Source organism: Runella sp. SP2 (assembly GCF_003711225.1).
In the GTDB taxonomy this organism is placed as follows: Bacteria; Bacteroidota; Bacteroidia; order Cytophagales; family Spirosomataceae; genus Runella.
Genome location: NZ_CP031030.1, coordinates 1,898,953 through 2,129,638 on the forward strand (window position 1 = coordinate 1,898,953; position 230,686 = coordinate 2,129,638).

At 43.3% G+C, this 230,686-nt stretch carries 176 protein-coding genes and 2 riboswitches (2 of these 178 running past the window's edge); of the genes, 83 read left to right on the forward strand and 93 right to left on the reverse strand.

The window, feature by feature from the left end:
• Window positions 1-1,041 carry the 3' portion of a family 16 glycoside hydrolase gene (locus DTQ70_RS08045; protein ID WP_122930334.1) on the forward strand. The gene continues 390 nt to the left of window position 1, outside the view, so only the last 1,041 of its 1,431 coding nucleotides appear in the window; its start codon lies off the left edge, out of view; it ends in the stop codon at window positions 1,039-1,041.
• Window positions 1,042-1,158: 117 nt separating this feature from the next.
• On the opposite strand, the gene DTQ70_RS08050 is transcribed toward DTQ70_RS08045, so the two are convergent.
• The 14 genes from DTQ70_RS08050 to DTQ70_RS08110 form a co-directional block, all read right to left on the reverse strand.
• A complete protein-coding gene (locus DTQ70_RS08050; RefSeq protein WP_122930335.1) occupies window positions 1,159-1,902 on the reverse strand; it encodes a hypothetical protein in 744 nt (247 codons plus the stop codon).
• A gap of 1 nt (window position 1,903) precedes the next feature.
• On the reverse strand, window positions 1,904-2,791 hold the full coding sequence (locus DTQ70_RS08055) for a TraB/GumN family protein (RefSeq protein ID WP_122930336.1): 888 nt from the start codon (window positions 2,789-2,791) through the stop codon (window positions 1,904-1,906).
• A 183-nt stretch (window positions 2,792-2,974) separates the two neighbouring features.
• Window positions 2,975-5,419: an outer membrane beta-barrel family protein gene (locus DTQ70_RS08060; RefSeq protein WP_122930337.1), complete on the reverse strand. Its 2,445-nt coding sequence runs from the start codon at window positions 5,417-5,419 to the stop codon at window positions 2,975-2,977.
• A 292-nt stretch (window positions 5,420-5,711) separates the two neighbouring features.
• Complete coding sequence (locus DTQ70_RS08065) at window positions 5,712-6,617, reverse strand: NAD(P)/FAD-dependent oxidoreductase (protein WP_122930338.1); 906 nt, start codon at window positions 6,615-6,617, stop codon at window positions 5,712-5,714.
• A 10-nt stretch (window positions 6,618-6,627) separates the two neighbouring features.
• Complete coding sequence (locus DTQ70_RS08070) at window positions 6,628-7,827, reverse strand: hypothetical protein (RefSeq protein ID WP_122930339.1); 1,200 nt, start codon at window positions 7,825-7,827, stop codon at window positions 6,628-6,630.
• 75 nt (window positions 7,828-7,902) lie between these two features.
• Complete coding sequence (locus DTQ70_RS08075; protein ID WP_122930340.1) at window positions 7,903-10,038, reverse strand: transcriptional regulator; 2,136 nt, start codon at window positions 10,036-10,038, stop codon at window positions 7,903-7,905.
• Window positions 10,039-10,210: 172 nt separating this feature from the next.
• Window positions 10,211-11,443, reverse strand: coding sequence for a PepSY domain-containing protein (locus DTQ70_RS08080; protein WP_122930341.1), 1,233 nt, complete (start codon window positions 11,441-11,443; stop codon window positions 10,211-10,213).
• Between the two features lie 66 nt (window positions 11,444-11,509).
• The gene (locus DTQ70_RS08085) at window positions 11,510-13,906 is read right to left on the reverse strand and encodes a TonB-dependent receptor domain-containing protein (protein WP_122930342.1); all 2,397 of its coding nucleotides are present in this window, start codon (window positions 13,904-13,906) and stop codon (window positions 11,510-11,512) included.
• 181 nt (window positions 13,907-14,087) lie between these two features.
• Complete coding sequence (locus DTQ70_RS08090; protein ID WP_122934311.1) at window positions 14,088-15,185, reverse strand: DUF5074 domain-containing protein; 1,098 nt, start codon at window positions 15,183-15,185, stop codon at window positions 14,088-14,090.
• A gap of 4 nt (window positions 15,186-15,189) precedes the next feature.
• The gene (locus tag DTQ70_RS08095; protein ID WP_122930343.1) at window positions 15,190-17,136 is read right to left on the reverse strand and encodes a TonB-dependent siderophore receptor; all 1,947 of its coding nucleotides are present in this window, start codon (window positions 17,134-17,136) and stop codon (window positions 15,190-15,192) included.
• A gap of 58 nt (window positions 17,137-17,194) precedes the next feature.
• Window positions 17,195-17,399: riboswitch (cobalamin riboswitch) on the reverse strand.
• Between the two features lie 37 nt (window positions 17,400-17,436).
• Window positions 17,437-17,658: a hypothetical protein gene (locus tag DTQ70_RS30630; protein ID WP_164489922.1), complete on the reverse strand. Its 222-nt coding sequence runs from the start codon at window positions 17,656-17,658 to the stop codon at window positions 17,437-17,439.
• Window positions 17,659-17,665: 7 nt separating this feature from the next.
• The gene (locus DTQ70_RS08100) at window positions 17,666-18,001 is read right to left on the reverse strand and encodes a hypothetical protein (protein ID WP_122930344.1); all 336 of its coding nucleotides are present in this window, start codon (window positions 17,999-18,001) and stop codon (window positions 17,666-17,668) included.
• A gap of 68 nt (window positions 18,002-18,069) precedes the next feature.
• Entirely contained in the window at window positions 18,070-18,408 is a 339-nt protein-coding gene (locus DTQ70_RS08105) for a DUF6686 family protein (protein WP_122930345.1), read from the reverse strand.
• A 191-nt stretch (window positions 18,409-18,599) separates the two neighbouring features.
• Entirely contained in the window at window positions 18,600-19,757 is a 1,158-nt protein-coding gene (locus DTQ70_RS08110; protein WP_122930346.1) for a PepSY domain-containing protein, read from the reverse strand.
• Window positions 19,758-19,800: 43 nt separating this feature from the next.
• On the opposite strand from DTQ70_RS08110, the gene DTQ70_RS08115 reads away from it, so the two are divergent.
• A complete protein-coding gene (locus tag DTQ70_RS08115) occupies window positions 19,801-20,034 on the forward strand; it encodes a hypothetical protein (protein ID WP_122930347.1) in 234 nt (77 codons plus the stop codon).
• Between the two features lie 204 nt (window positions 20,035-20,238).
• Here the strand turns inward: DTQ70_RS08115 and DTQ70_RS08120 are convergent, their stop codons facing one another.
• From DTQ70_RS08120 to truA, 8 genes are all read right to left on the reverse strand, one after another.
• The gene (locus tag DTQ70_RS08120) at window positions 20,239-22,605 is read right to left on the reverse strand and encodes a TonB-dependent receptor (RefSeq protein WP_122930348.1); all 2,367 of its coding nucleotides are present in this window, start codon (window positions 22,603-22,605) and stop codon (window positions 20,239-20,241) included.
• Window positions 22,606-22,794: 189 nt separating this feature from the next.
• Window positions 22,795-24,171, reverse strand: a complete 1,377-nt coding sequence (locus tag DTQ70_RS08125; RefSeq protein ID WP_122930349.1) for an HmuY family protein — start codon at window positions 24,169-24,171, stop codon at window positions 22,795-22,797.
• A 136-nt stretch (window positions 24,172-24,307) separates the two neighbouring features.
• A complete protein-coding gene (locus DTQ70_RS08130) occupies window positions 24,308-26,575 on the reverse strand; it encodes a TonB-dependent receptor (protein WP_122934312.1) in 2,268 nt (755 codons plus the stop codon).
• Between the two features lie 8 nt (window positions 26,576-26,583).
• On the reverse strand, window positions 26,584-27,153 hold the full coding sequence (locus DTQ70_RS08135; protein ID WP_122930350.1) for a PepSY-associated TM helix domain-containing protein: 570 nt from the start codon (window positions 27,151-27,153) through the stop codon (window positions 26,584-26,586).
• Window positions 27,154-27,159: 6 nt separating this feature from the next.
• On the reverse strand, window positions 27,160-28,098 hold the full coding sequence (locus DTQ70_RS08140) for a sirohydrochlorin chelatase (RefSeq protein WP_122930351.1): 939 nt from the start codon (window positions 28,096-28,098) through the stop codon (window positions 27,160-27,162).
• 43 nt (window positions 28,099-28,141) lie between these two features.
• A complete protein-coding gene (locus DTQ70_RS08145; protein WP_122934313.1) occupies window positions 28,142-28,624 on the reverse strand; it encodes a Fur family transcriptional regulator in 483 nt (160 codons plus the stop codon).
• 146 nt (window positions 28,625-28,770) lie between these two features.
• Window positions 28,771-29,367 (reverse strand): NTP transferase domain-containing protein, encoded by a 597-nt coding sequence (locus tag DTQ70_RS08150; RefSeq protein ID WP_122930352.1) that lies wholly within the window; start codon window positions 29,365-29,367, stop codon window positions 28,771-28,773.
• A gap of 12 nt (window positions 29,368-29,379) precedes the next feature.
• A complete protein-coding gene (gene truA / locus DTQ70_RS08155) occupies window positions 29,380-30,129 on the reverse strand; it encodes a tRNA pseudouridine(38-40) synthase TruA (protein WP_122930353.1) in 750 nt (249 codons plus the stop codon).
• A 151-nt stretch (window positions 30,130-30,280) separates the two neighbouring features.
• Here truA and DTQ70_RS08160 point away from each other — a divergent pair, with 151 nt between their 5' ends.
• From DTQ70_RS08160 to DTQ70_RS08235, 15 genes are all read left to right on the forward strand, one after another.
• A complete protein-coding gene (locus DTQ70_RS08160; RefSeq protein ID WP_122930354.1) occupies window positions 30,281-32,578 on the forward strand; it encodes a peptidylprolyl isomerase in 2,298 nt (765 codons plus the stop codon).
• Between the two features lie 19 nt (window positions 32,579-32,597).
• Window positions 32,598-33,965, forward strand: coding sequence for a peptidylprolyl isomerase (locus DTQ70_RS08165; protein ID WP_122930355.1), 1,368 nt, complete (start codon window positions 32,598-32,600; stop codon window positions 33,963-33,965).
• Window positions 33,966-34,011: 46 nt separating this feature from the next.
• A complete protein-coding gene (locus tag DTQ70_RS08170; RefSeq protein ID WP_122930356.1) occupies window positions 34,012-34,974 on the forward strand; it encodes a MoxR family ATPase in 963 nt (320 codons plus the stop codon).
• Between the two features lie 195 nt (window positions 34,975-35,169).
• The gene (locus DTQ70_RS08175) at window positions 35,170-37,440 is read left to right on the forward strand and encodes an NADP-dependent malic enzyme (RefSeq protein WP_122930357.1); all 2,271 of its coding nucleotides are present in this window, start codon (window positions 35,170-35,172) and stop codon (window positions 37,438-37,440) included.
• 164 nt (window positions 37,441-37,604) lie between these two features.
• Window positions 37,605-38,303, forward strand: coding sequence for a hemerythrin domain-containing protein (locus DTQ70_RS08180; RefSeq protein ID WP_122930358.1), 699 nt, complete (start codon window positions 37,605-37,607; stop codon window positions 38,301-38,303).
• A 78-nt stretch (window positions 38,304-38,381) separates the two neighbouring features.
• Window positions 38,382-39,395: a polymorphic toxin-type HINT domain-containing protein gene (locus tag DTQ70_RS08185; protein WP_122930359.1), complete on the forward strand. Its 1,014-nt coding sequence runs from the start codon at window positions 38,382-38,384 to the stop codon at window positions 39,393-39,395.
• A gap of 19 nt (window positions 39,396-39,414) precedes the next feature.
• On the forward strand, window positions 39,415-39,903 hold the full coding sequence (locus tag DTQ70_RS08190; RefSeq protein WP_122930360.1) for a hypothetical protein: 489 nt from the start codon (window positions 39,415-39,417) through the stop codon (window positions 39,901-39,903).
• 32 nt (window positions 39,904-39,935) lie between these two features.
• Window positions 39,936-40,499 (forward strand): hypothetical protein, encoded by a 564-nt coding sequence (locus DTQ70_RS08195; RefSeq protein ID WP_122930361.1) that lies wholly within the window; start codon window positions 39,936-39,938, stop codon window positions 40,497-40,499.
• A gap of 24 nt (window positions 40,500-40,523) precedes the next feature.
• Complete coding sequence (locus DTQ70_RS08200) at window positions 40,524-41,006, forward strand: hypothetical protein (RefSeq protein ID WP_122930362.1); 483 nt, start codon at window positions 40,524-40,526, stop codon at window positions 41,004-41,006.
• 356 nt (window positions 41,007-41,362) lie between these two features.
• On the forward strand, window positions 41,363-42,718 hold the full coding sequence (locus DTQ70_RS08210; RefSeq protein WP_122930364.1) for a hypothetical protein: 1,356 nt from the start codon (window positions 41,363-41,365) through the stop codon (window positions 42,716-42,718).
• 2 nt (window positions 42,719-42,720) lie between these two features.
• Window positions 42,721-43,416 (forward strand): hypothetical protein, encoded by a 696-nt coding sequence (locus DTQ70_RS08215; protein ID WP_122930365.1) that lies wholly within the window; start codon window positions 42,721-42,723, stop codon window positions 43,414-43,416.
• Window positions 43,417-43,743: 327 nt separating this feature from the next.
• Window positions 43,744-44,661 carry a hypothetical protein gene (locus tag DTQ70_RS30975; protein ID WP_206019653.1) on the forward strand — a complete coding sequence of 306 codons (918 nt, stop codon included), beginning with the start codon at window positions 43,744-43,746 and terminating at the stop codon, window positions 44,659-44,661.
• 2 nt (window positions 44,662-44,663) lie between these two features.
• Window positions 44,664-45,344: a hypothetical protein gene (locus DTQ70_RS08225; RefSeq protein WP_122930366.1), complete on the forward strand. Its 681-nt coding sequence runs from the start codon at window positions 44,664-44,666 to the stop codon at window positions 45,342-45,344.
• Window positions 45,345-45,434: 90 nt separating this feature from the next.
• Window positions 45,435-45,614 (forward strand): hypothetical protein, encoded by a 180-nt coding sequence (locus DTQ70_RS08230; protein ID WP_122930367.1) that lies wholly within the window; start codon window positions 45,435-45,437, stop codon window positions 45,612-45,614.
• 11 nt (window positions 45,615-45,625) lie between these two features.
• On the forward strand, window positions 45,626-46,345 hold the full coding sequence (locus tag DTQ70_RS08235; RefSeq protein ID WP_122930368.1) for a hypothetical protein: 720 nt from the start codon (window positions 45,626-45,628) through the stop codon (window positions 46,343-46,345).
• 265 nt (window positions 46,346-46,610) lie between these two features.
• Here the strand turns inward: DTQ70_RS08235 and DTQ70_RS08240 are convergent, their stop codons facing one another.
• Together DTQ70_RS08240 and metE are read right to left on the reverse strand one after the other, a co-directional pair.
• Entirely contained in the window at window positions 46,611-47,186 is a 576-nt protein-coding gene (locus tag DTQ70_RS08240) for a PAS domain-containing protein (protein WP_122930369.1), read from the reverse strand.
• Entirely contained in the window at window positions 47,183-49,492 is a 2,310-nt protein-coding gene (gene metE, locus DTQ70_RS08245; protein ID WP_122930370.1) for a 5-methyltetrahydropteroyltriglutamate--homocysteine S-methyltransferase, read from the reverse strand. Before metE ends, DTQ70_RS08240 begins: the two co-directional genes overlap by 4 nt.
• A 94-nt stretch (window positions 49,493-49,586) precedes the next feature.
• Window positions 49,587-49,728: riboswitch (cobalamin riboswitch) on the reverse strand.
• A 273-nt stretch (window positions 49,729-50,001) separates the two neighbouring features.
• Here metE and DTQ70_RS08250 point away from each other — a divergent pair.
• Entirely contained in the window at window positions 50,002-51,084 is a 1,083-nt protein-coding gene (locus tag DTQ70_RS08250) for a Gfo/Idh/MocA family protein (protein WP_122930371.1), read from the forward strand.
• Window positions 51,085-51,270: 186 nt separating this feature from the next.
• Here the strand turns inward: DTQ70_RS08250 and DTQ70_RS08255 are convergent, their stop codons facing one another.
• A complete protein-coding gene (locus tag DTQ70_RS08255; protein ID WP_122930372.1) occupies window positions 51,271-54,183 on the reverse strand; it encodes a PVC-type heme-binding CxxCH protein in 2,913 nt (970 codons plus the stop codon).
• A gap of 752 nt (window positions 54,184-54,935) precedes the next feature.
• Between DTQ70_RS08255 and DTQ70_RS08270 the strand changes: the two genes are divergently transcribed.
• The 4 genes from DTQ70_RS08270 to DTQ70_RS08285 all read left to right on the forward strand — a co-directional run bounded on the left by DTQ70_RS08270 (window position 54,936) and on the right by DTQ70_RS08285 (window position 59,550).
• Window positions 54,936-55,436: a peptide deformylase gene (locus tag DTQ70_RS08270; protein WP_122930375.1), complete on the forward strand. Its 501-nt coding sequence runs from the start codon at window positions 54,936-54,938 to the stop codon at window positions 55,434-55,436.
• A gap of 97 nt (window positions 55,437-55,533) precedes the next feature.
• Window positions 55,534-55,797 carry an MbcA/ParS/Xre antitoxin family protein gene (locus DTQ70_RS08275; RefSeq protein ID WP_164489923.1) on the forward strand — a complete coding sequence of 88 codons (264 nt, stop codon included), beginning with the start codon at window positions 55,534-55,536 and terminating at the stop codon, window positions 55,795-55,797.
• Between the two features lie 54 nt (window positions 55,798-55,851).
• Window positions 55,852-57,063, forward strand: coding sequence for a M20/M25/M40 family metallo-hydrolase (locus tag DTQ70_RS08280; protein WP_122930377.1), 1,212 nt, complete (start codon window positions 55,852-55,854; stop codon window positions 57,061-57,063).
• A 156-nt stretch (window positions 57,064-57,219) separates the two neighbouring features.
• Window positions 57,220-59,550 carry an RND family transporter gene (locus tag DTQ70_RS08285; RefSeq protein WP_122930378.1) on the forward strand — a complete coding sequence of 777 codons (2,331 nt, stop codon included), beginning with the start codon at window positions 57,220-57,222 and terminating at the stop codon, window positions 59,548-59,550.
• A 46-nt stretch (window positions 59,551-59,596) separates the two neighbouring features.
• Here DTQ70_RS08285 and DTQ70_RS08290 read toward each other — a convergent pair whose 3' ends face one another.
• Window positions 59,597-60,955: a M24 family metallopeptidase gene (locus DTQ70_RS08290; protein WP_122930379.1), complete on the reverse strand. Its 1,359-nt coding sequence runs from the start codon at window positions 60,953-60,955 to the stop codon at window positions 59,597-59,599.
• A gap of 111 nt (window positions 60,956-61,066) precedes the next feature.
• Between DTQ70_RS08290 and DTQ70_RS08295 the strand changes: the two genes are divergently transcribed.
• Complete coding sequence (locus tag DTQ70_RS08295) at window positions 61,067-61,621, forward strand: GNAT family N-acetyltransferase (RefSeq protein ID WP_122930380.1); 555 nt, start codon at window positions 61,067-61,069, stop codon at window positions 61,619-61,621.
• On the opposite strand, the gene DTQ70_RS08300 is transcribed toward DTQ70_RS08295, so the two are convergent.
• Window positions 61,618-62,535 (reverse strand): sugar phosphate isomerase/epimerase, encoded by a 918-nt coding sequence (locus DTQ70_RS08300; protein ID WP_122930381.1) that lies wholly within the window; start codon window positions 62,533-62,535, stop codon window positions 61,618-61,620. The two genes, DTQ70_RS08295 and DTQ70_RS08300, sit on opposite strands and share 4 nt — an antisense overlap.
• Before the next feature lie 192 nt (window positions 62,536-62,727).
• Here DTQ70_RS08300 and DTQ70_RS08305 point away from each other — a divergent pair, with 192 nt between their 5' ends.
• Together DTQ70_RS08305 and DTQ70_RS08310 are read left to right on the forward strand one after the other, a co-directional pair.
• Window positions 62,728-65,556 (forward strand): TonB-dependent receptor, encoded by a 2,829-nt coding sequence (locus tag DTQ70_RS08305; RefSeq protein ID WP_122930382.1) that lies wholly within the window; start codon window positions 62,728-62,730, stop codon window positions 65,554-65,556.
• A gap of 85 nt (window positions 65,557-65,641) precedes the next feature.
• Window positions 65,642-66,538: an SDR family oxidoreductase gene (locus DTQ70_RS08310; RefSeq protein WP_122930383.1), complete on the forward strand. Its 897-nt coding sequence runs from the start codon at window positions 65,642-65,644 to the stop codon at window positions 66,536-66,538.
• Window positions 66,539-66,789: 251 nt separating this feature from the next.
• Here the strand turns inward: DTQ70_RS08310 and DTQ70_RS08315 are convergent, their stop codons facing one another.
• The 5 genes from DTQ70_RS08315 to DTQ70_RS08335 all read right to left on the reverse strand — a co-directional run bounded on the left by DTQ70_RS08315 (window position 66,790) and on the right by DTQ70_RS08335 (window position 73,365).
• Window positions 66,790-68,241 carry an MBOAT family protein gene (locus DTQ70_RS08315; protein WP_122930384.1) on the reverse strand — a complete coding sequence of 484 codons (1,452 nt, stop codon included), beginning with the start codon at window positions 68,239-68,241 and terminating at the stop codon, window positions 66,790-66,792.
• 69 nt (window positions 68,242-68,310) lie between these two features.
• Entirely contained in the window at window positions 68,311-69,288 is a 978-nt protein-coding gene (locus tag DTQ70_RS08320; RefSeq protein ID WP_122930385.1) for a glycosyltransferase family 2 protein, read from the reverse strand.
• Window positions 69,285-70,928, reverse strand: a complete 1,644-nt coding sequence (locus DTQ70_RS08325; RefSeq protein ID WP_122930386.1) for a hypothetical protein — start codon at window positions 70,926-70,928, stop codon at window positions 69,285-69,287. Before DTQ70_RS08325 ends, DTQ70_RS08320 begins: the two co-directional genes overlap by 4 nt.
• Complete coding sequence (locus DTQ70_RS08330) at window positions 70,928-72,349, reverse strand: DUF6056 family protein (RefSeq protein ID WP_122930387.1); 1,422 nt, start codon at window positions 72,347-72,349, stop codon at window positions 70,928-70,930. The genes DTQ70_RS08325 and DTQ70_RS08330 overlap by 1 nt, the downstream gene beginning before the upstream one ends.
• Window positions 72,350-72,384: 35 nt before the next feature.
• Complete coding sequence (locus DTQ70_RS08335) at window positions 72,385-73,365, reverse strand: glycosyltransferase family 2 protein (protein ID WP_229600094.1); 981 nt, start codon at window positions 73,363-73,365, stop codon at window positions 72,385-72,387.
• A 349-nt stretch (window positions 73,366-73,714) separates the two neighbouring features.
• On the opposite strand from DTQ70_RS08335, the gene DTQ70_RS08340 reads away from it, so the two are divergent.
• A complete protein-coding gene (locus DTQ70_RS08340) occupies window positions 73,715-74,659 on the forward strand; it encodes a 3-oxoacyl-ACP synthase III family protein (RefSeq protein WP_122930388.1) in 945 nt (314 codons plus the stop codon).
• A gap of 94 nt (window positions 74,660-74,753) precedes the next feature.
• Here the strand turns inward: DTQ70_RS08340 and DTQ70_RS08345 are convergent, their stop codons facing one another.
• From DTQ70_RS08345 to DTQ70_RS08365, 7 genes are all read right to left on the reverse strand, one after another.
• The gene (locus DTQ70_RS08345; protein WP_122930389.1) at window positions 74,754-75,617 is read right to left on the reverse strand and encodes a DUF1080 domain-containing protein; all 864 of its coding nucleotides are present in this window, start codon (window positions 75,615-75,617) and stop codon (window positions 74,754-74,756) included.
• A gap of 24 nt (window positions 75,618-75,641) precedes the next feature.
• Window positions 75,642-78,287 (reverse strand): c-type cytochrome, encoded by a 2,646-nt coding sequence (locus DTQ70_RS08350; protein WP_122930390.1) that lies wholly within the window; start codon window positions 78,285-78,287, stop codon window positions 75,642-75,644.
• 64 nt (window positions 78,288-78,351) lie between these two features.
• Window positions 78,352-78,537 (reverse strand): hypothetical protein, encoded by a 186-nt coding sequence (locus DTQ70_RS30635; RefSeq protein WP_164489924.1) that lies wholly within the window; start codon window positions 78,535-78,537, stop codon window positions 78,352-78,354.
• 247 nt (window positions 78,538-78,784) lie between these two features.
• Window positions 78,785-81,622 carry a hypothetical protein gene (locus tag DTQ70_RS08355; RefSeq protein ID WP_122930391.1) on the reverse strand — a complete coding sequence of 946 codons (2,838 nt, stop codon included), beginning with the start codon at window positions 81,620-81,622 and terminating at the stop codon, window positions 78,785-78,787.
• Window positions 81,623-81,935: 313 nt separating this feature from the next.
• Window positions 81,936-82,112 (reverse strand): hypothetical protein, encoded by a 177-nt coding sequence (locus DTQ70_RS30640; RefSeq protein WP_164489925.1) that lies wholly within the window; start codon window positions 82,110-82,112, stop codon window positions 81,936-81,938.
• The gene (locus DTQ70_RS08360) at window positions 82,090-82,995 is read right to left on the reverse strand and encodes an alpha/beta fold hydrolase (RefSeq protein ID WP_122930392.1); all 906 of its coding nucleotides are present in this window, start codon (window positions 82,993-82,995) and stop codon (window positions 82,090-82,092) included. The genes DTQ70_RS30640 and DTQ70_RS08360 overlap by 23 nt, the downstream gene beginning before the upstream one ends.
• Window positions 82,996-83,016: 21 nt before the next feature.
• Window positions 83,017-83,580, reverse strand: a complete 564-nt coding sequence (locus DTQ70_RS08365) for a DinB family protein (protein ID WP_028523170.1) — start codon at window positions 83,578-83,580, stop codon at window positions 83,017-83,019.
• A gap of 164 nt (window positions 83,581-83,744) precedes the next feature.
• Between DTQ70_RS08365 and mltG the strand changes: the two genes are divergently transcribed.
• Both mltG and DTQ70_RS08375 read left to right on the forward strand, forming a co-directional pair.
• A complete protein-coding gene (mltG, locus tag DTQ70_RS08370; protein WP_122930393.1) occupies window positions 83,745-84,788 on the forward strand; it encodes an endolytic transglycosylase MltG in 1,044 nt (347 codons plus the stop codon).
• 9 nt (window positions 84,789-84,797) lie between these two features.
• Window positions 84,798-85,214, forward strand: a complete 417-nt coding sequence (locus DTQ70_RS08375) for a thioesterase family protein (protein WP_122930394.1) — start codon at window positions 84,798-84,800, stop codon at window positions 85,212-85,214.
• Between the two features lie 53 nt (window positions 85,215-85,267).
• Here DTQ70_RS08375 and DTQ70_RS08380 read toward each other — a convergent pair whose 3' ends face one another.
• Window positions 85,268-86,140 carry an aldose 1-epimerase family protein gene (locus tag DTQ70_RS08380; RefSeq protein WP_122930395.1) on the reverse strand — a complete coding sequence of 291 codons (873 nt, stop codon included), beginning with the start codon at window positions 86,138-86,140 and terminating at the stop codon, window positions 85,268-85,270.
• A gap of 204 nt (window positions 86,141-86,344) precedes the next feature.
• On the opposite strand from DTQ70_RS08380, the gene DTQ70_RS08385 reads away from it, so the two are divergent.
• Together DTQ70_RS08385 and DTQ70_RS08390 are read left to right on the forward strand one after the other, a co-directional pair.
• On the forward strand, window positions 86,345-87,739 hold the full coding sequence (locus tag DTQ70_RS08385) for a glycosyltransferase (RefSeq protein ID WP_122930396.1): 1,395 nt from the start codon (window positions 86,345-86,347) through the stop codon (window positions 87,737-87,739).
• A gap of 71 nt (window positions 87,740-87,810) precedes the next feature.
• Window positions 87,811-92,655 (forward strand): T9SS type A sorting domain-containing protein, encoded by a 4,845-nt coding sequence (locus tag DTQ70_RS08390; RefSeq protein WP_164489926.1) that lies wholly within the window; start codon window positions 87,811-87,813, stop codon window positions 92,653-92,655.
• Between the two features lie 88 nt (window positions 92,656-92,743).
• Here the strand turns inward: DTQ70_RS08390 and DTQ70_RS08395 are convergent, their stop codons facing one another.
• The 6 genes from DTQ70_RS08395 to DTQ70_RS08420 all read right to left on the reverse strand — a co-directional run bounded on the left by DTQ70_RS08395 (window position 92,744) and on the right by DTQ70_RS08420 (window position 104,249).
• Window positions 92,744-95,341 carry a penicillin-binding protein 1A gene (locus DTQ70_RS08395; protein WP_122930398.1) on the reverse strand — a complete coding sequence of 866 codons (2,598 nt, stop codon included), beginning with the start codon at window positions 95,339-95,341 and terminating at the stop codon, window positions 92,744-92,746.
• A 79-nt stretch (window positions 95,342-95,420) separates the two neighbouring features.
• Entirely contained in the window at window positions 95,421-96,296 is an 876-nt protein-coding gene (locus tag DTQ70_RS08400; RefSeq protein ID WP_122930399.1) for a transglutaminase family protein, read from the reverse strand.
• A complete protein-coding gene (locus DTQ70_RS08405; protein ID WP_122930400.1) occupies window positions 96,286-98,853 on the reverse strand; it encodes a circularly permuted type 2 ATP-grasp protein in 2,568 nt (855 codons plus the stop codon). Before DTQ70_RS08405 ends, DTQ70_RS08400 begins: the two co-directional genes overlap by 11 nt.
• 29 nt (window positions 98,854-98,882) lie before the next feature.
• Window positions 98,883-102,284: a DUF2126 domain-containing protein gene (locus DTQ70_RS08410; protein ID WP_122930401.1), complete on the reverse strand. Its 3,402-nt coding sequence runs from the start codon at window positions 102,282-102,284 to the stop codon at window positions 98,883-98,885.
• A 159-nt stretch (window positions 102,285-102,443) separates the two neighbouring features.
• A complete protein-coding gene (locus DTQ70_RS08415; protein WP_122930402.1) occupies window positions 102,444-103,145 on the reverse strand; it encodes a LytTR family DNA-binding domain-containing protein in 702 nt (233 codons plus the stop codon).
• A gap of 75 nt (window positions 103,146-103,220) precedes the next feature.
• A complete protein-coding gene (locus DTQ70_RS08420; RefSeq protein WP_164489927.1) occupies window positions 103,221-104,249 on the reverse strand; it encodes a sensor histidine kinase in 1,029 nt (342 codons plus the stop codon).
• 250 nt (window positions 104,250-104,499) lie between these two features.
• On the opposite strand from DTQ70_RS08420, the gene DTQ70_RS08425 reads away from it, so the two are divergent.
• Both DTQ70_RS08425 and DTQ70_RS08430 read left to right on the forward strand, forming a co-directional pair.
• Window positions 104,500-106,944 carry a TonB-dependent receptor gene (locus tag DTQ70_RS08425; RefSeq protein WP_122930404.1) on the forward strand — a complete coding sequence of 815 codons (2,445 nt, stop codon included), beginning with the start codon at window positions 104,500-104,502 and terminating at the stop codon, window positions 106,942-106,944.
• Between the two features lie 75 nt (window positions 106,945-107,019).
• Window positions 107,020-107,655 (forward strand): response regulator transcription factor, encoded by a 636-nt coding sequence (locus DTQ70_RS08430; protein ID WP_122930405.1) that lies wholly within the window; start codon window positions 107,020-107,022, stop codon window positions 107,653-107,655.
• Here the strand turns inward: DTQ70_RS08430 and DTQ70_RS08435 are convergent.
• On the reverse strand, window positions 107,633-109,318 hold the full coding sequence (locus tag DTQ70_RS08435) for a histidine kinase (protein ID WP_164489928.1): 1,686 nt from the start codon (window positions 109,316-109,318) through the stop codon (window positions 107,633-107,635). The genes DTQ70_RS08430 and DTQ70_RS08435 overlap by 23 nt on opposite strands.
• A 643-nt stretch (window positions 109,319-109,961) precedes the next feature.
• Between DTQ70_RS08435 and DTQ70_RS08440 the strand changes: the two genes are divergently transcribed.
• The 8 genes from DTQ70_RS08440 to DTQ70_RS08475 all read left to right on the forward strand — a co-directional run bounded on the left by DTQ70_RS08440 (window position 109,962) and on the right by DTQ70_RS08475 (window position 119,989).
• Complete coding sequence (locus tag DTQ70_RS08440; protein WP_206019655.1) at window positions 109,962-110,162, forward strand: response regulator transcription factor; 201 nt, start codon at window positions 109,962-109,964, stop codon at window positions 110,160-110,162.
• A 15-nt stretch (window positions 110,163-110,177) separates the two neighbouring features.
• Entirely contained in the window at window positions 110,178-111,608 is a 1,431-nt protein-coding gene (locus DTQ70_RS08445; RefSeq protein ID WP_122930407.1) for a tail fiber domain-containing protein, read from the forward strand.
• Between the two features lie 16 nt (window positions 111,609-111,624).
• Window positions 111,625-112,779 carry a tail fiber domain-containing protein gene (locus DTQ70_RS08450; RefSeq protein ID WP_122930408.1) on the forward strand — a complete coding sequence of 385 codons (1,155 nt, stop codon included), beginning with the start codon at window positions 111,625-111,627 and terminating at the stop codon, window positions 112,777-112,779.
• Between the two features lie 12 nt (window positions 112,780-112,791).
• Window positions 112,792-115,047: a VWD domain-containing protein gene (locus DTQ70_RS08455; RefSeq protein ID WP_122930409.1), complete on the forward strand. Its 2,256-nt coding sequence runs from the start codon at window positions 112,792-112,794 to the stop codon at window positions 115,045-115,047.
• An 85-nt stretch (window positions 115,048-115,132) separates the two neighbouring features.
• Window positions 115,133-115,582: a DUF6252 family protein gene (locus DTQ70_RS08460; protein WP_164489929.1), complete on the forward strand. Its 450-nt coding sequence runs from the start codon at window positions 115,133-115,135 to the stop codon at window positions 115,580-115,582.
• A 12-nt stretch (window positions 115,583-115,594) separates the two neighbouring features.
• A complete protein-coding gene (locus DTQ70_RS08465) occupies window positions 115,595-116,986 on the forward strand; it encodes an alpha/beta fold hydrolase (protein WP_122930411.1) in 1,392 nt (463 codons plus the stop codon).
• Between the two features lie 146 nt (window positions 116,987-117,132).
• Complete coding sequence (locus DTQ70_RS08470) at window positions 117,133-118,410, forward strand: nucleoside hydrolase-like domain-containing protein (RefSeq protein ID WP_122930412.1); 1,278 nt, start codon at window positions 117,133-117,135, stop codon at window positions 118,408-118,410.
• Window positions 118,411-118,477: 67 nt separating this feature from the next.
• Entirely contained in the window at window positions 118,478-119,989 is a 1,512-nt protein-coding gene (locus tag DTQ70_RS08475) for a DUF1593 domain-containing protein (RefSeq protein WP_122930413.1), read from the forward strand.
• Window positions 119,990-120,048: 59 nt separating this feature from the next.
• Here DTQ70_RS08475 and fahA read toward each other — a convergent pair whose 3' ends face one another.
• Window positions 120,049-121,245: a fumarylacetoacetase gene (gene fahA / locus DTQ70_RS08480; protein WP_122930414.1), complete on the reverse strand. Its 1,197-nt coding sequence runs from the start codon at window positions 121,243-121,245 to the stop codon at window positions 120,049-120,051.
• 259 nt (window positions 121,246-121,504) lie between these two features.
• On the opposite strand from fahA, the gene DTQ70_RS08485 reads away from it, so the two are divergent.
• Entirely contained in the window at window positions 121,505-121,927 is a 423-nt protein-coding gene (locus DTQ70_RS08485) for a GxxExxY protein (RefSeq protein ID WP_122930415.1), read from the forward strand.
• A gap of 99 nt (window positions 121,928-122,026) precedes the next feature.
• Here DTQ70_RS08485 and DTQ70_RS08490 read toward each other — a convergent pair whose 3' ends face one another.
• The 3 genes from DTQ70_RS08490 to DTQ70_RS08500 all read right to left on the reverse strand — a co-directional run bounded on the left by DTQ70_RS08490 (window position 122,027) and on the right by DTQ70_RS08500 (window position 125,306).
• Entirely contained in the window at window positions 122,027-123,184 is a 1,158-nt protein-coding gene (locus DTQ70_RS08490; RefSeq protein ID WP_122930416.1) for a homogentisate 1,2-dioxygenase, read from the reverse strand.
• Window position 123,185: 1 nt separating this feature from the next.
• The gene (locus DTQ70_RS08495) at window positions 123,186-123,626 is read right to left on the reverse strand and encodes a MarR family winged helix-turn-helix transcriptional regulator (protein ID WP_122930417.1); all 441 of its coding nucleotides are present in this window, start codon (window positions 123,624-123,626) and stop codon (window positions 123,186-123,188) included.
• A 93-nt stretch (window positions 123,627-123,719) separates the two neighbouring features.
• Entirely contained in the window at window positions 123,720-125,306 is a 1,587-nt protein-coding gene (locus tag DTQ70_RS08500; RefSeq protein ID WP_122930418.1) for a hypothetical protein, read from the reverse strand.
• A gap of 49 nt (window positions 125,307-125,355) precedes the next feature.
• Here DTQ70_RS08500 and DTQ70_RS08505 point away from each other — a divergent pair, with 49 nt between their 5' ends.
• Together DTQ70_RS08505 and DTQ70_RS08510 are read left to right on the forward strand one after the other, a co-directional pair.
• Window positions 125,356-125,595 carry a hypothetical protein gene (locus DTQ70_RS08505; RefSeq protein WP_164489930.1) on the forward strand — a complete coding sequence of 80 codons (240 nt, stop codon included), beginning with the start codon at window positions 125,356-125,358 and terminating at the stop codon, window positions 125,593-125,595.
• Window positions 125,592-126,014 carry an HNH endonuclease gene (locus DTQ70_RS08510; RefSeq protein WP_122930420.1) on the forward strand — a complete coding sequence of 141 codons (423 nt, stop codon included), beginning with the start codon at window positions 125,592-125,594 and terminating at the stop codon, window positions 126,012-126,014. The genes DTQ70_RS08505 and DTQ70_RS08510 overlap by 4 nt, the downstream gene beginning before the upstream one ends.
• Window positions 126,015-126,018: 4 nt before the next feature.
• Here DTQ70_RS08510 and DTQ70_RS08515 read toward each other — a convergent pair whose 3' ends face one another.
• The 9 genes from DTQ70_RS08515 to DTQ70_RS08555 all read right to left on the reverse strand — a co-directional run bounded on the left by DTQ70_RS08515 (window position 126,019) and on the right by DTQ70_RS08555 (window position 141,348).
• Window positions 126,019-128,406, reverse strand: a complete 2,388-nt coding sequence (locus DTQ70_RS08515; protein ID WP_122930421.1) for a heparinase II/III family protein — start codon at window positions 128,404-128,406, stop codon at window positions 126,019-126,021.
• Window positions 128,407-128,463: 57 nt separating this feature from the next.
• Complete coding sequence (locus DTQ70_RS08520) at window positions 128,464-129,342, reverse strand: ROK family protein (protein ID WP_122930422.1); 879 nt, start codon at window positions 129,340-129,342, stop codon at window positions 128,464-128,466.
• Window positions 129,343-129,426: 84 nt separating this feature from the next.
• Complete coding sequence (locus DTQ70_RS08525) at window positions 129,427-131,346, reverse strand: glycoside hydrolase family 97 protein (protein WP_122930423.1); 1,920 nt, start codon at window positions 131,344-131,346, stop codon at window positions 129,427-129,429.
• 36 nt (window positions 131,347-131,382) lie between these two features.
• Window positions 131,383-132,417, reverse strand: a complete 1,035-nt coding sequence (locus tag DTQ70_RS08530) for a LacI family DNA-binding transcriptional regulator (RefSeq protein WP_122930424.1) — start codon at window positions 132,415-132,417, stop codon at window positions 131,383-131,385.
• A 206-nt stretch (window positions 132,418-132,623) separates the two neighbouring features.
• Window positions 132,624-133,802 carry a glycoside hydrolase family 88 protein gene (locus DTQ70_RS08535; protein ID WP_122930425.1) on the reverse strand — a complete coding sequence of 393 codons (1,179 nt, stop codon included), beginning with the start codon at window positions 133,800-133,802 and terminating at the stop codon, window positions 132,624-132,626.
• Window positions 133,803-133,884: 82 nt separating this feature from the next.
• Window positions 133,885-135,615 (reverse strand): RagB/SusD family nutrient uptake outer membrane protein, encoded by a 1,731-nt coding sequence (locus tag DTQ70_RS08540; RefSeq protein WP_122930426.1) that lies wholly within the window; start codon window positions 135,613-135,615, stop codon window positions 133,885-133,887.
• A gap of 31 nt (window positions 135,616-135,646) precedes the next feature.
• Entirely contained in the window at window positions 135,647-139,183 is a 3,537-nt protein-coding gene (locus tag DTQ70_RS08545) for a TonB-dependent receptor (RefSeq protein ID WP_206019658.1), read from the reverse strand.
• A gap of 252 nt (window positions 139,184-139,435) precedes the next feature.
• Window positions 139,436-140,542, reverse strand: a complete 1,107-nt coding sequence (locus DTQ70_RS08550; RefSeq protein WP_122930428.1) for a FecR family protein — start codon at window positions 140,540-140,542, stop codon at window positions 139,436-139,438.
• A 197-nt stretch (window positions 140,543-140,739) separates the two neighbouring features.
• Window positions 140,740-141,348, reverse strand: coding sequence for an RNA polymerase sigma factor (locus DTQ70_RS08555; protein WP_122930429.1), 609 nt, complete (start codon window positions 141,346-141,348; stop codon window positions 140,740-140,742).
• A gap of 151 nt (window positions 141,349-141,499) precedes the next feature.
• On the opposite strand from DTQ70_RS08555, the gene DTQ70_RS08560 reads away from it, so the two are divergent.
• The 5 genes from DTQ70_RS08560 (at window position 141,500) to DTQ70_RS08580 (ending at window position 147,859) form a co-directional block, all read left to right on the forward strand.
• Window positions 141,500-142,234: a hypothetical protein gene (locus DTQ70_RS08560; protein WP_122930430.1), complete on the forward strand. Its 735-nt coding sequence runs from the start codon at window positions 141,500-141,502 to the stop codon at window positions 142,232-142,234.
• A 66-nt stretch (window positions 142,235-142,300) separates the two neighbouring features.
• Complete coding sequence (locus DTQ70_RS08565; RefSeq protein WP_122930431.1) at window positions 142,301-142,807, forward strand: DUF2911 domain-containing protein; 507 nt, start codon at window positions 142,301-142,303, stop codon at window positions 142,805-142,807.
• Window positions 142,808-142,902: 95 nt separating this feature from the next.
• Complete coding sequence (locus DTQ70_RS08570; protein WP_164489931.1) at window positions 142,903-143,859, forward strand: alpha/beta hydrolase; 957 nt, start codon at window positions 142,903-142,905, stop codon at window positions 143,857-143,859.
• Window positions 143,860-144,788: 929 nt separating this feature from the next.
• Window positions 144,789-145,724: a sugar phosphate isomerase/epimerase gene (locus DTQ70_RS08575; protein ID WP_122930433.1), complete on the forward strand. Its 936-nt coding sequence runs from the start codon at window positions 144,789-144,791 to the stop codon at window positions 145,722-145,724.
• 77 nt (window positions 145,725-145,801) lie between these two features.
• Window positions 145,802-147,859, forward strand: a complete 2,058-nt coding sequence (locus DTQ70_RS08580; RefSeq protein WP_122930434.1) for a BatA domain-containing protein — start codon at window positions 145,802-145,804, stop codon at window positions 147,857-147,859.
• Window positions 147,860-148,355: 496 nt separating this feature from the next.
• On the opposite strand, the gene purL is transcribed toward DTQ70_RS08580, so the two are convergent.
• Window positions 148,356-150,605, reverse strand: coding sequence for a phosphoribosylformylglycinamidine synthase subunit PurL (purL, locus tag DTQ70_RS08590; protein ID WP_122930436.1), 2,250 nt, complete (start codon window positions 150,603-150,605; stop codon window positions 148,356-148,358).
• 522 nt (window positions 150,606-151,127) lie between these two features.
• Between purL and gltB the strand changes: the two genes are divergently transcribed.
• Both gltB and DTQ70_RS08600 read left to right on the forward strand, forming a co-directional pair.
• Window positions 151,128-155,705 (forward strand): glutamate synthase large subunit, encoded by a 4,578-nt coding sequence (gene gltB / locus DTQ70_RS08595; RefSeq protein WP_122930437.1) that lies wholly within the window; start codon window positions 151,128-151,130, stop codon window positions 155,703-155,705.
• 139 nt (window positions 155,706-155,844) lie between these two features.
• Window positions 155,845-157,380, forward strand: coding sequence for a glutamate synthase subunit beta (locus DTQ70_RS08600; protein ID WP_122930438.1), 1,536 nt, complete (start codon window positions 155,845-155,847; stop codon window positions 157,378-157,380).
• Window positions 157,381-157,560: 180 nt separating this feature from the next.
• Here DTQ70_RS08600 and DTQ70_RS08605 read toward each other — a convergent pair whose 3' ends face one another.
• From DTQ70_RS08605 to DTQ70_RS08615, 3 genes are read right to left on the reverse strand one after another with little or no spacing between them, the layout of a single operon-like run.
• The gene (locus DTQ70_RS08605) at window positions 157,561-158,343 is read right to left on the reverse strand and encodes a DUF4397 domain-containing protein (RefSeq protein ID WP_122930439.1); all 783 of its coding nucleotides are present in this window, start codon (window positions 158,341-158,343) and stop codon (window positions 157,561-157,563) included.
• 43 nt (window positions 158,344-158,386) lie between these two features.
• A complete protein-coding gene (locus tag DTQ70_RS08610; protein WP_122930440.1) occupies window positions 158,387-159,943 on the reverse strand; it encodes a SusD/RagB family nutrient-binding outer membrane lipoprotein in 1,557 nt (518 codons plus the stop codon).
• A gap of 45 nt (window positions 159,944-159,988) precedes the next feature.
• On the reverse strand, window positions 159,989-163,114 hold the full coding sequence (locus DTQ70_RS08615; protein WP_229600095.1) for a SusC/RagA family TonB-linked outer membrane protein: 3,126 nt from the start codon (window positions 163,112-163,114) through the stop codon (window positions 159,989-159,991).
• A 236-nt stretch (window positions 163,115-163,350) separates the two neighbouring features.
• Between DTQ70_RS08615 and aroB the strand changes: the two genes are divergently transcribed.
• Complete coding sequence (gene aroB / locus DTQ70_RS08620) at window positions 163,351-164,379, forward strand: 3-dehydroquinate synthase (RefSeq protein ID WP_122930441.1); 1,029 nt, start codon at window positions 163,351-163,353, stop codon at window positions 164,377-164,379.
• A 101-nt stretch (window positions 164,380-164,480) separates the two neighbouring features.
• Window positions 164,481-165,050: a DUF4136 domain-containing protein gene (locus tag DTQ70_RS08625; protein WP_122930442.1), complete on the forward strand. Its 570-nt coding sequence runs from the start codon at window positions 164,481-164,483 to the stop codon at window positions 165,048-165,050.
• 71 nt (window positions 165,051-165,121) lie between these two features.
• Here DTQ70_RS08625 and DTQ70_RS08630 read toward each other — a convergent pair whose 3' ends face one another.
• The 5 genes from DTQ70_RS08630 to eno form a co-directional block, all read right to left on the reverse strand.
• Entirely contained in the window at window positions 165,122-165,685 is a 564-nt protein-coding gene (locus DTQ70_RS08630) for a hypothetical protein (protein WP_122930443.1), read from the reverse strand.
• Between the two features lie 37 nt (window positions 165,686-165,722).
• Complete coding sequence (gpmI, locus tag DTQ70_RS08635; protein WP_122930444.1) at window positions 165,723-167,258, reverse strand: 2,3-bisphosphoglycerate-independent phosphoglycerate mutase; 1,536 nt, start codon at window positions 167,256-167,258, stop codon at window positions 165,723-165,725.
• Between the two features lie 15 nt (window positions 167,259-167,273).
• Complete coding sequence (locus DTQ70_RS08640; RefSeq protein ID WP_229600096.1) at window positions 167,274-167,768, reverse strand: low molecular weight protein-tyrosine-phosphatase; 495 nt, start codon at window positions 167,766-167,768, stop codon at window positions 167,274-167,276.
• A 74-nt stretch (window positions 167,769-167,842) separates the two neighbouring features.
• Window positions 167,843-168,157: a septum formation initiator family protein gene (locus DTQ70_RS08645; protein WP_122930446.1), complete on the reverse strand. Its 315-nt coding sequence runs from the start codon at window positions 168,155-168,157 to the stop codon at window positions 167,843-167,845.
• Between the two features lie 134 nt (window positions 168,158-168,291).
• On the reverse strand, window positions 168,292-169,569 hold the full coding sequence (eno, locus tag DTQ70_RS08650; protein WP_122930447.1) for a phosphopyruvate hydratase: 1,278 nt from the start codon (window positions 169,567-169,569) through the stop codon (window positions 168,292-168,294).
• A gap of 356 nt (window positions 169,570-169,925) precedes the next feature.
• On the opposite strand from eno, the gene DTQ70_RS08655 reads away from it, so the two are divergent.
• The gene (locus tag DTQ70_RS08655; protein WP_122930448.1) at window positions 169,926-170,606 is read left to right on the forward strand and encodes a hypothetical protein; all 681 of its coding nucleotides are present in this window, start codon (window positions 169,926-169,928) and stop codon (window positions 170,604-170,606) included.
• 16 nt (window positions 170,607-170,622) lie between these two features.
• Here DTQ70_RS08655 and DTQ70_RS08660 read toward each other — a convergent pair whose 3' ends face one another.
• The 6 genes from DTQ70_RS08660 to DTQ70_RS08685 form a co-directional block, all read right to left on the reverse strand.
• Window positions 170,623-171,780: a pyridoxal phosphate-dependent aminotransferase gene (locus DTQ70_RS08660; protein ID WP_122930449.1), complete on the reverse strand. Its 1,158-nt coding sequence runs from the start codon at window positions 171,778-171,780 to the stop codon at window positions 170,623-170,625.
• Between the two features lie 47 nt (window positions 171,781-171,827).
• The gene (locus DTQ70_RS08665; protein ID WP_122930450.1) at window positions 171,828-172,982 is read right to left on the reverse strand and encodes a site-2 protease family protein; all 1,155 of its coding nucleotides are present in this window, start codon (window positions 172,980-172,982) and stop codon (window positions 171,828-171,830) included.
• Window positions 172,983-173,609 carry an HAD family phosphatase gene (locus DTQ70_RS08670; protein ID WP_122930451.1) on the reverse strand — a complete coding sequence of 209 codons (627 nt, stop codon included), beginning with the start codon at window positions 173,607-173,609 and terminating at the stop codon, window positions 172,983-172,985. It lies immediately after the preceding gene.
• Window positions 173,606-174,559, reverse strand: coding sequence for an acetyl-CoA carboxylase carboxyltransferase subunit alpha (locus DTQ70_RS08675; RefSeq protein WP_122930452.1), 954 nt, complete (start codon window positions 174,557-174,559; stop codon window positions 173,606-173,608). The genes DTQ70_RS08670 and DTQ70_RS08675 overlap by 4 nt, the downstream gene beginning before the upstream one ends.
• Window positions 174,560-174,571: 12 nt before the next feature.
• A complete protein-coding gene (locus DTQ70_RS08680; protein WP_122930453.1) occupies window positions 174,572-176,014 on the reverse strand; it encodes an MBL fold metallo-hydrolase RNA specificity domain-containing protein in 1,443 nt (480 codons plus the stop codon).
• A 145-nt stretch (window positions 176,015-176,159) separates the two neighbouring features.
• Window positions 176,160-176,636: an Lrp/AsnC ligand binding domain-containing protein gene (locus DTQ70_RS08685; RefSeq protein ID WP_028522858.1), complete on the reverse strand. Its 477-nt coding sequence runs from the start codon at window positions 176,634-176,636 to the stop codon at window positions 176,160-176,162.
• A gap of 615 nt (window positions 176,637-177,251) precedes the next feature.
• On the opposite strand from DTQ70_RS08685, the gene DTQ70_RS08690 reads away from it, so the two are divergent.
• Complete coding sequence (locus DTQ70_RS08690) at window positions 177,252-178,499, forward strand: DUF819 domain-containing protein (RefSeq protein ID WP_122930454.1); 1,248 nt, start codon at window positions 177,252-177,254, stop codon at window positions 178,497-178,499.
• Window position 178,500: 1 nt separating this feature from the next.
• On the opposite strand, the gene DTQ70_RS08695 is transcribed toward DTQ70_RS08690, so the two are convergent.
• The 3 genes from DTQ70_RS08695 to DTQ70_RS08705 form a co-directional block, all read right to left on the reverse strand.
• Window positions 178,501-180,396, reverse strand: coding sequence for a gliding motility-associated C-terminal domain-containing protein (locus DTQ70_RS08695; protein ID WP_164489932.1), 1,896 nt, complete (start codon window positions 180,394-180,396; stop codon window positions 178,501-178,503).
• A gap of 362 nt (window positions 180,397-180,758) precedes the next feature.
• Window positions 180,759-183,284, reverse strand: coding sequence for a DUF5686 and carboxypeptidase-like regulatory domain-containing protein (locus DTQ70_RS08700; protein WP_229600097.1), 2,526 nt, complete (start codon window positions 183,282-183,284; stop codon window positions 180,759-180,761).
• A 217-nt stretch (window positions 183,285-183,501) separates the two neighbouring features.
• Window positions 183,502-183,939 carry a DUF2452 domain-containing protein gene (locus DTQ70_RS08705; RefSeq protein WP_122930456.1) on the reverse strand — a complete coding sequence of 146 codons (438 nt, stop codon included), beginning with the start codon at window positions 183,937-183,939 and terminating at the stop codon, window positions 183,502-183,504.
• A 333-nt stretch (window positions 183,940-184,272) separates the two neighbouring features.
• Between DTQ70_RS08705 and DTQ70_RS08710 the strand changes: the two genes are divergently transcribed.
• From DTQ70_RS08710 to DTQ70_RS08740, 7 genes are all read left to right on the forward strand, one after another.
• Window positions 184,273-186,501, forward strand: coding sequence for a tetratricopeptide repeat protein (locus DTQ70_RS08710; RefSeq protein WP_164489933.1), 2,229 nt, complete (start codon window positions 184,273-184,275; stop codon window positions 186,499-186,501).
• 81 nt (window positions 186,502-186,582) lie between these two features.
• Window positions 186,583-186,852 (forward strand): 30S ribosomal protein S15, encoded by a 270-nt coding sequence (rpsO, locus tag DTQ70_RS08715; RefSeq protein ID WP_122934319.1) that lies wholly within the window; start codon window positions 186,583-186,585, stop codon window positions 186,850-186,852.
• Window positions 186,853-187,011: 159 nt separating this feature from the next.
• Entirely contained in the window at window positions 187,012-189,234 is a 2,223-nt protein-coding gene (pnp, locus tag DTQ70_RS08720) for a polyribonucleotide nucleotidyltransferase (protein WP_122930458.1), read from the forward strand.
• A gap of 102 nt (window positions 189,235-189,336) precedes the next feature.
• Window positions 189,337-190,200 (forward strand): RNA polymerase sigma factor RpoD/SigA, encoded by an 864-nt coding sequence (locus tag DTQ70_RS08725; RefSeq protein WP_013930257.1) that lies wholly within the window; start codon window positions 189,337-189,339, stop codon window positions 190,198-190,200.
• Between the two features lie 105 nt (window positions 190,201-190,305).
• Window positions 190,306-190,857, forward strand: a complete 552-nt coding sequence (locus DTQ70_RS08730) for an META domain-containing protein (RefSeq protein ID WP_164489934.1) — start codon at window positions 190,306-190,308, stop codon at window positions 190,855-190,857.
• Window positions 190,858-191,013: 156 nt separating this feature from the next.
• Window positions 191,014-192,753, forward strand: a complete 1,740-nt coding sequence (locus tag DTQ70_RS08735; RefSeq protein WP_122930460.1) for a S8/S53 family peptidase — start codon at window positions 191,014-191,016, stop codon at window positions 192,751-192,753.
• An 80-nt stretch (window positions 192,754-192,833) separates the two neighbouring features.
• Window positions 192,834-193,877, forward strand: coding sequence for a glycoside hydrolase family 113 (locus tag DTQ70_RS08740; RefSeq protein WP_122930461.1), 1,044 nt, complete (start codon window positions 192,834-192,836; stop codon window positions 193,875-193,877).
• Window positions 193,878-193,881: 4 nt separating this feature from the next.
• On the opposite strand, the gene DTQ70_RS08745 is transcribed toward DTQ70_RS08740, so the two are convergent.
• Window positions 193,882-194,238 (reverse strand): hypothetical protein, encoded by a 357-nt coding sequence (locus DTQ70_RS08745; protein ID WP_122930462.1) that lies wholly within the window; start codon window positions 194,236-194,238, stop codon window positions 193,882-193,884.
• Between the two features lie 245 nt (window positions 194,239-194,483).
• On the opposite strand from DTQ70_RS08745, the gene DTQ70_RS08750 reads away from it, so the two are divergent.
• Window positions 194,484-194,798, forward strand: coding sequence for a single-stranded DNA-binding protein (locus DTQ70_RS08750; RefSeq protein WP_122930463.1), 315 nt, complete (start codon window positions 194,484-194,486; stop codon window positions 194,796-194,798).
• Between the two features lie 88 nt (window positions 194,799-194,886).
• On the opposite strand, the gene gnd is transcribed toward DTQ70_RS08750, so the two are convergent.
• The 3 genes from gnd to DTQ70_RS08765 all read right to left on the reverse strand — a co-directional run bounded on the left by gnd (window position 194,887) and on the right by DTQ70_RS08765 (window position 200,641).
• Window positions 194,887-195,786 (reverse strand): phosphogluconate dehydrogenase (NAD(+)-dependent, decarboxylating), encoded by a 900-nt coding sequence (gnd, locus tag DTQ70_RS08755; RefSeq protein ID WP_122930464.1) that lies wholly within the window; start codon window positions 195,784-195,786, stop codon window positions 194,887-194,889.
• A gap of 90 nt (window positions 195,787-195,876) precedes the next feature.
• Window positions 195,877-197,415, reverse strand: coding sequence for a SusD/RagB family nutrient-binding outer membrane lipoprotein (locus DTQ70_RS08760; protein WP_122930465.1), 1,539 nt, complete (start codon window positions 197,413-197,415; stop codon window positions 195,877-195,879).
• Between the two features lie 64 nt (window positions 197,416-197,479).
• The gene (locus DTQ70_RS08765; RefSeq protein WP_122930466.1) at window positions 197,480-200,641 is read right to left on the reverse strand and encodes a SusC/RagA family TonB-linked outer membrane protein; all 3,162 of its coding nucleotides are present in this window, start codon (window positions 200,639-200,641) and stop codon (window positions 197,480-197,482) included.
• Between the two features lie 176 nt (window positions 200,642-200,817).
• On the opposite strand from DTQ70_RS08765, the gene DTQ70_RS08770 reads away from it, so the two are divergent.
• The 3 genes from DTQ70_RS08770 to DTQ70_RS08780 all read left to right on the forward strand — a co-directional run bounded on the left by DTQ70_RS08770 (window position 200,818) and on the right by DTQ70_RS08780 (window position 203,873).
• Window positions 200,818-201,699, forward strand: a complete 882-nt coding sequence (locus tag DTQ70_RS08770) for an AraC family transcriptional regulator (RefSeq protein ID WP_122930467.1) — start codon at window positions 200,818-200,820, stop codon at window positions 201,697-201,699.
• 27 nt (window positions 201,700-201,726) lie between these two features.
• Window positions 201,727-203,241, forward strand: coding sequence for a gluconokinase (locus tag DTQ70_RS08775; protein WP_122930468.1), 1,515 nt, complete (start codon window positions 201,727-201,729; stop codon window positions 203,239-203,241).
• 71 nt (window positions 203,242-203,312) lie between these two features.
• Window positions 203,313-203,873: a hypothetical protein gene (locus DTQ70_RS08780; RefSeq protein ID WP_122930469.1), complete on the forward strand. Its 561-nt coding sequence runs from the start codon at window positions 203,313-203,315 to the stop codon at window positions 203,871-203,873.
• Window positions 203,874-203,877: 4 nt separating this feature from the next.
• On the opposite strand, the gene DTQ70_RS08785 is transcribed toward DTQ70_RS08780, so the two are convergent.
• Window positions 203,878-205,014, reverse strand: coding sequence for an ABC transporter substrate-binding protein (locus DTQ70_RS08785; protein WP_229600098.1), 1,137 nt, complete (start codon window positions 205,012-205,014; stop codon window positions 203,878-203,880).
• A gap of 135 nt (window positions 205,015-205,149) precedes the next feature.
• Here DTQ70_RS08785 and DTQ70_RS08790 point away from each other — a divergent pair, with 135 nt between their 5' ends.
• From DTQ70_RS08790 to kdsA, 5 genes are all read left to right on the forward strand, one after another.
• Window positions 205,150-206,388: a pitrilysin family protein gene (locus DTQ70_RS08790; protein ID WP_122930470.1), complete on the forward strand. Its 1,239-nt coding sequence runs from the start codon at window positions 205,150-205,152 to the stop codon at window positions 206,386-206,388.
• A gap of 7 nt (window positions 206,389-206,395) precedes the next feature.
• Window positions 206,396-206,872, forward strand: coding sequence for a 2-C-methyl-D-erythritol 2,4-cyclodiphosphate synthase (gene ispF, locus DTQ70_RS08795; RefSeq protein ID WP_122930471.1), 477 nt, complete (start codon window positions 206,396-206,398; stop codon window positions 206,870-206,872).
• Window positions 206,873-207,113: 241 nt separating this feature from the next.
• On the forward strand, window positions 207,114-208,244 hold the full coding sequence (locus DTQ70_RS08800; protein ID WP_122930472.1) for an amidohydrolase family protein: 1,131 nt from the start codon (window positions 207,114-207,116) through the stop codon (window positions 208,242-208,244).
• A 247-nt stretch (window positions 208,245-208,491) separates the two neighbouring features.
• Window positions 208,492-209,409 (forward strand): MoxR family ATPase, encoded by a 918-nt coding sequence (locus DTQ70_RS08805; protein WP_122930473.1) that lies wholly within the window; start codon window positions 208,492-208,494, stop codon window positions 209,407-209,409.
• A gap of 223 nt (window positions 209,410-209,632) precedes the next feature.
• Entirely contained in the window at window positions 209,633-210,484 is an 852-nt protein-coding gene (gene kdsA / locus DTQ70_RS08810) for a 3-deoxy-8-phosphooctulonate synthase (protein WP_122930474.1), read from the forward strand.
• 67 nt (window positions 210,485-210,551) lie between these two features.
• Here the strand turns inward: kdsA and DTQ70_RS08815 are convergent, their stop codons facing one another.
• Together DTQ70_RS08815 and DTQ70_RS08820 are read right to left on the reverse strand one after the other, a co-directional pair.
• On the reverse strand, window positions 210,552-211,094 hold the full coding sequence (locus tag DTQ70_RS08815; RefSeq protein WP_122930475.1) for a hypothetical protein: 543 nt from the start codon (window positions 211,092-211,094) through the stop codon (window positions 210,552-210,554).
• A 153-nt stretch (window positions 211,095-211,247) separates the two neighbouring features.
• Entirely contained in the window at window positions 211,248-212,150 is a 903-nt protein-coding gene (locus DTQ70_RS08820) for an AraC family transcriptional regulator (RefSeq protein ID WP_122930476.1), read from the reverse strand.
• Window positions 212,151-212,254: 104 nt separating this feature from the next.
• Here DTQ70_RS08820 and DTQ70_RS08825 point away from each other — a divergent pair, with 104 nt between their 5' ends.
• On the forward strand, window positions 212,255-212,611 hold the full coding sequence (locus DTQ70_RS08825) for a DUF983 domain-containing protein (RefSeq protein ID WP_122930477.1): 357 nt from the start codon (window positions 212,255-212,257) through the stop codon (window positions 212,609-212,611).
• 4 nt (window positions 212,612-212,615) lie between these two features.
• Here DTQ70_RS08825 and DTQ70_RS08830 read toward each other — a convergent pair whose 3' ends face one another.
• Entirely contained in the window at window positions 212,616-213,647 is a 1,032-nt protein-coding gene (locus tag DTQ70_RS08830) for an RluA family pseudouridine synthase (protein WP_122930478.1), read from the reverse strand.
• Window positions 213,648-213,730: 83 nt separating this feature from the next.
• On the opposite strand from DTQ70_RS08830, the gene DTQ70_RS08835 reads away from it, so the two are divergent.
• The 9 genes from DTQ70_RS08835 to DTQ70_RS08875 all read left to right on the forward strand — a co-directional run bounded on the left by DTQ70_RS08835 (window position 213,731) and on the right by DTQ70_RS08875 (window position 222,430).
• Window positions 213,731-214,693 (forward strand): hypothetical protein, encoded by a 963-nt coding sequence (locus DTQ70_RS08835; RefSeq protein WP_122930479.1) that lies wholly within the window; start codon window positions 213,731-213,733, stop codon window positions 214,691-214,693.
• A 129-nt stretch (window positions 214,694-214,822) separates the two neighbouring features.
• On the forward strand, window positions 214,823-215,377 hold the full coding sequence (infC, locus tag DTQ70_RS08840) for a translation initiation factor IF-3 (protein WP_051397838.1): 555 nt from the start codon (window positions 214,823-214,825) through the stop codon (window positions 215,375-215,377).
• A 72-nt stretch (window positions 215,378-215,449) separates the two neighbouring features.
• The gene (locus DTQ70_RS08845; protein ID WP_122930480.1) at window positions 215,450-218,005 is read left to right on the forward strand and encodes a serine hydrolase; all 2,556 of its coding nucleotides are present in this window, start codon (window positions 215,450-215,452) and stop codon (window positions 218,003-218,005) included.
• Between the two features lie 563 nt (window positions 218,006-218,568).
• Window positions 218,569-218,970 (forward strand): hypothetical protein, encoded by a 402-nt coding sequence (locus DTQ70_RS08850; protein ID WP_122930481.1) that lies wholly within the window; start codon window positions 218,569-218,571, stop codon window positions 218,968-218,970.
• A 124-nt stretch (window positions 218,971-219,094) separates the two neighbouring features.
• On the forward strand, window positions 219,095-219,724 hold the full coding sequence (locus tag DTQ70_RS08855) for an RHS repeat domain-containing protein (RefSeq protein ID WP_164489935.1): 630 nt from the start codon (window positions 219,095-219,097) through the stop codon (window positions 219,722-219,724).
• Between the two features lie 50 nt (window positions 219,725-219,774).
• Complete coding sequence (locus DTQ70_RS08860) at window positions 219,775-220,230, forward strand: hypothetical protein (protein WP_164489936.1); 456 nt, start codon at window positions 219,775-219,777, stop codon at window positions 220,228-220,230.
• 1 nt (window position 220,231) lies between these two features.
• Window positions 220,232-220,705, forward strand: a complete 474-nt coding sequence (locus DTQ70_RS08865) for a hypothetical protein (RefSeq protein WP_164489937.1) — start codon at window positions 220,232-220,234, stop codon at window positions 220,703-220,705.
• 391 nt (window positions 220,706-221,096) lie between these two features.
• Window positions 221,097-222,011: an RHS repeat-associated core domain-containing protein gene (locus DTQ70_RS08870; protein WP_206019660.1), complete on the forward strand. Its 915-nt coding sequence runs from the start codon at window positions 221,097-221,099 to the stop codon at window positions 222,009-222,011.
• On the forward strand, window positions 222,008-222,430 hold the full coding sequence (locus DTQ70_RS08875; protein WP_122930486.1) for a hypothetical protein: 423 nt from the start codon (window positions 222,008-222,010) through the stop codon (window positions 222,428-222,430). The genes DTQ70_RS08870 and DTQ70_RS08875 overlap by 4 nt, the downstream gene beginning before the upstream one ends.
• Before the next feature lie 643 nt (window positions 222,431-223,073).
• Here the strand turns inward: DTQ70_RS08875 and rpe are convergent.
• The 4 genes from rpe to DTQ70_RS08895 form a co-directional block, all read right to left on the reverse strand.
• Entirely contained in the window at window positions 223,074-223,730 is a 657-nt protein-coding gene (rpe, locus tag DTQ70_RS08880; RefSeq protein WP_122930487.1) for a ribulose-phosphate 3-epimerase, read from the reverse strand.
• A gap of 43 nt (window positions 223,731-223,773) precedes the next feature.
• Window positions 223,774-224,625: a bifunctional transcriptional activator/DNA repair enzyme AdaA gene (locus DTQ70_RS08885; protein WP_122930488.1), complete on the reverse strand. Its 852-nt coding sequence runs from the start codon at window positions 224,623-224,625 to the stop codon at window positions 223,774-223,776.
• A 75-nt stretch (window positions 224,626-224,700) separates the two neighbouring features.
• The gene (locus DTQ70_RS08890; RefSeq protein ID WP_122930489.1) at window positions 224,701-225,090 is read right to left on the reverse strand and encodes a hypothetical protein; all 390 of its coding nucleotides are present in this window, start codon (window positions 225,088-225,090) and stop codon (window positions 224,701-224,703) included.
• Window positions 225,091-225,154: 64 nt separating this feature from the next.
• The gene (locus tag DTQ70_RS08895) at window positions 225,155-225,706 is read right to left on the reverse strand and encodes an NUDIX hydrolase (protein ID WP_122930490.1); all 552 of its coding nucleotides are present in this window, start codon (window positions 225,704-225,706) and stop codon (window positions 225,155-225,157) included.
• A gap of 114 nt (window positions 225,707-225,820) precedes the next feature.
• Between DTQ70_RS08895 and DTQ70_RS08900 the strand changes: the two genes are divergently transcribed.
• Window positions 225,821-226,693: a DUF2911 domain-containing protein gene (locus DTQ70_RS08900; protein ID WP_122930491.1), complete on the forward strand. Its 873-nt coding sequence runs from the start codon at window positions 225,821-225,823 to the stop codon at window positions 226,691-226,693.
• Between the two features lie 152 nt (window positions 226,694-226,845).
• On the opposite strand, the gene DTQ70_RS08905 is transcribed toward DTQ70_RS08900, so the two are convergent.
• The 3 genes from DTQ70_RS08905 to DTQ70_RS08915 all read right to left on the reverse strand — a co-directional run bounded on the left by DTQ70_RS08905 (window position 226,846) and on the right by DTQ70_RS08915 (window position 229,416).
• Window positions 226,846-227,436, reverse strand: coding sequence for a bifunctional nuclease family protein (locus DTQ70_RS08905; RefSeq protein ID WP_122934321.1), 591 nt, complete (start codon window positions 227,434-227,436; stop codon window positions 226,846-226,848).
• A gap of 240 nt (window positions 227,437-227,676) precedes the next feature.
• Window positions 227,677-228,642: an electron transfer flavoprotein subunit alpha/FixB family protein gene (locus DTQ70_RS08910; RefSeq protein ID WP_122930492.1), complete on the reverse strand. Its 966-nt coding sequence runs from the start codon at window positions 228,640-228,642 to the stop codon at window positions 227,677-227,679.
• A 36-nt stretch (window positions 228,643-228,678) separates the two neighbouring features.
• Window positions 228,679-229,416 (reverse strand): electron transfer flavoprotein subunit beta/FixA family protein, encoded by a 738-nt coding sequence (locus tag DTQ70_RS08915; RefSeq protein WP_122930493.1) that lies wholly within the window; start codon window positions 229,414-229,416, stop codon window positions 228,679-228,681.
• Window positions 229,417-229,524: 108 nt separating this feature from the next.
• Between DTQ70_RS08915 and DTQ70_RS08920 the strand changes: the two genes are divergently transcribed.
• On the forward strand, window positions 229,525-229,854 hold the full coding sequence (locus tag DTQ70_RS08920; RefSeq protein WP_122930494.1) for a tetratricopeptide repeat protein: 330 nt from the start codon (window positions 229,525-229,527) through the stop codon (window positions 229,852-229,854).
• 117 nt (window positions 229,855-229,971) lie between these two features.
• A protein-coding gene (miaB, locus tag DTQ70_RS08925) for a tRNA (N6-isopentenyl adenosine(37)-C2)-methylthiotransferase MiaB (RefSeq protein WP_122930495.1) crosses the window boundary here: on the forward strand, window positions 229,972-230,686 show its 5' portion. Its footprint extends 725 nt past the window's final position; the window shows 715 of its 1,440 coding nt (coding positions 1-715); its start codon is at window positions 229,972-229,974; the stop codon falls past the right edge of the window.

A 230,686-nucleotide genomic window follows, 5' to 3' on the forward strand; every position in this document is an offset into this window, starting at 1 on the left:
GATGGGGTCAATATGTGGGATATTTATCCGCAGTACCAAGCCCCTGCCATGGCCAAAACGGGGGAGTGGAATCACATGAAATTAGTCATTTCGGGTAAACAAATGAAGGTCTATGTGAATGATATGGTCAACACGGTATTGGAAGTTCCGAAATTGGAAGGAACAATGGCCGAAGGTAGCATCGCTTTTGAGGGGGAAGGGTACATCACAAATCTCCAAATTAAGCCCAACGAAACCGAAGGACTCGCCAGCTATGAAGGAACCGATATGACCAAACATGACGGGCAGTATCTCCGTAAATGGGCAATTTCGACGCCTGTTTTGTTTCCTAAAGGCAACGAAACGTTTGCCGAAAACTTACCAGATGCGGAAGATTTTTTGGAAAGTATAGACGCTGAAACGGCTGGCTTGCTTAACCTAACCCGACGCTTTGGTGCTACGCCACAGCGGAAACTTGTTTGGCTTAAAACGACAATAACGGCTTCAGAACCTAACTTCACAAATTTGCAGATTGGCTTTAACGACGAAATCTGGGTGTATCTCAACAATGAAATGGTGTTGGTTGACAAAAACCTGTTTCCCCAAGTAGGAATGCGGAAAATCCCAGGTGGCCGACTTGCAATTACCAATACAGTGGCCAAGCTCAATCTTAAAAAAGGCGAAAATGAGCTTCTCATCGCAGTGGCTAACGATTTTTATGGCTGGGGACTCATGGCACGGCTCGAAAATGTAGATAAAGTTGAGCGAATTGACGAGGTGGCCACTATCCTTAATTTAGCGGAAGAAATTAAAAAAACGCCACTTGAACCCTACGTGGGGGTGTACACCCAACCTGGAAGTGATTATAAACTGACATTCGTTCAAAAAGACAAAAAGCTTGTAGCAAAGGTGATTAATTCGGATGTTGAGTTTAAGATGAAATACATTGGAAATCATACTTTTAGTATTCCAAAAGCCTTTGCGACGGTGCAGTTTAAGCCAACTGAAAACAAACTGAGTTTTAAACAGGGCGTGGACGTGAAAGAGTTTGTAAAAGAGTAAAGCCGAAGCCTTTCCAAGTTTCAGGTTCCTGTGAGGATAAACTTGGAAAGGTTGTTTGTGCATTGATAAGCCTTTCCAAGTTTCAGGTTCTTGTGAGGATAAATTTGGAAAGGGGAGTTAGCCAGGAAATGCAAACTCTTGGTCGGCCAAATCAAGGTTGGTTTCTACTTGGGTGACAGAGATAGAAAGGGTGGTTTTACCATTGATTTTTTGAGTAATTTCAAACGGAAAAACCATGTCGTTGACCGTCTGAAATTTACTTAAATACGTGTCCATATATCCGCCTTTGCCTGTTCCTTTTTTTATCGCATTTCGTACTAAAACTGGTAAATAGGTTTTTGTATCGAAAAAGTAAAAGCTCGACAATTCTGCAACCGTCGCGTTGGTCATTGGCGGTGGTTTTTTGAGCAAGCGCACACGGTAACAATCTTTGCCCTCAACCAGCATTTTTCCTTCCAAAGTTACGCTATATCCGCGTTTGGTATAATTTACAAACGGGTCAAGCATTTGAATCTCAGCTTTTAATGCTTCACTTTCCTCGGTCGATAATTTTTCTAATTGTAACGTTTTTGGATTGGTATGCCAGCCTGTTGTTCCATCAAAGCAGTTTTGATAGATACTTTTTTCTTGAAACAAAGCGACTGAGCGTTGTAGATTGGGCGCTTTTTGTTGTTGGATATAGGGAATTTCCATTCCCTGCATTTTTAGAAAACCCGTTGTTCGTAGGGTTTTTAAAGAAAGTAACTTCTCTTTACCCCCAATGGCCTTCAGGTAATTTTCAATCACTTCATCGACGGTTTGGGCGCGAGAAATGATTGAGAACAAAAGGGTTAGCAAGAGAAGAAATGCGTTTTTTTTCATTTTATAAAATTGGTTTTACCGAATATCCTTTCTTTTTAAGTAAACTCAAAACACCTTTTTCGCCACCAAGATGCCCTGCACCTACGGCAAAAAATGATGATTTTGCCTGCATGGCTTTCTCCATAATTGGAATCCAGTTGGCATTCCGATTGGCGAGTAAAATGTCCTCGTACCCGTTGAAATCCCAGTTGCTATCGTCCATCAGCTTGACGAGCGCTTCTAGGTCTTGGGCTTTGTACAAGGCCACCATTTTCTCAAACTCTTTGGAAGACTCTTCTTTTTTACGAACCATGTCCACGAGCAAGGCCGCTTGTTTTTCGTACGGAATTTGGTCAAAAACACCCATTTGAAATTCAACAGTTTCTAAGCCTAACAACTCTTTTTTTGCGTTTGTGGCCATTTGGGTAAACATCAATTCATAGGATTGAGGCTGGCAATCGAGGAAAGTCATGTAAATCATGGACATAACCGTGAAAGGCTTCAGACCGTTGTACATGGCAAGACTCATTTTGAGGCGTTCTTTAAAATAATTGTCCAAAACAGCATAGTCGTCTTCCGACAGATAGTCTTTAAGTTTTTTACCGTTGGTCAGCATAGAGGTTTGCATCATCTTGGTCATTATCGTTGGGTCATCCATGTCCAATTCAAGATAAACTTGCTCGGCACGCCCAAAGACCGATTTGGTTGAGTCGGTCATCAGGTAATCTTTGGGGCAAATCATGTGAATAGTTCCGTAAACATAGGACGGTTTGGCAAGCCCATTTCCTGACACTTCCCAAAGCAACGATTTTTCTTGAGCGAAGGCCGAAACGCTGCTAAGGATAAGTAAAAAGACAAAGAAGCGGTTCAAAATGAGCAGTTTTACTCGGAGAGTAGCGGTTTTTGTCATGGCGTTTTGTTTAATTGAGGTAGGTTTAATTCCAATGATTAACGTAAAAATAGGGCAACAAGGTACTAAAAATCCAAAATAAAAAAAGCCATGCCTTAATCAAAGCATGGCTTTCCGACGTTTTCTTAACCTAAACTAAAATATCGTTGAAAGGGTGGTTTCGTTTCCTGCCCCTTGTTTTTGCTAGTTTTGACCCGAGTTGGCGCGGTTGCGGATGTCGTCGGTACTTGTGCTACGTTGGCGAGCTGCTTTTACGTTTTGATTTCCGAAACGATAGGTAAATGATACCCGTACTTGGCGGCTTTCCCAACGAGAATTTATTTTGAAATTCAAATCTTGGTATTTCACCGTTCCTGCAAAGCGGTTCAAGAAGAAAATATCGTTCACGTTTACGCGCAGAGAGGCTTTGCGGTTCCATAACGACTTGGCAAAACCAGCGCTGATTTGTCCTTGTGCCTTGGCTTGTAAGAGATTATATTGGGTTGGAGAGTTCCAAAAACCACTCAATTCGGCCGTATATCCTTTCGGTAGAGTGAAGTTATTGGTCATAAATACCGTTGCTCCAAATTGTCCCAAGTCGAGGTCGGCTCCGTAGTAGAACGAGCGGTAGCGGTTATAAAACGCGCTAATGTTATTCTGCATCGTCCACCATTTTTTTACCGTCACAGGAATACTAAAGGTCAGGTTATAACTGTCTTGGTGGTCTAAGTTTTCGGTGGTTACGTAGGTCTTGTTTTCTGACGCAATTTGTTTCGGAATTTGGTCAGCAATCACGTCGTTGATGCGACTGTATCCCAAAGAAGTTGAAAATGCGCCTTTGAAAACGTGGGTAATTTGGAACGAATTCGTAAACTGTGGACGCAAATTAGGATTTCCTTCTTGAAACGTATAAGGGTCAAGGAAAAACTGGAACGGGTTCAAATTGCGGTAATTGGGACGGTCGATACGGCGACTGTAAGATACGTTTAGTACGTTGTTGGTATCGAGCGAACGAGAAACAAACACACTTGGGAACAAATTGACGTAGTTACGATCTACGACGTTGTTGAGCGTCACTGAGTTACCTTGCGAATGGGTATGCTCGGCGCGGAAGCCCAATTGCACCTGTGTTTTTTTGTTCAATGACGTGCTATAATTAAGGTAGGCAGCATTGATGTTTTCTTTGTAAATAAACTGGTTAGAGCGAGTTGGGTCAAGCGTCCAAACGTTATCTACTTGGGTTTCAAAGCGCATGTCGTTGTCGGTATTCACAAAGCTACTTTTAGCACCTGTTTCTATTTTACCTTTTTTAAGAGGGTGGATATAGTCAATTTTTGCGCCCGCGATTTGAATGTTGGAAGGCATGATGTTTCTGAATACATCCTTGCTGGTGATTTCATCGCTAGGAGAGAAGTAGGTAGTACGTAAATCATTGCCAGAGTTGCCATTAAAAATCGAGTAATCAGCATCGGCAGTCAGCTCACGTCCTTGTCCTAAATCATGTTTAAGATTGACGTTGGCCGTATAATTATCCAAACGGTTGTGGTTGTAAGTATCGGTTTCAAAACGGCTTGTCAGGGTTTGGTTCTTATCGCGGAAATCCGTTTTTGAAACACCATTCATTTTAAACTGGTTGAGAAAACCAGTGGCTAACACCCCGATGGTCGTTTTTTTAGTGACAAAAAAGTCAACCCCACCCCGAAAACTCACATTTTGCGGATTTCCTACGCGTGGACTGTTTTGGTCCATGTACGTAACTTGGTCTTGAAATGCAATCGTACGGTCGATGTCTTGGGTATTTTGGAAGCGTCCGTGAAAGACACTTACATTTCCAAACGCATTGTATTTGGCATTGCGGTAGTTGAGTCCTAGCGATCCGTTTAGTTTCTCATAACGGCCGTAGCCAGCACCCAAAGTATAGTTTCCGTTCGTTCCAAAATTTTTGTTTTTCTTCAATACAATGTTGATGAGGCCCGTATTTCCAGCGGCATCGTACTTGGCAGGAGGGTTGGAGATAAGTTCAATTTTCTCAACGTTATCACTCGGCATCGACTGCAACATGTTCATCAAATCTTGCATCGAAATTTGTTGCAACTTCCCATCAATCATCACCATCACCCCTTGGCGACCTTTAAACTGGAGGCGGTCGTTTTGACGGTCGATGGTCACACCTGGGGCTTTTTCAAGTACTTCGAGGGCAGTTCCACCCGCCGAACCAATGTTGTTTTCAACGTTGACAACCATGCGATCGACCTGTTGTTCTACAAATGGTTTTTTGGAAACTACCTTCACCTCTTGTAGCGTTTGGGTGTTTTCAGCAACGATTAGTGAGGGGACTTTCAGGCTAAGTTGGCCTTCTTTTAGTTCAAAAGGAGCTGAAAATGATTTTTGAAAACCTACCATGGTGGCCGAAATCAAATACCGACCAAGCGAAATGTTTTCAAATTCGTAAGTGCCAGATTCGCTCGAAATAGCCCCTTTGGCGAGGGTAGAGTCCTTGGCGTTAAGCAACAAAACCGTGGCGAAAGGAAGTGGTTTTGTTGCTGATTCTTTTACATCTCCCGTGATTTTTCCCTTTGAAGGAGACTGTGCAATCACACTGGAACAAAGCAAAACGAATGCTGCGATGAAGCTGCTAAAAGTTTTCATGGCTACTGTTTAAAATGGCTGTTATTAATTACCGCTTCAAAGGTATAGTACTGTGCATTGCAAGCTACCTTTTTTTACATAAGCGGTAGATTTTTTTAGATAAGCGGTTTTGGCTGTAAAAACTGCTTTTTTGCTACAAAAGGCAGCAGTTAGGCAAAATAAATGCTCCTAACTACTGCCTTTTGTGTTACTTATTTCATGGATTGCTTTGCTTTCAACTTGCTGTTATGTCTATAAGATGAAATTGCAGAGAAGAAGGTTGCATCAACCGCAAAAAAAATTGAAAAATTATTTAGAACGACTCCTCAATGAGTTCTCGATTCAAAACCGCCGCTGCCATCGAGCCTTTGGCGACGGCATTGGCCACCGAACGGAAAGGGGAGGTGTTGTCGCCAGCGGCCAGTATGCCAGGCTGACTGGTTTGCTGCATTTCATTGACTTGAATATACCCTTGTGGGGTCAGTTCGCAGCCAAGTTGGGCAGGGAGGTCAGTGTGCTGTTCAAACGAGGGACGATGATAAACGGCCTTTACTGGTAGTTTTTCTTGGTTTTTGAATAAAAGATGCTCAATGTGCCCATCCTGATGCAGAAACTCGTTGATTTCACTTTCAACGACATTAATTCCATTTTTGGCTAATTTCAATCGTTGTTCTTGACTCAAGGTTGACGGGCCGTTTGTACAAAGTGTCAAATCTTTGCTCCAATTAGAAATCATTTTTACGTATTCAAAACCTTCGTCTCCGTTTCCAATGACGGCCGTTAGGGTATTTTTTACCTCAAACCCGTGGCAATAGGGGCAATGAATGACCGAAATACCCCAACAAGATGAAAGTCCTTTGAATGTCTCCAAGTTATCTTTGATGCCCGTGGCAAACAAGAGTTTTTTAGCCCCGTAGCTTTCGCCACTTTGAAGAACTACTTCGAACCCAGCTTCACTTTTATGGGCTTGAACGGCAGTGCCTATTTTCCATTCGATGGTAGAATAGGAAAGTACTTGTTGACGTGCTTTTTCTAAAATACGGAGGGGTGGCTCTCCATCTTGAGTCAGAAAGTTGTGAGAATGAGGTGTTTGGCGATTGCAAGGCAATTGATTATCAATGATAAGTACATTTCGTAGCGCACGCCCAAGGCCCATCGCCGCCGAAAGACCTGCAAAACTACCACCGATGATGATGACGTCGTGTATTTGGGATGACATAGATTTACTTTTAATGTTCTGCGCTTGACTCAATACCAACAATGGCAAGACGATAAGGAGTACCAGAAACCTTTACTTTTTTCGTATTTGAAAAGTTGGCAATTTCAATTTGAATGATTTCGCCAGTTTTAGGTTGGGTTACATAAAGATACTTAGTGGTAGCCTCAATTTGTGGTTTTTGAGTTTCCCCTTTGTCAGTGGCAGAAAGTATCGTCCCACTCTTAATAAGTTGGTTGGTTTTGATGTTGTATAATTGTACTTCTCCCGAGTGGAGAAGTACCACTAAAACGTTACCAGCATAATCTACTTTACACTGCATGATGTCTTTGCTGAGAACAATCGGGGTAATTTTACTATTGGTAACATCAATGACATAAGCACCCATAGCGGCGGTATAACCCACAAATGTATTTCCACCTTCTAAGATTGTTCCAAACCACGCAGTACCGAAGTCGGATGGATGGGGGATTAGTCGCTGCGTGCCTGTTTGGTCAACGACCAAGATACCACTTGCAGAACCGAAAAGTGCGACTTTACCGTCTGACGCATTCCCGTGGATACCCTTTGTTTGTAGGCTTGATGCAAAAATTTGTTTTCCAGTGGCGTCCACAATTTTTACTCTTTCGGGGAGCGTTCCAGCTACGGAGCCATCTTTTTCAGTGATGGCATAAGTGCCATTATCAAATTTGGTCATTGCTCCGTGATGTGCTAAGTTATTGGCATTGATTGCTTTCATTTTAGCACCAGTAGTGTGGAAGTCAGATTCTTGCGCAATATCAAGTGTTCCGTCTCCATCGTTGAAAATAATAACTTCGTTGCCTTTACTTTTAAAGTGAGTAGGTTGTTTACCTTGACCAACCAAGGTTCCCCATTTGGGCGTTCCTTTGACATCAACGTGGTCGCTATGTTGTTCAAAACCAGTGTCAAATACTTGCACGTAATTTTTTTCGCGGTGAACAACTACCCCAAAACGTCCTGAGGCAGTTGTGTATAGTGCGGATTTGGGGTAGAGTGCTTTTTCAAAAGTGACTCCCCCAGTACGAGGGTTGAGATACGAAATATCTGTTGTGGATTCATCACTAACCATGACCCTGATAAATTTGTGCTCAAGATTATCATCGGGGGCTACATCGTTGTGATTGTGGCAGGCGCTAAACGTAGCAGTGATACCTAAAGCTACAAGTGAGGCGTAATAAAGGTGTTTTTTCATTGGATTATTTATATTTGCAACAATGATGCAAATATAAAAGGCTTAGTTTTGTTTTGCAACATTGTTGCAAATATTCTACCAAAATCCATAATACCGTCCCATCCAATACGCAAAAAGAAAATATGAACCACTGTCTTCGGTTTTGCCACCATCGCCCGAATCAAATTCTTTTGGGTTGGTGTTCCAGCGTGAGATACCGCTTTCGGGAGTAGGGATGGGCTTGGTGGATTGAAGACGTCGAAAGCGGCTTATCAACGGGTCTTTGGGAAGGTCCCACCGATGGCTGTTTTCCATTCGCCAATTAATCAAGTCGAGTGGAAACTGCTGGATTTCCTCTAAAGCGATCGCTACATCACAATCTTTGCGAAGCATCACACTTGCCATCACGTTCCAAATAGGCATGTGGTCAGACCTAACGACTTTCCAGCTTCGTTCGAGGCTTTTGAGGTAGAGTTCGCGGTTGGGGTCTGCCTTTGTGTAATTGAGCAAACCATAGTAGGGGAAAAAGTTGAGAATATCGTCAGAATGGCTGGTTTCAAACGGCCCAAAAACCTTGGCTTGAAGTGCATTTTTGGCATACCCGTGTTGATTTACCAAATATTGATAGTGTTTTTCGTACTTTTCATCACCCGTAAAGTGGAAGGCGGTTTTGAGAAAAGACAAAATTTGTAATGAATTGAGCCCCCGTTCGTACATCCAATTGGGTGAATGATTCAACGAATCGGGATGCCAAATCCCCCAACGGGTTGGTTTACCATCGAAGTCAATCAAGTGATAATTGTGGTCAACGATATGGTCAACGGTGCGTTTGATTAGCTGCTTTACCCGCTCTTTTTGCTCATCGTTTGCTACCAAATCATAAAAAATTGGTAAGGCAAAAATATGTCCTGTGATTTCGTCTGAACTGGTGTCGTCCAACCATTGCCACTGTCCGTCGGGCGAAGGGTGCCATAGTTTTGGGTGTGGCGACCGCGACTGCGTGATGGGGTCAGTGGCCAAGGCATACGAACGAGCAGGATAACCCGAAATACCCGAAACCTTTTCGAGTCGTTCTAAGGCTTCAAAGGTGCGAATGGCTCGGTTTTTTGCGGAAGAGTCGCCCGTGGAGGCATAATGGAAACATTCGGCGACCAAATAACAGGCCGTCCACAAGCCGTCGTTGTCTTCGTTGTTGAGGTAACTTGTCGAAATATCCCCCGCCACTTTTAGATGAGAATGGTTGACCAGCCCACGGCGATTATGTCGTAACGCAATTATTTCTTCTATCTTTTTTGCTTTTTCTTCCAAGGTCATCGCTTGTTGCTGAATTTGGGCAATTCCTTGCGGGGTTGCTACCCAAACCGTCAGAGAATCAACGACTAAAATGTCATTCACTTGGTCGTCGGGAAGCCAGCGTTTGCCGTGGTAGTATTGCCAGCGCCTATCTTTTTTAATCACCCCTTTTTGTGTACCCATCCAAAGCCCGTTTGCGAAAGGTGCAAGTACCGTAACAGGTCCATAGGGAAGCCCGTCGGTGGCTCTTAACACCCAATGATTTCCGTCGTTGGCAATACATCCCACCGACCACGGGCTACTATAAACCATGTCTTGCTCGTTGTTGTAATTGGTCAGGGCAAAATACATTTCTTTATTTCCTACGGCCATGAGGCTTTCGTCGAGGTTAAACCATCGCCCATTGGTACGTCGCCATAGTCCACGGTTGGTTGCGACGTAAAGTTGTCCTTTAGCGTCTTTGGCTACGCTATTCACGCGACTTTCTTTGACGTAAAGCGACGGTGACCATTGCCCATTCCAGCCCATTAGGCCGTTGTTGGTACCCACCCAAAGTTGCTTAGGTGTTTCCCAAAAAAGGGTTAGAATGGTATCGCTGGGCGAAAGCGGTGGTTGGGGGATTTGTTTTTCTTTTTTTTCGGAATAAATGCCCCGAGCAGTCGCCATCCATATATTTCCATCGCCATCTAATGAAGCGTTTGTCAATTCAATGGATTGCTTTTGGCCACTCCACTTTCCTGATTTGAACCGAAAAATACCCGTCGAGGTAACGCAGATTCGTTGGTCTTTCGACTGAAAAAGCTTTAGCGTATTTTTCCCAGCTTCAGTAGGAAGCGTAATATCGGTTTTTATGTCTTGGTGGTAGATAGCTGAGGGTTGGGCCGCAACGTAAAAAGCAGGGATAAAAGCGACGAGAAAAGCGATTAGAATAGAGGGCATTGCCTGAGGATTAATGAAGTTAGTAGCTGATTGTTATACGAACCTTGGGGTGGTTTGGGCTACTAAGAATGGACAATAGCGAGGTGTTTTTGATATAAAAAAAGGGACTAGCCGCGTGGCTAATCCCTAACTATAAACCTAATATGGTGCTTCAATCAACTGTTTTCTGAGATTAAGACACAGGTTTCATCGCTGGGCGTCTGATTGGGACGGGCCTGTTAATAGGTAGTTGTTGGGTCATGGCGCGTTTGGCCGATGGCTTAGTTTTATAGGTACGTTGGTACCAAATCAAAAAACCCGTAATTGGTAAACTTGCGGCGAATAAACTGGCAAAAAAGGCGAGTAACTTGCCGATAATTCCAAAATTCTGCCCCGTGTGTAAATCCCGATTGGCGTGTTTGAGTTTGTCGGCGGCTTTATAGTCCGCAAAGAGTTCTTGTTTTAATATCTTTCCTGAGTATTGGTCAAATTCAAAGACATTGCTTTTTTTGTAAATCTCGTATGGATACTTGAGGTTTACTTTCACGGGTTCTTTGGCATTTTTGGCAAAGTTGATGTGCGCTTCGTTCCAGCCAGCGTATCGGGTAGCGACACTAGCAAGGGCATCATCAGGACTGAATTTGATTCCTTGCTGAATGGTAGAGGTCAATTTCTTAGGTTCTTTCATTTTTTGTCCCAATGCCGCATACGTTAGGTTTTGAACGGGCTTGATAGCCCACCAGATTCCTGTCAGCGTGATGAGCATCAGAGGCAATAAGAAATAAAATCCAAGCGTGTTGTGAAGGCTGTAATTAACGATCTGAAACTTGCCTTTTAGTTGGAGATTGAAGGCCATTTTAAGTTGGTTTTTCTTGCGAGGCCACCACAAATACAAGCCCGAAAGCAACATCACCAAAAACACGACTACGTTCGTTTTGATCATCCATTTGCCTGTTTCGCCCAAAAAAAGTGTTTTGTGCATGTCTTCCACGGCGTGCATAAAATCATGCTCTAAATCGTGTTTGCTCAATAACTGACCCGTATAGGGGTTAAAAGCATAGGCTTCTTTTTTAGGCTCTTTTTCGTCTTTAGAGCCTTTTCCCTTTTTTTGTTTTTCGTGTTTTTCATCAATCAACTTGACAATCATCGAACGCGAAGGATCCGAAAATACCCGTACTTGTTCGATTTGTTTTTTGGGAAACTCTTTCGCTACAACTGCCGCAATGCGTTCAAATGCAACCTTCTCTTTATTTTGAGGTTCAACAAATCGCTCGTTTTTTTGGGTAATGCTTCTAATTTCGTCCTCAAAAACAAATAGGCAACCCGTGAGGGAAACAACCAACACGACGATACCACTCACCAAACCACCCCAAAGGTGAATCTGCCCTGTGATTTTTTTGAATTTCGACACTTTTGCTTTTGACATTAGAAGCGTAGTTACGTTTGATTGAACAAAATTAATTAGACTAATTCAAAATTAAAAAGAAGGCTATTAAAAATTGTAAGAAAGATTAACAAACACCTGACGCCCAGCGATAGCCTGAATTTTGTCGCTTATTTGGGCGGCTGTTATTTCTCTGGTTTTTTTGTCGTTGGTATCAAAAATGTCTGAAATTCTAAGGCCAATGGTCATTTTTTTCTTGAGAAAGGTATGGTTCAGACTTGCATCAAAATACTGTATGGTATTTTCTGTTTTGACGCTTGAAATTTTTGGCCCTATGCCATTCCAGGCCATTTGAAAAAACGTATTTTTCCCAATTTCAACGTCACTAATTAACTTGGCGCTCCAGGCAAATTGATCTTTAATGGCGTCGCCTCCGCCAAGGGTTTCGTCGTAAAGCTTACTAGTAAATTTTGAATAGCTCGCATTAATGTTCCAGATGGGAAATGGTCTAATCGCGCCCAGTAATTCAACTCCCTGAATAAAAGCCGAGTTAATATTGACAGGTTGTTCGAGCACTACGCCAGGACTTACGTCGGTCGTAATTTTTTGAATCAAACCTTCAATATTTCTTCTAAAAATATTCACTCCTGCATTCCAATTTTTGGCTGTTTTTAAGTATCCAAGCTCAAAACCCCAGGCTTTTTCGGGTCGCAGGAGTGGATTTCCTGCCTTGATTTTTGCCACGTCACTCGAATCCGCAAACGGACTTAGGTCCTTGAACGCCGCACGTCTGATTTTTCGGTCAATCGTAAATTTAAGAAACTGAGTTTTATCAATATTATATACCAATGATGCACTTGGAAGGGGAATAAAATAATCTCCTTCGGTAACAAATGCTTTGGCTTTAGACTTGTTGTAAAAGGTGGTATATTCTCCTCTTATGCCTAAAATTGCCCGTAATTTACCCTTTGTTAATGTTCCTTGTGCGTAAGCAGCATAGATATTTTCTTGGCTATCGAAGTTGTTGGCAGGGCTTTCGGTGGTGAGGTATGCTGCTTTGGTATAGTCATATTTGTCCACCTTTTGTAAGCTTTCACGATTACGTCCGCTAAATTTTACGCCTGCATTGAGCGCTAAAAGCTCATTTTGTTGCCAAGAAAAGTCACTTTGTAAAAAGTTGTTGCGATCAAAACTGTCCTCAAAAGTATTGGTTTTAGCAGGTTTTGCGTCAGCCGCTGCGCCCGTGGCATTTAGTTTCTGGTCAACCTGATACTTGGGTTTTGGATAAAACCCGTCAACGTGGGTGTAAGAGAAAGTCAATCTTCCTTTTTTTGCAAAAGTTTGAGAAAAATTGAGGCTATATTCATTGAATTTGAAATCTTCAGTTTGGTCTTCTGTACGCAGTGTTCGCGAGGAAAACGTTTTATCAGCCTTTAAAACTTCGGTATCTTGGGTCTTTATTTTTAGTTCACGTTGAAACCCATTGATAAACTCCGCACCAACCTGAGCACCTTTCCAAAGGTCCCACTTTGTCCCCACTTTTAGGTTGTGGCTACGAATATCTCGGTCTTCTTTTGAAAGGACGTTTTGGTAGCCTGAAATAGTATTATTTTTATAAAGTGATATGGCATTGTTTTCGGTAATGGCATGAGTGCCTTGAAGTAGCGTTTGATTTTTGTCAAAAAAACCATAGACTTCCCCCTTTTCAAATTTATGTCCAATCTGGGCAGAAAGCGTATGCCCGCCTTGGCTGTTGAGTCCGCCCATTAAGCGCCCATGTGTGCCAAAACGGGTATTTTTTTTCAAAATGATATTCACAACTCCGTTCATACCGTCGCCGTCGTATTGTGCGCCTGGGTTGGCGATAATTTCGATACGTTCAACAGCTGAAGCGGGAATTTGGGTAAGCAATACTTCCCGATTGTTGCCAGAAATTCCTGCATTTTTGCCATCAATCAAAACCAGCGTATATGATTTTTCTAACCCACGATAGCGAATGTCGCGGGGGACACCTGGAGGGCCACCCATGGCAGTCGAAGGCATCAAGCGAAGCATATCCCCAACTGACGCTCCCTGTGCAACGGGTAAATCGGCGGTGGTATAAACTACTTTTTGGGGTTCAATTTTAGTGACGCCAATTGACGACTTTACAATCACCTCGGCCAAGTTGTTGACCTTTGATTTAATTTCAACCTCGTCCAATTTGATGAATTGATTTTTTTCGGTGATACGAATGCCCGACTTTGTATAATTGTCATACCCAACCGCGCTTACCGATAGCTCGTAGATGCCAGGCGACACATTTGCAATTAAAAACTCCCCATTTTCGCCCGAAAACAAGCCCTTTATTTCTCCATTGGAAGACGTAAGTTTTACTGTTGCAAAAGCAACAGGTTCGTTTTGCGCTTTATTGAATAATTTCCCCGAAATCTTAGCCTCCTGTGCAATCGCAGAAGTACCAAGCAGGCCGACGAATCCAAAAATTGTATAAATCCAAGGCTTCATTATGTAATGCTTATTTAATTAGACTGAGTTTAAATAATGTCTCAAAAGTAGCGTGCGTTGGTTGTAGTTGCAAGATTTATTTAGAATAATTTTAAATAATTCTTGGTGTAAAAAAAGGGAGTACCCGTTCGGATACTCCCTAAAACATCACTGCTAACTGTTAATGGGTGGATATGAATGCTTATTTTTTGAAGAAAAACTTGCTTGGGGCAATTTCGGCCTTTACTGAATCAATGAGTGTCCCGTTCGATTTATAGCGGAAAACGTAACCTGCTTGTTTGTAAGAAGGAACTAAACCAGCGTACAAATCGCCCGTTTGTGGGTCAACGGCCAAGCCACCACTAAATAGGCGGTTGATAAAAGGAGTCTTTGCTTCAATGGCTGTACTTGTCGTGCTGAAACTGTAGGTTTCACCTTTTTGAACGTAGTTATCTGCGGCATCATAAAACGAGAATGTGTAGTAAATCGTCGCTTTGTCGGCACTCAACACAAACGAACTGGGCGACTTTGACGCGTATGAAGCGGTGATTTTGAGTTTGCTTTCTACTGTTTTTGAGCTGCTATTTATCTTTTGCAGCTCACCTCCTGCATATACCCAAAGTTTGCTGCTTGCGTCCACGCCAATGATGTTTGGATTGCGGCCTACCTCAATTGTTTGTTTTACGGCATCCGTTGTGACGTCAATCACAGTTAAGACGGTTTTTCCCGAACCTGTATTTCCGACATATACTTCATTTCCTACCAATGCCAGCGATTCGGCGCCGTTTTGAACGGCGATTTTTTTCACAATCTTGTTCGTTGTCAAATCTAACACCGCGATGTAGCCTGGGTTTTTGTAAAAATTAGAAAAATCGCCCGTTGCATCCCACGCACTGACGTACGCCTTTGTTTCGGAAACCTTGATGACTGAGCGCGGGTTTTCAATTTCGGCAGAAGGAATCGTCGCTACGGTTTTGAAGGTGCGGGCGTTCACGATTTCGATGGCATCTTTGCCCGCCGTCGAGTTATCGACCAAAATAATGCCTTTGTCATTTACTTCGGCGTAACCGCTCAATCCACCAGCGATAGAACGCATGTTTTCTTTTTGGAAAATATCAGTAACTGCGGTTTGGCCCGTGCGTTGGATGAGGCTGAGTGTGCCATTATTGTCCGTGAAATTTCCAGCGTTGACAACAATCACCCCTGTATCGTAGGGTTGTACGGGTTCGGTTTCGTTTTTTTCGCAAGAGGCAAGAAGACTTACTGTAAAGAGTGCAACTAAAATGGAGTTGATTTTCATGAATTTATTTTTTTTGATTGAAAATGAAAATGACATTGAACGATACCGAACGCATTGGCATCGCATTTTTTTTGAGATTGGGGTATAAAGTGTTGGTCAAATTATTCCCTTGCAACTGAAAATGAAGTCGATGTTGCTTGATTTTGTACTGGTAGGTTGCCCACGCGTTCATCAAGTAATAACCAGGAAAAGGCCGCCCCGAGTGGTCAAAGGTGATATAACGTGCTGAGTTATAAAGTTGCTGAACAGTAAACGACCAAGCACCTGAGGTGAGGCCCAACGTGCCGCTGAGACTGTGCCGAGGTACGTAAATCAACTGTTTGCCCAAAATATCTTGGGTATAATGGCCGTAGGCTTTTTGCTGGGAAGAATGCGTCAAGGCGTATTGAAACTGTGCCGTTGCTTCCCAAGCAGCGGTGATAACCCGATGGCTGGTTTCGATTTCAATGCCTTTGGCGAGTACTTGTTGTAAATTTTCGACTTTGTAATTTTTATCAGGATTCCAATACGTCCAGTTGTCAATCAAATTGTGAAACGCATTGACGCTGTATTGCTGGTGAAAGTGTTCGGAAGTGCGCCGTTTCCAAACTGCGCCAATTTCTTTGTTAAATCCAACTTCGGGTTGGAGGGCTGGGTTTCCGAGGTTGACCCAATAACGTTCGTTGAGAGTCGGGACGCGATAGCTGTAGGCAATGTTGGTGGTAAGGTTAAGGCGGTCGGTAGGGGTGCTAAAAACGCGGTAATCAAGGCCAAGCGACGGAGTAAAAGGGGGATTGTATCCACTCACCAGCGCCTGACGAAGGTTGAGTGAACTAGAAAACCGCAAACTGTGCTGGTACCGAAGCAGCATGTAAAAGTCGGCGCGGTTTTCGGTTTTTAGCTCTTTGCCGTATCCATCCACTTGTGCCGCATAGTGGGTAACTTCTGAACCAACTTTGAGGTTTGTTCCTCTTTCACAGCTTTTAATCCACGAAAAATCGTGCTCAACCCTAAATAAATAACGGTCAATGTTGGTATGACTAGGGTTTGTGTTGTCAGCCCTTCCGTAGTCCAACACATCGTTGATATAAGCTGCCCTCAGGAGGGTTTTTCCAACGTTGTACGACAACACATACCGTTGTGCCTTGGTTTGAGTAATCTCTCTCAGAATCAAGCTGTTTGGCTGAATGGTGAGGTTGTTGTCGGTAATCCAAGCATTTAAACTGAACAGATTTCCGTTGGAATGGAGGGCATAAATGTCCTGAACAAACCCTTTTTGTAGCGTTTGCATGGGTTCAACGGGGTACTGAGCTCCTTTTCTATTTTGAATCGGGTCATTGCCAAAATCGTTGCGAATATCTGCTCCGTAAAAAAGTGTTTTGCCCGATAATTTCCAATTTTTAGCTACTGGATAATAAAACCTTAACCCCGCTTGTCCTGCAAAATTTTTGGAGCTTTCGGCGCTTACTCCAGCAATGGCTTGAAGGCCCGTTTGGTTGAACTTGGGAACTGAGCGCAGTAAAATACTGCCACCGACGGCATCGGTACCTACGCAACTTGCCGCCGAACCGTACTGAATCGTCATTTCATCGAAACCGCTCATCGGAAGGGTTGAAAAATCCGACTGGCCCAATGAAGGAAAATTGATATTTACGCCATTCCACAAGACAGCCGTGTGGCTTGAGGAAGTTCCTCTAAATGAGATGGTTGCTAGCTGACCAGCCCCGTAGCTTCTAAAGGCAATGGGCGACTGAAATTGCAAGAAATTGGCGAGGGTTGTAAAGCGATTTTGGGCAAGCTGGGCGGAGTCAATGTCTTTGACTTTTTGCCCAATCATAAATCGCTCGGGTTTAACCGCCGTGACCGTTACTTCACAGAGTGTTTGCTCTTTTTGGGAATAACAGTTGGGACTGAATCCTGCCAAAGCAATACCAAGCACAGAGACGAGTACAGTAGAAGTACGTCTGACCATTTTTTGAAAATAAGTATGAAAAAAAAGCACTCGACTGTTCTCATCCTCCGTAAGAACACAATCAAGGATAATCAATGGCAGGTCTCCTGGCTTGTTTCTTGTTTTCAGACCTTCCCGCCCCAAAAGGGCAGTGGTAAAGCAGAGTGAAAACAAACGAACGAAACTTACAGTTGCGGGGACAGCGTCGGCATTGCACCGACTTCCCTATTAAGCTTGGGTCAAAAAGGGTATTTTTGACTAGCACCATAAACTGGGGGCAAAAGTAGTAAAAAAAAGGGATTACTAAAACCCCTTTTTACATCAGTTATGAAGAAACATCTCGCAAGAGACCCCTTCTTGTTTCAAGGCTTGGATAATTTCATCGGGTTGTAAATCGTCGGTTTTAATAGTAAGAATGTGGTTCTGTTCCACCAAATCGACACTAAAATGACAATACTTTCCCCGAAGGCACTCCAAACCACAGGTCGCTTTCAAGAGCCGAAAGGGACAGTCGATATTGGTGCGGAAGTGCAGTGTTTTCATAGTAGCGTTAGTTGTTGGGAAGTGACGCAATCATTTTTTCCAGTTGGAGTTTGGCACAGGCAAAGTCCAATAATTCACCTAAATAATAGAGGTCATTGAGCGAGACGGTGACGCAGCTATGTTCGCTTAACTGTAGAAAAGGAATGCTACGTAATTTTGGGTCAATGCCCATTGCTAAATGATGGGCATAACAACCGTGAGTATCTTGCACCAGTTTGTAAAATTCGGTGACACTAAGACTGAAGACCAAAATCCCAAATCCAATGGTGATTTGTTTGCAGTGGATACACTGAAGCACGTAGCCCAGTTTATCGTCTAAGTGAAGGGTTTTAAATTCGCACATGTCTGTAAATGAGTTATTTTTAAAAGTTAATTTAGACTAATTATAAATAAACTGATGAAAAAATACCCTTAATTATTGCCTGAATAGGGTGAATTGGCTAATATTTCGTTGGCATCAGACAATAGCAATGCTTCATTTATCATTGCAATAAGTTCTTCAATTTCAGCATCGGTAAAAACCAAATAATAATTGCTCATAGGGGTTTGAACAATGATTTCTTTACCGTGTGAGGTGTAAAATGGTTGGATGCCTATTTTGTCACGCAAGATTTCAGAGAAACAGCGCAACTCTGCTTTAGAAAAAATGAACAAAGAGTTGTTGAAGCTCACGTTGAAACGTTGACAGCAATCGCAAAAACCAACGTAGCCGTTGGGGCGTTCGGAGAGTGTTTGTGTTTGATGATTCATGGTTGTTATATTAGGTCAGACGGTAGTCAGACCGTTTTGAACTAGGTCAGACGTTAGTCAGACCGTGAAAATGGGTCTAACAAAATGGTAATAAATCTTATGTGTGTGTTGTGGTCTGACTATCGTCTGACCACAATTCATGGTTGTTATGGGAGCATGGGCTGGTTGTGAGCAACCAGCCACACGATTGATTAAATAACTTCTACTTTTGCTGATTTTGTAACCGTTCGTTCTTTCTTTTTTCTTCGCCCCCACCAAATCATAAAACCCGTAATTGGCAAACTCGTGGCTACGACAGAAAGTAAAAAAGCCAGTACTTTTCCCGCAAACCCCAAAATGCCTCCCGTATGAATATCGTAGGTCATTCGGATTAATTTATCGGCGACATTGGCGTCTTTTAATCGACCATATACGTGGTCAACTGAGATTTCTTTTAAAGTATATTGGTCAAAATAGCGGTAGTCGATACTCCAAAAAACGCCTTCTTTCTTATTTACATTGGCGCCAATGGCCGATGAATCTGATTCGATGGCGTGTACTTCGAGCGAAACTGCATCGGGGTACTCGGCTTTCATTTTTTCCCAAATCAAATCAGTGACGGGTTTTTTAAAGTTGGTTTGAGTGGGTTTTTGCGAGACTGGTTCGGTAAACAACAAGTTTTTTTCACCTCCCGTGGCATTATAAATGAGATAAGTAAACCATTGGATACCAAAAAATATCCCCGTAACGGCGATAATCAGTAGTAAAAATGAGCTATAAAACCCTAAAATATTGTGCAAATCATAGTTTTTCCGTTTCCATTGCGTCGCTTCTTTCCAGCGAAACCAGAAGCGTTGTTTCGCCGCCGCTTTGTTTTTAGGCCACCAAAGGACGATACCCGTAATGAGCAAAAACACAAAAATAAGGGTAGCGTAAGAAGTAATGGGTTGCCCAATTTCGGGAGGAAGCCACAGGTAATAGTGGCCATCTAATACCCAATGGAAAAAAGTCTCTTCCATGTTTTGGACGTGTAGCACCTCGGCAGTATAAGGGTTGTGATAAACTATGTAATAGTGTTCATTGGGGGCAAAATCAAAAAAAATAGCCTCAACACTGCGCCCTTTTGCGGGGTAATTGATGGCGTGCAAATGGGCTTTGGGTAAGGTTTTACGGGCAACTGCCTCAAAGGCCGAGGGGGGAAGTATGGCTTTGTTTTCCACTTTTGAAAAACGAAAGTCTTGGAGTGCATCCTGAATTTCTTGCTGAAAGGCGTACAGGCAGCCCGTAAGGCTTACCACAAATACAACAAGCCCCGACAATAGCCCGAGCCAGAGGTGAATGAAGCCAATGATTTTTTTGAAGTTTGGCATATCTTTTTGATATATTTGTTTTATCAATAAAATGTTTATAGCAATGGAAGTAATCAGAGAAATAATCATTCCAACGGAAGAAAATCATACAATTGAACTTCCTCGCGCTTTTTACGGTAAGGAAGTTGAAGTGATTTTCAATGTTAGAAATACAGTCAAATCATTGCCTAAAGCAAAAAAAATAGACTTAAAATCTCTTTTTAATCAATTTGGGGAAGGGAAAGATTTTCCAACAACCGATGAAATTCGTAACCGAAGCTGGGCGAAAAAATGGTAATTTTTGATACAAACATTCTTATTGAAATTTATCGTGGAAACGAAAGTATTCGGGATACTATTTACTCACTCAATTTTAGCGAAATATACATCAGCGATATAACAGCGGCTGAGTTGCCTCAACCGCTGTATATTACAAAATTCCTTTATACACACTCAACAAAAAGGATTTTGTGTATATCCCAGATTTGCGACTTATTACAACCTAAAACCTATAATTAATGCTCAAACGTGCATTACGTAATGCTTCCACTTGTGAGTAATAGCTTGAGCTCCAAGGGTAATAGGCCCCGCCCGTAATGAGGTATTTATTGAAAATGTTGTTCACATTCAACGCAATTCCAAATTTGTTTAACTGATAAGAAATTGCACCATCAAAGCGCGTGTAGTTGGGCATTGATGGGTCAACATCGGGGTTGTAAATTCCGTACCAGTTGGTTCTTCCGCTGGTATTCTGAACCCCTAATGAAAGTCCTAATCCTGACGCTTTTCCAGATTGTACGCGGTAGCTCAGCCAAGCGTTGGCGATGTGCTTGTCGGTGCCTGGTACTTGCTTATTGACTTGTTTGTTGTCGGTATCTTTGGTGATTTTGGCGTCGGTAAGGGCATAGTTCATCGTAATGTCCAAGCCCGATACAATTTGTCCGCGAAGATCGAGTTCTATTCCCTGCGTTTGAGTTTGTCCCAACTGAATTGAGAAAAATTGGTGGTTCGGGTCGGCCGTTAGCACGTTATTTTTCGTGATTCGATATACACTCGCTGAGGCATTCCAGCGGCCATCAAGCCATTCTTTTTTGATTCCCACTTCTTTGTTGTTGCCAACGATTGGGTCAAATTTTTTCCCTTCAAACGTACCTCCTGCTTGCGGAATAAACGACTCATCATAGACCGCATACACGCTTGTACTTTTGTTGATAGAATAACTAAGGCCAAAACGCGGCGTAAACTTGCCCGATTTTACCGTGCCCGAGTAAGGGTCAAGGTCGTTGGTGGAGGTATAGCGGCCTGCCAACGTCACGCGAAGTTTGTCGTTGGCCAAACGAATTTCATCTTGAGCGTACAGAGCAGTATAAACATTGTTGTAGTGAACGCCACGCTCACGGATGCTCAGACTACGGTCATAAACGGCGTAATTTTTAGCGGGAATTTGTCCATAAACAGGTTTGTAAACGTTCAAGTCTCCCACAATTCCTCCCTGACTCCAATCGTGGTAAAAATCTTTGTTGCCCATGTCAATTCCTGTCAAAATACGGTGCTTGATTCCTCCCGTTTGTACATCACCGTTGACAAAAAACTGTCCTACTTTGGTTTGCCCCAAAATATCCCAAATGCTTGACGTTCTTTTTAGCGTGTCGCCGCTGAATCCTGATGCCCAGAGGCTTTCGCCCACTTGGTCGTAGTGCAAATACGCTACCTGACCCGTAAATTTCCAGTTGGCATTAATGCTGTGGGAAAGGGTGATAAAAATCGACTGGTCTTTGATGTTAGTCGTTCGCATGTTGGGTTCCAACATCGTAAAATCGTGCGGCAAATCGCTGATACCTTTGGGTGAAAAGGCGTATGCCGAGCCAATCGGTGACATGCCGACACCTTGAAGGGTATATTCGGCCGTGAGGGAGGTGGTAGGGTTGATTTGAAACTTAATGACGGGAGCGATTGACACACGGTTGTTGAACTCGTAATTGCGGTGCGTACCTTTCATTTGACCCATCAAATTGAGACGATAAAGAACCTTGCCATCTTTGCTTAGTTTTCCATCAAAATCCATTGAACTACGGTACGTTCCAAAACTCCCGACGGTCATGGTAGCTTCGGCTTTGGTTATACCCGTGGGCTTTTTGGTAACTACATTGTAAAAACCGCTGGGTTCGCCGCTGGCCAACATAAACCCAGCAGGACCTTTGACAATCTCAATACGCTCTACCATGCTCATGTCTTCGGTTAGCGGCCCCCAAACTTCGGTGACGTTCATTCCGTTTCTGAAAGCGGCAATGCGTGACCCGCGCATCGAAATACGCGCATACGTTTCCCAGTGTTCGGAGCGGGCGGCTCCGCTGACATTACGCGTTACGCCCTCCGACATGTCAAAAATTTGTTGGTCTTTCAACGTTTGCGCCGTTACCACCTGTATATTTTGGGGAAGTTCCAACAAAGGCGTTTTGAGACGCAGTGAAATAGATGGATAATCAGATACGTATTTGCTCGGATTGGCCGTTACCAACACCTCTTGAAGTTGTTGGCTATTGGCGGTGAGTTCCAAGTTTTCTTCCAGTACTTGTCCTGCGGTAAGGGTGATTTTTTTAGACAGGGGAGTTAAACCAACAAAACTTGCTTGCAAGGTGTAATTGCCTGGTTTGATATTGGTCAACTCATACTTACCTTCAGCATCAGCGACAACCCCTTTGTTTGTCCCTTTCAAAATGACGTTTACAAACTCGGCTGCCTTGCCGTCGGTGGTAGTGACGCGGCCTTTGAGGGTGGCGTTTTGTGACCATGCAAAGGTGCTTATCAATAAAAAAACAAGAACTAATCTTGAGGTGAGATGTGAGTTGTGGGGAAGAGAAATTTTCATTTTATGTGGTTATTAATTGAAATTTTTTATAGAAGTCAGACGACAGTCAGACTGGTTAGGTGGAGCGAGAGGGTATCTGGTCTGACTATCGTCTGACCAAGAAATATTTTTCATAGAAGTCAGACGACAGTCAGACTGGTTAGGTGGCGCGAGAAGGTATCGGGTCTGACTATCGTCTGACCCGAACGCTTATTTTTTCTTGACAAGGGCATATTCAAAGACAGGTTTACCACGTTCGCCGCCGTCGCTGGCCAAGCCCATGCTGATGAAGCGTAATTTGTAATAGTTGCCTGCGGGGTCTTTGACGACGTAAAAACGGTCTTTACGAATACCCGCCGTAGTGCCAGGGGCAGTCGAACGCCACTTGCTACCGATGGCGTCGCGGGTTTTGAGAAATGTTAAACCTGTAAGATTACTTTCGCCAAATGCTTCGTAGGTGGTTGCGGAGGTAAGCACTTCAGTAGCTTCGGCACCTGCGGCGTAGTTGAGCGAAATGAAGTCTTGAAACCAATACGGCGTAGCAGGAACAGTTCCTGCGTTGGAGGTACTGTAGCCCCACTGAATGTCCCAACTCGCTTTGCGAGGTTCGGCGCTTACCAATTTGGCCGTTTCGAGCGACAAGAAAGAGAAGTTATAATCGACGTTTTTAGGTACGTCAATTGTCTGAATGGTGGTTTCTCCAATGCGCGCGAACTGTACTTTATAGCCTTCTCCGTTGCGGTTTACTTTTACTTTGTACCACTGATTTTTGGCTTTACTTCCTTCAAAACTAACCAAATACACTTTGTTTTGGGATTCAGTAGCCGATACTTCAGCAAAGGATGTTTTGGTTAAATCACCATCCCAATAGTCACACAAAGCCAACGAACCTTCGGCACCTGGCGCGAAGTTTAAGTCAGGAACAGAGGCGGTGTCAGCTAAGGTGACGGCCGTAATGTCCGTTTTCGCCGTCGCAGCAGCGGATGTTTGATAGCTGTGATTGAGAATAACGCGAAACTGCCCACCTTGATAAAACCCTAAATTCCAACTTTTACGGGCTGAAAGGGTGGTAGCGTTGGCACTGAGGTCGATGTAAACATTGTTTGCGTAATTGGATTCGGCCGTTTTTCCCTCGGCCGTTAGCTGGCTACCCGTGGAGGTAATGGCGGCAAAGCTCAGTTTCAGTTCGGTGTTTAAGCCCATCAAAACGGGTGTTCCTACCGACGTGATTTTGAGCGCTAAGCTTTCGTCACCGTTCAAAAACACATTGGCTTTCTTTTTTACTTTGATTGTAACCCCTGACTGCCCCGCTGGGATGGTTGCCGAAATGACATTATTGCTTGCCGCAGGTTCAGTCGTAAATTCTTTGTCGTACGTCAAAAGTGATGGTGTGAGTTGGACGCTTACAGGAATAGCTACATCGGCAGCGCGGCTAAGTGCAATTTGAATACTTGCTTCGTCTCCTTCGAGTCCTTGGGCGGTGGTGGTAAACGAGGCGAGGTTATCGGGTAATTCTACCTTTTGTTCGCAGGCAGTAAAAGCCCAAATGCTGGTGGTAACGAATAAGGTGCAGAGTATTTTTTTCATTTTGATAAAAGTTGATTTATTGTTTTGGTTGGAGTCAGACGATAGTCAGACTCCAGATTAGTGGACTATTGTGAGAGTGTAATGTAAAGTGGGTCTGACTATCGTCTGACCCGCACTCGTATCGTCAGACCCGAACTCATTTAGACAATTGGGCGGTTAGGCCCACAAAAAAAGACCTACCATACGCCATGGGAACTGCCCCCCCTGAGCTATGTCCTGCGCCTGTATTGGCGGCCGAGTTGGCCAAGCGAGTGACGTTGAAGAGGTTTTTTACCCCTCCCACAAGCGTATAGTTTTTAAAAAAGATTTTGTTTATTGTAACATCGGCCATGTGAAAAGCGGCCGTTTCGGCAAGCTTAGCGATTGTACCATTTTCGGTACTAACTGCCTGATAGGTGGGTAGTTTGCCCGTGAATTTGTAATAAAAACTTAGACTGGTTCCTATTTGGGGAATCGTATAACGGAGGTTGGTATTGACCTCGTTGGACCAAACAAAATCTGGAGACGAAACCGATTCTGAAACGCTGTTGTAACGGCCAATGTGTGAGAAGCCAAGACTACCTTGCAAGTTCTTCCAGAAAAGCGTGTTGTTGAACGTGAACCCTGTCGTTTTGAAGGTATCAATGTTCAGATAAGTCGAGATCGCTGGATTGGTTGGGTCAGTGCCAATCGAAATGAGGTTGTTGAAGTGATTGTAAAAACCACCCAACGTGCTGTTGAGCCGCAAGGCAGGTTTCTCAATCGCTTGGTAAGACAAAAAGGCATTGAAACTATTTGAATCTTCCGCTTTTAAGTTGGTGTTACCTCTAATAGAATGACTTGCGTCAAAAAAAGTAAAGTACAATTCGCGCAGTGCGGGAGAACGAAACCCTCGGGCGTAGGCCAACCGCAAGTCAAGACCATCGGCCAAAATGAACTTGGTATTGATGGACGGAATGACGGGCGGGGCATCGTACACGGAGTTTTTGAGAAACCGAAGTCCTGGACGAACGTTGATTCTTTTGCCAATTTTAAACTCAGACGAAGCAAAATAAGCAAACTCGTTGATGTGTGGCGTGCCCTGAATGCGCTCTCCCGCGCTGGAATTGAGGTTCATTTCAAACCCATGTTGGAGCGAAACGTGGCTCGAAAACCGATGCTGAGCAGTGAGTCGGGCAAAGGTAGTTTTGAACGTTGACTTATCCTGTGACCCATTCAGGTTGAGGGTACGTCGCTCGCGAACAAGGTCATAGTCAGTGGTTTCGGTTTGGCGACTGTAATCCGTAAACGATACAGCAGCGGTAAGACCTGTTTTGTCATTGACTTGATACTCACCTTGCGCCTGATGAAACCAACGGTGAGTGATATAAAACTGGTCAGTGGCCGACAGGTTTTTGGTTTGGGTATTGATGTAAGTATCACCCAGGCTTTTGAGGGTTTCGGACGTACCATTGAAACGATACCAAACGTTTACTTTTTGAGTTCGGTAGGCGATACCCGCCGTTGAAAGGTACTGCTCTTTAGGTAGCCATTCTTTTTTACGGCCTGTGTTGGCTCCTTGCCATCCGCCAAAGAAGTTGCGCGAAAAATTACCAGATACCTGCCAGCCTTTCTTTTGCCAAGCCACGCCCAAAAATTCATTGTGCGTACCCTCACCCGCAAAGGGTTGGTATTCGCGCCCCGTCGTTTCTTCTTGCACACGGGCGGTTAGGGTCAGATTGGCTTTTTCATCTCCTTTTTTGGTGATAATATTGATGACCCCCGCCAGTGCATCTGATCCGTAAGAAACAGACATGGGGCCTTCGACAATCTCAATTCGGTCGATGATGTTGATGTCGATCTGTCCCAAACTCTCGCGGGTAGAACCACGGTCAATCATCGGGACACCGTCCAATAAAATTTTGACATTTTGTCCCGACATTCCCATCAGTTGTACGTCGGTCGTTCCCAATGTCAGGTCGTTAGAAAAACGCATTCCGAGTTCAGTATTCAGCACGCTCTGAATGTTGGTAGCACCACGCAGGCGAATTTGTTCGTTAGAAATAGTACGGATTTGATACACCGAATTGCGTACCGACTGTGGGCCAAATTGCCCCGTCACCACTACAGCATCCAGTTGATTCGCAGAAGGAGTCAGCAAAATTTCTCCTAATGAAATGGAAGCACCTTCCACATTCACTTCTTTTTGAACCGTGGCAAAACCCACAAAGCGAATACTAATCGTATGTTTTCCTTGGGGTAGTGCAAGCTCAAATTGCCCTTTGGCATCCGTCACAATTCCCCAAGAAGAAGAAGGTATGACAACGGTAGCGCCAGCGATAGACCCAGAGGCATCTTTGACCGTACCAAACACTTTTACTTTGGGAGTTTGACAAAATGCTGACACCTTTACCCACCAAAAAAGCCCAACTAATAGGTATTTCATGGAGTTCATCATTTGAATGAAAGTAAAACGACAAAAAGAAGGATAGGCGCAAAACCAGCGGCAATGAGCCATTTCCCACGCCCACCGAGCCCATGTTTACCTTTTAGGATAAAAAGCCCCGTCAACGTTATCAAAATGAGCAAAATGGCAAAGACGTCAGAGGCCCATTTCCAACCGTGGAGGCTATTGCGGTGAATGGCGTTGACTTCATAAAAAAGCGGGCGCTTAGAAATGTGCTCGTACAGTCCTTTTCGAGTTGTGAAATTGAGGTGAAAAGAGGCGTCTTTGTAATAAATTTTGAGCTGGTCTTTGGTGGGAGAGTCCACGTATTTTTGGCGACCTTCTCCCACCATTTCAGCAAACTCAGCAATTTCTTTCTCGCCAATTTTGCCCATCTGGTAGTTGGGAGGAATGACCAACTCACGTTTTGTCAATATAAAATCAGGATTCCAATCATCGACGTGATTCAGCGCAATGCCTGACAAACAATAGACAATAATCAAAGCCGAAAAAAAATAACCTAAATCACGGTGTGTGGCGATGTTGAGCCTCCGAAGTGCCTTTTTTGACCAGTCCATCGTCGCTTAGCTTTTTTTGATTTTACCCACAAACTCGTTGGCGACTGCAATTACCCAATGCTGAATGTCAGGGTCGGGGAGGATGGCATCTGGCTTGTAAGAAACCTTTTTTTCACTGTTAGCCACTTTTTCGATGCCACCTCCGATGATTTTAAGCTGAAAGTCTTCGTCGTGTGCAACCAACACAGGAATGACGACGGCCTTCTCTTTTTTCTTTAAGACTTCATTTACTGCCTTGGTAGTTTCGGCAGGATTGTAGTGGGCAATGTGCCCGCACCAGCCGTGGCTGTGTTCGCTGATGCCAATTTCTTGTTTTACGTGCGTGGCAACTTGGTTAAACAACTCCGTCCATTCTTTGTCGTAGGTTTCGTCGCCGTAGCCAATCAACACAAGTCCTTCGTGGGGAGCGTCCTTTGAAAGCTCTTTTGCCCTGCGCAATACGTTTCTTTTTAATACGTCGGTAAAGTCTAAGTTAGGGGTAATGTGGATGGATGCTTTGGGAACGTAGCGCTCAATCTTCTCCAGTTTCAGGGCTTCCATGGAGGCTTTATCCTCTTTTTGTCCCATGATAGTCGGCAGGTCTTCAAAAGTATGCGGGCTCACAGTTAAGAAAATTGGAACCACGACCACGTCCGTAAAGCCTTCTTTATCAAACTCTTTGAGACGCGTCGCAATCGAAGGTTCTGTATATTCCATGAAGGCCGTTTTAATGCCTTTTACGTCTCCAGATGCCAATACAGAATCAGTTACATTTTTTTCTAAACGCACCAATTCATTGCGCCAAGTCTCCGAACGAGAGCCGTGATTGACCAACAATACCCCAATTTTTTTTTCAGAAGTAGTGGTTTCATTTGATTCTTTGTCGCCGCTGGTTGAACAGGCTTGAAGAAAGAGTACCAGTGCCGCAATGACACCAAATGTCCATGAAAGAGGAAATGATTTCATTTTATATTAATTTAAACTAATTATAAATAATGAAGCAAAAAAATTAATTCACATTCTTGGCAATTCGGTTTTTGCAAAGTTCCTCAGTACAATGGCCGTAAAGTACCAAGGAGTGAGAAGCAATGTCGGTAGAAAACCATTCACTGACGGTTTTTTCGATGGTATGAATCCGTGGGTCGCAAAACTCTTTGACAAAACCACAATCCAAACAAAGAATATGGTCGTGCTGGCCGCTACCGACGGTTCGTTCGTAGTGAGAGGCGGCTTGTCCGCCAAACTGATGTTTTTTAATAAGCCCAGCTTCTACAAATAATTCTAAGGTATTGTAAACCGTCGCCATACTCAGGTGAAAACCCTTTTGAATGAGGGTTTCCCGTAATTCACTGGCATCAAAGTGATGGTGATCGTTTTTTGCATAGATTTCCTCTAAAATGGTGTAACGCTCTTGGGTACGACGATACCCTTTTACTTCTAAAAATTGATTAAGACGGAGCGTAACTGCTTCAATGTGAGGATTCTTGTTCATCTTGTGCAAGGCTTGCTTTGAGCTTACTATGACAGTAATTTTATTTAGAATAATTCTAATTTTTTGCAAACATACATATTTGTTTAGAATAAATCCAAATTAAAATCGAAGAATTGATAACTGATTTTTGTCAGTATGTTTTAAAACTAACGAAGACCATCCAGAAAGGCTTGGTATTCGTCGGGCGTATCAAGGTCGATGCTGCCAGCTTCAAACTGGAGGATATGCGCTTCGTCGAGGTGGTTCATCAGTACAGGCTTGGCACCTTTGTCGCCTTTGAGATTTAAAAGTTCTTCAAAAAGTGTCCGATCAAATAAAGTAGGCACGCCTAGTTGCTCGCCATATTTACAAGCAATGAGCCGTGGTTTTTTGGTGTTATAAATTTCGACCATCCGTTCTAACAACGAAACCGAAAGGTAAGGCTGGTCGCAGACAAGAATGATGACGGCTTCAATTTCTTTGTAAGTCATATAGACGCCCGCAAGCCCCATTTTAACCGACGACGACATGCCTTCGTGCCACATCGGGTTGTCGATGACGGTGAGAGGTAAATCAACAATTTCGGGGGCAATTTGCGGTTTATTGGCACCAATGACCATCACCACGGGGTAGCAGTCGGTAGCGAGGGCGATTTCAGCGGTGCGATGGATTAGGCTCTTGCCCTCAATTTGGAGCAATTGTTTAGGAGAACCCATTCGTTTTGATTCTCCTGCGGCGAGGATAATAATACCTATTTTATTCAAGGGAAGTATAAGTTAGTTCAAAAGTTCGTTCCATTCGTAGCCTACTTCGGTCAGAAAAAGCCCGCAAGCAGGAGCCTGAGCGGCGGCGTTTTTACGGTTCTTGGAAATAATAATTTGCTCAAATTGTTCAATATTCATTCGGCCACGCCCTACTTCAAGGAGTGTTCCTACGATGGCCCGCACCATGCCACGTAAAAAGCGATTGGCTTTGATGTGAAAAGTGATGCCCAAGGCGGTTGGTTCCCAGTAGGCAAAAGCAATCTGGCAAATGAATGTCTTTACGTCGGTGTGAATTTTGCTAAAGCATTCAAAATCTTCGTATTGTAAAAGAAGCTTTGCCGCTTCGTTCATTTTTTGGACATCCAAAATGGGCCGATAAGTATGTGCCAAATCCACCAAAAATGGATTGCGCTGATACACGATTCGGTACTGATAACAACGGTGCGTCGCCGCAAACCTCGAATGAACTTCGTCTTTGACCAAGGTGAGGTTTTTAACCGCAATGGAGTTGGGCAAGATACTGTTGATGCCGTGGATAAGTCGGTCGGGGGCGGGGAGGGGCTCGGCCACGTCAAAGTGGGCAAATTGTTGTTCGGCATGAACGCCCGCATCGGTGCGGCTGCTACCTATAATTTCAAGTGGCTGCCGCAAAATAACCCCAAACGCCCGTTCGAGTTCTTCCTGAATGGTGGGAGCATTGGGTTGCTTTTGCCACCCGTGAAAGTCTGTCCCTCGGTAACTAAGTTCCAAAAAATAACGCATGGCGCAAAGATAAAGCGATTTCGGTTATAGAAAGGAGCTATTGTCAAAACGAATGTTTGTTTAAACTTTCGGAAAGTTGGCGTAACTTTGCAAACTTCACAATAAATGAAGCGTGATTAGTGTTTAATTTAATGAACCAAAAGAAGTTCAAATGAAGTATAGCTATTTCGTCGTCGCTGCGTTGATTCTTAGTATTACAGCCTGTACTACATCGAAACCTACTCCTCCACCGCCAACCCAGTCTGAGCCTACGATTCTGACCATTGGCGGGAAAAAAATCACAACCGATGAGTTTTTTCAGTCATTTACCAAAAACCAGTTTTCGGACGATACCACCAAGCCCACGGGCATTAGCGAATACCTACAACTTTACACAAACCTTAAATTAAAAGTATTGGGTGCTCAAAGCGCAGGGCTTGATACTGCGGCTAGCTTTCGCGAAGAAATGGCGTCTTATCGTCAGCAACTTGCGCAACCGTACTTGATGGATAAAGCGTTGGTGGATAATTTGGTGGCGGAGGCTTACGAACGTATGAAGCAAGAAGTTCGTATCGCGCACATTATGCTCCCTGTTTCACCTGATGCTTTACCTGCGGACACGCTGTCTGTGTTTCGTGCGATAAGTGAACTTCGTGGGCGCATCATTCAGAAAGAAATTGATTTTGAAAGTGCCGCCAAACAATATTCCAAAGATCCCATTTCAAGTCCAAAAGGGGGCGATTTAGAAAGTTATTTTCCCGTTTTTAAAACTATTTACCCTTTTGAAACAGCCGCTTTTACGCTTCCAGTTGGACAAGTGTCAAATCCTGTGCGTTCGCGGGCGGGTTATCACCTGATTAAAGTACTTGAACGCCGTCCTGCGCGTGGAAAAGTACAGGTGGCGCATATTTTGGTGAGCGTTAGTTCGAGCGCAACGGAAGCGGGAAAAGCCGCGGCAAAAGCCAAGGCAGAAAAAGCGGCGGCCTTGCTTCAACAAGAAGCGTGGGAAATTGTGTGTCGTGATTATTCTGATGATGCCACCACCAAAAACGAAGGAGGTGTTCTGCGCGAATTTGGGCCAAGTGAAATGGTGCCTGAGTTTGAGAATATGGCATTTTCTTTGAAAAACGTGGGTGATATTTCGGCGCCGTTTCAATCAAATTACGGTTGGCATATTGTCAAATTACTTTCCAAAAAGCCCATTGAATCATTTGCCGAGGCGGCTCCTCAGATTCGCCAAAAAGTAACTACCGATTCAAGAAGTGAAGTAATCCAACAAGCACTTATCAAAAAGTTAAGAGCTTCTTATAAAATAGTAGAAGCTGAACCAATTCGTGAAGCAGCCCTTGCCAAATTTGATTCTTCAATCTTAAACGGACAGTGGAAGTTTATCGAACCTCTCAGCGCAACGCTTGATAAAAAAGAGCTGTTTCGCATTGATAATGAGTCGTTTTTGGTAAATCAGTTTTTGGAATACGTACGCGATTTTCAGCGACCTGCTGCGCCAAACTCGTCGCCGTTGGTGGTTGGGCAACGTTATTATCGTACGTATTTGGAGAAAAGGCTGATTGAAGTCGAAGAGAAAAATTTGGACAAAAAATACCCTGAATTTAAAGCACTTGTAACGGAAATGAACGATGGTTTGTTGTTTTCTCAAACCATGGAAGCCAACGTTTGGCAGCCGTCATTGTCGGATACCCTCGGACAGCGGAAACTTTGGGAGCAAAACAAACAGAAATACCAGTATCCAGAGCGCGCACTAGCGACCATTTTGGTGTCGGATAGCGACTCGTTACTGAAACGTGCGCAAGAATCGCTCAAGTCTGCGCCTTATCAGCTTCGTCGCAAGGGTACAGACCTCATTTTTGATTCAAAATCGACGATATTGACCGAAAAACACCGCGAAGCGTTGGTGGATGTGGCAATGACATTGATGAACAACGAAAACTATGTGGTAGAGGTATCGTCGTTTGCAGGAGCAGAAGAAGCAGACTCGGTGTCGGCGGCTCGCCTGAAAAATGCCATCAAGGCTTTGTCAGGTGATGGTGTATCGTTGACGCGAATTATTGAAAAAGACAATGGTAAATACAAACCCGTAGCAACCGATACGCGCAACCGCCGAATTAGTTTCCAGTATTTTAGTAGCTCTAAAAAAGACCTCGAAAAAGCGCTGAATGCCCAGAAGACAGGAGTAATTAGCATCACAGATGGTGCTTTTGCGAAAGGAACAAATGCGTACTTAAATGCGGGCCGTTGGGAAGCTGGAATGCAACAAGTAAACGTAAATGGGAAAAAAGTCGTTATTAACATTGAAAAAATTGAACCCGCTCGTATCAAAACTTTTAATGAAGCGCGTGGAGCAGTGATAAATGATTTCCAAAAACAACTCGAAACGAATTGGCTTAATCAATTGCGTCAAAAATTTGGCGTACAAGTAAACGAAGAAGAATTGCGTAAACTGTCAAAATAAGCAGTCCATTTAGTATTATATGAAAAATACCCTCATTCAAAGACTCAGTAGCCTAACCCTTGTATTGGTGTTCGTTAGTTGCCTTTCAGGCTGGTCACAAGGGAAAAGTGTCAGTGTAAATAAAGTGATTGGAAAGGTAGATAACTACTATATCCTTCGCTCTGACCTTGAAAACCTTATTTTACAATACCAACAACAAAACCAACCTGCCCCCAACCAATGCCAAGCGTTGGAAAGTTTGATTATCCGTAAAATGCTCCTTGCCAAAGCTGAAATCGACTCGGTTGAGGTGGAGGATAAACAAATTGATAACCAAATTTCGGCGCGGATGGACTACATGGCCAAACGCTTTGGTTCAGAAAAGAACATTGTGGAAGCGTATGGGAAAAGCATTGAGACGCTAAAAGCAGAACTTCGTAGTGAAATCAAGGAAGAAATGCTTTCCGACAAAATGCAAAGCAAAATTACGGAGGCCATCAAAGTAACACCGAGCGAGGTTCGTAAGTTTTTTAATTCCATTCCAAAAGACAGTTTGCCGTTTATTCCTGCGGAGGTAGAAATTGGACAAATTGTGCGTTTTGCGAAAGTAACTAAAGCGCAGAAAGACGAACTTCGTAACAAGTTGTTGGATTTTAAGCAACGCGTTGAAAAAGGAGAAGATTTTTCTGGCTTGGCGTCGGCGTATTCAGAAGACATTGGTTCGGCACAACAAGGCGGAGATTTGGGATTTGCCAAGCGTGGAATGATGGTGCCAGAGTTTGAAGGTGCAGCGTTGAAGCTAAAGCCTAATGAAATTTCGGAACCGATTGAGTCAGAATTTGGCTTACACTTGATTCAGTTACTTGAAATTCGAGGGGCAGAATACCACGCGCGCCATATTTTGTTGCGTCCTGATTACAACCGCATGGATTTGAGTGATCCACAGCGTGTTTTGGATAGCCTAAACCGAGTGATTAAAACAGACACAACGGTTAAATTTGAAAGATTGGCCAAAGATTGGTCGGAAGATAAAAACACTGCCGACGCGGGAGGGCTCATCAAAGATGCACAATCGGGTGCGTCGCGCTTGCCATTGGATGCTTCGATGGATTATAACTTGTATATGATGTTAGATACCATGAAAGTTGGCACGATAAGTGCGCCATTGAACTACCGTACGGACGATGGTAAAACGGCCATGCGTATCGTCTATTATAAGAGTAAGTCAGAACCGCACACGGCGAGTTTGAAGTTAGACTTTGAAAAAATTAATAACATTGTTTTGGCAAACAAAAAAACAAAGGCTGTGGATGAGTGGTTTAAAAAAGCAGTAGCTGACGTATTTATCAAAGTTGAACCTGAGTACCAAGGATGTCGAATATTCGGCATTTCCCCCGATGACAATTGAAAAAATTAAATCCCCCATCTGTTAACTCATAAACCCTTTAGATGAAATGAAGTTTAGTTCTGACGTTGCAGCTGCCGAAGCTTTGAAAGAATCCTATGAAAAACTCCGCACCGAGATTGGAAAAGTGATTGTAGGTCAAGATGAAACCGTACGTTTACTTTTGACAGCCATTTTTTGTCAAGGACATTGTCTGCTTGTGGGGGTACCAGGGTTAGCAAAAACCCTGTTGATTCAGACAATTTCAAACGCACTTGATTTAAGTTTTAACCGTATTCAGTTTACGCCCGACTTGATGCCTTCGGATATTTTGGGGTCGGAAACTTTAGACAACGAGCGTAATTTTCGTTTTGTGCGCGGTCCAGTGTTTGCCAATATCATTTTGGCCGATGAGATTAACCGTACTCCGCCCAAAACGCAATCGGCGCTTTTGGAAGCAATGCAAGAATATGCCGTGACGGTGTCAGGTCAAAAGCACGCGTTGAGCCGTCCGTTCTTTGTGTTAGCTACGCAAAACCCCATCGAACAAGAAGGAACGTATCCACTTCCTGAAGCTCAATTGGACCGTTTTATGTTTATGGTCACCTTGGATTATCCTTCATTCCAAGAAGAATTAAACATCGTAAAAGCAACCACCGCCGACAGCAAACCAACGGTAAACAAAGTAATCTCAGGGGCTGAAATTGAGGCATTCCAACACTTAGTTCGACGCGTACCTGTGGCAGATAATGTGGTAGAATATGCCGTAAAATTGGTTCATAAAACCCGTCCCAACGGAGAGTTTGCAAGCGCAGATACCAAGAGCTATTTGGAATGGGGTGCGGGCCCGCGTGCGTCGCAAAACCTCATTTTGGCGGCCAAATGTAATGCCCTTATCAATGGCAAGTATTCACCTGACATTGAGGATGTGAAAGCAGTGGCGGCACCTATTTTGCGCCACCGTATCGTGCGTAATTTTAGGGCCGAAGCCGAAGGCATTTCATCTAATGAAATCATCAAACGATTGGTCTAAATTTTGTTAATAAATAGTCGTCATTTTGGCCGTCTATTCCCCATTTAGAGGAGAATAGACGGCTTTCTGTTTGTATGCCTTTCTGCCGTTTAGAAACTTATCGGGTAGGTTTATGACAAAAACTCAATTAATTAGTACGACAAATGATTTTCGTTCGTACCTTGCAACCCCAAAATCAACCTCCAATTAACCGTTATGCCTCCAAAAATTCGCAAAGAGGACGCGCTTTACTACCACTCGAAGGGCCGCCCTGGCAAAATTCAAGTTGTGCCAACCAAAGAGACCAACAACCAACTCGACTTGTCTTTGGCATATTCTCCTGGCGTTGCCGAACCCTGTATGGAGATTCACCGCAATGTCGAGGATGTCTATAAGTACACCGCCAAAGGTAACTTGGTAGCTGTTATTAGTAACGGAACCGCCGTGTTAGGCTTGGGTAATATTGGCCCAGAAGCTGGCAAACCCGTGATGGAAGGGAAGGGCCTTCTGTTTAAAATATATGCCGATATCGACGTGTTTGACATCGAACTTAACACCGAAAACGTGGACGAGTTTGTGCGGACTGTCAAAATTATGGAGCCAACCTTCGGGGGAGTAAACCTTGAAGACATTAAGGCACCAGAGTGTTTTGAGATTGAACGACGCCTCAAAGCCGAACTGAACATTCCTGTCATGCACGACGACCAGCACGGTACGGCCATCATTAGTGCGGCTGCTTTGCTGAATGGCCTTGAAATTGTGGGCAAAAAAGTCGAAGATATTCGCATCGTTGTTTCGGGGGCGGGCGCTTCTGCTAGTTCGTGTACCAAACTGTACATGGCATTGGGCATTCGCCGCGAGAATGTCGATATGTTTGATAGCAAAGGGCATATCAACACCGCCCGTACGGATCTTGATGATCTTAAAAAAGAATTTGCTTCAGAGCGCCGTTTTGCTTCCTTGGCAGAGGCAATGGTAGGAGCCGATTTGTTTTTAGGTTTGTCAAAAGCCAATGTTGTGTCGCAAGACATGGTACGCTCAATGGCCAAAGACCCCATGGTATTTGCGATGGCCAACCCTGATCCTGAAATTCCGTATCCCGACGCGGTAGAAGCCCGCGAGGACGTGATTATGGCTACAGGTCGTTCGGATTATCCCAACCAAGTGAATAACGTACTTGGATTTCCGTACATTTTCCGTGGAGCATTGGACGTGCGTGCCAGTGAAATTAATGAAGAAATGAAATTGGCAGCAGTGCGCGCATTGGCTGAATTGACCAAAAAGCCCGTACCAGATATTGTCAATTTAGCTTATAATACAACCAACTTGACATTTGGGCGGGAGTACATCATTCCCAAACCTGTTGACCCGCGCTTGCTTACCACCGTAGCACCTGCCGTTGCCAAAGCAGCGATGGACAGCGGGGTTGCCAAAAGCCCTATTGCCGATTGGGATGCGTACATTCAGCAGTTGGAAAAGCGCCTAGGCCAAGACAATCAGATTTCAAGAGTGATTATCAGCAAAGCCCGTAAAGCACCAAAACGCGTTGTGTTTGCGGACGCTGAAAATGTGCAAGTACTCAAAGCTGCCCAACAAGTACGCGACGAAGGAATTGCATTCCCTATATTGCTTGGGAAAGAGGAGCGTATTCGCGCTATCATTGAAGCGAATAAACTTGACATGGCCGATGTGCCTGTGATTGACCCATACAGCTCCGAACAAGCGGAAAACATTGATCGCTATGCTGAAGCGTATTTCAAAAAACGCCAACGCAAAGGGGTCAACCTCATTGAAGCGCGGAAAATGATGTACTATCGTAGTTCGTTTGGGGCAATGATGGTGGAAATGGGCGAAGCCGATGCCCTGATTTCTGGTTTGACTCGCAACTATCCTGACACGATTCGCCCTTCGCTCCAAATCATCGGAAAAGAACCTGGCGTGACAAAAGTGGCAGGGATGTACATCCTTCTGACGCGCCGTGGGCCGTTGTTCTTGGCTGATACGACAGTCAACTTTAATCCGACGGTAGATGAGGTAGTCGAAATTACGGAACTTACGGCACGGGCAGTAGAGCGTTTTAATATCAAACCACGCATTGCGTTGCTCACGTATTCTAACTTTGGAAGTGCCAAAGGAGAAGATGCTGAAAAAATGAGCGCAGCCGTGGCAAAACTCCACGCGAAGCATCCAGACATGATTGTGGACGGTGAAATGCAAGCGCACTTACCTTTTGATACGGAACTGTTGCGTACCAACCACCCTTTCTCAAAATTGGTGGACGACGGTGCAAATACCCTTATCTTCCCTAATCTTTCGGCGAGTAACATCGCTTATAACTTGTTGAAAGAAGTAGGAGAGTACGAAGCCATCGGGCCGTTGTTGTTGGGTATGGGCAAGCCAGTGTACGTGTTACAGTTGGGTAGTTCGGTACGTGAAATTGTCAACATGGTGGCCATCGCAGTAGTGGAGGCGCAGATGAAGCAATAAGTTTGTAGGTTTCCTGTGTGAGGTTTCGGGTTTCCTGTTTGGAGTTAAAGTGGCGGCGGTTACTAATAACCGCCGCCAAGGTTTCTCAAAACCTTTTCCTGATTTTTATCATAGTTTGAATACGCAGCGATAGCTAGATTTGGCTTCAACCCAAATGAAATAGTATGGCTGCACTACATGATTTTATTGATACCGACAAAACTTACCAATTGGTCGTTGAAAGGTTCGGTGATTCTTCACTGCAAGACAAAGAGCAGAAAGCAGGAAGCAAAGTAATCGACATGAACCCTGAGCTTATTGAGCTCATTTTAGATTTATACAATAACGAAGAAGACTTCCCTTTTGAAAAAATGCAGAAGTTCTCGATTGGAGAAATTCTTGCCTATTTACAAGCTACTCACCGTTATTATCTTACCAAAAAACTTCCCGAAATTGAGCAGTCGTTAGTCCATATTTTTAGCAAATATGGACAAAGCCATCAGCTATTGGCGAGTTTGGCGTATTTCTTCAATGACTACAAGACCCATTTGATTGAGCATATTCGGATGGAGGAGAAAGAGCTGTTTCCTTATATTCAAAAACTCATTGAGGTTTCAAAACAGCCCGTCGAACTTCGGACTTCAGCCGAAAAAACGAACTTTAGTATCCAACAATTTATTGATTCCCACTCGCCTATCGAAGATGAGTTGCAAGAAGTAAGTCAGTTGATTCGGCGTTATTCGGGCGAAGAATCCGTGCCTTTGCCGTATAAAATTTTCTTGAACCAAGTGGAGCTGTTTGAATTGGAATTACGTAAACACGCCATCATCGAAGACCACGTTTTGGTGCCAATGGCGCTGGAACTGGAGCAGCAATTGAATTGAGCCAACTTTTCGGAATACTTCCTCTTCCTTTTTTTAGTTTTATCTAAATGCAAACGCCAATGGTGTATCATACACTCATTGGCGTTTGACTATGTGGTGGCTCCCTTGACTACTGCTATTGCAAAACACGGGGCGGTATTGGTTCGTAAAGCCTTTGAGGATAAACTCAAAGTACCTAAGCCCGTTTGCGATGTTATTTTTACGGGTAACCTATGTTTTGTAGCAGTCACGCCTATTCGTATGGCCGACGGTAGCTATCGGCCTATTGAGTCAATAAAAGCAGGCGACCTCGTATGGAGTCGTGATGAATTTACGAAGCAGGAAACGGCTCAACATGTTCAGAAGCCTTTTAGCAATACGGCTCATCGTTTGGTGAAAGTAATCGCAGGAATAGATACCATTTTGACGACCCCTGAGCACCCGTTTTATGTGGAGAACAAGGGAATGACTCAAGCGCAATTTCTCCACAAAGGCGATTTGTTTAGTACCGCGTCTCCTACTGAAGCTTCCTTGGCATTATTGCCGCACTTAGCCCGTAGCGGTATAGCGGTAGATAGTATCCATTTGCTCGACAGTACCGTTGCGGTTTATAATTTTGAAGTTTCAAATTTCCATACCTATTTTGTAGGGAGTCAGAGTATTTGGGTTCATAATGCCAATTGTGGGCCGAAGCCGAAACTGCTCCATGAATTTGAAGTGGACTCTTTTACTGATTTACAATTTAATTTAGGGTCGAAATTTGACAATCTAACTCCACATCACATTCCATCAGACAAATTTATGACTATTTTAAAGGGGAAATTTCCGACAGATTTAGCACATTACAGTCATGGCAATGGACTTTGCATTTTTCTTGAAGAAACTCTAAAAACATCAGGAACACGCCATGGTAGAACATACACAAAAGGTCATACAGTGGCTAACGACCCAAAAGGATATTACAAAATGACACCGCTGCAAGCATTAGAATTTGATTTAGAAGATGTAAGACAAATTTTGAAAGATGATAAACTTTATGATGCCTCCGTAGAAGCTCAACTTCAAAAAATCAAATCAATGAATTTAAAATTATATCCCAATATATTCAAATAAACCATTTAACTACAATCTCATGAAAAATTTAGAACAACTTCAAAAACGGCTCTTACAAATTAGATATGTCCGAGATGAAGAACGAGAAGAATACAGATCACTAATGGAAGAAATTTACAATTTAGGAAAAACAGAGGACGTGTTTCGAGTTCTTTGTTCTGGAGTTGTTGATGAAAGTGTAGATGCAAACAATGATGTTATATATGATGCCTGGAGAGAATATATTGAACATTTTTATCCATTATATGAAGAAGAAAAATACATCAATCAATTACTTAATAATGCTAATATTTTTATACCCCACGCAACCATGATTTTTTCTTATTTAATTTTTCGTTTACTAAATGATGAAAATATTCAAAAAAAAATAATGAATGCGCTAGCAAATATTTCATCGGCTAACAATCCTAATTATTTTATCATAAAAGACATTTTTTTAAATAATTTAAAAAGAGACAAGCCGCATCCATTATCTAAAAATATTTTAGATTCTTTTAAAGAAGAGTAACATAACGTTATTATCATGTAGATAGTATCCATTTGCTCGACAGTACCGTTGCAGTTTATAATTTTGAAGTTTCAAATTTCCATACCTATTTTGTAGGGAGTCAGAGTATTTGGGTTTATAATGCCAATTGTGGGGCAACACTCATTAAAAAAACAACAAATGGTGGTTTATTTGATGAACTTGAAATAACTATTTTCAAAACTGCAAGACTTGTAAGTAAAGATTTTATGACAGGGCATCATATACCATCACAAAAGTTCATGACAAGCCTGAAAAATAAGCCAGAATATATGATAGACCCCAATTTTAAAAAAATGGTAGATGATTATGATCCAGATCAGGCATTTGTAATCATGATGGAAGAAACTGTACAAGGACAAAATAAATCTCGGCATGGGAAAACACTTACTTATGGAGGAAATAGTAGAAACCCAGGTTATTTATCCATGTCACCTAAACAAGCCCTAAATTTAGACATTGATAATCTTCGTGATATCTATAGACAGGAAGGTTTATATACAGAAGAAGTAGCGAAGAAAATAGACTTGTTTAAAAGTAAAGTCTTACAACAGTACCCTCATATTTTCAGGTATTAATCAATTTTTTTAAATAATTCCCCAATGAAACTAACTAATTTTACTTCTCTAAAAGAGCAGCTAATAAATTCGAGAAAACTATCAAAAGATAGTGATTTTGAAATTTATGAGGAGATATTCAATTTTGAACTAGACTATAAAACAATAGACCTTGTTGAAGTACTATTTTATGGATTTGATGACCAGAGTGAAGATATTGAAATGCAAAACTCTTTACTTAATTATATAATGAAAATATTCAATAACTATCCAATTGAGGAGCAACTCGAAGTGCTTATAGTAAATAAGAACTCTTTCCTCCCCCATGCTGAAAATTGGTTTTTGTCATTTCTTTGTAGATATATGATAGAAAAAAGTAATTCGCAAAAAATATTAAAAATATTTAAAAAATATTCAGTAACTAATGATACTATATATTTATTGAATAAATTAATAATTTTCACCAACGATTTACCATTTGAGGAAATAAAAAACAATATTAAATTTTTATTAAAAGAAATAAGTTAGGTTAAATATCATATATAATTGTTTTCAAAAAGAAAAATAACTGTATTATGATATTTAAAACAGTTATTATAAAAACCTCCCCCGTTGTGGAAAGAGTTCTTTGGACACTGCGTACTAAAAATAGGTGGCCCGCGGCGGCGTACCGTGTTTGCAACTACCTCGACCAAAGTAAAAGAAGCTATAAAGTAACCGTAATAAAACCCTCGCTCATTGACATTTTGAGAAACACGAAAGTGTGAATCGGTTTAGTGGCTTTGCTTATGTGAGAGGCTACTTCTGTAAAATAGTAGCCTCTCAACAGGCAAAGGCTACGTAAAAGTACTGCTCTTAATCCTTCGCCCAAGTGCATCGAAATCATGACCAAAACCTTTGAAACTTTTGACATGATTCGAGAATTGGTCAACAACAAAACCGTTAGAGACCAAGCATGGGTTCAAATCAAAAAACAGGCAGGAGAATACATTGATGAAACCGTCTGTTTACAGAACTCCTGCCGCTACGAACAGGGCAAAATAGCCTTTGAAGTAGCCAGTATGTTTGTTGGTATTGGGGAGTTGAAGGCAGGACTACAAGCGGCCAAATTCACCAAACTATTAAAGGCCGTTGACAATATCAGTGACCAAATCAAGGTCATTCACCGTGCCATTCACGGCCTTGGAGGCAAGTTTGTAAAAACTACGACAAAAGGAGTAGTGGATGTGGTGATGAAATCGGGGCAAAAAGTTTTCAAGTGTACCAATGGAGTATTAAGTGAAATACGTTGGAAAACAGGCGGTGGCTGGATAGAATCCAAAGTACTCTATGGCGTTGATTATATTAACTCAACTGGCGATAAGGTAAAAAATGGTGTCCTAAAACTTTACAAACGTACCAACTGCCGCCTCTCTGCTGATGCCGCCGATGATGCCTGTGATTGGGCCGTGGAAGGGATAAATGGCAAAGCACGCCTTCTAACCAAATTAGCTAATTTCCCTAACTTGAAAGTTTGGGTCAACTCGTTGGATGAAGCCTTAGATGCCAAATTGTTGGCTAAAATAGAAGATTTAGATAATGACTACTTAGTCAAATTAGAAAGTGATATTGTAAATCCACGATATGGCTCTACTATCAAAGAGTTGGTAGAAGAAAATGCCGATGATTTGACAGAAATCTGGAAACGTCTTAAAGACGATGTTGGCTATTGCTGGGAGATGCGAAATGAAGGCGGTAGCCGCTGGCAAAAATGGGCACAAAGAGCTGCCTTCAAAGATGCAACTCAAAAAGGTAAAGCTTTTGAAAACCTTGTTCTAAATTCTATCAAGGCTCGAAGCGGTGCATGGTACAATAAACTCAAACAAGAAGTGGCTACCTTTGGTGTCAATAATCTGGACGAATACGAATTTTTTGACCAGGTACAGTTTGGATTCCCCCAGCGCAAATTACCCGATGGATCTTTGGTTGATTATTTTATCGCTGACCAAGTTTTTGTTAAATTCAAAACAGTCAATAATGTAAAAACTATTGATGATATGGTAATTCTTGAAACCAAATTATCTAAGTCAACGAGCCTTACACCCAATCAAAGCGTTGCTAAGGGGTTGAATAAATATTCGATACGAGGGTCAAAATTAGGCGTTTCAGGGACGGCAGCTTTTAAAGACGGCACAATCAAATGGATAAAAGCATATGATGCAGGCGTAGGAAACGTAATTACAGACATAACCAAATTTTAGGCATGGAACTTTTAAAAAAGAAATTAGAAGAACAATTTGGACAACAATTTATTGTTGATTTCTCAAAAAAAGGAGTAACACTCATAGCCAAAGATAAAAGCCACGCTTTTTGTATGGGCTTTACTTATTATCTGACTGATTTTAGATTTCGAGAAAAACTCATTGTTCTCAAACGGTTTGAAGAAGTAGAGAAATTATTACAACCTATTCTGAAAAAATATAAGATAGGACAAGGTGATTTTGTATTGGCAGTTTATGACTGTGGTTTTTTTTCAACTATCAAAGAATTAATACCATTCAAAAATATTCCTACTATCAATCACCCCCTTATCAGCGATAGCCAAGACATTAGCTTAGAAGACGAAGTACAAATAGAAAATGCGTTGTTCGAAATCAAAAAAGCCATTGAATATGCTAAGGTACATTTTGTGGATAAATACCAGACAATCAATGATGTCTTTGAAGCTACAAAAAAAATGAATGAGGATCAAATAGCTGATTTTTTCCCTCCACCTGGGTCGCTTAGAAAAATAATGGTTAGCTATTACAGTAATCAAAATTTCCAATTAGATACTGAGATGATGTGCCAAATTCAGATTGATAAGAGCGTTGAAATTGAGTATCCTGATATTTTTAAGAATTATGCAGAAGCAACAGAGGCATTATACGAAAAGTTAAAATCTTTGGGTAAAAGCTAAAATCAGCCCCCGTTGTGCATAGTATTCTCTGAACACTGCGCACTAAAAATAGGTGGCCCGCGGCGGCGTACCGTGTTTGCAACTACCTTGACCAAAGTAAAAGAAGCTATAAAGTAACCGTAATAAAACCCTCGTTCATTGACATTTTGAGAAACACGAAAGTGTGAATCGGTTTAGGGGCTTTGCTTGAGTGAGAGGCTACTCCAGTAAAATAGTAGCCTCTCAACAGGCAAAAGCTACGTAAAAGTACTGCTCCCCGATGTTTCGGCTTATAACCGTGGTGTACTTGCTGCCTTTATTGCTACCATTGTTATTCCATCAAAATGGGTGAAATTATCTACCTTAAAAGGCCAGCAAAAGGTATTTGGCGCCCTAAAGCTTACCATCAAAAACCCAGAGGAAGCCATTGCTCTATTTAAACAAAGCAAATGGAAAGATGGATTAAAAACCCTCTTTGGAAAAGCAGGTTATGTAGCTTCTAAATTTCCAAAAGTAAGTGCTTGGCTGGAAGGTGTAACTAATGCTTCTAAAAAAGCTGAACTACAAAACATTATCCAAACTTGGGACGATGAACTGCTGGGACGTTTGGATAATGATTTAGGTAATGTAAAATACGCTACTTCAATTAAGGATTTGGCTTTTGAAAACCCAAGTGATTTAAAAAATGTTTGGCAAAAACTCAAAGAAGATCCGTATCATTATCGCCAATTATTGGAAGAAGGTTCTCTTACAGACTCACGTTGGCTACGCTGGTCTCAGCGAGAGTTTTTTAAAGAAGTAACTCGGGCAGGCAAAACTTTTGAAGCTCAGGTTTCTGGGATGTTAGCAAATATAGAGCCTCCATTTGGCTCCCTGATAACCAATGGTTTTAGACATTTGAAGCAAATTTACCTCAAATCTGCCAACGGTAAATTTGTCATTGCTGATGATTTATTGGTAAAAAAATTCACAGATGAGTTTGGGGAAGATTATTATCGTGCAGTAATCAATGATTCAAAACTTACTTCTAAATCTCCATGGACAGATAACCAAGCTACTGAATTGATTGATATATTTAAGCGAAAAACACCAACCCCTCCCACTTATATTGAGTTTGAAGTAAGAACAAGTGCCCCCGAGCTCCTAAAACAGGGAGTTCCGCTAGGACTAACAACCGGAACAACAGTACGCATCTACAGATCGGATGTTTATAAAACTATTAGTAATGGTGGCGGCGGATTTGGTCAAACAATAAAAATGTTTTAAAAATGGTAAAAATTGATGAACTAAGGGAATATCTGCTGGAAGACGTAAGGGCAGATGCCGTATCAATTGGATACAAGGTAGAGAATTTTCGACGAGGCTCTCAATTAATTAATCGAAGCTCCAATTTTTGGAGTAGTACCGGGTGGGCCATTCTTGACTATGGGGAAACAAAGATATTTCTTGGTTTTTCTGCTTTGATAGCTTATCCAGAAGTAGAACAAATCGTACACCCTATTTTGAAACGTAATGGTTTAATGGGGGGAGTATTAAAAGAAATGACAAGCACATTTAATCCTGAAAATGCTCCAGAAATTTCGTATAATCTTGAATTTGAACATTTGAACCAGTTACCCAATTTGAACAAGGTCTATAAAGAATTTTTCCTTAATGAATGCTTACCATTCTTTGAGAAGTGGAAGAATTTAAACACACTCAATGAGTTTGTGAATGACATTCCTCAAATGGAAATTTCTGATTACATCCCAAAAGGTATATACAAAAAAGCAGTTATTTGGAAACTTTGTAATAATCCTAGATACGATGAATATATCAGCTGGCTTTATAATGGTTTTGAGAATAGACTTAAAAAAACACCCAATGATGTTGATTATCAAAGATCATTTAATGCCATTAAAGAATTAAAAGAGCTTTTGGATAGAACTCCTACAAAGTATAATTTGTAACCTGTTCCTGTTATATGGAGTGCAATCTCAATACTAAATTGAAAGAAAAGGTTTCTTTTTACCGATGGGCAAGAGTCCACTATCACAACTATGCAAGATGTTAATGCAGCAGGCACTAAAGCACAGTTTAAGTTAGCAGAAAGATTTGATTTTGAAGGGCAACCATATACTAAAGGAGCACCTATTACGCTCAAAGAAATGAGCAGTGTTCATACTAAACTCGAAAACAACTCAATAAAACTTTCAAGAGCCCTTGAAGCAGAAAATTAACAAATCATTCAATGAAAACACTCAAACAAATAGAGTTCGAAGTTGATAAACTTGTGCATAGTTACTTATCGAAACAAGGTTTTATTTTACAAAAACCTTGTATTTATATAAGAACTCAATCATTTGGTTTTGACGAATTAGATTTTTCTTCTTTAATCCAAAATGGGGTAAATACAGTCGGGATTACCTATTTCTGCCTGAGAAGATATGATTTAATTGAACAGATTTTGGATAATACTCAATCTTATATTAAAAGGAGAAATAATCCAACTTTTGCCACACATGGAATGTGTTTTGACAAAAAATATGACAAATACCCTAACGATGCGATTATGCAAGGCGGGTTTGAATTGATACGAGAAGGGTATGAAACAAATGACATTCATACTTTTTTTGAAGATTTCAAATGGCAATATGAAAATTTGTTAGAACCTGTTTTAGAAAAATCAAGAGATGTAAGATGGTTAGACCAAAAAATTAATTTAGAACCATTAAAATTTAAAGATTTTGGAGAGATTATGCTCATTGGAAATAGCATAGAATTTCATAAACTCATCATTGCAAAGTTGGCAGGTAATCCCAATTATGAGCAAATCTATCAACTCATACGCGGCACACTGGTGGAGTGGGCAAACGAAGAAGAAGAAGGAAAACGTATGCTGCACGTTTTTGATAAAGTCTATGAGGATTTAAAAGAGGTCAAGCCTTTGGAGAATCCTATTTTATCGTAAAAAATAAAAAAATAGTTTAATAAAACACACTCAATAATTCTTTTCATTTAACCATCCATTTATGTTCAAAAGTCTTGCTCCCTTTTTTGTTATTGTTGTTTTATTGGTCGGTTGTAAGTCCAAAACCGAGCCGATGGCACCATCAGCGACCCAGGAAATCTATTTTTGGGCAGTCCCGTTTCCAAGTCCACTTGGAAGGTAGTAGGTGGGGATGTTGACGATTCAATGCACTATTTTAATGCGTAAAAACTAACAAAATATCTTATTACTCAACTTCTTTCTCAATCGCCATAAAATGCGTCAAAAGACCGTCAGTGTTATGGATTGGACGAATGGTTACTTGGCACCAATAGGCTTCCCCATTTTTACGGTAGTTGAGAAGTTTGGTCGCTACTTGCTCGACATTTGATAGCTTTTCTCGTATCAAGTTCAGTGATTTTGTACTTGTTTTTTCTCCCTGTAAAAAAGTAGGCCTCAGTCCGATGACCTCGTTTTTGGGGTAATGGGTCATTGTTTCAAATTGCTTACTTACCCATACTATTTCTTGAGATAAATTGGTGATTACTAGGATATAATTATTTCGTAAGAGTTGTTTTGTTTCTAATTCTAAATCCCATTGAAATCTTTCAGAAAGGGTCGAGATGGATTTATAATCTTCACCTACTTCGATTTGCTTTTGTAACAACGGATGGGCAAAATCCCAGCTTAATAGTGGGACAAGTGAGGAAAGTTTGTGAATTGATTTTGAAGGTGGAAAATGAAACATAATTTTTATCTTTTGTTGTACTACCCTACGTTTAGGTAAAATGTTTAAACCTAAACGTAGGTATTTTTGTTTCACACCTCTTCAACAATGGCTTTTCTAACTTGGCCAGCCGCTTGTACCATATTTTTGAGCGCCTTCTCAGTCTCTGGCCAACGGCGCGTTTTTAAACCACAGTCTGGATTGACCCAAAGGTGCTCAGCGGGGAGTACGGCCAATGCTTTTTCTAACAACTGCACCATTTCATCGACGCTGGGCACGCGAGGACTGTGAATGTCATACACGCCTGGGCCAATTTCGTTGGGATAGTTGAAGGTATGAAATGCGTCCAACAACTCCATTTGTGAACGGGAGGTTTCAATTGTAATGACGTCTGCATCCATCTCCGCAATGGATTCTATGATGTCATTAAACTCCGAATAACACATGTGGGTATGGATTTGGGTCTGGTCTGCCACTGCAGAGGACGCCACCCGAAAGGCTTTGACAGAATTGTCAAGATAGGCTTGTCGGTCGCTTTTGCGTAACGGAAGTCCTTCACGCAGCGCTGCTTCGTCGATTTGGATGATTCGGATACCTGCTTTTTCCAAATCCAACACTTCATCACGAATGGCCAAAGCGAGCTGAAACATTGTTTCACTTCGGGCTTGGTCGTCCCGTACAAACGACCATTGCAAAATCGTAATCGGCCCCGTCAACATACCTTTCACTGGTTTTGAGGTTAGCGATTGGGCGTAGGTAGCCCATTGTACGGTCATGGGGTGTGGGCGTTCAATGTCGCCATAGATAATTGGTGGTTTCACACAACGCGAACCGTAGCTTTGCACCCAACCATTCTGCGTAAAAGCATATCCTTTCAGCAGTTCGCCGAAATATTCCACCATGTCGTTACGCTCAAATTCGCCGTGAACCAACACATCCAAACCAATTTCTTCCTGCCATTTTATGGCCTCCTCGGTGTTTTTTTCGATGATTTCCTCGTAGTGTTGGGGGGAAATCTCGCCGCTTTTGTAGCGAGCGCGAAGCTGGCGAATGGCGTCTGTTTGGGGGAATGAACCGATGGTCGTTGTGGGGAAGATGGGCAACTGCAACAACGCTTTTTGAAGATGTTGACGGGTTGAGAACGGACTTTTACGCTGGGTATCGGCCTCGCTGAGCGCATCAACGCGTTGTTTTACGTGCGGTTTGTGAATCAATGACGACGTACGCCGACTTTCGATGTCTGCTTTATTTTGCGCCCATTTTTCATTGTTTCCTTGGGTGGCGATGAGATGTAAGTCGTTGATTTCTTGGAGCTTTTGTTTGGCAAAAGCCATCCATTGCTTTATCTCAGAAGGAAGTCTGGTTTCGTCTTTTTCCAACTCCAAATCGCAGGGCGTATGCAACAAAGAGCAAGAGGGCGCAATCATTACCCTTGCCTCTCCTAACTTATCAATGGCTTTTTGGATGAAAGTGAGAGAACGGGTATAGTCGTTTTTCCAAACGTTACGTCCGTCAACTATACCAAGTGACAACGACATAGGTTCGTGGATGGCTGTTAATAGGTTGTCAAATTGGCTCGGAAAACGTACCAAATCGACGTGTAAAGTACAGACTGGCAGGAGAGAGGCGACCAGTAGGTTATCACGTAAGCCATCAAAGTAAGTAGCCAGCATGATTTTCAGTTGGGGGAAACGGGTACGAATCGTGCCGTAGGCTGTTCGGAGGGCGTCTTTTTCTTTGTAAGTTAAATCAAGTGCAAGGCAGGGTTCATCGAATTGAATCCACACGGCGCCTTGTTGGGTCAGTCGCTCAATGATGTCGTAATAGACTGAAAGTAAGCGAGGTAATAACTCTAATCGGTGAAAATCGGCTTCTTTTTCTTTGCCCAAAAGCAAGTAAGAAACTGGGCCTAAAAGCACGGGTTTCGTCAAAATCCCTGCCGACTTGGCTTCGTCAAACTCATTGAAAACTTTGTCCGAAGAAAGGCTAAACGTCTGATTTTTGGTGAACTCAGGTACTAAGTAATGGTAGTTGGTATCGTACCATTTGGTCATTTCTAGGGCTTTAATGTCAAGTCCATCTTTTTGGTAGCCCCGAGCCATGGCAAAATAGACATCGAGGGAATTGTTTTGAGGATTGGCATTTAAGATTTCTTGGAAGCGAGCAGGAATCGCACCCACGGTTAGGCTGAGGTCGAGCACGTGGTCGTACAAAGAAAAATCGTTGGACGGAATGAGGTCAATGCCTGCTTGTTGTTGCAGCTGCCAGTTGTGAAGGCGGATTTGGCGGCCTGTTTCTAGCAGTTCGGTTTGTGAGATTTTGCCCGCCCAGTAGGCTTCACAGGCTTTTTTTAGCTCGCGGCGACTGCCAATGCGAGGATACCCAAGGTTGTTTTTGAGCATAAGAGTAAAAGGAGTTGAATGAAACAAAAAAGTTGAAAAACTTATTTGCTCTTTCCTTACCCACTGCCTGACGTCGGCTTCGACTCGTGAAAGCCTCCGTCAATTCGTTTTTGGCAAGTGTCTCGACTTATCGTTTTGGGCGATTTACGGTTGCACGTCAGTTCGTGAATTTCACACGATTCCTTTTTAATTCAGCAAAAACAAACTCCGCTGAAACCAAAAACGGCAATTGATTGAAAGAACTTCTGCAAAGGTAAATGGTGGAAAAGTTTATAACACAAAATGTTTGTTTTCGTTTGTAATTTAAGAAATAATTTTACTTTTTAAGGTATTTTAATAGATGTTTTGTTTAATATTATAAGTTTTGATAGATAAAATGTTTTATCATTCTAAGTCTCTGAATTTTCACAAAACAGACATATATGCACAGCCCATTTGGTGCAAATGTTAGTATGTAAGAATGAATAGTGTACTTTTACAGTCAAAACCATTTCCTACAATTATTACCTATGTCAACATCCCCCAAACCAGTGCGCGTCCTTGTCGTTGGATGCGGAAACATGGGCGCTTCTCACGCCACAGCCTATCATAATTTTGAAGGTTTCGAAATTTGTGGTATTGTCTCAACGGGAAAAAGTAAAGAAGTTCTAAACGAAAAATTAGGGGGCGGATATGCTTTGTATTCCGATTATGCCGAAGCCCTCCAAGCAACGCAACCTGATGCCGTTTGTATCTCCACCTACCCCGACACGCACGAAGCGTTTGCGGTTATGGCCTTTGAGCACGGCTGTCACGTATTTATTGAAAAACCAGTGGCTGATACTGTCGAAGGCGCAAAGCGCGTGGTAGAAGCGGCCGTCAAAGCCAATAAAAAATTGGTGGTTGGGTATATTTTGCGCCATCATCCGTCGTGGGAAAAGTTTGTGGAATTGGCGCAAACGCTTGGTAAGCCATTGGTAATGAGGATGAACCTCAACCAGCAAAGCCACGGCTATATGTGGGACGTACACCGCAATTTGATGAAAAGCCTTAGCCCGATTGTGGACTGTGGCGTGCATTACATCGACGTAATGTGTCAAATGACCCGTTCAAAACCAGTGTGGGTGTCGGCCATTGGCGCTCGCTTGACCGAAGATATTCCTGCGGGAAATTACAATTACGGACAACTCCAAATTCGTTTTGAGGATGGCTCAGTGGGTTGGTACGAAGCAGGCTGGGGCCCAATGATGAGCGAAACGGCATTTTTTGTAAAAGACGTAGTAGGCCCTAAAGGCTGCGTGTCGATTGTGGCAAAAGATGCAGGAGGTGCGGGTAAATCGGACAACGTAGATGCCCATACCAAAACTGAATCGTTGCGTTATCACCATGCCGATATTGACGAAAACAACGCATTTACAAAACCTGATGAGTGGATTAACTTGACCGACGAGCCAGACCACCAAGAGCTTTGCAACCGTGAACAAGCCTATTTCTTAAAAGCAATCGTAGAAGACGTTGACTTAACCGACCACATGGCGGACGCCGTAAACAGCCTTCAAATCGCGTTTGCGTGCGACGAATCAGTGCGTACGGGCGAAGTCGTTCGTTTATAATATTATTGCCTACAGTAAAGGGCAGAAGGAACTCATTCGCCCTTTACTGTAGTTTTTATTGCCCCCTTGCCCCTTGCCCCTTGCCCCTTGCCCCTTGCCCCTTGCCCCTTGCCCCTTGCCCCTTGCCCCTTGCCCCTTGCCCCTTGCCCCTTGCCCATTGCCGTGCGACGGTCCGACCCTTGCCCCTTATTTAGGCAACCCCAGCAGATACCCTGCCAAATCCGACAAATCTTTTTCTTTTAGCCCCAATGACGATGGTTCAGGCATCAAACTATTTTTAAGTTGTTGGCGCGAAGCAATTTGTGACGCTTTGATGGCCGAGGTTTTTCCCGCAACATCTCTAAGGAGCACATTAGCTCCGTCGCCTACTACAAAGCCGTAGTAGGTATTTTTGTCTTTGGTTTGAATAATCCACGGTTCGTAGCCAAAGGCCAAACTAGCGCTTGGATTGATGATGGCGTCTAGCAACCCTTCTTTGTCAAATTTTTTCCCAATCAAGGTTAAATCAGGGCCAATCTCTTTCCCATCTTGCTGAAAGCGGTGACACGAGGTGCAGTGCGTTTGAAAAATCTGTTTGCCTTTACCAAGGTCGGCGGGAAAGCTTGCGGCTAAGCTTACCGACAGTCCTTTTCCGCTTGGACGTGGAAAATAATCGCCCGCCATCATCCGAATACTGCGGTCGGGGTTGTTGAAAATGGTTTGAGCAATGAGCGGCCGTAACTCTTTCGGAATTTTGTTTTCACTGGCGGCGGCGAGCAACAATTGTCCCCCAAATACATCCCCCGCAAGCGTTTTGGCCGCTTCTTCGCGTTTGGCGATGGGCGCGTTGGTATCGGTCATGACGTCTTTCCAAGCCAACATCTGTTTTTGAGCGGGACTGAGTTGCGTAGCGGCCGCTTCCTTCCAATCAAGCAACGACTGCCAATCGTTGGTTTTGCGGAAATTGACCCAATAAAACGCCTGTTCAGCCACGTCTTTCAAGGTACTTTTTGTCAAATCAAGCATGGCAATTGCCGCCGATTTGTCTTTGATAAAAGCAATAGCGGTGATGGCTCGTTTGCGCTCTTCGGCAGAGAGATTGGGAGCGGATGCTCGTGTTTTTAAATCAGCCAATGCGGTTTTTGGATGAAGCCGCCAAGCCATCCAGGCCTGTTGGTGCGTCCATTTGGCGGCATTTTGAGGCCATTGAGGGCGGGATTTTTGGAAATAACTCTCTTCTTTTCCGTCCAAAGCAGTTCCTAAGGCTTCTAAATAATAACGGTCTTTTCCATCAAAAGCAGCTTCGAGCGGCGAAATCAGATTTGCCATAGCAGTATAAGGAACATCTCGCAACGAAATGGCAATTTCGCGGTATAGTGGGAGGGAAGCCACTTTGAGCGCCTTTTGGCATAAAGCCACTTGTTGGGCTATTTCTTGGGGCGAACTTGAAGGCGTAATGTCGTGCTTCAACGCCCGAAAAGCGGCAGTTTGCAGCCGAGTGTCAGTACTTTGAAGCAGAAGTTGTTCCACTTCGGTTTTTCCAGCTGCCCCCAATTGGGCCAACAACCACACAGCGCGCGCTTGGACAAATGGATTAGCGTCGGCCAGTAAGGCTTTGACGGCGGGAATTACTGTTTCGCCTTGGGCTTGTAACGCCACAAAACCTAAGTTGCGAACATTAATGGCGGGGTTTTTAAGAGCTTCGATTTGTCCCTTGACCGAGCTGAGGTCGAAGGTAGGCGTACTTAGTTTTTTGCCTTTAGGCGTGATTCGGTAAATCCGTCCGTAGCCTTTTTTATCGTGCATTTGGTGGCCACCTACCACAGGGTCGTACCAATCGGCGACGTAAATAGCGCCGTCTGGGCCCGTGGCGGCATCGCTCGGGCGGAACCATTTCCGTTTGTCTTTGCCTGTTTCGTGCCAAATGTAGTGTTCTTCAACTTTGGAAAAGCTACTGATAAAATCGACCCGTTGAGAAAAGTCAAAACCAGCCCCTTTGGCTTTAGGCCAATACGCCCACACCACATTTCGCCCTGCTTCGCAACTGAGAACAGTGCCACGGTATTTTTCTCCCAGTGCGTCACCTTCGTACACGAGCATACCCGTGGGAGAGCCTGCGCCCGTGTTGTCACCTGCGAGCAAAACGCCTGGGTCTTCTTGGTGCCAGTGGGTAGTAAACATGTCTTGGTTGGGGCGGCGGTCGGCTTGCCAAGTACGCGTTCCGTCGGCACTAAAATAGCCCGCGTTAGAGCCTTCCATCACCCAACTCGTGCGGCAGGTAACCACTTGGTCGTCGTTATCATTTTGCCAATAATCACCGTAGCTGTCGATGGCTATTTCGTAGCTATTCCTAAAATTGTGCGCCATTACTTTGAGACCCGTTCCATCGGCGTTCATCCGCAACGACAGGCCACCCACCCAAATACGCCCATCGTCGCTTTTTTGATTGCCTTGATTTTCTTTGTTGTAAGGCGTTCCTCCCGTGTAAATGCTTCCCGAACGCAGCGTCCAACCACTTTTATCTTTGACATTGTGCGGCCCTGCATTTCCTGTGTTAAAATGCCATCTTCCGTCGGGGCCAGCCGTGAGCGAATGCAGCGAGTGGTCATGGTCGAGGCCGCCAAAACCCGTCAGAAAAATCTCTTTTTTGTCGGGAAGGTCGTCGCCATTTTCGTCGGTATAAATAATGATATTGGGAGCGCAACTTACCACCACTTTGTTGCCAATGACCCCAATGCCCAGTGGTGCTACCAAGTCTTTGTCTTGGACAAACACCTTCGATTTGTCGGCCTTCCCGTCGCCGTCAGTGTCTTCCAAAATCATGACTCGGTCGCCTTCGTTGAAGGTGAGTTTTTGGTCGGGTTTGTTGTTGAAATTGCGGTAGTTGACGGCCTCCGTAATCCAAACTCTCCCTTTTGCGTCAATGTCCATGTTGGTAGGGTTGTAAAACAGGGGAGCTTCCGCCCAAAGCGTGGCTTCAAGGTCGTCGGGAACATAGACACGGTTGGAATCAGCAGCGCCTTCTGCTTGGTATTCGTTTTGGAGGGTGTCCGTTCCTGTGAAAGAAAAAACCGAAACAAAACCCAGTAATAGTATGAGTTTTATTGCTGTATTTTGCATTGCTGGTTGGGGTTTTAGGTGCGAATGAATGCTTGTGAAATAAAGTCTCAAAAAGGTCTAAGATACTTGCTACTTATTATAAAGAGTTTGTGAGTGGCGTCAGATTTGAGAATCTGACGTTGGAGGTTTCTCAAAACCTCGTTTTCAAGGGTTTTGAGAAACCCGAGTTGGTTGGTTTTGAGAAACCAACGGTACATCATGAGTGGCGTCAGATTCTCAAATCTGACGTTAGAGGTTTCTCAAAACCTCGTTTTCAAGGGTTTTGAGAGACCTGAGTCGGTTGGTTTTGAGAAACCAACCGCACATCACGAGAAACCAACGGCACCTCACGAGTGGCGTCAGATTCTCAAATCTGACGTTAGAGGTTTCTCAAAACCTTGTTTGTAAGGGTTTTAAGAAACCCGAGTCGGTTGGTTTTGAGAAACCAACCGCACATCATGAGAAACCAACGGCATCTCACGAGTGGCGTCAGATTTGAGAATCTGACGTTGGAGGTTTCTCAAAACCTCGTTTTCAAGGGTTTTAAGAGACCCGAGTTGGTTGGTTTTGAGAAACCAACCGCACATCACGAGTGGCGTCAGATTCTCAAATCTGACGTTGGAGGTTTCTCAAAACCTCGTTTTCAAGGTTTTTGAGAAACCCGAGTCGGTTGGTTTTGAGAAACCAACGGCACATCACGAGAAACCAACCGCACAAAACCAAACACACATAAAGATTTTGATTTACAACGGTGCTTAGACACGAAGAAAAAGATGAAAACATTAGCCGATTTACTTTTACTGGGCGACCCGCGATTGTACGAGGTATGTGCCCCTGTTTTACCCGAAGAACACGACGAGTTGCTGGGCTGGGTGGCCGACCTCCACAATGTAATGCAAGAAGTACGCACAAAATATGGCTTTGGACGAGCCATTGCCGCACCGCAGTTAGGGATTATGAAACGGTTGATTTACATGAACATCGACCGCCCAGTGGTGTTTATTAATCCAGAACTGGTGAATTTGAGCGATGAAACCTTTGAGCTGTGGGACGACTGCATGAGCTTTCCTAATTTGTTGGTAAAAGTAAAGCGCCATAAGTCGTTGACCATAAAATATTTCGATGAACACTGGCAGCCGCAAGAATGGCCGATGGAAGATGCTTTGTCAGAACTTTTGCAACACGAATTCGACCATCTTGATGGCGTTTTGTGCACGATGAGGGCGATTGATGCACAGTCGTTTCGTTGGAGACCTACGCCACCGAAGCAATAGGCTTTGTAAATTCGTAGGTAAGAACTTATAATTAAAACATTTTTCACAGGGTTGTTATGTAAAATAGTCATTATTTTTACGCCAAATGCCATGTACGATGTTTGAGGTAAATAATTGGGGCCAACTTGAAGTCATTTCTGTGCCAATAGGAAAAGATGTCGAGGAATATTCTCTTCAACTTGCGGTTTTACGTAAATGTGGGGAGGATGTTTTTGGAGAATTGCCGCAGTTTATTGGGTGGATGAATCACCCAAACCATATTTTAAGTGGTAAAAAACCCATAGAATTGCTTGAAACGCCTTATGGTCTTGAGTGGATTCATGGCGAACTAACCCGTATTGCACACGGTATATTGGCCTAGACTAAACTTGTTGAAGATGCAAACTCTAAACTATTCACTCATCACATTTCTCTAATGAAAAAAATACTATTAGTAGCTTGCTTGGCAGCGAGTTCATTGTACGCCCAGAAGTCAGATATTTCTGCCAAAAACGTCCAAAAACACATTTCATACTTAGCATCTGACGAGCTTAAAGGCCGTGGAACGGGAACGAAAGAGGAAAAAATGTCGGCCGATTATATTGCGAAATATTTCAAAGAAATAGGACTTCAACCCAAGGGTACCAATGGCTATGAACAGCCTTTTAAGGCAAACCTTGACACAGTACATGTGTTGGACGCCCGCAACGTAGTTGGTTTTTTGGACAATGGCGCTGACCGTACCATTGTCATCGGAGCGCACTATGACCACCTCGGCGAAGGTTATCAGCGGGGTTCGTTGATTCCTGACAGTAAGGGGAAAATCCACAATGGTGCCGACGACAACGCGTCGGGTGTAGCGGGGGTGCTGGAATTAGCGCGACATTTTGCCAAAAACAAAGTCAAAGAAAAACACAACTTCCTGTTCATTTGCTTTTCGGCGGAGGAACTAGGTTTATTAGGTTCAAAATACTACGCTAACAACCCTACCATCGACCTATCTACGGTCAATTTGATGCTCAATTTTGACATGATTGGTCGTTTTGACGCCAATAAAGCAATTACTGTGGGAGGTTGGGGAACGAGCCCTACTTGGGGACAAGTGATACCACCCGTGTTGGAACGTGATAAAATGGCGTTTAAAATTGACTCCGCAGGCGCTGGTGCTTCCGACCACACGTCGTTTTATGTAAAGAAAATTCCTGTTTTGTTCTTCTTTACTGGAGTTCACGGCGATTACCACAAGCCAAGCGACGACATTGAGTTGATTAACTTTGAAGGCGAAGCTAAAATTCTGAATTCAGTGGTCGGTATTGTAAATGCCGTTGATAAACTTCCTAATCGCCTAGAATACCGCGAAACGGCCATGCCAATGGCCCGCAACATGAGCTTCAAAGTGACGATGGGGCTGTTGCTCGATTATTCGTTTAACGGGCCTGGCATCAAGGTGGACGGGGTTTCTAAAAATCGCCCAGGAGAAGTGGCGGGTATCAAAGGCGGAGATTTGATTTTACGTTTGGATAAATATACCCTTAATACCATTTACGATTATATGGGTGCGTTGGGTAAATTTGAAAAAGGCCAAACCGTAGAAGCAGAAGTGCAGCGAGGGGCTGATAAATTGACGTTGCCCGTTACTTTTAAGTAATAAACGAGCTTGTAAATGCGAAACGCCTCGATGAAAATCGGGGCATTTTTATTTTCTGTTGACCTTGATAATGGACAATAAACTTTACTTTTTTAGGCTGAATCACGGGAAGGCTGAGTATCTTTGCGACTTTCCTAAAACAAAGCACCATTGCGTATGTGGAATAATATTGCTCAAAATATCATCAAATATCGGTTTATTTGGTTGGCCGTCATACTGGTTTCAACGGTCTTTATGGGGTACGAAGGGAGTAAAATTGAGCTTTCGTATAAGTTTGCGCGTATCCTCCCATCTGACGACCCTACCGAAAAAGAATACCAATATTTTCGACAACTTTTTGGGGAAGATGGTGCGATAATGGTCATTGGTTGGCAAGATGAAAACTTGTTTGAAGTCAATAAATTTCGCGATTGGGAGGCGTTGGCCCAAAAAATCAAATCAACAGATGGTATAAAAAATGTGCTTTCGTTGGGGAGTGTTTATAAGGTGGTACGAAACGACAGTGCCAGCCGCTTCGACATTCTTCCCGCCATGAAACAGCTCCCAACAACCCAAGCGGAGGCGGATACTTTGAAGAAGCAAATTCAAAATTTGCCGTTTTATGATGGGTTGGTGTGGAATTCAAAAACGAATTCGACCCTTATCTTAGTAACCTTCAACGAAGCCTCGCTAAACTCAAAGCGCCGATTGTCGATTGTGGAGGATGTTGCTAAGTTCTCAAACGAATTTGCCGTTAAGCACAATACCGAGCTTCATTTTTCGGGTATGCCCTTCATCCGAACAACGATGATGAAGAAGATTTCGAGCGAAATGACGCTGTTTATGATTTTGGCCGTAGTAGTGACTGCCTTTATTTTATGGGTTTTCTTCCGCTCTTTCCGCCTTACCCTTCTTTCCATCGTCGTCGTGCTCATCGGGGTTGTGTTTTCAATTGGTACTTTGCAGCTCTTTGAGTACAAGATTACGGCCCTCACGGGGCTGATTCCGCCGTTGTTAATTGTGATTGGCGTGCCGAACTGTATTTTCTTAATCAATAAATACCAACAAGAACTCAAAACGCACGGCAATAAAGACGAAGCGATTGCCGAAATGGTAAAACAAATCGGGCTGTCGATTTTGCTGGCTAACGTTACCACAGCCATCGGTTTTGGGGTATTTTATTTTACCAATAGTGCCTTGTTGGTAGAGTTTGGGGTGGTTGCAGCTATCTGTGTGATGGTCACGTATGTGCTTTGTTTGGTGTTGTTGCCCATCACGTTACACTATATGGATATTCCAAAAGCACGTCATTTACGTCATTTGGACGGAAAATGGGCGGTAGGAATCCTGACAAAAGTAGATTATTTGGTACACAACAAACGCCGCGCGATTTACCTTGTGATGGTGGCTATGATTTTGGTTTCTGCTTATGGAATGACCAAAATCAAGGCCATTGGGTACGTGGTGGATGATTTGCCCAAAAACGATAAAATCTACGTGGATTTGCGTTTTTTTGAGAAAAACTTCAACGGCGTTCTGCCTTTTGAGGTGATGATTGATACCAAACAACCCAACGGTGTATTTGGAAATCAAGCCCGAACATTGTACAAAATCAAAGCACTTCAAAATGCGCTGGCCGATTATCCTGAGTTTTCAAAACCTGTTTCGGCGGTGGAAGCATCGCGCTTTTTGTACCAAGCGTATCGTGGTGGCGATGCCAAGTATTACGTTCTTCCTGGGGCAATGGAATTGTCGAAATTGTCAGATTTTGTGCAAGGGCAAGGCCAAAATGGAGCAGGCGCGAAGCAGTTGAATACGTTTTTGAACAAAGACCGTAGCATTACGCGGGTGAGTTTCCAAATGGCCGATGTAGGCTCAGAACGCATCAAAGAATTGTTAGCAGAAATTCGTCCGAAAGTTGATTCTATTTTTAGTCCCAAAGACTACAACGTAAGCCTAACGGGACATAGTTTGGTGTTTTTGAAAAGCAACGATTACTTGTTGGGTAATCTATACGAAAGTTTGCTTATTGCGATTGTTCTGATTGCTTTGGTGGGGATGATTCTCTTTCGTTCAGTTCCTATTATTTTGTTGTCAAAACTTCCCTGTTTGATTCCTCTGGCGCTGACGGCGGGTATTATGGGCTTTTTTGATATTTACTTTAAGCCTACCACGATTCTGATTTTTAGCATCACTTTTGGAATTGCCTCCGACGGTACGGTGTATTTTTTGACGCGTTATCGGCAGGAAATTTACAAAAACGGCCATGCGCCAACGGTGGCGATTACCAAAGCGATTTTTGGAACGGGCTTGAGTATGATTTATACGGCGGCCATTTTATTCTGTGGGTTTGCCATTTTTGCCGCGTCAAGTTTTGGCGGTACGGCGGCGATGGGGGTCATGGTTTCTATCACGCTCTTGGTAGCGATGTGTACCAATTTGATTCTATTGCCTGCCTTGTTGCTGTCGATTACCAATCGAATGAAAAAAGGGGAAAAACCTTCATAATTGCCAAAACGCAAAGGGGCTGCCAACAATGGCAGCCCCTTTGATTTTATTTGACGTTGGACACTTTTCGTGGAATGGTAAACATTTCCTTTTGCCGACCGTCCAAATAGCGGAAGCCGTTGGCGTTGTAGTAGCCATCTTCTTCCAACATAATTCGAATCGTTTTCTTCCATTCAGGAATTTCAACGGCCGCATTTAGCTCAATGGAATAGGCGGTATTTTGGAACAATGGATAATCGCCCGTGCCAGGTACTCCCTGTTGCTGATCCCACATCCCAATCGTAGGCCCCGCTGCGTGGCCGTGTACGCCAATCGGGTGAGAATAAATACTTCCCGTAATACCCTCTTTTTTCGCTTGTTCGAGCGATTCCAATAGCATTTTATTTCCCGTAGTGCCTACTTTAAAGCGCTCAGTAAGAATGTCTTGTAGGCGATTCCCTTGCACAAAAGCCTTCTTTAAGTACTCAGGAATATCGGTTTCGCCTGGACGAAGCACATAGGCGTGTTGTTGCTGGTCGGTATTTAGGCGTAAATACGTAATCCCAAAATCGCAGTGTAGCAGGTCGCCTGGCATGATGACTTGCTTGGAGGGGCGCTTTGAAAACGTACGTAAATGGTCAAAGCTTTCGGGGTCAAGGCGTTGAATGTCAACCGTCGGATGAAACCACGTTTCTAGTCCCAAATCCGTCACTTTTTGGCGCATCCACCAAACCACATCGTCGGTGGTGGTGATGCCTGGGTGAATAACTTTTTCCGAAAAAGCTTCTTCAATAATCTGGTGAGAAATACGACAGATAATCGGATAAATGGCCGCTTCTTTTTCGCTACGCGTTTCGAGCCAAGCCACAGCAAGGCGGTCGGCGGAGACAATTTTTGCTTTTTGTTTTTCCGATAAAGCCGTCATAAACTCTTTATGTTCGGTAAAAGTCAGTCCATCAGAATGGCCATAATCTTTGGAGAAATTTAAGGCAATTTTCTTCGGATTGCGGTCGTCAATCACCTTCGACAGAGCCAGCCATTGGTTTGGTTGTACATTGATGTCCCATTCGCCTTTGAGCAAATTTCCGACGTCGTAGCGAGCAATGGCTAATTTTTCGAGGGGTTTGTCACCACCTGCATCGTAAAAAACCATAATCGTACGCCGCCGCGCCGAGAGCCACGTACTGGGTAACATCGTTTTCATGACGGGATCTTCGTTGTACTCGCGCGAGATAATAATCCACATGTCAATTCCCTCTCGCCGCATCAATTGAGGCAATAGGTTGTTGAAGCGGTCTTCTAAAATTTCATCCACAACGCGGGCTCGTTCGCGCTCGGGCAGAATGGGGGTTTGGGAAAAAGATAAAAAAGTAACTAAGCAGAAAGCAATGGACAAAAAATGCCGAAGTAAAGGTCGTTTTAGCATAAGTGTTTAGGTTGGATGAATGTGTTTGTGACAAAGATACGGGGAATGTTTGGGTTGCTGAAAGCCTGTTGTTACTTTTACGGCCATTCTACTTTTTAACCCGTTAGCGACATGTCGGTGATTTTTACTTCTGCCCAAAACGACGAAGATTTGCGTAAAATTTTGGAACTTCAACGCCAGAACTTGTACAAAAATACCCCGTCAGAGTACCAACAAGACCAAGGTTTTACAACGGTCGAACATTCATTTGAGTCCATCAAAAAAATGAACGATGCCTTGCCCCAAATCATCGCCAAAGACGGCGACTTGTTGGTGGGCTATGCCTTGGTGATGCCCCGAACTTTCGGGCAACTCATTCCCGAATTGGTGCCGATGTTCGACATTATTTCGGGCTTGTCGTACGACGGAAAGCCGTTGAGTGAGCAACGTTATTACGTCATGGGGCAAATTTGCGTGGCTCAGTCGCACCGTGGACAAGGGATTTTTGATGGGCTGTATGCCGAACATAAACGCCAATTGTCGGGCGAATTTGACTTGTGCGTTACCGAAATTGCCGTACGAAATACGCGCTCGACGCGGGCGCACGAGCGCGTAGGTTTTCGGACGATACACACCCACGAAGACCACATCGACTTGTGGAACATTGTGGCGTGGGATTGGCGTTAGCCTTTCATGGCTTCGCGCAACATCGCAATGCTCTTGCGTACCCCCGATTCGGCGGGTTCTTTGCCTTCAAACTCAAGGGCCACGTAGCCTTTGTAGTTGGCTTGGCGAAGGATATTAAAAATACGTTTATAGTCTAAGTCGAGCGAGTACCACTCGCCGCCTCCGTAGTAGGTTTTGGCTTGTACAAAATTGGCGACGGGGGCTACTTTCTCTAATTTGGCGTAAGGGTCTTCCAAAAAATTACCCGTGTCCATCAACACCCCCAACCAAGGCGAATCAATCGCTTTCCGAATGCGCAACAATCCCTCTGGCGTAGAGGTAAGTCCCCAGTGATTTTCGAGTGCCAACATCACCCCACATTCGGCGGCTTTGGCGAGGCATTTTTCGATGCTATCAATGCACCATTTGAAGCCGTCGTCTTCGGTATAGCCTGGCAAGATGGGTTCTACGCCCCGCTTGGCCATGAGTTCGTCAAACGATTTGATGGTATTCCAACGCCCCGAATTAAGGCGAATCGACGGAATGCCCATTTTGTAGGCAAGCTCAATGCAGTGCAAGGTATGGTCGATGTTTTTCTGGCGCTCGGCGGCATCGGGCGAAACGAAACTTTGGTGAATCGACAAACAAATCAGGTCCACGCCGTTGACGAAAGCATGGCGTTTGAGTTTTTGGAGGTAGGCGTTATCCTCGCTGTCCATTTGGCGGTGTAAAATATCTACTCCTTCGATTTCGAGGCGAGCGGCTTCGTCAATCACCGTTTCGATGGGTACTTTGGGCGTTTTGAAATGCCAGTAGGAGTAAGAAGCAAGCCCTAGTTTGTAAGGGGCAACAGCCGCAGGGGTAGGCGTAGGCGTGGGGAGCGACAAGGCAGCGCCGCCCAAGGCAGTTTGTTGAAAAAAGTCGCGACGATTCATGAGGGAGAAAAGGGAGATGTAAAGATTTAGGTTACAAGTAAAGACAATATTTCTTAAAGCCCAAAAACCTCAAAATTTTATCGGTAAATAGCCCCCTTGTCGTCGGTGTTCTTGGGCGTTTCATCGCTTTTAACGCTTCTGGGACTAAACTTTCTGTTATTTCAACTATCCAATTGTGAAATAACATACACCATGACAAAAATACGTTACCTATTTGCCCTTCTTTTTCTATGTTCAGCTAGTTTGGCGGTAGCCCAAACGATTGAAGTAAAAGGCCGATTGATTGATGCCAATGACAAATCTGCGCTGATTGGCGCCAATGTACTTTTAATCAATACCGCTGATTCAACCTCACGGTTTGGAGTCGTTGCCGATACGTCTGGGCGGTTCTTATTCAAAAACATTCCCTCGGCGAGCTATCGGCTGGTGGCTTCGTATATTGGTTATATCTCGTACGACCAGCGCGTTAATTTCCGTCGGACTAGTCCCGATTTGGGCGAAATTGCTCTCAAACCTGATGCGCAGTTGTTGAAAGACGTCATTGTAAAAGGGGTAGCGGAGCGCGTTGAGCAAAAGGGCGATACCACCATTTATAATGCCAGTGCTTTTAAGGTCAACAAAGATGCCAATGCCCAAGATTTGTTGGAAAAAATGCCCAACATCACCATTGAAAACGGTCAAGTAAAAGCCCAGGGTGAAAATGTGCAAAGGGTAACCGTGGATGGTCGCGAGTTTTTTGGAGAAGATGCCACGTTGGCCTTAAAAAACCTTCCAGCCGAAGTAATTGATAAAATTCAGGTGTTTGACCGCCTCAGTGATCAAGCTCAGTTTACGGGTTTTGACGATGGCCAAACCTCCAAGACCATCAATATTGTAACACGGTCAGACCGTAATAATGGTCAGTTTGGGAAAGCTTACGCGGGCTATGGTACCGACAACCGCTACATGATAGGCGGAAGTACCAACTATTTTAAGAAGGACACCCGAATTTCGCTCATCGGGATGTCTAATAATATCAACCAACAAAACTTTGGAACCGAAGACTTGCTTGGCGTATTAGGTGGCTCAGGTGGGGGAGGCCAAGGTGGCGCTGGAAACCGTGGTGGTGGCGGCGGAAATCGCGGCGGCGGCGGTGGTGGTGGAAATTTTGGCGGCGGAAATGCGTCTGGTAATTTTTTGGCTGGACAACAAAATGGCATTACAACGACCAACGCAATTGGGTTGAACTACTCTGATAACTGGGGTAAAAAATGGAAAGTAACGGGTAGTTACTTTTTTAATAATGCTAAAAATGCCAATACAACGGATTTGGCACGTACTTTTTTTACAACCCAAGGCGCAGGGCAACTCTACGATGAGAATTATTATTCATCAAATAACAACTTTAACCACCGCGTAAATGCCCGTTTGGAATACACCATCAATAACAAAAACTCCGTCATCATTACACCTAGATTTAGCCTGCAAGACAATACTTCGTTTAGTAGTTTGTTAGGTGCTAACAGTATAAGTGGGAGAGCGTTAAACCAAACACAGACCAATCGCCAAAACCAAAATGACGGAAATAACTGGGGAAATACGATTTTGTGGCGTCACCGTTTTGGGAAAATTGGCCGTACAATTTCAGTAGGATTGACCACTTCGTCGAATGCCCGAGTGGGAGAATCTTCCTTGAAATCAACCAACCAATACTTTGGACGTATGACGGCCGATTCCTTGCAAATTACCGACCAGCAAACCGAAAGTAGAGGAAATGGGTACACGGTTTCAAGTAATATCTCTTTGACTGAAAATGTAGGACGTGGTGGACAACTACAATTGAATTACGTACCTTCTTATACCAAAAATTATTCGGTAAGAAATACCTATAATTACGATCAAGCGACGAGTGAATATAGCCTGCCTGATTTGAGATTGTCCAACGAGTTTGACAATACGTATATGACCAATCGCATTGGTGGAAGTTATCGTATGCGAATTAAGAAAACGATGGTGACGGCCGAACTAAATTACCAAAATGCTCAACTCGTAGGAAAACAAATATATCCTACCGAATTTGAGGTGAATCGTTCGTTCAATAACTTTTTGCCATCGGCGATGTTGATGTACCGAGGAAGCGAAGGGCAAAGCCTACGAATCAATTACCGTACTTCTACCAACGCACCTACTATCAACCAGCTTCAAAATGTGGTGGATAACTCCAATCCATTGTTGCTAAGAACGGGTAATCCTGATTTGAAGCAAGAGTATAATCACAATATGTCGGTTCGGTACGGAATCACAAAGGCTAAAACGGCCCGCAGCTTCTTCATCAATTTTAATGGTTCGTTTACCCAAAACAATATCAGTAACACGACGTTTATTGCCACCAAAGACACGGTAGTAGCAGGTTTTGCCCTTCGTACAGGTTCTCAGTTTACTCAGCCTATTAACGTCAATGGGAACTGGAATGTGCGTTCGTTTATCACGTATGGAATGCCGCTTACTTCGCTAAAAAGTAACTTAAATTTCAACATTGGAACAGGTTATACCCGTACCATAGGTTTGATTAACTTTGTGGAAAATATTGCAAATACCCAATCAATTACGGGAGGACTTGTTTTAAGTAGCAACATTAGCGAACAACTTGACTTTACTTTGTCGGTCAATGGTAACTACAATACCGTAAAAAACTCTCTCCAACCTGCGCTTGATGGGACATTCTATTTCCAAAATAGCAACTTCAAAATTAACTGGGAGACAAAAGGCGGTTTCTTCGTTAATACCAATATCAATAATACGTTTTACACGGGACTTGGACAGGATTTTAACCTTAACTTCACCCTCTGGAATGCGGCTGTAGGATATAAATTCTTGAAGAATCGAGCAGGAGAGTTGAAAATAAGTTCGTTTGACGTACTTCGCCAGAACAATAGTGTAAGCCGTAACATTACTTCCTCCTATATTGAAGATGTTAGGACGCAAGTTTTGCAGCGTTATTACATGATGACATTCACCTACACCTTGAGAAATTTTAGGTAAATCGTCCTTATTTTTTAATCTTATTTTAATGCCAAACCACAAACTTAATGTTTGTGGTTTGGCATGAGGTACTATCTTTGCGCGTATGAAAACAATTCTTGTGACAGGTTCTAACGGTTTGTTGGGACAAAAATTAGTAGAGCTACTTATTCAACAGTCTGATACAAAGGTTATTGCCACGGCGCGTGGTGAAAACCGCCTTCCTTTTAAAGAAGGATATGACTATTTTTCAATGGATATTACCAAACCTGAAGAAGTAACGTCTGTCATCCAAAAAACGATGCCTGATGTAATTGTTCACGGAGCGGCGATGACCAATGTAGATCAGTGTGAATTTGAAAAAGAAACGTGTTGGGCACAAAACGTAAAAGCCGTCGAATACCTAGTTGAAGAGTGTCGTAAGCATAATATATTTCTCTGTCACGTATCGACAGACTTCATTTTTGACGGAGCAGCAGGCCCCTACACCGAAGAAGGAGAAGCCAATCCGTTGAGTTTTTACGGATGGAGCAAATACGCGGCAGAAAAGGTGGTTCAACATTCGGGTATTCGGTGGGCAATAGCTCGGACGGTATTGGTCTATGGCATTGCGTTTGATATGTCTCGTTCTAATATTATTCTTTGGGTAAAAAAATCATTGGAAGAAGGTAAGAACATCAAAGTAGTAACCGACCAGTGGCGTACGCCAACCTTAGCTGAAGACTTGGCGATGGGCTGTTTTTTAATTGCCGATAAAGAAGCCGAAGGTGTATTTAATATTTCAGGGAAGGATTTATTAACTCCTTACGAAATGGCAATAATGACTGCCGATTATTTTGGGTTAGAAAAAGGCTTAATTGCCGAAGCTGATTCTTCTAATTTTACTCAGCCTGCCAAGCGACCAGCGCGTACGGGCTTTGTTTTGGATAAATCAAAAGAAATTTTGGGGTATAATCCACATAGTTTTAAAGAAGGTATTGCAATTTTAGCATCTCAGTTGTAAATTGCCTTCGCTAACGTAGTTTCTTTGTTTCTTGGAGTTTATATATCCAGCCTGTGGGTCTCGGCCCACAGGTTTTTTTGTGCCAACTGTGTCTGAGGTGTGCCTTCGGTTTCTCATAGCCAACTGTGCCTTCGGTTTCTCAAAACCGAAGTTTCGTGTGTCAGGTTTCTCAAAACCTGACTTGCTCCTTACCGTCAGGTTGTGAGCAACCTGACACACGGGATGTGAGCAACCTGACTCACGGTAGTTTCCTAAAACTGAAAATAGATAAACTGATTGGAGTCGAAAACGCCAAAGAAGTAGGTTAAGACGGATACCGTAACAAAGACCGTCCAGAAAACAACGTTTTTGCGGGTCGGAATGTGTAAAACGTAGTGTTCTTTAATGAGCAAAAGAAGAATAAGTCCTACCGAAAACCACATTTCAACATTGTTAAGCGCTGCTTGAAGGGGTTCACGGAAAGAAAGTTGCGTCATTTTCTTTAGAATAATAAAAGAATGGCGAACCTCTTCGCCAACGGTGAGTTTGGGGTTGTCTCCTACGGCAAAAAATACCCACGTCAGCATCACAAGTAAAAAAGTAATAGCGGTTTGGAGGTAAAGGTACCAAGTTGCTTTGGGCAGTGTAATATTCCACCGTTTTAAGTATTTGTCGCGAATAGAAGCGGCAACCAAATAGCTTCCGTGTAATCCTCCCCAAATGATAAAATTCCAACTAGCACCGTGCCAAAGCCCGCTTGCGAGAAAAACGATGAAGCGGTTGAGGTAAGCCCTGCCTTCGCCTACGCGATTTCCGCCGAGTGGTATGTATAAGTAGTCTCGAAACCAAGTCGATAGCGAAATGTGCCAGCGTCCCCAAAATTCAGCAATGGATTTTGAGAAATAAGGAGTGCGGAAGTTTTCCATGAGGTTGAAACCCATGACCTGAGCCGCTCCCAAAGCAATATCTGAATAGCCTGAAAAATCGCAATAAATTCGGAAGGTATAAAAGAAGGTCGCCACCAACAACGTAAGCCCGTTGTGATGCTGTGGGTCTAGGTAAGCTGGGCCAGCCATCAAGGCCAGGCGGTCGGCAATAACGGCCTTTTTGAACAAACCAAAAGCCATTCGCGTCAGGCCTGCTTTGATGTTTTCCCAATCGTACGCATGGTTTTCGTGAAATTGATGCAGCACGTTTTGCGGGCGTTCGATGGGGCCAGCAACCAGTTGCGGATAAAACATCACATACAACGCATAAATCCCAAAATGCCGTTCTGCCTGCTGATTTCCACGATATACCTCAATGGTATAGCTCATGGCCTGAAACGTATGAAACGACAAGCCAATGGGTAGAACGAGGTCGGGGTTTAGGTGTTTTAGGATGGGTAAGCTCCATTCCAAGCCTACTTTCCACGAGACGGCGTTGAAACTTTCGGCAAAAAAATCGAAATACTTAAAAACGGCTAAAATTCCGACGTTTGTAAAAATACTGATGACCAAAAGCCATTTGCGTTTAGTCCCTTCGGCGGATGCAATCCAAATTCCTGCAAAGTAGTCGATAACAATGGTAGCAAACAGAATTAAAATATAAATCGGTTTGAAAACCAAATAAAAATAACAGCTCGCAAGCAGCAACAACAGCCAACGCAGGTTTCCGCGCAGGCTATAATAGGCAAGCGTAACAACAATAAAAAAAAGCAGAAATTGGACCGAATTGAAAAGCATGGCTTGATTAAAACCGAAAATGTTGGGCCGAAATAGTTAAAATACTAAACTGACAAGCGGAGTATGACATTACCTTGTCTCATTAGTTAATTTGTTTTTCGGTTCGTTTAATTTTCCATCAACAATTGTTTCTTTCACAATAAACAACGGGCGACCTTTGGATTGGAAGAAAATACGCAATACGTATTCGCCAATGATTCCCAAAGCCATAAGCTGAACGCCACTGAATAAAATGATGACAAAAAGCAAAGCAGTGAAACCTTCGATGACATCGGCGTAGAAGAGTTTTTTAGCAAGCACAACGATAAAATAGACCAATGCTATACCAATAGAAACACCCCCTGCGCGTGTCATAAACGAAATAGGGAATTCGCTGAAGTTGAAAATACCATTATACGCCAAACGGAAAAGTTGCTTAAAAGTATATTTCGATTCGCCTGCTACCCGTTCGCTTCGCTCGTATTCGTATCCAGTTTGTTTAAAACCAATCCAAGACCGCATTCCGCGTAGGAAACGGCTTTCTTCGGGCATTTGGTTTAACACATCTGCCACGCGCCGACTTATCATGGCAAAATCGCCACTGTCGAGGGGAATATCCACGTACGAGATTGATTTTAGCAACCGATAAAATAGGAAGTAGCCTGTTCGCTTAATGATATTTTCTTTACGCTTGCGACGAACAGCATAGACCACATCGTACCCTTCTTGCATTTTTTGGTAAAAATCGGGTAACAGCTCAGGTGGGTCTTGTAAGTCCCCATCAATAATAAATAGCGCTTCTGTTCCTCGGGCTGCCGCCAAACCCGCCGTAAGGGCAAGCTGGTGTCCGTGGTTTCGAGATAAAAACACACAATGAAAACGACTGTCGGTCAAGGCAACTTGGCGCATTTGAAGAGCCGTATTGTCGCGACTGCCATCATCGACCAACACCACCTCAATCCGAAGCGAGAGGCTGTCCATGAGTTTGGTAAGGCGCTCTACCAAGTGAGGAAATGATTCCGACTCGTTGTAGAGTGGAGCTACGATGGATATTTGGGGTGTATTCATGCCTTTTTTTTCCATTCAATGGGTTGATAGTGAGTTGATTGTGGCTTGTCATCTCTGACAAGTACAAACTGCATTTGGTACGTTCCAGGCTCAACAGCGGCATAAGGAATTAGCAGTGTAGTGCCTGTGGCGTAGCGTTTGAGCCAATTACGGCCTGTATAAAGTGTAGGTTCAAGTTTAAATAAATACTGCCGACGGTTAGATTGCAACGAAACGTACAACGCTCCATTCATTTCGGGAGTAAAAGAGTAGGTTTCTTCCCGAATCAACAAGCCCTCTGCTTGATATTCAAGCTGTGGCTGAATCGGGAAATTGATTGGCTTTTGGAGTGATTGGACGACAGGAATAAGGGTAGTAGGGTAGTGGTATATTTCCCGTTGAACGTTGAATTTCATCAATGAATCAATGTACTGAGCAGCAGGAGTATTAGGCGTGAATCCTAAGCCAAAACCGTTGTGCTCTTGGTTAAATGCCCCAGCTAATAGCGTTTTACGGCGTTCGTTGATGGTGGGCCAATAATGCAACAAACTCAACCCCCAAATGCCAATTCCTACCACTAAAGCCACCTTGAAGTGGGTTTTCTTGGTTTGTTGGCGGTTCAATACAAGATAGAATCCATAAATGACCATCAAAAACAATGCAGGATAGATTTTGTAATTGCTGACAATCATGACAAAATATCCGAATCGAGGCCGCAGAAAAGCAATAATACTGGCATTGGCCAACAAATAGGTACTGACGCCCAACAGAAACAGCAGCGTCTCTTGATGGGCTAAAGTACGTTCTCGGAACAATTTCCACACCTTTACTAAGGCAACTAAGAGTATTGCTATCATGCCCATCCCGCCTATCGTTGGCAAGACAGACCGTTCAATTGTACTGCGGTCGGGGAAGAAATCGAACAAGCCCCCGATAAAAGTAAAAAATCCAAAAAAAGTCTGGTGAGGGTGCTGTAGAAAATAGCCAAAACTTGACTCGTTGTTCAAGGTTTGCATTCCTCTAAAATACAAAAAAACCGCAACTACGCCTGCTACTAACCACGTTAGGAGCAGTTTATAACGGCCTTGAAGAAACAAAATGATTATACCCGCTGGCCACACAAAAATGCCGTTGCTCATGGCAAAATTGGCACAAAACCCCGTTAATACTGCCCATCCAAACTGTTTTTTACTCAAAAGATAACAGGTGAGACTCACAAAGAAAATGACGGGTAAATGTTGGAGCGCCGTGATGGCCCACAGGCTAGTCATGTGGTATTGCAACTGAAACAAAAAGAAAAGAAGCGGAATAAGGTATTCCCACTCAATTTTTTGTTGCCGAAAAACCGCAATAAAAATAGCCAATGTCCCTAGCGTAAAACCAAATCCTAACCAGTGCAGAAAAGTGAAATTGAGTTCACCAAAAAGCCAATAATAAACCAATGCTCCCAGCTTACCAAAGATCATTCGGTGCTCATTGTTTGGCTGAAAAATGAGCTCTAGTTGGGTTGATAGGTCGGTGCTATTTACCCATTTACGCAAAAAGTCAGGAAAGGGGTCGAAGTCGTCGAACCAAGGCACATTGACGGAAAACTGGGCCAGTGTAACCACAAATAAGCCAATGGGTAAGGCCGCAAGAAGACCAAAAAGAACTTTACGCATCAGGGAGTGGCTTTAAGTACAACTGCTTTTTTACCAAAATACCCTCCCATGCACTTGCTCCACCAGTGTTTAGGGTCGGGATTGGCGTCGTCCAAATAAATTGATTGAGGCTTTGATTTTAAGGGAGCAACATAAACAGTATCCCCAGGGGTGCTTTCAATATAAGCGTAGCGGGCTTTTAATTCTTGGTCATAAGCAGCAGCACGTCCTCGTAGCCAGTCGCCATATACCATTCGTAAGTTGCTGCTAAAGAGCGTACTTACTAAAATAAGGAGTGCCAAAACGGCTTTGATAGAAGGCGGTAAATACCAATGTTGCGCGCCTAAAATTTGGTTGTTGTAGAGCCAATACAAGATAACAGAAAGTGTATAAAACCAGCCTAACAAAAAGTAAAAATAAACTGAGTTGATGACGCGAGGGGCAGGTTCAATTCCAATACCGTAGTAAGAAGGAAAAATTTGCACAAACAAAATGCCGAAATAAGTGAGTAAAATAACCCAAATAGGTACCCTGAAGTAAGGAATAGCGGTGGTATATTTGTCAAAAAGGCGAGGTAAAACCGCAATCCAAAGAATGGAAAATACTAAAAGTGGGGTTCTGAAAACCCAATCGATGCTAAGTTGTGCCAATTTTTTGAGTGACTGAATCGTCGAAAGGGTAAAATTTCGCCCTTCAGGGTTACCATTCATGCGGAGGACGTTGCCAGGGGAGGTAAAGAAAATATAGCACGAAAACACAGCGACGATGACCATAAAAAATGCCAAATTATCCCATTTGCGATGAATCACAAGTTGATACCCAAACCAACCTGCTACTAAAAGCACCATAATGGTGAGGTTAGTTTCGCTACAACCAATGACTGCAAATACCAAGAATCCAGCAAAAATGGCAGTGAGTTTTTGGCGCATCCCATTGGGCTGTTGGTACATACGTATCATTACCGTAAGCCAATACAAAGTAAGAATGTTAGGAACGGTATAAGTGACAAAAGCCGCCATCCAGTAAAAAGCCTCAACAATACTCATGATTTTGAGGATAAAGAGCAACATAATACCACCCGTAATGCCTAAAATACCCCAACGATTCCATTTGGCAAACAACTCTTTGCAAAGCGCAAATAAACTACCTGTAAGTCCCAACACAAGCAAAAAAGAAAGTAACTTAAAACCTCCCGCCCATTTGACCACCAACGGATTAGAGTGATTAAGAAGGATACCAAAGTATCTGCCCGTCCAACCTGTGTAATAAAAGTTCATGGCTTCAAAATAACCATACTTAAAGACCGTATCTATATAGCAATAATCATCGACGGGAGAGGGGTGATTATAAATAGACAACGCCAATAAGGGGAGGATTGCCACAGCAAGTAGCCCGACATTGAAGAGGTCTTGAAAAAGAGGTTGTTGTAGTTTTTTTAGCATTGAATGCTGCTGTTTTATGACGATAGCGAACGAATTTAATGAGTAGCGTCAGTTGTTACTTTTTCAATGATGTATCTTGGCCTTCCTTTGACTTCTTCGTAAATCTTTCCGACGTATTCCCCAATCAGCCCAAGGGCAATCATGTTGGCACCACTAAAAAAAGTCATCGGGAGTACAATCGACGTCCAACCTGCTACGGTACTTCCAAAAAGATACGAGACGCCAATATAAACCCCAATGCCCATTGCAATTAGGAAATTGAATACGCCAAAATAGAGCACCAATCGCATTGGAAAAGTGCTGAAAGAGGTGACGCCATTCCAGGCAAAAAGGAGCATTTTTTTGAGCGGGTATTTGGTTTCGCCTGCCTCACGTTCAAAACGTTTATAAAAAACTTTTTCCGAACGGAAACCAATGAGTGGAATAATACCCCTTAAAAATAAATTAACTTCCTTAAAATGGGAAAACTCCTCCAATATACGGCGATCCATAAGGCGGAAATCAGCGTGGTTGAATACCACAGGCACACCCATCCAACGCATGACTTTATAGAACCCTTCGGCGGTGGTACGCTTAAACCACGTATCAGAACTTCTGTCGTCACGCACGCCATAAACCACCATAGCCCCGTCGTGGTGTTGGTCGAGCATCTGACCAATGGCCTCTACATCATCTTGTAAGTCGGCATCGATTGTGACAAAGCAATCGAAATCCTGAATATGGTGCATCAAACCAGCTAATATAGCACTTTGATGGCCAAAATTTCGGGAAAGTTTAATCCCAATGGCGTGAGTGTCTGCCTTACAAATGTCGTCGATAAGTTGCCAAGTACGGTCACGGCTTCCATCGTTGACGTAACAAATTTTACTTTCAGGGGCAATTTTACCTTCTTGAACCAACCGAGTACGGTACTGCTGAAGCGTACGATGTGTTTTAGCAAGAATTTCTTCTTCGTTATAGCAGGGTACTACGAGTAATAATTTGGTTTGAGGCATTTGCGATAAATCAACAGTCATTGGAATTTGGCAAAAATACGGCACTTTCCATAACCGAGCGTCATTTAGGACAGAGATTTTATTTTTCGGGGGAAAAAAAGTTGGTTTTGGGTAGGTTGAATGGCTGGCTATATGAAGACGTTGTCCCCCAGTTTTTCGGAATTATTATGTAGCTATCGAACTTTTCTGTGGTTTTTGGGTTGAATGTATTGGCCTAAGTTTGTTTAAAATAAGTAAGTATTGAATCTCCAAAAGAAAATTGTTAGGATTTATTAACGACTTTCTTGTAAGATTTTAATATTTTGTACCACGTTTTCTACGAAATGTTTAACTTTCGGCCATAAATAGTTAGGTATAAACCAACCCTTGTATGTTTCTTCACCAAGTGGCTCACTACTTGCCAGAACAAGTAGTTGATAACGAACATTTTACTAAACTCAATGGGCTGTCTGATGAGTGGATAGTGCAGCGTACGGGCATTCAGCTCCGACGTAAGGCCGCCTCGGCCGAAAACTCCCACAGCATGGGGGTCGAAGCCGTAAAGTCATTATTGGATAAAATTCAAATTGATATATCAGAAATTGATTTAATCGTAGGTGCTACATATACTGCTTATGATACCATTGTTACACTTGGTCATGCCGTGCAGCATTTTATCGAAGTAGCGGATATTCCTGTAGTGACGATTTCCTCGGCTTGTTCTTCATTATTGAATGCCGTAGAAGTGGTGGAGGGATATTTTGCGATGAATAAAGCGTCAAAAGCGTTGGTGATTACTTCAGAGCATAACACAGGCTACTACAACGAAACCGATACCGTATCAGGGCATTTGTGGGGCGATGGAGCCGCGGCTTTACTCTTTACAAAAGAGCGTGTAAGTGATGGGGATATGGAAATGAGATCTTTGGTGACAGGTGGTGCTGCTACCAGCGGGAAAGCCACCGAAGCCGTGGTATTGCGCCCTAACGAGCGTGGAGTGATTATGCCTTTTGGACGAGATGTGTTTATTAATGCTTGTACCTATATGCCAAAGGCTAGTTTAACGGTACTTGAAAAATGTGGCCTAACGGTGGAAGATGTGTCTTATGTTTTGCCACACCAAGCTAATTTGCGCATTAGTATGAATGTAATGAATACACTTGGCTTGCCCGAAGAAAAACTAATCTCGAATATTCAATACCTCGGAAATACGGGCTGTGCAGGTTGCGCCATTGGTTTGTCTGAACATTGGAGCCGTTTTCAACCAGGAGACCATATTGTTATTACTGTTTTTGGAGGTGGATATTCGTACGGAGCTATGTTGCTTCGGAAATAACCGATACTCTGTGGAGGTTTTCTTACTCGTGCAAAGGGTTTCTCAAAACCCGAGTCTTTGTGGAAGGGGTTGTGAGCAACCCCTTCCACAAAAATTATCTCTTCTTCTTCTTCCCATATTGGCAAGTTGAATTGTCTTCTTTAACGTAGTATGACTTGAAATTGAGGGCTTTAGGGTCCATGCAGCCTTTCAAGTTCAACAATTCAACTTTTCTAAATTCCACAGGGTGACTTTCACTTTGAAGCGAGATAGAGCCGTGGTCGAGGAGTTTTCCATTAACAAACAGATTGGGGTCATGTCCGCTCACGTTGCCGCCTCCCCACTGAGGTTTATTGTATTCCAACACTTTTTCGCCGTTAGCAAAATGCTGAATGAGCGAGTCGCCCAAAACTAACACTTCAGCCAGCACCCATTGGTCTCCGTTGTAGGTTTGCGAGGTAGAATTGATGCAGTGTTGGGTGATTAATTTTCCATCCATCACGACGTTTGTTCCAGGGGTGCACAAGTTGCAGGTAGTTCGTTTTTTGCCGTCACCACCAAGTAATTGAACTTCGATAGACGCAGGAAAATCTTGGTCTTTACCCATTGAAGCGGCCGTTTGGCCGTGTACCATGATGCCGCTGTTACGCCACGCCCAGCCCTCACCTTTGGGAGCTTGCTCGCCCACAAAACGATATTCAACCGCAATGCGGTAGTATGAAAAATCGCCTTTGTAGAAAATATGACCGTATTTGCGTTTAAAATCATCATATTGGTCATAGCGAACGACCATTTTTCCATCCTCTACCCGAAACGTTTGTCCAAAGTTATCATTGAGGTCGTTCCCACGGATTTTAATATCCCAACCGTCAAGGTTTTTACCGTTGAAAAGTTGCTGCCATTCTTGTTTATCCGTCTTTTTTTGTCCAAAAACAGACGTAACACAAAGGCTTAAAAAGACAATTACTGCGTATTTCATAGATAAAGTAGCTGGAAAGCTAGGTTACTTTTGTTGTGATAAAAAGGTTAACAATGAGGCAAATTCCTCGTACGAAAGGGCATTGACCAAGCCCGAAGGCATCATTGAAGTTTCCATTTCTTTGCGACTAACGATGTCAGCGGTTTTAATGGTATAAACTTGTCCTGCAATGTCTCTCAAAACGACGCGAGCCGACGACTCTTCAGTGATAAAACCAGAGTAAACTTTGTTACGTTTAGCTGTGATAGTCACCGATGCAAAACCTTGGGAAATCGAGGCATTTGGCTTTAAGATTGACTCTGCAATTTGTTCACGGTTCATAATCGACCCAATTTGCCCCATAAACGGCCCTTTCATGGGTTCAGTTTTTGACAAGCTGTGGCAAGCGATGCAACCTTGCTGCGTAAATAGTGTTTTACCCAACGCCACATCTCCCTGGATTTTGGCCATGGCAAGCATCACGTCTTCAATCGAAGCTTCACCTATTTGCCCTTTTTTATTACGGATTTTGTCTAAATCAATCTTTACCTCTTCCTTCACCGCGGCTACTTCTTCAACCCCAAACTCTGGTATTTCCATGCGATGACGGCTGTTGAGTTCCACAAAGAAGGGTTTGTCGTTTAGCTTTTTCGATTCTTCCATCAAGAAATCCTTAATGCTCGACGAGGCTTCCCACGTAATACCTTTATAATAAGGGCCGTGCGTGTCGGGGCGGGTGCTCCACCACCACGAACCGTCGTAATCGGCTTCTTTTTTGTACAAACGTGAAAGGGTAACGATGATTTGTTTTTTAAGGGCAGCGTCGTTTGATTTTTGGTAGGCATTGATTAATCCCGAAACTGCTTTGGGGTCGTGCATGTAGCGAAGTGCCCAAAGCGCGAGGGTTGAGTTTTCGGTTCCAATAGCCTTTACACACGCATTGACAGCATTGAGTGCCACCAACGAACGCACCGCCACGTGAGGCAAAATTATCGCTGAATTAGGGGTAGCATGTGGCCCTTCTGTTCCCATTGCTGGTGGAGCAAAACTTGCTGGGACTGGTGTTTTAAGGAGCGATTGGGCTGCTTCCGTTTTTCCAAGACGTCCAAGACCTACGGTTGCTGCTAATCGAACGCGTGGTGAGGCATCGTTAAGTGCTTGAAGGAAAGCTTCACTTGGAACGTTTGAATTGTAAATTTTACGGTCGGCCAAAGCCCGAAGCGCATACTCACGCATGGCTGCATCTGAAATCAATTTGGCTAAATTGTCATTGGCATTCACACCAGCGGCTTGAGCATACGTGTACATGGCAGCAATGCGTACAACCAATGGAAGTTTAGCATTGGTTACCAACGCCCAAACAGGTTTTACAATCTTGTCGGCGGGGCGAGTGAGAAGCTCTTGCTGAGCGGCTAGACGAGCGACCCCACTTCCAGATTTAAGAAGGTCAATTAATTTAGAGTTCGATAACTCTTGCGGGTTTTTGAACGATTTATACGTCCATTGTTTCGGAGTAGCTCTTACGACAAATCCTTTTTTTGGATTTCCTGAATAACCTGCCCCGTCCCAAGCTGAAAGGTAAGCACGACCCGAAGCGTCCACGTCCACGTCGGTGATTTGGGCTAATTTGACAAAACTTTCTTCTTTTTGGGTAAAACTTGGCCCATCGGGTGTCACACGATGAATGTACAATTGGCTGCGACCCCAGTCGGCCATCATTGGTACTTGGTTGTACTGGGCAGGCCAAGTGTCGTCGTCCATAAATAAAGCACCCGTTCCCGAACCACCGCCAACGTCGATGAGTGCAGGGATGATTTCGTCGGTAAAGTGCTTGAACAAAACAGGATAACCATATTCGCCAGACTGGATTTGGTTGCTGAACCGTACGTTCCAGCCGCCGCCATCGTTGGTATTTCCACGGGCAAAAATATTCATGTAAGGGTCAATCGCCACGTCATAAATGTTACGAAGGCCGTGGGTATAAACCTCAATTTCGGTGCCGTCAGGACGAACGCGCACTACGCCACCACCAAGCATGGTCATTTTTTTGCCACTTCGGTCGGTGGCGTTGTGGAAACCAAAATCGCCCACGGCAATGTATATCCATCCATCAATCCCCATCCGAATCCCATTGGTGGCGTGGTCAGTACCGCGACTTTGTAAAAATTTAGGGGAACTAATGTGTTGAATCAACGGACTTGAAGGGCCATCAGCCACGCCATCGTGATTTTTATCTTCAAATACCACCAAGTCCATGCCCGAGGCGATGCCTGTTTCTTTGGAAAAAACGGTATGTAAAACATAAACTTTATCGCCCATCGAAATAATACCACGAGGGTTGTCAACAGTAGCATATACGGTGTGGGAATCTACTTTGCCGTCGTTGTTGGAGTCCACCAATCGAACGATACGACCGTTACCAGGTTTTTTTCCTAATGAACCAATCATGTCCACGCCAACGTAAACTTCGCCCGTAGGTGCTACGGCCAAACAAGCTGGACTAGGAGTGAGGTCGGCGCCTGCAAAGTGACTAATAGCCAGTTCGGCAGGCCAACTGCTGGCATTGGGAAGTGAGTCAGCGGGTGTGACGGTAACGCTTGTTAAACTGTTGGAGTTTTGGTTCCAAAAAGAGGTAAAATTGAAAAGAATAAGTAGAAAGACGGATAACGTCGCGAAGTAAATCTTGGACATTGTGGGTGTAAATTGAGTGGATTGGAAATGGATAAAATACAAAAAGGCGCAATTTACGCCTTTTTTACTTTAACCGTGCGGGTGGATTCTCAAAACCACCCCGTCGTAGAAATATTGCTTGTTGCGTTTGTTTTTTGAGGTTTTGAGAAACCTCAGGCACGGCGGTGTGCGGTGGATTCTCAAAACCACCCGCGTTAGTAAATATTGCTTGTTGCGTTTGTTTTTTGAGGTTTTGAGAAACCTCAGGCACGGCGGTGTGCGGGTGGTTTCTCAAAACCACCCCGTCGTAGAAATATTGCTTGTTGCGTTTGTTTTCTGAGGTTTTGAGAAACCTCAGGCACGGCGGTGTGCGAGTGGTTTCTCAAAACCACCCGCGTTGGTAAATATTGCTTGTTGCGTTTGTTTTTTGAGGTTTTGAGAAACCTCAGGCACGGGATGGTGTGCGGGTGGTTTCTCAAAACCACCCGTATTCTTGCAATGATAAGTGTTCAAACAAATTACAAGCCCGTCGATACGAATATACCAAAATGGAAAGATTGGTTGGGTTTGGTAGGGTCTTTGTCCAACAAAAATGAATTCCGAAGCCCAATGCTGATAGGTAAGATATTCAAAAAAGTATTGTCCAAAATAAGTTCCGCTCCAGCTGAACGGTAGGTCGTTTTGGCTTTTGCTGTAAGTCGTTCGGTGATAGCGTAATCGTAAAAAAGATTGGCCCTTATTCGCTTAAAATATGTAATTCCGAACAAACCTGCATCGGGGTAAAAAAGCGGCAAACCATAATCGACCGTTAGGCTCGTTACTTGGTCGTTGGCAGGGGCGTTGTAGCCGCGTGGATAGACAAATGTATCGGAGAATTGGTAAGAATTACTCAAAAGTTCTTTCTGGAAAGCCCCTTTAGCCTGAATGGCGTGATTTTTACCAATACCAGGGAGATAGACCGTACTAGAAGCAACGGTTTTGGAATTGTCGTCACCGTTTAGGGTAGAAATGCTGGCCAATTGAAGGGCAAAACCAAGCCTCGGCCCAACATTTTGATAGGCCCTACGACGTACTGTACTAAAGGTCAGTCCCACGTTACTGCTCAAAAACGAGTTGTCGGGCTTACTGGCGACGTTATCAATGGTAAAATTGGTCAAATTTCGCTGCGTGATGGTGACATACGGCAACAGCGACGTAGAGAAATTGCCTTTGAGCCAGCGGAGAGGAATGCCTACTTGGGCTGACAGGTCTAATTCATTAAACTGTTGACTGACTACTTGATTGTTTTGTAAAACGGCGGTGCTGCGTTGGCCATACTCCGTCATAAAGGTAAGGTCAGGGTAGAAACGGGCAATTTTTAGCAAGGCATTAAACGAATTACTTCCCGCTTCGTTAAAGTTGGCACTTCCCCCAAAACTTAGTGAAACATCGTTAAGGAAATTGTCGAATTGGACGCTTAAAGACGGATTGCTTGGCGATGGAATAATGTTCCAACTGTGCAATTTTAAGCCTTTGAATAGCCCTCGGTAAGATTTGACGCCGTATTCTTGAGTAGGTAGTTTTTCAAAAATTGAGCCTCCTTCTTCGGGGAAATTAGAGGCTTTAAAAATGGGCAATTCAAAAGGTTCTTTCACCACAAATTCGGCAGGGTTGCTGGCGTCAAGTGATTGTTTTGAAATGACATAACCCATGTTGGTAAACTCTGTAAAATAAAGTGTTTTGCCATCTTTGCTTACTTCTGGCTCAAAAGCAGCTACGGGAACGGAGGTGACTTTTGAGATTTTTTTGCTCCCCGCTAAATCAGTACAATAGATGTTGTCGATGGTCGAAAACGAGGCATTGAAATAGACTTTATCGTTGGAAATTACTGGCGATTCAATCGTATGGTGCGTCCAAGGCGTTAAAAGTGTAATTCCTTTTTCATTGACGTTAATTTTGGCAAGTGCCAATTGACTTTGGTGTTTGGCAATGCTAATCAGGGCGTCACCGTTTTCAGTCCATGCCAGCCGAGAAAAGAAATAATCATCAGGGTTATTGATTGTTTCTAGTAATTTTCCCGAAACTGCATCTAACAAGTGAATTTCATTTTTTAACATAGGTGAGACATACACTGCCGCTATTTTACGGCCATCTGGCGAAGCAACAGGGGAGAAATAGCGGGTTTTGTGGGTAAGTTGTCTTTTTTGTTGAGTCTGTAAATCAAACAGATAGATGTTGGTGAAATCCTGATAGCCGCGACGAGGGTTGCGCGATAATTCAGCCCAGGCGACGATGTTTCCGTTCAGGCTAAAGAAGTCGTCGTTGTTATAGCCGATGGTTGTTAGTACTTTTTCATTGCCGTTTTCGAGCTGGACGAGTTGGTCGGTTTGTTTGTAACTGCTTTTACGCGCAACGAGAATGTCATTTTTCCAAGCCCTTGGATAACGATAATCGGTCACAGTTCGCTTGTTTTTTTGGATGACAGCTTGCGTCGGAATCAGCGTAGTAGCATCGAGGCGTTCTTGCCACGCTTGCTTATTTTCTTTCCAAGCAAGTTTGTACAAATTGGTTGAATTATAGCCCAGGTTCCGCTTGAGCGCTCTCGAAAATGGATACACAATTCCTTTGTAGCGAGCAGCTTCGGCGTGGATTTTGGCCGTAATGTCGTTTCCTTTCAATTGACGAGCTTGGGTAAGCATTAAGTAGCCAAGTCGATAATGGTCTGGCACGAGACTGCGAAAAGAACCATTTCGGTTTTTTTGGTAGGAATAATTTATTCCGACGTTGGCCAATGAACGTTGCTCAAGGGTAAAAAAACTGGTTCTTCCACGCCCGTTTTTACTAAGGGCAGTTTCAGAAATAACGGCATCACCTTCGCTGTACCAATTTGGGATACTCAAGGCGCTCAACAAAGACCAAAGTCCTTGACCTTGAAGAATCGAACCCAGTTTTGTAACACCTCGTCGCGAATTGAGGGTTTGAAGCACGTGGCGGTATTCGTGAACAGACAAAACATCCAGCCAATTTTGGCTTCCCAAAAGAAGATTGGATGCGGGAGGGGTACAAAAAAATTCAGAACGAAACGGGGCAAGGGCTACGTATCCGTTGGGGTTGACGGTTTGGGTTTGCAAGACAATGTTAATGCGTCCTTTTTTGTCGCCGATGGAACGACGATTATTGAGGTCAATAAAATTTACCACGTTGGCTACGCGCTGTGCTTGTGGTTCGATGCCTTTGGGAAAAATAATGTTGGCTGAGGGAGATGAAAGCACTTGCCATTGCTGACCTGTAACATGGCCCCCAAATTGGTCTTGGGCAAAAACATAGCACCCAGAAAGACTGAACAAAAGTGCAGAATAGAATTTTTTACATTTCATAGAGGGAATTGTTGGACAGTAAATATAAATAGGTTGTGAAGTAACTTGACGTACAGGGCACTGGCAGGTCACAACGTAATCTAATAGTATATTATATGAAGGAAAAAAGCTAAGACTATCTCCAAAAACAAGACTAAGGCTGAACGAATCTTGTTTTTAGGATGGAAGTGTGGTGCTTATTTTTGGTATAATTATACCAAAAACAAGTTTAAAAAAAGATGAAATAGAAACAGTCATGTCCAAAAGAGAGAACCAAATGGTTATTTGTTTAACTGTATTGATTACTCAAATTTGGGTTAATCTTCTTCATCCTTTAACTGCCTGTATTGGTATATGTATATAAAATGGCACTTGCGCCAAAGCAAATCACCATTAAGATACGTGGGAAGTTCCATTCTACCAGAAAGCCAGCCAATATGCTGACAAGAGTAGCAAAGCCCATACCAATGGCTGCGATTTTAGACCATCTACGGCGTTTGTCTAATTCCATTTTTTAAGAAGTGAAGAAGTGTTGAAGTAAAAATGGTTGATTTCTCAAGGTTGGATAAATGCCCTGAGTTTTTAACGACAAAGGTAGAAGAATTCGGGATACGCTCGGCCATCACTTTCGCCATCCGATGAAACGTTTCCTCTTCTTTACTTCCTGTCAAAATAAGGGTTTGGGCTTGAATGAGCGGAAGTAATTCTAGGGTATGAGGGGGGCCAAAGTACGGGTTGATACGGGGATTGATGAGGTGGTCACCGTGGTAGTCGGCGGTCATTTCACTCAGTCGAATGACCGCGCGGTCTTCGGCCGCGTACAAACGCGTGAAAGGCGAACGAAGCCAAAACTCTTGCTGCTCGTCGTGCCAACCTTGCTGAGAAATAATGCCAACGGCTTTGTGAAGCGACGCCGATAATTCGGGGGTATATTCCTCAAAACCATCAAGCTCGGTATTAGCAGCAACGATTTTAAGGACACGTTGAGGATAACGAGCCGCAAAATGAAGCGCAATGTTAGCGCCCATTCCTGCCCCAACAAGGTGCGTTTGCGTTATACCCAATGAATCTAGTAATGCCTTGAGGTCGTCGGTGGGGTCGTGGGGGTCGCGTGCGCGGGCTGATTGTCCAAACCCACGCACGTCGTATCGAATAACTCGGTATCGTTTATTTAATTTTGACCATTGGCTATCCCACTGTCGGTTGTCGAGGGCAAATCCATGAATCAAGACTACTGTTTCGCCTTTTCCCGCCGCTTCATAATACAGCCGAGTGTCATTGACTGCCAATTTACCCGAGACAATTTTAGATTGGGCAAGGGCAACTACGCTGCTACATAGCAGCCAACACAGCAAAGCCAACAAAGAATGTCGTGAATGATGGGTTGGATACATAATTGGCTAAGGCATATCGACTTAGTACATGTCATTGAAGTCGGTAATACCACCTGAGCGGTAATAGTCGTCTTCGTCGTTACGGCTTTGTTTGCCCAAGCCTTTGTAAGTAAGTGCTTTTTTGAGAATCGAGATTTGGCCCGCGTGGTACAAATCATGCTGTAAAATTCCGTGAAGCATGGTATAATAATCGTACTCCCGTCCTGGTACGATTTCCTCTAAAAATTCGTCATCTTCCCGCTTTTCAAGCTCCGCAATAAGCTCTTCTTGGCTCAAACTAAGTTCCATTTGGAGTGCTTCCCATTCAAATTCATCAAACATCGGGAACGTCTTCCAGTCGCGTGATTTTGTTACTTCATACTCACCGTCACCTTGTAATCGTTTGATGACAAAGATGCGCCAGGTGGTCATGTGATAAAGAAGTTCGGCGATACAATGGGTATTCGGCATGATTTTTTCGGCAGCCATTTCCCACGATACATCGCTCAATACTTCTACCACCGATGGCCCATGCCATGCCCCTTCACTTTCGTAGATTAGATTAAATTGGTCAATAATGCGTAATAACTCTTCTTTTGCGTCCATTGTGATGTTATAAGACAATCTTTGTTAAACTCCAAAGGTACTCAATTCTTGTTTTGTTCGGTAAACTTGCGACTGTTTTCGTAGAAAAACCAAAGTGAACGTGTACTTTTGCACTGTAGATTCTATTGGCAGCCTCGTTCATTTGTTCAAATTGACTCATTATCATGTCTCGTAATTTTCAAATTGGCTTGTTTGTTACCGTTACGGTAATCATCACATCATTCTCCTTTTATTTTTGGCAATTGGCCAAAACGCCCAACTTTCAACAAGGGAAAGACAAAGACTTTGCCCTGTTGATACCTGCGGGGGCTACCTACGAAACGGTGCTCGATTCGCTCAAAAAAAACGACGTATTAAATGACCAGATGTCGTTTCGTTTTTTGGCTAAATTGCTAGATTTACCCAAAAAAGTAAAACCTGGACGGTATGTTCTAACCCGTAAAATGGGGAACTTAGAAGCCATCCAAAAACTTCGCAATGGCAGTCAAGATGCTGTTCGCTTGACCTTCAATAATATTCGACTTAAGGAGGATTTGGTGAAGCGAATTGGAGCAAAATTTGCGTTTGGCGCAGATACTTTAGGCCGATTGTTGAACGACCCTCAGGTATGCCAAAAGTACGGTTTTGATACCACAAACATCGTAAGCATGTTTTTGCCTAATACGTATGAGATATTTTGGACAACCAAAGTGGATAAGTTTTTGGGACGTATGCACGATGAGTATAACAAGTTTTGGACGCCCGAACGAATAGCTAAGGCCAAGACGTTAGGGTATTCTAAAGCAGAGGTATCGGTAATGGCTTCGATTGTTGACGCTGAAACCAACCGAACCGACGAAATGCCGCGCATTGCGGGTGTGTATCTCAACCGTATCAAACAAAGTATGCCTTTACAGGCTGACCCTACGGTGATTTTTGCGTGGCGTGATTTTAGCATTAAGCGGGTAACGAGTAAATATTCGGCCCTCAATTCTCCCTACAATACGTACCGCGTTTTGGGATTGCCACCAGGACCAATCAACATCCCAAGCACGGACGCCATCAACGCCGTTTTGAACGCCGAACAGCACGATTACTTGTATTTCTGCGTAAAAATCGACCCTGATGGTAAGTTGCTTGGCTACCACGACTTTGCGGTTACGTACGAAGATCACCTCAAAAACGCAAAGATTTACCAAGAAGCGCTTAATAAATTAAACATAAAATAACCGCTGCCCATGTTTGTCTATGAGTACAAAGGCGTCCGTGTTCGCTACGCCGATACCGACCAAATGGGATACGTGTATTACGGCAATTATGGCCGTTTTTATGAAATCGGTCGGGTGGAAGCCTTGCGTAGTTTGGGGATGTCGTACCGCGAGATGGAGGACAGTGGCATAATGATGCCCGTGTATGATAATTATTCGCGTTATCTTCAACCTGCGCGATACGATGACGAACTGAGCATCAAAGTGACGATTCCAGAATTACCAATGGCACGGATTGTCTTTGAGTACGAAATTAGGAACCAAGATGGTACTTTGTTGAATACGGGAAAAACGACACTTTTGTTTTTGAGCCGAACAACCAACCGCCCAACGCGTGCTCCCAAAGAAATGATTGAGCGACTTCAAGGTTTTTACGAACCTAAATAGCATTACAAAAAAGTCAAGCCTCCGAATTGTTTCAACTCGGAGGCTTGACTTTTTTAGTCTTTCTCAGCAATGGAAACCGACCAAGTACGTTCAAAAGTCTGGTTGCCTTCTAGGCAAATTATTCCTTCTTTTTGGGTCAAATCTTGCGTAGAATCAACACTGTCAGCAATTCCGCACCAAGGCTCAATACACACAAAGTCGGCGTCTTTGGCCGCCCAAATGCCCACATAAGGAAAACCACTAAAGCCAAATGTAAGTGAGTTTCTGCCTTTAACTGAGCTTAAAGTAACAGCAGTAGAGTTAAGGTGTTTAAATACCAGTGCATCTTCATAAAAAAGCGACTTGTTCAAAGCCAAGTTATTCGTTGTCGAAACCAACGTAGGCTGAGTTTCAATCAGTCCGTCAGAGGACAAAGGCCAACGCCATAATTCTTCTTCAGTATTAAAATTTAACGTATAGTCATTGTACGTTCTTTCTTTGTCAAAAGGTACATGAAAAGCAGGGTGGCCTCCCACTGAAAACCACAATTGATTTGCGGAAGGGTTATGAACCTGATACGTAACGTTTAATTGATTTTGCACAATTTCGTAGATAAGCCTCAATTCAAATTCAAACGGATAATTGGCCAAAGTGCTTTCATCTTGAGTAAGTAAAAAGGTGGCTTTATTATCAGTTTGCGCTTCGACTAAAAAGATTTTATCCCTAGCAAATCCATGCCTAGGTAGTTGATAGTCAATTTTCTGGTAACGATAGGTATTGCCCTTTAAGCTTCCAACAATGGGGAATAAAACAGGCGAATGTTTGGCCCAAACTGCTTGTGCATTCCAGAGATAGTCCGATTGCGAGGGTACATGAAATAGTTGTTGCAGTTCTGCTCCTTTGGGATGAATCTGAACTTGGAGATGGGTATTTTTAAGTTGTATCATTGCGCAGTTGAAGGTTTGTACAGATAAAATAATGAGGTTGAAAGTGAGCGATTTGTGAATCTGTTTGCAAAAATTGACAATAAGGCATAGAAAATCTGTGTTTGCTAGAAATAAAACTCAAAAAAGTTGGGAGAGAACTGTAAAATACATAATTTCAGACCCTTACTCATACTACAAAAACTCTATTTTAACTCTAGCCGTTTGATGGACTCACGTGCGCGATTTCAGTTGTCGTTACTTGGCGGTAAAACCGCCCTCCTAAAAATAGGCAAAGGAATGCGCATTCTTCTATTGTTGTTGGTAATTGCTGTTATCGTAACGGGTGTATTCTTCTCGCAAACACTGGGATTGTTTTTCTTTGGTTTAGGTTTTCTCAACTACATCTTGCTGTTAAGTTTTAGGGTAAGTAATAACTTTTTTCGTCGAACAAAAAAAAGCATAACAGCTTCGATGTTAGTGGAAGAGTGGCCGAAGTTTTCGATTCTAGTACCCCTAAAAAACGAAGACGAAGTAATACACGCGACGCTTCAAGCCATTGAAAATTTAGATTATCCCAGCGACCAAAAAGAGGTACTGATTGTTGTGGAAGATACTGATGTGGTTACCCAACGTAGCTTAGCTCAAATTGATTTGCCATTTTCATTTCGGGTTATCCACATACCTGAGCTTCCTCCTTTTACCAAAGGGCGGGCATTGTTGTACGCACTTAGCGAGGCTACGGGTACGTATATCACGGTGTATGATGCCGAAAGTAGGCCAGAGCCTAGTCAATTGAAAGTGGCGGCAACTGCTCTTTTACAGGCAAAAAATGAAACATGTTTTCAGTCGAAAATTCGTATTTCAAACGCAGGGACAAACTGGCTCACCCGAAACTTTGCGGGTGAATATTACGAGTGGTACGAGCGGCATTTGAGTGAGTTATCGGCGCAAGGTTTACCCTTTGGACTCGGTGGGAATTCGTTTTTTGTCTCCAAAAAAGTCCTTGAGGAGGCAGGCGCTTGGGATCCTTTCAACGTGACCGAAGATGCCGACCTGAGTGTGCGACTATCAGAGAACGGAGTTAAACTACAAATCCTCGATTCTGTCACGACCGAAACCTGTCCAGATACGCCCAAAGGTTGGATAAACCAGCGTACGCGTTGGAACAAAGGGCTGTTTATTACGCAATTAGTGCATTTGGGGCGAACGTTAATGAGTGATAGTTGGCGGGGAGAGGCATGGATAAGTTTTTGGTTGCCCATGATTTCGGCGGCATTGGTGCCTTTCTTTAATCTATATATTCCCATTTATATGACGTGGGGGAATCTTTCCCTTTGGAATGTCTATATCATGAGTGTGGCGCTTTGGGGATTATTTACGCTCAATCTAGTTTTCACCTGTGCCATAAATTACCTGACCTACCGACGCATGGGCATTGAAGTTTCGCCGCTGCGTATTTTAAAGGATTGGTTTTTGTACTTAATTCTTCATATAGCATCGGGGGTGAAGGCGTATGCTGAGTACTTCATTTCTCCCTTGTACTGGCACAAAACCGAACACCTTGAAGATGACAAACCAAGCCCGATACGCTCGGAAAAAGAAGTCTTCACAACGTATTGAATTTTACTCTATTACCAAATTAATAAATCCCCAAATGTCAAATGTCTATTTCTAAACAACGCCTTCTGTATATGCTTGTCTTGCTCTGTTGGGCAGCTGGTCAAGCGTGGTCTGCTCCCAACAAATCGCGCCGAAAGGTTTCATTAAAGGAACAAAACGGTACCTATACGCTCAAAGGAAACGAAGTCAAAGTTTCTAATAATGAGCCTTGGGCTTTGATTGCTCCCACTGCGGGCGGTACGATTGTACCCGAAACTTTCGGAGTCATTTCGGTCAAAAAAATGACGAATCCACCAGTTTTGGATGTTTATGTGTGGTCAGGTGCTATTAGTACCGATTGGCATACGGCAGGCAACTGGCTGGTGAATAGTGCCGTGGCTACGGGTACACCAAATTTTGGTTTTTTGATAGGTAACCATGTCCAAATTCCAGTCGTTGGAAATGGACGATATCCAGTGGTGACAGCCAACGCGGGCGCACGTTCTCTTACGATTGCCGCGGGCGCGAGTGTCACTGTGGCCAGCGGCGGAAAACTACGGGTTTCAGGGAGTGACGTCGATGGTGTTACCAACGGAGGAACATTTACCAACAATGGCACAACCGAGCTGGATTCTGCTTTTCGTGACGGATTTATTAACCAAGCGGGAGCGTCGTTAGTAAACACTGCTACTTTTTCGGTCGCCAAGGGTACAGGAAGTCGTCTTAAAAATTCGAGTACGATTACTAACTCAGGTACTTTCAATGTCTTTGGAGGGTTGTCGTTGGGCTTCTATAATTATTCGGGGGCTAAGTTGTTGAACACAACCTCAGCGGCCGTTTTTAACGTCGAAAGTGCCAAAAACGGCGGGGTTTCTAATGAAGGAAAAATTGACAATGCAGGTACGTTGATTGTGAAGTCTGGAGATACGGGCCCGCAGTTTATCAATGCCGATTCAGTGATAAATAGGGTAGGGGCAACGTTTGAAGTAAAAGAGCATCAAGATGGGATTTTGCTTGACAATAAAAAATACCTGCTCAATGAAGGCACATTTAGGGTGAAGAGTGGAGGAAATAAGGGAGGGGTTTATAACCGAAATGGTGCGAAATTGCTGAATACGGCTACAGGGAGCTTTTGGATTACTGGTACCACAACAACCAATCTAAGAAATGAGGGAGTCATTGAAAATAACAATTTGTTTGAGACAAGTTATAACGCCGATAGCGCTGTCGTAAACAATGCCACAGGGAGTATCACTAATAATGGAATATGGACAGTGCAGGGGAGTCAATTTGCGATAGTCAACCAAGGAGCTATATCGCTGGGTGGTTCGGCAACCTTTGATATTTCAGCAACTGGTGGCTCGGCCATAAAGAACCTAAACACCTTTATGACCTCCACAGGTTGTACCTTAAAAATTTCATCGGCTTCTTCTTCCATTCTCAATGAACTCAATGCACTTTTTGTAAATAACTGTAGTACCTCGTTTAAATACTTAGGAGGACCGCTTATGCTTAATAAGGGGCGCTTTACTCATTTGAATGGTTCTATTTCAGCGGAAGCGTTTACCTCTTTTATCAAAAACGAGAAGTACATGAGTATCAATGTCCCAGTAACTTTTGGAAGTTTTGGGACTACTGCCAGTGGAGCTTTTGATAATAGCGATACGCTTATCGTGGGTTCAGCTCTTGCTAGGGCATGGTTTAATACCAATTTTTTTATAAAAAATTCGGGTTACATGACGATTGATGGGGCACATAATGTGAACCAAGTAGGAAATGTAATTGAAAATTCTGGTAAGTTAATTTTGCCTAGCACATTCAGCATTAATGCTTTCTTTATTGGGTCACCAATCATTAATTCAGGTACGATTCAGAATGATGCTTCTTTGGTTTTTTCTAATTTTGGTAGCCCATTGCTAAACAATACAGGAACGTTTAATAACAACGGCCGAGTGGAAGGTGGGCGTCATCAAATTGGTATTAACAATAATGGTGGTACTATCGTCAATGCTGGAGTTATAGAAATCGATACTGTGGGATCAAAGGGAATTGATCAATTTGGAACAAACCCAACGTTTACCAACACCGCTACTGGAAAAATTCTCCTTGATATGATAACTACCGATGGGATAGGTATCTCAACTGGAACTTTTACCAATAATGGCGAAATTCTCATTGCCCAAACCGATAGCTTAGCCTTCAATGGGATTAATAACGCGGCTACTTTTATCAACAATAAATTGATTCGGATTGGCAAGGCTGGACAAAAAGGAATTTTAAATACAGGAACGTTTACCAATGCGCCCAATTCGCAAATCTTTATTACGATGGCGCTGAGGGCTGCAAGTAGTACGGCGAAAGGGATTGATAACCAAGGGACGTTTACCAATCAAACCTGTGCGACGATAGAATCAAGACCCGCTATTGTTAATACTTCTGGTACGTTTAACAATGAGGGGGCTATTACCAAACAAGAAGATGGTTTTACGGCGGTGAGTAATATTTCTAATAATACGGGAACAATTACCAACCAAGACTCCGATGCGTTTAATGTCGCGGGTACCAATACAACGTTTGTGTTTGCGATGACGAGTAGCAATGCAGCAATGTGTGTAGGCGAAACCCGTACCCTTACTACTTCAGCAAGTGGTGCAGTAACGTTCTCTGTAACTGGTCCAGCTACTTTATCGGGAAATACATTAACGGTTACTGGAGGGGGAGATATTACGATTACCGCAATCTATGCGCTTAATCCTAGCTGTTCGTTTACAGTTACTCAAACCATTACGGGCAAAGCCTTGCCAAACGCAGGAACGATTTCTCCATTGTCAGTTTGTGCTGGTAATACCATAACGCTTACTTCCAATGGTTTAGGGGGTGGTAGTTGGAGCGGAAATAATAACGCAGTAGCAACCGTTAATCCTACTACGGGTCAACTTACAGGCGTAAGTGCGGGTTTTGTTCAAGTTACTTATTTGGTAAGTAATAACGGTTGTTCAACTTCTACGACAACGACAGTTCAAGTAAAAGCATTGCCTACGCTTACAGTAACAGGAGGGCTGGTACCTAGCAGCCGCTGTCCTGTGTTAGAGCCAGTTTCTATGTATTCAACGGTAAGCTGTGGGACTGATAAAACAGCGATGTGGTACGATGCTCCAACGGGTGGCAGTACAGTGTTGGTGCCAAATCAGACACCTTTGGTGACAAAAGATTACTATGTAGCGTGTAAAGACGTCTTGACGGGTTGTGAAAGTGCTGAACGCGCAAAAATTACTTTTACAGCTTTACCAGTGGGAAGTACACCAACAAACGTTAGCTTAACGGCTGATGGACAAACAGTTCCAGTTGGACAATCGGCTAGTTTTTGTGATTTGGTAGGTGGAGAGATTACGTTTTCTAGCGCTTGTCCAAGTGGCCAACAGCTATTGATTTCGGTCGATGGTGCTGAATATTCGGCAACAATTCCAACCCAAATGGTGGATGGAAACAATCACAATTATCGGGTACGTTGCCAAGCAGGGACAGGTATTGAAGCCTGTCTAGGACCAGAGTCTGGTGCTATGACGCTGAGAATTTACCCAGCCCTCCCAAAGCCAACTGCTACAATTTCACCTTTAAGTATTTGTAGCTCAAGTGCATCTGTGCCGTTTTTATCAAATGCCAGTTGCGGAAATACCGTGACAATTTGGTACAATGCAGCAACGAACCAACCTGTAAACTTACCAAGTCAAACGCCAACAACGACCTCTTCGTACTACGTTAAATGCCAAAGTGCGGGTGGGTGTATGAGTGAAGCCAGTGATGTGGTTACTTTCACTGTTTATCAAGCAGGCGTAGCTCCAGTAGTGTCAGTGATTGGCGATGATAACCTATGTGCTGGCCAAACAGCTCGTTTGACAACCAATTGCCCTGCTGGCTCAACAGTGGTTTGGAATACGAGCGTAAACGGAGCTACACTTGAAGTAAGTTCTGCCACTATCTCAACGGCGTCATACAGCGCCAAATGTGTTTTGACGGGTGGTTGTGAGACACCAATGAGTGCTCCTAAGGTAATCAATTGGAGGGCATTTAGTCTGACTGTCTATAACGTTGGAAGTTCACAATCGGGTGTGAAGTCGGGAGCTGTGGTTACGAAATCGGATTGGAGTGCCAATTTTATCACACCAGATGCTGGACCAAGCCTTGAGAAAAGCACCCAAAACAACCCAACGGTTTACTACGTAGAAAATGTAAACAAAATTGCTCCTCGGTACTGGACGATAGAAGTAGAAACCTGTAATTTAGGCACTGACGGCTCAATAACGTATAATATGTCGGCGGCTCCCGAAACGGGCGTGGTGCGTTCGTACAATACCCACGAAAACAACGCTCCTTATTTTATGTACGCCAACCGTGATGGTTTCCGTGAACTTTACGCACAAAACCACCCTGCTTATGGGTTCTATCTTGACAATGGTAGCGGCGGAAATGTCTATGATGTAGGCTTACCCAAAGGTTCATACAAACTTGGTATTCGCTACTGGGATATGAAAGGATGGGGAAGTATTTACCCTTCTACTCGTCAGGCGCAGGGAAATGTGCTTGCCTATCAGGAATTCTGGTTTAGAATCCAATCAAAAGATGGTATTGGAGTAGGTGCTGCAAGAGAAGCGGCTGAAAGCTTGGCGACAGTAGAACAAAATGAACTCGCCGAAATCGCTCCCAACCCTGTTTCACAGACGCTTTACTTGAAGGTGAAAAATGTGAAAGGTGTTTCGGTGAACTTAGATTTGATGGATATTTCTGGTCGCAAAGTGCTTGGACGCTCGTTTGTCCCTGAATCTAACCAACACCAAGAGGAGTTTGACGTGAGTCAAATGGTCAATGGGATGTATTTCTTACGGATCAATGCTGGCGCTAAGCAAACAACCTTGAAGGTGCTAAAAATGAGTAAGTAATATTGGTCGCTCTGCTATAATAAAACCCCGTTTAACCTTAAAGTTAAACGGGGTTTTTGCATTATTGGATATTATCTGAGGTCGATTATCAACGAGAATTTGTCGTGTCCACGGGCACTTGAGGATCGTGATCACTATCATCAAATGTGGGTAGCATATCCAACGTATCATTCACCACGCTAGTCGAGTCAGCAATGGTTTCAATCGGGGAAGATGGTGCACAATCACGGTAACTTTTCAGGATGGCGATGGTTGGTTTGGGGAATGGTCCACGAACATAGCCAATATTAGGGTCATCATAGACTTTTTCTAAAAACCGTCCCACTAACGGAAGGGCTGTTTTGGCTCCTTCGCCCAGGTTCGTACTGCGGAAGTGGATGCTTCGGTCGTCGCCGCCTACCCATGCGCCTACCACAAGGTCTTTGGTGACACCCATAAACCAGCCATCAGAGTTGTTGGAAGTGGTTCCTGTTTTACCACCGATTTCAAATCCTTTTTTGAATAAACTACCGAAAGTCCACATATTTTGGGAAGTGCCCCCTGGTTCTTCAATACCGCCTTTGAGCATGTGAACCATCAAAAATGCCGATTCTTCGCTGATAACTTGCTTACTTTTCGGGGCAAAACTTGCAATTTCACTGCCATTGGAATCTAAAATACGAGCCACCACGATAGGGTCTGTATGTTTGCCGTGATTAGGAAAAACGCTGTAGGCAGTTACCATGTCGAAAAGTGAAACGTCAAAAGGGCCAAGTCCAATAGAAGCCACGGGCTTTAGTGCGGTGGTTATTCCTAGTTTTTGGGCATATTTAACAACGGCCTGTGCCCCAATTCGATTGGTCAAATGCGCAGTAACGGAGTTAATGGAGCGAGCCAATGCCCTACGAAGCGTCAGTTCTTGGTAAGTAAAACCACCCGTAGAGTTTTTGGGGCGCCAAATGCGGGTCGTGTCTTTACCTTTGACTTTCTCCCGAACTTCAATCTCAAACGGTTCGTCTTTCATTTTATCACAAGGAGAAAGATTAAAGGCCGAGCTGTCGATGGCAGCGCAGTAAACAAACGGTTTGAAAGTTGAACCTGGTTGGCGTTTCCCTTGCTGAACGGCATCGTACTTGAAAAATTTGTAATTTAAACCTCCCACCCAGGCTTTTACTTGACCTGTGTAAGGATCCATGGCCATCATGCCCGCCCGTAAAATGCGTTTGTAGTAATTGAGCGAATCTATCGAGCTCATCACGACCTTTTTATCCCGTCCTGTTTTCCAATCATAAATGGTCATGGTATCTTTTTTATTCATATAATACCAGATGGAATCCTGACGGACGGTCGAGTCTAATTTGGCAAAACGTTTGGAAAGGGCTTTGTAACGATCAGTACGCTTGGCTACATCCGTGAGGAAGTTGGGGATTTCTACCCCTTTTTCGTCGCGCCAAGGATTTTGGTTTAACCAGTGATTTTCAAACGTTTGTTGGAGCATTTTCATCCGTTCAAACGTAGCTTCCACGGCGTATTTCTGCATCCGTGAGTCTATCGTGGTGTAGATTTTAAGGCCATCTTTATAAGGGTCGTAGTCGTTTTCTTCCCCCCATTTTTCCATAAAATCTTCCACACTTCCGTTGAAATACTGATAAATCGCGTATTCGTTATTTTCGTCGTTAAAGCGCTCAGGAGTAAGTTTGAGGTCAATCGGCGATTTAGACAAGGAATCCACCGTGGCCTGTTTTAAGTACCCGTATTTCACCATCTGATTCATCACTGTATTCCGACGAATAAGAGAACGATCATAGTTTTTAACGGGGTTGTAAAGGGTTGTTCCTTTTTGAAGCCCCACCAACACAGCAGCCTCTTGAATAGTCAGGTTGTATGGCCCTTTATCGAAATAAAAACGAGCGGCTGTTTTAATTCCGTAGGTATTGTTTCCGTAGTCAACGGTGTTAAAGTACATCGTCAAAATTTCCTCTTTGGAAAAATTTCGTTCGAGCCGAATGGCCGTCAACCACTCTTTAGTTTTGTACAATACCGTTCTAATCAGAGGAATATTGCCAAGTAACCCCCGTGCTGACTTACGGCGCGTGCGAAAAAGCTTTTTGGCCAACTGTTGGGTAATGGTACTACCGCCTCCGCGTTCTCCGCCTTTTAAAATCCCGACGGCAACCCCAAAAAGTGCGCGGGAGTCAATGCCCGAGTGCTCATAAAAACGAGCATCTTCTGTCGCAATGAGTGCCTTAACAAGGTAAGGGGACAAACTATCGAAATCTACGGGAGTCCGATTTTCGGTATATAATTTCCCGATAAGTTTCCCGTCTGCCGAATAAATCTCCGAAGCCTGCGCTACTTTTGGGTTTTGTAGTTCTTCGACACTCGGCATACTTCCGCAGAGCCATAAGAAGTTTGTTTCTACACAAAAAATGTAAAAAACAAAAGCGCCTAATCCGTAAATAAATGTTTTCCAGGCGGTTACGACGGGTTTGTAGTAGGGTGAATTAACGTCAACGCGTGCGTAGTAGTAATCCCAGAGTCGTTTTGTAAGCTGTTGGTATTGGTTGGTCCATTCGTTGAGACGATCGAGTCCCACGATTTTGGCGAGCAGTTGGTACAGCAAAGCTCCGAGCCATTTTCCGAATTTTCGAAAAGGTGTGGTGATTTTCTGCCAAAGTGCTCCTATTTTCTCCAAAAAATCCTGCATATCTGATATTCTGAATGAGTTTTGGGGTCAAAGATAGGGTTATTGGGATAAATCAAAAAATGATGTTTGACCCAATTATTTATCGACCTTTTGGAATGACATCAACGGCTACGGATAATGTGTGCCGTCCTGAACTAAAAATAATACCTTTGAGGGGAGCAATGTCGCTGTAATCGCGACCATAGGCTGTCACAATGTGGCGTTCTTGCGGAATCATGTCGTTGGTAGGGTCAAATTCGCACCAACCAAAAGGCGGAATATATACCGATACCCAAGCATGGGAAGCATCCGAGCCTTGGAGTTTCTTTTTGCCAGGAGGCGGTAGGGTTTCCAGATAACCGCTTACGTAACGCGCAGGAAAACCCATGCTTCGTAAACTGGCAATGGCCAAATGTGAAAAATCCTGACAAACACCTCGTTTTTCTTTGAGCACCGTTTGCAGGGGCGTTTGAACGGTCGTAAAATTAGAATCAAACTTAAATTCTGTAAAAATGGCGTGACAAAGGTCTTTGACGCAGGTGTAAAGCAGTTTGTTGGGCAAAAAAAAGCGTTGGGCAAAGGCGGTAATTTCGTCGTCCCAAGCAATAAAATAACTAGGAAGTAGGTACTGAAGCAAGTCCACCTTCAAGGCGCGTGTACCCCAAATATGTTCTTTGGCTGCTTGGCAGGTCATTGAAAGGGGCTCGTTGACGGGTTCTTTGGCAAAACTTTCTACATCGCTTTCGGCAACCACAATCAATTCTTTGTGGGCAACGTCAATTGAAAAATAATGGAGCGTATTACCAAAGTAGTCGGTTCGGGTGACTATCTCGGCTGGCGCAGGTGAAATCCGTAACTCAAAGTGGCGACAAATTTGCGCCTCAAGTTGGCGTGGTTGCAGGCATACCAAACTATGATAGGTAGAGACAGACCCAAAATAGTTGTACTTGGTTCGGTGGGTAAGTTTATACCTCATTAGTAGCGTCGTTTACAGATTTTTCTACCAAGACAGACTGAATAAAGGTATGGGTAAAATAGGTGTCGGTGAGACTCACCGTGACTGAGGAGATGAGGTTGGCCACGCGCGACAAAAGCTGGTCAAAATCTTTTCGGAAAGGCTTGTTAGGTGAACCCAAAACAAGCCGAGAAACATCCGCCATTTTCATTTGTGTTGCTGCTTCTAATACAGCTTTCTCCGCTTTGTTTAAACGGATAGTTGGCGAAACTTTGGGTAGTTGGGCCAGACATTTTGCCAACAAATCAAGTTGGTAGGCAATCGAATACGGAATTTTGTCGTCCATCAACACCATATCAAGCATGGTTTCGAGGTTAAAACTACTTTTGTACAGCTGACGGTAATGTACCAATAAGTAATGATTGGTCAATACGGCTTCAATCAGTTCGTTTTCGGTATTAACGTCATTTTTGAAACTAAAACATGAACGTAATACACTTATTTTGGCCAAAAGCCGCTCTACCAACTTGCCTGCTTCAAAGAGGTGGTAGGCATGGTCGCGGGGCATAGATTCAGAGAGGGTTCCGTAAAAGGTAAAAACCCTTCCGTGGAGCTTGTCCAATAAATTTTGGACGGAATTGTGGTTATGAATGTCCAAGCTCTTGGTTTTCTTCAAGCTGTTTTCCAACAGCGTTATGACCCGACGTGTATCATGATTCCAGCGGTCGCTTACGGCCAATGCACTGTTTAAAAACGACTGGACGTTGGAGGCGACTGTCCCCAATTTTTGACTGTTTTTTACCAATTCACCAAGCTCAAGATAGGGGTTATCTCGGATTTGCTCATTTTTTTCGTCCGTAAATCCTGGGTAGGAAAGGGTAAGATGCGTGGTCGATTTGAGCAAGATGTCAATGTATTCCAACTTAAACGACCCGCGAAAGTCCACGTTCTCGTTGATGGCACTGATTACAATCCGAAGAAACTTCGTTAGCGACATGGTTCGCTCGGCATAACGCCCTGCCCAAAATAAATTTTCGGCACTTCGGCTGGGCAAAGTACTGTGTGGCGTAGCCGTATTTTTGACCGTGTTGGTCATTCGACTTGGTGTTTCGGCCACCGTATCCGAAACAATCCACGTATCTTTTGAAATTCCGCCGTATTGATTAGAAATGACGTAGCGGTCTTTTTCGGCCGAACTTCGCGTCAGGCCTCCTTGCAACATGCAATAATCGGAGCCGTTGGATACCATGTAAGCCCGCAAAGAGGCCAAACGGGGTTCTATTTTTCCATTGACCAACGACGGCGTCGTGGACAAGCTTACCTCCTCCTGCGCCACGTATTCGTGGGGCGTTTTAAGGATTTCGAGTCGGAGCTGCGTTAATTCTTCTTTGGACAATGTTTTGCCATAAACCGACCGAAATTTTTGTTTTCGATTGGCTTTTTTGATGATAAGTCGGTGCAAATTGTCCAACACATACCCTAGTTCCTTCTGCTGCCCACACCACCAAGTGGCAATGGAGGGCATGAGAAGGTCTTGTTGTAAGAAAAACTTGGAACAAGACTGCATAAAGGACAACAAAGCGCTGTTTTCAAGCGCACTGACGCCTGGAGGGTTGATAACAGCCACTTTCCCCGAACGAATCGAATGTAGCAAACCTGGCACACCAAGTCGAGAATCTTCGCGGAGTTCGAGGGGGTCAGACCAATCATCATCAACCCGCCGAATGATGACATCCACTTTTTCCAGCCCTTCCAAAGATTTTAACCACACGTAGCCATCCCGCACCACCAAGTCATCACCTTGTGCCAAAGTATAGCCAAGGTAAGAGGCCAAATAGGCATGTTCAAAGTACGTTTCATTGTTTGGCCCAGGGGTAAGATACACCACATTGGGATTCTCTTTGGTGTGAGGAGCGAGGCTGAGAATCGTTTGGTGAATGGTATTAAAAAAAGGAAATAATCGTCCAACGTACATCCCTTCCGTGAGTTCGGGAAGGAGCTTGCTCATAATTCGGCGGTTTTCGAGGGCATAGCCAGCCCCAGAAGGCGCTTGGGTACGGTTGTCAACCAGCCACATACGGCGGTCGGGGCCCCGTGCGAGGTCGGCTGCGTAGAGTAACAGCTGGTTTTCGGAAGGAAGTTTTACGTCAAAACAAGGGCGGAAAAATCCTGTGTTGTCAAAAATAAGCTCGGGCGGAAGAATGCCTTCATGGACAAGGCGTTGCGGGCCATAAATGTCCCGCAGCACCAAGTCCAAGACCTGCGCTCGTTGTTTTAACCCGAGCGTAATTTGTTCCCATTCTTTTTGTTCGATTAAAAAGGGGATGGGGTCTAGTTGCCAAGGGTGATTGAGCCCATCGGCACTTTCATAGACATTGTACGTAACGCCATTTTCTCGTAACCTATTGATTATTTCTTGGTTACGATAGTCGAGTTCTTTTAACCCTATTTTTTCTAAAGATGCAAAAAGTTTGTTCCAATGTGGCTTCACCAGCCCATCGGCCCCAATGACTTCATCATACGTACTTATTTCGCGTCGATACGATTGGAGGAGGCTAGTTTGGGTATCAGTCAGCATCAAATAGGGTATTTAGAAAAACGTTTTTACTAACGCGCCCGCCAAAAACGGCGTAAGTCGAGCGTCGTTGGGTATTCAGGATTGATAAGTTCAATAGGGGTGTCAATTTTGAGGTCTTTTTTGTTTTCGGCCATAAAACGCGAAACCGAACCGCCTTGGTTTGTAATTACTTCGATAGCGTCTTGCTTGGCCGAAGGCGTATGCCCAAAATCCCAGAAACGACTAATTCGCCGCGATTCGGCCTCATAACTATTGACAGGGTAGGTATCGAAGCTGCGGCCGCCCGGGTGAGTGACAAAATACGTACAACCTCCCAGTACGCGGTTATTCCAAGTATCCACAATGTCGAATACCAAGGGGGCATCCACACCAACTGTAGGGTGCAGCGCCGACGGTGGGTTCCAGGCTTTGTAGCGAATCCCCGAGACGTACTCTCCCTTCACGCCTGTGCTGCGCAACGGCACACGGCAGCCATTACAAATCAGGATGTGACGTTCTTCCACAAAACCACTTACTTTGACTTGAAGGCGTTCGAGCGACGAATCGACAAAACGAGCCGTGCCAGCGCTAGAGAGTTCTTCACCCAAGACGTGCCAAGGCTCAATGCCAAGTCGCAAATCGAGCTGAATATTCCCGACAGAAATATTGCCATAATGCGGGAATCGGAACTCAAAGAAGGCATCAAACCACGAAATGTCGAAGTGATAGCCTGTGTCTTTTAAGTCATTGACGACATCCACCATGTCGAGATATGCAAAGTGTGGCAGCAAGAAGCGGTCGTGTAGCTCAGTGCCCCAGCGAATGAGTTTTTTCTTGTAAGGTTGTTTCCAAAATTTGGCAATCAACGCCCGCACCAAGAGGTTTTGCACCAAGTTCATGTGCTTGTGGGGAGGCATATCAAATGCCCTAAATTCGAGAATCCCCAGGCGGCCCGTAGAAGAGTCGGGCGAGTAAAGTTTGTCAATGCAAAATTCGGTACGGTGGGTATTGCCTGTGATGTCCACCAACAGGTTTCTAAATATCCTGTCCACCATCCAAAACGGAACGTCTTTGTTTTCTGGGATTTGGTCGAAAGCAATTTCAACTTCGTACAAACGCTCATCGCGGCCTTCGTCGAAACGTGGTGCTTGGCTAGTAGGGCCAATAAATGGCCCCGCAAACAAATAACTCAACGCGGGGTGATGCTGCCAGTAGGTAAGCAAACTACGCAGCAAATCTGGCCGACGAAGCACGGGGCTATCGGCAGGTTTGGCGCCACCAATGGTCACGTGGTTACCACCGCCCGTGCCTGTATGACGGCCGTCCACCATAAACTTGTCCGTACCAAGGCGTGCTAGAAAAGCTTCTTCGTAGAGGGCTGTTGTGTTGTCAACAAGTTCTTGCCAAGTTTTAGCGGGGTGAATATTCACTTCAATTACCCCAGGGTCAGGCGTAACCATCAATTTTTGGATACGGTAGTCCGAAGGCGGTGTATAGCCTTCAATTCGCACAGGCATTTGTAATTTCTCGGCCGTTACTTCTACCGAAGCAACCAAGTCGAGGTAGTGCTCCAAATAATCTGTTGGGGGTAAAAAAACGTAAATGATTCCATCCCTTTCTTCCACCGACAAGGCAGTGGTGAAAGTATTCAATTCAAAAAGAATGGATTTGTCCTCTTCATCTTCCGATTCGTTTTTGGAAGAGGTAGGTAATTGATAATCAGGCGCAATGGTTCCGTATCTTTTTTCGGCAGCGGCGTGGTGGGTTCCTAGGTCATCCAATTCCTCAAAAGGACTCCGTTCTACGATGGGCTCTTTTTTTTCTTTTGCAACCTTAGGCAAAGATTCTAAAGGCAAACGCAAACCAGCGGGAGAATTTCCAGGGATTAAAAAGACATGCTTCCTTCTAAATTCCCACAAACAGCTCGTCCAAGCGTTGGTTTCATACTGCCATTTGAGGGGTAATACGTAACCAGTAGGGTTGTTTAAGCCTTTTTCAAAAATTTTAGCCATTGTTTGCCGTTGAATCGAATCTTTCAGATTCACCTCAAGTGGGTCAAGATTCACGGGCAGTTTGCCTTCCTCTAACGCCCAATAAATCGGGTCTTCGTAAGTTGGCTTTAGATTTTGAGGATTGATTCCCAGGTATTTTGTTAGCTCTTGGGCAAAAATATGGGCATCTTCAAACGTATAATTTGTTTCATTTTCTTTGGCTACCAGCGCATCATTTTTCCAGATTGGCAACCCGTCGTTCCGCCAGTAAAGTGCATATTGCCAGCGTGGGAACAATTCACCTGGATACCACTTCCCTTGCCCAAAGTGCAACAAACCACCGTGGGCAAAGCGATTTTTTAAGCGCAAGGCCAAGTCGTACGCCAGCTTGCGCTTGAGTGGCCCGTCGGCGGCGGAATTCCATTCGGGCGACTCGTAATCGTCAATCGAAACAAAGGTAGGTTCGCCACCCATTGTGAGCCGTACGTCGCCGTCTTGTAAGTCTTTTTCGACAACATTTCCGACTTGCATAATGGCTTCCCATTGCGACTCGCTGTAGGGTTTAGTGACCCGTGGGTCTTCGTGAATCCGAAACACTTGGTTGTCAAATTCAAACGAAACCTCGCAAACGTCAGTGGCTCCCGTCACTGGAGCGGCGCTTGCAAAATCTGGCGTACAGCAAAGTGGTATGTGCCCTTCACTGGCAAACAGCCCCGAAGTAGGGTCTAGCCCAATCCAGCCTGCCCCAGGAATATAGGCTTCTACCCAAGCGTGCAAATCGGTAAAATCTTTTTCAGGCCCCGAGGGGCCATCTAGTGATTTAACATCAGAAGTCAACTGCACCAAATAGCCAGATACAAACCGCGCTGCAATTCCTAAATGACGAAGTACTTGCACGAACAACCAAGCCGAATCGCGGCATGAGCCGCTACGTTTGGTGAGGGTTTCTTCGCACGTTTGTACGCCAGGCTCCATGCGTACATTGTAAAACAAGTCGCTAAAAATCCGTTGATTGAGGTGTACCAAATAATCAACGGTATTGATATCGGTTGTGATTTTGTTTTTTTCAATCCAATCCATCAACAAAGGCCCTGTTTCGCGCGCTTCTAAGTACGGAATAAGCTCTTTACTAAGCAGCTCATCGTATTTGAACGGGAACTTGGTGGCATACTCTTCCACAAAAAAATCGAATGGGTTGATGACCTGCATTCGGGCAATGACCTCTACTTCGATGCTTAACTCAGTGGTTTTTTCGGGAAAAACAACCCGCGCTTGGTAGTTGCCAAAAGGGTCTTGTTGCCAATTGATAAAGTGGTTTTTTGGCGAAATTTTGAAAGAATACCCTTCGATGGGCGTCCGTGAGTGGGGCGCTGGCCGTAACCGAAATACGTGAGGAGAAAGGCTTACGCTACGGTCGAAGATGTACTTGGTTTTGTGGGAAATAGCAACTTTTATTGACATAGCCAGCAACGAAAAGTTAAGAAGTTAACAGTGGGTTGACAAGAAACCGTCGAAAGACGTTCTATGTAAAAAAAGCAAAAAATGTTGGATAAAATAAGCCCAGACCTGAAAAATTATACTTTTCCTTTGAGGAGTAATAAGCGACTGCAGGCCATTCATTCAAAGTCCGAGACTTTTTAGAAATCCTTCGCGGTAACTACTACCAATGGGCACCTCATGGGACTGGATAAAAACGCGATTTCCCTCGATGTGGGTGATTCTAGCTTTATTAATCAAAAACGAACGATGCACCCGTAAAAAATGCGTTGTCGGAAGTAATTCCTCAAAACTTGAAAAAGTCATACTTGGCAGCAGCGTATGTTGCGTAGTGACAACCTTCGTATAATTTCCCTGCGCTTCTGCAAACAGCAATTCGTCGTGCAGGATTTTGAAAATTTTTCCCTCTGCTTTTAGAAATAAATAATCTTCTTTTTTTTCAACGTTAATGGTTCCCCCATTGGGGGCTAGGGGGCTAAGTACTTTGTCCACTGCCACAATAAAGCGTTCGAGTGAGAAAGGTTTGAGCAAATAATCGCAGGCGGCTAGGTCAAAGGCATCAATCGCGTATTCTTTGTAGGCTGTGGTAAAAATAACCTGTGGTGGATGTTTGAGGGTTTTTAGAAAAGAAATGCCGTTCAAAATGGGCATATTGATGTCCAAAAAAAGAAGGTCAACTTGCTGGGTTTGTAAAATCGTTTTGGCTTCCAGCGCATTGCCCACCGAAGCCACGATGTGAAGCATCGGTAAATGACTGCAATACGCTTTGATGATTTCCCGCGCAATGGGCTCATCGTCAACAATCAAGCAATTGAGTTGGCGCATAATTGAATTAGGAAGTAAGAATTAGGAGGTAAGAAATCGAAAATTACTCATATCTCCTAACTCATCGCTCATCTCTCACTTCATCTTCAGTCGCAACATGATTTGATAAAAACCTTCTGCCTCTTCAATTCTTAACTCATGTTCATTAGGATAAAGCAATTCCAGTCGTTTTCTAATACTTACCAGACCAAATCCGCTGTGTTTGTCAATCATATTTTCGCCTTCTTGTGGCACACCAAATGAATTTTTTACTGAAAACAGAATTGAATCTGCCCAGGTTTTGAGCGTGATTTCTACAAAAATATGTTCGTCGGCGGTGTTTTTGGAGTGTTTAAAGGCATTTTCGATAAATACAATCAGCAACATGGGGGCGATTTTGATGTCGGGCCGAGAAAGTGACTCGAACGCGCTGGTAAGCATTAGCCGTTCGCCAATGCGTATTTTTTCAAAATCTATGTAATTGTTGATGTAGGTCAGTTCGTCCTTCAACGGGACAAATACTTCTTTGGTGTCATAGACCGAATACCGCAGTAAATCAGCCAGTTTTAATAAAAGTGGCGGGATTTTTTCGTGCTGGGTAATCGACAATCCGTACAGATTATTGAGCGTGTTGAACAAAAAATGGGGACTTAGCTGGGACTGTAGCAGCTGCAATTCACTCTTACTGTGGGCGGCCGACGTTTGGGCTTCGCGCAATTGAAATTGAACATTGTGCCTCACTACTTTAATCAAACCTCCCAAAAGCAGAGGGATAAATACGAGGGGAATCCAAAATAAAAATTTGATGAGCCGATTTCCTTGAAAAGGAAGAACAAATACCGCGATAATACACCCAATAATTAACAAAATCATCGCAATAATGTATTCATTATCAATGGTTTTGTTGGGGGAAATCCAGAGTTGAGAAAGATACCTTCCAGCAAATACACCTACTATAAATAAAAACGTAATGGCTGAGGCCGTGGCTTCATCTTCGTGGATTCCTACGTTTCTGACATAGACTTCAATCATCAAAAATAAAGGAACGCTGAACAGAAGCGATAGGTAAATATAGAGCTGTTTCCCGAAAAAAGAAGTTAGCCAGTGACTTTGTGGAGTACTCATGGGCGTACTGTTTACGTGTGTTGATTGAACTGGCAGCAAAGTTGAATAATTGGGGAAATGCAAGACTATTTTCAGGACGAACACTTCCAAAACGCTGACGGAAACCTGTTGGAAGACCACCAACCAGTTCGACATCCAAAATCAGTATTCTGTCAGACTTTTGGCAAGATACGACAGGTTTTTTTTAGCGCGCAAAACTGCCAACGCAAATTTGCTTCGTCAAAATTGACCAACGCTAAAAAACAACGACATGAAATCAGCAGCCATTTTGTTATTGACCTTTTTGTCATCTACACTTTTTGCCCAAACGGCTTCCAGAAACATCAGTGGTAGGGTAAAAGACACCCAAAATGAAACCATTCCTGGAGCTACAGTTAAACTTTTAAAAGCCTCGGATTCGACCATGATTTTGGGAGAAATTACCAATTCAGATGGTAAGTTTCAGTTCAATAAACTACCCAATGGTGCTTACCTATTGGCTATTACAGCCGTGGGGCAAAAGCCTTTTATGAGTACGATATTGACGTTGGATGATAGTCGAACTACCCTAGTATTGCCTATCATCGTGCTTTTACCTGCCAAAAACATTGAATTGAAAGAAGTGGTCGTCAAGGCCAAACGCCCGTTGATTGAACAAGATATTGATAAGACGATTGTCAACGTCGAATCTATGATTAGCAGCGCCACGAGTAACACGTTGGAAGTACTAGAAAAAACACCTGGGGTGACGATAGGAATGAATGGCGAGATTAGTCTCAATGGTAAAAGTGGCATTTTGGTGTTGATTGATGGTCGGGCTACGTACATGTCGGGGCAAGATTTGGCGGCGTACCTGAAATCACTGCCAGGGGGCTTATTGGATAAAATTGAATTGATGGACAATCCGTCATCAAAATACGATGCAGCAGGTAATGCCATCATTAATATTCGCCTGAAAAAGAACCGAGCAGGGGGCTTTATGGGGAACGTTTCAATGGCTTCCAGCCAAGGGGTGTATGGAAGAAATAATGGCTCTATGAACCTAAATTACAACCACAAAAAGCTGAATATATTTACCAACTTGGGCGTCAACCGTGAGAAAAACTACAACTTGGATGTATTTGACCGACGCTTCTACGCGGCGGAGGGGCAACAAGTTTCCAGCGTTGAGTTGCTTAACAATGCGGTTACGATTGCCAAAAGCCTGAATGGGATTTTGGGGTTAGATTATGCTGCAAATTCAAAAAATACGTACGGATTTTTGTTGAACTTAAATGGAGGGAGTCGCAGTTCAGTGACTGATTATCAAAGCAATAACTACAATGCTGCCCGCTTGCTTGATGCCGTAGGGGATGGGGTAACTGGCATTGCCGACAAAAGAAAAAATGTGGGTGGTAATCTTAACTTTCAGCATAAATTCAACTCCAAAGGACGCGAATTGATGGCGGATATAAACTACCTTAATTATCTTTCTAATGGCAATCAGCGTGTTCAGAATTTTAGTTACTGGCCCGAGGGTGCGTTGAACGATAGCGAAGAGTTTCTGTACCTCGTACCCATTAACATCAAAATCTATACCGCAAAAGTGGACTATGTTCATCCCTTGAAGAACAAAGGGAGTTGGGAGGCAGGTCTCAAATCGAGTGTGATTGATAACGACAATCGTTCGGACTATTTTGACGTCATTGGCTTAACCCAACGCATCGACAACACGAAATCGAATCATTTTATGTACCGCGAAAATATCCATGCGGCTTACGTAAATACCCGAAAAGAGTGGAAAAGGGTAGGTGTGCAGCTAGGGCTACGCGGCGAAACGACCCAAGCGTGGGGTAATCAACTGGGTAACGAAGCGGTGAAAGGAAGTACGTTTACCAAAAATTATACAAAGCTGTTTCCTGCGGTTTTTATCAATTATAAATTGGATAGTTTGAACAGAAATTCGTTGAATTTGAGCTTTACGCGTCGGATATATCACCCTGATTACCAGTCGTTTAATCCGTTTTTATTTTTTAGAGACCAATATTCTTATACCGCTGGTAATCCGTTGCTGTTGCCCCAATACCAAAACCGCGTTGAAGTGAAATTTCAACACAAGCATTGGCTACAAATGGGGGTGAGTTACAATCATTTTACCAACATTATTTTTCAAACGACAGAGGCGGTGGACACGATTTTTATTACTCGTCCCAACAACGTTGCGAAGGGTTCTATGCTGTTGCTGAACACTACGGTGTCTGCTTCGCCAGCCAAATGGTGGAATTTGATTTACACGTTGCGATTATCGAAACTGGGCCTCAATGGTATGAGTTATACCGAAAAATTGAATCTAACAGCTTACATCGCGCGGTTTGAGGTTTATAACCAATTTCGATTCGCCAAAGGATGGAGCGCCGACTTGTCAGGATATTATGCAAGTTCAGACCTAAACGGGCAAGCCTATACCGATGGAATGTACCGAGTATGGGTGGCGGCTCAGAAGAAAATTTGGAAAGACAAAGCCAGTATTCGTCTTACAATAGATGATGTATTTCACTCTTGGATACGCCACAATCGCTCGGTAGGAATCAAACAAGCTCAGTTTTTCCAGACCAATGAATCAGATACCCAGCGGATTGGTGTTGCTTTTACGTATCGTTTTGGAAAAGAGACCTTTGCCCGAAAGCGACGACACAACGACAATGCCGCCGACGATGAAAAAGGAAGGGTGCAGTAGCAATATTTGAAGACAGATGGCGGTCATAATCCAGTATTTTTTCTATTTTTGGATACTTATCCTTATTGTACCAAGATGCGAATTTTAATTGTGGACGACCATCTTATTTTTGGACAAAGTTTGGCGGCATTGCTTAGCGAAAGTGAAAATGTGGATGTCGTTGCTACGGTGGGAAGTGGTAGAGCAGCGCTACAAAAGCTTGCCTCCAACGAGGTAGATGTTGTGATTAGCGACTTGCAAATGCCCGAAATTGGGGGCGTAGAACTTGCCTTACAAATTAGAGAACACCATCCTCAGGTGAAAATAATGATTCTCTCAATGATTGACGAGGCGCACTTGATCAGGGAGGCACTTAGAGCTGGGGTACTGGGTTTTGGTTCAAAAACTATTGATAAATGGGAGCTCTCCAAGGCATTAGCGATGATTGAGAAAGGAGAGGTTTACCTTAGCTCTTCCGTGATTCAGGAGTTGAGCCGAACACCCGCCACGCACCATACTGAAGTAATCTCTAATACGTTAGTGCTTTCTGAACGTGAAATCGAAGTTTTGAAACTGGTAGCTCAAGAAATGAATACCAACGAAATTGCGGAAAAGCTTTTTGTGAGTGTCAATACCATTGAAACGCATCGAAAAAACCTACTGAAAAAACTGGGCGTCAAAAATTCAATTGGGCTGATAAAGTTTGCCATCAGGCATGGTTTAGTTGATTAAATTTAAGACTAATGACGGTTCCTTCCCCCTGCTGCGAACGAATCATTAGTTGATTGCCCAATATTCTAGCTCGCTCTTGTAGGTTTTGAAAGCCTACACCTTTTTCGGCGTTGGAGCCAAAGTCGAAGCCTTTGCCATTGTCACTGACCAACAGAAGCGAATGATGGGCCTGTTGGTGAAGTTCAATGAAGGCTTGGGTGGCCTGGGCGTGTTTGAGAATGTTGTTACAAAGTTCGAGAATGATGGCGTAGAGATGTACTTCCGTTTGTGGGTTGAGTCGCTGGGAAAAGCCGCTAATTTCTAATTTGAAATGCGTTTTACTACCCAAGTTTAGCTTACTTACCAGCCGCTCAAGGCTCGGAATAAGCCCGTGTTTTTCGAGTTCTTGCGGAAGTAAATTGTGAGAAAGGGAGCGGACTTGGGCGTTGGCGTCATCAATCATCGAGACGATTTCTCCGTAAATTGCTTTCTCTTGGGGGCGGAGCGAATTGGCATTGAGCGCGTTGGTTGTCATTTTAAGTGCGCCCAGTAGCCCGCCGAGGTTATCGTGCAATTCGGCCGCAACACGTTTGCGTTCGGTAGTTTGGCCACGCAAAAGTGCTTCGGTTATTTCCTGGTTTTTGGTGGCTAATTGCACGTTTTTAAAAGAAAGGAGTCGGTTATACCAAAAAATCCCTCCTAAGAGTAAAACCAAAAGCCCCGTTCCAATCCAAAGGAAGTTTTGCGTGCGCTGTTGGAGCGCTAAACGGTGACTCAGTTCGCTGATTTCGAGTTCTTTTATTTTTCTAACTTGATTGTTTTGTATGCGTTGTGCTTGGGTTTTGAGCGACTGAGTTTCGAGCCTGTTCTTTAGTTCCATTTCAATGGTTTGGGCAGTGAGTGCATCTTGGGTAGCTTGGGCGCGCACCCTGTCGAGTTCCGCTTGCTTTTGCAACGCTACCAACTTCTGGGCTTCAATTTCTTGCGCCTGGCGGCTTCGCAGGGCTAATTGGTCAAGTTCGAATTGGTTTTGGAGGCTAATCGCCTCCGTCAGTTTTCGTCTTGTGAGTAGGCTATCAGTAATTCGATGGAACTCTTTGTAATTCATAAGTGCTTTTTCCCACTCATTTTTAGATTCAAATATTCCATAAAGTGCCTTGTAACCAAGTCTTTGTGTAACAAGTAGCCCGCCTGATGCTATGCTTTTTTGAGCATATTCTTGAGCTAAATCATGATGTTTAAGTAGGTGGTAGATGTTGGCCATCCATGCCCACACGTAACGTTTCTGATTGATATTGTTGATTTTCGTTGCTTCGATTTCTGCTTTAGCATAAAAATTGTTTGCCTTTTCGTACTCTTTTGTGTGATAATATAGCTCCCCCAAATCCGCGTACAAGTAGTAAAAAGATGTGGCACTATTCGTATTTTTAATTTGGTCAACAGCTGCTAACAAATTTTTTTCGCTTTCATCAAAACGTTTTATAATGCGATAAATATTACCAATTTGTTGAAGTACGTTGACATAGTGAAACTGAAATTTTTCTATATTAACTTTTTGATAGTCAGTCATATTTTCTAATTCATGCTTAACGTCCTGTAAGATTGTCAATGCTTTAGGATATTGCTCAAGCTTGATTAAAATTTCCCCCATAATTAGTTTAAATCTCCAAATTTCAATTTTCATGGTTGGGGCTTGGTCAATAAGCCGTAAAGCTTCGTGACAATACTCTAGTGCTTTAAGATAATTAGGAACAGTAATTTGATAATATAAAGCATTGGAGTAAAGCCCCTTTAGTTGGAAACTAGGCTGTTTTATTTGTCGAGCAAGCGTTATTAATTTATCAGTATAAAACAATACACTATCTCTTTTTCCTGATCTGTACCTATACATTGTAGCCAAATAGGACAGAGCTTCAAGTTTTGATATATCGGTTACTGGACTACTTTTTTTTGAAACAGTATTTCTCAAGAACTCTTTACCTATATTTATAAGACTATCTACATAATCGACATTTGACCGTCGGTCGAGGTTAATGTTGGGCAAAGTACTGTTTTGGCCGTTGGCAGCCAGAAAGACAAGCCCTAGCAGTAGGATGAGCATTAAGTACTTCATAGAAGTAATAGCCATGATAAATGTGGTGCCTAAAATACAGAAATACGTAATTCAATACAATTAAGCTGCCTGATAATTAAAGTTTTACGTGAAAATACGTATTTATACCTGCTTCCCAAATCACGGAAAACCGTGAGCAAAAATCACGGTTTTCCGTGAAACCCCTTTCGCCTTCTTATTCTGATTTTTGTGGTGTTTAAAACTCACTATCTCAATGGCGTCGATAACCGTTACTCCCCGTGAGGGAGAAGTTTTAAGACTTATTCAAGACGGACTCTCAACCTCCCAAATTGCGGAACAATTGTCGCTAAGTGTCAATACAATTGAGAGTCACCGCAAAAAATTGTACCGTAAACTGGGCGTAAGCCGAGTTGCAGAAGCGTTAAAAGTGGCTAAAAGTCAGGGAATTATATAACTAAAGTCAAGTTTTATGAAAAAATCATTTTTCCTTTACCCTATTTTCTTCCTCCTCACTGGGCTTGAAGTTGTGGCTCAATCCTCGGTTTTGATTGAGCCTAACGGAGCCAACGGAATCCTGTCAAAAAACAGTTCGGGTCTCACGGCAAGTAGTAATAACACCACGAATCCTCCCGTAGCTCCCGTTTCGGGGCAAGGTACACGTTTGATGTGGATACCGTCGCGGTCGGCTTTCAGGGTGGGAACAGCTGAATCGACTGAGTGGAATGCCTCTGAGATAGGGCTTTTTTCAATGGGTTTGGGTTACGGGACACTGGCTAAAGGTAAATATTCGATGGCCTTAGGTGCTTATTCGGGGGCCGACAAAGACTACGCGGTGGCAATGGGTAATAATGCCTACGCAAATGGTTTTAACTCACTGGCTTTTGGTAGTTCGACTCTTGCTACGGGGCATTATGCCACAGTCATGGGCGTAAGCAGCAGCGCCACTGGGAATACAGCTACAGCGATGGGACGTTTTACCAAGGCTCAGGGTTGGGCTGCTACGGCGTTGGGGGACAGTACGTTAGCCAGTGGGAATTCATCAACTGCAATGGGGTATGGAACTACTGCAAGTGGAGATCGTTCAACTGCCATCGGAGGCTTTAGTGTTGCAAGTGGTTTCAGGTCAGTTGCGGCAGGGGCGTATTCTAATGCAAGTGGTGAAAATGCGCTTGCCGCAGGTTGGCAGGCTGAGGCCAGTGGTTATACTGCTATTTCGTTGGGATATAATACAACCGCTGGTAATAATTATACCGTGGCGATAGGAGCTAGTTCATCTGCTACGGCCGTAAATGCTACTACAATAGGTTTTGGGAATCTTGCCAGCGGCGAAAATTCAACAGCAATGGGCTTCAATGCCTCGACAAGCGGCAGGCTTCGTTCGTTTGCCATCGGGGGGCATTCTTCCAATGCCACTCCCCAAGTCGCCAATACTGCCGACTACCAAATGATGATGGCATTTCACAACTACCGTTTTTGGACTCAAAACGGGGGCAAATACGTGGACTTTGGCCCTAATGGCGAAGTAACGGCCACGGGCGCGTACACCAACATATCTGACCGCCGTCTTAAAAAAGACCCCAAACCTTTGACCAACTCGCTTTCTAAACTGCTCAAAACGAATACATACCATTATTATTGGAAAAGCGACACCACCTCCAAAGATCTACAAACGGGGGTAATTGCCCAAGAAATCCGCGAACTTTTCCCCGAACTCGTCCACGAAGACGACAAGGGCATGCTCTCAGTCAATTACGTAGGTTTAGTGCCGCACCTCATTGAAGCGGTGAAGGAATTGAAAAAGGAGAATGAGGCAATGAAAATGGGAAACACCGAACTAATGGGGAGATTTTCAAAACTTGAAAGACAAATAGAATCCTTGATACACTCGACAACGAAGTAACGAAACACTCGCCAATATGAAGTTCAAACTAATTTTCTGCCTTTGTGTAGTTTCGGTAATTTCTCATGCACAAAGTGGCTTATTATCGCCAAGCGGTATCTCTTTTCCTGCTTTTACAACGAGTAGCCGACCCGCAGCCAATAGTGTAGGCATCGGGACAGTCTTATACAATACGACCGATAATACCCACCAATACAGCAATGGAAGTTCATGGTTGAATTTATCAGGTACAAACACCCTCCCAAGCGGCACAGCCAACCAAACGCTAAGAAACAATGGAAGTGGATGGATAGCCGATGGCTTGATGAAAAATGACGGAACAAAAATCCAAATAGGAAATTCCGTTGATTTTGGCTATGCTCTATTAAATGTTTATGCTAATAATAATGCTCCTGCAATTTTTGCACATTCAACAAATTTAGGAGACGGAGTTTCAGCTAACTCTGATTTTGGGAGAGCAGTTTATGGTGCCACAATTAGTGGTGTTGGTGTTGGGGGCTTTGCATCTGCACCTCAGGGTGTCGGGGTTTTCGGGTCTGCTCCTGATGGTATTGGCGTACAGGGATTTTCTCTCAATTCCTACGGAGGAATATTTGTAGGAAGATTACGGCTTAAAAAAAACAATTTCGGCGATGCTGGAATATTTTTCGATAATAGTTCAGGCAACAATGTCGGATATGTAGGTATGTTTGGCGATAATGAGTTGATGGTGTGGGGCAATGGCGTGGCTATCCAGCGTTGGAATGTAAATAATCTGGCTATTTGCCATGCGACATCTCCCACGATATGCTCTGATATTCGTTTGAAAAAAGATTTTCGCAATCTGTCCAATTCTTTGACTTCTATCAATCAGTTGAAAGGGTATCACTACTACCTCCGAAACGAAAAAAATAAAAACCTTCAAACGGGTTTTATTGCCCAAGAAATCCAAAAAATCTTCCCTGAATTGGTACAAACAGACACCGACGGTTATTTATCGGTTGATTATACGGGCTTGATTCCCCATTTAGTAGAGGCCGTGAAGGAGTTGAAAGCAGAAAATGAAAAGTGGAAAATGATGAACGAAGAATCAAGGGCGAGTAATAATGAATTGAGTGGGCGGTTGGGAAAACTTGAAGAGAGGCTTATCCAAATAGAAGTATTGCTTCAATCAAAAATAGGTGATAAATAATATCCCCGAACTATGAAAAAACTACTCTCATACTTACTTCACTTTTTGATAGTAGCCTGCAATAAGCAGAAAGATGGGGTCAATCCAGATGGTTCAATTGCTTTTAGCCAAATCAAACAACGGGCTTTTCGTAATGCAGAGACATCACTGGGACAATATTTTCGTGACCCAAATATTGATAAAGATGTGTTTGTATTTGGTTTAAAAAACAGTGAGGGCTATCTCAAAACCATTGATTATGTAATGGTAGTGGATAGCAAAACCCAAGATTGGATATTGTACGGACTCAATGATGATTATTTACCTAAATGGATGAGGCTTTCTAAGAATTACACGTTGGTATTTTCAGATTATAACCTTGCCAATAAGACTTTTACCATTACTACTTATCAAACCGATACGCAAACTCAAATAAGCGTACTGAAAAATCAAAAGTTAAGTGATAATGCCCTCAAATGGGCTGAGGCGGCCTGTAGTAATCTCAAACAAGACCTTCGCAATGCACGAGTTGCCAAAGAATGTGATGACACAAAATATGCTGCTGCCGCTGCTGCTTACTTTGCCTTCAATGCCGCAGGTTGTGCTTTGGGAATTGCGGAATTTGGTACTGGTGCAGGAATACCTGCTGCTATTTTGAGTGCTTACAATACTTACCAAAATTGTATGAGTGCCTTGCAGGTATTGGCCAACATTGCTCAATCAAAACCCGCTGTCGAATGCCCGAGTGCGTCTGATTTAGCCAATGGTGGTGCGGGCTGTTTAGAAGGAGAATTGAACGCTTTTGCTGGGCAACCGTACAATTTTATCCAAAGTTGCGCGTCAGGATTTTTGGCCAGTGCAGCTGCCCAAGCCAACTGTGATTGCGACAAGCAACAACCTAAGCCCCCCGCCCGTAGTACAGGCGACCCGCACATTCGCACCTTAGACGAACTTGACTATGATTTTCAAGCACATGGTGAGTTTATCATCCTTAAATCTACCACCAATGACTTAGAGATTCAGGCACGCCAAGAAGATTACAACAACACGGGTATCGCTACGGTCAATACCGCAGTGGCTGTCAAGATGGGTACTGATTTTGTGCAGATAAATGCCAGTCCATCAAGGCTTTATATCAATCGTTCAATTGTCAGTACACCTTTTGCCGAACGTGCTTTGAGCAATGGAACTGTGCTACGTAAATATGGCGAAGCTTATACGCTTTCCAATACACAAGGTGATATAGTGACGATTCGATCGTTAGGCGACTACTACTTACTCGACTACCTCGTAGTACTCTCTGCTACACGTGCAGGAAAAGTTAGTGGCATTTTGGGTAACTTTGATGGCGATCCCGACAATGATTTAGCCCTTAGCGCAGGCACACTTATAGAAGCCGATGTAGCCAACATTCATGGGGCATTTGCCGAAAGTTGGCGTGTCAAAGCAGCACAGTCGCTGTTTGTATATGACACAGGCAAAAATACCGATTCATATACGGATCGCAATTTTCCGAGAGCCAAGCCCAGCATTGATGAATCGCGCTTAGAATGGGCAAGAAATGTCTGCCAACAGGCAGGAGTAAGTGATAAAGACTACCTTCAAGATTGTGTCTTTGATGTGGCCATCACAGGCGACGAGAACCTTGCTGAGTCGTCGCTGTGGATGCAACAAGCCGATGGTATTGCTCCTGCTGTACCATTAGCAAACAACAGCGACTTAAAGTTGTTCCAGAATGTACGCCTTGAAGTTGCTCCTTCCCAAACCAATTTGGAGCAACTAAACCTAATTGATTTTGACGAAGGTAAAGTCTATAAACTGCGAGAAGGAGCTGCCAATGCCACCAAAATAGATGCCATAGCTACTGAGTACTGCTCCCATACATTGGCTACTCCCTTTACATTCAAAACCTGTGGTATCTCTTGTGGGACTAATCCAACTTGGGAAATCATCCAAAAAGATTGGGCGAAGTTTCAAAAAGGGCAGATTGTTTATCTCAAAGCAGAGTACAACGAGGGCCATGACGTACCCATTAGTTTTTGGAATTTTATCAGAACCAAGAAAGACCTTGCCACTCATCTAAAAAAATCATTCAATAGAGAGGAGTCCGCCAGTACTGTAATGGTACGGGAGAGCAATTTGCAGTGTAAACCCACCCTATTACAGAATACGTTTCTGTTCGGTTTCGTTACTGAGCAGGGTAAGAGTGGAGTATTTCGTATCACCAAAAGTGGCCAAGATACCTCAGGTATGCAGTGGTATTTTATTGACATCATCGTAGAAAAATGATAATAAAATAAAAATATTGAAGAACCTTCTTGCCCTGTTATTTATGTATTTATATCAGAAAAACTAACACTTAAAACTTATGAAAATGCTTAGATTATTCAGTTTTATTTTTTTCGTAATGACGAATATAGCCTGTAACGATGAGGAAACACCACAAGGACTCATGAATGGCAGTATCGAATGTGACGTGGATGGACAGCCCTGGAAAGCCACCAACACCGTAACCGCTTTGAAGGATTTTGAGAAACTCACTATCATTGGTAGAGATGGGAAAGAAGGAGGTATTGCATTGTATATCCCTAATTCTGGACTGAAATCTGGTACAACCATTGAGCTTGCTGCTACGGGCAAAGGGATCATTGTTGCAGCCAATAAATTCACTAAAACCGATGGAAAGGAGTTCTATGTAACGGCAGGTACTATTACTATCAACAATGCCACCACCAACAAGGCCGAAGGTACATTTAATTTTCAAGGTGGTGATAATGGGGCTGTTATTAACATTGACAAGGGTAAATTTTCAGTAGATTTCTAAATCTTTACATTTATGAAAAAGATCATTCTCTCTGCTGTTTTTGCTTTTTTTAACACCTTACTGCTCGCCCAAACGCCCCTCTTTATTCCACCGTTGCCCGAAATGAGTTACGCCCAAGTGGTGGATAAGTCGAAGTTCAATGGCGACAGATGGAGTTATATGGCAGCGGGCCAAGATACTAAACCCGCTATCATTTGTCTGCACGGCTACGGCGGTAGCTCCGCAGACTGGCGGTATCAACTCCACGGGCTGTCAGATACTTACCGCGTCATAGCTTGGAACGCTCCGGGCTACATGCTCTCCGATGAGCTTAAAACCGATTATCCCACTTGCAAAGATTACGCCGATGCTTTGGCCGATTTTCTAAACGCCCTCAAATTGGACAAAGTCTATCTCTTAGGCAACTCCTTTGGTAGCCGGGTATCGCAATGTTTTGCTTATCACTACCCCGAGAGGGTTATCAAAATGGCTTTTGCGGGGCCTTCGGCGGGCAAAAAGAACATCAGCTATGAAGAACGAGAACGCTATGTAAATATGCGCTATGACCAAATAAAGGATGGACCTTTTGCTTTTGCCAGCAAGCGAGTAGAGGCATTGTTGGCGCTCAATTCATCGTCCGAACTCATCGAACTCGCTCGAAAAGGCATGAGAGGTGTAAGCCCTCGGATGTTTATGAGAGGCACCAATTTTATGATGGCAGAAGATCACTATCCCGAAAAAATAGCCACCAAGGCTACCATGCCCGTTTTGGTGATGGCTGGTACCGAAGATAGGGTGTCGCCCATCAATCTCAATGCTCAACCCATTGCCAAGACATTTCGGAACGCCCAACTCGAAATCTTGAATGGTATTGGCCACTTGCCGCATTTGGAGGCTTACCAGAAAGTCAATGAGATGGTGCGGGCGTTTTTGGGAGAAGGTTCTATTGCTGATTCGCGTTTAAAACGCGAACCTACTGAGCCTCGTGTTTCAAATGCAAACCAGCAAACAAGTTTAAAGTCATTGAGTAGTTACGAAAATCAAGTGCTACGCCACATCGACAGCCTGATTCAGTACCAAGAACAGCTCATTTTAAAGCAGGATACGACGGCAATGCGTGCATTTTACCCAGACGATATGATCATAACTAACCCTTTTGGGCAGATGATTGGCAAAGAAAAAATGATTGAACGGGTCAAATCGGGTATTATTCAGTACAGCAGGTTTGAAAAAAACATTGAGCATTTTGCCATGGAAGGCGATAAGGTAGCAATTGTTGTAGGAAAAGAGCGGGTGACGCCAACGCCCGACGCCAACCGCGCCGACGCTGGAAAACCGCACGAACGTAGATTTACTGAAGTGTGGGTACTACGAGATGGACGTTGGCAAAGATTGATTCGGCACGCAAGTACTGCTTCACAATAGCTGCTCAACAGGCAGTTGACCACTGCATTGTTTTAATTTTTCTTTTAAAGAAGATTATCGAAAATTTATTTTTATTTTCGATAATCTTCTTTTTTGTATGTATAATTGCGTATTATTTCAAAAAAATACTGTTAAAAGATAATTTGATGCGCATCTTTATACTGCTTTTGTTTCTTTTAGAAACAGGTTTTTGGGGTCTTGTATGGGCACAGCCGAAAGAAAAGCCTCGCATTATTGTTAGCACCGATATTGGTGGAACCGACCCCGACGACAATCAGTCGATGATACACTTGATGATGTATTCTGATTTGTTCCAAATCGAAGGGCTAATTTCATCGCCGTTTGGGAAAGGTAGAAAGAAAGATTTGTTGGATATGATTGACCTGTACGAAAAGGATTTTCCCCAATTGATCGCTCACAATAAAAACTTAGCAACGCCAGACCAACTTCGCAAAGTTTGTAAGCAAGGAACCGTTCCAGAAGCACCTTACAAGGGCTTTTCGAATTCAACTGAAGGGTCGGAATGGATTGTGAAATGTGCAAAAAAGAAAAGCAAACAACCGCTTTGGGTGCTGGTATGGGGTGGTTTAGAAGACCTTGCACAAGCGCTGCACGATGCTCCCGAAATTGAACAGAAAATAAAGGTGTATTGGATTGGAGGTCCTAATAAAAAATGGAGTGTAAATGCGTATTCCTACATCGTACAACACCATCCCAATCTGTGGATGATTGAGGCCAATGCTACTTATCGGGGTTGGTTTATGGAAGATGAAAATGCGCCTAAAAATATGAGTGGAGGTGCTTATTATGAGAACTTTGTGAAAAATCACGGGGCAATGGGGGCTGATTTTGTGAATCATTACAAAGGCCATGTTAAAATGGGGGACACGCCTTCATTGGCCTACTTAATGTTTGGAAACCCACTAAACCCTGAGGGCGAAAGTTGGGGAGGGCAATTTGTTCCCATTCGCCGAAGTTCAAGAGCTATTTTTGAACGAAATACCACCACTGCCGATACCATTCCAGCCTACGGAATAATCGAATGGCGTTTCAAAGGGCCTGTGTTACCTATTTCCAAAGACTCAACTTGTTTTACGTTGGAGGCGCAGAATCAACAATGGCCTGGGTATTATCTAGGAAATGGCGTATATGCAGTACGTTATTCTTCTAAAAAACCTGAAGTTGGAAATTACGTGCTACACAGTGCAATTAAGGAGTTAGACGGGCAAAAGGGAGTGTATGTCAGTACAGTGCCTTGGCCTGGAAAACCCAATAAAAATGATTATCCACTTGGTAAAAATTGGTACAGTGATTTGCCAAACCCTGCTTTGTTTTTGGGAGAACAGCAAGGGGCACGAACCATCTCCAAATACCGTGAAGCGTATCTTTCGGACTGGGCAAAACGCTGGGCGTGGATAAAGTAAGTGGAAAAAATGAGCGAAATAATTCTTTAAGTAAAAGAAAGAAAAAGTAATAAAAACAAAAAAATCGATGAGAAAAAACGTTTTGCTCTTGTGTGCTATTTTTATTTGGGGGGCGAATATCGGTTTTACCCAAAGTCCCAAACCGCGTACCATCGTCACAACCGACGGAGAATTGGATGATGTAGATTCCTTTATACGAATGTTACTTTATTCCAATGAATATAAGGTGGAAGGCTTGATTGTCAGCAGTTCACAATGGCATTATAAAGGCGATGGCAAAGGGACGAAGTTTACGTCCGAAATGGAAATGACCAAAAAGATGTACGGCGAACGTACCGAACTCCGTTGGCCAGGTGAGCAGTGGATTTACGATTTGGTGGACGCCTACGGAAAAGTATATCCGAACCTTATCAAACATTCAAAGGATTTTCCAACGCATAAATATCTTAGAGACAGAATCCGCATCGGAAACATTGATTTTGAAGGAGAAATGGCCAAAGACACGCCTGGTTCTGACTTTATCAAAGCTAAACTATTGGATGATGACATGACACCGCTTTACTTACAAGTATGGGGAGGGACAAATACCATTGCTCGGGCATTGAAAAGCATTGAAGATACCTATAAATCAACGCCTCAATGGGATAAAATTTATAGTAAAGTTTGCCAAAAAGCCATTCTTTACGCGATTCTTGACCAAGATGCTACTTACAAAAAATACATCGAACCCAATTGGAAAGATCTCAAAGTGTATTACAATGCAAGCCAATTTTGGAGTTTTGCCTACTTTTGGAAAAGAGCTGTGCCTGAGCAGCTTCACCCATATTTAGAGGGTAAGTTTATGGGAAATATCATCAATAACCACGGCCCGCTCCTCAAAATGTACTACAGCTACGGCGATGGAAATCCTCCCAAAGGTGAAATTGAAGACATTTACAGCAGTATGGAAAAGGCCAAAAAGAACCAATGGGGGAGTTTTGGGCAATATGACTTTATTTCAGAAGGCGATTCTCCAGCCTTTTTACACTTGATAGACGTGGGTTTGAATAACCTCGAAAACCCACAAGATGGCGGTTGGGGCGGCCGTTTGGTTCAGTCAGAGAAAACACCGAGCCGTTGGGAAGATGGCAAAGCAGCAGCAGATTTTAATCCTTATACCCAAAAAATGGATGATGCTTTTGCCCAAACTCGCTGGATTCCCGCCATTCAAAACGATTTTGCTGCTCGTGCCGATTGGTGTATTAAAGACTTTAAACATGCCAATCATGCTCCAAAGGTAATGGTTAATGGTAATCGGCGGGCGGCGTTCCGCTTATTGGTTATTGGTGGTCAGAAAATTACTTTAAAAGCCAAAACCTCTGACCCTGACGGCAATAAAGTTTCGTTGAAGTTTTGGCAATACAAAGAAGTGGGGACTTGTAAAGAAGAAGCCTCAATTACTCAAAATGGTAATAGTGCTGATATCACAGTTCCAGCATCTGCAAAAAGCGGCGACACCATTCACATCATCGTTGAGGCCGAAGACAATGGCTCGCCAGCATTAACAAGGTATCAGCGAGTGATTTTGAAAGTCAAATAAATGAGTGAAGACCTTCCAAGACTGGGCACCTATTTTCAAAACTTGGAAGGTCTAAAATATTAAACAGCAGGCAACACAGTATTTCTCACCTCTCCAAAATCAACTCGAACCCCTTCTTTTTCGGCATAGCCTCGAATGATGATGGTGTCAAAATCTTCTAAAAAACGTCGTTCTGTACCGTCAGGTAACAGAATCGGTTTTTTGCCTCCCCAGGTTAGTTCTAACAAAGACCCAAAACTGTCGGGTTCTTTTCCTGAAATAGTGCCCGATGCAAGTAAATCTCCGACGTTTAAATTACACCCATTCACGGTATGGTGGGCAATTTGCTGGGCGACTGTCCAGTACAAATGTTTAAAATTAGAATGGCATAGTTTGATTTCAGTGCCCGAAGCCGTTTGCAAAATTACTTCCAACTCTACGTCGAAAAAGTGCCTGTTTTTTTCTTGAAGGTAGGGCAAGACTGGAGGAGTTTGTTCTTCGCTAGCCACTTGGAAAGGAGCTAAAGCTTCAATGGGTACGACCCAAGGCGATACGGATGAAAAGAAGTTTTTGGCCAAAAAAGGCCCAAGGGGTACGTACTCCCATTTTTGAATGTCGCGGGCAGACCAATCATTAAATAGTTGAAAACCAAATATATACTCTTCGGCTTTGTTCACGTCAATGGCCTGTCCAATCGGATTGGTTTTGCCAATGACCGTGGCCATTTCAAGTTCAATGTCGAGGCGTTTGGTGGGTGAGAAAAAAGGAGGCTGACTTTCGTCGGGACAAAGTTGCCCTTTGGGACGATGAAAATTTGTGCCCGACACAAAAATCGAACTGGCACGCCCGTGATAGGCTACTGGAAGATGCTTCCAATTGGGCAATAGTGCTTTGTCGGGGTCGCGAAACATCATCCCAACGTTGGTGGCGTGCTGCTCAGAGGAGTAAAAATCGGTATAATCCCCAATTTTAACGGGTAAATGAAGCAGCACATCAGCCACTTCATGAAAGACGGATGCTGGGAGCTGAGTAGGCTGTTTTAAAAGTTCCTTTAGGTGCGCCCGAACGGCATTGGTTTTCGCTTTACCCAGTGAAATGAAATCATTGAGGTAGTCGTTTGTAAAAACCCTTTTGGGGATTTTAAGGGCATCGAAGTACCCCAAATGGGCTAATTCTGCCAAGTCAACTACTTGATTTTCAATAATAGTTGCTACTTTTTTACGGCGATTTTTAACCGAAAAAATGCCAAAAGGGATGGTATCGAGGGAAAAGTTCATTTTAGGTGTTATTTAAACACATAGATACATAGGATTTACACATAGTTTCACATAGCGTTCACTAATGATTTCTATTGTGAAAACTTCTATGTTTACTATGTGGTAAAAAAAGGTTAAACACATAGATACATAGGATTTACACATAGTTTCACATAGCGTTTTCTATGTGGTAAAAAATGGTTAAACACATAGATACTGACTCTTGTGTATCTAAAAGTAAGAAATTCAGTCTTTATAGAAAGAACAAGTATATAGAGATATGAGTCAAATAATCACAAAAAAGATAATCAATGACCTGACTTACCAAATCATTGGAGCTGCGATTGAAGTTCATAAAGTCCTAGGTCCTGGCCTGTTAGAAAGCAATTACGAAAAGGCATTAATTCATGAGCTTTCACTTCGTGGATTACGCACAAAAAGTCAACAAACGATTCAGGTACCATATAAGGAAATTTTGCTTGATTGTGAACTTCGATACGACATCCTCGTCGAAGACCTGGTGTTAGTGGAAAATAAGGCCGTCTTGGACATGCACCCTATTTTTGAAGCAACCTTATTGACCTATATGAAACACCTGAAAATTCCCAAAGGTATCCTAATCAACTTTCATGTTTTGAACATTTTTAGCAGTGGACAGAAAACGTTTGTGAATGAGTATTTTCGAGAATTACCTGAATTATAGTAAAGGCCATCTAAACACATAGTTACATAGAAATTGCACATAGCGTTCACTAATGATTTCTATTGTGAAAACTTCTATGTTTTCTATGTGGTTAAAAAGTCACTCAATCCAACTTTGATAGTACTTCCCATCATCCAATTTCAACGCCTCTTCCGTAAGCGCAAGGGGACGGAACGTATCAATCATGACTGCTAGTTCTTCCGTAGAAGTTTTGCCAATGCTGCGTTCGTAAGCGCCTGGCGCTGGCCCGTGCGGGATTCCTCCAGGGTGGAGCGTAATGTGTCCTTTTTCAATGTTATTCCGACTCATAAAATCGCCATCAACGTAATACAGCATTTCGTCTGAATCAATATTTGAATGATTGTAAGGAGCAGGAATGGCCTGCGGGTGATAGTCGTACAGACGTGGGCAGAACGAACAAACCACAAATGCCTTTGTCTCAAATGTTTGGTGCACTGGCGGCGGTTGATGAATCCGACCAGTTATAGGTTCAAAATTATGAATCGAAAACCCATAAGGGAAATTATATCCATCCCAACCGACCACGTCAAACGGATGCGTAGGGTAGAGGAGTTCGTACAAAATACCCTGTTTTTTTATTTTTAGGACAAAATCGCCCTTTTCGTCGTGCGTTTCGAGCTCTTGGGGGAGCTTGTAATCCCGCTCACAAAAGGGCGAATGTTCAAGCAATTGACCAAACCAATTTCTATACCTTTTCGGCGTGTAAATGGGGTGAAACGACTCGGCAAACAAAATCCGATTGTCAGTGCCATCGAAGTCAATTTGGTAAATCATGCCTCTCGGAATGACTAAATAGTCGCCATATTCAAATGGAATGTTACCCAGTTGCGTCCGTAAAATCCCCGTCCCTTGGTGAATGAAAAGTAGCTCGTCGGCATCAGCATTTTTGTAAAAATAGGAGCGGAGCGATTGACGCGGTGCCGCTAAGCCAATGTGAACATCAGCATTTGCCAATAACACCTTGCGGCTTTCTAAAAAATCGTCCTCAGCGGGAAGTTGAAACCCTTTCAACAGACGAGGCTTGATACTTTTTGAAATAGCAATTTTGGGATTTACATCGGTTTCGGACAAAACCTCACGAATCATAGTGGGACGATGCACGTGGTACATCAGCGCCGACATCCCATCAAATCCGATGGTGCCAAACAATTGTTCGTAATACAACCCACCGTCGGGCTTACGAAACTGCGTATGCCGTTTGGGTAGAATTTTTCCGAGTTTGTGGTAAATAGGCATGTTATGATGAAGTTGGAATACAGTTCTTAACAATCATTGCCAGCATTTCTTGGGCTGCCGAAACCGACGCTGGCTCAATTCCTTCAAGGGCTTTTTGACGAATTTGGGGTACTAATTCCGTCAATTTTTCGATGGTTTCAAGCCCTTTTTCAGTAATGGTGAGTTGAAACATCCGCCGATTGGTGGGATGAATGTCACGCTCTAAAAAACCATTTTGAACCAATAATTCAATAATCCGAGTCACCGAAGCTTTGTCTTTGAAGACTTTCTCGGCAATGTCATTTTGGGTACAGTCAGGATTTTCGGCGACTGTATTTAAAATCAACCATTGGTCAAGCGTAATGTCAAACCCGTTGATTTTGAACTGGTTTTGAAAAAACTGACGATAGATTTTGACGGTTTTTTCTAAATTGTAGAAAAAGGAGGTCGTTAATTTTTTCATTGATTTTAAATTGTTGTGACAAATATATTTAAAATCAATAGTTGATGTATCAATTATTGGTAAAAATATTTCAAAAACCCTTAAAAACAAGAATTAATGGCGAAGGAGAAAGAAGGACTGTTCAACAGGCTGTGCTGATTTGATTTTGCCAGCAATACCGTATTGCCACGCCACAACAGTAACTTTTACGGGGTATTTTGTCTTGGGAGGTATTTTTGTGAATACCAGTTGATTACCAGATATAAAAGCAGGGCCTTCCTTAACGTAAAAGTCCACGGGCAAATTGGTGGAACTTGTGGCGTGTAGTGGAATGAATTTTGGGGTTTTGGATAGGTTGGGTATAGCTTCAAAATCAATTTGTTGATTAGCTCCCTCGGTATTTTTTATTGGAAATTTGAGTTCAATCTGCTGAATCACCGATTTGAAATGATCGTCACCTTCATTGTGCGCTAAGAGCCAAATCGCGTTGCTTCGTTTAGGGTTCAAAAACCCCATTCGGTAAAAACTTAGCCTAAAAGTTGTATCATTTATTTTCTGGACTGGCCCACAAATACGGTCAATTGTCAACAAAGATGTCGCGTGTTGTGAAGTAGGTTTTATTTTGGAAGTATCTGTAAAAAAAGGTTTTAAGTAAAAGGTGGTGCCATCGTTTGCGGGTTTAAATGTAAGGCTGAATTGCCCATGAGATTTAGACGGTTTTAGGGTGTCGGCGTTTTGGATAAACCCTAAGTATTGATTTTTCTTTCCCCGTGGATGTGCATAATAGGCTTCGGTGGCTCGCGCCATTTCTCCATCAAAACACCACGACGCCACGCTTTTATCGCCACTGAATTGAGAATACGGGGCAGGGGGAGCAGTTGGATGGGAGTTGGGGCGCCAACGGTCGATAAGCCATCCTTGCTGTGGGTCAATGAAACGAAGACCGTTTTTGGAAAGGCGATAGTTGGCCGCTTTTTTGATAAAAAATGCGATATAATTAACCATTCGTTGGTTATAGTCAAAGTGGCCGTGACCTGCGTCTGCAAAAAAGGTAATGGGGGTTTTAGGGTGTTTTTTTACGTAATTAAAACCAGGTTCAATACGGTCTTCCCACCATTCTACTTCGCTCATAATAAACAAACCTGGGACTCCTTCCACCGTCCGATTACCCCAATCAGGATTGGGCTTGCCACTTCCTGTAAGATGGGTGAGGGGAGAATCGCCTTTTATGGATATAATTGCCAAGGTTCGTGCGGAATTCCAAGCCCCGAAATTCCAAGGGAAAGAAGCGTGGGCAGAATGTCCTATCGGCACAACGGGAGCGGTTGCTATCTCCTGATAACCAGACACGTCGGCCAATTGCTTCACCATGTTTTCAAAGCCTTCGCCTGCCCCTCTATTGAAGTCGAAAACCATGTCTAAACCTGGCGTTACCCAAATCGTAGCAAACCCAATTTCGCTCATTGACTGGCGGAATTTAGCGTTTTCTAGGATTCCTTCCTCTGTCATATTGTGCATTCCCCACACTACGCCCTTTACTTTTTTGCAATTTTCAGGAATCCAGAGAAAAGCCGTGGGGTTATCGTTTATCTCAGGATGTTTGTACCCATCCACTTTCACCGACCATTGCCAAACTTGGGCGTAAAGGGTCGTTTTTAAAAAAAGTGTGATAAGATATAGGGAGATGATTCGCAGATACATATTTACTTTAGCAGAGAAATCGGTTATATTTGTTAAAAAAAGCGCTACTATGACGGTTCAAACCCTTTATGATGATGTGGCTAATTTTATTGCCAACATGAATCCTACTAAAATCCTTGAACTAAAAGCACCCCTTGAAGCTCAAGAGCGTGTACAGGCCTTGATTAAAAAGGAAAAAGAGTCAGCATTGACAGCTACAGAAAAAGATGAACTTGACCATTTTCTTGTTTTGGAACGATTGATAAGGCTTGCTAAAGCACACGCACGCCAGCGCTTGAGTGGTGTATGAGCCAGAAAATACCTCGTGCTATCCGAAATAAAATTATTGAACGAGCTGAGCATCGTTGTGAGTACTGCCGTATTCCTGATACGGATTCATATTATGGATTCCAAGTTGACCATATCATCAGCCGTAAACATGGAGGTGAAGATGAACTTGGGAATTTTGCATATGCTTGTCCTGACTGCAATCGTTACAAAGGCTCGGATTTGGGAACATATCTTGGAAAAAATTTTGACTTTGTAAGATTTTTTCACCCTCGAATTGACGATTGGTCTTATCATTTTGAATTACAAACATCGGGATTAATCATTGGCAAAACTGATATTGGCAATGCCACTCTCAAAATTTTTGCTATCAACCACCCAGATAGAATCATAGAACGTAAAGTGCTGTGCCAATTGGGATTAATGGATGTTTTTACTTGAAAATCTACTTTTCCAAACCAATTGTTATCTTTCCGTCTTTCCATGCGGGCGCCCTTTTTTTGTCGTTGACAATCATTGCGCTTGGTTCCTCGGTAGCTCGTAATAAAATACGCATCAACGGTTGGCCATCCACTTCAACTTTCAATTGTTTCTTAGAATAATCAGCATTCATAAACACCTTGGAAAGCGAATGCAAAAAGGTTTTTTCGTCTTTGCGCAAATAACTTCCATTGCTGACAAAAAACGAGGTCAGGTTATCAGGATTTGAGCGGTCGGCTTTTTCGGGGAAAGTCACGGCGGTTAAATAGGCGTCGGTTTCCCAGCCATTGATAATCGCATTGGCGTTGCGGTGCATGAGGCGGCCATCGGCGAGCAAATTGAGATAAACTTCCGTTATCGTTCCGTTTTGGGTAATCCGTACTCCCTGCCAGTTGTCGCCGCTTATTTTTTCGATTACGGGCAAATTGGTACGTCCTACGGCTCCATTAGCGCCCGATGAACCAACAAAAGTTTCAACGGCTTTATTGGTGTTATCTAACAATAGAATAGCGTTCCAAAACTTTGTTTGTCGTGAGTTTTCAGCGGGTGAAATGGCATAGTAAGGGATTTTCGTTTTGACGTCACGGTCTTTGATTCCCCATCGTTCTTCCAACTTCATTTTTTCGGGAAAATCGTGCGGATACCCTAATGGCAATGTTTCAGGATAGAGTGGCCGAAACAGAATAGATGCTTCTCCTTGGCTAATTTCGAGGTCGGGGCCTTTCTTTTTAGCTTCATTTTGGTAGTGTAACAAAAACTCAAACTTGCCCGCTTCGTACGTTTTTACGTCATCTACTACCAAAATCACTTTGTCAAGCCACAAAAAATGACGGTAATTCCGCAAAAAATAGCGGGAAGTCGGCCCTGTTGCATCAGCCATGAGGTATTTGAGTGAGCCACCATTAATCAAATGATGCAGACTACCTGACGTTTTTACGGCATGATATTGGTCTTGTGGGTCTTGTGCTTTGCCATTGAACAACATAACGTTGTGAGCTTCACTCCGTACAAAATATGAACTGTACTCAGGTAAACCGTAGCTGACATCACCGCCGTCGATGAGTAAATACTGGCCGTTGTGGTACAACACAAACGAACCTGCATCGGCGTGCGCATGATTCCAAGTATAACCCGATTTTACCCCCAACATCGTCGCATCTTTCTCCCAAGACGAGCGCAACATTCCCCAGCCCATATCTTTGTAAATAGCCGCCGTGGGAAGAGGGTTAGGAAGTGTCGAGTTTTGAATGCTGAGTGTCGAATTTGTATTCCTTTTTCCTAATTCATCATTCTTAATTCCTAATTCTATTGGATGGTAAAGCAGCCCCAACGGAGTAGCAAGATTCATGTCTTCTCGCCCTTCACTGTTGCCGATTTGTTGTAAATACCAATAATAATGAGGATTCCCCATTCCCAGTGCCAACATCAATTTGGCGGGGCGTTCTCCGTTGGCATGATCGTTTGAGTCGCCAAAATTGAGCGACATCATTCGGTGCTTTGACGTGGGATAAGAAGCATGAATGAACCAATCGACTGTCTTTTTGAGGGTTTCATCATAAGGCATTGATGCCTTTCCAAAAAGGTTAGTCCAGGCCAAGCGAAACGTAAGGTATTCTGAAACCGCAAAGTTGGCATAACTCACACTTTCGTAAAAGCCTCCGTTGGCATCGAAATTGGAGGGTTTATTCTCCAAAACACTTCCCTGAAACGCAAACCATTCTTTGGACGCTCGCATTATTTCCTCAGCCCAGGTTTTGGCTTGGGGCTCTTCGTTCAGTACAGCCATGGAAGCTATCCCTGCTTGAAATACCACCGCCGACCACCAATTGTGCCCCATCGAGTTGAGGGTATGAATGCGACTATCTTCTGATACCCAATCTTTTATGGCAGGTTCAATTCCCAGTTTGATAATTTTATTAGTGATTTCTTTTCGTTCGACAGGAGTGAGGTAATTGTAAATGCCGTCGAAAGCAATAGCGGTTTGAAAACAGCCACGGGCAGTTCCAAGGCCTGAGTTCCACCGTGGAGTGCGGTCGTCCATCCCGTCCCACTGAGGACGATTTACCCAGTCGAGCAACAAAAGTTTGGCTCGTTCGGCGTATTTGGTGTCGCCTGTCATGCAATAAACCAAAGTCAGGTTTTCCAAATTTCCCCCTTTCCCTTCGAGAGACTTGTCGGTGCGTTGCAGCATATTTTGCCAAGCTTTAGCCAATAAAGTATCGGTTTGGAGGCGTTCTTTGGTAATCTTGACGCGCTCAGGGGTATAAAAAAGATAAGGGTGCGCCTTTTTTGATTGGCCAAAAGTTGTAAAACAGAATAAGTTGAAAAGCCAGAAAATGATATGTTTTTTCATGTAAACGGAGTGGTTATTTCTTGATTTTATTGCGGGACATTGCCAGCTTCAAGGAATCTAAAAGTGTTGGAAGTGATTTTTGGGTAAAAGCTCGTTGCTAACAGCCCCCATTAAAGCAGCGTATTCGTTGAGTGCCGACTGACGCAGCGCTACTTGGTTCATTAGGCGCGTCTTGATTGCTGGGAAGAATAACTCAGAGGACTGCGCAATATTTCCCCCAAAAACAACTACGTCGGGTTGATAAAGAGCCACAAATTCTTCCATTATCCTACTCAGATTTTGGGCAAATTCATCAAATGTTTGTCGAGCGGCGGGATTGGTCTCGTAGGTATCCACCAATTCTTTCACGCCTGTAATGGGATGCTTTGTTAGCTGAAAGTAACGTTTTATAAACCAACGAGTTGAGATGTAGTCTTCGGCTACGCCTTCGTGTAGTGGGTGGTTGATACCAAGCGCTAAATCGTAAGCCTTTCCGTTTTCAAATAATGACGTACCTAAGCCCGTCCCGAGGGTGATTCCTAATCCTTTCGCAAAACCTTTCCCCGCGCCAAATACCATTTCGCCTGCTAAAAATGCTTCTGCATCATTACTGAAACAGATTTGAGCAGGCGAAATGGTGAGGCGTGCTGCCAATTCCCGACGAATGTCAAGACCATAGAGGTGGTCGTATTTGTTGACGTTTTTCATCCAACAAATACCGTTTTCGTAGTCAAACGGTCCTGGCATGGCAATCCCAATTTGACATTCCGAAAGGTAGTCGGATTGAATAGTTTGCCGAACTGTCGTTGTCCATGTCGTTAATATTTCGTCAGCGGAAGCATACGAATCAACGGGCATACGTCGTAGTGATGACTCATTGATTGTTCCTGAGACAAGATTAACAACCGCCGCTGTAATGTGCGAACCTCCAATATCTACACCTATGTATATTTTCATAGAATCCAGCCCCCTAACCCCCGATGGGGGAATACTATTTGTTTTAAAGATTGAAATGATGTGCCGTAGGCACTACCCAAACAGTTACAGTTGTCTTAACCAAATCGCCTGACCACCTGAGGCTTTTAGATCCACCTTCAATACACTTTTAGTATCTACTTCCTCTGTTTTAATGCCTACTTTGGTTTTGGTCGGAACGTTGCCATCGTCGGAGTAAATACGAGCTTGGTATTTTTTTCCTTTTGGCAAGAAATCGAATTTTACCTCCAAACTACGGGCGTCATTGTTGGTCATCGTACCAATAAACCAGTCGTTGCCGCTTCGGCGAGCAGTGGTGATGTATTGACCGATTTCGCCCTGAAGTACCCGCGTTTCGTCCCAAGAAGTAGGGATTTGTTTCCAAAATTCTAGCTCAGGTTCGCCTTCATACAAGGCAGGTTTATCGTACCAAAACAAGGTTTGAAGCGGGCTGTAATAAACCGCTGCCATGGCCAACTGATGCGCATGGGTGGTTTTGATTCGTTTGTCAAAGTAGCAAATGGTATAATCGGCTGCTCCACCGATATAGCGCGTAAATGGCAGCGTGACGTTGTGGGTAGCATCGGGCATTTCTTCATTTCCGCGAATGCCTTCGGCCGTCATTAGGTTAGGGAAAGTACGCATCTCACCCGTTGGTCGCCAATCGTCGTGGACATTGACCATGAGTTGATTTTCGGCGCATTTTTTAATCATTTCTTCCACCCATACCGTCCAGCGATGACTCCCGACTTGCACAAATCCATATTTTACCCCTTTGATACCCCATTTATGAAAAAGAGGAAAAATCTCATCCGCCTGTTTGACAAGCGCCTGTTTGTTGACGTACAACCAAACTCCTACACCCCGTTCTTTTCCGTACTGTACCACGGCAGGCATGTCAATGGGAGCCTTTACTTGCGTAGCGTCCGAATCCCAAGTGAGGGCAGGGCCGTACCATTTCCAATCAAACAAAATGTATTGTAAACCACGTTGTTGGGCAAAATCAATGGCGGTTTTAGCACCTTCGGTGGTCAGGGTCATTTCGCGGATGATTTTCCCAGGTTTTACCCATGACCAATCTCCCCAGCCCTTGCTTTTATCGGTAGAAACGGGAGGATTAAGGTTGAGCAAAATATCGTTGTTTTCAATCAATTTTCCTGGCGTTTCGGCAATCATAACTACGCGCCAAGGAGTGCCAAAATAGGTAATAGCATCTACTTTGTCGTCGAGCGAAACCAGTATTGAATTAGGTTTGGAGGGATGGAGTTTAAATTTACCGCGTGAGTAATCGGTCATAGCAGCTTCGGCCAAACAAGCATACAAGCCATTTGGAAGTTTTAGGGTCAAAGGCCGTTCGCAGTCGTCCACCCAGTTTTGAAGCGGAAGTGGGGCATATTTACCCTGTGCCCATTGGGTATAATAGGCTAAACTGCCTTCTGGTAGAGTAAACTCCGTATTTTCAGCAGTAATTTGATAATAACTTCCTTTGGGATTTTCAGGGAAGAAATATCGAATAGCAATGCCTTCATTGTAAGCCCTTACCTGAATTTGCATTTTGTAATCGGCATTACTGGCCTTTTGAAACGATAAGGTCGCCGCCTCAAAATGGTCTTTAACGATAGAACGCTCACCGTAAAGTGGTTTCCAAGTGGTATCTTGTTTGGAGGTTTCTGTTTTGATAAACGTAAGGTCTTCACACCAATACTGGGTTTTGTCCACCTTCAAGGCCATCGCCAATTCAGAAAGGTGGTTGTCGAGCTGGATGTTCAGCGCCGATTCAGAAATAACCGAACGGTTTTTGTACGTCACAGTGTAAAAAATACTTCGCCGTCCGTCACTCGCTTGTTTTTGATATACTTGGCAGCTTAGATTCTTATCGGGCGACTGAATGATGGTGCGGGTGTTTTCTAACACTCCCGTTTGTCCCCACACCAACTGGTTGAGCAGAAAGGTTAAGAAAAGGAGGAGAGTCGATTTTTTAGCCATGTTTTTTAAAGTTTTTGGTTTAACCCTTCCAAGGTTTTAAAACTTGGAAGGAGACTGTTTTTGAGAGGATAATCGTTTGATGAGTGTTGCGGGCAAAACGTGCTTTTGTGGAAGATACCTCTCCGCTCGACGATTCATGTGGTTCAGTAGCGTCAAAATAAGCTGTTGAGCCATTTCATGAACAGGCTGGGCCACGGCCGAAATAGTGGGTTGGTGAATGCGAAACAAATCGTTATCATCAAACACGACAATGCCAAACTCGCTACCGATGTTGATTTTTAAACGACTCAATACTTCAATGCCGCTGATAGCCAAATAATTGGTAGCAAAAAACAACGCATCCAACTGAGGATGTTTTCGTAAAAACTGCTCAATTTCACTGGTAATATCAGTCGTTTTGGCTGTCAGATAATCGAACTTAATCAGGAGGGTATCTTTACGGTGTTCAAAGACAGCGCGTTGATAGCCAAGCAATCGGTCAATCATCTGAGCTTGGGCTGAGTCCAAGGTCACTAAGCCAATATTGAGGTAACCTTGGGCAAAAAGAAAATCAACGGCTTGGTAGGCACTTTCAAAATTATTCATCCCGACGTAGCTAGCTTCTACATCTTTGCACTGGCGGTCAAAAAGAACAACGGGCAAATTGCTTTGCATCAAGTCACGGATGTCGTCTTCAATGCTTTCGGTGGGCGTGATAATGTAGCCGTCAACGTTTCTTTCCCGAAAAGTTGTTATCAACTCTTTGGCTTTTTGGGGGCTATTTTTGGTGCTGCTGTAAATGATTTTATAGCCATTTTCGTAAGCAATATTTTCAATACTCCCCGCAATACTCGAAAAAAAAGTATCGGCAATATCCTCTACCATTAGACCGATGACGTTGGTTTTGCCCGTGCGTAAACTTTTTGCTAAATGATTAGGCTTGAAATTGGTTTTCTCCACAAAGGCCAATACTTTTTGCGTCAACTCCTCGCTGATTCGTTTTTCTTTGGCTTTTCCATTAAGAATGTACGAAACCGTAGCGGTAGAAATTTGCAGTGTTTCGGCTATGGCTTTGATAGAGAGTTTTTTCATTGAAATGATTTAATGTTTATTGGATAGCCGCTACGCGGCATAAAATGAAGAACTCATTAATGCTTCCCGCTACAAATAGGCAGCCACTACGTGGCATTTTTCAAAATGGTTTCTGCCGCGTAGCGGCTACCTATTTGTAGATAGAAATAATTTGCCTGCGCACTTGCCACATCGTGGCTACCCTAATTTGCCTCTTGCAAACTTGCCTATTTGCCCTTTCTCTTTTGCTCCAACTTCATCAATGCTTCCACATAGTAATAATCAGCATAATTGATAGAGGCATCTACCTCAGTGCCATTGGGGTGATGCCCTGTAGAATGTAAGAGAATTGCGCTGTTTTTGTCGCCACTTTGGTAACGTGGACTTGACAATTCAGCTAACATTTCTTTGGCTTTATCGAAATACAGCTTTTTCTTCGCTGGGTCTTTGACAAATTTTGATAAATCAATCAAAGCCGAAGCCGTCACTGCCGCCGCGGAAGCATCACGGGGGGCATTAGGAATTTTAGGGTCATTAAAATCCCAATAAGAAATTAAATCTGCGGGCAAGTTTTTCAAATAAACATCGGTTACTTTCTGCGCAAAGTCCAGAAATTCAGGCTTTTTAGTTTCTTTAAAACACATCGTAAAACCGTAAATTGCCCACGATTGCCCGCGTGCCCACATACTGTTGTCGGCATAGCCTTGGTGGGTGACGGCTTTGGTACGTTTGCCCGTGAGTGTGTCATACACAACTACGTGGTAGGAAGTATAATCAGGACGAAAATGGTTATTCATCGTGGTTTCGGCGTGCTTGACGGCGATGTCGTACAATTTTTTATTTCCCCCGTTTTTGGACGCCCAAAAGAGCAATTCCAAATTAATCATGTTATCAATGATGGTATTGTGCCCACCAAACTTCTTTACTTCACGCGGCCACGATAAAATTGTTCCCACTTTGGGGTTATACAAGGTTGCTAATACATCCGCCGTTTTTAAAATCACTTTTTTGTATTCGGGATTTTTCGTGATTCGGTAGCCATTTCCGAAGCTGCAAAAAATTTGAAAGCCCAAGTCGTGGTCAAAGGCAGGTTCGTCGGAAAGTGGAGTCAGTAATCGTGAGAAACGGTCTGCTTCTATCTTGAGTTTGGGGTCGTGGTTATATTCGTACAAGTACCACAACGTGCCAGGCCAAAAGCCGCTTGTCCAGTCACGAAAATTCACAAATCGCCATTGGGTGGAGCCACGATTGATATTTCGGGGAATATCTTTGGTATTGTCGGGAATGAGTGTGAGTGTTTTTTCGACTTGTTTGGCAGAATAGTCTAAACTTTTGTTGATAAAAGCTTGAGCCCATAGTTTGTTTGACAAAACCGTTATCAACAGGATATTAAGCAGAAATTTCATAGTGTTCGTGTTTGGAAGGTAGTGGCGACAGTCGCCGCCACTACGATTACTCACTTAATTAACCTTGATGAAAAAAAACTAATTACCATCCAGGGTTCTGAACCAGATTGGGGTTCAACTGTATTTGCTGAGAGGGAATAGGAAGTAAATAATGTTTTTCGCTCCATTGGCGATTGCCCTCCAAACGATAATTGCCATTCACTACCTGATTTTTGATGCCATGCCAACGGGTTTCGTAAGCAGTTCCCGTCCACACAATGCCTTCAACGGGCTTGGGCATTTCGACTTCGGCGGTTTTCCAGCGAATCAAATCATCGCGACGGAAACCTTCTAAAAACAACTCCAAAGTACGCTCTCGACGGATTTCGGTACGCATCTCTAATCCATTGGTTTGTACCAAGTTATTGCTCAACTTGGGCATTTTTTTGTTGATACGATTCCGAACCAAATTCAACGATTTGTCCAAGTCTGCGTCGCTAATCGTTCCATTTTTCTCGAAAACCGCCTCGGCGTAGTTCAAAAGTACTTCGGCGTAGCGAATGACGGGATAATCGTAGCCTTCTTCGGCATCTTGCAGACGGCGTTCGGTGGCAAATTTTTGAGGCGCGTAGCCACTTCCACCCGCTGGGTTGTATCTACCGCCCGAACTGGCGATGTCGGCCGCATCGCCTTTCCAGGTAGTTCGTGCACCTGGATTTTCGTTGTTCCAATAATACTTTCCGTCTTGTCCCCACGTATAAATCATGCGATTGTCACGATTTTCGTACTCCGAAAGCGTTGTTTTGTAGCCGTTGAAAAGGGCTGATTTTTCAATCGGTAGGCCGTCTTGACAGAGGTACATGTCCATTAATTTTTTAGCACCCCAATGGATATTTCCCTGCAATTGGTGGGTAATGTTTATCCGAATTTGACGAGAAGCAAAGTCGTAGCGATTCGCTAAAATGTACTCTTTGTTGGCCGATTTTGTAATGTTGGCGGGGTTCGACTGCTGATTTTCCAAGATAAAAAGGTATTTCTGGGAAGAGTCACCCAAAGCGGCTGGGGCAAAAAGTTCATACTGTTTACTGGAAATGACCGCATCGGCGTTTGTGGCTGCTTTGTCCAACAGTGCATTCGCGCGGGCGGCGTTGTTTCTGAATTTTTGCCAAGTGCCCTCGTACAAAGCCACTCGACTCAAAAACGCTTGGGCACTGCCTTTGCTTATCCGTCCTTTGTCGGAAGCAGCAATGGCGCTTTCGAGGGGCAATACCGCAATGGCACTTTCGAGGTCGGCAATAATAAAGTCTATCACTTCGTCGCGGCTGTTGCGGGCTGCTTGCAATTCAGGAGATTCGGTTGAAAGAAGGGTTTTTACGATTGGAACCCCTCCAAATAACTGCAACAAATCGAAGTACAAATAAGCCCTGAAAAACTTAGCCTCGGCTACATATTTCTCAATTTCGGAAGGTGAAGAAAAGCTTTCTGATTTGCTGAGTAAGTAGTTTATAGCCCTAATGCGGGAGTAAGCACCGCTCCAACTGCCGTCGGTATTGGGTACGGTATTGGTGCCATTGCTAAAGGTATTGGCTCCGTCGCGCGTAAAAATAATGTCGCTGCGTCGGTCGGAGTGGGGGTTGTTATCCAAAATGTCCCCGAAGCTGCGTAAATAGGTGTAAAATTCATTGGCTGCCAATTTGAACTGGTCGGCATTTTTCCAATAACTCGCGTCTGAAATCTCGTTCAGCGGCTTCATGTCCACGAGTTTGTTACAGCCAACACTCAGAAACAATGTTCCTGTGAAGGCCAAAATGGTATATATTTTTTGTGCTTTCATTTTATTTGAATGTTTGAAGGGTAATGGAGGCTTAAAACGTCAAATTCAATCCGAGCGTCATGTACCGATAAAAAGGAAAACGCTGGCTAAAAGTGCTGACGTTGTTGTTCTCTGAATCGCCCGAGTTGGAAACCGAGCGCGTTGATTCGGGATCCCATCCGTCACGTATTTTTGACTTTTCCCACAAGTCGCTTCCCGAGAAATAGACCCGAAGCCGTTGGATTTTGGCCTTTTGAGTCAAATTCGTGGGTAAGGTATAGCCTACCACCAAGTTTTTAAGACGGATATAAGCGCCATTTTCGGCAATCCAGTCAGATTGGTAGTAATTGTAGTTATTGATAGTTCCCGTTGTGGAGAGTCGAGGATAGAAAGCTTCGGTGTTGGTGGGAGACCAAGTTTTACCCAAAAATGCTTCGTTTTGGGCTTGGAAAATCACTGCCGCAGGAATCCGCCAGTTGCCATCACGGATGATGGTACGTTTGGCTACTCCCTGAAAAATGGCGTTAAAGTCAAACCCTTTCCATTCCAAACCACCGTTGAAAGAATACACAAAGCGTGGGTCATCGCGTCCAAGTGCTACTGCATCTTCGGGCCAAGTAATTTTGCCGTCGCCGTTTACGTCCTTAAACATATTATCGCCCAGACTCAAGCGTGAGTTGGCTTGGGCAGTTGCTACGCCAGCAGGGATTCCGATGTTGTTGCCCGCAATAAATTTACGGTAGGCTTCCAGTTGCTCATTGGTTTGAATCCGTCCGTCATAAACCAGCCCAAAATAGGTGTTGAGCGGATAACCTTCCACGGCACCGTTGAGGCCACGATTGGTAGAATTAATAATTTTTTGTCCGCCGTAGTTAGTCAATAAGTTGGTATTGTCGGAGATATTTCCTGCGATGTGGTAACTCAATTGCCCGATTTTATCCCGCCAGCCAAGCGAAAACTCCCAACCTTTGGTTTCGAGTTGGCCATTATTCCCATCAGGAGCTGCGGCCCCCAACACGTTGGGATAAGTACGGGCGATGAGCATATTATCATTTTTCTTCTTGAAATATTCAACGGTCCCATACAGGCGATTTTGTAAAAAGGCAAAGTCAAGTCCGATATTCTGGTTGATTATTTCCTCCCAAGTACGGTCGAGGGCAACCAACGTTCCACTTGGCGATACCCTTACTGCTGGACTGGTTCCAAGAATCGGGAAGCCTGCGGCGGTTGCTCCTGTAGAGTAATTGATATTCATGAATTGGATATAGTCGTACAAACCGATTCCATTCTGGTTTCCAACCCGCCCGTATGATGCTCTAAGCTTTAGGTCATTGATGAACGACAATTGTTTCATGAAACTTTCTTCGGTGATGCGCCATCCCAGCGATACGCCCCAGAAGCCTTTCCATCGGTTAGAAGCATCAAATTTTGACGAGCCATCGTAGCGAGCATTGGCTTCGAGCAAATATTTGTCTTTGAAAGAATAATTGAGACGGCTGAAGTACCCACCAATGGCGTAGTGATTTTGGGCTTCGGAGACAGTTTTGGTCGTGGGGTCACCCGTACTCAATGACAACGAGTTAGGAACATCAGGAATCGCATCTAAGGTTTTGGCAATGAATCGGTTGTATTCTTGGCGCTCGTACTGAACTCCCGCCGTTAGTTTAAACTGGTGGATTTCCCGTAAACTTTTGGTGTACTCTGCAAAAGCGTTGGCGCTGTAGAACGCCTCTTGCTTATTGCCCCGCTGATACGAACTTCGGGTTGGTAAATAAGCAATCAAATTAGCGCCTGTATAATCATAAAAAGGAATGTTGTTCTCGAAAGTTCGATAATCGGTGTTCAGCAAATAATACCCCGCCGTTCCGACCAACTTGAGGTTGGGAAGTAGGTTGTAGGTAAGCGATAAGTTGGTATTAACTCGGGTGTTCGTTTCTTTATTGTCGCCACCAAATGCCGCGATTGACACTTGAGAAGCATTGGCAATACCCGAACCCCACACGTAGGCTTGTCCTTTTTGGTTGAAAAACGGAAGCCCTTGCTGAATACCGTTGTTCATAATATCGCCCAAGCGCGTCGGCTGAATAATTTGTTGACGTTCGAGAGAGATATTGGTGGCCAACTTGAGTTTTTCGGAGAAACTATAGTCGTGGGTCAGACGAAGGTTGTAACGTTTGTTGGAATTGTTTCCCCACTGCAACAAGCTACCGTCATTGAGGTAACCAAGTGAAACCCGATACCCTGATTTATCGCTGCGTGAAGAAACGCTCAATTGGTGCTCCTGAGATTGGGCCGATCCCCACAAAACATCTTGCATGGTTTGGTCAAAGAAAGGGAAGTCTTTCACATCCCCAAAAAGACCCGCACCTGGTACACTCAAAGCTTGGTATTCGGCAGGCGTAAGCCATTGTTTTCCTTGGCCAAGGGCTTTTTCCATGACAGTGGTCAAATTGTACCAAATGTCGGTTGGGGCAAATCCATCGTTGCCTCGGGCCTCCCGAATGAGCGGCCACCAATCATTGACGCGAACTAAATTGGGTTGTAATCCTATTTTTTTCTGAGAAAAAGCGGCGCTGTACTCAACGGTTGGTTTGCCATTTTTTGCTCTTTTGGTCGTGATTAGAACCACCCCGCCTGCTGCACGTGAGCCATAAATAGCCGCCGCTGCATCTTTTAGAAATGAAATATTGTCTATGTCATTAGGATTGAGTGAATTAAGGGCGTTGGTGCTTGGTACAGGCACGCCATCAATGATCACCAAAGGCTCACTATTGTTGACAGACGACGCTCCTCGCATCTGGAAATTCCACTGTTCGCGGCCTGGTTGGGCTGAGTTCCGCGTGACTACTACCCCAGGAACCTGGCCTTGCAATGCTTGTAGCGGGTTTGCAACGGGGCCACGGTTTTTAAACACTTGGTCATTGACACTTACTACGGAGCCTGTGAGGGTTTCTTTGCGTTGTTCGCCGTAGCCTACCACCACTACTTCTTGCAAACTTTTGGGGTCGGGTCTGAGCTGAATATTGATAATTTTGCGGTTCCCAAGGGCAAATTCTTGTTTTTCATACCCCAAAAATGAAAATATGAGCACCACTGATTCGTCTGGGACGGACAAAATAAAACGCCCGTTGGGGTCGGTGGTTGTGCCACGGGTGGTGTTTTTTATCGTCACGTTGACCCCAGGCATAGGTTCATTTTTTTCATCTTTTACTGTTCCGCTGATAGAAATATCCACGACTTGGGGCGCCGCAACCGCTGCTTCAGAAGGGGTGATGTGCCGAAGTAAAATTTGTGAACCCTTTACTTCATACGCAATGTCGAGGGGTTTAAATAGCGTTTCAAGCACGTAGGAAAGTGATTGGTTTTGAACGTTTAAGCTGACCTTGCGTTCAGCCCGAATGTGTTGGGGGCTATACACAAACCGTACCGAAGCCACCTTGCCAATCGTACGAATGGCAGATTCAACATTCTGATTTTCAATCGAAACCGATAAACGTCGGTTGAGTAACTCTTGGGCATTGCCATTGGTGGCCAATACCCAAGTACAGGTCCAGACTGACAATAAAAATTGATAGAAGGAAAGACGCATGATTTTTAGGCAAACCGTTAGCGTTTTAGAACCATTTTTCATACATTTGAAACGTTTTCAATGTTAATTTTTGAGACAAAAAGTCCCTTTGTCCGACGTCCTGTCGGAGAGCAGCAAGCCTGAGAAACTTTGCGGGGACTGACCTGAAATCGGGAACGTTGGCGCGTTTCCGATTTCGTTTTTTAAGGGAGTAGTTAGTAGGTTTTTATGTCATGTAAAAAAATTAGGGTTTATTGTCTGGGTTTTGAATCATCAATTTATACTGCACCCTTTGCCTTGAATCACGATTTGAGCGTCCACTACTTGGTACGTTGCCCCAATAGCTTTACAGATTAAATCCAGTTGTTCATAAAAACTTTCTTCGGCAAATTCGGCACTGATTTCACAGGCTTTCAGTATATTTTTGTCAAACACAATTGGGATACTGTATTTTTGGCTAAGTGCGTCTAAGGCTTGTTCGACGGGGGTATTTGAAAACGACAAACCCACCTTGGTCTGTTCTGCAATGGCAAGAACTGGTGTAGGAATGCTGACCAACGTTTTTTCCATGTTTTCTACCTTTCGGTCAAAAACGACTTGTTGGTTTGGGGTTAGAATCGTCCCAGTAAGCTCAGTAGTAGGTGTTTTAATCGCTTCTTCTTTGATCGAATAAACAGCTACTTTTCCCGTTTTTACGATTACTTCTACCTTATCGGCTTTGTCGAAGGCACGAATCAAAAAGCTGGTTCCCAGTACTTTGGTGACCAGTTCGTTGGCATACACCAAAAAGGGCTTTTGTGGATTTTTGGTCACGTTAAAAAAACCTTCTCCGCTCAAATACACCTCACGAACCGTAGAAGTAAAGGTTTTGGGGTAACTTAATCGACTAAGCGGCGAGAGCCGAACTTGGCTGCCGTCGGGAAGAGAAACCAATTTTTCGACCTTATCGTCATTGATTACCTCAACGAGTTGAGTACCCAGTTGACTTTTGCGTACTTCATAAACAACCGTTGAACTGATTTTTGATTGATAAACGGTATAAAATGCACCTAAAACTCCCAACACAACGACCGCAGCAGCGGCTTGTTTCCACCAGCTTATTCGATTAAGCAAAGGTTTAACAAAAACTTCCTCGCGGTTTCGTGCCTCAGAGAGATTAGAAATGGCTTGTTTTAGCTCATTCTCCGAAAGTAACTCGTGTGTTTGGTTCATTTTCAGAATAAACGCGCGGGCTTGGGTAACGCTTTCGTTTTTCGATGGATTTTCCAGTACCCATTTTTCCCAAAAGGAACTATCAGTTGGTAGGTTTTTAAGTACCCACCTCCTAAAAGAATCATCCAGGACAAATTCAGTAACGGTATATTCTTTGTAATCTTTCATAGATTTTATTTTCACATCTGAAGGTGTGTTGTAAGGAAATAGTACTTACCAAAGAAGGAATACCCTTTTTTGGAGAAAAATTTTCGATTTTTTTTGAAAAAAGAATTTAACACGCTATAAACGATTGATTTGTAGTGTGTTAAAGTTTATGTCCTTGAATAATAGGTAAGCCTATCACGAAGATGTAGCTTAAACGTTTAGGCAAGTTTTTTGAAAAGTCGAAGCAAAAAGGGTAAAAATACAACCAGTGCTGGAAGTAAGTTTTTCATTTGGGAAAGCGCACGGTACAAAAAGTTAGCAACGGTTTGTCGCTCTACATCCATGATTTGGGCAATTTCTTCGTTAGAAAGCCCTTCGTAAAATTTCAAAAAAATAACTTCTTGTTGACGTGGAGGCAGTTGTTCAATGGCCCGACGAAGGGCCTGCTCTTGTTCCGATAGCAGTTCAGCGTTAATTAAATCAATTTCAACGTTAGCGTTTTCAACCAAGGTGTCTTCTTCAACACCTTGAGAATTTAGCCAAGGTTTGTCATGTTTGAGCTGACGAATAAAGTTGTTTCTAAGGGCTTTGATGAGATAAATAGTCACGTACGGCGTGTCAACGAGTCGTTCGCGCCGTTCCCAGAGTTCCAAAAACAAATCTTGGATGCAATCCTTAATGTAATCGCGGTCTTTGGTGAACCGAGTACCGTAGTTAAATAACACCCGATAACGTAATTCAACGAGCTGGTCAAAAGCATGTTCATCCCCTGTTTTAAAGCGGCTCCACAATTCGGCTAACAAAGGCTCATCGACGGGTACTGGCATATACAAAAAGGAAGTGGTAGCACAATATTACGAGGTCAGTTGAAATATAGCTAATTCCTTCCATTATTTTCTAGGTAAAAAAATAAAGACATTCTTTGAATGAATTGTGTTATTTTTAGGTTCATTAGCAAACAATTTAGCCATAATAACGATGAAAAAGATATTTATCTGCCTGTTTTTCATTGGGTATTGTTTACACGCTGTAGCCCAAGATAAAAATGCGTATAGCTACTTTCTACCTGAAACCAAAATGACTGATCAAAATGCCCGCATTGAAGTGAACCAAAAAGGGGATACCGTTTTGGTGGCTTTCTATCGAGCTTTAGAGGCAGTTAATAAGACCAATAATACCTTTACAAAAGTGTACAAAGGAACGCCTTTTTTTAAAAACGGGTGGTTCAAGGGGAAAACAATTGAGAAAAATGGGCACGAGGCCGAGTATTTGATGGCTTACAACCAACAAAAAGGCGTGCTTCACGTCATGGCTAATCCACTTTTGGAGGCAGTTACGATGAAGCCAACCGAGTTTGTTCTTCAAAACCACCGTTTTGTACTCCTCAAAAATCAATACTATGAGCCTATTTACGAGGGGAAAACGATGATTTTGAAAGAACACCAATGTTTGCTACATTCCAAAAGTAGTGCCCAAACTACTGGTTACGAAGCATCGGGGAGTGAGAGTGAATATGAGGGAGAATTTATCAAAACGACGAAATATTACTGGTACGAAGATGGTAAACTTTCGGGCATTCCAACTGGTAAACGTTTTTTTAAACTGTTTGGAAATCAGGCAAAAGAAATGGAAATGTTTGCCAAAGAACGCCAACTTACGCCAACGACCGAAAAGGGCATGATTGAAATCGTTAAAAATTTCAACCCACTTTGACAACTTTCTCAAAGGAGTTTCGTTTATTAGTAGTTCAACCTAATCATTTATTCTTACAAACAACACATGAAAAATTTATTTTTAACTCTGTTCTGTACCCTTGTTGCATTCACATTTGCTTACAGCCAAAATCCTCCTGCTAGTCCACGTGTAACTGCCGAAAACGGTAACATTAAAATTTCTTACGGACAACCTTCAAAAAAAGGTCGTGTGATTTTTGGGGCCGAAGGAAGCCAAAGCTTGGAAAAATACGGTAAAGTTTGGCGTACAGGTGCCAACGAAGCAACCGTAATTACGTTCAAGAAAGACGGAAAGCTCGGTGGTAAAGACGTGAAAGCAGGCGATTATGCTTTCTTCACAATTCCTGGTGAGAAAGAATGGGTAATTATTTTGAACAGTGAAGTAAAACAGTGGGGTGCTTACAACTATAAGCAAGACAAAGACGTACTTCGCGTGACTGTACCTGCTACAAGCTCAAAAGAGCCAGTTGAAAAACTTACTATTGAAGTTAAAGACAACGCAATTGTATTAGGATGGGACACCGCAGGTTTCTCGGTTCCAGTGAAATTTTAATAACGCTAATTATACATTTAGAAGCCCAGCCATTTGGTTGGGCTTCTTTTTTTGTAGTATTGCTAGAAATTGAAACTTCCTTAACCTCTCAACCGATGAAACGATTTCTGTATGCCGTACTTTTTTTAGTACTCGTTGTGTGTTTGGCGGGTCTATCTTTGGCCTTCTGGCCCAACAAATGGCGAATTGACAACCAAGGAATTACAACAGAACAAGCCGCAATTTTACGAAAAACCTACGAAGGACCTCACCATTTGATGAAAACCTCGGACGGTGAAACGCTCTTCTTACGGCGCTGGAATCCTGACTCACTTACCCCCGCTAAAAAAGACATTGCGGTGCTCATTTTTCACGGTTTTACGGCTTACAGTGGCCCATACAGCATGGCAGCCATCCCCTTTTCGAAAGGTGGCTACACCACATTTGGGCTGGATTACCGAGGTCATGGACTTTCGGGAGGTAACCGTGGCGATAGCCCCAATAAAGACAGATGGATTGCCGACTTGGCAGAAGCAATCGTTTATCTCAAGAAATTGGGATTCTCAAAAGTCGTAGTGATGGGACATAGCTTAGGGGTGGCTGCAACGATTTGTGCGGCCAATGCCGTCCCCAATGAAGTGGCAGGGTTGGTACTACTTTCGGGTGCATACGAGAGTCGGCCTGGACTTAACAAGCCAATGAACCCGTTTGTAAAAGCCAAAATCATCGCAAGTGCAGTCTTTCGCCCTTCGTTCCAGTCGGTGGAGTATTATCGGGAAGGGATGACTGTTACACCTGATACCTTGTTTACTTTTCATTATACCCCACGATTTGTGACAATGCTGGATGTAAAACAGCTTCGGCTTACGTCCGAATTAAATGTACCTGTTTTGGTAGGAGTAGGGGACAAAGACGAATTATTTGCGATTGATAAAGTCAAAGAGTTTTACAACCTCGTGCCAGGCAACAAGAAGGAGTTTTATGTGATGAAAAATGCCACCCATGCCAAAATCCCCGTTGAAAGTTGGGAGGGAATTGCGAAATGGCTTGACAAAACGTATGTGTTAAAGTAATGAATTTTCCATTTCTTATCCCTAACGCCTATCAAAAAACAAAAGGGGGGCGTGGTGTAGCTCTGAAAAAGTTTCTACAAAATGTAAAGAACCAAATAAGTTAAGGTATTAGCCTTTTAAGGTTCGTAAGTGAGTGCCCAACCTGTATTTTTGCCTTTCAACAAGAATTTTGGAGCTATACAAATAAATTTATCAAATTTGCACTCACAAATAATTGACGTCAACTCAAGTTGAAAAAATATACAGTCTTAGTTTGATAGTTAATAGTTCTAATTTGTGCAATTCATTGTTTACTGAGTTACTTGGGGCATTTGTTTGGGATTTTACTCAGACTTTTAAGATTAGTGATATTTTTTCTTTAACCTCTAAAAACAAAAACATGAAAATGAACAAATTTATTAAGGGAGTTATTGTGGTGGGTGCAGCACTTGGAAAAGGAAGAGCCTCAAAAACGACTACTTAACTTGATAACTGAGACCGATGCCAATGGCAGCCCCTTTTCTTCAATTCCAACCCAATTAAAAGCCAAGAGTTTTCTCATTGGCTTTTTTTATGCCCGTTTAGCCAATAGATGGAATTTAAGTAGTTGCGCATAAATTTTAGTGTATTTGTAGCTTATATCGCTTCGGAGAAGCACAACCTTTGTAGTAGTAGTAAAGAGAGCCATCTATAAAACCCTTTTGCTTCGGAGAAGCATAACTTGATGCTTTGTTATGCTTCTCCGAAGCAAAAACTAAAAAATTACCTGCTGTTACTACAAATGTTGCGCCTCTACTGAGGCTAATTTGAATTACCCTAGAACTTTTGCTTAATTATTTAGAATATGAGTTTTTAGCATTGTTCATTTGCTACTTTCTGAAAAGAAAATGGTCAAGACAACAATAAATTTGGGTCGTTTTTGCCTTTTAAGCAGATAAACCCATGTTTTTATGCAAATTACCCGTCGTCAGACTTTGTCTTTACTCACCGCTACCACAGGAATGAGTATGCTGCCAGAAAATTCGCAAGCCGTTGAGCCTGCCAAATCAGCCTCTTTTGTGCCTTGCCTGAACATGAGCACCATTCGAGGACAAAAATTAGGATACGTCAAAGAACTAGAAACGGCTTCTAAGGCAGGGTTTCGTTCGGTTGAAATTTGGATGGATACCCTCCAAGAATTTATAAAAAACGGGAATAGCCCTGCACAAGCCCGAAAAGTCGCGTCGGATTTAGGCATAAAGCTCGAAAATGCCATTGGTTTTGCGGCTTGGATTGTTGACGACGAAACCGCAAGAGTCAAAGGCGTGGACCAACTCAAACGTGAAATGGAGCTGTTGGCAGAAGTTGGCTGTATGCGCGTAGCAACCCCACCCGTTGGAGCTCAAGCACCGCAAGCCCCTCGTATCGATCTTCAAAAAGCGGCCGAACGCTACCGTACCATTCTTGAAATAAGTGACCAAACCAAAGTAATTCCGCAACTGGAACTGTGGGGCTTTTCCAAAAACCTCAACAAACTCAGTGAAGTGATGTACGTGGCAGTAGAAAGTGGCCATCCGTCGGCGCGGTTGTTGTTGGATGTATATCATTTGTTCAAAGGTGGTTCAAGTTTGGATACCCTCAAGTTGGTAGGGAAACCTGGCGTTGAAATATTCCACATCAATGATTATCCCGCAAATTTCCCGAAAGAAACCATTGTCGATGCCGACCGCGTGTATCCAGGCGATGGGATTGCGCCCATTGGGCAAATTTTAAAGACCATCAAAAACCCAGAGCGACCCATTGTGCTTTCGTTGGAAGTATTTAACAAGACCTATTATGCCCAAAATGCCCTTGAAGTTGCTAAAATGGGCTTGGCAAAAATCAATAAAGTCATCGCGGGGATTTGATTTTCGTACAGAATCTAAACGCTTTGCACGATATTTGCGTTTAGAGTTCTAACGACTACCGATAACACCAAACCTGAATGCAATTTCTTTTTCCGACCTTTTTGTGGAGTTTACTGGCAGTGGGGATTCCAATTGCCATTCACTTGTTCAATTTTCGCCGCACCCGCCGTATTTACTTTTCCAATGTCTCGTTGTTGAAAAACGTCGATATGGAAACAAGTTCGTTTCGACGTTTGAAACAGTACTTGATATTGGCAACCCGGGTACTTGCCATTGCGGCCTTGGCGTTGGCATTTGCTCAGCCCTATCTTCCAAGCGAAAATAAATCTGGAACCAATGCCCAAAGTGTGACGAGTGTTTATTTGGACAATTCGTTCTCGATGCAAAACGAGGATAATAACCAACGTTTTTTTGACATTGCCACAGGAAAGCTCGATCAACTGCTGACGCTTTTTAGAAATGCTACTCGTTTGCAGTTGATTACCAATGACTTTGATGCCCAAGAACAACAACTCACAACGACCGACCGCATCAAAGACCGTTTGACTACTCTCAAGCTTTCGCACACGCCACGGTCGTTGCCAAGTATTTACAAACGTCAGGTGAATTTGATGTCGAGGTACGCGGGGAGTGGAAAAAATCAATTTTTTTGGTTTTCTGACTTTCAAAAAAGTACCGTTGGCGATGTTGCAAGCCTTAAAGTTGACTCAACCAATCGGTTGTTTATTGTGCCTGTGCAAGCCGTTGCGAACCAAAATGTGTATGTCGATTCGGTGTGGTTGAATACGCCTTTTGTGAGGGAGTTTCAGAACAATATTTTGTACGTTCGGGTAAGTAATTCGGGCAATGATGACGTTCAAAACCTGGTTGTCAAATTGTTTTTAGACGATGTTCAAGTTTCGACGGCACCCGTCAACCTTGCTCCAAAAGGCTCGGCAACGGCCTCTTTCAATTTTAATGTACGCGGGAAAGGTTTCAAGCGTGGTCGGATTGTATTTGACGATTTGCCAATTACGTTTGACAACGAATACTTTTTTGTCCTCAACGCTTCGCCCGTCATTCGAGTCTTGCATTTGTACGGACAAGCCAACCCCAACCGTTCGATTGAAAATGTTTTTGCCAACGATAGCCTGTTTGCCACGCGTAGCCTCAACGCCAATAATGCCGACATTGGCTTATTGAAGCAGACCGATTTGGTCGTTTTAGAAAGTGTGGAGAGAGTAGAAGGAGCGATGCGCACCGAATTAGAAAATTTCGTTCGTAAAGGAGGAAGTATTTTGGTTGTTCCTCCATCTAACCCCGATATAGCTTCTTACGGAGGGTTTTTGAGCGCCCTTGGTGTAAATTCATTGAGTGAACGAACGTCCAACGAGCCCATTCCATTGACCAATCCTGAGCGGGAAAGTCCGTTTTTTAGTGATGTTTTTGAGCAATCCATTCGCCAAGAAAACCTTGAATTACCAGTGTCGAAGCCCGTTTGGCAATGGCAGGCGGGTGGAGCCAAGCTGTTGAGTTTGCGGAGTGGAGACGTTTTCTTGAGTCAGTCGGCCGTTCAGCGGGGCAAAGTTTATGTCTTGGCAAATCCGCTTACGGAAGCTTTTGGAAGTTTTGCGCAAAATGCACTTTTTGTGCCCGTGATGTACAAAATCGCCGCACAGAGCGTACGTGAACAGCGTGCTGCGTATTCTTTTGATGAAAACAACATCGCACTGACTGTACCAGATTTGCCACAAAATACGATTTTTAAACTCAAAAAAGGTAAAATAGAGTTGATTCCAGTGCAACGCTTGAATGGAAATCAATTAACCCTCGAATTACCGAAGAGTAACCAATTGACCACCGAACAAGACATGGAGTCGGGTTATTATGAGTTGCAAAAAGATGGACAAACCGTTCAATTGTTGGCCTTGAATCACGACAACCAAGAATCGCAGTTAGATTATTACACTCCTGATGAACTTCGGAAACTATTCGCTAATCAGCCCAACGTACAAGTGTTTGACCACGTGGCGGACGGTGATTTTGTGAAAGAGTTTCAAAAGCAAAACATTGGCGTTAGCCTTTGGAAATACTTCTTGTGGGCGGCGTTGGCGTTTTTGCTTTTAGAAATCTTAGTCATTCGCCTGATAAAATAGTGCGTTTTCGTACCTCTGGTTTTGAGAAACCAGAGGCACACACGGGTGCTGCTTGTTTCTCGAACAGGTGTTGCTGGTTTCTCAAAACCAGCGCAAACGCAGAATGTGCAAAGGTTTCTCAAACAGGTGCTGCTGGTTTCTCAAAACCAGCGTAAACGCAGAATGTGCAAAAGGTTTCTCAAAACCTTGCCTATGAATGAAAAGCTAGTTTTTTTACCCCAATTTGAGGAAAAGTTTTCCCGTTTTGTAAAATATACGTTTGGCTCAAATTTTTGATAACTTGCAACAAACGACTCTAAACTTTATAAACATGAATGACTTAATACGGGGATTATTGGCAGGCTACGGCGCAAAAAAATTAGGAGGAGGCTGTGTAAGCACAGTCGTTATATTTCTAGTCCTTTGGTATGTTTTAGGACAATGTAGCTAAAACGACCAATAAAAAACGCCGTCAATTTTCACTGACGGCGTTTTTTATTGGTGTAAACTGACCAGACTAACTCATGATTTTACCCAATGAGTTGTCGTATAAATCTTTAGCTTCGGCTCCAGAAATAACCGTTTGTTTATCAACAACAAAACCTTCTTTCGTTACTTTACCAAGCAAGGCGTGCGTGATTTTAAGGTCGGCACCAAGCACTTTTTGGAATTCTGCTTGCTTATCAGGGCTTACACTGACCAACACGCGGCTTTGAGCTTCGCCAAACAAGAACGCATCGGCGCGGTAAGGACTTTGAGTTGCAACTTCAAAACCAAATCCGCGTGGCAAGGCAGATTCGGCCAAAGCCACCATCAAACCACCATCCGAAACGTCATGAACTGACTCAACCAATTGCTTAGAAATCAATTGTGCCACTGCTTGTTGCAATTCAAATTCCTCGTCGAGGTCGAACGCGGGAGCAGGAGAGGCTTTTACGCCACGGTATGAGTACAAGTATTCCGACGAAGCGATGTCATTTTTCGGCTGACCTACTAAGAAAATCAAATCACCTTCGTTTTTGAAGTCGAGTGTCATTTGGTTCTCAGGTTTTTCCATCAAACCAATCATGCCAATTGTTGGAGTTGGGAAAACAGGGCCGTCGTCCGATGATTGATTGTAGAAACTCACGTTACCACCCGTCACAGGTGTACTGAATTTGCGGCAAGCTTCACCCATTCCTTTAACGGCATGAACAAATTGCCAATAAACTTCAGGAACGTACGGGTTACCGAAGTTGAGGTTGTTGGTAATCGCCAACGGTTCAGCTCCTGTACAAACGAGGTTACGAGCTGCTTCCGAAACCGCGATTTGTGCACCCACAAACGGGTCAGCATTGACGTAACGAGCGTTACAGTCAACCGTCATGGCGATGCCTTTTTGGTAGTTCGGGCGTTCTACGTCGCGAATACGAACCACTGCCGAGTCCGAAGGACGGTTGGTCGAGCGGTTGGCCGTACCTACCATCGAGTCGTATTGCTCATACACCCACTTCTTAGAAGCGATGTTCGGATGCGACAGAAGGTGACGCGTCACAGCTGCAATTTCAGCTGCTGAATTTACGTCAGCTACCGAGTTAATATCGAATTTTTTAAACTCTTGGAAATAGGCAGGTTCACGGTATTCGCGGTGGTTTTGCGGAGCACCTCCACCCAACACAAGATCGTGAGCAGGTACGTCAGCAATCAATTCGCCGTGTTGGAAGAAATGTAAGCGGCCACCTTCAACCACTTCACCGATTTGGGCGCAGTGCAAATCCCATTTATCAAAAATGCCTTTGATGACATCTTCTTTGCCTTTTTCAACCACCACCAACATACGTTCTTGTGATTCAGAAAGCAAAATTTCCCAACCTTTCATGTTGGCTTGGCGCGTTGGTACTTTATCGAGGTCGATAATCATCCCGTGTTCGCCTTTGGCACTCATTTCAGAGGTAGAGCAGATGATACCCGCAGCTCCCATGTCTTGAATACCCACTACATAACCTGTACGAATAATTTCAAGTGAGGCTTCCAAAAGCAATTTTTCCATGAAAGGGTCGCCTACTTGAACGGCTGGCAATTTCTCGGTTGATTTTTCAGAAATATCTTCCGAAGCAAAACTTGCTCCTCCGATACCGTCTTTGCCCGTGGCCGAACCTACAATAAATACGGGATTACCTACGCCATAGCTAATGGCGCGAGCTACTTCACCCGCTTTTACGATTCCTGCCGAAAACGCATTGACGAGCGGGTTGGTATTATAGCAATCATCAAAGAAAACTTCGCCGCCTACGGTTGGGATACCGAACGCATTACCATAATCGCCGATTCCTTTTACTACCCCTTTTACGAGCCATTTTGTTTTGGCTAATTCGGGGTTTCCGAAGCGGAGAGAGTTTAATTGAGCAATGGGACGCGCGCCCATCGTAAAAATATCGCGGTTGATACCGCCTACACCCGTTGCCGCGCCTTGATAAGGTTCAAGAGCTGAAGGGTGGTTGTGAGATTCAATTTTAAAGCTACACGCAAGGCCGTCGCCAATGTCAACCAGACCAGCGTTTTCTTCGCCAGCCTTGGCAAGCATACGGTCAGAGTCACGGGGGAGGGTTTTAAGCCAAACGATTGAGTTTTTGTACGAGCAGTGCTCCGACCACATCACCGAGAATATGCTCAACTCAGTGAAGTTGGGCGTGCGGCCTAGTATTTGTTTGATTTGTTCAAATTCTTCGGGAAGAATACCTAGTTTTTTGGCGGTTTCGACGGTTGGTAGTTGTTCTACGTGTTCCACGAGCGGAGGAGTTGGGGGATTGGTGATTTGTACTAAAGGTGCAAAGTTAACTTTGACGGCACCTATTTTCTAACATTATTTTATATTTTCTTCCTTGCGTGCCTATTTGAGCGTCTTTTTTCAAGAAATACTCACTTCAATTTGCAAAGAATACTCATGTAAACTGGTCGAAAAAGTCGAAAAACTGGACCTGATTGAAAAAATGTAAAAACAGAATCCCGATTGGCAACTCTAATTAATGAATTGTCAATGAAAATGGTGTTTTTTTGAAAAATATCTTATGAAACTAGATATTATTGCGAAAATATGAAATATTAATCTTTGGTATTATGAAATTGTAAAATTCCAAGATAATTTGATATATTCTCAATATTTTAAAAATACAGGTACAATATTTGGCAAAAAGGTTGTTGTACCAAATAAATTTTTGTGTAACTTGCGTGAGATTAAAGTTCCGTAGAAGTACTTAGGCAACCAAGTGACGAATCGGAAGTCAACCAACCCCCAATATACAACAAAACCATGTTAGAATCTGCCCAACAGGGGTTATATCGCCCCGAGTTTGAACATGACGCATGCGGTATTGGTTTCCGCGCCAATATGAAGGGTCGCAAGTCTCACCAGATGGTCGCTGATGCGATTACAATGCTCGAACGTATGGATCACCGCGGTGCTTGCGGTTGCGATCCTAACACGGGTGACGGTGCTGGAATTCTTATTCAAATCCCTCATGAATTTTTTGTGGAAGAATGTACCAAATTAGCCATTACCCTCCCCGCTGCGGGTGAGTACGGTGTTGGTATGATTTTCTTCCCTAAAGATGAAAAGCTTCGCAGTGAATGCCGCGATATCCTCAACCGAAAAATTAAAAAATTGGGTATGGAATTGCTAGGCTACCGCCGTGTTCCAACACTCAATGATGTTTTGGGAGAAGGCTCCTTGTCGGTAGAACCACAAGTAGAACAACTATTCATCAAACGTCCTGATTCAGTTACAGATGAGTTGGGTTTTGAGCGTAAGTTGTTTGTACTTCGTCAATACGCCACTCGTATAATTAATGATACTGTAGTGGGTGCCAAAGCGCATTTTTATTTCTCGTCGCTTTCGTGCCGTACTATTTCTTATAAAGGTCAGCTGACAACGAGTCAATTGAACTACTATTTTCCTGATTTACACAATGAATCAGTAGTTTCGGCTTTTGCCATTATTCACTCGCGCTTTTCTACCAATACATTCCCTTCTTGGAAACTAGCACAGCCTTTCCGCTATGTGGCTCACAATGGTGAAATTAATACCGTTCGTGGTAACGTCAACTGGATTCGCGCTGGCGAGAAGTCGTTCTGGACAGAGCACTTCACCAAAGAAGAAATGGACATGTTGTTGCCAATCTGTGATTTAACTAACTCGGATACGGCCAACTTGGACAACGCCATCGAACTCCTGTATTTGTCGGGTCGCTCATTGCCACACGTAATGATGATGGTGGTACCCGAAGCTTGGGATGGCAACGAGGCCATGGATCCAGAACGTAAGGCTTTCTACGAATACCACGCGGCTATTCAAGAACCTTGGGATGGGCCTGCTTCTATTTCATTCACGGATGGTAAAATCATCGGTGCTACCCTCGATCGTAACGGTTTGCGTCCTTCGCGTTATTGGGTGTTGGACGACGATACCATTATTATGGCCTCGGAAGCAGGGGTACTCGACATAGACCCTGCGCGCGTAGTGTCCAAAGGTCGCTTGCAGTCGGGTAAAATGTTTGTGGTGGATATGGAACAAGGCCGTATCATCCCCGACGAAGAGCTCAAAGCCGATATTTGTTCACGTCAGCCGTATCAAAAATGGTTGGATGAAAATAAAATCAAAATTTCTGACCTCGAACCTTCACAACGTCCGTTTGCACCGTATGACGATAAACTTCTACTAAAACGTCAAATCGCGTTTGGCTTTACTTCAGAAGACCTACGGATGGTGATTGGGCCGATGGCCGAAACTGGCTATGAGGCGATTGGCTCGATGGGTGTCGATGTGCCACTTGCGGTACTTTCTGACCAAAGCCAACACCTTTCTAATTACTTTAAGCAACTTTTCGCGCAAGTAACCAACCCGCCGATTGACTCTATTCGGGAGCGTTCGATTATGTCTTTGATTTCGTTTGTAGGTTCTACCGAAAACCTATTGACCGAATCGCCGTTACATTGTCGTCAGATTGAGTTGGAACAACCCGTTTTGACCATCGAAGAATTTGATAAACTTCGTTGGGTTGATAAAGACCATTTCCAAGCCAAAACAATCAATACCTATTTCCGTGCCGACCAAGGTGGCAAAGGGCTGGCGCGTGCGTTAGAGCGTATTTGTACCTACGCCGAAGACGCGATTGAAGACGGTTTTGAAATCATTATTTTGTCTGACCGTGCCATTGACTCTGACCACGCACCGATTCCGTCGTTGTTGGCTATGTCCACGGTTCACCATCACTTGATTCGTAAAGGATTGCGTGGTAAAGTTGGTATCCTTGTAGAGGCGGGTGATGTTTTTGAAACACACCATGTGGCAACACTCATTGGTTATGGCGCTGCGGGGGTTTGTCCGTACATGGCATTCCAAACCATCGCTTACATGAACCGCCAAAAGATGATTAATGGAGAGTTTGAAAATGCAAAACTCTACGCTAATTACATCAAGGCAATCGACAAAGAATTGCTCAAAATTTTCTCTAAAATGGGTATCTCTACGCTTCAGTCGTACCAAGGAGCGCAGATTTTTGAGTGTTTGGGTATCAACAAAGACGTGATTGACAAGTATTTCACAGGAACCATCTCGCGTATTGGCGGTATGGGTATCGAAGAAATCGCCCGTGAAGTATTGGTTCGCCATAAAGTAGCCTATCCAGAAACGCCGATGGTAAATCCTCACCTAGAAGTGGGTGGTTTTTACCAGTGGAAACAACGCGGAGAAGCACACATTTTTAACCCGCAAACAATTCACCTTTTGCAACAATCGACCCGCAAAGGTGGAGAAGAAGGGTATCAAATTTTTAAGAAATTCTCGAAACTTATCGATGATCAGACCCAAAAGGCTCTTACGCTTCGCGGTTTGATGCGTTTCAAGAAAGGAAAAGCGATTTCAATCGACGAAGTAGAGCCTGTTGAAAGTATCTTCAAGCGTTTTGCTACAGGTGCGATGTCGTTTGGTTCAATTTCGTGGGAAGCACACACAACGCTTGCCATTGCCATGAACCGAATCGGTGGTAAATCAAACTCAGGTGAAGGAGGCGAAGATGAGATTCGTTATCAACCGCTTCCCAACGGCGACTTTATGTCGTCAGCCATTAAGCAGGTAGCTTCAGGGCGTTTTGGGGTAACAAGCCATTACTTATCAAATGCCCAAGAACTTCAGATTAAGATGGCTCAGGGGGCAAAACCTGGAGAAGGAGGACAGTTGCCAGGCCATAAAGTCGATGATTGGATTGGACGTACGCGTCACTCGACGCCAGGTGTAGGCTTGATTTCGCCGCCACCTCACCACGATATTTACTCAATTGAAGATTTAGCTCAATTGATTTATGACCTTAAAAACGCTAACCGTGCTGCGCGTATCAGCGTGAAATTGGTATCTGAAGCTGGCGTAGGAACGGTTGCCACAGGGGTTGCTAAAGCGCACGCTGACCATATCCTTATTGCGGGTCACGATGGAGGAACGGGGGCCTCTCCGTTGAGTTCCATTCGCCACGCAGGTCTTCCTTGGGAGCTTGGGTTGGCCGAAACGCACCAAACGTTGGTGAAAAATAAACTTCGCGGACGAGTGACTGTGCAGGCCGATGGCCAAATGCGTACAGGTCGTGACTTAGCGATTGCGGCGTTATTGGGTGCCGAAGAATTTGGCGTAGCTACAGCCGCACTGGTTGCTACGGGCTGTATCATGATGCGTAAGTGTCACTTGAATACTTGTCCAGTGGGAGTTGCTACACAACGCAAAGAGTTGCGTGCACTTTTCACAGGAAAACCAGAACACGTCGTGAACATGTTTACGTACATGGCACAGGAGTTGCGCGAAATTATGGCGCAGTTGGGCTTCCGTACCATCAACGAAATGGTTGGACAAGCACAATACCTCGAAATGCGTGATGATATAAAACACTGGAAATACAAAGCATTGAACTTCAACGCGATGTTGTTCAAAGAGCCAGTAAGCCTTGATGTTGCGCAATTTAAACAAGAGGAACAAGACCACGGAATTGCAGAAGTAATTGACTGGCAATTGATGGAAGCCGCCAAACCAGCACTCGAAAAAGGAGAAGAGGTTTACGGAGAATATTCTATCAATAACCTCAATCGCTCGGTAGGAAACATGCTTTCCAACGAAATATCGAAAGTATATGGTGGCGTTGGGTTACCAAACGGAACCATTCACTTTAAATTCAGAGGAACGGCAGGACAAAGCTTCGGTGCCTTTAATACATCTGGCGTACGCCTCGAACTAGAAGGAGATGCCAACGATTATTTCGGAAAAGGACTTTGTGGAGCTGAACTCGTCGTCTATCCAGACCGTGAAGCTTCGTTTGTGCCAGAAGAAAATATCATTATCGGTAACGTAGCCTTTTACGGAGCAACTTCGGGAGAAGCGTATATTCGCGGAACTGCTGGAGAGCGTTTTTGTGTGCGTAACTCTGGCGCAAAAGTAGTCGTAGAAGGAGTAGGAGATCACGGTCTTGAGTACATGACAGGTGGTGTAGCGATTATCCTCGGAGAAGTTGGACGAAACTTCGCAGCGGGTATGTCGGGTGGAGTTGCCTATGTTTGGGATAAAAACGCCGACTTTGCGCCAAAAGTAAATCCTGAAATGGTAAGCGTAGATGCCTTGACCGACGAAGATAAAACGATTGTGAAAGGTTTTGTAGAGAAACATTTCCAATATACCACCAGTAATGTGGCATTTATGATGACCCAAGACTGGGATACGTACTTGAGTCAGTTTGTGAAGGTATTGCCAAACGACTTCAAGAAAGCCTTGGCAAGCCGTGGAATCAGCCTTTCGCAACAGATTGCTGATAAAAACGTCGTCTATCAAGACATCGTTGTTGATGTAGCCCAATAATTAGCCCATCCCTTAATATTCGGCCTTGCAGGCAGGTTTTCCTGCCTGTAGGGTTTTGAAAAACAAAGCAAATAAGCTAAGAAAAGCACATCTGGATTCATTTCTCAATCGCTCATTTAATCTTTTATTCAGTACTAAAATGGGAAAACCCACTGGATTCATTGAATTTGGCCGTGAGTTGCCAAGTAAGCGTAGCGTAGAAGAACGCCGCTTAGATTATAAAGAAATTGAATTGCTAGGGACAACGGATGATGCCAAAAAACAAGCAGCTCGCTGCATGGATTGCGGTATTCCCTTTTGCCATAATGGCTGTCCACTAGGAAATATTATCCCAGAATTTAACGACGCTGTTTACGAAGAAAACTGGGAATATGCTTACCAATTATTGACCAGTACCAACAACTTTCCAGAGTTTACGGGTCGCATTTGCCCTGCCCCCTGCGAAGCTTCATGCGTGTTGGGTATCAACAAACCTCCCGTTGCTATTGAGTACGTGGAGAAATCGATTATCGAAACGGCCTTTGCGAAGGGTTATGTTAAACCACGCATTCCTGCCAAACGCACAGGTAAGAAAGTAGCAGTGATTGGCTCAGGCCCCGCAGGTTTGGCGGCAGCTGCTCAGCTTAACTATGCTGGACACTTGGTGACGCTTTTCGAGCGTGCCGACGAGGTAGGAGGGTTGCTTCGCTATGGTATTCCTGATTTTAAATTGGAAAAAACGGTCGTGGCACGTCGCGCAGCGGTGATGGCCGAAGAAGGAGTTGAGTTCAAGACGGGCGTAAACATTGGTGTGGATATTCAGGCGGAAGAAATTTTGCGTGAGTTCGACGCGGTGGTACTCGCCATTGGTTCAACCGAGCCTCGTGATATTCGTATTCCTGGCTGGGATAAATACATCGGGAAAGGTATTCACCCTGCGATGGAGTTTTTGAGCCAACAAAACAAACGGGTGTCTGACATCGCGCGGGTGGTTGATCACCGTGGGGATAAGTACGTGAATGGCGAAATTTTGGCCACTGACAAACACGTAGTAGTGATTGGTGGTGGCGATACGGGTTCTGACTGCGTTGGAACGTCAAATCGCCACAAAGCGGCGACCATTACGCAAGTGGAAGTAATGCCTGCGCCAAAATACGATGATAAACTTCAACCTTTTTATAAAGTTCGTGACGAAAAAACGCCTTGGCCTCAGTGGCCGTTGACGAAACGGACGTCAACTTCGCATGAAGAAGGTTGTGATCGTTTTTGGGCGATTGCCGTTCAAGAGTTTGTGGGCGATGGCGAAAAATTGACAGGTTTGCGCATTGCGGATATTACGGGTGAGCGCACGTTGGAAGATGGTCGCAAAGCGCCAATTACAGAAAATGAACGCGTAGTAAACTGCGATTTGGCACTTATTGCGGCGGGTTTTGTGCATCCTCAACAGTATTTAATCGAACAATTTGGCATCGAAACAGATATGCGTAAAAACATCAAAGCGGCTGAAAATAGTTATGCTACTTCAGTAGGAAAGGTGTTTGCCGCAGGTGACTGCCGTCGTGGACAATCGTTGGTCGTTTGGGCGATTTCAGAAGGTCGCGAAGCAGCCCGCAAAGTTGATGAGTTCTTGATGGGCGAGTCGATGCTTGAAGCCAAAGAAGTGGGCATGTTCAATCCTGTCTTCTCTCACGCTTAGTTGTGGACTGTTAATTGTTAACAGTTAACAGCTCTGGGCCTCGTGTGCGCAAGCACTTAAAGGCGATAAAAAATAGACTCCTTCTTGTTTCGATGAGGTGTTACCTCAAAGAGCAAGAAGGAGTTTTTTATTGGATACTAACTAAAGTTGTTGAAGTGATATGCGACTTTTGCTGCAAAACTATCGGTTTGTTATTGCCCCTATGGTCAATGCTTGCGTACCAGTACCGCCAACTCTACCCCTTAAAATAATTGTGTAAAAACGCCCTTTGATGGGAGAAAGGGTAAATGTAGCAGGAGCAAGATTGGTGGTGGTCCCATTTAGCCGAACTTGAACGGGCAAGGCTGCACCACCCGTTGCAACGGGCGTGATGGCCACAAAATCGGAAGCTTTTTTGTAACCAACGTTGGTCATGGCAGGTGCGTAAGTGCCATTGTAACCTACGTCGTAGCCCGTCGTTGCATTAACAATCGTATTGACAACCCGTATGTAAGCTTTAGAGGTATCTGCTGGCGTAAGTTTGTCTTCTACCACTAGCGGCTCAAGCGTGGCAGTAGCCGCAGAACCCACCGCAAAAACCGAGTAATATTTGTTGGCTTCTAGCGGAACTGTCCCAGTCAGAAGTGAAACTTGTTGGTTACTTCCACTGGCAGGAACTACTACCTCAACTTTGGCACTGCCCGCATCAATCGTTGCATAGTCAACTGCTGGGTAAATATTCCCATAGGTGATAACGCCTGGTGAGGCAGGGGCGACGGTAAGTACCCCTGAAAACTGACGGTCATTTACCAAAATACTCACACCTGGGCCGTCCGAAACCATGTGGTGGAATTTGACGCGTGCTCCAGCGGCAGGGGTAACAATCGTTAATTGGTCGCTTGATTCACCTATACACGCAAAAAGTCCAGCGGAAAGCGCACCTGCGAGCAAAATGCTTTTTATTATGGATTGAAATTTCTTCATTGTTTGTTTCTTTTGGATTCGTAATTGGTTGAAAAACCTACGATTAAGGTTGCATAAACCAAATTTCTTTGGTGTGATAATCCGCGTTTAATGCGCCTATTTTGTCCAACGCTGCGCGGTTCCAAACGTATTCGGAGTTGAAGCGTGGACGCAAACGATACGCCAATTTACCACCATTATCAGGGAATAAGGTAGAGCCTGTTGGCGGAGCAAATCCCTTGAAAATATCAGGACTATACTTATAACGACGCATATCAACCCAGCTTTCCATGTGGCCATGAACAAACATTGAAATATATTTTTGGGTCATAATGTCACTGAGTGTCAATGCCGCTGACGTTTGGGCAACGGCACTACTTTTGAGGTAAGCCGCCCGTTCGGTTGTAAAATTAGCACGGCCTGCTGCGTCGGTTGATGACATAAGTGAAAACACCCAATCCAAGTGTGCATTGATTCCTTTGTTGTAGGCATCAAAAGCCATGGCTTTGTCGCCTTTGATGAATGCGGCTTCAGCTTTTACAAACTGCATTTCCCAGTAAGTAATAATCGGATGAGCAGTGCCATTATCAAAAATAGATTTTCCTGTGGCAGGCGTAGTAGCCGTAGGCTGTGATTGTCCCCAGAAGTTGGCTACTCGATTGGTGCGTCCTGCTACGTTGTTTGCATCACCAAGCCCTACGTTAACACCTCTAAATACTTTATCATCGCTTGCTGTAAGCATGGCAGCCATACGTGGGTCGATGGCACCAGGGAAAAGTGTACCATTAAATAAGTTAACCAAATAGTTGCTTGGGCGGAAAGCGTTCATATTGTTACGAAGCGGTCCCCAAAAGTTAGCATCGGTTGTGTTAGTTCCTCCGTGTGGGATGTAAAAATTATCCGCATTGCTACTGAATGAGGCATCTACAAACTTAATAACAGCATCAGGATTGTACGTTTTTTTGTTGCTGATGTGGTTGGCATTACGCGCCAAAATCGCATTTACAAACTTAATCCATTTGGTACGGTCTCCTTTGTAAACCAAGTCGCCACGGTTAAGGGAAGCAACAGATACACCACCGTCGGTACGAGAGAGGTCGGCAAGGGCTTCCGTTCCGAGTCGGACTACCTCTTTGTAAACGTCTTCTTGCGAATCGTACTCAAATACGTAACGGTTTGGCTCCCATGCCTGCTTCAAAATCATCTCGCCGTTGGCGTCGGTGGTGCTTTGCCAGCCCCAAGTACGGAGGGCTTTGGCCACACCTACATAGTCCCACTGTTGTTTGGCAGTCGCATCTTCGATGACCAAATCCACATTTTTACCGATTGACCAATAGTGTGAACGCCACATTTCGCCGCCATTATCGCTTCCTGCTACGTAGCCGTGGCGATCCCAGGCATTTCCTGCGGCAGTTGCTAACCAATATTGGCAGTATTGTCCCGTAAAACGACCGTCAAAAGTTTCGGCACGGGCCATTTGACTGAGCATTGGAGGAAGCAATGCAAATCCTTGGGATACTTGGGGGAAACTAGGGTCAAAATTTACGTCTAAGTATTTTTCACAACTTGTTAGTCCCACCCCTAGCAGGGTAACAAGTGATATAAGTTTTATCTTTTTCATTTTATAGTCTGTTTAAAATCTCAATGAACTGTGCGTAAGCAGCTACTAGAAAGAAAAATTCAAACCCGCAGTAATGGTACGTGGTAAGGCCAACGTTCCATAATCAAAACCACGTGCTCCGATACCCAGTGTACCCGCACTTGTTCCGTTTACATCGGGGTCAGCGCCTGTATAATTGGTTAAGAGGAATAGTTCATTTCCAGAAACAAAGACGCTTCCTGAACGGAATATTTTCTGCTTGTCTAAGATAGACTGAGGGAAGCTGTAACGGAGCGTTACGTCGCGCAAACGAATCCAGTTGATGTCTTTTTCAACAAAACTTTCTTCGGTGAATGCCCCATAAAAATCGGAACGGAATTGCGGAGTAACTTGGATGGTATTTGGCGTAGGTGCGTCGCTGTCTTCACGGCCATCGCGTAATACACCTTTGAAAACATAAGGATTATTGCGGTCGAGAACGCGCGTAGAAAGACCATTGCGGAACATGTACATTTCGTTTCCGTTGAAAACGTCACCGCCTTTACGAATGTCTAACAACACCGAAAGTGACCAATTTTTGAAGCGAACTGAATTTTGAAATCCTAACATAAAGTCAGGGTTACGGTCTCCGATGGGCAAGAAAACAGGGTTAGAAATAGGCAGACCTGTGCTTGGGCTGACAAGAATATCCCCGCGTTTGTTGCGCAAGTAGCTGTACCCTGCCAATGCCGTAGTTTTACCCTCACCACGGGTGTTTACGTACGATAAATTAGGGTAGAAAGAGCTTTGGTTGGGCGCCATGGCACTTGCCCGAACGTTTCCGTACAGCCATGTGTCCGAGTTGTAATATTCCGCCACTTCACCAGGAAGGCTCACTACTTCATTCAGAAGACGCGTAAAATTGAGGTTCATGTCCCACTGAACATTCTTTGCTTTGATGGGCGTAATGTTCAATTGAGCTTCAAGTCCGCTGTTACGAATTTCACCACCGTTCAACAAACCAAAAATAAATCCAGTACCGTAGCTCAAACGTTGGGTGGTGATTTGGTCAAAATTGCTTTTGTTGAAGTACGTTACATCCAAACCTACGCGATTTTTGAAGAAACGTAGCTCTACGCCAGTTTCAAAACTCCGACCCCGCTCTGGGCGTAAGTTTTCGTTGCCTCCGTAGAAGTCATACAAAAAGCCACCACCCGTTGTGGTTTGTGGTACGAGGCGAGGACGCGTACGGTAAGGGGTTGCGTCGTTACCAACTTCAGCGTAGGCAAAGCGAACTTTTCCATAGCTCAAAATTTGTTGCTGCTCAAACGAAGGAAGCTCTGTGAAAACAAATCCTAAACTAACCGATGGATAAAAGAAAGAGTTGTTCTGAACAGGCAAGGTCGATGACCAGTCATTACGCCCCGTAACGGTTAAGTACAACATGTCGGCGTAGCTCAGATTTAGCGAGCCCAACACACTCACCAAACGGCGTTGAAGAAGGGTAGCTTTGTTACGTTGGGTGCTATTCAACGTGTTGTTGATACTGTTGAAGTCGGGCAAATAAAGCTGCTCTCCGTAAATAGCCGTTGTTTCGTAGCGGCGGTCATCTACGGTTGTACCCACCATGAGAGATGTTTTTAGCTTGCCAAAATCTTTTTTAGCGGTAGCGCGGAAGTTACCGTTGAGTAATTGACTGTTTTCAGTAGCATTTTCCACAAACCCTTTGGCCGTAATACCTGCGTTGGATTCTGGATGTTGGAAGCGGTTATAACGCGTCGAGAAAACATCAGCCCCTAAAATTCCTGCTAACGTAAGCCAAGGTGTTACGTTATAGTCCAACTGAATGTTCCCAACAGTGCGGTTGATTCGGTTGCTGTTGATGTTCTTATACACGTTGAAGAACGGGTTATCCAAGTCGTTGGCATCTTCGCCGAAAGTACGGAAACGGCGGCCGTCTGCCGTGAGGTATTGTCGCGCATCTAAATAAAACGGGAATGCCAACATCCCAATTAAAAACCCTTGAGCACTACGAAGTGGTTGGAGGTTGTTGGTCCCGATGTAATTGAAGGAGGTGGTTGCCCGCAAATTCTTCGTAATTTGTCCTACTCCAGTCAAACGAATGTTAATCTGGTCCATTTTGTTGGTAGGTACCACTCCTTTGTCCGAAATATATGAAGTTGATAAGCGATAGGTCGCTTTTTCACTTCCACCTTCCACAGTTACGTTGTGCGACTGACGAAGTCCTTGTTGGAAGAAATTACCAACGTTATCAAAGACTTTGCCGCCACCTTCGCCGATTTGTGACACTTCACCCCCAAAATAAGAAAAGTTGTTTGGGTTAAATACGCCGTTGAAACCACGTCCGTAAGTGGTTTGTCCTTCAGGGAAACGATACACATCGCGAACACTCAATGAACCATTGTAGGTGATTTTGCCACGACCTGTGCCGCCTTTTTTGGTCGTGATAACAATCGCACCGTTGGCAGCTTCGATACCGTACAAGGCAGCGGCTTCTGGCCCTTTTAGGATGGTAACTGTCTCAATGTCGTTGGGGTTAATATCCGCTGCACGGTTTTGGTAGTCCATGTCACGGTTGGGGCGGTCAGAAACCAATGCTCCTTGAGCAAAGGTGTTGTTTGAAATAGGCAAACCATCAACCACATAAAGCGGTTGGTTGCTATTTCCGATAGAACCCGCACCGCGCAACTGAATAACGGCCGAGCCACCCGCAGTACCGCTGGTTGGGGTCATTTGAAGACCTGCTACCCGTCCTTGAAGTCCCATCATGAAGTTGTCCCGCTGAGAGTCCAACAAATCTTGCCCTTTTACTTCCTGCACGGCATAACCCAGCGCACGTTTCTCTTGTTTTACCCCAAGGGCAGTTACCACGACTTCATTTAAGATGTTTTCGTCGTTTTCTAGCAAAACATTGATGGTATTGTTACTCCCAACTTTCACTTCTTGGCGAATGTAGCCAATGTAGCTAAAAATGAGTACTGCATTGTTAGGAGCATTTACCTTAAACTCTCCGTTGGCATCCGTGGTTGTACCTTTGGAAGTCCCTTTGACAACGATGCTTACACCTGGAAGCACGCTGTTGTCGGATGAACTGGTGACTTTTCCCTCGATGAGTCGCCCTTGTGCCCATGTCGTAAGACATGTGCCAAAAACAACTAGAAAAGCCATACTTCGATGAAGAAGTTTTTTCATAGTGAATGAATTTGGTTGTTAGAAATGATAAGTTGAGGTGAACTAAATTCGGATTTACTTCAAAAAAAATCAAAAACGTTCGGATTTGCAATGTTTTTCCGAATAAAATTGCATGAGTGTGCGGTTTAGAAGCTTAAATGATGCGGATTTGTGCGGATTTTTGCACGGATGAAAGTAGGGGTGTAAATTCGCGGTAAATGTATATCCTTTTTGGTTCTTAAAATTCCGAACTTACTATGTCTGTAACCATTGCCCCGATTCAGGAGAGCCTCCCTGCGTACCTTTCAGCGCATCAGTACTCCAAAGTTGTCGTTATTGCCGATACAAATACCAAAAAGCACTGCTACGCTAAGGTAAAACCTCATTTGCCCAAACATGAACTGATTGTCGTGCCAGCGGGAGAGCAGCACAAAACCCTGGCAACTTGTGAAAAGATTTGGGGCGAAATGACTAAAGCACAACTCGACCGTCACGCGGTTGTTTTTAACTTGGGTGGAGGAGTGATTGGAGACATGGGCGGGTTTTGTGCCGCTACTTACAAAAGAGGGATTGATTTTGTTCAAATCCCGACGACGCTGCTTTCTCAAGTGGATGCCAGCGTGGGTGGAAAATTAGGAATCGACTTCCAAGGTTTTAAAAACCATTTAGGAGTTTTTACTCAACCAAAAAATGTTTTGATTGACGCATCCTTTTTGTCAACCCTTCCGTATATAGAATTGCGCTCTGGATTTGCCGAAATTGTGAAGCATTGTTTGATTGCGGATGCCGCCAAGTGGGAAGAAATTCGTAAAAAAGACTTTGAAGAACAAAATTGGAACAACCTGATTGCGCATTCGGTTGAAATCAAGAAAAAAGTTGTAGCCACAGATCCAACGGAAAAAGGGCTTCGCAAAATCTTAAATTTTGGACATACCATTGGCCATGCGGTAGAAACCTATTTTTTGAGCAAACCTCCCAAAGAGCGGTTGCTGCATGGGGAAGCAATTGCGGCGGGGATGATTATGGAAACCTATTTGGCTTACCGCAAAAAAATGGTGGATTTGCAAACACTTGAGCAGGTTGAGGAGTTTATATTTTCAGTGTTTGGCAAAGCCGATGTCCAGTTTTCGGATGCGCCAACAGTGATTGCGCTGGCACAGCAAGACAAAAAGAACCGAGGAGGAGAGTTGCGTTTTTCACTGCTAGATGGCATCGGAACGTGTGCGTATGATGTGAAAGTGACACCAGCTGAAATCCAACAAGCTATCGCTTATTACGTAGGTTAATTTGGGTGATAGTAAGTTTTGCAGTAAAAAATTTGCTTTTGTAGAAAATTTCGTATTTTTAATCAAATATTCTCTCAAACACCCCAAACCACGAACTATCTATGAAGCTTGTCAAACTTTTACTGCTTGGATGTGTTGTTGTTATTGTGGCAGCAAGTTGCAACACGAGTCAGAAAATTTTTGTTGAACACGATTACAGTTACGAAACTAATTTCAAAGCCTACAGCACGTACGCTTTCTTGGAATGTGAACGTGATACGGGTAATGTGTGTACAGAAGTCTATAATGCCATCCACCGACAGATGCAAGCGCGTGGATATCGGCTTACTACCAATAAACCTTCTTTGTTGGTCAATTACGGTATTTTCTACGATAATTTGCGCTACCAAGGGTACATGCAGCCCGTGATTAAAAACTGGGTGGATACTGAAGATGATTCGTTTAAATACGAACCCATTCGCTATTCGCTCGACAAAGGTACAATCATTGTATCGCTAATTGATGCAGATACGGATCAGGTTGTTTGGCGTGGATATGCGGCGGGCATTTTTAAGAATCCCAATGCTGCCAATAATTATTATCGAAACGTAGTGCGGACGATTTTTGACCAATATCCGCTGTTTGCATCGGGGTATGACCCACGAGGCGGTGGACAATCCAATGGTCGTTAATTGCTGAGATACACAAAAAAAGGACGTCCAACGACGTCCTTTTTTTGTGCTAAAGCTTTTTCGCAAGCTGACTAATAGATGGTTCCTACAATAGAAAACGATTTTTTATCGGTTAAAGACAGGTGCTGAAAACCAGAAATTTCGTACGTTTTTATTAACCAAACCCCTTCTGGTCGCATTCCACAGGTGAGGCGGAGCTGTTTTTCAGAATCATACAGTTTATTTTCTTCTTTCAACGAAACTTCGATGATGGAAGGCATCTGGGTTTTATCATCGAAGATCACCTTCAAAGACTGAACGGGCTGATTTTCGCCTTTTTTGAGGGAATAAAGGTTGGTTTTGGGCGCTGGTTGCGTGGTTTCGTAGCTAGATTGATATGCCTGTTTGTTAATATCCGCCTGGATAAACAGGTCTAATTCTTTGGCCCAATTAATTTCATTTGTTTGCTTTGATTCGCTTTCACCATCAAGCGACATTTTTTTGTCAACCGTCGGTTTGCGTTTTTCTAATTCACGAAGCTGTGATTCGATGAAGCCTTTTAAATCAAAATACGACTTAACTTGGTTGGTTTCGGTTTGGGGCTGGCAGGCAGCGAGGAAAACGAGCGCGACGAAAATACAAAAAAGTGGTTTCATGGCTCAATAACCCTCACCGCCTGCAAAAAGTTCGGTATTACAACAAGCTTACACCCGTCATTTCGGCTGGTTGAGCAACGCCCAAAAGTGCTAAAATGGTTGGTGCGATGTCAGCTAACTTGCCATCTTTCGGTTGCCCAGTGTATTCGTTGCCTACAAAAATGCAAGGAACAAGGTTGGTACTATGGGCGGTGTTTGGTGTTCCATCGTCGTTTCTCATGTAATCAGAGTTGCCGTGGTCAGCAATAATGATGGAAGTATAACCGTGCGCCAGACCTGCAGTGGCAACGGCTTCGGTGCATTGGTCAACCGTTTCACAGGCTTTGATAACGGCCTCAAAAACACCCGTGTGGCCTACCATGTCAGGGTTGGCAAAGTTGAGACAAATAAAATCAGCAGTTTCTGCTTCGATTTCAGGAAGAATGGCATTACGAATGTCGAAAGCGGCCATTTCTGGTTTCAAGTCGTAGGTTTTTACATCTTTAGGCGAAGGGCATAAAAGTCGTTTTTCGCCTTCAAATGGCACTTCGCGGCCTCCTGAGAAGAAGAAAGTAACGTGCGGGTATTTCTCAGTTTCTGCAATGCGGATTTGGGTTTTACCTGCTCCTTCAAGCACTTCTCCTAGGGTATTTTTAAGGTTGTCTTTGTCATAAATCACTTTCACCCCAACAAACGCATCGTCGTAGTTGGTCATGGTGAGGTAATACAAGTCTAATTTCGTTGTTCCTTGTTCGGGGAAATCTTGTTGGGTAAGCATTTCGGTGATTTCGCGTCCACGGTCGGTGCGGAAATTGAAACACAACACGACGTCGCCCTCGGCAATGGTCGCTACAGGAGCACCTGCTTCGTCCACAACCACGATGGGTTCAATAAACTCGTCGGTTACACCTGCTGCGTAAGAAGCCTCAATTGCGGATACAATTTGACTATCTACAACCGATTGACCCACGCCATTGACCATCACATTATAGGCTTTTGCCACGCGTTCCCAACGTTTGTCGCGGTCCATGGCGTAGAATCGCCCCGTTACACTGGCAATTTTACCCGTTGTGGTTGCCAATGAAGCCTGCAAATCGGTCAAAAATCCTGCGCCGCTTTTAGGGTCACAGTCGCGCCCATCAGTAAAAGCATGAACATATACGTCATTAAGTCCTGCTTCTTGTGCGGCTTTGCAAAGCCCTTTGACGTGGTTGATGTGAGAGTGAACCCCACCATCGGACACCAGACCGATGAAGTGAACTTTCTTTTGATTGTCTTTGGCGTATTCAAAAGCTTCAACGAGTGTTGGTTCTTGGGCGATAGAGCCTGATTCGACCGCTAAGTTGATTTTCACCAGGTCTTGATACACAATACGACCTGCGCCAAGGTTAGTATGACCCACCTCCGAATTTCCCATTTGTCCGTCAGGAAGCCCAACGGCTAATCCGCTTGCTTCGAGTTTGCTGTGAGGGTATTGTTGAAGGATTCGGTCGTAAAAAGGCGTGTTTGCGGCGATGATGGCAGAGCGGTTTTCTTCGCCATTTTTAGCGATACCCCAACCATCCATGATGATAAGAATTACTTTTTGACTCATTGTGGGTTTTATTTTTTATACTAAATTATGTTCCTTTATTAAGTATTCCAAGAAATGTTCACCGCACCGACTTACGATTTGAAAAACATCTTCAAAGGCTGACATGTCATCGTAGTAAGGGTCTGGTACATTGGGAGAATCGGCTTGGTCGTCAAAATCGCGGTAAAGAAGCACGCGCCCTTCTTCGGGATAAAAACCCGTGGAGCGATAGCTTTGGGTTTGGATGTTTTCAAGGTTGGATTCATCCATAGCAACGATGTAGTCAAAGTTGGCAAAATCGTCGCTAGAAAGTTTTCGGGCGTGATGGGTGAGGGTAATGCCATAATCGGCCGCGACGCGGCGAGAGCGACGGTCGGGGGGGGCACCAATATGATAACCATGCGTACCAGCAGAATCGCAAGAAATGCTATCTGATAGCCCTTTTTGAGCAACGAGCTCTCGAAAAGTGCCTTCTGCAAGGGGAGATCGGCAGATATTGCCGAGGCAGACGAAGAGTACTTGAAGTTTCACGAATGTTGAAAATGGGCCAATTTGAAAATGAAAATTAGCACACCTCGTCATTTTCAACTGACCAAATGAACGAATTATTTTTCAAACGGTTCCCCATTTTTATCTACCAACACAAACACCTCCTCACTGTCTTTTTTCATGAAATACTTTTCACGGGCATATTTCTCCAGGAGTTTGTCGGTACCAAGGGTGGATGCTTGTTCTTTTTTGAGCAGCACGATTTGTTCTTCATAGTATTCTTTCTGAGACTTCAATTCTTGAAGTTCCCACCAGTTCCCAATTTGGTCAGGAATACTATTCAGTTCAAAAAACATCAACCAGATAAGCAAACCTAGTGCACTTGCTTTGTAGAAATCTTTGAGAAATCGGAAACGTTGGAGGAACTGCATAAGTGTAGAAGATAAAAAGTGACACCTGTTTGATGCAGAAAGAGAATGTCGAGTGCCGACGGAGTTACCCGTACGATGCAGAATGTCGATTAATTATTTTTATTCGACATTCTGCATTTGACACTCGATACTAATTAGAATTTCTTTCCAGGGAAGTAAGCCGTTTCTCCCAACTCCTCTTCGATACGAAGCAATTGGTTGTATTTAGCCATACGGTCTGAACGAGAAGCTGAACCAGTTTTGATTTGGCCAGTGTTCAATGCCACTGCCAAGTCAGCGATGGTCGAATCTTCAGTTTCACCTGAGCGGTGGCTCATGATGTTTTTATAGCTATTGCGTTTTGCCAAACTAACAGTGTCGATAGTTTCAGTCAATGAACCGATTTGGTTCACCTTAATCAAAACGGCATTACCAACTCCTTGCTCAATACCCATTTCAAGGCGTTTCACGTTGGTTACGAAAAGGTCATCACCCACGAGTTGGCATTTAGAACCAATCGCATCTGTGTGCAATTTCCAACCAGCCCAATCGTCTTCGGCCATCCCGTCTTCGATTGAAATGATAGGGTATTTGTTAACCCATTCTGTCCAGAAATCAGCCATTTGAGCAGAAGTCAACTCTTCTTTGCTTGATTTCTTGAAGACATAGCGTTGTTTTTCTTCGTTCCAAAGCTCAGAAACCGCCGCATCCATGGCGATTGAAATATCTTCACCTGGGCGGTATCCTGCTTTTTCGATAGCTACAAGGATAGTTTCGAGGGCTTCAACGTTTGATTGGATGTTAGGGGCAAAACCACCTTCATCACCTACGTTTGTTGAATATCCTTTTGATTTCAATACCCCTTTCAACGCGTGGAAAACTTCAGTACCCATGCGGAGTGCTTGAGAGAACGAAGTAGCGTTGGTAGGCATTACCATAAACTCTTGGAAATCAATCGCGTTGTCGGCGTGAGCACCACCATTCATGATGTTCATCATTGGCACAGGTAGTGTATTTGCATTTACTCCACCTACGTAACGGAACAATGAAAGACCTGCTTCTTGCGCTGCGGCTTTGGCAATAGCCAAAGAAACGCCCAAAATAGCATTTGCGCCCAACTTGCCTTTGTTGGCAGTGCCGTCGAGCTCAATCATGATTTTGTCAATCAGATTTTGATCATATACAGAAAGTCCCAAAAGTTCAGGATAGATGATTTCGTTTACGTTCTGAACGGCTTTCAATACACCTTTTCCGAGATATACGCTCTTGTCATCATCACGTAGTTCGACTGCTTCGTGAATACCTGTAGAGGCGCCAGATGGCACGGCTGCACGGCCGAGGAAGCCGTTTTCGGTGCGAACATCTACTTCTACTGTTGGATTACCGCGAGAGTCAAGGATTTGACGGGCGTGTACCGATTGGATTGTACTCATCTTTGTTAGGTAGGTTTTGTTAATAATAAAACGTTGCCTGTTAAATAGTTTAGCATACAAAGTAACGCAAAAAAAGCGTGAGGGAAAAAGAATCAGTACTATAAATGAATTTTAAGCGTGATTTTATTGGTGGAAGTAGGTGCTTGACCAATGATTTATGCTGATTTTTGTACTTTGCCAAGAGCTTGTTGTTTTAAGCAAATAATATTTCAAAATAATGAAAAATATGTATTGATTGTATGGTGAAAGTTTATATATTTGGTATAATAGTTGGTTAATGAAATAATTTATTAATAGATTTTAATCAGCTAAGCATTTGATTACACATTCACAACACACACATTATTAGTTAATTCATGAAGAAAATTTTACTAAGCCTTGGCTTGGCATGGGTGGTATTGCTATCTGTGGAAGCCCGACCAAAGGAAAATTGGTCAAAAGGAGAAATCAAGCTCACGACGGGCGAACGAATGAAGGGGGAACTGTTGTATGCTCCCGAAGTTGAGGTCGTATCAATAAAACTTGATGATGGTCGCCACCGCGCCTACGGAAGCCGACAGCTGGAGTCTTTTTCATTTTGGGATAATAAAAAACAGCAGACCCGTCATTTTGTTAAAAGCCATTTGCCGCACAGTGGGCGTGAAGTGCTTTTTGAAAATATAGCAGACGGGGCTTTGAAAATTCAACGTTTCCTCAAGCCTTATTCACGAAAACGGCTTCTTACTTTTACTTCAACTACGATTGATGAAGCTCCTGAAACAGCCCATGAACATGGTCGTTATCAGTATTATGTTCAAGATGGGGAGCAATTGATGACCATAGAGCACTTTTTGCGAAGAAGGTTCTCGACATCAACAAAAAGGTGGCAAAAAGAATTGGAAGAATATCGTTATTATAACAACCTAGATAACGGGATTGCGAGTTGGCTCAAGGTACTTTTATACTATAACGTATTGGAAGCGGATCATAATCCAAAGGAATACGAAGGCAGGCCATCTGTTGGGGCGTCTTTTATTTTGATGGGCAACTTGAATTAGAAGTTGCCCATTTTCTCTAGGCTTTCAGACGCTCAATGGCTTGCCAAATGCGTTCGGCAGGCATACAAAGTGAAACCCGAATGTAGCGTTGGCCTTTAGGACCAAAAATAAACCCAGGGGCGATGAAAATATGTTTTTGGTATAATAAATCGTCCACAAGTTGTTCTGCCGAGGCAACTTCATCAGGGAGTTTTGCCCACAGAAACATCCCTTCTTGGGTCGAATCGAAAGTACAGTTTAGGGTTTTTAAGAAGGTTTTGGCAGCATCTAATCGACTGTGATACACGGCATTTTGGGCGGCGTGCCATTCTTCCGAATTTTGAAGTGCGGCCACGGCGGCTTGTTGAATGCCTAAAAACATGCCAGAATCCACGTTACTTTTTATTGTAAGTACAGCGTCCACGTATTCTTTAGCCCCTGTTAACCAGCCTATTCGCCAGCCCGCCATGTTGTGAGATTTTGACATGGAGTTGAGCTCAATGGCCACCTCTTTTGCTCCTTCAATTGAAAGCAGGCTAATGGGAGGTTTCTGGTTGAGTATCAGGCTGTAAGGATTGTCGTGGCATAATAAAATGCCATGCTCTTTGGCAAAGCGAACGGCATTTTCAAAAAGCTCGCGCGTGGCAGGGGCACCCGTAGGCATGTGTGGATAATTGAGCCACAAAATTTTTGTTTTCGAGCTTACAATGCCTTTCATCGCTTCCCAATCGGGCTGCCATTGGTTATTTTCTTGAAGGGGATATTCAATGACCGTTGCCCCCACCATTTCGCTTACAGCACGATAGGCAGGATAGCCAAGTTCGGGAACAAGCACTTCGTCACCTTCGTCTAAAAAGGTCAAACTGATGTGCGTTATGCCTTCTTTTGAACCAATTAAGGGCAAGATTTCGTGTTCGGGGTCAAGCTGTACGCCATACACACGCTCATACCATTTTGATATACCTTGACGAAGAGCAGGAATGCCTTTATACGATTGATAACCGTGGGTATTGGTAAGTGAAGCCGTATTCTTTAATGCTTCAATGGTTGCTTCTGAGGGAGCTTGGTCAGGATTTCCAATCCCCATATTGATGACATCATGTCCTGCGGCAAGTAGCTTTCGAACCTCGGCGAGCTTCACCGAGAAGTAGTATTCCTGCGCTTGAGTGGCGCGTTTTGCAAGAGAAATAACCATGGATGGGTGCAACGTTGCGTCGAAATATTTCAACAACGTCGTTTATTTTACAATACAACGAAAGGTTTTGGACTAAAACAGAGAACAAAGATAATCAAAGCTAACCAACCTACGACTTTTCTGGAGTTACTTAACGGAGCAATGTCGTCCGTTGAGGGATGATACACGCCTAAAACACGACCAATCAAGAACCCGAACGCTAAAAATCCTGAGTAACCTTCTACGGTTGGAAACAGTAGAGAAAGCCCGAGTTGAATCGTGACCGTTAATAGGGCTAACATCCACTTAGTGAGCGCATTATTTTCGTCGATTCGGCTATAACATAATTGGAGGAAAATAATGTAAATCCCCAGTGAGGCGAGTTGTTCCCAAAATAAATTGGCGTTAGCAATCGCGAATTCATCGGCGCGATACATGCCAAGACCTGCGTAAGTAATAAAGACAAAAAACAAAATGGGAGAAACAACTCGGTAGTTTTTGTTGCCAATAAGCCCGTACAACACATGTCCTCCGTCAAGTTGTCCAATGGGAATAAGGTTGAGCGAAGTGAAAAATAGTGCCAAATAACCCGCCAAAAGCAGCGGATAGTGCATGATTTCTTGGGGTGGAGGAAGGCGAGTTGGATCGGCGACGTAGGTCTTAAAAAAAGTAAAAAGCAGATTATCGCCCAATAAGATATTTCCAGCTTGGTTTTTGGTATAGACCACGCGTGCAAAGCCCATCCCGTATTTTTGGTACTCAGGGTGAATTTTGAAAATATAATCAAGGGTAGGAAGGGTGGCAAAGCCATACCAAAGAACGCCGACGGCAACCACAAACCCCGCAAGTGGCCCTGCTATCCCAATATCAAAGTATTTTTCGCGCGAGCGAATAAATTCTTTGATACGAATAAATGCCCCAAGGGTACCGATGGTTTGTCCAATTCCAAGCCAAAGCGGAATGTAATAGGGGAGGGTCACTTTGACTTTGTGGTATTTGGCCGCAAAATAATGTCCGAACTCGTGAACGGTCAAAATCCCCAAGAAAGGAATCGAAAATCGGAAACCTTGCCAAAAATGTTCCCAGCCTAATGGATTTTCAATCTGGTAAAATGGAAGGTCAAAAGGTCGCCCAAACATCCATTCGGCGCCTGCTAAGGACGTACTTATGATGGTGAGTACAAACAGTAGGAGCTGGAGGAGTAGGGTGCGGGTAGAGTTCACTTAAAAATCTTTTAGGTATTCGGTAATCGAGGTTGGTTTTTGAACGTGGATGGTCTGAATACCAACTTCGCCTGCGGCTCTGATGTTATCGGCATTGTCGTCCAAAAACAAAGACTCATGCGGTAAAATTCCAGCTTCTGTTAATACACCGTGGTAAATGTCATGGTGAGGTTTCATCACACCCATTTCGTACGAAAGAAAAAGCTTTTCAAACAACGCATCTAATTTTGGGATGCCAGTCGTACGGTGAAGAATGCGATTGACTTCCTCAACGTGAATTGAACTAGTATTGCTCAGTAGAAAAAGCCGATACCCTTTTTGGGCTAAAGCGACGATTGTTTCAACCCGTTGGGGAGGAATATCGAGTAAGAGTGAATTCCAAGCTTCGTCGATTTGGTCGTCTGTCCATTCAGGATGGGCAAGGAGCTCACGAATGTAGTTTCTAAAATCAGGGGCAGATAACTGCCCCGTCTCAAACTTCTTAAAAACCTCATTGTGCTGAATAAGCCGTTGAACATCTTCCAGTGGAAGCTGACTCAGCTCCGCAAAAGACTGTGCTGCACGTGGAACGTCAATGTTGATGATGACGTCACCGAGGTCAAAAATGATGTTTTTTATTGCTTTCATTCCGTAAAGACCCCCATCGAACAGAACTTGTCAATCCGCTGATTGATTCGTTCTTCGGGCGTTAGCTTTTGGAGTTCATTAATACTGCCTAAAATGACATTTTTCAGGATATTCGCCATGGCTTGATGGTCTAAGTGTGCACCACCGAGTGGTTCTTCTACAATTCCATCAATCAATCTTGCCATTGTCATATCCGAAGCCGTTAAGCGGAGAGCTTCGGCTGCTTGTTCTTTAAAATTCCAGCTACGCCAAAGAATAGATGAACAAGATTCTGGCGAAATTACTGAGTACCAAGTGTTTTCGAGCATGAGAACACGGTCGCCAATGGCAATTCCTAACGCTCCACCTGAGGCACCTTCACCGATGATAATACAGATGACGGGTACTTTAAGCATAAACATTTCTTTCAAGTTGCGCGCAATGGCTTCACCTTGACCACGTTCTTCTGCTTCTAAGCCAGGAAAGGCGCCTGGGGTATCAATAAGTGCAACGATGGGTTTGTTGAACTTTTCGGCTAATTTCATCAAGCGAAGGGCTTTGCGATAGCCTTCTGGGTTAGCCATCCCAAAGTTGCGGTGTTGGCGTTGCTTGGTATTACGGCCTTTTTGCTGACCAATGATGAGCATACTTTGACCATCAATGTTACAAAATCCACCGACCATGGCAGGATCGTCGCGTACGGTACGGTCACCGTGAAGTTCGATAAACTCCTCACACATTAGTTCGATATAATCGAGGGTATAAGGGCGGTCAGGGTGGCGAGAAAGCTGTACCCGTTGCCATCTAGTGAGGTTTTGAGCCGTATCTTTCCGTAATTGTATAATGCTGTCTTCGAGTCTAATAACAGCTTCCGAAACGTCAACTTGTGTTGTATCGGCGAGTTTTTTTAACTCGGCAAGCTTGGATTCTAGCTCTGCCACAGGTTTTTCAAAATCTAAATAAGTTGGCATAAAGTTGGTTGCTTACAATTCAAAAGTTTGTCCCTTTGTAGGGATCTCGATATTTTCGTAACCGACTGATTGTAAAGTGTTTTTAAAGTGGTCCATACTTGGCTTTTCCCCGTGGACAAGGAAGATTTTTTTTAACTCGGCAGGTGCCTGTTGCTGAACAAACGTCAGAAGGTCTTCTTTGTCTCCGTGGCCGCTAAATACGTCAATTTTTTCGATATTGGCCAATACTTGCTCGTCTTTCCCTCGAATGCGTAGTGTCGTTTGGCCATTGAGAAGCCTCCATCCGAGTGTTCCTTCGGCACAATAACCAATGAGTAAAATGGTACAGTAAGGGTTGCTAATGTTCTGAGCCACATGGTATTCGACGCGTCCACCCTGCACCATTCCAGAGGAAGAAATGATGATACAAGGCTCTACATGGTTTGAAATAGCACGGCTGGCGTCTGTACTTTCGAGGTAGATTAAATTTTCAAAGTCAAACAAGGATTCATTCTCTTCATTAAACTCACGGGCCTCGCGGTTTAGCATCCGAACGTTCCGCTGATAGACCCGCGAGCTTTCAAAAGCAAGTGGACTGTCGGCAAAAACCTTAATGGGAGGAAGTTGCTGATTATTATATAATTTATTCAAAGTATATAATAATGCTTGGGTTCGGCCCACGCTAAAAGACGGAATAATAAGCCGCCCTGGAATGTCAACGCAGGTACGTTTGATAACATCTGCCAAAGCCAAATCAGGCGAAATTCCTTTTTCATGCAAACGATTTCCGTAAGTTGTTTCACATACCAAGAAATCAACTGGGGGCAAAGTGGCGGGGTCAATAAGTAGTGGATAGCCTTTACGGCCCACATCACCCGAAAATCCAATGGTTTTTTTCTGCCCGTTTTCCCAAACTTCAACTACGATATGTGCTGCACCTAATAAATGCCCCGCAGGGATAAAAGTAATGATGACATTGTCGGATACCCTAAAACGGCGATTGAATGCAAGTGGAACAAAGTTTTCGAGTGCTTGACGTACTTGTTTTTCGAGGTATAAATCTTTAGGAAGCTCTTTTTTTTTGCCTTTTTTTCGTTTACGTTGCGAATCCGCACTGTTCAATTCATTGATTCGCTTCTGATTCAGCATTGCTGCATCTTTGAGCAATATACTGGTTAGAGCAAAAGTAGAATCAGTACATAGTACTTGTCCTTCGTATCCATCTCGATACAAGTTTGGGATATTTCCAGAGTGATCAATATGGGCGTGAGTCAGTAATACTACGTTAATTGACGGAGCTTCAAAAGGGAAAAGTGCATTTGGAAATGGGGATGGGGTATCGTTGAGCGCGCGTCTTCGGTCGCCGCTTTCAAAATCAGAACCACAGTCAATCAAAATACGGTAATCGTTTTCCAATTCTAGGAGGTACATGCTACCAGTAACCTGTTGTGAAGCCCCCCAAAAAGTTAATTTCATATGAAGTCAGTTATTCCTCTTATGTACTCAATGCGGAACAAGAGGATAGTTCGTTACGTTTCCTTCAACGGTTTAAACACAATAGTGTGAATAAGCGATTGAAGAAGGGTTTCTGCAAAAGTATCAAAAACAGCTTAAAAAAACATTATTCTGCTAACGGAATAGGGCGGGCGATTCGTTCCTCTAAGGAGATAAATGTTTCGGTTCGTTGAATACCACCTACTTTTTGAATTTTATCGTGAAGAACTTGCCGCAGATGTTCAGTATCACGACAAACGATTTTAGCAAAAATGCTGTAAATACCCGTAGTGTAATGAATGTTAACTACTTCTGGAATACGTTCTAGCTCAATGGCTACTTCTTCATAGAGCGAGCTTTTATCTAAATATATACCTAAAAAAGCGCTAATATCCCAGCCTAATTTAGTTTGATCAACCAATAATTGTGCCCCTTTTACAATTCCAAGCTGTTCAAGTTTTTTCATTCGCACATGAACTGTCCCTCCTGAAACATGAACCCGTTTGCCAATTTCGGTGTAAGCTAGGTGTGCATCTTCTAAAAGAAGCGCTAAAATTTTTAAGTCAGTTGCGTCAATTTTATCAATTTCTAAATTTCGTTCCATGATGAAGTGGTAAAATTAGATTTCATTCAACAAAAGTGCTGTTTTGTTGAATGAAATCAAAATTTTTAAAAATATTTATGGAAAATTTGCAACAAAAAATAATATCCATTAGTTTTGCATTGTCAATTAATCAAAAAAGCACTTGGCAACAAGTAAATTAGTTGACTTTAGTTCTTTATACTGTAGGATGATGAAACTTGGCAGCCATGCCCTCCTGTCTCGGGGGTGGTGAGTTCAGGATAAACACGATATAATGCCGGCACTCTAGTCGACTGGGGTAGACCACCAAACTTTGTATCGCGGCTAACTGCACCGTGGGCGGTTCGAATCCCCCTCCTACAGCATTCATGTGAATGGTAAAACAATTACCATCACAACCCTAAGGATAGCTTGTTTAAATGATTCATTTCAACAAGTTATCCTTTTAAAATATAAAATGAAGTGTCCAATTGACACTTATTTAAAAGAAAAACTATTTGGTTTTTAGTTTGTTGATGAAGTGTAATTGCGACACGCAGGCTCAGCTTTGAGGCCTGTGTGTTTTTTTTGTGCCTATACCTAGTTATTCTCAAAAGAATGGTTTATTTGCCAACTTTTCGATTTTTAACTTGACATATGTTACTTCTCACTGTTTTTACTTCTGACGCCGTCGTTCTTGGCTTACTTTTTATCATTTTGGCAGGTGTTTTTTATACGGCTAATTTAAAACACCCACTTTGGACAAAGTTTTACGCAATTTTTCCTCCCTTACTTCTTTGTTATTTTATCCCAGGAGTTTTAAACTCTTTTAAAATCATTTCAGGAGAGGAGTCCAAACTCTATTCAGTGGTTTCCCAATATTTTTTACCAGCGTGTTTGGTTTATTTTACGCTTGGGATGGACTTTAAAGCGGTAGTACGTTTAGGGCCGAAAGCACTTCTTGTGTTTTTGGCAGGAACGTTGGGGGTGATGCTTGGTGGTCCAATAGCAGTAGCGATTGTTAAAACGTTTGCTCCTGAGGTGGTTGGCGGCTCAGGCTCTGATGCTGTTTGGAGGGGGCTATCTACCATTGCGGGAAGTTGGATTGGGGGAGGGGCAAATCAAACTGCGTTAAAAGAAGTTTTTCAACCAAGTGATCGTCTTTTTTCGCAAGTGATTGCAGTAGATGTCATTGTGGCGGAAATTTGGATGGCGGTACTAATTTACGGTGCAGGAAAAGCTGCTAAAATTGATTATTATTTTAAAGCAGATGCTACTGCTATTGATGAATTAAAAACAAAGCTTGAACTAGAACACAAAATATCTCAGAGAATTCCAACACTAAATGATTTGATGATGATTGCCGCGGTTGGTTTTGGCGCTACGGCCTTTGCTCATTTTGTGGCAGACTTGGTTGCTCCTTGTCTCAAACTTAATTATCCTTCTCTTGAAAGGTTTAGCTTAACTTCGTCGTTTTTCTGGGTTGTTTCGGTCGTTACATTTTTGGGTATTTTACTCTCTTTTACCCGATTGCGCCAACTTGAATTTGCGGGAGCTTCAAAAATTGGTAGTTTATTCCTCTATGTACTTGTGGCAACCATTGGGATGAAAATGGATATTTTTGCCGTGGCCGAAAACCCTGGATTATTTCTCGTAGGGATTCTATGGATGACCATACATGTAATGGTTACCTTGTTGGTTGCTAAATGGTTAAGAGCACCTTTTTTCTTTACAGCAGTGGGTTCGCAAGCCAATGTAGGAGGTGCTGCTTCGGCACCAGTTGTTGCCGCGGCTTTCCATCCTTCGCTGGCATCTGTCGGTGTGTTACTGGCAATATTGGGGTATGCGCTAGGAACGTATGGGGGGTATTTGACTGGATTGATGATGCAATGGGTAGCAGAATAAATTAGCGTTCGAGCAAAATAGCCCCTCTGAACTCGGAAATTGACTCACTATTTTGAATCTTGTATTGTAAAAGGTAAACATAGGAGCCATTGGGAGCAGCAGCATCTTTAAATGTCCCGTCCCATTGGGGATCTTTACTTTGTTCAAAATAGACAGGATGTCCCCAGCGGTTATAAACTGTAAGGCTAACGATTTCACCCCCCACCATGATGGCTTTGAAAGAATCATTGACGCCGTCAGCGTTTGGAGTAAAGATATCTGGAACATAGAATCGGGGGTTACATGGCCCTGAAACGGTAATGGTTCGAAGTAGAGAACAGCCAAATTGATTGGTTACTTTCACTCGATAAATACCGTCGGGTTGTGCTTGTATCGACCTCGTTGTCTCTCCTGAATCCCATAAATAGGTTAAATCACTATCGTCGTTTTCAGCGGCGAAAAGCGGTTTTTCATTACATGTAGTTACTTCTCTAGCGATATTAGGTAATGGATGGTTCCTCACAATGATAGTGTCGCGGCCAGCACAAGGCCCTTGTGTCGCTGTTAAAATATATTGACCACTTTGTGATACTCTTGTTTCGATACCTGTGCTTCCGTTCGACCAACTGTAGTTGATGCTCCCACCCGAAGCATTTACGTTGGGACGTAAGGTGACAGCCTCACCTTCACAAGTAATTTTGTCAAGCCCTAAATCAACTTGTGGAGTTGGCAATACGGTAATGGTTTTGCTTGTAACACATCCGCCACCCAGCGTACTTACCTTTACAGTGTATGTTCCAGGTTGGAAAATAGTTACTTGAGGGTTGGTGGTATTGGAAGATGCCCAAAAATACGAATAAGTATTAGTTCCTAGTGCTCCTGCATCCAAAACCATTGAAGGAGATGAAAAACAAAGGGTTTCATTTGGTTTTAATTCAGGTGGTTTACCAACGACAACGGTGGTAGAAAATGATTTAGAACAAGCACCATTAGAAACGGTTAGTGCATAAGTTCCTGTTTTTGCCACGTTGATTTTTGAGGTAGTCTCTCCTGTCGTCCATTTGTAAGAAACAGGGAGATTATTGGGGGTAATAGTTGGAGATAGCTCTACGATATTTCCTTCACAGAATTCGTTGGTTGGATTAAAAGTGACTTGAGGTAAGCCGATTACACTCAAATTCAAGGTTCGACTACTATCGCAGCCTAGGGCTGTTTTAAAGTTATCTTTATAAGTTCCGCTGGACGAATACCCCTCATAGATTTCGCCTTGACAAATGGTTTTATTAATAGTAGCGTCTTGTACTTTGGGGGGGACATTAACAACTTTTAGGGCGATTGAAGTACAACGATTAGCGTCTGTTGCGGTTACGGAGTAAACCCCGCTCTCCTCGAATGTATTGGTTGCATTCGTGGGATTTTTTCCGCCAGACCATCTATAAGAAGTGCCGCCACTCGCGGTTAAAACAGTACTTCCACATGATTTTGAGTCTTCGGTTATTTTAACAGGAAAGATAGGAGGTTGAAGCCCCCAAGTGATATTTGTGTAATTCTCGGGTGTATCTGAGAAAATGGTTAAACAGGTAAAAGTGCCAGGAAATAATAATATGGCATAACCTTCTTCCCCAGTGATTGAATAACTACTGACATTTTTGATTCCAGGGCCATTGAAACCGACGACAAAAGGCTCAGAAAAGCGAAGTGTCACGGGGCTATAAACAAAACTGCCTAGGGAAGAAATGAGTAATAGAGGGTTTGTGACTGGTTCAGAAAAACACATGGTTGTTTGTCCCCCTGTACCAGCAACCCACTCTGTTTTGGGAACAGTTGTATTTGGAATGGCCGCAACCCCGCTATAACTGCTAAAATTCTCAAACCCATATATTTTATCCGTAGAACCAAACTCGTAATTGGCGCTCATGGTAACATTTACAGGGCGGCCGTTGACTTGGATAGTGCCAGTGGCTTCTCTTCCTTTAAAGTTACTCCACGTTGCCCAAGAGTAGTCTTGTTTACACTGGGAGAAACAGTGCAAATGAATAAAATACGTAAAAAATAAAACTAGTGTAAATTTCCAACACATCTTCAAACGGTTCATAATCAGCACAATTCAGAAAGGAATTAATTACGACTAGCCATAAATCAACTTCATCGTTTTGCTTAATGAACAGAATATGTTCAGGTTCTGAGAAGAGTATTTATGGATTATTGGCCGTAAAAATAGTTAATCTTACGACGCTTTGCATCCTTTGAAAGTAACATTTTATTTTACGGAAGCGCCCACTAAATATTAAACCAAAACGAAAACTTCACCGCAAAAGGCGTGACATTGGGGTTTTGGCGATAGGTGAGGCGATGAACTGCGTCAACTCTGAGTACCTTAAAAATATTGTCAATGGCATATCCAACCTCTACGTAAGGGGTGTTTCCTAAGCTATTAAATCCAAGGACTGTTTGACCCTGTGCGTTAGTAGGAGCAAGCAGATTCATGTTGGAAGGGTGAATACTGCCATACAAAACTTTTGCATTGGCTAAGAATCGCCATTTAAGCCTTTTGATAGCGGGTAAGCGGTTAAAGAGAAGTCCTTCAAAATTGTGCTCGTATCGTAATTGAAGATAACGGTCGCTCACAAATTCAAAGTAGTTCATCAGGTTAAAGGCATTGTCAACGTAAAAAACTGACTCGTTTCCAAGTGGGGTATATAGTAAAGGATAGGGGAGGGTGGATGGAATATATCCCATGGTGATGTTATAGTTGGAACGCCCCCAAATACCCACTCTAAAGCTTTGTTTAACATTGAGCGACAAGCGATGGTAGCTAAAATCACTGTTGAGAAACTTGCGCAAACCAAGTTGATAACGAAAAACTACCAAAGGCCACTTTTGTGTGCCCAAAGTTAGCCGTTCATTTTCGTTATAAATGAAAATTTCATCTTTACCCCAACGTGTTTCAAAGAATAATTCAGCCGTTTCATAATTACTCTGAATAGGTGACCGATCGCCAAGAGATGGGGCTGTTTTGAACGCAAAAGGATAGATGGGCTGAAAAGTTCGGTGACGTAGCCCAACCGTTTGGGTTAATCCTCTTAATAATTCTCGCTTGAGGTAAGCAGAAGTGATTCCCTCAAAATACCCCCTTCGTACATTTCCCCATTTTGTTAGTGCACCAAATAAAACGTTATTGCCAATCGCTTCAGAGGACAAACCTACGCGTTCGAGGTCATAACTATGGCTAATACCCCCAATGGTCCAGGGTTTTCGACTGAAAATATAATCAACATTAAAATTATATTTCCATTCTTTGTCGAGGGTACCATAGGCCGTCGAACCGCTCAATACCCATTTTCGACTGAAATCTGGGTTGGTTTTGGCTCCAATGCGAATGCGGTGCCCTTCAATCGCATTGTTTGAGTATAGGTATAGAAAAGGACCAACGTCTATGTTGACTTTCGGAATACGTTTATAGCCATTAACAAACATGTTAAATACTTCGATGTATGTACGCATGATTGGTACCTGTTTTACGGAGTCAATGAGCCTATACGCTGTTTGTTCTCCAGCTGTTAGGGGTTCGTGGCGTGCCTTGTCCCAATAATCAGCGGGGTACTCTTTGTAACTTTCTGATAATTCTATGGGATAATCATAAAACTTGGGAGGGTGTGGTTTATTGGGAATAATGTTCCGATTTGAAGTATAAAACTTAACCAACATGCCTGCGGTAGAGTCCGTCAGTTCGGCTACGTCAATAAGTACCCGCGATTTCACTGGCATCCAAGTACTATCGCCAATTTGCTCATATTCTTGTTGTAGTTTTATCTTTTCTACAAAGTTAATATTCGCGCTTTTTCCAACCGACGCATCTATTTGCACCAACGCGTGGCTTAGGGTATCCACCCAAAATGAGCCACTAAAAGCCAAGTCTTGGGGTCGTTTTGGTTCATAATCAATATGATAACACCAATATCCCGCCACAAAGGTGGTATCGATTAAATAATAGTCGTAGGTGTTTTTCCAGCCGTCGGCAATGGGAGAATGGAAATCTTTATCAAGAACACTAAGCCAATTTTGGTAAAAATTATACTGTTGAAAAGAAGATCCAATCATCTGTGAAATCAAGCTGCCGTCTGTCACAGCAATGCCAGATATTTTGGTTTTGAGAATATGTTCTTTCTTTTTTCGAGGGTCTTCGCGGAAATAATAGTTGGAAATGGATTCTGACAAATATATTGGAATAACAGGGCGCCCATCTTCGCCCGCGATTTTATCAAATTGCTCAACAGCGCCTGTGATTTGCTTCATCGCTCTCCGTTTCTTAAAACGTTCTGAGAGATTGTCAACATCCACTTCTATTTTACTGTAACTTTCGTATTCGTACGCTTGGAGTCTATTGGGATTGTGCAATGGTTTTTGCTTAACAACTCTCCTTAAAATGTTATAGGCAGGGTTTTCGCCTGCGTAAACTTTTACTTCTTGAAGTTTAAATTCCGAGCCTTCAAGTTGGAAATCAATGGTTTGAGTGAGTTGATTCGGTACAATTGCTTTCGCTCGTTTTCGATACGACATGGACGAAACCACCAATGAATCACCAATTTGGGTTGTTTTAAGGGTATAAAAACCCTCAAAGTTGGTCGTTACTCCTACCGTTTTTCCTTTGATTGCGACTGCAGCAAAAGGCACTGCTTCACCCGTTTGAGCGTCTGTGATTCTGCCCGAAATGGTGTAGGTTGTTTGGCCAAAACCTTCATTCCAACATAGTAAAATGGAGATGAGTAAGGGAATAGCTTTGTTGATGAATAGATGTTTAATCACTGGTGGGTATGGTTGTTCACGGTCTGGTTTTCTTACAAGGACTCGTTAAAAATAAAAAAGTTTTAACGAATTGTCAATTTTTTGATAGCTCAACCTCTTTTTACGACAAATAGAGGGGGAAGCGTTGCAATTTTCAAAGTTGAATAACGAAAAATCCCTTCGCTGTATTGAGAAGCGAAGGGATTTTTCATAACCTATAGTAAAGCTTCTTTTAGCCTTAATCTTGGCTTTCGTTGTATTCAACGTGCCATGTATGGTCGGCGAGCATGGTCACTTTGGCAATAAAACGGCTAAATTTGTAGGCACGCCCCCATTCATTTGGTGCAACCATTGACAAAACGTCTTTTCCATCTTCCTTTTCATATACATAGTACGTTTCGTTCAAGACGGGTTCAAAATTCATTTGGGCACCGTAAATTCTTTCTGATACATCAACACGTTGACGAAGTTCTTTGGCTTGCTGTGCCAATGTTGCCATTTGCTGATAAATTTGATTAAGTTGGCGCTCGGTCTGTTGACGCATGGCCAACACGGCTTTCCCTTTTGCTTTGCCCATGTCAACAGGCTTAATGACTGCCCCACCGACTGAGTGGGCATAGGCCATGAGTCCAGGGTTTTCAGCTACTTTATCAGGATTTATTGGGTTTTTCTCCATTGGAAAAGAAATTATATTGACTTGCTCTTTAACGTAACAAAATTACATATTGTTTAAAATTTAGAGAGAATAAATAGGGTATATTCTTAAAATTAAATAATTATAGTCGCTAAAAGCAGCTCTAAAATAGATATTTTTTTTGTAAAAACGTATTTAAAAAGATAATATGTATTAATTGAATATGCTTAAATTTTAACCATACAAATAAGCTATTTGAAAATATTTAAAACCATATTGGCACAACGATTGCATACTTTTAGTCCGTAGAAAACGTTACTTTTACGGTTGAAAATCTAACAGTTTAAGAGCAAGCTCTTGAAAGTGAGTTATTTGATGAAAATTAGAAATCGCCTCATTCCTTCTCAGTATTATCTCCCCCTCGTTATTTTTGGGGTTTCTGCACTATTTTTTGGCTGTTCTCAGTACAGTACAAGCGGTTTGAGTGTAGGGTATCACAACCTTACAGCCAAATACAATGCCTATGTCATCGCTCGTGATAAGATGAAAGAGGCGGACATTGCCTTGAAAAAAAATAGGAAAGAAAATTATAATCAACTTCTTCCAATTTTGTACCCGTTGGACTCGATGGAGGCAAAAAGTGTGGATGCGCTTTTGCAAGATGTCATAAAAAAAGGGTCACTGATTCCTGACCGCCACCAAAATAGCCGTTGGGTGGACAATGCCCTTGTTTTGATTGGTCGCGCGCGGTTGTACAAAGGACAGTTTACCGATGGGATTGAGACATTGCGTTATGTCAATGCCAAAGGCAAAGATGATGATGATAAACATGAAGGTTTGATTTGGCTCATGCGTGCGTACGTGGAAACCAAAGACTACAACAGCGCCCTCAGCGTAGCCGAACACCTCAGAAGCTTGCCTTTGAACGAAAATAATACCCGTGATTTTTATTTAGTAAAAGCCTATTTGCACCAACAAAAGCAGGAGATTCCGCTGGCACTTGGGATTTTGGAGGAAACGTTTCCGTTGCTTTCTAAAAACGAAGAAACCGCCCGAATTCATTACGCAGCGGCCCAAATGTACGATCTTATTGAGAAGCCTTTGGCCGCCAATATTCATTACAAGGCTGTCTCAAAAAATAGACCTTCGTACGATTTGGAGTTTTTTGCCAAAATGAACTCTCTCCAGAATGAAGCCCTGACCAACTCCTCGATTTCTACCGAAGATGGTTTCAAAAAACTCCTGAACGACCGCAAAAACAACGACTTGATTGACCGCCTGTATTACTCGATGGGGGTGATTGAAACCCGCAAAAAAAATTATAAAAAAGGGCTTGAGTTCTTTGGCAAATCGGTTCGTGAAACCACTACCAATACCACGCAAGTTCCTTTTACTTATCTGGAAATGGCGAAAGTGTATTATGATAAGCTTCAAAATTATGAGTTAGCAAAAGCATATTTTGATAGTGCGCTTGTGTTGTTGCCAGTTGCTTCACCACAGCGCCAAAAAGTAGCCGAACGAAAAGATGTTTTGGATGAGTTTGTGAAGCAAATTACCACGATTCGGACGGAGGATAGCCTACAACGATTGTCTCAGATGAATCCTGCAACGTTGGATAAATACTTAGATAAGGTAATTGAGGACGAGATTGCGGATTACAAACGAAAAGTGAAAGAGGCTGAAATGCTGGTTTCGCAAGCGCAGAGTTTGAGTGCTAATGCGTCTAATTTTGATGGAAATCCCGCCGAACGTTTTCCTTTGTATGATTTGACGTTGGTTAATACGGGAAAAGTGGAGTTTAGACAGCGTTGGGGAAATCGAACGTTGGAAGATGATTGGCGCCGAAGTGCCAAAATAGCTACCTTAATGACTCCCGCGGATAACAACATTACGGCAGTACCAACCACCCCAGGCCAAAGCCCTACCATTCAAATCGCAGGGGATGATTTGGTGAAAATGACCAAAGACTCACCCGAATGGAAAGCTAAAAAAGATGCGCTCTACCGTAATATTCCCCTGAAAAAGCAAGAGTTAGATGCCTCAAACCAGCGATTGGAAGATGCACATTATAAATTAGGAAAGATTTATAAGTTTAACCTTGAAGAACCAGACAATGCAGTCAAAACGTTTGAAACAACTTTGTCCCGTTTTCCAAACACAAATTATAAACCCGAAATTTATTACCTGCTTTTCTTAACGTCGGCCAAAAATAGCCAATCCTGGAAAGATAAGTTGCTGGCTGAATTTCCAAATTCGTCCTTTACGCGCCTTCTGACCAAAAATGGTGGCGCTGTCGCAGCTTCAGGTAATATTGAGCTGGAAGCAATGAAGGACTATGAAAAAATCTTAACCCTGTATCAATCGAATAATTTCTCAGAAGCATATGCTCAGCTCGAAATGGCGATGGTCACTTACTCGGGTAGTAAAATTGAGGATAAGTACGCTTTGCTTCGGATTTATTTACTAGGAAAGTTACAAGGAAAAGAGGCATATTTGAAGGCTCTGAACAGTTTTGTGAAAGATTATCCTTCTAGTGCCCTCCTGCCGAGGGTTCGGGAGGTACTAGAGTCGCAGCAATCGACATCAAGTAAGAAAAATGGTTGATTTTTAAAACAAAATCGTCTATCTTTGCAGGCGTTTTTGTTTTTTATATTTTTCACGTTTAAACAATCTGAGGTTACAATCATGTATTTAACATCGGAAGTAAAAAAAGACTTGTTCAAAAAATTTGGCAAGTCTGAAAGCGACACTGGTTCTTCAGAATCACAAATCGCACTTTTCACTCACCGTATCAATTATTTGACGGAGCACTTGAAGCAGCACAAGCATGACAATGCTACGCGCCTTGGCCTTTTAAAGTTGGTAGGTAAGCGCAGACGCTTGTTGAACTATCTTCTCAAGAATGACATCAGCCGTTATCGTGCTATCATCGCTGAACTGAATATCAGAAAGTAATGCGATACTTCAAACAGGGAATGTCAGGCAACTGGATTCCCTGTTTGTTATTTATCTTCACCTAAGTAAGTAAATAATATCTTTTTGCGGTTTTATAAATAATAACCTATCATGTTCGCTGAAGGATAGGTTTTCAAGCGGTTTTTTAATTCTTCTTTCATGTTTAACATCATCACAAAGACTATCAACCTGCCCGATGGTCGTATCATTACAATTGAGACAGGAAAGCTTGCTCGTCAGGCCCACGGTTCGGTCGTGGTTCGTATGGGGAATGCCATGCTCCTAGCTACAGTTGTATCTAATCCCGAGGTAAGACCTGGTACAGATTTTTTACCACTATCGGTTGATTACCAAGAAAAATTTGCTTCGGCTGGCCGTATTCCTGGAAGTTTCCAGAAACGCGAAGGCCGTTTGTCAGACCACGAAGTTTTAGTGAGTCGTTTGGTGGATCGAGCTTTGCGTCCCATGTTCCCAGACGACTTTTATGCAGATACGCAAGTCAACGTTTTCTTAATTTCAGCAGATCCAGAGGTATTGCCTGATGCCCTTGCTGCGTTGGCTGCCTCTTCAGCATTGATGATTACAGACGTACCTTTTAATGGACCAATTTCTGAGGTGCGTGTTGCCAAAATCAATGGTGAATACATCATTAACCCGCCTACGTCACAACTGAAAAATGCTACTTTAGATCTTATCGTAGCCGCTTCCGAGAAAGACATCTGTATGGTGGAAGGTGAAATGAATGAAGTCTCAGAAGAGGAAATGGTAGAAGCTCTGAAAGCTGCCCACGAAGTGATTAAAATCCAGTGTGCCGCTCAAAAAGAATTTGAAGCAGAAGCTGGGAAAACCGAAAAACGCTCTTTTGAGTACGTAGTACACGACGAAGAGCTTCGTGCACAAGTACGTGAGGCTTGTTATGATAAAATTTATGCAGTTGCTCGCCAAGGCAGTGCCAATAAGCAAGTGCGTAAAGATGGTTTCAAAGCCGTTATTACTGAGTTTTTGGAGAAATTCAAAGAAGAGAATCCAGAAACGTACGACGAAAAAGTAGGTCTTATCAAACGTTATTACCACGATTTAGAGTGGGAAGCGTCGCGCCGTTTGGTGTTGGATGAGCGTACTCGTCTTGATGGGCGTGCATTAGACCAAATCCGCCCAATTATGTGCGAAGTTGACTTCTTGCCTACACCGCATGGTTCGGCCTTGTTCACCCGTGGTGAAACACAGTCGTTGACGACGGTGACATTGGGTACAAAACTCGATGAACAAATCATTGATACAGCGATGTTTTATGGATATGGCCGTTTCTTGTTGCACTATAACTTCCCAGGCTTTTCAACGGGTGAGGTAAAACCAAACCGTGGTCCTGGTCGTCGCGAAGTAGGACACGGAAACTTGGCGCACCGTTCGTTGAAAAAAGTATTGCCTCCAGATGAAGAAAATCCATACACGATTCGTATCGTTTCGGATATCTTAGAGTCAAACGGTTCGTCGTCAATGGCTACTGTGTGCGCAGGTACGCTTGCTTTGATGGACGCTGGGGTGAAAATTAAAGCGCCAGTTGCAGGTATTGCCATGGGCTTGATTACTGACGAACAAGGAAAATACGCCGTACTTTCTGATATCTTGGGCGATGAAGATCACCTTGGTGACATGGACTTCAAAGTGACGGGTACTGAAAAGGGCATTACTGCTTGTCAGATGGACTTGAAAGTTAACGGACTTTCGTACGAAGTATTGGTAGAAGCACTTGACCAAGCTCGCCGTGGACGTTTGCACATCTTGGGCGAAATGAAGAAAGCGATTACTGAAGTTCGTCCAGAGCTTAAACCACAGACTCCTCGTGCGGTAGTTATCCAAATTGCGCAAGACCAAATCGGTGGCGTCATTGGACCAGGTGGTAAAGTGGTTCAAGAAATTCAGCGTGTTTCTGGTGCTACTGTGACCATCGAAGAGCGTGATAGCATGGGCTATGTAAGCATTTTTGCCAACAATGCCGATAGCATGGACATCGCCGTAAAACGTATCAAAGGCATTGTGGCAATTCCAGAAGTAGGTGAAGTTTATACGGGAACAGTGAAGACGCTTCAACCTTTCGGGGCCTTTGTAGAATTTATGCCAGGCAAGGATGGATTATTGCACATTTCCGAGATTACGTGGGAGCGCCTAGAAACCATGGATGGCGTTCTTCAGGTAGGAGACGAGGTGCAAGTGAAACTTGTGGAGCACGATAAGAAAACGGGTAAATTCCGCTTGTCACGCAAGGTTTTACTACCCAAACCCGAAGGATTCGTTGAAAGACCACCCCGCGAAGACCGTGGCGATCGCAACGATAGAGGTGGAGATCGTCGTCGTGATGACAACCGTCGTCGCGATAAGTAGATTTTTGTTTTTTTAACTTAAATTAGAAAGTAAAAAATCAACTTTTGATTCGCTTTTTACGTTACACTCTTGTAATAGTACAAAGCACCAAAGTAAAGATAGATGAGACAGCTTAAAATTAGTAAGCAGATAACCAACCGCGAAAGCCAGTCGCTTGACAAGTATTTACAAGAGATTGGTAAGGTGGATTTGCTAACTCCTGATGAGGAGGTGACTTTGGCGCAGCGAATTCGAGAGGGAGACCAACAAGCTTTGGAACGACTTACCAAAGCTAACCTTCGATTTGTGGTATCTGTAGCAAAACAATATCAGAATCAAGGTCTTTCGCTTGGTGACCTTATCAATGAAGGTAACCTCGGTTTGATTAAAGCCGCTCAACGCTTTGACGAAACCCGTGGTTTTAAATTCATCTCGTACGCTGTATGGTGGATTCGTCAGTCCATTTTGCAAGCGTTGGCCGAACAATCTCGTATTGTCCGCCTTCCACTCAACCGTGTTGGGTCATTAAATAAAATATCGAAGACATTCTCAGATCTTGAACAAAAATTTGAGCGTGAACCATCACCCGAAGAACTGGCCGAAGTATTGGATATTTCAGCCAATGAGGTGGTGGATACACTCAAAATTTCTGGCCGCCACGTTTCGATGGATGCGCCGTTTGTGCAAGGGGAAGAAAATAGCCTCCTCGACGTTCTTGAAAACGACATGGAAGAGAAGCCTGATCAAGGGCTTATCAATGATTCTCTTCGTAAAGAAGTTGCCCGCGCTTTGTCAACCCTCACGCAACGTGAGTCGGATGTGATTGCGCTTTACTTCGGATTGAACGGAGAACATCCCATGACGTTGGAAGAAATTGGAGAGAAATTTAATTTGACCCGCGAACGTGTTCGCCAAATCAAAGAAAAAGCGATTCGCCGCCTACGCCATACTTCACGCAGTAAAGCGTTGAAGACGTACCTCGGTTAAAAGACGTACAAGCATTTCTAAAAAAGCCACTGCAAAGTGGCTTTTTTTTTATACCTTGTTCCAACCTTTTACGGTAAAAAAAAGTCATACTAGAAAAATATGGCTATGAAAAAGACAATGATTACATTAATGGCTGGCTGTTTGGTCGCAGTGCTGGGAGCTTGCGAAAGCCAAAACGTGGAACAAAAAGCCCAAAAGTTAGAAAACAATGAACTTGCTGGTACCTGGGTGTTGAAAAGTATCCTACTTGGCGATATGATGGATTTGCCATGTGGCATTCCTAATGAAGGAAAGTTTGAGCCAATCACGCTAGAGTTGACGACAACAAAAGACGAAACGGGAGCAGTTCTGTTATTGAATGGCCGCTCGTCGGTGAACCAGTATTCTGGTAGTTATGCGTTAGAATCGTACGACGAAACTACCAAAACGGGCAAACTTAAAATGTCTCCAATTGGAAGTACAAAAATGGGTGGTTCGCCAGAGTTGATGCAATGCGAATCTCGCTATTTTTTATTGTTAGGCCAAGCAGTTGATTATCAGTTGAGCACCATCAATGGAAAACAACAACTTGAATTGGGGGTTTTGAGTACGCAGAAATCAGCCGCTCCCATTGGAGGAAAAGGAAATTTTTTGATTTTTGAAAAACAATCCAAATAAGTAAAATAAGAAGCCTGACTTAGTCATTTTGCTAGGTCAGGCTTTTTTATGAACTTAAACATACCATTCGAGCACTTTGAAGTGCAGTTCGTGGGTTGCCCATTTTGAAATATAGGGAAGAAAGTAGTTTTGTAAGGTAATTAATTTAAACGCCTTATGAAACGAATTACAACTCTCTCAGTCGCTTCTTTGCTAACGCTCTTCGTTGCTTCTTGCGAACAAAAAATCATTCTTGAGCCTGTTTCCAGTACCCCTGACCAAGTGCACGCGAGTACGCGCACTGATATTCTTACAAAAAAACAGTTGGAAGAGCGAATGGCAGCTATCGCCTTCAAAAACAATGACGAATTTGATTGGCGATTGGCAGATGATGTCATGATTTTTTCTGGACTTAAACACGCCAAAGATGGAAATATCTTGATGATTGGTTACAAATTACCCACGGTTAAGGGCGATTATGGCTGGGATTTGAATCAAAGTGCGACCAAAGATTGGTTGATGGTTCGAGAAAAATTACTCAACATTGCTTTTGAAGAAGAACAAAAATACAATCCTAAGCTGAAGAGCCCCAACGAAATTCTAGTGGCTGCCAGTAAAGAAATGCCGAATTTCGATTTACGGATAACGGAGTTAAGCACCATTCAAAAATTACGCGAAACGGGACTTATCCGCTATATGGAACCTACTTTTGTTCCTGATAATTATATCGGTTCAGAAAAAGGACAGGCCAAGAGTGGAGGCGGTTTTGGTTGTGGAGAAAATACGGGAGTTCATGGGCTTCGGGTGGACGAAGATTATTTTTTGGCAGTTCAAGGAACGCAACGCAAGGTGTCGTGGCAGCTACGCGACCATAATACAGACTTTGCTTGGTTTTTGGGAGCAAACGGTTATTCTCCAACGGCCAATAAGCGCTTTACCATTGCTTACGTGGACACGGGACTTTCTTCGATTCAACCCATCATGAATCAAAATTTTGACGATGGCGATTCACAAGGTCGATTTGTGGCAAGCTTCAGTACAGTGCCTAATGGACGCGGAGGGGTAATTTCCCCTGAAGATGTATGCGGACATGGTACCGCTTCGGCTTCGATTGGTACTTCGCCCTCGTATGACAATAAAATAATTGGCGTTGCGCACAAAGCAAACTTGGTTTCGGTAAAGGCCGCTCACGACGTGCTATTGTCTGAATGGTCAGAATATCGAGGGGTAGCGGATGCTTTTTCGGGATTGGCGCGCACTACCGTAGATGTGATTAGTATGTCGATGGGGACAGTGTTAATTGGATATTCGTTGGCCAATAACCAAGTTTATCGTATGGCGATTAATTCCATTCGAGATGGGGTAATGCTGGCGAAGTATAACAATAAGTTGATGTTTTGTGCCGCAGGGACGATTCCTCCCGCTGTGGGATTGGCGATGGAGCAATTACCTAGTTATTTGCAAAATCTTGACATTCGTCACCGAATTATTTTCCCTGCCTCTATGAACAACGAAGTATATGCCGTGACTGGAGTACAACGTCAAGTGAATAACAATAATGCTGCTTTTGGCCTCAAACAATATACCAACATTACAACTTGTACTTCGTGCTGTTATCACAATGATGTTGATTTTGGCGTAGTTATGCAAAAAAGAACAGGAGCTTCCAAAGTGATTTTATCCCTTCAAAATGACCAAAGCGATATTCCTTCCAACTTTGGTGGCTCTTCGTCCGCCACGGCTACGATGTCGGCGATGGTGACGGCGGTTTGGTCGAAGTACCCAACCTTAAATAGTACCGAAATTATGAACCATATTAAGTTCCATAGTAGTCGATATGGCGCACTACATCCAAAAATTGGCTATGGTATGCTGGATATGTTTGAAGCGACTCGTTATGCACAGCCTGCCCGTTAAGTGAACGATTTAAAAAGATTTTCTGAAACTTCTATCTGTAGAAAGGTAGAAGTTTTTACTTTTAAGGAAAATCAACACAAATGGCTTGGATTATCGCTACTCGTCTGAATACGAATATCTTACAAATATTATTTTGGGGTATGATTTGGGTACAATATGGTTGTACGCGCCCCTCGCCTCCAGTGTATGCGGGTGCTAAAATGAAAGGCGTTAATTTGGTTGCTCCGCCAGAACCGATTGATTCAGCGGCTTTTGTGCCACTAAGTACACTAAAAGCGGAATGGGTGGCGGTGGTGCCCTACGGTTTTTGCCGTGAAAATGAGCCTCATTTTTACTTTAATTCCAACAAAATGTGGTGGGGGGAGTCAATTGAAGGAATTGCTAAAACCATTGAATTAGCCCATAGAAACAAGCTTAAAGTAATGCTAAAGCCCCATGTTTGGGTAGGACGTGGGATGTACACGGGAGATTTTGATTTAAAAACGGAAGCCGATTGGCAGACTTTTGAAAAAGACTTTGGTAATTACATTTTGACCAATGCGCGAATTGCGGATTCTTTAAAAGTGGAACTGTTCTGCATCGGCACTGAAATGGATAATTTTACCCAAAAAAGGCCTGCTTTCTGGAAAAATATAATCAAGGAGGTTCGTAAAATATACCAAGGACAACTTACTTACGCCGACAATTGGAACCATTATCCCAAAAACCCCTTTTGGAATGAGCTAGATTTTATCGGAATTGACGCTTATTTTCCTTTATCTTCTGAAAAACATCCGACCATTGAAACATTACAAAAGGGGTGGAAGCCGCATTTGAGCGAAATTGAAAACTTTGCGGGAAAATACCAAAAACCTATTTTGTTTACCGAAATAGGCTATCGAAGTGTTGATTTTGCCACCGAGAAACCGTGGGAATCGCATGATGAAAAACCCGAAAATTTGGCATTACAAGCCGATGCTTACCAAGCATTTTTTAACGAAGTGTGGCCCAGAAAATGGCTCGCGGGAGCTTTTGCTTGGAAATGGTTTTTACAACAGCCTAAACGCCAATTTCACCGTGATACGTTTTCCCCTCAATTTAAACCTGCCGAAACGGTGCTCCAAAACGCCTTTGGACAGCGGTAATTTATCAGGGGGTTTTTCGATCTTTTACGACTAAATATTGCTCATTTTCGAGCGGTAAGTAGCCATATTCATACACAAAAACGTATGTAGCACCTTTTTGGGTGGTGCGGGTACTGGTAAAATAAGTAAAGTCAAAACCTTCTCTCAGCAACGCGTTTTTTGAGATTTTTCCCTTGTCATCTTCCTTACAGGCTTCCTCCAAGATTCGGCGATTTTTACGAAGTGTGTTATTGATGTTCCGAACAAAATTGTTGGAGTCCGAATTGAGTTTGTTGTTGTACGCGTTGCGGCACGCATCCGAACAAAATTTTTTGTCGGAACGCCCCATTATTTTTTCTCCACATTCAGGGCAAGTTTTCATGGCAAGAATTAGAAGTTATTTTTAGTTAATAGCTTGATATTCAGCAAGTTTTGTTTTTAGGAATTGCAAATAATACCCTAAATATATAATTTTTTATCCGTTTGTAAACGGTTACAAACGTTTTTATTCAACTAGAAACGCGTACGAACCGAATCGAGTGGCGGTGAGGCTGCACCTTTGTATCGTCGATTGAGAGACAGTTGACGAAACAAAATCAAATCACTCAAATACAAACTTTTAGGAACATGAACAAGGTAACATTAACAGGCAACGTAGGTAAAGATTTGAACGTACGTACATTTGAAAACGGAAAGTTGGCGTCTTTTACGATGGTGACCAAGGAAACCTACAAGAATCGTAAAGACGAAGAAGTGGAAAGCAAAACGTGGCACAACCTCGTCGCGTTTGGCAAAGTAGCGGAAGTATGCGAACGCTTGATTACGAAAGGGAAAAAAGTGTCGGTAGAAGGAAAACTGAATTACCGCTCGTACAAAAATAAAGAAGATAAAACCGTCTATGTGACCGAAATTCAGGTCTATAAAGTGCAGGAAGTAGAATAAATGGGAATGACAAAGTGTCGAGTGCAGAATGCAGAGTGTCGAATTGTTATTTTTTATTCGACATTCTGCATTCTACACTCGACATTCATTAATGTGCTTTTTCTACGGCGTGGCCGCCGAATTCGTTGCGAAGTGCCGCTACGACCTTGCCCGTAAAGGTATCATCTTGTTGTGAACGATAACGCATCAACAGTGAAAGTGCAATTACTGGCGTTGGAACACCCATGTCAAGGGCTGTTTCCAACGTCCATTTGCCTTCGCCCGAAGAGTGCATTACCCCTTTGATGGCGTCCAATTTTGGATCTTTGGAAAAAGCCTTTTCGGTAAGTTCCATCAACCAGCTGCGAACAACTGAGCCGTGGTTGAATACGCGTGCAACCTGTTCTAAATCAAGATTGTATTTTGATTGTTCCATCACTTCAAAACCTTCTGCAATGGCCTGCATCATGCCATACTCGATGCCATTGTGAACCATTTTGACAAAGTGGCCACTTCCTGGGCCACCTGCGTGAAGCCAACCGTTGGGGAGTGAAATGTCATTAAAAACGGATGCACAATAGTTGAAAACTTCCTCTTCACCGCCAATCATGGTACAAGCGCCGTTCAAAGCACCGTCCACACCGCCGCTTGTACCGCAGTCCAAATAATCAATCCCTTTGGCTTTAAGGTATTTATATCGACGAACTGAGTCGTTGAAGTTGGAATTGCCGCCATCAATAATGATATCGCTGGCTGATAAAAATGGAATCAATGTCTCGATGCAGTCATCAACGGGCTTTCCCGCAGGAACCATCAGCCATATTACCTTTCTGCCATTGAGCTGTTGACAAAGTTCCTCCAAACTGAAAGCGGGAGCAATGCCTTCAAGGAGAATATTTTTGACGTTTTCGGTTGCTACATCGTATGCAACTACTTCATAACCGTGACGATGCAGGTTTAGGGCCAAGTTGTACCCCATTTTGCCAAGACCAACAAATCCAATTTGCATTAAAGATGACGTTTTATAAATGGATAGATGAGTGGGAAAAGGCAAAAATAGGACTATAGTTACTCAATCCCCACTCATCAGTATTTAAAATTATTTATCCCACCAAACTTTTGTGTCTAAATCGTCAGCTCCTTGGCGAGTAATTGCCTCTCTCACGTGAACTGTGTTGGCTGAAATTTCCGAGTTAGGATAGGTCAGTCGTTTGATAAAATCCCCTTTAATTCCCTTTCCAGGAAAAGGGTTAGGCGTAAGTTTAGGAAAACCGCTCCGACGGAAGTTGGCAAATGCTTCTGGGCCGTTTAAGAACGAAGCCACCCAATATTGGGTATTGATTTGTTCTAAAGCAGTGGCTGCCACATACGGATTTGCTTTCAAATAAGTGTCAATATCTGCCGCTGCTACTGCTGAGTTTGCGTCAAACAGTGCCATTTGTTCCATGTGCAGGCGAACACCACGGTTGTAGTACGTTTCAGCGCTGGTACCCGTTACCCAGTTTCTTTGCGCTGCTTCGGCCAACAAAAGCTGCGTTTGAGCTGCTGTTACTAAAAACGTCGGCGCGGTCATTTTGACCATGCGAGTACGGTCAACTTGCGTAAAATCGTAGAAACTAGCCAATTTGTTTTTTGCTACTTCGGCCGAAATGGTGTTGTTGTCAAACCCTAATGGCATTCCAACTTGGACAGCTGGGTCGGTTGAAGCACGAGAAGCTACTTGTTCTGGTCCCGATTTAGCCCCCACGTAGCGTACGGCAATTGACTTGAGGCGCGGGTCGTTGGTTTTTTTGAGGTAATCTACAAACGGTGCAGCAAGGTAAATGTTGGCAGCTTCTGTGGCATTCAACATGTTGCCAATCCCATTTACGTAATTAGCGTCATGCTTAATGATAGCATTATCAGCGTTTGATTCCATTACCCCGCCTTGCAATGCCTTGACAACCACTTGTTGGGCTTGTGCGGCGTCCACCTTACTCAAACGCATTCCTGCACGAAGTAGTAGCGAATTGCCATACTTTTTCCAAAGAGCAATATTTCCCGAATAAAGTACATCAGCCGATTCAACCGTCTTAGAGGCATCAAGGGCAGCGGTAGCTTCCGTCAACTCCTTGATAATACCTGCATAGACAGCTTGCTGAGTGTCATATTTTGGTAAAAATATTTGATTTGTATAACCCTTCTCTGCATCGGTGTAAGGGATATCACCGTATGAATCAGTTAAAATCATGTACGCATTGGCTTGGATGATGCGAGCCATGTTGTACAAATTACTGCGTGACGCCACCGCTTGTGTTTGATTGATTACATCTTGCGAGTTACGGATCACGTTGCGGTAATATTTTTGCCAATTTTGAACAGTATTGTCGCGGCTATCTTGGTTAAAGTTAGCCCCAGTTAATACCCCTGAGTTGGGTGAAATCATTTGCTGGACAATGCCCGTTTCGTAGATAACTGAACCCGTCGTAAAGGCTGAGTTAACTGTCGCATTGTTCAAGATAAACACTGGGTTGACCGAAAGTGCGGCGGTTTTGTTGATATTCAGTTCATCAAAACCTTGGTCGCAACTTACCATCCCGACAACAGTTGCTGCCCAAAGTGGGAGTAAGAGGGCCGATTTTTTTAATATACGTTTCATTTTTTGTTTCTTTTTTGAGTGTCCCCGAAAGCTTGGTTATAAGCCCCCTTCGGGGGTTTGGGGGTTAAAACTTCGCATTAAGGTTAAAACCAATACTACGCGTTGTTGGCAAACCAGTTGATTCCATTCCGACAAGGTTGTCTGACGAATACCCAAATGAATCTGGATCAATGTTGTCAACCCACTTCTTAATCAAAAATACGTTGTTGGCAACTGCACTAAGCTTTAGGTTTTTAACTGGGAAGTTTTTCGGCAAAAAGCGGGTAAAGTCGTATCCAGCAGTGATTTGGCGAAGCTTCCAGAAGCCTCCATCATAAACAACTGGTTCAATAAGTGCCAGTGAGCGAACGACTGACCAATAATCTTGAACAGGAGCTTTGACGGTGTTTGTCTCACCTCTTGCGTTAACTCCAACGCCCAATACACCACCTTCGCGGCCCACTAGGGTCATTTTGTGCAATCCATGGCGTACTGCGTTGAAGTTAGTACCCGAAAGCATCGTGTTGCCAAGTTTGAAATCAACCAAGAACGACAGGTTAATACCTTTGTAATTGAAAGCGTTGTTGATACCACCGTTCCATTTTGGTAAAGCAGAGCCGTACGAAATAAGGTCGTCGGTGCGAAGCGGGATACCGTTGCCGCCAAATATCATTTGTCCGCTGGCATCGCGCTTAAAGCCAAAACCATAAATCTGACCCATTTCTTGACCAACCACTTGACGAAGTTCCCCGTTGAAAACGTGCGTACCTACGGTGATACGTTCGCCTGGCGTGTCAGTCAAGAGGCTTAATACTTTGGTTTTGTTGTATGAACCATTCAAGGTCAAATCCCATTGGAAATTAGGCGTTTTTACAGGAACAAGATTCAACAACATTTCAAAACCACGGTTTTGGCTTTTTCCGCTGTTGATAAGGGTCGTAATAAAGCCTGAGGCATCCGAAATTTGTGCCGATACAATTTGATCATTGGTGATTTTGTTATAAACCGCGGCATCCAACGAAACGCGGCTATCAAACAATTTGAGCTCTAACCCAAGTTCGGTTTCGGCCGTACGCATAGGGCGGAGGTTGGCGTTGGGAAGCGTAGTTGTTCCTGAAGAACCACCCACAGGCTGCCCGCCGAAGAGGTTGGCATTGATACCGTAAAACAAGTTGTTTGAGTAAGGGGATACGTCGGTATCGCTTCCCACTTCAGCATAAGCAGCGCGGAGTTTTCCAAAGGTAAGCCAAGTAGGAACACTGTTGAATGCTTGTGAAAATACAAAACTTCCTGAAACTGAAGGATATAAAATGCTGCGGTTGGCGGGAGAAAGGGTTGAAAACCAGTCGTTACGCGCAGTAGCGTTGACAAACAAAACATTTTTGTATGAAAATTCTGCCGAACCATACACCGAGTTAACTGCTCGCTCCGAAAGCCCATAAATAGGGTCTTTTACCCGTCCGTTCATCACGGTATATAAACCTCTTACGACAAAGTCTTGGACAAGTACGCTGTTTAAATCCGAACGACGGTACATTTTGTTTCCACCCAAGTTGAAATCAACCCCAAAATCACCAAACTTTTGGGTACCAGAAATCAAGATGTCGGTATTAATTTCTCTAAACCGTCTTGACTCTTGGGTATAGGTACCATTTACAAAACCTGATGGCGCGGCGGCAATAGAAGCTTGGCCTGTTGGGAAGTTGTTGTAATCCTGATCGCGCGACCAAAAATCTTGCCCCACACGACCTTGGACAAACAACCATGGAAGCAGGTTGTATTTTACCGAAATGTTGCCAAAAATACGGTCGCGTCTAATATTTTGAAACTGTTCAGAAAGGGTAAAGTAAGGGTTGGTACGGTTTTGGAATCGCGAATAGATGTACTCATTTCCTGCTGCGTTGAATTTCTTCGCTTCCAACAAATCCAAAGGCATAGAGTTGGCTAGGTTGTAAAGCGCCGTCGGAATAGAGTTATCTTGGTTGGCGATGTTCGGTGGGTTTTTGTTGTACTCGTTCGAATAGTTGATGTTTCCTGAAAAACTCAATTTTTTTGATAACTCGTAAGAATACCCAAGGTTGATGGTTTTGCGGTTAAAACTATTATTGGGTACAATTCCTTTACTGTCCATGTTAGCAAACGAAAGGTTAAAGCCACCTTTGTCACTGGCCGAGGACAAGCTAACGGTGTTGGTAAAATTTGAACCGTTGCGGAAAAACTTACGAATACGGTTATAGACAGGCACGTATGGAACGGTTACGTTGTCAAACAACACCTGCGTCATACCTGGTTGGAATTTTTCCCCAAACGACCACTGACCTGAGGTTGGGTTGGGGGTCGTTGGACGAACGCCGTTTTCACCTTGGCCGTATTCGTACTGATAATCCGTAAAATCAAGCGGTGTTTCGTTCGTATAGTTACTGTTAAAACTCACGCCGATACCCTTGCCACTACCCTTTGTTTTGGTCGTGATCATAAGTACCCCGTCTTTTGCCCGTGAACCGTATAATGCGGCAGCAGTAGCACCTTTGAGGACAGTCATACTTTCGATGTCATCGGGGTTAATGGACGACAAACCATCGCCACCGTCTGAGGTATTTCCCCCGCCTCTTACGCCAATCGAGTTGTCGGCGGCGGCATTTCCAGGGTTTGTACCAAAGTTAGTGTTGTCGATTGGGATACCATTGACGACAATAAGCGGGTTATTTTGCCCAGAAATAGAAGATTGACCACGGATACGAATCTTAGAAGTTCCCGCGGGTCCAGTTCCTAATCCCGAAATATTTACCCCCGCAATTTTGCCTTGCAGTGAGTTTATAAAATTGGGCGTACGATTTTCAGTGAGCGCGTCAGCGTTGATAGTTGCTGTAGCATAACCAAGTTTTTTCGCTTCTTTTTTGATACCCAAGGCCGTCACTACGACTTCGTTGAGGGCCTCGGCACTTTCTGATAGCGAAATGTCAATGCGAGTTTGGTTCCCTACTGAAATTTCCTTTGAACCATAACCAATAAAGCTAAATACAAGGGTTGCGTTATTGGGAACAGAAAGGTTATAATTTCCACTGCCGTCGGTAGATGTTCCTGTGGTACTTCCTTTTACAACAACTGAAACTCCTGCGAGGGGAGATTTGTCGGCGGAATTTGTCACCGTTCCGCTAATTCGATTTTGGGCCCAAAGTGTGGTTGTGAGTGCCAGAAAAGTCATCATGACTAAAATGACTTTGGGCAAGAGTAGAAATTTTCTCATCTTCATGTTAAATTGTTGGTAAGTTAAAAGGGTATGTTGAACAGAACTGATAGGATAAAGAACTGAGTGCAAAAAAATAGCAGAGTAGTGCAAAAAACTTCTACGAATGGACGATGTAGGATTTTGTAATATTTTGATGATTTATTTAAAAAATTTAATAAATAGGTTTTCTGTAAATGAATAAAACCACACTGACCCATCTCCCTTCTTCCGAATTTTCCCACATTAGGGAATTGGTTCGTGTTAAGAATCAGACAGTTAAACTGAATGATTGGCCTGTGCAAGTGAAAGGTGGAATCTATATTTTGTGTGTCTTAGAAGGGAAATATGAGTGGATTATTGAGCATCATCGTTACGTTTTATACCCCAATGATGTCGTTGTTTTATGCCCTTGGCAGCAGCTTGGGAGTCCCACAAATACCTTAGAAATTGGAAGTTTTGTTTGGCTAAAACTAGAACCAGCCATTTTTGAGCCCACAAAAGAGCTACAATTGGGCAGTTGGTCGGCGATTCACGAGAACGAACAAAAGCTAATGGGGCGTCTCATGGGTACGCACGCCCCGATGGTGCTGAACCAACTGAAACAAGTCAATGAGCTGATTACAAAAATTGAGCAAGAACTAAAACAACTAGAGTTTGCTTACCAAACCCGCGTGAATCAACTGCTGGATGAGCTATTAGTAACGATTGTACGGCAGCAAAGTCAACAACAAAACCAACGACGCGATTTTCCGCAAGCATTTGAACAACTCGAAAAAATGCTTCGTCAAAGCTTGGATCACCCTTGGACGGTGGAAGAAATGGCGACCGTCGTAGGGTTGGGAAGTACGGCTTTTACCGAAAAAGTAAAGGCGTATTCGGGCTTTTCTCCGCTTAACTATCTGATAAATATTCGTATTGCTGAGGCAATGCGCCAACTCCGCCAAACCGATAAAAGCCTGACAGATATTGCCCTCGATACAGGTTTTTATTCATCTCAACATTTTTCTACGACTTTTAAGAAACTAACAGGCTATACCCCTGGGCATTATAGAAAACGCCAAACGGGGGACAACTAATTTTATTTATTTATATCAAAAATCTATATGGAGTGTGTCATAACCATTGATATTGGTACTACAAAAGTCAAAGCATCGGCATTTGATTTTTCAAATAATTTGATTGGCGCGCGGCAAGGGTCGTACCCAACGTTTCATCCTCAGCCTGATTATAGCGAACAAGACCCAGAACAGATATTTTTGACAGTTTTGTACGCGTTAAAAGGACTAATTAACGACGAACTTTCCAAAAAATATCGTCCAGTTGCCTTGGTTTTTAGTGCTTCGATGCACAGTGTGTTACCCATCGACAAACACGGTGTGCCGCTTCGTAACGCCGTCATTTGGGCTGATAACCGAGGTCGTGATGAAGCAACTACCCTTAAAAATTCTGAGCTAGGGGTGAAGTTATACGAACAAACAGGCACCCCGATTCACCCCATGTCGCCTTTGGTCAAAATTCGGTGGTTTGGGACAAACTCCCCAACGGCTTGGTTTGAAAAAGTCTTTAAGTTTATTTCTATCAAAGAGTATATTGTTTATCAATTGACTGGTCAGCTGGTGGTTGATCATAGCTTGGCGTCTTCCACTGGCTTGTTTAATATTCATCATTTGTCTTGGGAGTCCTCGGCGCTTGATTTCGCTGGAATTAAACCGCAGCAGTTGTCAGAACCAGTAGCCATTGATTTTGACGAACTTAAACTTAAAAAAGAATACCTGCGGCTATTCCGTTTGCCCAATACCCTCAAAGTGATTGCAGGGGCGAGCGATGGCTGTTTGGCAACGCTTGGGGCAGGCGTAGTGACAGAAGGAGACGCTACCATTACCATTGGGTCGAGTGGTGCTGTGCGGGTAGCGGCTAAACAGGTGTTGGTGGACGAAAAACAGCGTTTTTTTAACTATATCCTCACCGAAGGAACTTACATTTCGGGCGGGCCGACTAACAACGGCGGCGTGGTTTTTGAATGGTTTGTTCAGCAATTTGGGGCATCTGGACTCCATTTTGACATGGACTATGCCGTACAGCAATTGTTAATGGAAGCCGAACGCGTTCCAGCGGGAGCGGGGGGGCTTTTATTTTTGCCCTATTTGTTAGGCGAACGTGCTCCGTTGTGGAATGCCAATGCCCGAGGTGCTTACATGGGCGTAAATATTACGCACGAACGTCGGCATTTTATTCGGGCAACCGTCGAAGGTATTGTATATGAGGTATATAGCATTGGCAAATTGCTGCAACAATACCGCTCGATTGAAAATCTGTATATCAACGGAGCCTATGCTACGCTGCCGTTGTTTGCCCAAATTCTGTCGGATGTATTTGGTAAAACGGTATATATCAATGACAAACACGATAGCGCAAGTGCAGGTGCGGCATTGTTGGCTTTGACAAAACTTGGAAAATATGAAGACTTAGTGGCAGCCGCCCAAACCATCAAATCGGTAGAAACGTATTCTGCCAATGAGAAAAACCATAAACGTTATGGACAATTTTCTGAAATTTTTGACCGACTAAGCCATAAATTAGCCGATGATTTTGACGCATTGGTGGCTTTGCAAGGGTAATTATGAGTTGGCATGATTTATGATAGACATTGTTGAGTGTTTATAACTAATCATGTCAACCTCAACGACCCATGAAAAAATTAATCATCTCTTTTTTGATTGTAATCGCTACCATCATTGCCGTTTGGGGGCAAGATTCAACTTCGGTTTTATCAAAATCTGAGTGGCGTGTGTCAACCAATGGTAAAATTGAGCGTTTGGTCAATGAACATTGGGAGTCTGCTTCGGTTCCTACTTCGCAGACATTTTCTTCTTTGTACCTGTTTTCGGCGGATTTTGGCTGGGCTGTGGGTAAAAACGCCACAATATTGCGCTGGGATGGCGAACAGTGGAGCGAAGTATTGGTTTTTGCCAACGAAGATTTGAACTCAGTATTTTTGCTGAGTCGAGATGAAGGTTGGGCTGTGGGCAATAAAGGCACTATACTTCGCTGGAACGGTATAAGTTGGGACGAAGAAGTGTCGCCAATTACCGAAAATTTAGTCCGAGTAGAGGCAATTCCGACGGGTGGGGTACAGATTTTCGCCGAAAATGGAGTACTCCTTCATCGTTTGGGAGAAAATTGGCAAGTACAACCCGCTGCCTCCTTGAGCTCAGTTAAATTGTCAGCTTCTGCAAAACACATCGAGTAAGGCGTTATTTTAAGAAGTTTTTAGCCTCTTTGAGCGTGCCTTTGTATTCTGCCAAATCACTGACGATTTTGTAATACTCGGTAGCTTTTCTTTTATCTCCTGCCCGAATGGCAATTCGTGCCAAACCTGCATACGCAAAGGCTTGGTACTCTTTGGTATATTCTTCGTCGCGCGGCTGACGAATGGCCGTTAAGTACAATCGTTGAGCAGCTTGGTCGTTGCGTGATTGTTTTTCGAGGTACATTCCTTCCAGTGTGTGTGAAACGAGTGAAAAGAACGACTCGTTTCGTTTTTTTAATTTTTCAATAAAAGGTTGAGCCTCGTCGTATTTTCCCAAAAGAAGCAATGCTTCGGTGTGTTTCATCAAAAAAATGGGATTGTTGGGGTACTTTTCTACGAGATTCCCCAAGTAGCTACTGGCTTTGTCGTAACGCTGCTCGTGTTTAAGGTAGATACGGGCCAAGTAAAACGAAGATTCGGTGCGCGTGAACATCCCTTTTTTGGACGCAATGTCCATTTGTCGAAGCCCTTCCTCGCGGTTACCGTCTTTGAAAAACAGCACAACGGGTTTTACGATTGGATGGTCTTCGGGGTAGCGAATCATGTAGTAATTGTAAAGACCAGAGGAAAAATAAAACTCAGGATTGTTATTCATGTATTTGAATCCTGACATGACATAATCGTAGGCTTTTTTTGCTTCACTGGCAGCCTTCATTTTTTCATCATTGTAGTTGTGAATCAACGCAATATATCCATGTCCCGCCATTGAGAAAAACGCAGCTTCGGGACGTGTTTTTTCGTTTTTTTCTAACACTTTTGCTTTGGCAATACATTCCTCAAGGAGTTTTGCGTACTGCCCACTCATGGCTTTATTGTCTTTTACGGGTAAGTATTGCCATTGCATTTGCATGGCTTTGAGCATGGCATTCACGGGGTGGTTAGGATATTTGGCACGTATTTGACGAGCAACGGGTTCTACTGCCGCAAATTCATAATTGTAAATACGGTCGATGGCTTCCAGTACCAATTCTTGCGTGGGCGTATCGTATAAAATTTGTGCGCGGACAGGAAGTGGAGGGAAAGATAAGGCGATGAATAAAAAAATAACCAATTGAGTAACTACTAAAAACATTCGTTTCATGGAGCTGTACCTGCGAAATAGATAGAAAATGCTATTTTTGAGCGTAGGGTTAGAAACCTTTCGCTTTGGTTCTAACGTTAGACAACCAACAAAGAGTTTATTAACTTCTGTTTTTTTGATAGATAATTATTTTCGATGATTCACTACGACCATTTTACCCTTGACAACGGGCTCAAAGTATTTGTCCACGAAGACCACACAACTGCTTTGGCCGCTGTAAATATTCTCTACAATGTGGGTTCTCGCGATGAAGAGGAAAAACGTACTGGTTTTGCCCACTTGTTTGAACATTTAATGTTTGGGGGGTCAAAAAATATTCCATCCTACGATGAGCCACTTCAAACCGTAGGCGGCGAAAACAACGCATTTACTTCGGCTGATATTACCAATTACTACATCACCCTACCCGCTGTTAATCTCGAAACTGCTTTCTGGTTGGAATCAGACCGAATGATGAGTCTATCTTTTGATCCAAAAGTACTCGAAATTCAACAAAAAGTGGTGGTGGAAGAGTTTAAACAGCGCTATTTGAACCAACCCTACGGCGACGTTTGGTTGAAACTTAGACCATTGGCTTATCAAGTACATCCGTATCGTTGGGCAACAATTGGCAAAGAAATTAGCCATATCGAAGAGGCTACGATGGAGGATGTCAAAGCGTTTTTCTACAAATATTATTTGCCAAACAATGCCATCATGGTTGTGGCAGGGGATGTCACTGTTCCACAAGTGAAAGCATTGACCGAAAAATGGTTTGGTTCTATTCCTGCGGGGGAGCAATACGTACGCAATTTACCTGCCGAACCACTCCAAACGTCGGCACGTTTTTTAGAAACTGAAGCCAAAGTGCCGCTGAATGCGCTATATAAAACGTACCACATTCCTGGGCGTTTTGAGGACGACTTTTACACGGCCGATTTATTAAGTGATATCTTAGGAAGAGGAAAATCGGCGCGTTTGTACCAAAAACTACTGAAAGAAAGACAGTTGTTCTCCAATATCAATGCCTACAATACCTCGTCCATTGACCCAGGTTTATTAGTAATTCAAGGAAATCTCAATGCTGGAGTAACGTTGGATGAAGCCAATGCTGCCGTGGAGGATGTTTTGCAGGAGTTGGTGGAGGTTGCGTTGGATGAAAAAGAATTGGCAAAAGTGAAAAACCAAGCAGAGTCAACGTTGGCGTTTTCGGAAGTTGAATTACTCAATCGTGCGATGAACTTAGCCTATGCCGCTAACGCTGGGAATCCAGATTTAGTCAATCAAGAAGCGGCTAAAATTCAGGCAGTAACGGCCAAAGACATTCAAGAAATGGCCCAAAAAGTGCTTTCTAAAAACAATTGTTCAACGATGTATTACCGCGCAGTAAACTAACAAACGTATGAAATATAGAATTGGACAAGGCTACGACGTGCATCAATTGGAAGAAGGGCGAGATTTTTGGTTGGGTGGAATTAAAATCCCCCACACCCACGGAGCCAAAGGTCACTCCGATGCCGATGTAGTTTGTCACGTGCTGTGTGATGCCCTCCTTGGGGCGGCCAATATGCGCAATATTGGGTACCATTTCTCGGACAAAGATCCCCAATGGAAAGGCGTTGATAGCAAGTTGTTGTTGGCGAAAGTCATGGAAATGATTCGTGAAAAAGGCTACGAAGTTGGGAACGTTGACGTGACAGTCGTGCTTCAAGAACCCAAACTTAATCCGCACATTCCGACGATGAAGGAATGCCTTTCGAAGGTCATGGCCATTGATATTGAGGATATTTCTATAAAAGCCACTACTTCTGAGCATTTGGGTTTTGTTGGAAAAAAAGAAGGCATTGCCGCCCATTGTGTTGCGTTGATTTATAGTTAGCAATTTTTGATAAATATGAAAATGTAAACACATAGTCCATATAGAATTTTTCACATAGCGCACAAAAGACTGTCTATGTTTACTATGTGTTTATCCTACTATTTTCTATGTGTTTTAAAAAAAACGTTACCATATCGTGCATTTAACCATACATCCGTGTAGCACATGCTATGTTTGAAGAAGCAAAAGTTTTTGTAACGCAAATTGAAAGTTATCTAAATTCCTTGACACAAAAATAATGATGAAAAAACACTTCACCTTTCTGTATTTATTGGGCTCACTTAGTGCTGTTGCTCAGACCAACGGAGGACAAATTGAGCAACCTCTAGGTTTTGAAGAATACGACCCCGTCTCGACGCTGAAAGTATCGGAACATAAGCTTACGCGTTCTAAATACCCTTTTATCGACATCCACAACCACCAATACAGCATGTCAAACCAAGATTTGTCAAAATTGGTGGCTGAGATGGATGCTTTGAATATGGGTGTAATGGTAAATTTGAGCGGACGCGGATGGTCGCAGCAGTGGGAAGAAGGAACAACGACTATAAAAGGAATGCTTGACAACGTAAAAAAGAATTATCCTAAGCGTTTTATGGTGTTCACCAACCCTGAATTAAAAGGAGTAGGTTCGCCAGGCTACGGTGAGAGAGCCGCCAAACAAGTTGAGGAAGACGTGAAAGCGGGAGCGGTAGGGATGAAAGTATATAAAAGTTTGGGTTTTAGTGGAATAAAAGATACCGATGGAAAACGCGTAGCCGTAAGTGACCCGCGTTTAGACCCAATCTGGGCAAAGTGCGGAGAACTTGGTATCCCCGTCATTATTCACACAGCCGACCCTAAATCGTTTTGGGATCCCCTCGACCGATACAATGAACGTTGGTTAGAGCTTAAAACCCACGCAGGACGCAAGCGTGGTAATAACGACCCCGTTCCGTTTGATTCGTTGATGAAGGAACAACACGCGGTTTTTGCGCGTCATCCCAAAACCAAATTTATTAATGCCCACATGGGTTGGTATCCTAATGATTTGCGAAAACTAGATAGTTTGATGACCCGTTTTCCAAATATGTACGTGGAAATTGGCGCTGTTATCGCCGAGTTGGGGCGTCAACCCCGCGCGGCTAAGCAGTTTTTTGTAAAATGGCAGGATAAAATTCTTTTTGGAAAAGACAGTTGGGTTCCTTCTGAGTACGCTACGTATTTCCGAGTACTAGAAACGGAAGATGAATACTTTCCCTACCACAAAAAATACCATGCTTTCTGGCGTATGTACGGCATGGGTTTGCCTGACGAAGTGCTGAAAAAAGTGTATTATAAGAATGCCATCAAACTCATTCCTGCCATTGATAAATCGCAGTTTCCTGAGTAAAAGAGACGAGGTCAGACCGTTGGTCAGACCTCGTCAGACCAACGGTCACAAGGGAAACAGGGTCAGACCGACGGTCAGACCGCATAAAAATTAAAGAATCAGGTCAGACTTTGTCTAACAAATAAGATAAAACCAGGTCTGACCTGGTAAAACGCATCGGGTTGTGAGCAACCCTCTGCACTTCAATTAATTAAGATAAAACAAGGTCTGACCGTTGGTCTGACCTTGTAAAACTCGACACTCAAAAATGTCTCAAACCCTTGCCTCCGTCCAGACTTTGCTCCAAACTCGGGGATATATTGCCGACGAGTACGTGGCTATGTCGGTCTATTTAGCCATGAAACTTCGTAAACCCTTGCTCATTGAAGGGCCAGCGGGAGTCGGAAAAACGGAGATTGCAAAGGTGATGGCGCAGGCACTGGAAACAGAACTGATTCGTTTGCAGTGCTATGAAGGATTAGATGCAAACCATGCTATTTACGAGTGGAATTATCAACATCAATTGTTGTATTTGAAAGTAGCACCCTTGCCCCCAACGGGAGAATATAGCAATGAAGACCCTTTTGGGAAGATAGAAAATACGCTGTTTAGCGAAAAATTTTTGCTAAAACGACCGTTATTAAAAGCGTTGACGCAACCGAAAGCACCTGTGCTTTTGATTGATGAAGTAGATCGGGCAGACGAAGAATTTGAAAGTTTTTTGCTTGAGATGCTGTCGGACTGGCAAATTACCATTCCAGAAATTGGTACAATCAAGGCAACGCATATTCCCCACGTAATTTTGACAGGAAACCGTACCCGCGAACTTTCGGAGGCACTTCGGCGTCGGTGCTTGTATTTGTGGATCGATTATCCGCCGTTTGAAAAAGAACTAGCCATTGTCAAATCAAAAGTGGAACAAATTGACGCTACGCTTGCGCGTCAGATTACGGCGTTTATGCAAGAGCTTCGCCAACAGCGACTTAACAAAGTACCAGGCATCGCCGAAACCCTCGATTGGGCCGAAGCATTGGCGGGGATGCACATCCAACACCTCGAAAAATCGTTGGTGGAATCAACCCTAGGCGTAGTGCTAAAAGATTGGCAAGATATTCGTCAGACCCAGTTGAGCTTGTCGGAACTTTTCGAGAAAGTAGGAATCAAGTCGAAGTGGGAGGACGCTTAAAAATTGTATAAGCCGATAAAATCGCCCATTTTTGTGCGTAAAAATTGCAAGCATTATGCAACTTTCAGCCCAAAATATCCAGCAAATGATAAATTGGGTGACAATATAAAAACAGCCTCGGAGAGGCAAAACCTTTGTAGAAACAGAAAAAAAACTCCCAAAACCCCATTTGGGCGGCGGACGTTTGGTGAAAATTGAAAACATACTGAATCAATTATAAAAAATGCAAAAGAAAATCGTTCGCGTAGGCGATATTGAGTGCGGAACCGACGAGTTGTTCTTGATTTCGGGGCCATGTGTCATTGAAGACGAGAAAATTATGATGACCGTGGCTGAACGTTTGAAAGAAATTTCGGAACGTTTGGGAATTAAAATCATTTACAAGTCTTCGTTTATGAAAGACAACCGCAGTAGCCTAGACTACTACATGGGGCCTGGATTGGAAGAAGGAATTCGTATTTTGGCAAAAGTGAAGGAGCAATTCGGCTTCACGCTTTTGACTGACGTACACTATCCTGAACAATGTGCGCCCGTGGCCGAAGTGGTTGATGTACTTCAAATCCCTGCGTATTTGTGTATGCAAACAACCCTCGTGGTGGCCGCTGCCAAAACGGGTAAAGTGGTGAATTTGAAGCATGGTCAGTTCTTGGCGCCTGAGAATATGAAGCACCCTGTGAAGAAAATCGAAGACAGTGGCAATGACAAAATTATCTTGACGGAACGTGGCTATACGTTTGGATACAACGATTTGATTGTGGATCCACGTAGTTTTTACCACATGAACAAAACGGGTTATCCTGTCGTATTTGACGTGACCCACGCCATTCGTAAGTATGGTATTCCGTCGAAAGACAGCAAGGGAGGCGCGCGCGAGTATTTGCCAGTTTTGGCACGTGCGGGCGTGGCAGCAGGGGTAGATGGTCTTTTTGTAGAAGCACATACTTGCCCGTCTGAAGCCCTTTGCGATGCCGCTAGTCAGTTGGATATTAATTACTTAGAAGAGTTTTTGAAGCCGTTGATTGAATTGCACAACGTAGAAGTAAAATACCGTGCTTCGGCTCAAGAATTGGCTTAGTCGTTGTTAAACCTATGAGGTTTTATCATAAAATTTGTCAAAAACCTCATAGGTTTAAGTATAAAATTTACTCTGCGGTGATGCTGTCCATCGGGATAGTTTGGTTTCTATCCCACAACGCCGTGACATTTACAATTTTCCATTTACCGTCTTGTTTTTCCATAATACGGGTTTCGGTACTGTGAATAAAATGCTTCATTTTCTTGTCGGCATTGTACTGGTGCCAAATTAAATAAGCGACATTGTCGCCGAAAAACTTCACAATCATTCCTTTGCGAATCACTTTCGGGTTATTACTACCGCCTTGTCCTACTTTGTTGTCTTCAATATACCGTCCAATTTTATCGTCCACCTCATTCCAGCCGATTTTGGGGTCGAATGCACCGCTTGCATCACTCCAAACTTGAAAAGCATAATTGGCTTGAATGAAATTTTCTTTCCAACAATTGTAGTCACCGTTAAAAAAACAGTTCGTTTCGTTTTCAATCGTTTGCAAAATCGCTTTTTTCTCTTTTTCCTCGTCTAGGTTTGAAGTAGCCTTGCTATCGGCAGTTTGACATGAAGAAAAAGCACACAAAAACAGACGGAGAGCGTACATGACAGTTTTCATAATTTTGGAAGAGTTTAGATGAAAGAAAATGAATTTACCTTCGCTTCTAACAGGGTGTGTACGAAAACTTTACCGTCAATTGATAGGTTGAACTTCTGTTTAATTATTCATTTTTCCTAATAAAATGCAATATGTTTTTGAAATAGTTATTTTTTAGAAAAGACTCACTCGTTCTAATACCCTTTCGGAGGCCAAACGAAGCTGAAATTGCTTGGGTGTTTCTCCCACTTCTTTCTTAAAAAGCCGAACGAAATAGGAGTAATCGTCATAGCCTAAATAATCGGCAACTGCATTTACCGAAGTGTCGCTGTGGACTAGCATTCGTTTGGCTTCGATGATGGTGCGATTTAAAATCAGCTTACCTGTACTTTGGTTGAGATTCTGTTGGCAAATTCGGTTCAAATGCCGCGTTGTCATATTCATCAAATCAGCATACTCTTTGGGAAATTTTAACTGCCGAAAGTTTTCTTCAATCAGTTTTTCTAATTTTTTGATTTGAATGTAGTAGTGAGAATATTCCTCTCCTTTTTTACGATTATCTGAGTAAACCCGTGCCAATTCGATGTAAAGCACGTCTATTAATGAAATAAGTTTTGGAGATTTGAACGGAAGTTCGTACCGCGACTCCTCATAAATCCACTGAAAAATAGGAGAGAGGGCTGATTGTTCTACGGATGTAAGATAGATGACGGGGTAGTTGGTTTGCAGATAAAAGAAAGGAAAATCACTTATTCTTCGAGTTAAAAAAGCATTATTATAAAAACCTTCGGTATGAAAAACGACAAACCCGTCGGCATCATCTGACAAATTCCAACAATGCACTTGACCAGGAGTGAGTAAAAACAAACTGCCAGGTTGTACGGGATAGGTTTGGAAATCAATTTCGTGCGTACCTTGGCCAGAAGTAAAGAAAACAGTTATGTAGGTGCTATGTTTATGAGGGTGGTTGACAAATTGGTGAGTAGCTAGGTGTTTTTTTAGGTTATTGACATACAACACCTTGGAGAGGTCTGCTTCGGTAAACTCGGTGATGCCATAAATAGGAATATCTTTCATGTTGATTTTAATGATGTCTGTATTGTCCTATTTTTTGCTACAAAAATAAACCAAATCTTTCTACTCTTGACTTTATTTTTGTATTTCAAAAAACAAATACATCCATGTCACTGATTCATGTAGTTCAAAATAAGTGTCCCAAATGCCACCAAGGCCAAGTTTTTTCAACCAATAACTTACTTTCATTTCGTCCTGCAACGATGAAAGAGAATTGTCCACATTGCGGGCATAACTTTAGCAAAGAACCGGGGTTTTATTGGGGGGCGATGTACGTTAGTTATGCCCTTGCTACCTTCGAAATGGCCATCGTTTATGCCATTTGCATTCTAATATTTAAGGTTGACGCCTTGGCCATTTCGAACCTAATAGCGAGTATCGTTGCCGTTTTAGGATTATTTCCGTTCAATTTCAGAATGGCGCGCTTGCTTTGGCTTTATTTGTTTTCGGGCGTAGTGGAATAAAAGACTACTGATTGGCGTATTTTTCCCATTTCTCCAGTACTATCCTAAAATCCTCTGGCAGTTCGGAATCAAACTGTAGCCACTGCTTGGTACGAGGGTGCTGAAAGCCGAGCGATTTGGCGTGAAGCGCCTGCCGAGGCATAATCTGGAGACAATTGTCCACAAAAGCTCGGTAGCTTCCGCTCGTCGTACCGCGCAAGATTTTATCGCCGCCATAAACAGGATCACCGAAAAGCGGATGACCCAAAAACTGAAAGTGTGCCCTAATTTGGTGCGTTCGACCCGTTTCTAATTTGCATTTGATGAGCGATACATATTTATAGGTAGCAAGTACTTCGTAGTGGGTAACGGCGTGCTTGCCCTGACTTCCATCGGTATAAACGGCCATTATTTTTCGGTCGCGGGCACTTCTGCCAATGTGCCCCACAATTGTCCCTTTTTCGTCTTTAGGAATTCCCCAAATGATGGCATAATAGGTACGCTCAGTGGTGTGTTCAAAAAACTGTCGGGCCACGTGGGCCATTGCATATTCGGTTTTGGCAATAACCAAAAGACCCGACGTGTCTTTGTCGATTCGGTGAATCAGGCCAGGGCGCGCTTCTCCGTTTCGCCCCGTAGGCAAATTTTCAAAATGATATAAAAGTGCATTAACCACGGTGCCGTTCCAGTTGCCGTACGCAGGGTGCACAACCATCCCTGCGGGTTTGTTGAGCACCAGTACTTCGGGGTCTTCGTAGGTGATTGAAAGCGGAATATTCTCGGCCAAAATCTCCGTAACCCTCGGAGGATGTGGCATCGCAATCGTTATAATATCAAACGGTTTTACTTTATAGCTTGACTTTACAGGTTTATCATTAACTTTGACCGATTCAGTCTCAATCGCATTTTGAAGCTTAGTCCGTGTGACTCCCGAAAGATGATGTTTGAGGTAGTGGTCGATTCGCATCAAGGTCTGACCTTTGTCGGCCACAATGCGGTGATGCTCGTAATATTCTTCTTCCTCGTCTTCGTTGGGGGGGAGCTGATTTTCTGACATTGAATTTTTTGTTATTTTTCGCAATAAATTCCCAAGGCTCACGTTTCTTGGGCGGTAACTACTCTAACTAATTAACAAACATTATGGACTACAATCAAGGACAAAAGAATGACCGCAAAAGCCTGCTCCTTGCTGCACTAGCGATTTTAGCGCTACTCAACGTGGTGTTAATTTATTTTTTCTACAAAGAACGGGAAAAGAATAAAGAACAAGAAACGGTGATTGCGGCAAAAACGGAAGAAGTCGTGGCTACCAAAATGAAACTTGACTCAATTTCGGCTCAACTAGACCTGAAAATCGCTGAAATTCAGCAGTTAGGAGGACAAGTTGATTCATTGATTACGTTGAAACAACAACTTGACCGCGATCGGGCTGCGTTGAAAAATTCAGCAACGGCAGCGTCGGTAGATGTGTCAAAATACAAACAAAAAATTGCCAATTACGAAGCAATTTTGGCCCAGAAAGACCAAGACATTGCAAAGTTGAAAGAGGAGTTGGGTATCGTAACCGCTCAAAATCAAGAACTTTCGAGCAAAGTGTCGGGACTTGAGGGTGAAAAAGCAACGCTTCAACGTACATTTGAGGACTCAGTCGGTAATTTGAGTACCAAAAATAAAGAACTCTCTGACAAAGTAACGATTGCCTCTGCGTTGAAAGCCGAAAAAATTGAAGTAAATGCAGTTTCTTCAAAAGGTAAAGAGCGCGACGGCGGAAGCTACCGCGCAAAACGCATTGACAAGTTGAAAGTGGATTTTGATTTGGCGGGCAATCCAATTGCGAAAAACGGAAACCGTGACGTTTATTTAAGAATCTTGGATCCTGAAGGAGCAGTTATGGCAGACATGGCGACGGGTTCAGGTACGTTTTTGTACAGTGGTCGCGAGACTGTATATACTGCAAAACAATCCCTTAACTACAGCAATGACGGTTCGCAAGGGTCTATCATTTACTCAAGAGCAGGTGTGCCATTGAAAAAAGGCGAACACACGATTGAGTTGTATTGTGAAGGTTTCCGCATCGGTACCACGACTTTCAAAGTCAAATAAGCTGGAAGTTTCGCAAGAAATTTTAACTTTGCACTAAATTTTAAACTTTTTTCACCAAATTTTTGTAGAAAATTCAACTATTCGTTAGTTTTCGCATCAAACACAAGATTACCATAATTTAATTATTGAATGGCTCAACAACAACGCAGACCTTTTCGCCCAGTAAGACAAGAAGAACCGTACCGTATTAATGAACGTATCCGTGTACCACAAGTGCGGATGGTTGGAGAAAACGTTCCACAAGGAATTTTTGACATCCAACAAGCACTTAAAATGGCGGAGGAACAGAACTTAGACTTGGTAGAAATTTCGCCTAATGCTGTTCCACCTGTTTGTAAGGTCATTGATTACTCAAAGTTCAAGTACGAGCAAAAGAAAAAGCAAAAGGAAATCAAAGCCAATGCTCAGAAAGTTGTGATTAAAGAGATTCGCTTTAGTCCAACGACTGATGATCATGATTACGATTTTAAATTGAAACATGCACTTAACTTCCTCAAAGAAGGAGCAAAAGTAAAAGCGTATGTGCAATTCTCTGGTCGTGAGATTGTATTTAAAGACCAAGGCTATAAACTTCTTGAGCGTTTTGCTAAAGCATTGGAAGAGGTGGGGAAAGTAGAACTTGAACCAAAATTGGAAGGTAAACGCATGAGTATGATTTTGACGCCCAAGGCGTTGAAAAAGTAGTTGCGTATCATCTATAACTTTAAAAAGCGTGAGCCCATTTCGGTCTCACGCTTTTTTTATAACTGATAAAAAATGGCTTTGTACAGCACACTTCATCAATGGACTCGTAAGGCTTGGTGGTTATGCCTTGCCTTGACTGCTTTGGGTACTGCAATGGCCCAACCCAATGCTCAAAAACTCGCTACGCTAGACTCCTCTTTAACCTTACTCCACCAACGTGGCATGTTGAATGGGACATTTTTGGTGGCTAAAGAAGGAAAAACGGTGTATAAAAAAGCGTTTGGAACGGTAGCTGCCAACGCTACTCAATCCTTGACAACGGCCTCCGCCTTCAACCTAGCTTCGGTTTCAAAGCAGTTTACGAGCATGATGGTTATGATGCTCAAAGAAGAAGGAAAACTCAACTACGATGATAAGCTAAAACACCACCTGCCTGATTTTCCTTACGATACCATCACGATTCGGCATTTGTTGAATCACACCCACGGGTTGCCCGAGTACTTCGATTTGGCAGCGCAGTATAACACCACACTTGATACCTTAACAAATGAAGGTGTCTTGAAATTGCTCAAAAATCACCGTCCGCCGTTGCAGTTTCAACCCAATTCCCAATTTTCGTACTGCAATACGGGATATATTTTGTTGGCCTGTTTAATTGAAAAATTGACAGCTGAGCCTATTCAGCGCTATTTTGAACGGAAAATTGTGCAGCCGTTGGGATTAAAAAATACCTACATCTACACCCTTACCATGCCCAAATCGCCCGAAAATAGGGTCTATGGTTCAAAACGTGTCAACGGAAAATATGTACCAAATGATTTGATACGTTTGGATGGCGTTTGGGGAGATGGCAACGTGTATTCTTCTGTCGAAGATTTGTTGATTTGGGAACAGGCATTGTTGACCGAAAAACTGATTAAAAAAGCGACGCTGCAAGATGCTTTTAAGCCTGCCAAACTCAACGATAGCTCGTTTTCGTGGTATGGCTTTGGGTGGGGGTTAGATAAAGAAGGATTGAAAGTTTCGCATACGGGAGGTTGGGTTGGTTTTCAAACGATTATTGAACGGCACCTGGCGCAGAAATGGACGTTTATTGCCCTCACGAGCTCGGAAGACGGAACGGCGATTCGGGTAGCGCAACAGATTTTAGAAGGAAAAATTGCCAAACTCCCTACCACTGAACTCATTACCAACGCCAAAATCGTGGACGGGACGGGCCTCGCCTCTTATGCTGGTGCTGTTCGTATAAAAAACAATCGAATTTGGGAAGTTGGTGATTTGCAGCCCTACGTGGGAGAAAAAGTAACCGATGCCAACGGGTTGGTGTTAGCCCCTGGGTTTATTGATGCCCACAGCCATCATTTTGGCGGACTAGAAAACCGCCCTGATGCCGAAGCCTTGGTGAGTCAGGGAATTACGACTATTGTGATTGGGCAAGATGGAAGTAGCTATCCGATTGACACCCTCCAAAAGCGAATGAAGCAACAGCCCGTGGCAGTCAACGTGGCCACCTATACAGGGCACTCTACCCTACGTGCCAAAGCGATGGGGGCGAAAAGTTTGTTCCGAACCGCTAAAACCGACGAAATTGAGAAAATGAAGCGCGAACTCAAGTCCGAAATGGAAAAAGGTTCGTTGGGGTTGGCGACGGGATTGGAATATGAATCGGCGTTTTTCTCCAACCGTGATGAGGTGCTGCAATTGGCCAAAGTCGCAGCCAAAGCGGGCGGAAGATATATGAGCCACATTCGTAGCGAAGACATTGGGTTTGATGAAGCCTTGGACGAAATTATTGAGATTGGGCGGCAAACCAACATGCCTGTGCAGATTTCTCACATCAAAATCGCCAAACGTGATCAGTGGGGGCGTTCGCGGGAAGTGTTGGGGACATTGCAAAAAGCCCGAGCGCAAGGAATCAACATCACTGCCGATTGTTATCCCTACGATTTTTGGAATTCGACCTTGCGGGTGTTGTTTCCAAAACGGGATTATACCAACGCCGAAAGTGCCGAATTTGCCGTTAACCAATTGTTTGACCCTTCTGGTTCGGTATTGGTGAGGTATGCCCCCAACGCTGCGTACGTGGGGAAAACCATCTCAGAAATTGCCGCTATCCGAAAAGAAACAACGTCCAAAACGCTCATGGGACTGATTGCGGAAGCGGCTGATTTTGACGAAAAAAATCCTGATTTTAAGGGAAGTACCGAAACCATCATGGGAAAATCTATGAGTGAAGAAGACGTCGCCAATTTTTTGGCGTGGCCCTTCACGACGATTTGTTCGGATGGCGGTTGGGGCGGGCACCCGCGAGGGTACGGGGCGTTTACTCGGGTGTTGGGAAACTATGTTCGTGAAAAGAAACTCATACTCCTAGAAACGGCGATTCAGAAAATGACTTCCTTAACGGCAGAAAACCTAGGGATTCGGCAAAGAGGACTCATTCAACCCGCTTTTTATGCCGACTTGGTATTGTTTGACCCCAATGTGGTCAACGGCAATGCGTCCATTCAAAACCCAACGGCTCTTTCTTCGGGCATCGAACGGGTTTGGGTCAATGGCGAAGAAGTATATCACACCCAAAAATCGACAGGGAAGCGGTCTGGGGTTTTTATTGGGAGGGGAAAATGATTACTACGCTTTTGGATTAGCCATTAATGCCGTAGATAGAACTGTAAATAAATTTAAGTTCTTAGGACATGAGGAACAACCTGAAACAGGCTAGGTAGATTTGATGAAACGAATGTACGACCCACCGACTGGACGCTTCATATCCGTTGACCCAAGCCCTTATCTAGCAGGATAAGAAAGCCTAAGTACCTTACCAGTATGGTTATAATAACCCAGTTTGTTATAGTGACTCTAATGGAGATTGCCCTGCATGTTGGGAATGAATGAAAAAACAATAGAATAATGCAAGTGCACAATATACTCAGGTTGCTAGCTCAGCCCCAAAAGTTGCAGTTCAGAATACAGTTACAAATAGTAAAGGTCAAATAGTTTCACCCGTAGATTTTAAAAATCACGGCATAGGTGCAGAATCTGGACATGCTCATATTTTTCCACCTAATCAAATCAATATGGGGCACCATATAGTACAGGTACAATTCCACATATACCCAACAATCAAACGCCAGTTGATTGGTTACATTTTCCAACTGGTGTAACACCCTCTAAACCATTAGGCAATTAAAATGGACAAAACAGTATTATTTAAAAAAAAATATGGCTCTTTTTGTGATGTAGTCATAGAAAGGTTAAATTATAAACTCGAATACATTGAAAATTTTATGGAATTAGAAGTAATTGCAAGAAATATTGAGTATTCTAATTTTAACGTATATGAAAATATTTTAATCAAATTTAATAAAATAAAGAAATTTAAGTTTTACGAATCTATGGGGGCTACTAATCACATTACTGTGTTAGACTGTAATATTTTAAAAATAAGCGGTTTATACGTTTTTGATTTTATTCCTTGGGGTGAGAATTTGACGGATTTAGATGAGATAAGGAAATCGAATTTTTATATAATTTGTGAAGATTTTGAATTTACAAGTTCCCCTGTTGTTCGAGGTGTTCCGAGTAAAGATTAGCGTAGAAGTATATTTATAACTTCCCCATTTCGTCGAAGTATTCTGAGGTACAAAAGTTTAAACCGTTGTGCGTTGTCTTCAAGACTACGCACCAAACATAAACAAAGTGCCTGTGACACGGTAAGTGTCTAAAAAGTACCTCAAAGCGAGGCAAAAGTTCTTTGAAATAAGCCGCCAATGCCCCCATGAGTATTTGAATGGTACGTTGCAGCGGATAGGGTTGGAAGAAGGGCAGTTGATACGCAACAGTAATGCCACGTACACGGTACATTATTACCTCAAAGACCAGCGAAACGTCGCACCGTTGGGCATCGTGCGGCAAGTAATCAACGAAACGGGCGCAGTACTGCAAAAGACAGAGTATTATGCTTTTGGGATGCCTGTGGTGAAAAGTGGAGCGGCTAATAATAAGTATCTTTACAATGGCAAGGAGTTGCAGCCTAATACGGGTTGGTTGGATTATGGTGCAAGGCAGTATGATGGAGCAGTGGGAAGGTTTTTTACAATTGACCCATTGGCAGAGAAATACACGGCTTGGTCGCCATACAATTACACTTTCAACAACCCATTACGCTATATAGATCCTGATGGAAGAATGGGTATAACACCTGGGGATTTTACGACCAAAAAGGTAATAAAGTTGGTACAGACGGTATTGATGATGGTAAAAAGTATGTCGTTGTCGACAATAAAGAAGCAAAGCAAGTTTCGAGAACTACAAAAGACGGCGGCACTACCCAAGTTGGTACTTTAACATCTGCCGTATTACTACCAAGTTCTGCAGCTCTACAGGAAGCATCCAACGTGATTGACCGTACAGAAGCTAATGGAGGTTTTAGAGAGGAAAATTCTATTGTTATGAAAAGCGGTCAAGTAATACAAGGCGGTACAGGACCAATGCCAACAATAATTAATGGAGAACAAGTAGCAACTGCCACTTTACCTAATTTGCCAGCAGGTAGTACAAATGCTAATGTAGAAGCAACGATACATTCACATCCTACGCAAGTGCAAATTGAAAATAATATAGCTTATCCACAATCTGCAACTCTGCCATCGCCAACAGATAGGAACACTTTTAAAAATTATGGTACTAATATTATTGTAGGTCGTTTAGGTCAATCAACTGTAAGTCAGAATCCAAATGGCAGCTATGCGGTGTCTCATCAACCACTTGGAGCAGTCATTTACAATAGTAATACCCAACCACAAATTCAACTGACACAAAAGGTAATCCAAAAAATTATAAAAATGAACTAAGATGAAAACATTGGGTACTATACTCGTTTTATGCTTTTTTGTTTCCAAAGTCAGTATTGGGCAAGGCATGGGAAGAAAATTAAATTTGATTGTTGTTATAGACCAAAGAGTAATTATTGGAGGATTAACAAATATTCAATTACGTTCAGGCAGCGATACTTTTTCTGTAAATTACGAACCTGGTAATTTAACAATTGCAGATACAAGCAAGTTTTTTTCTAAAACTGATTCATTGCCTGCAATCTTGTCGTTTTATTATGATGAGCATAACAGAACTGATTTAGCCTATAATAACCATTATGAAATACCATTAGAACGGGTGTGGTTGAAACGGTCATTTATAGTTTTAAGAATCTACAATACAGATAGGAAACCATACAAGAGAATTTACAATTCTCTAAAAGGGTTAAGCTATACATTTGAATTGGATTTACCCACAGGGTCAATAAATAGAGTAAGAAAAAAGCCCCAGTGACGGGGCTTTTTATACTTGAATCAATTGATTAATAGTATCAGCTACTTGTTTGAATTTATCTTGGGAGAGTCTACTCAAAGAATGGGAAATATTTTTTTATCAGCAGTAAAAAATCGGTTGGGCCTGATATTAGAGGCCACTGAAAGAGAATTAGCCGAAGGTTCGTCGTATCTGAAAAATAAAAGGTAAAATCGTTGTTCGTTGTCTTCAAGACTACGTACTAAACATAAACAAAGTGCCTGTGACACGGTAAGTGTCTAAAAAGTCCCTCAAAGCGAGGCAAAAGCTATAATTATATACACAGGCGAGGGCCAGTATATCATTTCAAAGTGCTACCGTAGGGGAGTACCAGTACTATTTGACTGACCACTTAGGCAATACCCGGGTGGTAGTGAGTGGGCAAGGAGAAGTACTGCAACGAAATGATTATTACGCTTTTGGATTAGCTATTGACGCCGTAGATAGAGGAGAAAATAAGTATCTATTTTTAAATAGAGAATTGCAACCTGAAACGGGCTCTTATGACCTCATCCATCGCCAATACGATCCTGCCAAAGCGCGGTTTGATGCGGTAGATCCTAAACCTGACGACGGCGACCAAGAAAGCCTAAGTACTTATCAATATGGATTAAATAATCCTATTCTTAGAAGCGACCCGAATGGAGATTGTACTAAATGCTGGGAAGCTATTAAAAGTTGGTTGACTGCTCCAATATCGCCTGAAGCCCAAAAGATAGGTCAAGCTTATATGATATCCAGTACAGGCTTAGATAGTAAGCCCAAAAATAGATGGCAATTGATAGCCGCTGTAATGGGTCATGCTGGGCAGCATTTTGGAGGTTCTACACCAGGAAATTTGAAAATAAGGATTCCAAAAAATAATACCCCAAAAATAAACATCAGTAGTAAATCAATTCCTAAAAAAGGAGATTTTATATTTAGGGGAGATGAAAGAGGGCCTGACCTTATTTTTAATGAAGGTTTCAAGTCTAAAGGGGATAATACAAATTTAGAGCAACATGTTAAATATAACCCTGATGATGATGCTTATATAAGTACTACTAAATATCCCAAAATTTCAGCATCAGGGGATTATGGTGAATATGTATATACCATAAAAGACCCTAAGACTGGAAAAGATGTTAATCAAGAATTGGGGCAGGGACGCTTCTCATATGAGCATGAAATCGCGATTCCTTATTTAATACCCTCCCAAAATATTAAGGGAGTTCGTAAAGTAGGTAACGCAGGAAAATTCACAGGGCCATTCATTAAAAATCCTAATTATCAACTAAATAGTCAATGAAAAATACGATAAAAGAAATTAATCGAGAGGTCACGATTAGAGATGAATTTGGAATTTACCAAAAAGGAAATTTGTCAGGAAAAGTTTATTCAAATGATAAAGTAACGATAAACTTAAAAGTAATGGATAAAAGCTTTTTCTCGCTTGAAAGGAGTAACTTTTTTGATTGTTTAATAGATATCAGAAATAGCTTAGCTGCATTAAATTGGATAATTCTTTGTAACGGAGCACGCAAAGATGTTTATCCTTCTGGCATGGGAAGGCAGATGAACAAAGGCTTAATGGCTTATCAACTTACATTTGGCCAAGCCGTGGCAGCTTCAGACTTGGTTGATATTTTTCAGGAATGTCCGGAAGAGAACATAGCATCTCCTGAGTTACAAAAAGTATATTTTGAAGAGTGGTTTGAAAGTTTTTAAAATGAGATAATGGCAAAAAAAGCACCCCCTAGTTCGTCCTAATGTTCTGAAAAATAAAAGCTAAAAACGCTGTGGGTAGCGAGCATAAAACAGGGTTTTACACATTAAAAGAATAATCTTGCTCGTTTACTACAGTAACAAGAAGTACAATCCGAGAACATATGGAGCCTTAGACACCCAGTTCACCCTAGTGTTCTAAAAAGACACATAAGACCGTTGTGCGCTGTCTTCAAGGCTACGTACTAAACATAAACAGAGAGTCAGTAACACAGTGAGTGCCTAAAAAGTACCTCAAAGTGAGTCAAAAACCATAATTATACAAACTCAAGAATAGCCTTGCTCGCTCAATCGCACTGTAGAGCAGCATAAAAACAAGCGTACAACACAAACCATAAACGCTATTATCTAAGCGTTTCCTGTTTTTACTATTGGTTAACAATGTGAAATACAAATAGACAACATTCTATTTTATGCTCCCGAATGTTCTTTAGGGGATATTGTTAGTATCGAAATGAGAAAAGATAAACTTTTTGTAAAGGGTCTGAAGAATCAGGTAATCGTACGCTTGGGGAGGTTTGTTGCATAGCTTCTTGAACAGATGATTAAATTCTGTCCTAAGGTATGCAACAAAGCCTTGCTTCACCTACCAAACCTTCTTAAGCTGAGCAATCGTCTCAACGGGATCTTGGGCGTTGAACACGAAGCTGCCAGCTACCAAGGCCCGAGCACCTGCATGGTAGAGGAGGGGGGCGTTTTCTTGGTTCACTCCACCGTCGATTTCAATAACCGCCAGACTTCCTTGCTTCTCAATCAGGGCAGCGGCTTGGCGAACGCGTTCGTACGTGCGCTCGATAAACTTTTGTCCACCAAAACCTGGATTGACGGACATAATCAGTACCAAATCCAAATCGGCAATGACGTCTTCGAGAACGCTCACGGGTGTGTGAGGATTAAGGGCAACCCCTGCTTTGGCTCCTAAGTCCTTGATTTGTTCAATAGTACGGTGAAGATGCGGGCAAGCTTCGTAATGAACCGTCAACACCTCGGCTCCTGCGTCACGAAAGGCGGCAAGGTAGCGCTCAGGTTGTACAATCATCAAATGGACGTCCAATGGTTTTTTTGCGTGTTTCTTAATGGCAGCCGTGACGGGAAGCCCAAATGAAATATTGGGCACAAACACGCCGTCCATGATGTCAACGTGAATCCAATCGGCTTCGCTTGCATTTAGCATTTCAACATCGCGTTGGAGATTAGCAAAGTCGGCGGCCAAAACCGAAGGAGCAATAAGGGGAGAAGTCATGAAAAAAGAAATCTTGATTTTGGCCGCAAAGTTCGCCTTTTTTTTACGAAATCTGGCTCATTTCCCAGCCCAAAATTGCCTTTTTTCGGGTAATACCCCAGCGATAGCCCCCAATTCCCCCGACTTTTTGCAAAACCCGATGGCAAGGAATCAGATAAGCAATGCGGTTACTTCCAATGGCAGTTCCTACGGCTCTGTGGGCAGAAGGTTGGCCGATTCGTTGGGCAATTTGCTCATAACTAGCTAGTTGTCCTTTCGGAATAGATAACAAGGCTTCCCAAACTTTGATTTGAAAATTGGTGCCGCGCAATAAAACTGTAATGGGGTGCGTCGCATCATGGGAAACATCAAAAATTTGATTGACCGTAGATTGCGTGATTTCGGGCGCGTGAATCCAGGTGGCATTTATCCATTCCTGCTGGAGCGAATGGGTGAGCGGTTCGGCTTCATCTTCCTCCAAAAATCGCAATTCCATCACCCCCCGAGCCGTAACCGCAATAAAACAAGCCCCAAAAGGCGTTTCGTGGATACCGAAGTGGATGCTAAGTCCTTCACCCTTGTTTTTAAATTCTGCGGGAGTCATGGCTTCGTAGGTCACAAACAAATCGTGCAGGCGACTGGTGCTCGACAAGCCTGCTTCAAGGGTGGTATCAAGTAAGTTGGCCGACTGGGCGAGGCGTTCTTTGGCAAATTCTTTGGTTAAAAAACGCAAAAATCGCTGTGGACTTGTCCCCGCCCAACGGCTAAAAAGTCGGTTAAAGTGAAACTCCGATAACGCAACGTGGTCGGCAATTTCTGCCAACGACGGCTGTTGTTGAAAATTAGCTTCAATAAAACGAATTGCTTTTTCAATTCGTTGGTAATCAATGTGTTGTTGTTCGCTGATAGTGTCCATTACTGGGGAGATTTCTTTCAGCAAAAATAGGCAGAAATCAGCAGTACATTCAATCCGAATCTTGCTCAATTGGCCTCATTGGTCGGTTGAGTCACTTAGCTCGTAGCGCACGTAAGGCGCGGACGTATCAGCAACCATTTGGCTTTTTTTCTGGAACTTGTTTTTACTTCGGAGGGTAGGTTGTTTGTAATTAGTGGGCTGACTTTTAACGGATTTAACCGAAAAAGTAATCCCGCCTACCTGTTTTTTACTCATTTGAATTTGTTTCTGTTCTTTGTACGACAAGTGCGGCGAAAAAACAAAAGGTACTTTGTCCACCTTAATGGTGGTTTTAGGGTTGTTTTGGGGCGAAGGATAATTATTGCGGTCTTCTTTGTTGTGTTGTGCGTTACTGAGATGGGAGTTTAGAACCCACAACAAACACATAACCGCCATGCTTCGACATGGAGTTAAGGTACGCTTCATGATGGTACTTGTTCTGATTGGAATACACTACTTAAAGTACCAAAGATAAGCGGAATTACCTGTTTTACTCAAAAAAAGTACTTAATTTTTGTTTGCGTGCCATGCGCATAATAGATTCAGAGTTGTTGTAGCTTGCTACATCTTCCAGCGGAACCCAGACCAAGTTTTTGGATTCATTGTTGATTTTTAAGGGTATAGCCTTATTGGCACGCAGCAAGAAACGGATATCGTAGTGAAAATGGGCGGGATCTTTTGTGTTTGCAGGGATTAAATGAACATCTACATCGTAGATTGAATCAGACACGACTTCAACAGACTCTAGGCCCGTTTCTTCTTGAGCTTCCTTAATTGCTACCTGTAATATGTTCCATTCGCCGTCGGCATGGCCACCAGGTTGAAACCAGCGGTCGAGTTTTCGATGGTGCATCAGCAGGACAAACTGCCCTGTTTCGTCCACCACCCAAGCAGAACCTGTGATGTGACCAATCGGGAGCGAGCGTTCAAAACAGGCAGGATTTTGTTTCACAAATTCAATGGTTTCGAACCACATGCGTTGTTCTTCGGGCTCGGTAGGTTGGTATGCTTGGAGAAGTTGAAGGAGTGGAGTACGGTTCATGAGTTTGTTATAATTGCACAATATTCAGAGACGAAGGTATGGAATCTATCACATTCTTTTCCGTATCTTCGCCTCGAAAATTTCCCAAAATTATCTAATAAAATACCTAAAAAGATGAAAAAATCGTTGGTAATCACCGCTTTAACGTTTGTTAGCGGTATGGCTATGGCCCAAATCCGTACCCCACAACCTAGTCCAGCTGCGACAGTGATGCAAACTGTAGGAGTCACTGACATTACAGTAAAATATTCTCGCCCAGCCGTAAAAGGACGTGAGGTGTTTGGAAAACTTGTTCCTTATGGACAGTTTTGGCGCACGGGTGCCAACCAAGCAACTGCCATTGAGTTTTCAACGGATATTATGTTGGATGGTAAAACTGTACCAGCGGGTAAGTACTTCCTTTACAGCATTCCAAATGCGGATGCGTGGACGGTAATTATCAACAAATCAGCGGCTACTGCGCCCGAACAATACAAACAAGCGGACGACGTGGCCCGTATATCGGTGAAACCTGAGCAATCAGCGATGACAGAATCGTTTGAAATTGGTTTCTCAAACATTACAGACTCTACGGCTAATCTGGACATCAAGTGGGACAAAATTAAAGTAAGTCCATTGTTGGCAATTCCTACGACTAAAATCGTGGAAACAGCCATTGATAAAGCAGCGGAAGCAAGTGCTAACAATATGAATGCGGGAGCAACGTATTTGTTGGGCAAAGGAAGTAACCTCCAAAAAGCCCTTTCGATGGTCAACCAAGCGGTTGCTTACAAAGAGACTTTCCGTAACGTTTGGACCAAAGCCCAGATTTTGGCCAAGTTGGGTAACTTTGCTGAAGCAGCACCGTTGGCGAAAAAAGCGTTGGATTTGGGTCAGTCGAGCAACGATACTTCTTTCCCATTCTTTAAAGATGCCATCGAAAAAGGCGCCGCTGAGTTTGCCTCAAAAATTCCAGTGCCTGTGTTGCCTACTAAGAAGAAAAAGTAAAAATTTTCTCTGTGCCTCGCGTCTGACTATCGTCTAACGCGAGGTACACGTCAGACGATAGTCAGACGGGAAGCCTAATTTGCCATTTACCAAAAAAGCCTCGTCTTCACGGGGCTTTTTTGGTGAGCTATAATTTTAAAAAACAGGCGAAATTAATTCCGACGGGCTATTTCGTCACGAATTTTAGCGGCTTTTTCGTATTCTTCGTTGTTGAGAGATTGTTCCAACACTTTGTGAAGTTCTTCCAAACTCATGTTTTTGATTTGGTCAGTCCACGAACGTGGCTTTGACGACTGTACAATTTCTTCGATGGGTTCGTCGGCATCAGTTTGTGCGCCAGAGGTTATACCTGCTTCCGACAAAATGGTTTCGTACGTATAAATTGGCACATTGAAACGTAGTGCAATGGCTATGGCATCGGAAGGGCGCGCATCAATGACCGTATCACGAATGCCATCAGTGCATTGCAAACGTGCGAAGAAGATACCTTCTTTTAAATCCGAAATAATAATCTCACTGACTGAATAATTGAATGCCTTTGCAAACGACTTGAACAAGTCGTGGGTCATGGGACGATTGGGCTGGATTTTTTCTATTTCTATCGCAATGGCTTGCGCTTCAAACATCCCAATAATGATTGGTAAACGACGGTTCCCGTATTCTTCTCCCAACACCAAAGCAAACGAACCAGTTTGGGATTGGCTTGGGGAAAGCCCCAAAATTTCAAGTTTTATTTTTTCCACTATGATAAATGCTAAAGCACGGCTTTTTTTAGGACACAAAAATAATAAACCTGCGGGGATTTGAAAAGGCTTTCTTTTCTCCCGCAGGTTTGTAACATTGGAACTTTCAACGAAGTTTCAAATTAGTAAAAGACAAGAGGCAAATTAGCAAAGGCCAAGGGGCAAACTTGCAAAGGGCAAAAAAGCAAATTAGCAAGGGGCAAAGGGCGAGGGGCAAGCTTGCCTTTTGCCCCTTGCCTTTTATTTACTCTCCTTCACAGCCTTAGTCAGGCGAGGTAAAATGTCAAAAACATCACCTACGATACCGTAATCGGCGGCTTTGAAAAATGGTGCTTCGGGGTCTTTGTTGATAGCCACAATCACTTTTGAAGAGTTGACGCCCGCTAAGTGCTGAATGGCTCCCGAAATTCCGCAAGCAATGTACAAATTAGGTGCAACTTTGATACCCGTTTGGCCAATGTGCTCGTGGTGAGGACGCCAGTCAAGGTCAGAAACTGGCTTTGAACAACCCGTGGCCGCACCAAGTGCCTGTGCCAAGTCGAGAAGCGGTTGCCAATGTTCAGGGCCTTTCATCCCACGTCCACCCGACACCACAATGTCTGCTTCGGTCAACGACAACTCGCCGCTGGCTTTTTCTTGGCTGATTACTTTTGCCACAAAATCGCCACCACCAAGGGCAGGAGAGAAGCCAACAACCTCGGCACTTCCGCTGCCAGCAACGGCCTCAATGGCGTTTTTCTTAATGCCCAAAATTTTGATTGCTCCTTTAACCGCGACTGTTGCAAAAGCTTTGCCTGTATAAATACTGCGTTTTACTTTAAAACCGTCGGTCAAATCTGGTAACTCAGTGACGCCTGATACAATGCTTGCGCCTAATTTAGCGGCGGCACGTGCCCCCATCGAATCACACAAACCTGATTTTGGTAAAATAACTACCTCAGCTCCTTCCTGTTGAACTGCGGCGGCCAATACCGAGGCGTAAGCCATGGCATTCTCAGTGGCTAATTCTGACGCGTTGGCGTGCAAAACTTTGCTGGCTCCGTACGCACCTGCGGAGGCTAGTTCTGAAGTTTCGGCGTTGCCAATGGCCAAAACAGTGGCGGTAGTTCCTTTTACTTTGGCAATTTCTGCTCCGTACGCAACGGCTTCTAAAGATGTTTTTTTGATACTACCGTTATCGAGTTCTACAAATATTAAAATTGACATGATTTCTAAGTTTTTGCGTTTGAAAATTGACAGTTTTTACAACACCTTCGCTTCGGTTTTGAGCAATGAAATGAGGGTTTCTGCTTGGTCGGCAGGAATCATCTTACAAGCACCTTTAGGGGCTGGCAAGGTGTATTTGTCCAAGGTTGCAAGCTCGTCAACGGCCACTGGCTCAACCACTTTAAGGGGCTTCGTACGGGCAGTCATAATTCCGCGCATGTTAGGGATTTTCCACTCAGCAATGGGTTCTTGGCAGCCGAGTACCAAAGGAAGTGGCGCTTCTAAGTTTTCTTTACCACCCTCAATTTCACGGGCAAACTTGGCAGTTGAACCTTCAATATCAAGTTTCATCACAGGAGAAAACGACGGAATGCCAAGCATTTCACCTACTAAACTGTGAACAACACCACTGTTAAAATCAATGGATTCGCGTCCCATTAAAATCAAATCGTAGCTACCTTCTTTGGCAATAGCGGCAATTTGGGCAGCGGTAAAGTAGGAGTCTTGTGGGTCGCAGTTGACACGAATGGCATCGTCGGCACCAATGGCCAATGCTTTACGGATTTGAGGGTCACTTTCGGCTTCGCCGACGTTCAAAACGGTGATGGTTCCTCCCAGCTTTTCTTTCAATTCAACGGCTCTGGCAAGGGCGTAGTCATCGTATGGGCCGATGATGTACTGCACGCCTGCTTTGTTAAATTTAGTGTCATTTTCGGTAAAACTGATTTTGGCCGTTGTATCAGGTACGTTGGTAATGCAAACTAAAATTTTCATGTGCTTCGTCGGGATTATTTGAAATATAACTTTAAGGAGATTTATTTTGTTGGTGCAAATATATAAAGCGCAAGTTTTAAAAATAGTATGCTTGCATAATAATTTTTTATGAACAATAACCGACTCGAATTACTGCTTCAATTTTACGAAGAAGATTCTCAAGACCCTTTCAATGCGTATGCGTTGGCGATGGAGTATCTAAACAAAGACACGGCAAAGGCCAAAGTATATTTTGATACTTTGCTGGAGGAGCATCCTTCTTATTTAGCAACGTATTACCATGCCGCGGCGTTGTATGCGGCCCTCGAAAACCTCGAACGGGCCGAAGCACTATACCAAAAAGGGATGCAACTGGCTATCCAACAACAAAATACCAAAACATACCAAGAGCTACAACGCGCACACCGCCAATTTTTAGATGAACAAGAAGATTGGTAAAGCTCAGCAACCTGGGGAGTGAACCCCTTAAAGTTTGTTAAACTCTGCCACTTTGTCAGTTTTGTCGTCTATAATTTGTACCTTTGTGGTTCAATTTTTTTTTAACGAATTATTGGAATGATTACCTCAACATTAAAAATATTGTCGGAAAGCGATAAAGAGGCGTGCGAAGTCGTGAAAGTGAGTGAAGAAGAATTGGCGGCAGGAAAAAAACGGCTGTTTATAGAAAGCTATGGCTGTCAGATGAATTTTTCGGACAGCGAGATTGTCGCCGCAGTGATGCGTAACGCTGATTTTGCTACTACATCTTCTGAAGACATGGCCGATGTCGTTTTCTTAAATACCTGTTCAATCCGTGATAACGCCGAGCAGAAAGTTAGAAACCGATTGAAGCACCTCAACACGTTGAAGAAAAAACGCCCAGGTATGATTGTGGGTGTGTTGGGATGTATGGCAGAGCGCCTAAAAACCAAGCTCTTGGAAGAAGAAAAAATTGTGGACATCGTGGCAGGGCCTGACTCGTACCGCGATTTGCCAAGGTTGGTAGAGGAAGCAGAAACGGGACAAAAAGCAGTAAACGTATTTCTTTCTCGCGAAGAAACCTATGCCGATATATCACCGATTCGCCTCAATTCCAACGGCATTACGGCTTATATCAGTATCATGCGTGGATGCGATAATATGTGTAGCTTCTGCGTAGTACCTTATACCCGTGGACGTGAGCGTAGCCGCGATCCCTTTAGCGTAGTTCGTGAAGCACAACAACTCTTTGATGAAGGCTACCGTGAAGTAACGCTTTTGGGTCAAAATGTGGATTCATATAAGTATAGCC

Excerpts from the sequence above, each read along its gene's own strand:
- DTQ70_RS08050 (WP_122930335.1), bottom strand. The coding sequence starts at position 1,902 with ATGAAAAAAAACGCATTTCTTCTCTTGCTAACCCTTTTGTTCTCAATC.
- DTQ70_RS08055 (WP_122930336.1), bottom strand. The coding sequence starts at position 2,791 with ATGACAAAAACCGCTACTCTCCGAGTAAAACTGCTCATTTTGAACCGC.
- DTQ70_RS08060 (WP_122930337.1), bottom strand. The coding sequence starts at position 5,419 with ATGAAAACTTTTAGCAGCTTCATCGCAGCATTCGTTTTGCTTTGTTCC.
- DTQ70_RS08065 (WP_122930338.1), bottom strand. The coding sequence starts at position 6,617 with ATGTCATCCCAAATACACGACGTCATCATCATCGGTGGTAGTTTTGCA.
- DTQ70_RS08070 (WP_122930339.1), bottom strand. The coding sequence starts at position 7,827 with ATGAAAAAACACCTTTATTACGCCTCACTTGTAGCTTTAGGTATCACT.
- DTQ70_RS08075 (WP_122930340.1), bottom strand. The coding sequence starts at position 10,038 with ATGCCCTCTATTCTAATCGCTTTTCTCGTCGCTTTTATCCCTGCTTTT.
- DTQ70_RS08080 (WP_122930341.1), bottom strand. The coding sequence starts at position 11,443 with ATGTCAAAAGCAAAAGTGTCGAAATTCAAAAAAATCACAGGGCAGATT.
- DTQ70_RS08085 (WP_122930342.1), bottom strand. The coding sequence starts at position 13,906 with ATGAAGCCTTGGATTTATACAATTTTTGGATTCGTCGGCCTGCTTGGT.
- DTQ70_RS08090 (WP_122934311.1), bottom strand. The coding sequence starts at position 15,185 with ATGAAAATCAACTCCATTTTAGTTGCACTCTTTACAGTAAGTCTTCTT.
- DTQ70_RS08095 (WP_122930343.1), bottom strand. The coding sequence starts at position 17,136 with ATGGTCAGACGTACTTCTACTGTACTCGTCTCTGTGCTTGGTATTGCT.
- DTQ70_RS30630 (WP_164489922.1), bottom strand. The coding sequence starts at position 17,658 with ATGAAAACACTGCACTTCCGCACCAATATCGACTGTCCCTTTCGGCTC.
- DTQ70_RS08100 (WP_122930344.1), bottom strand. The coding sequence starts at position 18,001 with ATGTGCGAATTTAAAACCCTTCACTTAGACGATAAACTGGGCTACGTG.
- DTQ70_RS08105 (WP_122930345.1), bottom strand. The coding sequence starts at position 18,408 with ATGAATCATCAAACACAAACACTCTCCGAACGCCCCAACGGCTACGTT.
- DTQ70_RS08110 (WP_122930346.1), bottom strand. The coding sequence starts at position 19,757 with ATGCCAAACTTCAAAAAAATCATTGGCTTCATTCACCTCTGGCTCGGG.
- DTQ70_RS08115 (WP_122930347.1), top strand. The coding sequence starts at position 19,801 with ATGGAAGTAATCAGAGAAATAATCATTCCAACGGAAGAAAATCATACA.
- DTQ70_RS08120 (WP_122930348.1), bottom strand. The coding sequence starts at position 22,605 with ATGAAAATTTCTCTTCCCCACAACTCACATCTCACCTCAAGATTAGTT.
- DTQ70_RS08125 (WP_122930349.1), bottom strand. The coding sequence starts at position 24,171 with ATGAAAAAAATACTCTGCACCTTATTCGTTACCACCAGCATTTGGGCT.
- DTQ70_RS08130 (WP_122934312.1), bottom strand. The coding sequence starts at position 26,575 with ATGAAATACCTATTAGTTGGGCTTTTTTGGTGGGTAAAGGTGTCAGCA.
- DTQ70_RS08135 (WP_122930350.1), bottom strand. The coding sequence starts at position 27,153 with ATGGACTGGTCAAAAAAGGCACTTCGGAGGCTCAACATCGCCACACAC.
- DTQ70_RS08140 (WP_122930351.1), bottom strand. The coding sequence starts at position 28,098 with ATGAAATCATTTCCTCTTTCATGGACATTTGGTGTCATTGCGGCACTG.
- DTQ70_RS08145 (WP_122934313.1), bottom strand. The coding sequence starts at position 28,624 with ATGAACAAGAATCCTCACATTGAAGCAGTTACGCTCCGTCTTAATCAA.
- truA (WP_122930353.1), bottom strand. The coding sequence starts at position 30,129 with ATGCGTTATTTTTTGGAACTTAGTTACCGAGGGACAGACTTTCACGGG.
- DTQ70_RS08160 (WP_122930354.1), top strand. The coding sequence starts at position 30,281 with ATGAAGTATAGCTATTTCGTCGTCGCTGCGTTGATTCTTAGTATTACA.
- DTQ70_RS08165 (WP_122930355.1), top strand. The coding sequence starts at position 32,598 with ATGAAAAATACCCTCATTCAAAGACTCAGTAGCCTAACCCTTGTATTG.
- DTQ70_RS08170 (WP_122930356.1), top strand. The coding sequence starts at position 34,012 with ATGAAGTTTAGTTCTGACGTTGCAGCTGCCGAAGCTTTGAAAGAATCC.
- DTQ70_RS08175 (WP_122930357.1), top strand. The coding sequence starts at position 35,170 with ATGCCTCCAAAAATTCGCAAAGAGGACGCGCTTTACTACCACTCGAAG.
- DTQ70_RS08180 (WP_122930358.1), top strand. The coding sequence starts at position 37,605 with ATGGCTGCACTACATGATTTTATTGATACCGACAAAACTTACCAATTG.
- DTQ70_RS08190 (WP_122930360.1), top strand. The coding sequence starts at position 39,415 with ATGAAAAATTTAGAACAACTTCAAAAACGGCTCTTACAAATTAGATAT.
- DTQ70_RS08200 (WP_122930362.1), top strand. The coding sequence starts at position 40,524 with ATGAAACTAACTAATTTTACTTCTCTAAAAGAGCAGCTAATAAATTCG.
- DTQ70_RS08210 (WP_122930364.1), top strand. The coding sequence starts at position 41,363 with ATGACCAAAACCTTTGAAACTTTTGACATGATTCGAGAATTGGTCAAC.
- DTQ70_RS08215 (WP_122930365.1), top strand. The coding sequence starts at position 42,721 with ATGGAACTTTTAAAAAAGAAATTAGAAGAACAATTTGGACAACAATTT.
- DTQ70_RS08225 (WP_122930366.1), top strand. The coding sequence starts at position 44,664 with ATGGTAAAAATTGATGAACTAAGGGAATATCTGCTGGAAGACGTAAGG.
- DTQ70_RS08230 (WP_122930367.1), top strand. The coding sequence starts at position 45,435 with ATGCAAGATGTTAATGCAGCAGGCACTAAAGCACAGTTTAAGTTAGCA.
- DTQ70_RS08235 (WP_122930368.1), top strand. The coding sequence starts at position 45,626 with ATGAAAACACTCAAACAAATAGAGTTCGAAGTTGATAAACTTGTGCAT.
- metE (WP_122930370.1), bottom strand. The coding sequence starts at position 49,492 with ATGCTCAAAAACAACCTTGGGTATCCTCGCATTGGCAGTCGCCGCGAG.
- DTQ70_RS08250 (WP_122930371.1), top strand. The coding sequence starts at position 50,002 with ATGTCAACATCCCCCAAACCAGTGCGCGTCCTTGTCGTTGGATGCGGA.
- DTQ70_RS08255 (WP_122930372.1), bottom strand. The coding sequence starts at position 54,183 with ATGCAAAATACAGCAATAAAACTCATACTATTACTGGGTTTTGTTTCG.
- DTQ70_RS08270 (WP_122930375.1), top strand. The coding sequence starts at position 54,936 with ATGAAAACATTAGCCGATTTACTTTTACTGGGCGACCCGCGATTGTAC.
- DTQ70_RS08275 (WP_164489923.1), top strand. The coding sequence starts at position 55,534 with ATGTTTGAGGTAAATAATTGGGGCCAACTTGAAGTCATTTCTGTGCCA.
- DTQ70_RS08280 (WP_122930377.1), top strand. The coding sequence starts at position 55,852 with ATGAAAAAAATACTATTAGTAGCTTGCTTGGCAGCGAGTTCATTGTAC.
- DTQ70_RS08285 (WP_122930378.1), top strand. The coding sequence starts at position 57,220 with ATGTGGAATAATATTGCTCAAAATATCATCAAATATCGGTTTATTTGG.
- DTQ70_RS08290 (WP_122930379.1), bottom strand. The coding sequence starts at position 60,955 with ATGCTAAAACGACCTTTACTTCGGCATTTTTTGTCCATTGCTTTCTGC.
- DTQ70_RS08295 (WP_122930380.1), top strand. The coding sequence starts at position 61,067 with ATGTCGGTGATTTTTACTTCTGCCCAAAACGACGAAGATTTGCGTAAA.
- DTQ70_RS08300 (WP_122930381.1), bottom strand. The coding sequence starts at position 62,535 with ATGAATCGTCGCGACTTTTTTCAACAAACTGCCTTGGGCGGCGCTGCC.
- DTQ70_RS08305 (WP_122930382.1), top strand. The coding sequence starts at position 62,728 with ATGACAAAAATACGTTACCTATTTGCCCTTCTTTTTCTATGTTCAGCT.
- DTQ70_RS08310 (WP_122930383.1), top strand. The coding sequence starts at position 65,642 with ATGAAAACAATTCTTGTGACAGGTTCTAACGGTTTGTTGGGACAAAAA.
- DTQ70_RS08315 (WP_122930384.1), bottom strand. The coding sequence starts at position 68,241 with ATGCTTTTCAATTCGGTCCAATTTCTGCTTTTTTTTATTGTTGTTACG.
- DTQ70_RS08320 (WP_122930385.1), bottom strand. The coding sequence starts at position 69,288 with ATGAATACACCCCAAATATCCATCGTAGCTCCACTCTACAACGAGTCG.
- DTQ70_RS08325 (WP_122930386.1), bottom strand. The coding sequence starts at position 70,928 with ATGCGTAAAGTTCTTTTTGGTCTTCTTGCGGCCTTACCCATTGGCTTA.
- DTQ70_RS08330 (WP_122930387.1), bottom strand. The coding sequence starts at position 72,349 with ATGCTAAAAAAACTACAACAACCTCTTTTTCAAGACCTCTTCAATGTC.
- DTQ70_RS08335 (WP_229600094.1), bottom strand. The coding sequence starts at position 73,365 with ATGACTGTTGATTTATCGCAAATGCCTCAAACCAAATTATTACTCGTA.
- DTQ70_RS08340 (WP_122930388.1), top strand. The coding sequence starts at position 73,715 with ATGTTTCTTCACCAAGTGGCTCACTACTTGCCAGAACAAGTAGTTGAT.
- DTQ70_RS08345 (WP_122930389.1), bottom strand. The coding sequence starts at position 75,617 with ATGAAATACGCAGTAATTGTCTTTTTAAGCCTTTGTGTTACGTCTGTT.
- DTQ70_RS08350 (WP_122930390.1), bottom strand. The coding sequence starts at position 78,287 with ATGTCCAAGATTTACTTCGCGACGTTATCCGTCTTTCTACTTATTCTT.
- DTQ70_RS08355 (WP_122930391.1), bottom strand. The coding sequence starts at position 81,622 with ATGAAATGTAAAAAATTCTATTCTGCACTTTTGTTCAGTCTTTCTGGG.
- DTQ70_RS30640 (WP_164489925.1), bottom strand. The coding sequence starts at position 82,112 with ATGGAATTAGACAAACGCCGTAGATGGTCTAAAATCGCAGCCATTGGT.
- DTQ70_RS08360 (WP_122930392.1), bottom strand. The coding sequence starts at position 82,995 with ATGTATCCAACCCATCATTCACGACATTCTTTGTTGGCTTTGCTGTGT.
- DTQ70_RS08365 (WP_028523170.1), bottom strand. The coding sequence starts at position 83,580 with ATGGACGCAAAAGAAGAGTTATTACGCATTATTGACCAATTTAATCTA.
- mltG (WP_122930393.1), top strand. The coding sequence starts at position 83,745 with ATGTCTCGTAATTTTCAAATTGGCTTGTTTGTTACCGTTACGGTAATC.
- DTQ70_RS08375 (WP_122930394.1), top strand. The coding sequence starts at position 84,798 with ATGTTTGTCTATGAGTACAAAGGCGTCCGTGTTCGCTACGCCGATACC.
- DTQ70_RS08380 (WP_122930395.1), bottom strand. The coding sequence starts at position 86,140 with ATGATACAACTTAAAAATACCCATCTCCAAGTTCAGATTCATCCCAAA.
- DTQ70_RS08385 (WP_122930396.1), top strand. The coding sequence starts at position 86,345 with ATGGACTCACGTGCGCGATTTCAGTTGTCGTTACTTGGCGGTAAAACC.
- DTQ70_RS08390 (WP_164489926.1), top strand. The coding sequence starts at position 87,811 with ATGCTTGTCTTGCTCTGTTGGGCAGCTGGTCAAGCGTGGTCTGCTCCC.
- DTQ70_RS08395 (WP_122930398.1), bottom strand. The coding sequence starts at position 95,341 with ATGCAGGATTTTTTGGAGAAAATAGGAGCACTTTGGCAGAAAATCACC.
- DTQ70_RS08400 (WP_122930399.1), bottom strand. The coding sequence starts at position 96,296 with ATGAGGTATAAACTTACCCACCGAACCAAGTACAACTATTTTGGGTCT.
- DTQ70_RS08405 (WP_122930400.1), bottom strand. The coding sequence starts at position 98,853 with ATGCTGACTGATACCCAAACTAGCCTCCTCCAATCGTATCGACGCGAA.
- DTQ70_RS08410 (WP_122930401.1), bottom strand. The coding sequence starts at position 102,284 with ATGTCAATAAAAGTTGCTATTTCCCACAAAACCAAGTACATCTTCGAC.
- DTQ70_RS08415 (WP_122930402.1), bottom strand. The coding sequence starts at position 103,145 with ATGCGCCAACTCAATTGCTTGATTGTTGACGATGAGCCCATTGCGCGG.
- DTQ70_RS08420 (WP_164489927.1), bottom strand. The coding sequence starts at position 104,249 with ATGAGTACTCCACAAAGTCACTGGCTAACTTCTTTTTTCGGGAAACAG.
- DTQ70_RS08425 (WP_122930404.1), top strand. The coding sequence starts at position 104,500 with ATGAAATCAGCAGCCATTTTGTTATTGACCTTTTTGTCATCTACACTT.
- DTQ70_RS08430 (WP_122930405.1), top strand. The coding sequence starts at position 107,020 with ATGCGAATTTTAATTGTGGACGACCATCTTATTTTTGGACAAAGTTTG.
- DTQ70_RS08435 (WP_164489928.1), bottom strand. The coding sequence starts at position 109,318 with ATGAAAATTGAAATTTGGAGATTTAAACTAATTATGGGGGAAATTTTA.
- DTQ70_RS08440 (WP_206019655.1), top strand. The coding sequence starts at position 109,962 with ATGGCGTCGATAACCGTTACTCCCCGTGAGGGAGAAGTTTTAAGACTT.
- DTQ70_RS08445 (WP_122930407.1), top strand. The coding sequence starts at position 110,178 with ATGAAAAAATCATTTTTCCTTTACCCTATTTTCTTCCTCCTCACTGGG.
- DTQ70_RS08450 (WP_122930408.1), top strand. The coding sequence starts at position 111,625 with ATGAAGTTCAAACTAATTTTCTGCCTTTGTGTAGTTTCGGTAATTTCT.
- DTQ70_RS08455 (WP_122930409.1), top strand. The coding sequence starts at position 112,792 with ATGAAAAAACTACTCTCATACTTACTTCACTTTTTGATAGTAGCCTGC.
- DTQ70_RS08460 (WP_164489929.1), top strand. The coding sequence starts at position 115,133 with ATGCTTAGATTATTCAGTTTTATTTTTTTCGTAATGACGAATATAGCC.
- DTQ70_RS08465 (WP_122930411.1), top strand. The coding sequence starts at position 115,595 with ATGAAAAAGATCATTCTCTCTGCTGTTTTTGCTTTTTTTAACACCTTA.
- DTQ70_RS08470 (WP_122930412.1), top strand. The coding sequence starts at position 117,133 with ATGCGCATCTTTATACTGCTTTTGTTTCTTTTAGAAACAGGTTTTTGG.
- DTQ70_RS08475 (WP_122930413.1), top strand. The coding sequence starts at position 118,478 with ATGAGAAAAAACGTTTTGCTCTTGTGTGCTATTTTTATTTGGGGGGCG.
- fahA (WP_122930414.1), bottom strand. The coding sequence starts at position 121,245 with ATGAACTTTTCCCTCGATACCATCCCTTTTGGCATTTTTTCGGTTAAA.
- DTQ70_RS08485 (WP_122930415.1), top strand. The coding sequence starts at position 121,505 with ATGAGTCAAATAATCACAAAAAAGATAATCAATGACCTGACTTACCAA.
- DTQ70_RS08490 (WP_122930416.1), bottom strand. The coding sequence starts at position 123,184 with ATGCCTATTTACCACAAACTCGGAAAAATTCTACCCAAACGGCATACG.
- DTQ70_RS08495 (WP_122930417.1), bottom strand. The coding sequence starts at position 123,626 with ATGAAAAAATTAACGACCTCCTTTTTCTACAATTTAGAAAAAACCGTC.
- DTQ70_RS08500 (WP_122930418.1), bottom strand. The coding sequence starts at position 125,306 with ATGTATCTGCGAATCATCTCCCTATATCTTATCACACTTTTTTTAAAA.
- DTQ70_RS08505 (WP_164489930.1), top strand. The coding sequence starts at position 125,356 with ATGACGGTTCAAACCCTTTATGATGATGTGGCTAATTTTATTGCCAAC.
- DTQ70_RS08510 (WP_122930420.1), top strand. The coding sequence starts at position 125,592 with ATGAGCCAGAAAATACCTCGTGCTATCCGAAATAAAATTATTGAACGA.
- DTQ70_RS08515 (WP_122930421.1), bottom strand. The coding sequence starts at position 128,406 with ATGAAAAAACATATCATTTTCTGGCTTTTCAACTTATTCTGTTTTACA.
- DTQ70_RS08520 (WP_122930422.1), bottom strand. The coding sequence starts at position 129,342 with ATGAAAATATACATAGGTGTAGATATTGGAGGTTCGCACATTACAGCG.
- DTQ70_RS08525 (WP_122930423.1), bottom strand. The coding sequence starts at position 131,346 with ATGGCTAAAAAATCGACTCTCCTCCTTTTCTTAACCTTTCTGCTCAAC.
- DTQ70_RS08530 (WP_122930424.1), bottom strand. The coding sequence starts at position 132,417 with ATGAAAAAACTCTCTATCAAAGCCATAGCCGAAACACTGCAAATTTCT.
- DTQ70_RS08535 (WP_122930425.1), bottom strand. The coding sequence starts at position 133,802 with ATGAAATTTCTGCTTAATATCCTGTTGATAACGGTTTTGTCAAACAAA.
- DTQ70_RS08540 (WP_122930426.1), bottom strand. The coding sequence starts at position 135,615 with ATGAAAGCACAAAAAATATATACCATTTTGGCCTTCACAGGAACATTG.
- DTQ70_RS08545 (WP_206019658.1), bottom strand. The coding sequence starts at position 139,183 with ATGCGTCTTTCCTTCTATCAATTTTTATTGTCAGTCTGGACCTGTACT.
- DTQ70_RS08550 (WP_122930428.1), bottom strand. The coding sequence starts at position 140,542 with ATGAAAGATTACAAAGAATATACCGTTACTGAATTTGTCCTGGATGAT.
- DTQ70_RS08555 (WP_122930429.1), bottom strand. The coding sequence starts at position 141,348 with ATGCCAGTACCCGTCGATGAGCCTTTGTTAGCCGAATTGTGGAGCCGC.
- DTQ70_RS08560 (WP_122930430.1), top strand. The coding sequence starts at position 141,500 with ATGAAAAAGATATTTATCTGCCTGTTTTTCATTGGGTATTGTTTACAC.
- DTQ70_RS08565 (WP_122930431.1), top strand. The coding sequence starts at position 142,301 with ATGAAAAATTTATTTTTAACTCTGTTCTGTACCCTTGTTGCATTCACA.
- DTQ70_RS08570 (WP_164489931.1), top strand. The coding sequence starts at position 142,903 with ATGAAACGATTTCTGTATGCCGTACTTTTTTTAGTACTCGTTGTGTGT.
- DTQ70_RS08575 (WP_122930433.1), top strand. The coding sequence starts at position 144,789 with ATGCAAATTACCCGTCGTCAGACTTTGTCTTTACTCACCGCTACCACA.
- DTQ70_RS08580 (WP_122930434.1), top strand. The coding sequence starts at position 145,802 with ATGCAATTTCTTTTTCCGACCTTTTTGTGGAGTTTACTGGCAGTGGGG.
- gltB (WP_122930437.1), top strand. The coding sequence starts at position 151,128 with ATGTTAGAATCTGCCCAACAGGGGTTATATCGCCCCGAGTTTGAACAT.
- DTQ70_RS08600 (WP_122930438.1), top strand. The coding sequence starts at position 155,845 with ATGGGAAAACCCACTGGATTCATTGAATTTGGCCGTGAGTTGCCAAGT.
- DTQ70_RS08605 (WP_122930439.1), bottom strand. The coding sequence starts at position 158,343 with ATGAAGAAATTTCAATCCATAATAAAAAGCATTTTGCTCGCAGGTGCG.
- DTQ70_RS08610 (WP_122930440.1), bottom strand. The coding sequence starts at position 159,943 with ATGAAAAAGATAAAACTTATATCACTTGTTACCCTGCTAGGGGTGGGA.
- DTQ70_RS08615 (WP_229600095.1), bottom strand. The coding sequence starts at position 163,114 with ATGAAAAAACTTCTTCATCGAAGTATGGCTTTTCTAGTTGTTTTTGGC.
- aroB (WP_122930441.1), top strand. The coding sequence starts at position 163,351 with ATGTCTGTAACCATTGCCCCGATTCAGGAGAGCCTCCCTGCGTACCTT.
- DTQ70_RS08625 (WP_122930442.1), top strand. The coding sequence starts at position 164,481 with ATGAAGCTTGTCAAACTTTTACTGCTTGGATGTGTTGTTGTTATTGTG.
- DTQ70_RS08630 (WP_122930443.1), bottom strand. The coding sequence starts at position 165,685 with ATGAAACCACTTTTTTGTATTTTCGTCGCGCTCGTTTTCCTCGCTGCC.
- gpmI (WP_122930444.1), bottom strand. The coding sequence starts at position 167,258 with ATGAGTCAAAAAGTAATTCTTATCATCATGGATGGTTGGGGTATCGCT.
- DTQ70_RS08645 (WP_122930446.1), bottom strand. The coding sequence starts at position 168,157 with ATGCAGTTCCTCCAACGTTTCCGATTTCTCAAAGATTTCTACAAAGCA.
- eno (WP_122930447.1), bottom strand. The coding sequence starts at position 169,569 with ATGAGTACAATCCAATCGGTACACGCCCGTCAAATCCTTGACTCTCGC.
- DTQ70_RS08655 (WP_122930448.1), top strand. The coding sequence starts at position 169,926 with ATGAAGAAAATTTTACTAAGCCTTGGCTTGGCATGGGTGGTATTGCTA.
- DTQ70_RS08660 (WP_122930449.1), bottom strand. The coding sequence starts at position 171,780 with ATGGTTATTTCTCTTGCAAAACGCGCCACTCAAGCGCAGGAATACTAC.
- DTQ70_RS08670 (WP_122930451.1), bottom strand. The coding sequence starts at position 173,609 with ATGAAAGCAATAAAAAACATCATTTTTGACCTCGGTGACGTCATCATC.
- DTQ70_RS08675 (WP_122930452.1), bottom strand. The coding sequence starts at position 174,559 with ATGCCAACTTATTTAGATTTTGAAAAACCTGTGGCAGAGCTAGAATCC.
- DTQ70_RS08680 (WP_122930453.1), bottom strand. The coding sequence starts at position 176,014 with ATGAAATTAACTTTTTGGGGGGCTTCACAACAGGTTACTGGTAGCATG.
- DTQ70_RS08685 (WP_028522858.1), bottom strand. The coding sequence starts at position 176,636 with ATGGAACGAAATTTAGAAATTGATAAAATTGACGCAACTGACTTAAAA.
- DTQ70_RS08690 (WP_122930454.1), top strand. The coding sequence starts at position 177,252 with ATGTTACTTCTCACTGTTTTTACTTCTGACGCCGTCGTTCTTGGCTTA.
- DTQ70_RS08695 (WP_164489932.1), bottom strand. The coding sequence starts at position 180,396 with ATGAGCGCCAATTACGAGTTTGGTTCTACGGATAAAATATATGGGTTT.
- DTQ70_RS08705 (WP_122930456.1), bottom strand. The coding sequence starts at position 183,939 with ATGGAGAAAAACCCAATAAATCCTGATAAAGTAGCTGAAAACCCTGGA.
- DTQ70_RS08710 (WP_164489933.1), top strand. The coding sequence starts at position 184,273 with ATGAAAATTAGAAATCGCCTCATTCCTTCTCAGTATTATCTCCCCCTC.
- rpsO (WP_122934319.1), top strand. The coding sequence starts at position 186,583 with ATGTATTTAACATCGGAAGTAAAAAAAGACTTGTTCAAAAAATTTGGC.
- pnp (WP_122930458.1), top strand. The coding sequence starts at position 187,012 with ATGTTTAACATCATCACAAAGACTATCAACCTGCCCGATGGTCGTATC.
- DTQ70_RS08725 (WP_013930257.1), top strand. The coding sequence starts at position 189,337 with ATGAGACAGCTTAAAATTAGTAAGCAGATAACCAACCGCGAAAGCCAG.
- DTQ70_RS08730 (WP_164489934.1), top strand. The coding sequence starts at position 190,306 with ATGAAAAAGACAATGATTACATTAATGGCTGGCTGTTTGGTCGCAGTG.
- DTQ70_RS08735 (WP_122930460.1), top strand. The coding sequence starts at position 191,014 with ATGAAACGAATTACAACTCTCTCAGTCGCTTCTTTGCTAACGCTCTTC.
- DTQ70_RS08740 (WP_122930461.1), top strand. The coding sequence starts at position 192,834 with ATGGCTTGGATTATCGCTACTCGTCTGAATACGAATATCTTACAAATA.
- DTQ70_RS08745 (WP_122930462.1), bottom strand. The coding sequence starts at position 194,238 with ATGAAAACTTGCCCTGAATGTGGAGAAAAAATAATGGGGCGTTCCGAC.
- DTQ70_RS08750 (WP_122930463.1), top strand. The coding sequence starts at position 194,484 with ATGAACAAGGTAACATTAACAGGCAACGTAGGTAAAGATTTGAACGTA.
- gnd (WP_122930464.1), bottom strand. The coding sequence starts at position 195,786 with ATGCAAATTGGATTTGTTGGTCTTGGCAAAATGGGGTACAACTTGGCC.
- DTQ70_RS08760 (WP_122930465.1), bottom strand. The coding sequence starts at position 197,415 with ATGAAACGTATATTAAAAAAATCGGCCCTCTTACTCCCACTTTGGGCA.
- DTQ70_RS08765 (WP_122930466.1), bottom strand. The coding sequence starts at position 200,641 with ATGAGAAAATTTCTACTCTTGCCCAAAGTCATTTTAGTCATGATGACT.
- DTQ70_RS08770 (WP_122930467.1), top strand. The coding sequence starts at position 200,818 with ATGAATAAAACCACACTGACCCATCTCCCTTCTTCCGAATTTTCCCAC.
- DTQ70_RS08775 (WP_122930468.1), top strand. The coding sequence starts at position 201,727 with ATGGAGTGTGTCATAACCATTGATATTGGTACTACAAAAGTCAAAGCA.
- DTQ70_RS08780 (WP_122930469.1), top strand. The coding sequence starts at position 203,313 with ATGAAAAAATTAATCATCTCTTTTTTGATTGTAATCGCTACCATCATT.
- DTQ70_RS08785 (WP_229600098.1), bottom strand. The coding sequence starts at position 205,014 with ATGAAACGAATGTTTTTAGTAGTTACTCAATTGGTTATTTTTTTATTC.
- DTQ70_RS08790 (WP_122930470.1), top strand. The coding sequence starts at position 205,150 with ATGATTCACTACGACCATTTTACCCTTGACAACGGGCTCAAAGTATTT.
- ispF (WP_122930471.1), top strand. The coding sequence starts at position 206,396 with ATGAAATATAGAATTGGACAAGGCTACGACGTGCATCAATTGGAAGAA.
- DTQ70_RS08800 (WP_122930472.1), top strand. The coding sequence starts at position 207,114 with ATGAAAAAACACTTCACCTTTCTGTATTTATTGGGCTCACTTAGTGCT.
- DTQ70_RS08805 (WP_122930473.1), top strand. The coding sequence starts at position 208,492 with ATGTCTCAAACCCTTGCCTCCGTCCAGACTTTGCTCCAAACTCGGGGA.
- kdsA (WP_122930474.1), top strand. The coding sequence starts at position 209,633 with ATGCAAAAGAAAATCGTTCGCGTAGGCGATATTGAGTGCGGAACCGAC.
- DTQ70_RS08815 (WP_122930475.1), bottom strand. The coding sequence starts at position 211,094 with ATGAAAACTGTCATGTACGCTCTCCGTCTGTTTTTGTGTGCTTTTTCT.
- DTQ70_RS08820 (WP_122930476.1), bottom strand. The coding sequence starts at position 212,150 with ATGAAAGATATTCCTATTTATGGCATCACCGAGTTTACCGAAGCAGAC.
- DTQ70_RS08825 (WP_122930477.1), top strand. The coding sequence starts at position 212,255 with ATGTCACTGATTCATGTAGTTCAAAATAAGTGTCCCAAATGCCACCAA.
- DTQ70_RS08830 (WP_122930478.1), bottom strand. The coding sequence starts at position 213,647 with ATGTCAGAAAATCAGCTCCCCCCCAACGAAGACGAGGAAGAAGAATAT.
- DTQ70_RS08835 (WP_122930479.1), top strand. The coding sequence starts at position 213,731 with ATGGACTACAATCAAGGACAAAAGAATGACCGCAAAAGCCTGCTCCTT.
- infC (WP_051397838.1), top strand. The coding sequence starts at position 214,823 with ATGGCTCAACAACAACGCAGACCTTTTCGCCCAGTAAGACAAGAAGAA.
- DTQ70_RS08845 (WP_122930480.1), top strand. The coding sequence starts at position 215,450 with ATGGCTTTGTACAGCACACTTCATCAATGGACTCGTAAGGCTTGGTGG.
- DTQ70_RS08850 (WP_122930481.1), top strand. The coding sequence starts at position 218,569 with ATGGACAAAACAGTATTATTTAAAAAAAAATATGGCTCTTTTTGTGAT.
- DTQ70_RS08865 (WP_164489937.1), top strand. The coding sequence starts at position 220,232 with ATGAAAACATTGGGTACTATACTCGTTTTATGCTTTTTTGTTTCCAAA.
- DTQ70_RS08875 (WP_122930486.1), top strand. The coding sequence starts at position 222,008 with ATGAAAAATACGATAAAAGAAATTAATCGAGAGGTCACGATTAGAGAT.
- rpe (WP_122930487.1), bottom strand. The coding sequence starts at position 223,730 with ATGACTTCTCCCCTTATTGCTCCTTCGGTTTTGGCCGCCGACTTTGCT.
- DTQ70_RS08885 (WP_122930488.1), bottom strand. The coding sequence starts at position 224,625 with ATGGACACTATCAGCGAACAACAACACATTGATTACCAACGAATTGAA.
- DTQ70_RS08890 (WP_122930489.1), bottom strand. The coding sequence starts at position 225,090 with ATGAAGCGTACCTTAACTCCATGTCGAAGCATGGCGGTTATGTGTTTG.
- DTQ70_RS08895 (WP_122930490.1), bottom strand. The coding sequence starts at position 225,706 with ATGAACCGTACTCCACTCCTTCAACTTCTCCAAGCATACCAACCTACC.
- DTQ70_RS08900 (WP_122930491.1), top strand. The coding sequence starts at position 225,821 with ATGAAAAAATCGTTGGTAATCACCGCTTTAACGTTTGTTAGCGGTATG.
- DTQ70_RS08910 (WP_122930492.1), bottom strand. The coding sequence starts at position 228,642 with ATGTCAATTTTAATATTTGTAGAACTCGATAACGGTAGTATCAAAAAA.
- DTQ70_RS08915 (WP_122930493.1), bottom strand. The coding sequence starts at position 229,416 with ATGAAAATTTTAGTTTGCATTACCAACGTACCTGATACAACGGCCAAA.
- DTQ70_RS08920 (WP_122930494.1), top strand. The coding sequence starts at position 229,525 with ATGAACAATAACCGACTCGAATTACTGCTTCAATTTTACGAAGAAGAT.